General features: G+C 59.1%; 223 protein-coding genes, 2 tRNA genes, 4 rRNA genes, 1 pseudogene and 1 riboswitch (2 of these 231 only partly in view). Of the genes and pseudogenes, 160 read left to right on the top strand and 70 right to left on the bottom strand.

Features of this window, described 5'->3' with window-relative positions:
* On the bottom strand, nt 1-1,932 hold the 5' portion of the coding sequence (gene nirB / locus EDY99_RS19840; protein WP_123062009.1) for a nitrite reductase large subunit NirB. It extends 618 nt beyond the left edge of the window; only the first 1,932 of its 2,550 coding nucleotides appear in the window; it begins with the start codon at nt 1,930-1,932; its stop codon lies off the left edge, out of view.
* 290 nt (nt 1,933-2,222) lie between these two features.
* On the opposite strand from nirB, the gene EDY99_RS19835 reads away from it, so the two are divergent.
* The gene (locus tag EDY99_RS19835) at nt 2,223-3,503 is read left to right on the top strand and encodes a cytosine deaminase (protein WP_169539927.1); all 1,281 of its coding nucleotides are present in this window, start codon (nt 2,223-2,225) and stop codon (nt 3,501-3,503) included.
* 54 nt (nt 3,504-3,557) lie between these two features.
* Here the strand turns inward: EDY99_RS19835 and tsgA are convergent, their stop codons facing one another.
* The 4 genes from tsgA to EDY99_RS19815 all read right to left on the bottom strand — a co-directional run bounded on the left by tsgA (nt 3,558) and on the right by EDY99_RS19815 (nt 7,629).
* Nucleotides 3,558-4,742, bottom strand: coding sequence for an MFS transporter TsgA (tsgA, locus tag EDY99_RS19830; protein ID WP_025304528.1), 1,185 nt, complete (start codon nt 4,740-4,742; stop codon nt 3,558-3,560).
* Nucleotides 4,743-4,933: 191 nt separating this feature from the next.
* A complete protein-coding gene (locus tag EDY99_RS19825) occupies nt 4,934-5,914 on the bottom strand; it encodes a LacI family DNA-binding transcriptional regulator (protein ID WP_123062008.1) in 981 nt (326 codons plus the stop codon).
* 72 nt (nt 5,915-5,986) lie between these two features.
* A complete protein-coding gene (locus EDY99_RS19820) occupies nt 5,987-7,294 on the bottom strand; it encodes a 6-phospho-beta-glucosidase (RefSeq protein ID WP_123062007.1) in 1,308 nt (435 codons plus the stop codon).
* A complete protein-coding gene (locus EDY99_RS19815) occupies nt 7,291-7,629 on the bottom strand; it encodes a PTS lactose/cellobiose transporter subunit IIA (RefSeq protein ID WP_025304525.1) in 339 nt (112 codons plus the stop codon). Before EDY99_RS19815 ends, EDY99_RS19820 begins: the two co-directional genes overlap by 4 nt.
* 353 nt (nt 7,630-7,982) lie before the next feature.
* Here EDY99_RS19815 and ppiA point away from each other — a divergent pair, with 353 nt between their 5' ends.
* From ppiA to EDY99_RS19780, 6 genes are all read left to right on the top strand, one after another.
* Complete coding sequence (gene ppiA / locus EDY99_RS19805) at nt 7,983-8,552, top strand: peptidylprolyl isomerase A (protein WP_038878108.1); 570 nt, start codon at nt 7,983-7,985, stop codon at nt 8,550-8,552.
* Nucleotides 8,553-8,707: 155 nt separating this feature from the next.
* Nucleotides 8,708-10,393 (top strand): sensor histidine kinase, encoded by a 1,686-nt coding sequence (locus EDY99_RS19800; protein WP_044029984.1) that lies wholly within the window; start codon nt 8,708-8,710, stop codon nt 10,391-10,393.
* Complete coding sequence (gene btsR / locus EDY99_RS19795; RefSeq protein WP_123062190.1) at nt 10,393-11,118, top strand: two-component system response regulator BtsR; 726 nt, start codon at nt 10,393-10,395, stop codon at nt 11,116-11,118. The genes EDY99_RS19800 and btsR overlap by 1 nt, the downstream gene beginning before the upstream one ends.
* 151 nt (nt 11,119-11,269) lie before the next feature.
* Nucleotides 11,270-12,793: a helicase HerA-like domain-containing protein gene (locus EDY99_RS19790; protein ID WP_033645261.1), complete on the top strand. Its 1,524-nt coding sequence runs from the start codon at nt 11,270-11,272 to the stop codon at nt 12,791-12,793.
* 72 nt (nt 12,794-12,865) lie between these two features.
* On the top strand, nt 12,866-13,441 hold the full coding sequence (locus EDY99_RS19785) for an aminodeoxychorismate synthase component II (RefSeq protein WP_033645386.1): 576 nt from the start codon (nt 12,866-12,868) through the stop codon (nt 13,439-13,441).
* A gap of 131 nt (nt 13,442-13,572) precedes the next feature.
* Nucleotides 13,573-14,790: an aspartate aminotransferase family protein gene (locus EDY99_RS19780; protein ID WP_042785490.1), complete on the top strand. Its 1,218-nt coding sequence runs from the start codon at nt 13,573-13,575 to the stop codon at nt 14,788-14,790.
* A gap of 40 nt (nt 14,791-14,830) precedes the next feature.
* Here the strand turns inward: EDY99_RS19780 and EDY99_RS19775 are convergent, their stop codons facing one another.
* Both EDY99_RS19775 and crp read right to left on the bottom strand, forming a co-directional pair.
* Entirely contained in the window at nt 14,831-16,909 is a 2,079-nt protein-coding gene (locus EDY99_RS19775) for a YccS/YhfK family putative transporter (RefSeq protein WP_123062006.1), read from the bottom strand.
* A 50-nt stretch (nt 16,910-16,959) separates the two neighbouring features.
* Entirely contained in the window at nt 16,960-17,592 is a 633-nt protein-coding gene (gene crp / locus EDY99_RS19770; protein WP_004090925.1) for a cAMP-activated global transcriptional regulator CRP, read from the bottom strand.
* Between the two features lie 382 nt (nt 17,593-17,974).
* On the opposite strand from crp, the gene EDY99_RS19765 reads away from it, so the two are divergent.
* Nucleotides 17,975-18,382, top strand: coding sequence for an OsmC family protein (locus tag EDY99_RS19765; RefSeq protein WP_025304517.1), 408 nt, complete (start codon nt 17,975-17,977; stop codon nt 18,380-18,382).
* A gap of 38 nt (nt 18,383-18,420) precedes the next feature.
* On the opposite strand, the gene EDY99_RS19760 is transcribed toward EDY99_RS19765, so the two are convergent.
* The 3 genes from EDY99_RS19760 to EDY99_RS19750 all read right to left on the bottom strand — a co-directional run bounded on the left by EDY99_RS19760 (nt 18,421) and on the right by EDY99_RS19750 (nt 20,652).
* Nucleotides 18,421-19,290 (bottom strand): phosphoribulokinase, encoded by an 870-nt coding sequence (locus EDY99_RS19760; protein ID WP_042785488.1) that lies wholly within the window; start codon nt 19,288-19,290, stop codon nt 18,421-18,423.
* Nucleotides 19,291-19,441: 151 nt separating this feature from the next.
* Nucleotides 19,442-19,675: a YheU family protein gene (locus tag EDY99_RS19755; RefSeq protein ID WP_069101032.1), complete on the bottom strand. Its 234-nt coding sequence runs from the start codon at nt 19,673-19,675 to the stop codon at nt 19,442-19,444.
* On the bottom strand, nt 19,672-20,652 hold the full coding sequence (locus EDY99_RS19750; protein WP_123062005.1) for a hydrolase: 981 nt from the start codon (nt 20,650-20,652) through the stop codon (nt 19,672-19,674). The genes EDY99_RS19755 and EDY99_RS19750 overlap by 4 nt, the downstream gene beginning before the upstream one ends.
* A gap of 119 nt (nt 20,653-20,771) precedes the next feature.
* Here EDY99_RS19750 and EDY99_RS19745 point away from each other — a divergent pair, with 119 nt between their 5' ends.
* The 6 genes from EDY99_RS19745 (at nt 20,772) to tauD (ending at nt 25,733) form a co-directional block, all read left to right on the top strand.
* Nucleotides 20,772-21,374, top strand: coding sequence for a LysE family translocator (locus tag EDY99_RS19745; RefSeq protein WP_033645257.1), 603 nt, complete (start codon nt 20,772-20,774; stop codon nt 21,372-21,374).
* A gap of 11 nt (nt 21,375-21,385) precedes the next feature.
* Nucleotides 21,386-22,168, top strand: coding sequence for a PhzF family phenazine biosynthesis protein (locus EDY99_RS19740; protein WP_033645256.1), 783 nt, complete (start codon nt 21,386-21,388; stop codon nt 22,166-22,168).
* 114 nt (nt 22,169-22,282) lie between these two features.
* A complete protein-coding gene (gene tauA / locus EDY99_RS19735) occupies nt 22,283-23,278 on the top strand; it encodes a taurine ABC transporter substrate-binding protein (protein ID WP_004930383.1) in 996 nt (331 codons plus the stop codon).
* A 9-nt stretch (nt 23,279-23,287) separates the two neighbouring features.
* Nucleotides 23,288-24,055: a taurine ABC transporter ATP-binding subunit gene (tauB, locus tag EDY99_RS19730; RefSeq protein ID WP_033645255.1), complete on the top strand. Its 768-nt coding sequence runs from the start codon at nt 23,288-23,290 to the stop codon at nt 24,053-24,055.
* A complete protein-coding gene (gene tauC, locus EDY99_RS19725) occupies nt 24,052-24,888 on the top strand; it encodes a taurine ABC transporter permease TauC (protein ID WP_033645254.1) in 837 nt (278 codons plus the stop codon). The genes tauB and tauC overlap by 4 nt, the downstream gene beginning before the upstream one ends.
* Nucleotides 24,885-25,733, top strand: coding sequence for a taurine dioxygenase (tauD, locus tag EDY99_RS19720; protein ID WP_033645253.1), 849 nt, complete (start codon nt 24,885-24,887; stop codon nt 25,731-25,733). Before tauC ends, tauD begins: the two co-directional genes overlap by 4 nt.
* 6 nt (nt 25,734-25,739) lie before the next feature.
* Here the strand turns inward: tauD and EDY99_RS19715 are convergent, their stop codons facing one another.
* Entirely contained in the window at nt 25,740-27,653 is a 1,914-nt protein-coding gene (locus EDY99_RS19715) for an ABC transporter ATP-binding protein (RefSeq protein ID WP_047026483.1), read from the bottom strand.
* 129 nt (nt 27,654-27,782) lie between these two features.
* On the opposite strand from EDY99_RS19715, the gene kefG reads away from it, so the two are divergent.
* The 4 genes from kefG to slyD all read left to right on the top strand — a co-directional run bounded on the left by kefG (nt 27,783) and on the right by slyD (nt 31,063).
* Entirely contained in the window at nt 27,783-28,334 is a 552-nt protein-coding gene (gene kefG, locus EDY99_RS19710; protein WP_028127618.1) for a glutathione-regulated potassium-efflux system ancillary protein KefG, read from the top strand.
* Between the two features lie 2 nt (nt 28,335-28,336).
* On the top strand, nt 28,337-30,145 hold the full coding sequence (gene kefB / locus EDY99_RS19705; RefSeq protein ID WP_033651722.1) for a glutathione-regulated potassium-efflux system protein KefB: 1,809 nt from the start codon (nt 28,337-28,339) through the stop codon (nt 30,143-30,145).
* 14 nt (nt 30,146-30,159) lie between these two features.
* Nucleotides 30,160-30,363: a YheV family putative zinc ribbon protein gene (locus tag EDY99_RS19700; protein WP_015379274.1), complete on the top strand. Its 204-nt coding sequence runs from the start codon at nt 30,160-30,162 to the stop codon at nt 30,361-30,363.
* 112 nt (nt 30,364-30,475) lie between these two features.
* On the top strand, nt 30,476-31,063 hold the full coding sequence (gene slyD, locus EDY99_RS19695) for a peptidylprolyl isomerase (RefSeq protein WP_004930407.1): 588 nt from the start codon (nt 30,476-30,478) through the stop codon (nt 31,061-31,063).
* Nucleotides 31,064-31,126: 63 nt separating this feature from the next.
* On the opposite strand, the gene EDY99_RS19690 is transcribed toward slyD, so the two are convergent.
* Entirely contained in the window at nt 31,127-31,354 is a 228-nt protein-coding gene (locus EDY99_RS19690) for a SlyX family protein (RefSeq protein WP_033645250.1), read from the bottom strand.
* A 356-nt stretch (nt 31,355-31,710) separates the two neighbouring features.
* Here EDY99_RS19690 and fkpA point away from each other — a divergent pair, with 356 nt between their 5' ends.
* The 42 genes from fkpA (at nt 31,711) to EDY99_RS19480 (ending at nt 55,390) form a co-directional block, all read left to right on the top strand.
* Nucleotides 31,711-32,535: an FKBP-type peptidyl-prolyl cis-trans isomerase gene (fkpA, locus tag EDY99_RS19685; RefSeq protein ID WP_123062004.1), complete on the top strand. Its 825-nt coding sequence runs from the start codon at nt 31,711-31,713 to the stop codon at nt 32,533-32,535.
* Between the two features lie 372 nt (nt 32,536-32,907).
* The gene (locus tag EDY99_RS19680; RefSeq protein ID WP_004930418.1) at nt 32,908-33,630 is read left to right on the top strand and encodes a transcriptional regulator; all 723 of its coding nucleotides are present in this window, start codon (nt 32,908-32,910) and stop codon (nt 33,628-33,630) included.
* Nucleotides 33,630-34,019 (top strand): sulfurtransferase complex subunit TusD, encoded by a 390-nt coding sequence (gene tusD, locus EDY99_RS19675; RefSeq protein WP_049240533.1) that lies wholly within the window; start codon nt 33,630-33,632, stop codon nt 34,017-34,019. The genes EDY99_RS19680 and tusD overlap by 1 nt, the downstream gene beginning before the upstream one ends.
* A gap of 7 nt (nt 34,020-34,026) precedes the next feature.
* Nucleotides 34,027-34,386, top strand: a complete 360-nt coding sequence (tusC, locus tag EDY99_RS19670) for a sulfurtransferase complex subunit TusC (protein ID WP_044029960.1) — start codon at nt 34,027-34,029, stop codon at nt 34,384-34,386.
* Nucleotides 34,387-34,395: 9 nt separating this feature from the next.
* Nucleotides 34,396-34,683: a sulfurtransferase complex subunit TusB gene (gene tusB, locus EDY99_RS19665; RefSeq protein WP_004930424.1), complete on the top strand. Its 288-nt coding sequence runs from the start codon at nt 34,396-34,398 to the stop codon at nt 34,681-34,683.
* Between the two features lie 143 nt (nt 34,684-34,826).
* Nucleotides 34,827-35,201, top strand: coding sequence for a 30S ribosomal protein S12 (gene rpsL / locus EDY99_RS19660; protein WP_004930426.1), 375 nt, complete (start codon nt 34,827-34,829; stop codon nt 35,199-35,201).
* 96 nt (nt 35,202-35,297) lie between these two features.
* On the top strand, nt 35,298-35,768 hold the full coding sequence (gene rpsG, locus EDY99_RS19655) for a 30S ribosomal protein S7 (protein ID WP_004956203.1): 471 nt from the start codon (nt 35,298-35,300) through the stop codon (nt 35,766-35,768).
* 93 nt (nt 35,769-35,861) lie between these two features.
* Nucleotides 35,862-37,976, top strand: coding sequence for an elongation factor G (gene fusA, locus EDY99_RS19650; RefSeq protein ID WP_004930429.1), 2,115 nt, complete (start codon nt 35,862-35,864; stop codon nt 37,974-37,976).
* A gap of 70 nt (nt 37,977-38,046) precedes the next feature.
* Nucleotides 38,047-39,231: an elongation factor Tu gene (tuf, locus tag EDY99_RS19645; RefSeq protein ID WP_015376315.1), complete on the top strand. Its 1,185-nt coding sequence runs from the start codon at nt 38,047-38,049 to the stop codon at nt 39,229-39,231.
* Between the two features lie 131 nt (nt 39,232-39,362).
* Entirely contained in the window at nt 39,363-39,557 is a 195-nt protein-coding gene (gene bfd, locus EDY99_RS19640) for a bacterioferritin-associated ferredoxin (protein ID WP_015379266.1), read from the top strand.
* A gap of 73 nt (nt 39,558-39,630) precedes the next feature.
* Nucleotides 39,631-40,110: a bacterioferritin gene (gene bfr, locus EDY99_RS19635; protein WP_004929784.1), complete on the top strand. Its 480-nt coding sequence runs from the start codon at nt 39,631-39,633 to the stop codon at nt 40,108-40,110.
* A 378-nt stretch (nt 40,111-40,488) separates the two neighbouring features.
* Nucleotides 40,489-40,800: a 30S ribosomal protein S10 gene (rpsJ, locus tag EDY99_RS19630; RefSeq protein WP_001181005.1), complete on the top strand. Its 312-nt coding sequence runs from the start codon at nt 40,489-40,491 to the stop codon at nt 40,798-40,800.
* 32 nt (nt 40,801-40,832) lie between these two features.
* Entirely contained in the window at nt 40,833-41,462 is a 630-nt protein-coding gene (gene rplC, locus EDY99_RS19625) for a 50S ribosomal protein L3 (protein ID WP_015379265.1), read from the top strand.
* Nucleotides 41,463-41,472: 10 nt separating this feature from the next.
* Nucleotides 41,473-42,078, top strand: coding sequence for a 50S ribosomal protein L4 (gene rplD / locus EDY99_RS19620; protein WP_004929779.1), 606 nt, complete (start codon nt 41,473-41,475; stop codon nt 42,076-42,078).
* Entirely contained in the window at nt 42,075-42,377 is a 303-nt protein-coding gene (gene rplW / locus EDY99_RS19615) for a 50S ribosomal protein L23 (RefSeq protein WP_004929776.1), read from the top strand. Before rplD (EDY99_RS19620) ends, rplW (EDY99_RS19615) begins: the two co-directional genes overlap by 4 nt.
* Nucleotides 42,378-42,395: 18 nt before the next feature.
* Complete coding sequence (gene rplB, locus EDY99_RS19610) at nt 42,396-43,220, top strand: 50S ribosomal protein L2 (protein ID WP_004929775.1); 825 nt, start codon at nt 42,396-42,398, stop codon at nt 43,218-43,220.
* Between the two features lie 14 nt (nt 43,221-43,234).
* Nucleotides 43,235-43,513: a 30S ribosomal protein S19 gene (rpsS, locus tag EDY99_RS19605; protein WP_004929772.1), complete on the top strand. Its 279-nt coding sequence runs from the start codon at nt 43,235-43,237 to the stop codon at nt 43,511-43,513.
* 14 nt (nt 43,514-43,527) lie between these two features.
* Nucleotides 43,528-43,860: a 50S ribosomal protein L22 gene (rplV, locus tag EDY99_RS19600; RefSeq protein WP_002223844.1), complete on the top strand. Its 333-nt coding sequence runs from the start codon at nt 43,528-43,530 to the stop codon at nt 43,858-43,860.
* Between the two features lie 17 nt (nt 43,861-43,877).
* Nucleotides 43,878-44,576: a 30S ribosomal protein S3 gene (gene rpsC / locus EDY99_RS19595; RefSeq protein ID WP_004929766.1), complete on the top strand. Its 699-nt coding sequence runs from the start codon at nt 43,878-43,880 to the stop codon at nt 44,574-44,576.
* A 12-nt stretch (nt 44,577-44,588) separates the two neighbouring features.
* A complete protein-coding gene (gene rplP / locus EDY99_RS19590) occupies nt 44,589-44,999 on the top strand; it encodes a 50S ribosomal protein L16 (RefSeq protein WP_004929764.1) in 411 nt (136 codons plus the stop codon).
* Nucleotides 44,999-45,190 (top strand): 50S ribosomal protein L29, encoded by a 192-nt coding sequence (gene rpmC / locus EDY99_RS19585; protein WP_004929762.1) that lies wholly within the window; start codon nt 44,999-45,001, stop codon nt 45,188-45,190. The genes rplP (EDY99_RS19590) and rpmC (EDY99_RS19585) overlap by 1 nt, the downstream gene beginning before the upstream one ends.
* Nucleotides 45,191-45,445 (top strand): 30S ribosomal protein S17, encoded by a 255-nt coding sequence (gene rpsQ, locus EDY99_RS19580; protein ID WP_004929760.1) that lies wholly within the window; start codon nt 45,191-45,193, stop codon nt 45,443-45,445.
* A gap of 172 nt (nt 45,446-45,617) precedes the next feature.
* Nucleotides 45,618-45,989, top strand: coding sequence for a 50S ribosomal protein L14 (gene rplN / locus EDY99_RS19575; RefSeq protein ID WP_000613954.1), 372 nt, complete (start codon nt 45,618-45,620; stop codon nt 45,987-45,989).
* A 9-nt stretch (nt 45,990-45,998) separates the two neighbouring features.
* Nucleotides 45,999-46,313 (top strand): 50S ribosomal protein L24, encoded by a 315-nt coding sequence (gene rplX, locus EDY99_RS19570; protein WP_004929758.1) that lies wholly within the window; start codon nt 45,999-46,001, stop codon nt 46,311-46,313.
* A gap of 14 nt (nt 46,314-46,327) precedes the next feature.
* Nucleotides 46,328-46,867: a 50S ribosomal protein L5 gene (rplE, locus tag EDY99_RS19565; protein ID WP_004929756.1), complete on the top strand. Its 540-nt coding sequence runs from the start codon at nt 46,328-46,330 to the stop codon at nt 46,865-46,867.
* Nucleotides 46,868-46,880: 13 nt separating this feature from the next.
* Nucleotides 46,881-47,186, top strand: coding sequence for a 30S ribosomal protein S14 (gene rpsN, locus EDY99_RS19560; RefSeq protein ID WP_004929754.1), 306 nt, complete (start codon nt 46,881-46,883; stop codon nt 47,184-47,186).
* A gap of 30 nt (nt 47,187-47,216) precedes the next feature.
* The gene (rpsH, locus tag EDY99_RS19555) at nt 47,217-47,609 is read left to right on the top strand and encodes a 30S ribosomal protein S8 (protein ID WP_004929753.1); all 393 of its coding nucleotides are present in this window, start codon (nt 47,217-47,219) and stop codon (nt 47,607-47,609) included.
* Between the two features lie 14 nt (nt 47,610-47,623).
* The gene (gene rplF, locus EDY99_RS19550; RefSeq protein ID WP_004929751.1) at nt 47,624-48,157 is read left to right on the top strand and encodes a 50S ribosomal protein L6; all 534 of its coding nucleotides are present in this window, start codon (nt 47,624-47,626) and stop codon (nt 48,155-48,157) included.
* Between the two features lie 9 nt (nt 48,158-48,166).
* Nucleotides 48,167-48,520, top strand: coding sequence for a 50S ribosomal protein L18 (rplR, locus tag EDY99_RS19545; RefSeq protein ID WP_004929748.1), 354 nt, complete (start codon nt 48,167-48,169; stop codon nt 48,518-48,520).
* A gap of 14 nt (nt 48,521-48,534) precedes the next feature.
* Entirely contained in the window at nt 48,535-49,035 is a 501-nt protein-coding gene (gene rpsE / locus EDY99_RS19540) for a 30S ribosomal protein S5 (RefSeq protein WP_004929747.1), read from the top strand.
* A gap of 6 nt (nt 49,036-49,041) precedes the next feature.
* On the top strand, nt 49,042-49,221 hold the full coding sequence (gene rpmD / locus EDY99_RS19535; RefSeq protein WP_048232028.1) for a 50S ribosomal protein L30: 180 nt from the start codon (nt 49,042-49,044) through the stop codon (nt 49,219-49,221).
* 3 nt (nt 49,222-49,224) lie between these two features.
* Nucleotides 49,225-49,659: a 50S ribosomal protein L15 gene (gene rplO / locus EDY99_RS19530; RefSeq protein WP_004929742.1), complete on the top strand. Its 435-nt coding sequence runs from the start codon at nt 49,225-49,227 to the stop codon at nt 49,657-49,659.
* A gap of 7 nt (nt 49,660-49,666) precedes the next feature.
* Nucleotides 49,667-50,998 carry a preprotein translocase subunit SecY gene (gene secY, locus EDY99_RS19525; RefSeq protein ID WP_004929740.1) on the top strand — a complete coding sequence of 444 codons (1,332 nt, stop codon included), beginning with the start codon at nt 49,667-49,669 and terminating at the stop codon, nt 50,996-50,998.
* A gap of 33 nt (nt 50,999-51,031) precedes the next feature.
* A complete protein-coding gene (gene rpmJ / locus EDY99_RS19520) occupies nt 51,032-51,148 on the top strand; it encodes a 50S ribosomal protein L36 (protein ID WP_002227352.1) in 117 nt (38 codons plus the stop codon).
* 148 nt (nt 51,149-51,296) lie between these two features.
* Complete coding sequence (gene rpsM / locus EDY99_RS19515) at nt 51,297-51,653, top strand: 30S ribosomal protein S13 (RefSeq protein WP_004929734.1); 357 nt, start codon at nt 51,297-51,299, stop codon at nt 51,651-51,653.
* A gap of 16 nt (nt 51,654-51,669) precedes the next feature.
* Nucleotides 51,670-52,059 (top strand): 30S ribosomal protein S11, encoded by a 390-nt coding sequence (gene rpsK / locus EDY99_RS19510; RefSeq protein ID WP_004929731.1) that lies wholly within the window; start codon nt 51,670-51,672, stop codon nt 52,057-52,059.
* Nucleotides 52,060-52,089: 30 nt separating this feature from the next.
* The gene (gene rpsD, locus EDY99_RS19505; RefSeq protein ID WP_004929729.1) at nt 52,090-52,710 is read left to right on the top strand and encodes a 30S ribosomal protein S4; all 621 of its coding nucleotides are present in this window, start codon (nt 52,090-52,092) and stop codon (nt 52,708-52,710) included.
* Nucleotides 52,711-52,735: 25 nt separating this feature from the next.
* Nucleotides 52,736-53,725: a DNA-directed RNA polymerase subunit alpha gene (gene rpoA, locus EDY99_RS19500; protein ID WP_002919219.1), complete on the top strand. Its 990-nt coding sequence runs from the start codon at nt 52,736-52,738 to the stop codon at nt 53,723-53,725.
* Between the two features lie 40 nt (nt 53,726-53,765).
* On the top strand, nt 53,766-54,155 hold the full coding sequence (gene rplQ, locus EDY99_RS19495) for a 50S ribosomal protein L17 (RefSeq protein ID WP_004929726.1): 390 nt from the start codon (nt 53,766-53,768) through the stop codon (nt 54,153-54,155).
* Nucleotides 54,156-54,303: 148 nt separating this feature from the next.
* Nucleotides 54,304-54,678 carry a DUF1992 domain-containing protein gene (locus tag EDY99_RS19490; RefSeq protein WP_046687911.1) on the top strand — a complete coding sequence of 125 codons (375 nt, stop codon included), beginning with the start codon at nt 54,304-54,306 and terminating at the stop codon, nt 54,676-54,678.
* Nucleotides 54,678-55,109 carry a Zn(2+)-responsive transcriptional regulator gene (zntR, locus tag EDY99_RS19485; RefSeq protein ID WP_016930321.1) on the top strand — a complete coding sequence of 144 codons (432 nt, stop codon included), beginning with the start codon at nt 54,678-54,680 and terminating at the stop codon, nt 55,107-55,109. The genes EDY99_RS19490 and zntR (EDY99_RS19485) overlap by 1 nt, the downstream gene beginning before the upstream one ends.
* Nucleotides 55,110-55,183: 74 nt before the next feature.
* On the top strand, nt 55,184-55,390 hold the full coding sequence (locus tag EDY99_RS19480) for an alternative ribosome-rescue factor A (RefSeq protein ID WP_004929720.1): 207 nt from the start codon (nt 55,184-55,186) through the stop codon (nt 55,388-55,390).
* Nucleotides 55,391-55,448: 58 nt separating this feature from the next.
* Here the strand turns inward: EDY99_RS19480 and mscL (EDY99_RS19475) are convergent, their stop codons facing one another.
* The 5 genes from mscL (EDY99_RS19475) to def (EDY99_RS19455) all read right to left on the bottom strand — a co-directional run bounded on the left by mscL (EDY99_RS19475) (nt 55,449) and on the right by def (EDY99_RS19455) (nt 60,266).
* Nucleotides 55,449-55,865 (bottom strand): large-conductance mechanosensitive channel protein MscL, encoded by a 417-nt coding sequence (gene mscL / locus EDY99_RS19475; protein ID WP_033645241.1) that lies wholly within the window; start codon nt 55,863-55,865, stop codon nt 55,449-55,451.
* A gap of 137 nt (nt 55,866-56,002) precedes the next feature.
* Nucleotides 56,003-57,379, bottom strand: a complete 1,377-nt coding sequence (gene trkA, locus EDY99_RS19470) for a Trk system potassium transporter TrkA (RefSeq protein WP_004929716.1) — start codon at nt 57,377-57,379, stop codon at nt 56,003-56,005.
* Nucleotides 57,380-57,432: 53 nt separating this feature from the next.
* A complete protein-coding gene (gene rsmB, locus EDY99_RS19465; RefSeq protein WP_033645240.1) occupies nt 57,433-58,722 on the bottom strand; it encodes a 16S rRNA (cytosine(967)-C(5))-methyltransferase RsmB in 1,290 nt (429 codons plus the stop codon).
* A gap of 72 nt (nt 58,723-58,794) precedes the next feature.
* Nucleotides 58,795-59,739, bottom strand: a complete 945-nt coding sequence (gene fmt / locus EDY99_RS19460; protein WP_033645239.1) for a methionyl-tRNA formyltransferase — start codon at nt 59,737-59,739, stop codon at nt 58,795-58,797.
* 17 nt (nt 59,740-59,756) lie between these two features.
* Complete coding sequence (gene def / locus EDY99_RS19455; protein WP_015379260.1) at nt 59,757-60,266, bottom strand: peptide deformylase; 510 nt, start codon at nt 60,264-60,266, stop codon at nt 59,757-59,759.
* A gap of 133 nt (nt 60,267-60,399) precedes the next feature.
* On the opposite strand from def (EDY99_RS19455), the gene dprA (EDY99_RS19450) reads away from it, so the two are divergent.
* From dprA (EDY99_RS19450) to aroE (EDY99_RS19430), 5 genes are read left to right on the top strand one after another with little or no spacing between them, the layout of a single operon-like run.
* Entirely contained in the window at nt 60,400-61,521 is a 1,122-nt protein-coding gene (dprA, locus tag EDY99_RS19450) for a DNA-protecting protein DprA (RefSeq protein WP_060660184.1), read from the top strand.
* On the top strand, nt 61,493-61,966 hold the full coding sequence (gene smg / locus EDY99_RS19445; protein WP_025160381.1) for a DUF494 family protein Smg: 474 nt from the start codon (nt 61,493-61,495) through the stop codon (nt 61,964-61,966). Before dprA (EDY99_RS19450) ends, smg (EDY99_RS19445) begins: the two co-directional genes overlap by 29 nt.
* A 25-nt stretch (nt 61,967-61,991) precedes the next feature.
* Nucleotides 61,992-62,537, top strand: a complete 546-nt coding sequence (locus EDY99_RS19440; protein WP_123062003.1) for a type I DNA topoisomerase — start codon at nt 61,992-61,994, stop codon at nt 62,535-62,537.
* Nucleotides 62,538-62,544: 7 nt separating this feature from the next.
* The gene (tsaC, locus tag EDY99_RS19435) at nt 62,545-63,114 is read left to right on the top strand and encodes an L-threonylcarbamoyladenylate synthase type 1 TsaC (protein ID WP_033645237.1); all 570 of its coding nucleotides are present in this window, start codon (nt 62,545-62,547) and stop codon (nt 63,112-63,114) included.
* Nucleotides 63,115-63,125: 11 nt separating this feature from the next.
* Complete coding sequence (aroE, locus tag EDY99_RS19430; RefSeq protein ID WP_123062189.1) at nt 63,126-63,944, top strand: shikimate dehydrogenase; 819 nt, start codon at nt 63,126-63,128, stop codon at nt 63,942-63,944.
* A 42-nt stretch (nt 63,945-63,986) separates the two neighbouring features.
* On the opposite strand, the gene EDY99_RS19425 is transcribed toward aroE (EDY99_RS19430), so the two are convergent.
* The gene (locus EDY99_RS19425; RefSeq protein ID WP_033645236.1) at nt 63,987-64,529 is read right to left on the bottom strand and encodes a gamma carbonic anhydrase family protein; all 543 of its coding nucleotides are present in this window, start codon (nt 64,527-64,529) and stop codon (nt 63,987-63,989) included.
* Nucleotides 64,530-64,902: 373 nt separating this feature from the next.
* Here EDY99_RS19425 and tuf (EDY99_RS19420) point away from each other — a divergent pair.
* The 34 genes and pseudogenes from tuf (EDY99_RS19420) to EDY99_RS19255 form a co-directional block, all read left to right on the top strand.
* Nucleotides 64,903-65,028, top strand: a pseudogene (gene tuf / locus EDY99_RS19420) (elongation factor Tu); the annotation flags it as partial.
* Nucleotides 65,029-65,159: 131 nt separating this feature from the next.
* Entirely contained in the window at nt 65,160-65,354 is a 195-nt protein-coding gene (gene bfd / locus EDY99_RS19415) for a bacterioferritin-associated ferredoxin (protein WP_015379266.1), read from the top strand.
* A 73-nt stretch (nt 65,355-65,427) separates the two neighbouring features.
* The gene (bfr, locus tag EDY99_RS19410) at nt 65,428-65,907 is read left to right on the top strand and encodes a bacterioferritin (protein WP_004929784.1); all 480 of its coding nucleotides are present in this window, start codon (nt 65,428-65,430) and stop codon (nt 65,905-65,907) included.
* A gap of 378 nt (nt 65,908-66,285) precedes the next feature.
* The gene (rpsJ, locus tag EDY99_RS19405) at nt 66,286-66,597 is read left to right on the top strand and encodes a 30S ribosomal protein S10 (protein ID WP_001181005.1); all 312 of its coding nucleotides are present in this window, start codon (nt 66,286-66,288) and stop codon (nt 66,595-66,597) included.
* A 32-nt stretch (nt 66,598-66,629) separates the two neighbouring features.
* Complete coding sequence (gene rplC, locus EDY99_RS19400) at nt 66,630-67,259, top strand: 50S ribosomal protein L3 (RefSeq protein WP_015379265.1); 630 nt, start codon at nt 66,630-66,632, stop codon at nt 67,257-67,259.
* A 10-nt stretch (nt 67,260-67,269) separates the two neighbouring features.
* A complete protein-coding gene (rplD, locus tag EDY99_RS19395) occupies nt 67,270-67,875 on the top strand; it encodes a 50S ribosomal protein L4 (RefSeq protein WP_004929779.1) in 606 nt (201 codons plus the stop codon).
* Nucleotides 67,872-68,174, top strand: a complete 303-nt coding sequence (gene rplW, locus EDY99_RS19390) for a 50S ribosomal protein L23 (RefSeq protein ID WP_004929776.1) — start codon at nt 67,872-67,874, stop codon at nt 68,172-68,174. The genes rplD (EDY99_RS19395) and rplW (EDY99_RS19390) overlap by 4 nt, the downstream gene beginning before the upstream one ends.
* 18 nt (nt 68,175-68,192) lie before the next feature.
* Nucleotides 68,193-69,017 carry a 50S ribosomal protein L2 gene (rplB, locus tag EDY99_RS19385; RefSeq protein WP_004929775.1) on the top strand — a complete coding sequence of 275 codons (825 nt, stop codon included), beginning with the start codon at nt 68,193-68,195 and terminating at the stop codon, nt 69,015-69,017.
* 14 nt (nt 69,018-69,031) lie between these two features.
* Nucleotides 69,032-69,310, top strand: a complete 279-nt coding sequence (gene rpsS / locus EDY99_RS19380) for a 30S ribosomal protein S19 (protein WP_004929772.1) — start codon at nt 69,032-69,034, stop codon at nt 69,308-69,310.
* 14 nt (nt 69,311-69,324) lie between these two features.
* Entirely contained in the window at nt 69,325-69,657 is a 333-nt protein-coding gene (rplV, locus tag EDY99_RS19375; protein WP_002223844.1) for a 50S ribosomal protein L22, read from the top strand.
* A gap of 17 nt (nt 69,658-69,674) precedes the next feature.
* Nucleotides 69,675-70,373, top strand: a complete 699-nt coding sequence (rpsC, locus tag EDY99_RS19370) for a 30S ribosomal protein S3 (RefSeq protein WP_004929766.1) — start codon at nt 69,675-69,677, stop codon at nt 70,371-70,373.
* A 12-nt stretch (nt 70,374-70,385) separates the two neighbouring features.
* Nucleotides 70,386-70,796, top strand: coding sequence for a 50S ribosomal protein L16 (rplP, locus tag EDY99_RS19365; RefSeq protein WP_004929764.1), 411 nt, complete (start codon nt 70,386-70,388; stop codon nt 70,794-70,796).
* Nucleotides 70,796-70,987, top strand: coding sequence for a 50S ribosomal protein L29 (gene rpmC / locus EDY99_RS19360; protein ID WP_004929762.1), 192 nt, complete (start codon nt 70,796-70,798; stop codon nt 70,985-70,987). Before rplP (EDY99_RS19365) ends, rpmC (EDY99_RS19360) begins: the two co-directional genes overlap by 1 nt.
* Entirely contained in the window at nt 70,988-71,242 is a 255-nt protein-coding gene (gene rpsQ / locus EDY99_RS19355) for a 30S ribosomal protein S17 (RefSeq protein WP_004929760.1), read from the top strand. It abuts the gene before it with no gap.
* A gap of 172 nt (nt 71,243-71,414) precedes the next feature.
* Nucleotides 71,415-71,786 (top strand): 50S ribosomal protein L14, encoded by a 372-nt coding sequence (gene rplN / locus EDY99_RS19350; RefSeq protein WP_000613954.1) that lies wholly within the window; start codon nt 71,415-71,417, stop codon nt 71,784-71,786.
* A 9-nt stretch (nt 71,787-71,795) separates the two neighbouring features.
* A complete protein-coding gene (gene rplX / locus EDY99_RS19345) occupies nt 71,796-72,110 on the top strand; it encodes a 50S ribosomal protein L24 (RefSeq protein WP_004929758.1) in 315 nt (104 codons plus the stop codon).
* 14 nt (nt 72,111-72,124) lie between these two features.
* Nucleotides 72,125-72,664: a 50S ribosomal protein L5 gene (gene rplE, locus EDY99_RS19340; protein WP_004929756.1), complete on the top strand. Its 540-nt coding sequence runs from the start codon at nt 72,125-72,127 to the stop codon at nt 72,662-72,664.
* 13 nt (nt 72,665-72,677) lie between these two features.
* Complete coding sequence (gene rpsN / locus EDY99_RS19335; protein WP_004929754.1) at nt 72,678-72,983, top strand: 30S ribosomal protein S14; 306 nt, start codon at nt 72,678-72,680, stop codon at nt 72,981-72,983.
* 30 nt (nt 72,984-73,013) lie between these two features.
* Nucleotides 73,014-73,406 carry a 30S ribosomal protein S8 gene (gene rpsH / locus EDY99_RS19330; protein WP_004929753.1) on the top strand — a complete coding sequence of 131 codons (393 nt, stop codon included), beginning with the start codon at nt 73,014-73,016 and terminating at the stop codon, nt 73,404-73,406.
* 14 nt (nt 73,407-73,420) lie between these two features.
* Nucleotides 73,421-73,954 carry a 50S ribosomal protein L6 gene (gene rplF / locus EDY99_RS19325; RefSeq protein WP_004929751.1) on the top strand — a complete coding sequence of 178 codons (534 nt, stop codon included), beginning with the start codon at nt 73,421-73,423 and terminating at the stop codon, nt 73,952-73,954.
* A gap of 9 nt (nt 73,955-73,963) precedes the next feature.
* Complete coding sequence (gene rplR, locus EDY99_RS19320; protein WP_004929748.1) at nt 73,964-74,317, top strand: 50S ribosomal protein L18; 354 nt, start codon at nt 73,964-73,966, stop codon at nt 74,315-74,317.
* A gap of 14 nt (nt 74,318-74,331) precedes the next feature.
* Complete coding sequence (gene rpsE / locus EDY99_RS19315; protein WP_004929747.1) at nt 74,332-74,832, top strand: 30S ribosomal protein S5; 501 nt, start codon at nt 74,332-74,334, stop codon at nt 74,830-74,832.
* A gap of 6 nt (nt 74,833-74,838) precedes the next feature.
* A complete protein-coding gene (rpmD, locus tag EDY99_RS19310) occupies nt 74,839-75,018 on the top strand; it encodes a 50S ribosomal protein L30 (protein ID WP_048232028.1) in 180 nt (59 codons plus the stop codon).
* Between the two features lie 3 nt (nt 75,019-75,021).
* The gene (gene rplO, locus EDY99_RS19305) at nt 75,022-75,456 is read left to right on the top strand and encodes a 50S ribosomal protein L15 (protein ID WP_004929742.1); all 435 of its coding nucleotides are present in this window, start codon (nt 75,022-75,024) and stop codon (nt 75,454-75,456) included.
* 7 nt (nt 75,457-75,463) lie between these two features.
* Entirely contained in the window at nt 75,464-76,795 is a 1,332-nt protein-coding gene (gene secY, locus EDY99_RS19300) for a preprotein translocase subunit SecY (RefSeq protein WP_004929740.1), read from the top strand.
* A 33-nt stretch (nt 76,796-76,828) separates the two neighbouring features.
* Nucleotides 76,829-76,945 (top strand): 50S ribosomal protein L36, encoded by a 117-nt coding sequence (gene rpmJ / locus EDY99_RS19295; protein WP_002227352.1) that lies wholly within the window; start codon nt 76,829-76,831, stop codon nt 76,943-76,945.
* Between the two features lie 148 nt (nt 76,946-77,093).
* On the top strand, nt 77,094-77,450 hold the full coding sequence (gene rpsM / locus EDY99_RS19290) for a 30S ribosomal protein S13 (protein ID WP_004929734.1): 357 nt from the start codon (nt 77,094-77,096) through the stop codon (nt 77,448-77,450).
* 16 nt (nt 77,451-77,466) lie between these two features.
* Nucleotides 77,467-77,856 carry a 30S ribosomal protein S11 gene (gene rpsK, locus EDY99_RS19285; protein ID WP_004929731.1) on the top strand — a complete coding sequence of 130 codons (390 nt, stop codon included), beginning with the start codon at nt 77,467-77,469 and terminating at the stop codon, nt 77,854-77,856.
* Between the two features lie 30 nt (nt 77,857-77,886).
* Entirely contained in the window at nt 77,887-78,507 is a 621-nt protein-coding gene (rpsD, locus tag EDY99_RS19280; protein ID WP_004929729.1) for a 30S ribosomal protein S4, read from the top strand.
* 25 nt (nt 78,508-78,532) lie between these two features.
* On the top strand, nt 78,533-79,522 hold the full coding sequence (gene rpoA / locus EDY99_RS19275; protein WP_002919219.1) for a DNA-directed RNA polymerase subunit alpha: 990 nt from the start codon (nt 78,533-78,535) through the stop codon (nt 79,520-79,522).
* A gap of 40 nt (nt 79,523-79,562) precedes the next feature.
* Nucleotides 79,563-79,952: a 50S ribosomal protein L17 gene (rplQ, locus tag EDY99_RS19270; RefSeq protein ID WP_004929726.1), complete on the top strand. Its 390-nt coding sequence runs from the start codon at nt 79,563-79,565 to the stop codon at nt 79,950-79,952.
* Between the two features lie 148 nt (nt 79,953-80,100).
* Nucleotides 80,101-80,475 carry a DUF1992 domain-containing protein gene (locus EDY99_RS19265; protein WP_046687911.1) on the top strand — a complete coding sequence of 125 codons (375 nt, stop codon included), beginning with the start codon at nt 80,101-80,103 and terminating at the stop codon, nt 80,473-80,475.
* Nucleotides 80,475-80,906: a Zn(2+)-responsive transcriptional regulator gene (zntR, locus tag EDY99_RS19260; protein ID WP_016930321.1), complete on the top strand. Its 432-nt coding sequence runs from the start codon at nt 80,475-80,477 to the stop codon at nt 80,904-80,906. Before EDY99_RS19265 ends, zntR (EDY99_RS19260) begins: the two co-directional genes overlap by 1 nt.
* A 74-nt stretch (nt 80,907-80,980) precedes the next feature.
* The gene (locus EDY99_RS19255) at nt 80,981-81,187 is read left to right on the top strand and encodes an alternative ribosome-rescue factor A (protein WP_004929720.1); all 207 of its coding nucleotides are present in this window, start codon (nt 80,981-80,983) and stop codon (nt 81,185-81,187) included.
* Between the two features lie 58 nt (nt 81,188-81,245).
* On the opposite strand, the gene mscL (EDY99_RS19250) is transcribed toward EDY99_RS19255, so the two are convergent.
* The 5 genes from mscL (EDY99_RS19250) to def (EDY99_RS19230) form a co-directional block, all read right to left on the bottom strand.
* The gene (gene mscL / locus EDY99_RS19250) at nt 81,246-81,662 is read right to left on the bottom strand and encodes a large-conductance mechanosensitive channel protein MscL (protein WP_033645241.1); all 417 of its coding nucleotides are present in this window, start codon (nt 81,660-81,662) and stop codon (nt 81,246-81,248) included.
* Nucleotides 81,663-81,799: 137 nt separating this feature from the next.
* Nucleotides 81,800-83,176 (bottom strand): Trk system potassium transporter TrkA, encoded by a 1,377-nt coding sequence (trkA, locus tag EDY99_RS19245; RefSeq protein WP_004929716.1) that lies wholly within the window; start codon nt 83,174-83,176, stop codon nt 81,800-81,802.
* Nucleotides 83,177-83,229: 53 nt separating this feature from the next.
* Entirely contained in the window at nt 83,230-84,519 is a 1,290-nt protein-coding gene (rsmB, locus tag EDY99_RS19240) for a 16S rRNA (cytosine(967)-C(5))-methyltransferase RsmB (protein ID WP_033645240.1), read from the bottom strand.
* A 72-nt stretch (nt 84,520-84,591) separates the two neighbouring features.
* Nucleotides 84,592-85,536: a methionyl-tRNA formyltransferase gene (fmt, locus tag EDY99_RS19235; protein WP_033645239.1), complete on the bottom strand. Its 945-nt coding sequence runs from the start codon at nt 85,534-85,536 to the stop codon at nt 84,592-84,594.
* 17 nt (nt 85,537-85,553) lie between these two features.
* A complete protein-coding gene (gene def, locus EDY99_RS19230; protein ID WP_015379260.1) occupies nt 85,554-86,063 on the bottom strand; it encodes a peptide deformylase in 510 nt (169 codons plus the stop codon).
* A 133-nt stretch (nt 86,064-86,196) separates the two neighbouring features.
* Here def (EDY99_RS19230) and dprA (EDY99_RS19225) point away from each other — a divergent pair, with 133 nt between their 5' ends.
* The 5 genes from dprA (EDY99_RS19225) to aroE (EDY99_RS19205) are packed head-to-tail and all read left to right on the top strand — an operon-like array spanning nt 86,197 to nt 89,741.
* Nucleotides 86,197-87,318, top strand: a complete 1,122-nt coding sequence (dprA, locus tag EDY99_RS19225; protein WP_060660184.1) for a DNA-protecting protein DprA — start codon at nt 86,197-86,199, stop codon at nt 87,316-87,318.
* Nucleotides 87,290-87,763 carry a DUF494 family protein Smg gene (gene smg / locus EDY99_RS19220; RefSeq protein WP_025160381.1) on the top strand — a complete coding sequence of 158 codons (474 nt, stop codon included), beginning with the start codon at nt 87,290-87,292 and terminating at the stop codon, nt 87,761-87,763. Before dprA (EDY99_RS19225) ends, smg (EDY99_RS19220) begins: the two co-directional genes overlap by 29 nt.
* 25 nt (nt 87,764-87,788) lie before the next feature.
* Nucleotides 87,789-88,334, top strand: coding sequence for a type I DNA topoisomerase (locus EDY99_RS19215; RefSeq protein WP_123062003.1), 546 nt, complete (start codon nt 87,789-87,791; stop codon nt 88,332-88,334).
* Nucleotides 88,335-88,341: 7 nt separating this feature from the next.
* Entirely contained in the window at nt 88,342-88,911 is a 570-nt protein-coding gene (gene tsaC, locus EDY99_RS19210; RefSeq protein WP_033645237.1) for an L-threonylcarbamoyladenylate synthase type 1 TsaC, read from the top strand.
* A gap of 11 nt (nt 88,912-88,922) precedes the next feature.
* Nucleotides 88,923-89,741 carry a shikimate dehydrogenase gene (gene aroE / locus EDY99_RS19205; protein ID WP_123062189.1) on the top strand — a complete coding sequence of 273 codons (819 nt, stop codon included), beginning with the start codon at nt 88,923-88,925 and terminating at the stop codon, nt 89,739-89,741.
* A 42-nt stretch (nt 89,742-89,783) separates the two neighbouring features.
* Here aroE (EDY99_RS19205) and EDY99_RS19200 read toward each other — a convergent pair whose 3' ends face one another.
* Entirely contained in the window at nt 89,784-90,326 is a 543-nt protein-coding gene (locus EDY99_RS19200; protein WP_033645236.1) for a gamma carbonic anhydrase family protein, read from the bottom strand.
* Between the two features lie 507 nt (nt 90,327-90,833).
* Between EDY99_RS19200 and EDY99_RS19195 the strand changes: the two genes are divergently transcribed.
* The 10 genes from EDY99_RS19195 (at nt 90,834) to aceK (ending at nt 102,684) form a co-directional block, all read left to right on the top strand.
* A 16S ribosomal RNA gene (locus EDY99_RS19195) occupies nt 90,834-92,375 on the top strand.
* Between the two features lie 88 nt (nt 92,376-92,463).
* Nucleotides 92,464-92,539: transfer RNA gene (locus EDY99_RS19190), tRNA-Glu, on the top strand.
* Nucleotides 92,540-92,778: 239 nt separating this feature from the next.
* Nucleotides 92,779-95,686 (top strand): 23S ribosomal RNA (locus tag EDY99_RS19185).
* Nucleotides 95,687-95,861: 175 nt separating this feature from the next.
* Nucleotides 95,862-95,977: ribosomal RNA gene (gene rrf / locus EDY99_RS19180) — 5S ribosomal RNA — on the top strand.
* A gap of 14 nt (nt 95,978-95,991) precedes the next feature.
* Nucleotides 95,992-96,067, top strand: a tRNA-Thr gene (locus tag EDY99_RS19175).
* A gap of 45 nt (nt 96,068-96,112) precedes the next feature.
* Nucleotides 96,113-96,228 (top strand): 5S ribosomal RNA (gene rrf / locus EDY99_RS19170).
* Together the 16S, 23S and 5S rRNA genes with 2 tRNA genes alongside form the textbook arrangement of a ribosomal RNA operon.
* A gap of 381 nt (nt 96,229-96,609) precedes the next feature.
* Complete coding sequence (gene metA / locus EDY99_RS19160; protein ID WP_033644374.1) at nt 96,610-97,539, top strand: homoserine O-succinyltransferase; 930 nt, start codon at nt 96,610-96,612, stop codon at nt 97,537-97,539.
* A gap of 373 nt (nt 97,540-97,912) precedes the next feature.
* Entirely contained in the window at nt 97,913-99,511 is a 1,599-nt protein-coding gene (gene aceB / locus EDY99_RS19155; RefSeq protein WP_060660185.1) for a malate synthase A, read from the top strand.
* Between the two features lie 41 nt (nt 99,512-99,552).
* On the top strand, nt 99,553-100,860 hold the full coding sequence (aceA, locus tag EDY99_RS19150) for an isocitrate lyase (RefSeq protein ID WP_033639246.1): 1,308 nt from the start codon (nt 99,553-99,555) through the stop codon (nt 100,858-100,860).
* A 69-nt stretch (nt 100,861-100,929) separates the two neighbouring features.
* Nucleotides 100,930-102,684 carry a bifunctional isocitrate dehydrogenase kinase/phosphatase gene (gene aceK, locus EDY99_RS19145; protein WP_060660186.1) on the top strand — a complete coding sequence of 585 codons (1,755 nt, stop codon included), beginning with the start codon at nt 100,930-100,932 and terminating at the stop codon, nt 102,682-102,684.
* 1 nt (nt 102,685) lies between these two features.
* On the opposite strand, the gene EDY99_RS19140 is transcribed toward aceK, so the two are convergent.
* From EDY99_RS19140 to iclR, 5 genes are all read right to left on the bottom strand, one after another.
* The gene (locus tag EDY99_RS19140) at nt 102,686-103,327 is read right to left on the bottom strand and encodes a bifunctional 4-hydroxy-2-oxoglutarate aldolase/2-dehydro-3-deoxy-phosphogluconate aldolase (RefSeq protein WP_025304481.1); all 642 of its coding nucleotides are present in this window, start codon (nt 103,325-103,327) and stop codon (nt 102,686-102,688) included.
* Between the two features lie 54 nt (nt 103,328-103,381).
* Nucleotides 103,382-105,196 (bottom strand): phosphogluconate dehydratase, encoded by a 1,815-nt coding sequence (gene edd / locus EDY99_RS19135; protein ID WP_123062002.1) that lies wholly within the window; start codon nt 105,194-105,196, stop codon nt 103,382-103,384.
* Nucleotides 105,197-105,294: 98 nt separating this feature from the next.
* Nucleotides 105,295-106,632: a gluconate transporter gene (gene gntU / locus EDY99_RS19130; protein ID WP_060660865.1), complete on the bottom strand. Its 1,338-nt coding sequence runs from the start codon at nt 106,630-106,632 to the stop codon at nt 105,295-105,297.
* Nucleotides 106,629-107,168, bottom strand: coding sequence for a gluconokinase (gene gntK, locus EDY99_RS19125; protein WP_123062001.1), 540 nt, complete (start codon nt 107,166-107,168; stop codon nt 106,629-106,631). Before gntK ends, gntU begins: the two co-directional genes overlap by 4 nt.
* Nucleotides 107,169-107,420: 252 nt before the next feature.
* The gene (gene iclR, locus EDY99_RS19120; protein ID WP_004936648.1) at nt 107,421-108,251 is read right to left on the bottom strand and encodes a glyoxylate bypass operon transcriptional repressor IclR; all 831 of its coding nucleotides are present in this window, start codon (nt 108,249-108,251) and stop codon (nt 107,421-107,423) included.
* A gap of 196 nt (nt 108,252-108,447) precedes the next feature.
* Here iclR and metH point away from each other — a divergent pair, with 196 nt between their 5' ends.
* Nucleotides 108,448-112,143 (top strand): methionine synthase, encoded by a 3,696-nt coding sequence (gene metH, locus EDY99_RS19115; protein ID WP_123062000.1) that lies wholly within the window; start codon nt 108,448-108,450, stop codon nt 112,141-112,143.
* A gap of 39 nt (nt 112,144-112,182) precedes the next feature.
* Here the strand turns inward: metH and EDY99_RS19110 are convergent, their stop codons facing one another.
* Nucleotides 112,183-112,893, bottom strand: a complete 711-nt coding sequence (locus EDY99_RS19110; RefSeq protein ID WP_089195243.1) for a UTRA domain-containing protein — start codon at nt 112,891-112,893, stop codon at nt 112,183-112,185.
* A 193-nt stretch (nt 112,894-113,086) separates the two neighbouring features.
* Here EDY99_RS19110 and EDY99_RS19105 point away from each other — a divergent pair, with 193 nt between their 5' ends.
* The 6 genes from EDY99_RS19105 to EDY99_RS19080 all read left to right on the top strand — a co-directional run bounded on the left by EDY99_RS19105 (nt 113,087) and on the right by EDY99_RS19080 (nt 119,468).
* Nucleotides 113,087-114,148 (top strand): ABC transporter substrate-binding protein, encoded by a 1,062-nt coding sequence (locus EDY99_RS19105; protein WP_004936660.1) that lies wholly within the window; start codon nt 113,087-113,089, stop codon nt 114,146-114,148.
* An 11-nt stretch (nt 114,149-114,159) separates the two neighbouring features.
* Nucleotides 114,160-114,969: an alkaline phosphatase family protein gene (locus tag EDY99_RS19100; RefSeq protein ID WP_044030312.1), complete on the top strand. Its 810-nt coding sequence runs from the start codon at nt 114,160-114,162 to the stop codon at nt 114,967-114,969.
* Nucleotides 114,966-115,811: an ABC transporter permease subunit gene (locus EDY99_RS19095; RefSeq protein ID WP_033651199.1), complete on the top strand. Its 846-nt coding sequence runs from the start codon at nt 114,966-114,968 to the stop codon at nt 115,809-115,811. Before EDY99_RS19100 ends, EDY99_RS19095 begins: the two co-directional genes overlap by 4 nt.
* A 17-nt stretch (nt 115,812-115,828) precedes the next feature.
* Nucleotides 115,829-116,614, top strand: a complete 786-nt coding sequence (locus EDY99_RS19090; RefSeq protein ID WP_033644383.1) for an ABC transporter permease — start codon at nt 115,829-115,831, stop codon at nt 116,612-116,614.
* A 4-nt stretch (nt 116,615-116,618) separates the two neighbouring features.
* Nucleotides 116,619-117,611 carry an ABC transporter ATP-binding protein gene (locus EDY99_RS19085; protein ID WP_033644384.1) on the top strand — a complete coding sequence of 331 codons (993 nt, stop codon included), beginning with the start codon at nt 116,619-116,621 and terminating at the stop codon, nt 117,609-117,611.
* 207 nt (nt 117,612-117,818) lie between these two features.
* Entirely contained in the window at nt 117,819-119,468 is a 1,650-nt protein-coding gene (locus EDY99_RS19080) for a Na/Pi cotransporter family protein (protein WP_033644385.1), read from the top strand.
* Nucleotides 119,469-119,512: 44 nt separating this feature from the next.
* Here the strand turns inward: EDY99_RS19080 and EDY99_RS19075 are convergent, their stop codons facing one another.
* The 5 genes from EDY99_RS19075 to EDY99_RS19055 form a co-directional block, all read right to left on the bottom strand.
* On the bottom strand, nt 119,513-124,339 hold the full coding sequence (locus tag EDY99_RS19075; protein WP_123061999.1) for a hemagglutinin repeat-containing protein: 4,827 nt from the start codon (nt 124,337-124,339) through the stop codon (nt 119,513-119,515).
* 45 nt (nt 124,340-124,384) lie between these two features.
* Nucleotides 124,385-126,064, bottom strand: a complete 1,680-nt coding sequence (locus EDY99_RS19070) for a ShlB/FhaC/HecB family hemolysin secretion/activation protein (protein WP_123061998.1) — start codon at nt 126,062-126,064, stop codon at nt 124,385-124,387.
* 385 nt (nt 126,065-126,449) lie between these two features.
* A complete protein-coding gene (gene panS / locus EDY99_RS19065) occupies nt 126,450-127,367 on the bottom strand; it encodes a ketopantoate/pantoate/pantothenate transporter PanS (protein ID WP_046687901.1) in 918 nt (305 codons plus the stop codon).
* Between the two features lie 142 nt (nt 127,368-127,509).
* Nucleotides 127,510-128,877: a lysine-sensitive aspartokinase 3 gene (gene lysC, locus EDY99_RS19060; RefSeq protein ID WP_033644389.1), complete on the bottom strand. Its 1,368-nt coding sequence runs from the start codon at nt 128,875-128,877 to the stop codon at nt 127,510-127,512.
* 108 nt (nt 128,878-128,985) lie between these two features.
* Nucleotides 128,986-129,180: riboswitch (Lysine riboswitch) on the bottom strand.
* 52 nt (nt 129,181-129,232) lie between these two features.
* Complete coding sequence (locus EDY99_RS19055) at nt 129,233-131,041, bottom strand: sodium:proton antiporter (RefSeq protein WP_004936687.1); 1,809 nt, start codon at nt 131,039-131,041, stop codon at nt 129,233-129,235.
* A gap of 229 nt (nt 131,042-131,270) precedes the next feature.
* On the opposite strand from EDY99_RS19055, the gene pgi reads away from it, so the two are divergent.
* The gene (pgi, locus tag EDY99_RS19050; RefSeq protein ID WP_033644392.1) at nt 131,271-132,917 is read left to right on the top strand and encodes a glucose-6-phosphate isomerase; all 1,647 of its coding nucleotides are present in this window, start codon (nt 131,271-131,273) and stop codon (nt 132,915-132,917) included.
* A gap of 61 nt (nt 132,918-132,978) precedes the next feature.
* Here the strand turns inward: pgi and EDY99_RS19045 are convergent, their stop codons facing one another.
* The gene (locus EDY99_RS19045; RefSeq protein ID WP_089195237.1) at nt 132,979-134,412 is read right to left on the bottom strand and encodes a capsule assembly Wzi family protein; all 1,434 of its coding nucleotides are present in this window, start codon (nt 134,410-134,412) and stop codon (nt 132,979-132,981) included.
* Between the two features lie 225 nt (nt 134,413-134,637).
* Between EDY99_RS19045 and psiE the strand changes: the two genes are divergently transcribed.
* On the top strand, nt 134,638-135,045 hold the full coding sequence (gene psiE / locus EDY99_RS19040) for a phosphate-starvation-inducible protein PsiE (protein WP_015379238.1): 408 nt from the start codon (nt 134,638-134,640) through the stop codon (nt 135,043-135,045).
* An 85-nt stretch (nt 135,046-135,130) separates the two neighbouring features.
* Here psiE and malG read toward each other — a convergent pair whose 3' ends face one another.
* Genes malG through malE form a run of 3 tightly spaced genes read right to left on the bottom strand, consistent with a single transcriptional unit; the run spans nt 135,131 to nt 138,861 of the window.
* On the bottom strand, nt 135,131-136,021 hold the full coding sequence (gene malG / locus EDY99_RS19035) for a maltose ABC transporter permease MalG (protein WP_033651207.1): 891 nt from the start codon (nt 136,019-136,021) through the stop codon (nt 135,131-135,133).
* 11 nt (nt 136,022-136,032) lie between these two features.
* Nucleotides 136,033-137,610, bottom strand: a complete 1,578-nt coding sequence (malF, locus tag EDY99_RS19030; RefSeq protein WP_047573502.1) for a maltose ABC transporter permease MalF — start codon at nt 137,608-137,610, stop codon at nt 136,033-136,035.
* Between the two features lie 57 nt (nt 137,611-137,667).
* Entirely contained in the window at nt 137,668-138,861 is a 1,194-nt protein-coding gene (malE, locus tag EDY99_RS19025; RefSeq protein WP_033651209.1) for a maltose/maltodextrin ABC transporter substrate-binding protein MalE, read from the bottom strand.
* 358 nt (nt 138,862-139,219) lie between these two features.
* Between malE and EDY99_RS24965 the strand changes: the two genes are divergently transcribed.
* The 4 genes from EDY99_RS24965 to malM all read left to right on the top strand — a co-directional run bounded on the left by EDY99_RS24965 (nt 139,220) and on the right by malM (nt 143,618).
* On the top strand, nt 139,220-140,191 hold the full coding sequence (locus EDY99_RS24965) for an alpha-amylase family glycosyl hydrolase (RefSeq protein ID WP_033651344.1): 972 nt from the start codon (nt 139,220-139,222) through the stop codon (nt 140,189-140,191).
* A complete protein-coding gene (malK, locus tag EDY99_RS19015) occupies nt 140,184-141,293 on the top strand; it encodes a maltose/maltodextrin ABC transporter ATP-binding protein MalK (RefSeq protein ID WP_016930284.1) in 1,110 nt (369 codons plus the stop codon). Before EDY99_RS24965 ends, malK begins: the two co-directional genes overlap by 8 nt.
* A gap of 32 nt (nt 141,294-141,325) precedes the next feature.
* A complete protein-coding gene (locus EDY99_RS19010) occupies nt 141,326-142,615 on the top strand; it encodes a maltoporin (RefSeq protein ID WP_025304461.1) in 1,290 nt (429 codons plus the stop codon).
* 97 nt (nt 142,616-142,712) lie between these two features.
* Entirely contained in the window at nt 142,713-143,618 is a 906-nt protein-coding gene (malM, locus tag EDY99_RS19005; RefSeq protein WP_033644398.1) for a maltose operon protein MalM, read from the top strand.
* A gap of 55 nt (nt 143,619-143,673) precedes the next feature.
* On the opposite strand, the gene EDY99_RS19000 is transcribed toward malM, so the two are convergent.
* From EDY99_RS19000 to EDY99_RS18990, 3 genes are read right to left on the bottom strand one after another with little or no spacing between them, the layout of a single operon-like run.
* Entirely contained in the window at nt 143,674-144,657 is a 984-nt protein-coding gene (locus EDY99_RS19000; RefSeq protein ID WP_089195236.1) for a nucleoside hydrolase, read from the bottom strand.
* Nucleotides 144,658-144,678: 21 nt separating this feature from the next.
* Entirely contained in the window at nt 144,679-145,680 is a 1,002-nt protein-coding gene (locus tag EDY99_RS18995; RefSeq protein WP_033644401.1) for a LacI family DNA-binding transcriptional regulator, read from the bottom strand.
* A 24-nt stretch (nt 145,681-145,704) separates the two neighbouring features.
* Nucleotides 145,705-147,087: an MFS transporter gene (locus EDY99_RS18990; RefSeq protein WP_123061997.1), complete on the bottom strand. Its 1,383-nt coding sequence runs from the start codon at nt 147,085-147,087 to the stop codon at nt 145,705-145,707.
* A 392-nt stretch (nt 147,088-147,479) separates the two neighbouring features.
* Here EDY99_RS18990 and ubiC point away from each other — a divergent pair, with 392 nt between their 5' ends.
* Nucleotides 147,480-147,995, top strand: a complete 516-nt coding sequence (gene ubiC, locus EDY99_RS18985; RefSeq protein WP_033651214.1) for a chorismate lyase — start codon at nt 147,480-147,482, stop codon at nt 147,993-147,995.
* Between the two features lie 17 nt (nt 147,996-148,012).
* Nucleotides 148,013-148,885 (top strand): 4-hydroxybenzoate octaprenyltransferase, encoded by an 873-nt coding sequence (gene ubiA, locus EDY99_RS18980; RefSeq protein WP_025304455.1) that lies wholly within the window; start codon nt 148,013-148,015, stop codon nt 148,883-148,885.
* Between the two features lie 66 nt (nt 148,886-148,951).
* Here the strand turns inward: ubiA and plsB are convergent, their stop codons facing one another.
* Complete coding sequence (gene plsB / locus EDY99_RS18975) at nt 148,952-151,417, bottom strand: glycerol-3-phosphate 1-O-acyltransferase PlsB (RefSeq protein WP_033644405.1); 2,466 nt, start codon at nt 151,415-151,417, stop codon at nt 148,952-148,954.
* A 148-nt stretch (nt 151,418-151,565) separates the two neighbouring features.
* Between plsB and EDY99_RS18970 the strand changes: the two genes are divergently transcribed.
* The 4 genes from EDY99_RS18970 to EDY99_RS18955 all read left to right on the top strand — a co-directional run bounded on the left by EDY99_RS18970 (nt 151,566) and on the right by EDY99_RS18955 (nt 154,611).
* Nucleotides 151,566-151,934 carry a diacylglycerol kinase gene (locus EDY99_RS18970; RefSeq protein ID WP_015379225.1) on the top strand — a complete coding sequence of 123 codons (369 nt, stop codon included), beginning with the start codon at nt 151,566-151,568 and terminating at the stop codon, nt 151,932-151,934.
* A gap of 102 nt (nt 151,935-152,036) precedes the next feature.
* Complete coding sequence (gene lexA, locus EDY99_RS18965; RefSeq protein WP_025160136.1) at nt 152,037-152,645, top strand: transcriptional repressor LexA; 609 nt, start codon at nt 152,037-152,039, stop codon at nt 152,643-152,645.
* Between the two features lie 103 nt (nt 152,646-152,748).
* Nucleotides 152,749-154,086 (top strand): MATE family efflux transporter DinF, encoded by a 1,338-nt coding sequence (dinF, locus tag EDY99_RS18960; RefSeq protein WP_033644406.1) that lies wholly within the window; start codon nt 152,749-152,751, stop codon nt 154,084-154,086.
* Between the two features lie 315 nt (nt 154,087-154,401).
* Nucleotides 154,402-154,611 (top strand): CsbD family protein, encoded by a 210-nt coding sequence (locus EDY99_RS18955; RefSeq protein ID WP_004936743.1) that lies wholly within the window; start codon nt 154,402-154,404, stop codon nt 154,609-154,611.
* A gap of 102 nt (nt 154,612-154,713) precedes the next feature.
* On the opposite strand, the gene zur is transcribed toward EDY99_RS18955, so the two are convergent.
* The gene (gene zur, locus EDY99_RS18950) at nt 154,714-155,226 is read right to left on the bottom strand and encodes a zinc uptake transcriptional repressor Zur (RefSeq protein ID WP_015379223.1); all 513 of its coding nucleotides are present in this window, start codon (nt 155,224-155,226) and stop codon (nt 154,714-154,716) included.
* Nucleotides 155,227-155,471: 245 nt separating this feature from the next.
* Between zur and EDY99_RS18945 the strand changes: the two genes are divergently transcribed.
* Nucleotides 155,472-156,044 (top strand): sugar O-acetyltransferase, encoded by a 573-nt coding sequence (locus EDY99_RS18945; protein ID WP_042785466.1) that lies wholly within the window; start codon nt 155,472-155,474, stop codon nt 156,042-156,044.
* Between the two features lie 4 nt (nt 156,045-156,048).
* On the opposite strand, the gene EDY99_RS18940 is transcribed toward EDY99_RS18945, so the two are convergent.
* Both EDY99_RS18940 and EDY99_RS18935 read right to left on the bottom strand, forming a co-directional pair.
* Nucleotides 156,049-156,594: an RNA polymerase sigma factor gene (locus EDY99_RS18940; RefSeq protein ID WP_123061996.1), complete on the bottom strand. Its 546-nt coding sequence runs from the start codon at nt 156,592-156,594 to the stop codon at nt 156,049-156,051.
* Nucleotides 156,595-156,612: 18 nt separating this feature from the next.
* Nucleotides 156,613-157,146, bottom strand: a complete 534-nt coding sequence (locus EDY99_RS18935) for a tetratricopeptide repeat protein (RefSeq protein ID WP_123061995.1) — start codon at nt 157,144-157,146, stop codon at nt 156,613-156,615.
* A gap of 202 nt (nt 157,147-157,348) precedes the next feature.
* On the opposite strand from EDY99_RS18935, the gene dusA reads away from it, so the two are divergent.
* Together dusA and pspG are read left to right on the top strand one after the other, a co-directional pair.
* A complete protein-coding gene (gene dusA / locus EDY99_RS18930; protein WP_033644410.1) occupies nt 157,349-158,359 on the top strand; it encodes a tRNA dihydrouridine(20/20a) synthase DusA in 1,011 nt (336 codons plus the stop codon).
* A gap of 157 nt (nt 158,360-158,516) precedes the next feature.
* Entirely contained in the window at nt 158,517-158,735 is a 219-nt protein-coding gene (gene pspG, locus EDY99_RS18925; RefSeq protein WP_033644411.1) for an envelope stress response protein PspG, read from the top strand.
* 299 nt (nt 158,736-159,034) lie between these two features.
* On the opposite strand, the gene EDY99_RS18920 is transcribed toward pspG, so the two are convergent.
* Complete coding sequence (locus EDY99_RS18920; protein WP_033644412.1) at nt 159,035-160,018, bottom strand: quinone oxidoreductase; 984 nt, start codon at nt 160,016-160,018, stop codon at nt 159,035-159,037.
* Nucleotides 160,019-160,185: 167 nt separating this feature from the next.
* Between EDY99_RS18920 and dnaB the strand changes: the two genes are divergently transcribed.
* A complete protein-coding gene (gene dnaB, locus EDY99_RS18915; protein ID WP_025160134.1) occupies nt 160,186-161,610 on the top strand; it encodes a replicative DNA helicase in 1,425 nt (474 codons plus the stop codon).
* Between the two features lie 17 nt (nt 161,611-161,627).
* Nucleotides 161,628-162,707, top strand: a complete 1,080-nt coding sequence (alr, locus tag EDY99_RS18910; protein WP_123061994.1) for an alanine racemase — start codon at nt 161,628-161,630, stop codon at nt 162,705-162,707.
* 44 nt (nt 162,708-162,751) lie between these two features.
* Here alr and EDY99_RS18905 read toward each other — a convergent pair whose 3' ends face one another.
* Nucleotides 162,752-163,519, bottom strand: coding sequence for a transporter substrate-binding domain-containing protein (locus EDY99_RS18905; protein ID WP_033651220.1), 768 nt, complete (start codon nt 163,517-163,519; stop codon nt 162,752-162,754).
* Between the two features lie 215 nt (nt 163,520-163,734).
* Here EDY99_RS18905 and EDY99_RS18900 point away from each other — a divergent pair, with 215 nt between their 5' ends.
* From EDY99_RS18900 to maa, 5 genes are all read left to right on the top strand, one after another.
* Nucleotides 163,735-164,208 carry an Lrp/AsnC family transcriptional regulator gene (locus tag EDY99_RS18900; protein ID WP_025304444.1) on the top strand — a complete coding sequence of 158 codons (474 nt, stop codon included), beginning with the start codon at nt 163,735-163,737 and terminating at the stop codon, nt 164,206-164,208.
* Nucleotides 164,209-164,287: 79 nt separating this feature from the next.
* Nucleotides 164,288-165,481 carry an amino acid aminotransferase gene (locus EDY99_RS18895; RefSeq protein WP_123061993.1) on the top strand — a complete coding sequence of 398 codons (1,194 nt, stop codon included), beginning with the start codon at nt 164,288-164,290 and terminating at the stop codon, nt 165,479-165,481.
* 125 nt (nt 165,482-165,606) lie between these two features.
* Nucleotides 165,607-166,023 carry a secondary thiamine-phosphate synthase enzyme YjbQ gene (locus EDY99_RS18890; protein WP_016930264.1) on the top strand — a complete coding sequence of 139 codons (417 nt, stop codon included), beginning with the start codon at nt 165,607-165,609 and terminating at the stop codon, nt 166,021-166,023.
* Between the two features lie 4 nt (nt 166,024-166,027).
* Nucleotides 166,028-166,381 (top strand): MmcQ/YjbR family DNA-binding protein, encoded by a 354-nt coding sequence (locus tag EDY99_RS18885; protein WP_019453210.1) that lies wholly within the window; start codon nt 166,028-166,030, stop codon nt 166,379-166,381.
* A 146-nt stretch (nt 166,382-166,527) separates the two neighbouring features.
* Nucleotides 166,528-167,085, top strand: a complete 558-nt coding sequence (gene maa, locus EDY99_RS18880; RefSeq protein ID WP_103101919.1) for a maltose O-acetyltransferase — start codon at nt 166,528-166,530, stop codon at nt 167,083-167,085.
* A 13-nt stretch (nt 167,086-167,098) separates the two neighbouring features.
* Here maa and EDY99_RS18875 read toward each other — a convergent pair whose 3' ends face one another.
* The 3 genes from EDY99_RS18875 to uvrA all read right to left on the bottom strand — a co-directional run bounded on the left by EDY99_RS18875 (nt 167,099) and on the right by uvrA (nt 172,079).
* Nucleotides 167,099-167,896 (bottom strand): M48 family metallopeptidase, encoded by a 798-nt coding sequence (locus EDY99_RS18875; RefSeq protein ID WP_164489284.1) that lies wholly within the window; start codon nt 167,894-167,896, stop codon nt 167,099-167,101.
* A gap of 219 nt (nt 167,897-168,115) precedes the next feature.
* Nucleotides 168,116-168,922 (bottom strand): MipA/OmpV family protein, encoded by an 807-nt coding sequence (locus EDY99_RS18870; protein ID WP_033651345.1) that lies wholly within the window; start codon nt 168,920-168,922, stop codon nt 168,116-168,118.
* Between the two features lie 328 nt (nt 168,923-169,250).
* Complete coding sequence (gene uvrA / locus EDY99_RS18865) at nt 169,251-172,079, bottom strand: excinuclease ABC subunit UvrA (RefSeq protein ID WP_123061992.1); 2,829 nt, start codon at nt 172,077-172,079, stop codon at nt 169,251-169,253.
* A 277-nt stretch (nt 172,080-172,356) separates the two neighbouring features.
* Between uvrA and ssb1 the strand changes: the two genes are divergently transcribed.
* The gene (gene ssb1, locus EDY99_RS18855; RefSeq protein ID WP_004936793.1) at nt 172,357-172,887 is read left to right on the top strand and encodes a single-stranded DNA-binding protein SSB1; all 531 of its coding nucleotides are present in this window, start codon (nt 172,357-172,359) and stop codon (nt 172,885-172,887) included.
* A gap of 85 nt (nt 172,888-172,972) precedes the next feature.
* On the opposite strand, the gene EDY99_RS18850 is transcribed toward ssb1, so the two are convergent.
* From EDY99_RS18850 to EDY99_RS18835, 4 genes are all read right to left on the bottom strand, one after another.
* Nucleotides 172,973-174,103 carry a cyclase family protein gene (locus EDY99_RS18850; RefSeq protein WP_241157683.1) on the bottom strand — a complete coding sequence of 377 codons (1,131 nt, stop codon included), beginning with the start codon at nt 174,101-174,103 and terminating at the stop codon, nt 172,973-172,975.
* Between the two features lie 51 nt (nt 174,104-174,154).
* On the bottom strand, nt 174,155-174,367 hold the full coding sequence (locus EDY99_RS18845; RefSeq protein WP_033644427.1) for a DUF1471 domain-containing protein: 213 nt from the start codon (nt 174,365-174,367) through the stop codon (nt 174,155-174,157).
* 263 nt (nt 174,368-174,630) lie between these two features.
* Complete coding sequence (locus EDY99_RS18840) at nt 174,631-175,380, bottom strand: 3-oxoacyl-ACP reductase family protein (protein ID WP_033644429.1); 750 nt, start codon at nt 175,378-175,380, stop codon at nt 174,631-174,633.
* Nucleotides 175,381-175,530: 150 nt separating this feature from the next.
* Nucleotides 175,531-175,791: a YdgH/BhsA/McbA-like domain containing protein gene (locus tag EDY99_RS18835; RefSeq protein WP_069100422.1), complete on the bottom strand. Its 261-nt coding sequence runs from the start codon at nt 175,789-175,791 to the stop codon at nt 175,531-175,533.
* A gap of 195 nt (nt 175,792-175,986) precedes the next feature.
* Here EDY99_RS18835 and EDY99_RS18830 point away from each other — a divergent pair, with 195 nt between their 5' ends.
* The 5 genes from EDY99_RS18830 to EDY99_RS18810 all read left to right on the top strand — a co-directional run bounded on the left by EDY99_RS18830 (nt 175,987) and on the right by EDY99_RS18810 (nt 181,092).
* Nucleotides 175,987-176,430, top strand: a complete 444-nt coding sequence (locus EDY99_RS18830; protein WP_033644432.1) for a lipocalin-like domain-containing protein — start codon at nt 175,987-175,989, stop codon at nt 176,428-176,430.
* Nucleotides 176,427-177,095 (top strand): glutathione S-transferase family protein, encoded by a 669-nt coding sequence (locus EDY99_RS18825; RefSeq protein ID WP_033644433.1) that lies wholly within the window; start codon nt 176,427-176,429, stop codon nt 177,093-177,095. The genes EDY99_RS18830 and EDY99_RS18825 overlap by 4 nt, the downstream gene beginning before the upstream one ends.
* 47 nt (nt 177,096-177,142) lie before the next feature.
* Nucleotides 177,143-177,550, top strand: coding sequence for a VOC family protein (locus EDY99_RS18820; protein ID WP_015379207.1), 408 nt, complete (start codon nt 177,143-177,145; stop codon nt 177,548-177,550).
* Nucleotides 177,551-177,883: 333 nt separating this feature from the next.
* Complete coding sequence (locus EDY99_RS18815) at nt 177,884-179,245, top strand: NCS2 family permease (RefSeq protein WP_033644434.1); 1,362 nt, start codon at nt 177,884-177,886, stop codon at nt 179,243-179,245.
* A 197-nt stretch (nt 179,246-179,442) separates the two neighbouring features.
* Nucleotides 179,443-181,092 carry a Na+/H+ antiporter gene (locus EDY99_RS18810; RefSeq protein WP_004936822.1) on the top strand — a complete coding sequence of 550 codons (1,650 nt, stop codon included), beginning with the start codon at nt 179,443-179,445 and terminating at the stop codon, nt 181,090-181,092.
* Between the two features lie 76 nt (nt 181,093-181,168).
* Here the strand turns inward: EDY99_RS18810 and EDY99_RS18805 are convergent, their stop codons facing one another.
* Nucleotides 181,169-182,056 (bottom strand): LysR family transcriptional regulator, encoded by an 888-nt coding sequence (locus EDY99_RS18805; protein WP_033644435.1) that lies wholly within the window; start codon nt 182,054-182,056, stop codon nt 181,169-181,171.
* A gap of 139 nt (nt 182,057-182,195) precedes the next feature.
* Here EDY99_RS18805 and EDY99_RS18800 point away from each other — a divergent pair, with 139 nt between their 5' ends.
* The 3 genes from EDY99_RS18800 (at nt 182,196) to EDY99_RS24935 (ending at nt 201,757) form a co-directional block, all read left to right on the top strand.
* Entirely contained in the window at nt 182,196-182,618 is a 423-nt protein-coding gene (locus EDY99_RS18800; RefSeq protein ID WP_089192300.1) for a CidA/LrgA family protein, read from the top strand.
* On the top strand, nt 182,611-183,300 hold the full coding sequence (locus EDY99_RS18795) for an LrgB family protein (protein ID WP_004936833.1): 690 nt from the start codon (nt 182,611-182,613) through the stop codon (nt 183,298-183,300). The genes EDY99_RS18800 and EDY99_RS18795 overlap by 8 nt, the downstream gene beginning before the upstream one ends.
* Before the next feature lie 610 nt (nt 183,301-183,910).
* On the top strand, nt 183,911-201,757 hold the full coding sequence (locus EDY99_RS24935; RefSeq protein WP_123061991.1) for a non-ribosomal peptide synthetase: 17,847 nt from the start codon (nt 183,911-183,913) through the stop codon (nt 201,755-201,757).
* Between the two features lie 87 nt (nt 201,758-201,844).
* Here EDY99_RS24935 and EDY99_RS18785 read toward each other — a convergent pair whose 3' ends face one another.
* From EDY99_RS18785 to lpxO, 3 genes are all read right to left on the bottom strand, one after another.
* Nucleotides 201,845-202,537 carry a CTP synthase gene (locus EDY99_RS18785; protein ID WP_046688548.1) on the bottom strand — a complete coding sequence of 231 codons (693 nt, stop codon included), beginning with the start codon at nt 202,535-202,537 and terminating at the stop codon, nt 201,845-201,847.
* A 118-nt stretch (nt 202,538-202,655) separates the two neighbouring features.
* On the bottom strand, nt 202,656-203,576 hold the full coding sequence (gene lpxP, locus EDY99_RS18780) for a kdo(2)-lipid IV(A) palmitoleoyltransferase (RefSeq protein WP_033651230.1): 921 nt from the start codon (nt 203,574-203,576) through the stop codon (nt 202,656-202,658).
* A 299-nt stretch (nt 203,577-203,875) separates the two neighbouring features.
* Nucleotides 203,876-204,781 carry a lipid A hydroxylase LpxO gene (lpxO, locus tag EDY99_RS18775; protein WP_033651231.1) on the bottom strand — a complete coding sequence of 302 codons (906 nt, stop codon included), beginning with the start codon at nt 204,779-204,781 and terminating at the stop codon, nt 203,876-203,878.
* Nucleotides 204,782-205,029: 248 nt separating this feature from the next.
* Between lpxO and EDY99_RS18770 the strand changes: the two genes are divergently transcribed.
* Nucleotides 205,030-205,371 carry a hypothetical protein gene (locus EDY99_RS18770; RefSeq protein ID WP_016930249.1) on the top strand — a complete coding sequence of 114 codons (342 nt, stop codon included), beginning with the start codon at nt 205,030-205,032 and terminating at the stop codon, nt 205,369-205,371.
* Nucleotides 205,372-205,500: 129 nt separating this feature from the next.
* On the opposite strand, the gene fis is transcribed toward EDY99_RS18770, so the two are convergent.
* The 11 genes from fis to EDY99_RS18715 form a co-directional block, all read right to left on the bottom strand.
* On the bottom strand, nt 205,501-205,797 hold the full coding sequence (gene fis, locus EDY99_RS18765; protein ID WP_000462905.1) for a DNA-binding transcriptional regulator Fis: 297 nt from the start codon (nt 205,795-205,797) through the stop codon (nt 205,501-205,503).
* Nucleotides 205,779-206,783: a tRNA dihydrouridine synthase DusB gene (dusB, locus tag EDY99_RS18760; RefSeq protein WP_033644443.1), complete on the bottom strand. Its 1,005-nt coding sequence runs from the start codon at nt 206,781-206,783 to the stop codon at nt 205,779-205,781. The genes fis and dusB overlap by 19 nt, the downstream gene beginning before the upstream one ends.
* Before the next feature lie 394 nt (nt 206,784-207,177).
* Nucleotides 207,178-208,059 carry a 50S ribosomal protein L11 methyltransferase gene (prmA, locus tag EDY99_RS18755; protein WP_033644444.1) on the bottom strand — a complete coding sequence of 294 codons (882 nt, stop codon included), beginning with the start codon at nt 208,057-208,059 and terminating at the stop codon, nt 207,178-207,180.
* A gap of 11 nt (nt 208,060-208,070) precedes the next feature.
* Entirely contained in the window at nt 208,071-209,516 is a 1,446-nt protein-coding gene (panF, locus tag EDY99_RS18750; RefSeq protein WP_004936863.1) for a sodium/pantothenate symporter, read from the bottom strand.
* A complete protein-coding gene (locus EDY99_RS18745) occupies nt 209,506-209,748 on the bottom strand; it encodes a YhdT family protein (protein ID WP_033644445.1) in 243 nt (80 codons plus the stop codon). The genes panF and EDY99_RS18745 overlap by 11 nt, the downstream gene beginning before the upstream one ends.
* Nucleotides 209,749-209,899: 151 nt before the next feature.
* On the bottom strand, nt 209,900-211,249 hold the full coding sequence (gene accC / locus EDY99_RS18740) for an acetyl-CoA carboxylase biotin carboxylase subunit (protein WP_033651233.1): 1,350 nt from the start codon (nt 211,247-211,249) through the stop codon (nt 209,900-209,902).
* A gap of 12 nt (nt 211,250-211,261) precedes the next feature.
* Nucleotides 211,262-211,729, bottom strand: coding sequence for an acetyl-CoA carboxylase biotin carboxyl carrier protein (gene accB / locus EDY99_RS18735; RefSeq protein ID WP_033636178.1), 468 nt, complete (start codon nt 211,727-211,729; stop codon nt 211,262-211,264).
* 32 nt (nt 211,730-211,761) lie between these two features.
* The gene (gene aroQ, locus EDY99_RS18730) at nt 211,762-212,214 is read right to left on the bottom strand and encodes a type II 3-dehydroquinate dehydratase (RefSeq protein ID WP_004936891.1); all 453 of its coding nucleotides are present in this window, start codon (nt 212,212-212,214) and stop codon (nt 211,762-211,764) included.
* Nucleotides 212,215-212,501: 287 nt separating this feature from the next.
* The gene (gene msrQ, locus EDY99_RS18725; protein ID WP_016930241.1) at nt 212,502-213,101 is read right to left on the bottom strand and encodes a protein-methionine-sulfoxide reductase heme-binding subunit MsrQ; all 600 of its coding nucleotides are present in this window, start codon (nt 213,099-213,101) and stop codon (nt 212,502-212,504) included.
* Nucleotides 213,102-214,103, bottom strand: coding sequence for a protein-methionine-sulfoxide reductase catalytic subunit MsrP (gene msrP, locus EDY99_RS18720; RefSeq protein WP_089195228.1), 1,002 nt, complete (start codon nt 214,101-214,103; stop codon nt 213,102-213,104).
* A gap of 156 nt (nt 214,104-214,259) precedes the next feature.
* Nucleotides 214,260-215,237, bottom strand: a complete 978-nt coding sequence (locus tag EDY99_RS18715; RefSeq protein ID WP_033644448.1) for an MDR family oxidoreductase — start codon at nt 215,235-215,237, stop codon at nt 214,260-214,262.
* Between the two features lie 204 nt (nt 215,238-215,441).
* On the opposite strand from EDY99_RS18715, the gene csrD reads away from it, so the two are divergent.
* From csrD to yhdP, 7 genes are all read left to right on the top strand, one after another.
* Complete coding sequence (gene csrD, locus EDY99_RS18710) at nt 215,442-217,376, top strand: RNase E specificity factor CsrD (protein ID WP_033644450.1); 1,935 nt, start codon at nt 215,442-215,444, stop codon at nt 217,374-217,376.
* A gap of 412 nt (nt 217,377-217,788) precedes the next feature.
* Nucleotides 217,789-218,832: a rod shape-determining protein MreB gene (mreB, locus tag EDY99_RS18705; RefSeq protein WP_003855260.1), complete on the top strand. Its 1,044-nt coding sequence runs from the start codon at nt 217,789-217,791 to the stop codon at nt 218,830-218,832.
* 94 nt (nt 218,833-218,926) lie between these two features.
* The gene (gene mreC / locus EDY99_RS18700; RefSeq protein ID WP_033644451.1) at nt 218,927-219,952 is read left to right on the top strand and encodes a rod shape-determining protein MreC; all 1,026 of its coding nucleotides are present in this window, start codon (nt 218,927-218,929) and stop codon (nt 219,950-219,952) included.
* Entirely contained in the window at nt 219,949-220,437 is a 489-nt protein-coding gene (mreD, locus tag EDY99_RS18695) for a rod shape-determining protein MreD (protein WP_004936918.1), read from the top strand. Before mreC ends, mreD begins: the two co-directional genes overlap by 4 nt.
* 10 nt (nt 220,438-220,447) lie before the next feature.
* Complete coding sequence (locus EDY99_RS18690; protein WP_033644452.1) at nt 220,448-221,032, top strand: nucleoside triphosphate pyrophosphatase; 585 nt, start codon at nt 220,448-220,450, stop codon at nt 221,030-221,032.
* Nucleotides 221,033-221,070: 38 nt separating this feature from the next.
* The gene (gene rng, locus EDY99_RS18685) at nt 221,071-222,540 is read left to right on the top strand and encodes a ribonuclease G (protein WP_019453170.1); all 1,470 of its coding nucleotides are present in this window, start codon (nt 221,071-221,073) and stop codon (nt 222,538-222,540) included.
* Nucleotides 222,541-222,628: 88 nt separating this feature from the next.
* Nucleotides 222,629-225,933, top strand: the 5' portion of a protein-coding gene (yhdP, locus tag EDY99_RS18680; protein ID WP_033651235.1) for an AsmA2 domain-containing protein YhdP. It continues 499 nt past the right edge of the window; the window shows 3,305 of its 3,804 coding nt (coding positions 1-3,305); the start codon lies at nt 222,629-222,631; its stop codon lies beyond the right edge, outside the window.

Genomic DNA, 225,933 nt, shown 5'->3' with positions numbered 1-225,933 from the left:
GGTGCTGCCGACGCAGGTTTTCGCCATGCGCAGCGCCTTGGCGTATGCGTGCCCGGTTTCAAAGCCGGCGGCGAGCAGCTTGCGCCAGATGGCCGGCAGGTCGTCTTTCTGCGCGCCGAACATGCCGATGCGCTGCGAGCCGGTCATTTTGGTGTAAAGATTGTACTCCTTGGCGATCTGTCCGATGGCCAGCAGGCCGTCCGGGGTGATTTCGCCGCCGGCGGAGCGCGGTATCACCGAGTAAGTGCCGTCTTTTTGGATATTGCCGAGGAAGTTGTCGTTGGTATCCTGCAGCGGCGTGTGCTGCGGTTTGAGGATGTATTCGTTCCAGCACGAGGCCAGCAGCGAGCCGACGGTCGGTTTGCAGACTTCGCAGCCGTAGCCTTTGCCGTATTTGGCCAATAACGCCTCGAACGACTTGATGCCTTCGACGCGGATCAGGTGGAACAGCTCCTGGCGTGAATAGGCGAAGTGTTCGCACAGGTGGTGGTTGACCTCGATGCCTTGCTTGCTCAGCTCGGCGTTCAACACCTGGGTGAGCAGCGGGATGCAGCCGCCGCAGCCGGTGCCGGCCTTGGTTTCGGCTTTCAGCGCCGCCACGGTGTGACAGCCTTGGTTGACTGCCCGGATGATGTCGCCTTTGCTGACGTCGAAGCAGGAGCAAATCTGCGCGCTTTCCGGCAGCGAATCCACGCCGATGGCCGGTTTGCTGCCCGCATGGGCCGGCAGGATCAGGCCGTCCGGGTTTTCCGGCAGCGCGATGCCGTTCAGCGCCAGCTGCAGCAGGTTGCCGTAATCGCTGGTATCGCCGACCAACACTGCGCCGAGCAGGGTTTTGTTGTCGGCGCTGACCACGATGCGTTTGTAGACCTCTTTGCTCTCATCCAGATAAACGTAGCTGCGGGCGCCCTCGGTGTGGCCGTGGGCATCGCCGATGCCGCCGACGTCTACGCCCAGCAGTTTCAGTTTGGCGCTCATATCGGCACCCTGGAAGCCGTTTTCGCGGCCCAGCAGGTGATCGGCGGCCACCTGCGCCATTTTGTAACCCGGCGCCACCAGGCCGAAGGTGCGATCGCGCCAGGCGGCGCACTCACCGATGGCGTACACGTCCGGATCCGATGTCTGGCAGCAGTCGTTGATGGCGATGCCGCCGCGGTGGCCGATCTCCAGTCCGCATTGACGCGCCAGCTTGTCCTGGGCGCGGATGCCGGTGGAGAAAACGATGAAATCCACTTCCAGCAGGCTGCCGTCGGCGAAATGCAGGGTTTTGCGCGCCGTGCCGCCGCCGTTGACAATCTCCTGGGTATTTTTGCCGGTGTGTACCTTGACGCCCATGCGCTCGATCTTGCGGCGCAGCTGGTCACCGCCCATCGGGTCGAGCTGTTCGGCCATCAGCATCGGAGCGAACTCGATCACGTGCGTTTCCACCCCCAGGCTTTTCAGCGCGCCGGCGGCTTCCAGCCCCAACAGCCCGCCGCCGACCACCGCGCCGCGTTTGCTGCGGCGCGCGCAGGCTTCGATGGCGTTAAGGTCTTCGATGGTGCGGTAAACGAAGCAGTCCTGGCTATCCGAGCCTTTAATCGGCGGGATCCACGGATAGGAGCCGGTGGCCATGATCAGCTTGTCGTAATAGACGGTGCGTCCGGTATTGGAGTGGATGACTTTCTCGTCGCGATTGATGGTGATGGCGCGTTCGCCGATCAGCACCTTCACGCCGTGCTTTTCGTAAAAGCCTTCGCGCACCAGCGACAGCTCTTCGGCGGTATGGTGCGAGAAATAGGAAGAGAGATGCACGCGATCGTAAGCGATGCGCGGCTCTTCGCAAAATACGGTGATGTCGAATAGGTCTTTGTCTGCTTTATCCAACAGATCTTCGATGAACCGGTGGCCGACCATGCCATTGCCGATCACGGCAAGTTTGACTCTGCTCATTATTGCCTCAAAATTCGGGTTTCCTAGGCTTACCTTATCCCTCCCGAGGGGCAATTTATTGATGCAAATCAATCGCGCCTTTATATACCCACAACGTGGTATATGAATGATTTTCCACGTTTTTTGATAAGTTGCGGATTTTATTCACCTTTAGCTGAAGCGAGTCAGGTCGCGCACCAACTACCCCGCTGGGAGTAGACGCGCAGGCCGGCATGCAACGGCGACTTTGTCAGCGCGATCCGCTGCCAGTATGATGAAGAAAACCAGCGCAACGGCAGAGGTGAAGGGTGGTGAAACGTCCATTGAAGTTTATCGACAACCTGCGTTTAAGCGGGCATGAAGGATTGTGGCAACTGGCGATAGAACAGGGGCGCATTGCGCATCTGGTGCCGCAGCCGGAAGGGCAGGAGTGGCGCAGCGACGTGCTGGATGCGCAGGGCGGGCTGGCGCTGCCGGCATTCGTCGAACCCCATATTCATCTGGATACCACGCAAACCGCCGGCCAGCCGGCCTGGAACCAGTCCGGCACGCTGTTTGAGGGGATTGAGCGCTGGGCAGAACGCAAAGCCTTGTTGACCCATGAAGACGTCAAGCAACGCGCCTGGCAAACGCTCAAGTGGCAGATCGCCAACGGCGTGCAGTATGTGCGCACCCACGTCGACGTTTCCGATCCCACGCTGACCGCACTGCGCGCCATGCTGGAAGTTAAGCAGGAGGTGGCGCCCTGGGTAACGCTGCAGATCGTCGCCTTCCCGCAGGAGGGGATCCTTTCCTATCCCAACGGCGAAGCATTGCTGGAAGAAGCGCTGCGGCTGGGAGCCGACGTGGTGGGCGCCATTCCGCATTTCGAGTTCACCCGCGAGTACGGCGTGGAGTCGCTGCACAAGGCATTCGCGCTGGCGCAAAAATACGATCGGCTGGTGGACGTGCACTGCGATGAAATTGACGATGAGCAATCGCGTTTCGTCGAGACCGTGGCGGCGCTGGCGCTGAAGCTGGAGATGGGGGAGAAAGTCACCGCCAGCCACACCACGGCGATGCACTCTTACAACGGCGCTTACGCCTCGCGGCTGTTCCGCCTGCTGAAAATGTCCGGCATCAACTTCGTCGCCAACCCGCTGGTGAACATTCACCTGCAGGGGCGTTTCGACAGCTACCCAAAACGGCGCGGCGTGACGCGGGTGAAGGAGATGCTGGAGGCGGAGATCAACGTCTGCTTCGGCCACGACGATGTGTTCGATCCCTGGTATCCGCTCGGCACCGCCAACATGCTGCAGGTGCTGCATATGGGGCTGCACGTGTGCCAGCTGATGGGCTATGGCCAAATCGACGACGGGCTGAAGCTGATCACCAGCCACAGCGCGCGCACGCTTAACCTGAGCGACTACGGCCTGGCGGCCGGCAACAGCGCCAACCTGGTGATCCTGCCGGCGGAAAGCGGTTTCGACGCGGTGCGCCGCCAGACGCCGGTGCGTTATTCGATTCGCCAGGGCGCGGTGATCGCCGAAACGCGGCCGGCGGAAACCACGCTGCATCTGCAGCAGGATGAGACGGTGGATTTTCGGCGCTAAGGCGCAAAAAAAGGGCGCCTTGCGGGCGCCCTTGATGTATTTGATGCGAAGAAATCAGTGCGTTACGTGACCGTGGCTGCGGTGCTTGGTCACGAAGCCCAGCAGCAGACACATCACGAACACCGCCAGGTACAGGCCGTTGGCGGTGGTCAGCGCCGCGTGCGCCCCGCCTTTCGCCACGATCGGGCCGGTGACCACGAAGGTCAGCATGGTGCCGATGGTGCCGCAGGTCAGGATAAAGTTGACCAGCTTCGGCGAGGAGACCTTGGTCTGCAGCGAGCCGAGAGTGATCAGCGTGGTGTAGATGGCGCTGGAAACGAAGCCCAGGGCCATGATGTAGTAGCCCAGGTGCTCCGGATTGTCGGTGCTGACGAACAGGTACATCGCGCCGGTGGCCAGCGCGGCCAGCACGGTAACGATGCGCTGCAGATCGAAGAAGCGCAGGATGAAGCTGAACACCCACATGCCGACCATGTATGAGGTCCAGAAGTCGCTCACCAGCTTACCGGCCTGGCCGATGTCCATGTTGAACGACTTGGTGGCGTACTCAGGCACCCACTGAATGAAGCCCAGCTGGCCAAGGATGTAGCACAGCGCGGCGATCGACAGGAACAGCACGCCGATGCCCCATTTTTCTTTCTCGACCGGTTGACCGGCGTCGGCGCCTTTCTTGCCCAGCACCGGGAAGTCGGAGCACAGGGTCAGCACGAAGATCCCCACGTACAGCAGGCCGATGCAGGCATAAACCCAGTACCAGCCGATATGGCGAGCCAGCAGCATGGCGGCGACGATTGGGAAAATCATCCCGGCCATGCTGAAGAAGGAATCGGTGAACAACAGGCGTGAACCGCGCTGGCGGCCGGCATACATGTGGGTGATCAGGAAGGTGCCGATCGACATGGTGATGCCGCTAACCACGCCAAGGATAAACATGCACAGCGAGAACATGGTCAGGCTCTTGCCGAGCATCAGCCCTGCCACCGCCAGCACCATCAGGACAAAGCCGAAGATCAGCTGACGCTTCAGCGGGATGATTTCCATCAGCCAGGCATTGAGGAAGATCGAAATCAAAATGCCGGCGTTGAGGAAAGTAAAGGTGTTACTCATGCTGGAAACCGGCAGATTAAAGTACTCTGCAATGTTTCCCATCACCATCCCTGTGACGATCACTAAAGCACCGGTCAGCGCGTACGAAAAGAAGCTGATCCAGGTAAGCCGTATGCGGTTACTGTCATTCATTATATAGGCCTGAATATGTCTGTTAGAGGTTTTAAAACTGGCATAAGGCCGCTGGCTTTTCCTGGCAAACGCAGAAAAAAGTCCCGTTCAGGCCACCAGGGGGCGGATCCTAGCACAGACAACGGGATTTTTTGTGATGGCTGTCGATTTTTTGATGCAACCCATGAAGGGATGATACGCATTATTGTGATCTATTTGCGTACCGTCACAATGGAATCACGGTTGATGATCGTCGGCTCAAAACGGTGCGTCGGGGTGGCGGGATCGATCAACCTGCGCGCCGCGTATTGCGCCATCTCGCTGATGGGAAAGTGTACGCTGCTCAACGCCGGGCGGACGAAGGGCGCGCGTTCGCCGCTGTCGTAGCAGATCAAGGAGATATCCTGCGGCACCCGCAGGCGGTGCTCGTTGATCGCCAGCAGGGCGCCGATCGCCATCTCTTCGTTGCAGCAGTAGATGGCGCTGGGCGGCGCGGCCTGCCGCAACAGGCGATCGGCGCAGCGGTAACCGCTTTCCAGATCGTAAACGCCCTCCAGACAGGCCACCGGCTCGATATTCGCCGCCTGCATCGCCTCTTCAAACCCTTGCAGCCGCAGGCGGCTCGACGGCCGTTCGCGCGGCCCGCTGATGCAGGCGATGCGCCGGTGGCCGGCGTCGAGCAGTTGCTGGGTCGCCATGCGGCTGGCGAGCGGATGATCGAAGGTGACGCAGCAGTCTTCCAGCCCCGGCACCAGACGATCGAGCAACACGAAATGACGTTGCTCCGCCGCCAGCTGGCGCAGCCGATCGTCACTGAGAAAACGCACGTGCAGGATCACGCCGTCGCAGCGCAGGCTGAACAGCCGCTGCACCGCCTGCCATTCGTTTTCGGCGCTGTTGCGGCCCTGGGTCACCAGCAGCTGCTTGCCGTGGGATTCGGCCTCGGTTTGCACGAAGTCCATCAGCGCGCCGAAGAAGCCGCCGCGATACGACGTGGTGACCAACCCGAGGGTATTGCTGTGGCTGGAGGCGAGCGCGCGGGCCGCCGGGTTGGGGGTGTAACCGAGCTGGGCGACGGCGCGTTCAACCTTCTCGCGGGTCGGCGCTTTGACGTTGCTGTCGCCGTTCACTACCCGCGATACGGTGGCGCGCGATACGCCCGCCAGCGCCGCGACATCTTCCAGTGTCACCATCGTCCAACTCCTGATTACGGCTAAAAAAATGGGTTCGGCGCGCCGAACCCCTGTCATACCGCGCGCAGGCGCTTACCTGAACTGCGGTAAATACGGCGCGTTTATCGTCAACACCTCGTCCAGCAACGGCTGCGCCAGATTGGCGTTGCCCACCAGCGGGTTGGCGATCAGCGCCAGCAAGCCGCTGTGGCGATCGCCGTGCACCGCGGCCTCGATGGTCAGGCGTTCGTAGGCTTTCACCTGCTGCGTCAGCGCCTGCATCGGTTCCGACAGCGGGCCGAAGGTCAGCGGATGCGCGCCCTGAGCATCGACGATACAGCTGATTTCTATCACAGCATCGTCCGGCAGGCCATGGATTGCGCCGCGGTTTGCGGTGTTGACCACTAATTGCGTGCCGAGATTATTATGGATAGCACGGATCAGCTCCAGCGCAACTTCGGAATAGAAAGAACCGCCGCGGAAGCTGAGCTGCTCCGGCTTACTGTTCAACAGCGGATCGGCATACAGCTCGAACAGCTCTTTTTCTACCTGCATCACCTGCTCGGCGCGGGTGCCGCGCTCGCCGGCGGCGGCCATCTCTTCCGCCAGCATCTCGCGGGTCTGGTAAAAATAGCGGTGGTACGGGCAGGGGATGGCGCCGAGCGCGCGCAGGAAGTCCGGCTGCCAGGGCTCTTCCTTGATGTTGTTCATGGTCAGCGCCGCGCCGTCACACAGCATGTCGATCACGTTGCCGGTGACGTCGCGCCCCTGCTGCGTGACCTGATGCACCCAGACCATGTGGTTCAAACCGGCGAACCGCAGCTGCACGTCGGCGTAAGGCGCCTGCAGCATGTTGGCGATCATGTGATGCATGCTGATCGGTACGTTGCACAGGCCGATGATCTTCGCTTTGGTAAAGCGGGACACCGCCTCGGTGACGATGCCGGCCGGGTTGGTGAAGTTTATGATCCAGGCGTCCGGCGCCAGCTTTTCCACCCGACGGGCGATATCCAGCATTACCGGAATGGTGCGCAGCGCTTTGGCGAAGCCGCCGACGCCGGTGGTCTCCTGGCCGAGCAGCTGGTATTTGAGGCCCAGCCGTTCGTCGGCGGCGCGCGCCGGCAGTTGCCCGACGCGGAACTGGGTCAGCACGAAAGCGGCGCCGCGAATCGCTTCGTCCAGCGCGAAGTGCACGCTGACCTTCACCTGTTCCAGCCCGTGGCGCGCCAGCATGCGGCGGGTCAGGGCGGCGATGGTTTCCACTTTTTGGCGGCCTGGCTCGACGTCCACCAGCGCCAGTTCGGTGACCGGCAGCTCATCGATGCGTTGGATCAGCCCATCGACCAGTTCGGGAGTGTAGCTGCTGCCACCGCCAATCACCGCGATTTTGAGCGTGCTCATGAGCGGCCCTCCGTTTGCGACTGACGGCGATAGAGCTCGATCATGTCGTCGGCCAGATCCTGGATCACCATGGCGTTCATCAGATGATCCTGCGCATGTACCGTGATCAGGTTGATCGCCAGCTTGCCGCAGCCTTCGTCCAGGCCGATCAGCTCGGTCTGGATCAGGTGCGCCTTCTTCACCCACTCTTTGGATTCGACCATGTGTTTGGCCGCGGCGGCGAAGTCACCGGCGCGCGCTTGCCGCAACGCCATCAACGCATTACTGCGCGCGCTGCCGGAGAACACCAGCAGTTCCATGATGGTGCTTTCAAACTCGGGGCTGACTTCAGTCATCAATTCACTCACGTCATTTCTCCAGGGGTTGCGCGGCGACGCCGCCGTGGGATGCTTCAGTATCCGTTCTTTTTATAATGAGAGCGCTCTCATTTAAATAGAGTAACGACAATGCGTGTGCAAACTGGGAGGCAGATCGCAAAAACCGACCCAGGGTGGCGCGGGGCAAAAAATGCGTGATGCGGTTGGCAAAAAAGCCTTCTGCGCCCATACTTTCCGCAGCAAAATTCAGGGCCGCCTAGGATATGTCCCGTAATTGGGTAAATATAGGTAAATGGCTGGCACTTGCCGATACAGCTCTTTAGAATCAAAGCGCTTTTCCGTTGTTTGTCTCTCAGAGAAAGGACCCGTTAATGTTCAAACGTACTTTAGTGACCTTCGTCGCGCTGTGTTCCCTGACCGCAGTGGCGCCAGCCGCACTCGCCGCCGGTGAGACCCACGTCATGCTGACGACCTCGGCGGGGAATATCGAGTTGGCGCTCGACAGCCAGAAGGCACCGGTTTCCAGCCAGAACTTCGTCGACTACGTGAACAGCGGGTACTACAACAACACCATCTTCCACCGCGTGATCCCGGGCTTTATGATCCAGGGCGGCGGTTTCACCGCTGACATGCAGCAAAAATCCACCAAGGCGCCGATCAAGAACGAAGCCGACAACGGCTTGCGCAACCTGCGCGGCACCATCTCGATGGCGCGCACCGCCGACAAGGACAGCGCCACCAGCCAGTTCTTCCTGAACGTGGCGGATAACGCCTTCCTGGATCACGGCCAGCGTGACTTCGGCTACGCGGTATTCGGCAAAGTGGTGAAAGGCATGGACGTGGTGGACAAAATTGCCCAGGTGCCGACCGGCAACGTCGGCCCTTACCAGAATGTGCCGACCAAACCGGTGGTGATTCTGTCGGCCAAGGTACTGCCGTAAGTTTTTTGGCCGATCCCGCCGGGGTCGGCCGTCCTTCCTCACGAAGCCTTGCCTTCATCACTGTTTTCTCCCGCGCCCCATGCTCTAATCGGCAGACAATAACCAGACCGGAAATCCGGCGTTCGCCCTTTGTTGTCTCTGGATGAGTTGCTGCCATGTATGAATTTAACCAGGTGCTGTTGCTGTTGCAGCAGATGTGCGTCTATCTCGTCATCGCCTATCTGCTGAGCAAAACCCCGCTGTTTATCCCGCTGATGCAGGTGACTATTCGCCTGCCGCACAAGCTGCTGTGTTACGTGATTTTCTCGGTGTTCTGCATCATGGGCACCTATTTCGGGTTGCACATTCAGGATTCGATCGCCAATACCCGCGCGATAGGCGCGGTCCTGGGCGGCTTGCTGGGCGGGCCGTCGGTAGGCTTTCTGGTCGGGCTGACCGGCGGGCTGCACCGGTATACGCTCGGCGGCATGACCGACGTGGCCTGCGCGATCTCCACGGTGTCGGAAGGCCTGGTCGGCGGTATCGTACACAGCATCGCCATGCGCCGCGGGCGCATCGAGCTGCTGTTCAATCCGCTGTTCGTCGGCGGCGTGGCGCTGGTGGCGGAAGTGTTGCAGATGGCGATCATTCTGGCGGTGGCGCGTCCTTACAACGAGGCGTTGCAGCTGGTGGAACACATCGCGCTGCCGATGATGATCGCCAATACCGTCGGCGCGGCGATGTTTATGCAAATCCTGCTGGATCGGCGCGCGATGTTCGAGAAATACACCAGCGCTTTCTCTTCCAAGGCGCTGAAAATCGCCGAGCGCACCGAGGGTATCCTGCGGCAGGGCTTCGATCAGGAAAACAGCATGAAGGTCGCCCGGGTGATTTATCAGGAACTGGGTATCGGCGCGGTGGCGATCACCGATCGCGACAAGCTGTTGGCGTTTATCGGCATCGGCGACGATCACCACCTGCCGGGGACGCCGATCGCCTCGGTGCATTCGCATCGCGCCATCGACAACAACGAGGTGGTGTACGCCGACGGCAACCAGCTCTCTTACTGCTGCTCGATCAATCCGGCCTGCAAGCTGGGATCGACGCTGGTGATCCCGCTGCGCGGCGAAAACCAGCGGGTCATCGGCACCATCAAGCTGTACGAACCGAAAAGCCAGCTGTTCAGCACTATCAACCGCACGCTGGGCGAAGGCATCGCCAGCCTGCTGTCGGCGCAGATCATGGCCGGACAGTACGAGCGCCACAAGCAGCTGTTGGCGCAGTCGGAGATCAAGCTGTTGCATGCGCAGGTCAACCCGCATTTCCTCTTCAATGCGTTGAATACGCTGGTGGCGGTGATCCGCCGTGATGGCGAGCGCGCCTGCGAGTTGGTGCAATCCCTTTCGACCTTCTTTCGCAAAAACCTCAAGCGCTCGGATGATGAAGTCAGCCTGGCGGACGAGATAGAACATGTGAACGCCTACCTGCAGATCGAGAAAGCGCGTTTCGCCGATCGGCTGGAGATTGCGGTATCGCTGCCCGAGGCGCTGCTGGCGGCGCGGCTGCCGGCGTTTTCGCTGCAGCCGATCGTCGAGAACGCCATCAAGCACGGCACCTCGCATCTGTTGGGCGTGGGCCGCATCGAAATCGGCGCCTGCTGCGAAGGCGAGCATCTGCTGCTGCAGGTGACGGACAACGCCGGGCTGTTCCAGCCGAAACCGAACTGCAGCGGGCTGGGTATGAATCTGGTGGATAAACGCATTCGCGTGCGCTACGGCGAAGGCTATGGCGTGCAGGTGGATTGCCGGCCGGACGCCTATACCCGCATTACGCTCAATGTTCCCATGGAGAGGGCCGCATGATGTTAAACGCACTGATTGTTGACGATGAGCCTTCCGCGCGCGACAACCTGCGCCATCTGCTGGAGGCCGAAGCGGGGATCGCGATCATCGGCGAATGCGCCAACGCCATCGAAGCCATCAGCCAGATCCACCGGCTGCAGCCGGACGTGGTGTTTCTCGATATTCAAATGCCGCGTATCAGCGGGCTGGAAATGGTCGGCATGCTGGATCCCAATCGGATGCCGCACATCGTGTTTCTGACCGCCTACGACGAATATGCGGTGCAGGCGTTCGAGGAGCACGCCTTCGACTATCTGCTGAAGCCGGCGGAGCCGAAGCGGCTGAACAAGACGCTGCAACGCCTGCGGCAGCGCAGTGCGCCGCAGGACGTGACGGTGCTGGATGAGAGCGCCGGCTACCTGAAATACATTCCCTGCACCGGCCACAGCCGCATCTATCTGCTGCGGTTTGACGAGGTGCTGGCGATACGTTCCAAACTGAGCGGGGTATTCGTGGTGCGCAGCGACGGCATGGAGTGTTTCACCGAATTGACGCTGCGCACGCTGGAAAGCCGTACGCCGCTGGTGCGCTGCCATCGGCAGTATTTGGTCAACCTGGAGCAGGTGCGCGAGATCCGCTTCGAAGAAGGCGGCGCGGCGGAGATGATCATGTCCGCCGGCGATCCGGTGCCGGTCAGCCGGCGCTATTTGAAAGCGCTGAAGGAGCAACTGGGGCTGCGGGGGTGACGCAGGTCTTAGGGGGATTCTGAAAAGACAGGCATCATGGGCGTCCCGACGGCGCCCTTTTTGTTTGTCCTTGACGGGGTTACGCGGCGCTTATAGCTTTATTGCATCAACAGGCGCGTTTCGCGCCGCGTCAGCGTCAAAGGAACAGAAAATGAGTGAACCACGGATTATCGCCAAGGCGATGAAAGACGGAAAACCGGAACAGGATCTGGTGATTTTGCCGGCGTTGGCCAACCGCCACGGGTTGATTACCGGGGCAACCGGCACCGGCAAGACGGTGACGCTGCAAAAAATGGCCGAACAGTTCTCGCGCATCGGCGTGCCGGTGTTCCTGTCGGACGTGAAGGGCGATCTGTCCGGCATCGGCGCCGAGGGCGTGCCTTCCGAGAAGCTGCAGGCGCGCCTGGCAGCGATTGGCGTCACCGACTGGCAGCCGCAGGCCTGCACCATTATCCCGTGGGATATTTACGGCGAAAAGGGGCATCCGATCCGCGCCACGATTTCCGATCTCGGGCCGCTGCTGCTGGGGCGCCTGTTGGATCTGAACGAGGTGCAAAGCGGCGTGCTGCAGCTGGTGTTCAAAATCGCCGATGACAACGCGCTGCTGCTGTTGGACATGAAAGACCTGCGCGCCATGGTGCAGTTCGTCGGCGATAACGCCAAACAATTCCAGACTCAGTACGGCAACATCTCTGCCGCGTCGATCGGCGCCATCCAGCGCGGGTTGCTGACGCTGGAAGAGCAGGGCGCCAACCAGTTCTTCGGCGAGCCGATGCTGGACATCAACGATCTGATGAAAACCGACGCCAACGGTCATGGCGTGATCAACCTGCTGGCGGCGGACAAGCTGATCAATCAGCCGAAGCTGTATTCAGTGTTCCTGCTGTGGCTGCTGGCCGAGCTGTTTGAACATCTGCCGGAAGTGGGCGACCCTGAACAGCCGAAGCTGGTGTTCTTCTTCGATGAAGCGCACCTGCTGTTCAACGACGCGCCAGCGGCGCTGTTGACCAAGATCGAACAGGTGGTGCGCCTGATCCGCTCCAAAGGCGTCGGCATTTACTTCGTCACCCAGAACCCGCTGGATATCCCGGACAGCGTGCTGGGCCAGTTGGGCAACCGCGTACAGCATGCGCTGCGCGCCTTTACGCCGCGCGATCAGAAGGCGGTGAAAACGGCGGCGCAAACCCTGCGTGCCAATCCGGCCTTCGATGCTGAAACGGCGATCACCGAGCTGGGCGTGGGCGAAGCGCTGGTGTCATTCCTCGACGAAAAGGGCCGGCCGAACGTGGTGGAGCGGGCGATGGTCATCGCGCCGGAATCCAAGATGGGCATGCTCGGCGCGGAAGGGCTGAACAGCGCGATCAACAAGTCGCCGCTGTATGGCCGCTATGAAGACATGATTGACCGCGAGTCCGCCTACGAGAAGCTGTCGTCGGGCGGCTTCGCCACCGTCGGCACTGCGCAGCAGGGGCAGCAACCGCAGGCGCAAGCGCAGCAACAGACGGGCGGCGGCCTGATGGACGGATTGAACGAGCTGCTGTTCGGTTCCACCGGCCCGCGCGGCGGCAAACGCGACGGCATCGTCCAGACCGCTGCCAAGAGCATGGCGCGCGATCTCGGCCGGCAGATCCTGCGCGGCGTACTGGGCTCGATCACCGGCGGCCGTAAAAAGTAAGCGGAAATTATCGTCGGCAGCGGCGGGTTAAATCAGTAAACTATGGCGGCGTTTTTCTCTGCCGGACCTAACATGCTGCTGCTGATCGATAACTACGACTCCTTTACCTATAACCTTTACCAGTACTTCTGCGAGTTGGGCGCCGAGGTGGTGGTGAAGCGCAATGATGAGCTGCAGCTGGCCGATATCGAGCGGCTGGCGCCGCAGCATCTGGTGATTTCCCCCGGCCCTTGTACCCCGAACGAAGCGGGCATCTCGCTGGCCGCCATTCGTCATTTCGCCGGCAAGCTGCCGATCCTCGGCGTGTGCCTGGGGCACCAGGCGCTGGGGCAGGCGTTCGGCGCCGAGGTGGTGCGCGCCCGCGCGGTGATGCACGGCAAAACCTCGGCGATTCGCCATCTGGGCGTCGGCGTGTTTCGCGGCCTGAGCGATCCGCTGACCGTGACGCGTTACCATTCGCTGGTGCTGAAAGCCGATACGCTGCCGGATTGCTTTGAAGTGACCGCCTGGAGCGAACGCGACGGCGTGCGCGACGAGATCATGGGTATCCGCCACCGCACGCTGGCGCTGGAAGGGGTGCAGTTCCATCCGGAAAGCGTGCTCAGCGAGCAGGGTCATCAGCTGTTGGATAATTTCCTCAGGCGTTAATCCCTTCGCGTTTTTTTCGCCCGTCAGGCGTTTTGCATTTGCGCTTTAGTGTTTTTTTATGCATATTTCGTGATTATATTTTCATTATAACATCGCGATAGCGCTGAAAAACCTTCAGGGTGGAGCCGAAAATGACTGACAAATCCGCAGTGAGCCGCAGCACCTTTGACCAGGTGATCCTGCCTGTTTATGCACCCGCCCAGTTTGTGCCGGTGCGCGGCCAAGGCAGCAGGGTCTGGGATCAGCAGGGAAAAGAGTACATCGATTTTTCCGGCGGCATCGCGGTGACGGCGCTGGGGCACTGCCATCCGGCGCTGGTCGAGGCGCTCAAACGCCAGGGCGAAACCTTGTGGCATACCAGCAACGTCTTCACCAATGAGCCCGCGCTGCGCCTGGCGAGCAAACTGATCGACGCCACCTTCGCCGATCGGGTGTTCTTCGCCAACTCCGGCGCAGAGGCCAACGAGGCGGCGTTCAAATTGGCGCGCCATTACGCCATTACCCGTCACAGCCCGTACAAAACTAAAATCATCGCCTTCTATAACGCGTTTCACGGCCGCACGCTGTTCACCGTGTCGGTGGGCGGGCAGGCCAAATATTCCGACGGGTTCGGGCCGAAGCCGGCCGACATCGTGCACGTGCCGTTCAACGATCTGGCGGCGGTGAAAGCGGTGATGGACGACCACACCTGTGCGGTGGTGATGGAGCCGATTCAGGGCGAGGGCGGCATTACGCCGGTCGACGCCGACTTCCTTAAAGGCGTGCGCAAACTGTGCGACCAACACCAGGCGCTGCTGGTGTTCGATGAAGTGCAAAGCGGCATGGGGCGCAGCGGCAAGCTGTTCGCCTATATGCATTATGGCGTGACGCCGGACATTCTCACCACCGCCAAGGCGCTGGGCGGCGGTTTCCCGGTGAGCGCCATGCTGACTACCGAAGAGATTGCGTCGGTGATGCAGGTGGGCACTCACGGCACCACCTATGGCGGCAACCCGCTGGCCTGCGCGGTGGCGGAGGCGGCGCTGGATGTGATCAATACGCCGGAGGTGCTGAGCGGCATCGAGCAGCGCCATGCGCTGTATGTGCAGGCTTTGCAGAATATCGGCGATAAATACGGTATTTTCACCGCCATTCGCGGCATGGGGTTGCTGATCGGCGCCGAGCTGACGCCGCATTATCACGGCAGAGCGCGCGATTTCCTCACCGCCGCCGCCGCGCGTGGGCTGATGATCCTCAACGCCGGGCCGAACGTGATCCGCTTCGCGCCGTCGCTGGTGGTGGAGCTGCAGGACATCGAGGCCGGCATGGCGCTGTTCGAGCTGGCGGTGCAGGATGTGATCAACGCCTGAAGCACCTGCGGCGAATAACGGGGCGCGGTATGCCGCGCCCTTATTGATCGCGCAGTTTACGCTTGAGCCAGATGCCGTGGTGCGGGCGCTGGCGCCAGGCCAGCGACGAAATGGTGTGCATGACGCTCAGGTGCGACAGAATACGCCGCAAATGACGTTCCATCTCGGTGACGGGCATCTCCGGATGCAGATCCGGCGGCTGCATGATGCCGCTGTTGTCACTGCTCGGGCCGTCGTATTCCAACCGCTGCTGGCAGCTTTGCAGCGCGATTTCACAGGTTTGCAGATACGCTTCCGCCAACTTTGGCGTCAGCATGTAGTGCTCGCGCGCCAGGATGGTCATGGCGTTCAGGTGTTCGACGATGAACTGGCTGTGAGTGACCCACAGCCGCATGTCCGCCAGATAGTTCGAGGCGAACCCCGGTTCCTGCATCGCCTGATTGAGCGAAGTGAACAGCGCATTGTGCGCCTGGTTGACCTGCATGCGGGCATAGGCCAACGCGGTGGCGTCCGGCTCCGGTTGCTTCAGCATCAGCCGCAGCGCGGCTTGATCGTTTTCCAGCGCCTGATGGGCATTCTTGCGCAGCAGCCCGCTTTGCCACTGCGGCCACAGCCAAATGGTGCCGCCGAACGCCAGCACGCAGCCGATCAGCGTATCGATCAGACGCGGCACCAAAAAATGCGAGCCGTTCAGCGCCAGCAGCTGCAGGGTGTAAACCGCCGTGACCGTAAAGCCAATCACCGACAGCCCGTAGTTCTTGCGCGAAACCAGGTAGGCCAGCAGCGTGATCATCAGCATGATGCTCAGTGTTTCTGCTTCCGGTAACTGCAGCTGCAACAGCCCGGCCGCCAGCAACAGACCGGCGATCGTGCCGAGAGCACGGTGCTGAATACGCACCCGGGTGGCGTTATAGCCGTTTTGGCTCACCAGCATGATGGTGAGCAGTATCCAGTACGGCTTCGGCAGATTGAATACCGCCCCCAGGCTGCTGCCGACTGCCAGCGTCACCCCCAGCCGCGCGGCGTTGCGCAGCGCCGTGGATTTGAACGACAGGTAGCTGGCCAACGCCGGCCAAAACGGCAGGCGATGCTGGCTGGGCATCAAATCGCGGCGGTACAGCGGATGCTGGGTGCGCAGCAGGCGGGCAATGCGGCTGAAATGGTAGTAACAAAACTGGCCGACCGGGTTGTCGGGATGCTGCGCCGCCATTTTTTCCAGCGCCGCCAGTTCGTGCGTCATGGAAAAGCGCTTCGAATGTTGATGGTAGAGAATATTGTGCGCCACCACGCGCAGCCGCCCGGCGATCACCTGAGCGTTGCGGCGAATGATCGCTTCGGCCTGGCTCTGCTCCATCAGTTTTTGTACTTCCTCCGGCAAGTGCAGGCTGACGGTGATGTGCTCCTGCAGATCCATCGCCACCTGAAAGGCGCGTTGCAGACGCTTTTGATCGAGGTTGTTGGCGTGCGGCAGGAAATTAAGCTGTTGGTACAGCAGGCTGATCAGATCCATCACCTTTTGCTGGCGCACCAGCAGCGGCGGCAGCGCGGTCTGCGGATCGGTGTGCTGAGTCAGCAGCGAGTATTTGGCTTCGAAGTAGTCCGCCAGTTCCAGATAGAGCTGGCTCAGCGTCTCGCGCATCGGCTGCTCTTTCCACAGCCGGAACCAGAACCAGGTGAATAAGCCGTACCAGGCGGTGCCGATCGCGTACAGCAGCGGCGCCTGCCAGAGAGGCACTGTGCCGGCCATGCTGAGGGAGAAGATGGCGGCCACCAGCGCCGCCGGCAACAGCCGGGCGTGCAGCGGGCTGATTTCGCCGGTGACGCCGAGCAGCAGCGCCAGGCCCAGCATCAGCGCCGGCAGCGGCACGTGCCACAGCAGGGCTTGTTGCAGCAGCAGGCTGCTGAGGGCAAACAGCGCACCGCCGACGATCAGCCGTTTAAAGAAGCGCCTATGCGGCGTGTCCAGACCGGCGATATTGCAGCAGGCGGGCACCAGAGAGAACATCAGGCCGAGCTGCAGCTGGCCAATCAGCAGGCCAAACAGCACCGGCAGGCACAACACCAGCGTTTGTCGCAGTGCGTAGTTGACTTCCGGGTGGTAAATCAGGCGGCGCCACATGGCAGTGAACGGACAAAAAAACGGCGCAGATTGCGCCGTTTCTTCAGGGATTAACGGGTGCCGTAGACGACAATGGTTTTGCCGTGGGCGGAAATCAGGTTTTGGTCTTCCAGCATTTTCAGAATACGGCCAACGGTTTCACGCGAGCAGCCGACGATCTGGCCGATTTCCTGGCGGGTGATCTTGATCTGCATGCCGTCCGGGTGAGTCATGGCGTCGGGTTGCTTCGCCAGATTCAGCAGGGTTTGCGCGATGCGGCCGGTGACGTCCAGGAAGGCGAGGTTGCCCACTTTTTCGGAGGTAACCTGCAGGCGGCTCGCCATTTGGGCGGACAGACGCATCAGGATGTCCGGGTTCACCTGGATCAGCTGGCGGAATTTCTTGTAGGAAATTTCGGCCACTTCACAGGCGGTTTTGGCGCGAACCCAGGCGCTGCGCTCCTGACCTTCTTCGAACAATCCGAGCTCGCCGATGAAATCCCCCTGGTTGAGGTAGGACAGGATCATCTCTTTACCTTCTTCATCCTTGATCAGCACCGCGACGGAGCCTTTCACGATGTAGTAAAGCGTTTCGGCCTTTTCACCTTGGTGAATCAGCGTACTCTTCGATGGATATTTGTGGATATGGCAATGAGACAGGAACCATTCGAGAGTAGGGTCTGTTTGCGGTTTGCCGAGAACCATTCGCTGTTATCCTCTGTTGTTATCGCTGCCTTGTGTCACAGGGGTCAGAGTTCCCTGTAAAACCCGCCTGTAGCCGCAGTTATGAGCGAGGGCTACCGGCAAGTTTTGAGGCGTGTCATAAAAATACGCTGTCGCTCTAGCATATTAACTTGCCGTAAGCGCTGCAAGCTACATTCTGTTAACATACCGGTAAAGGAGCCTTTCTCTGGGCGTTTCCCTGAAATTCAGTGTCCCGGAAAGATTTATTGCGGCTCTGTTTGTAGCACAGAGTAAGGCGGGTGTCTCGTGTTGTCTCGCTTCAGCATGATTAGCATCAGGTTACGTTGCCTGTTTCTATGCGAAAGCGTACTCTGATTTTAAGAAATCAACCGGAGTGACCAGAATGCAGGCAAGAGTTAAGTGGGTGGAAGGGTTAACGTTTTTGGGTGAATCGGCCTCCGGCCACCAGGTGCTGATGGACGGCAACGCCGGCGATAAAGCGCCCAGCCCGATGGAGATGGTGCTGATGTCGGTGGGTGGCTGCAGCGCGATCGACGTGGTGTCCATCCTGCAAAAAGGGCGCAACGACGTGCGCGACTGCGAGGTGAAGCTGACCTCCGAGCGCCGTGCAGAAGCCCCGCGGTTGTTCACCCATATCAACCTGCACTTCATCGTCACCGGCCAGGATCTGACCGACAAAATCGTAGAGCGAGCGGTGAACCTGTCGGCGGAGAAGTACTGCTCGGTGGCGCTGATGCTCAACAAGGCCGCTACGGTGACCCACAGCTTCGAGATCCGCCAGCCGGCGTAATCGAGACGGAGCGCGGCCCGCCGCCGCGCTCAACGCGTTTATTCGATCTTCTTGCCTTCCAGCAGCCGCTGCACCAGCGGCGCCATGATCAGCTCCATCGCCAGCCCCATCTTGCCGCCCGGCACCACTAACGTATTGATGTGCGAGATAAACGAGCCCTGCAGCATCGCCAGCAAATAGGGGAAGTCAATCTGATCCAGCCCGCGGAAGTGGATCACCACGAAGCTTTCATCCAATGAGGGAATGGCTTTGGCGGCGAACGGGTTGGAAGTATCCACCGTCGGTACGCGCTGGAAGTTGATGTGGGTGCGCGAGAACTGCGGCGTGATGTAGTTGATGTAGTCTTCCATCGAACGCACCACCGAATCCATCACCGCCTCGCGGGAGTGGCCGCGTTCGCCGGTATCGCGGATCAGCTTCTGGATCCACTCCAGGTTGACGATCGGCACCACGCCGACCAGCAGATCGACGTGGTTGGCCACGTCATGGTGTTCGGTGACCACACCGCCGTGCAGCCCCTCGTAGAACAGCACGTCGGTCGGCGCCGGCAGCGGCTCCCACGGGGTGAAGGTGCCCGGCACCTGATTGTAGGGTACCGCTTCGTCGTAGGTGTGCAGGTACTTGCGCGAACGGCCGGTGCCATTTTTGCCGTACTCGATAAAGCTCTGCTGCAGCAGGCCGAAGTCGTTGGCCTCGGGGCCGAAATAGCTGATGTGTCTGCCCAGATCGCGCGCCTTGCGGATCGCCGCGTCCATTTCCGGCCGGGTGTAGCGGTGGAAGCTGTCGCCCTCCAGCTCGGCGGCGCGAATGTTGAGCTGTTGGAAGATTTTGCGGAACGCCACGCTGGTGGTGGTGGTGCCGGCGCCGCTGGAACCGGTCACCGCGATAACGGGATGTTTGGCAGACATGGTAGTTGTCACTCCGTGTTGAATGCGCCGGCGTCAGGGGATTATTGTGGCTCTTGTTGACGCTCTCTATGTCAGGAAAAAATGGCGCGCGCTGGTTTGCAATGTCCCATTGTTACCTGATTTTTTCCGTCAGTCATAGAACCGGGCGCCACTAAATTTCTTCCTGCCCGGCGCGGATCTGACCGCGCGGCATGATGTTGACGCTCTCATGCAGTTCCGACCACACCAGCACCACCTCGCCGTTTTTCAGCTGGCGGCGCACGTCCTCCACCTTCTGCTCCAGCGATCGTTCGTGCTCGCCGTAATCGGTGCCTTCACGCAGCACAAAGGATTCGATCAGGCTGTTCAGGGTGTCGGTTGCCAGTTCTTGCCAGGGAATGATCACGTCGGGATGTCCAGATAAGGGGAAAGCCAGGCCGGAATGCGATGCTCCAGCCACATGTGCGGTTTTTTCAGCGTGCCGCCGACAAAGCCGACGTGGCCGCCGAACTCGGTCAGCTGATATTCGATATTGCGCGGCAGGCCGGCGACGTCGGGGATCACCTCATGGGTCATGAAGGGATCGTCCTTCGCATGGATGATCAGCAGCGGCGTTTGGATCGCCGGCAACAGCGGCAGGGCGCTGCAGCGGCGATAATAATCGGTGGCGTCGCTGAAGCCGTGAATGCGCGAGGTGATGGCGTCGTCGAATTCGCGGATGCGCCGCAACCCGTTCAGCTGCGACAGCTTGAGCGGCAGGGTGTCCGGGTAGTGCAACAGTTTGCGGGTGGCGTTTTGTTTCAGCTGCCCCAACAGGTAGCGCTGATAGACGCGGGAGAAGCCTTGCTCCATGCGATAGGCGCAGGGCTCCAGCATCAGCGGCGCCGAGACCACCACCGCCGCCTGCAGCAGGCTGTCGGCGCCTTGCTGCGCCAGATAACAGGCCAGCATGTTGCCGCCGAGCGAAACGCCTACTGCCGCGGTTGGCACCTCGCCGTAGCTGTCGTGCAGCCAGCGCAGGAAGAAACGCGCGTCTTCGGTTTCGCCGGAGTGGTAGATGCGCTGTTTGCGGTTGGGCACGCCGCTGCAGCCGCGAAAGTGCATCACCACCCCGAGCCAGCCACGTTCGCGCCAGGCGTTGAGCAGGCCATGCGCGTAGGGGCTGTAGAAGCTGCCCTCCAGACCGTGGAACAGCACCGCGCGCGGTTTATCGCGCGCCTGCGCCGGATCCTCGCTCCAGGCGAGATCGACGAAATCGCCGTCGGGCAATTCCAGCCGTTGCCAATGCGGTTTCAATAACACGCGGCGGCGCACCAGCCGCGGCAACAGCGTTTGCAGGTGCGGGTTACTGGCCCCGGTCAGGGGGCGAAAGACGTCATGCATAGGCGGAGTAAAAATGTTGTTGGCGACTATTGTGAGATCCCAGGCGCACTGTTAGCTTCAATACCAATAACTGACAATGATACTGCAAAAAAGCGCCTTGGGTGAGGAGCACCCGTGCCATGGAACCGAGTTTATTCCTTTCGATGCTGGGCTTCCTGTGGGTCGCCGCCATCACGCCTGGCCCCAATAACCTGCTGCTGACCACCTCCGGCGCTCATTTCGGCTTTATGCGTTCGCTGTGGCTGATGATTGGCATCATGCTCGGCATGCAAAGCATTTTGCTGCTGGTGGCCTTCGGCGTCGGCAGCCTGATCCTGGTTTACCCGTCGCTGCACCTGATCCTGAAAATCCTCGGCAGTTTGTACCTGCTGTGGCTGGCGTGGAAAGTCGCCACCGCCGCCTATGAAAAGCTGGAAACCGACGTGGCGCCGCCGCAGCCGGTGCGGCTGTATCAGGGCTGGCTGTTGCAGTTCCTCAACCCGAAAGCCTGGCTGATGGCGCTGGGCGCGGTGGCGAGCTTCAGTCTGGCGGGCGATAAGTACAACGGTTCCATTGCGGCGATCGCGCTGGGCATTTTGGCGGTCAACATCGTCGCCGGCGTTATCTGGCTGGCGTTCGGCACGGTGATCGGCCGCCTGCTGCGCAGCAAAAAGGCCTGGATTATCTTCAACGTTTCCATGGGGCTGCTGACTGCAGCCTGTGTATTACTGATTTGGCATTAAGGAGCGGAACGATGGCGGAAAACTATTATCACGTGGTCGCCTTTACCGGTGAGGGGCTGCGCGGCAACCCGGCCGGGGTCTGCCTGCTGACGCAGCCACTGCCGACGGAGCGGCTGCAGGCGATCGCCAACGAGATCGGCCTGCCGGAGACCAGCTTTGTCTGGGATGACGGCGACATGACCGCCATTCGCTGGTTTACCCCGGAGCGTGAGGTCGATCTTTGCGGCCATGGCACGCTGGCGGCGGCGCATGTGATGTTCAGCGCGGTTAACCCGGCGCTGAAGGATATTCGCTTCAGATCGGCCGGCGGCGAGCTGTTCGTCAAGCGCGATGAGCGGGATGGGGAGCGGCTGGTGCTTGATTTCCCCGCCAGGCCGCCGCAGAAAGTCGCCGAACCGGCGGGCCTCGCGGCGCTGCTGGGCGTGCAGCCGCAGGAAGTGTGGCAGGCGAAAGCGCTGCTGGCGGTGGTGGAAAATGAGGCGCAGGTGCGCGCGCTGCGCCCGGACATCCCGGCGCTGATCGCATTGGCCGGCCGCGCGGTGATCGTCACCGCGCCGGGTGACACCGTGGACTTCGTTTCGCGCTATTTCACGCTCGACGGCGGCGAGGATCCGGTGACCGGTTCCGCGCATTGTACGTTGATGCCTTACTGGACGGCGCGTCTCGGCCGCCATCGGCTGCACGCCCGGCAGATTTCGGCGCGCGGCGGCGAGCTGTTCTGCGAACTGCAAGGGGACCGCACGCTGCTCGGCGGCTACGCTCACGTGTTCTTGCGCGGGACGATCGTGCTGTGATTCGCTTTAATATTACCTAAGGTAATAAAGAAGACTTTTTTATTCTTTTATCGCCCGTCATCGCTCAGATAAAACTGTCAGCAACTGAACAGATTTTTATCAACGGAGCGGAACATGGCGGGCAAACTCTTTTCTTTACGCAACGCGGCGCTGCTGGCGCTGTCGCTCAGCGCTGCCAGCGCCTATGCGGTGGACGTCACCGTGGCGTACCAGACGTCGGCGGAGCCGGCCAAGGTGGCGCAGGCGGAAAACAGCTTCGCCAAACAGTCCGGTGCGACCGTCGACTGGCGTAAGTTCGACAGCGGCTCCAGCGTGTTGCGCGCGCTGGCCTCCGGCGACGTGCAGATCGGCAATATCGGCTCCAGCCCGCTGGCGGTGGCCGCCAGCCAAAAACTCCCCATCGAAGTGTTCCTCATCGCCTCGCAGCTCGGCAGTTCCGAAGCGCTGGTGGTGAAGAATGACATCAAAAGCCCGCAGGATCTGATCGGCAAGCGCATCGCGGTGCCGTTTATCTCCACCACCCATTACAGCCTGCTGGCCTCGCTCAAACATTGGGGCATCAAGCCTGAACAGGTGAAGATCCTCAATCTGCAGCCGCCGGCCATCGCCGCCGCCTGGCAGCGCGGCGACATCGACGGCGCCTACGTCTGGGCGCCGGTGGTCAACGAACTGGCCAAACAAGGCAAGGTGTTGACCGACTCCGCGCAGGTGGGCGAATGGGGTTCGCCAACCCTGGACGTGTGGGTGGTGCGCAAAGACTTTGCCGAGAAACATCCCGACGTGGTGACCGCCTTTGCCGCCAGCGCCCTGCAGGCGCAGAAGGCCTACCTGGCGGCGCCGGAACAGTGGCTGAAAGATCCGAGCCATCTCAGCACCTTGGCGCGCTTGAGCGGCGTGCCGGAAGCGCAGGTGCCGGAGCTGGTGAAGGGGAACCGTTATCTGCCGGTGGCGGATCAGGTCGCCCAACTCGGCCAGCCGGTGGACAAGGCAATCCGCGATACCGCCGAGTTCCTCAAGCAGCAGGGCAAGATCCCGCAGGTCGACAGCGATTACAGCGCTTATGTGACCGACCGTTTTGTGAAACAGGTGCAGGCTGCGCCGCAGTCGTAAGGAAGCAGGATGCTAAACGTCAGCCATCTTTCAGCAGAATATCAGGGGCGGCCCGCGCTGCGTGACGTGTCGTTCCAGATCGCCGCCGGGCAACTGGTGGTGGTGCTCGGCCCGTCGGGCTGCGGCAAAACCACGCTGCTGAATTTAATCGCCGGGTTTATCGAGCCTTCAGCTGGCAGCATCACGCTGGATGGAACGTCCGTTCATGGCCCAAGCGCCGAACGGGGCGTGGTGTTCCAGCATGAGGGTTTACTGCCGTGGCGTAACGTGGTGGACAACGTCGAGTTCGGCCTGCAGCTGGCCGGCGTCGGCAAGGCGCAGCGCCGCCAGGTGGCGGAGCAGATGTTGCAGCGCGTCGGTCTGGCCGGTTACGAGCGGCATTTCATCTGGCAGCTTTCCGGCGGCATGCGCCAACGCGTCGGCATCGCCCGCGCCCTGGCCGCCGATCCGCGTCTGCTGTTGCTGGATGAACCGTTCGGCGCGCTGGACGCGTTCACTCGCGAGCAGATGCAAGAGCTGCTGCTGACCATCTGGCGCGATACCGGCAAGCAGGTGCTGCTGATCACTCACGATATTGAAGAGGCGGTGTTCCTCGCCAGCGAGCTGTTGCTGCTGTCGCCGGGGCCGGGGCAGGTGGTGGAGCGGCTGTCGCTGAACTTCGGCCAACGCTATGCCGACGGCGAAGCCTGCCGCTCAATTAAGTCCGATCCTGAATTTATCGCGCAGCGCGAATACGTGCTGGGCAAAGTTTTCCAACAGCGCGAGGCCTTGTTATGAGCCTGCATTCCACGTTAAAGGCCGCGGCGCAGCCGCAGGGCAAAGCGACGCGCCGTTTCAGCGTGCCGCGCAACGTTTGGCTGAGCGGCGCCACGCTGTTGACGGTGTTGATCGTCTGGTGGGGCGTGACGGCGCTGCAGCTGATCAGCCCGCTGTTCCTGCCGGCGCCGCAGCAGGTATTGCATCAGCTGATCACCATCGCCAGCCCGCAAGGCTTTATGGACGCCACGCTGTGGCAGCATCTGGCGGCCAGCCTGGGGCGCATTTTGGTGGCGCTGCTGGCGGCGGTGATCGTCGGCATTCCGGTGGGCATCGCCATGGGGCTGAACGACACGGTGCGCGGCATCCTCGATCCGCTGATTGAGATCTATCGTCCGGTGCCGCCGTTGGCGTATTTGCCGCTGATGGTGATTTGGTTCGGCATCGGCGAAACCTCGAAGATCTTGCTGATTTATCTGGCGATTTTCGCGCCGGTGACGCTGTCCGCCGTGGCGGGCGTGCGCAGCGTGGCGCAGGTACGGGTGCGCGCCGCCCGCGCGTTGGGCGCCACGCGTTGGCAGGTGCTGCGTTTCGTGGTGCTGCCGAGCGCGCTGCCGGAGATCCTGACCGGCATTCGCATCGGGCTGGGCGTCGGCTGGTCGACGCTGGTAGCCGCCGAACTGATCGCCGCCACGCGCGGCCTGGGATTTATGGTGCAATCCGCCGGTGAGTTTCTGGCGACCGACGTGGTGCTGGCCGGCATCGGCGTGATTGCGGTGATTGCATTTGGGTTGGAGCTGGGGCTGCGCGCCCTGCAGCGCCGATTGACCCCGTGGCATGGAGTACAGCAATGAACGAACGTCTGAATATCACCCCGCTGGGGCCTTACATCGGGGCGCTGGTGGAAAACGTCGAGTTGGCCCGGCCGCTGGGCGACGGCCAGTTTGAACAGCTTTATCATGCGCTGCTCAAGCATCAGGTGCTGTTCTTCCGCAATCAGCCGATCACGCCGCTGCAGCAGCGCGATCTGGCCGGCCGCTTCGGCGATCTGCACATCCATCCGGTCTATCCGCACGCCACCGACGTGGAAGAGATCATCGTGCTCGATACCCACGACGACAACCCGCCGGATAACGACAACTGGCACACCGACGTGACCTTTATCGAGAACCCGCCGCTGGGGGCGATCCTGGCGGCCAAGACGCTGCCTGCCACCGGCGGCGATACGCTGTGGGCCAGCGGCATCGCCGCCTATGAGGCGCTGTCGGCGCCGTTCAGAACGCTGCTCGCGGGGCTGCGCGCGGAACATGACTTCACCAAGTCGTTCCCGGAGCACAAGCATCGCGGCAGTGAAGAAGAGCATCAGCGCTGGCAACTGGCGGTGCAGAAAAACCCGCCGCTGTTGCATCCGGTGGTGCGTACCCATCCGGTCAGCGGCCGGCAGGCGCTGTTCGTCAATGAAGGGTTCACCACGCGGATCGTCGATCTGGCGCCGAAGGAGAGCGACGCTTTACTGAATTTCCTGTTTGCTCACATCACCAAACCGGAGTTTCAGGTGCGCTGGCGTTGGCAGGAGAATGACGTGGCGATCTGGGATAACCGCGTGACGCAGCACTACGCCAACGCGGATTATCTGCCGCAGCGGCGCATCATGCACCGCGCGACCATTCTGGGGGACAAGCCCTTTTACAAGGCGTAAAAACGGTTAGGCGTCGAACGCCTGCGTTAACTGCTCCAGCTGTTCCTGCGCATCCAGCCAGGTCATTTCCGTCTCTTCCAGCGCGGATTTGACCTGGCTCTGCTTTTGCAGGCAGTCGGTCAACTCGGCCTTGCGGCTGATGTCGTACAGTGCGGAATCCGCCAACTGCTCTTCCACCGCCGCCAGTTCGGCGCCCAGTTTTTCCATCTGCTGTTCCAGTTTGGCGATCTGCTTGCGCAGCGGTTGGGTTTGCGTACGGAACTCCGCCTCGCGGCGTTTTTGATCCTTGCGCGCCTGTGCGCTGTTGCTGCCGCTCTCTTTTTCCGGCGCGTCCTGTTGGCTTTCCTGGCGCTGCAGATCGATCAGCCACTGCTGATAATCGTCGAGATCGCCTTCGAAAGGCTCGACCTGGCCATCGTGCACCAGGTACAGATCGTCGGTGGTGGAGCGCAGCAGGTGACGGTCGTGCGAGACCACCACCAATGCGCCTTCGAAATCGATCAGCGCCTCGGTCAGCGCCTGGCGCATGTCGAGATCCAGGTGGTTGGTCGGTTCATCGAGCAGCAGCAGGTTCGGGCGCTGCCAGACGATCAGCGCCAGCACCAGCCGCGCCTTCTCGCCGCCGGAGAAGCGTTCGGTGATTTCACTGACCTTGTCGCCCTGGAAGCCGAAACCGCCCAGATAATCGCGCAGCTGTTGCTCCAGTACCCGTGGCGCGATGCGGCTCAGGTGCTGCAGCGGCGACTCGTCGGCGCGCAGGAATTCCAGCTGGTGCTGAGCGAAGTAACCCAGCTTGATGCCTTTCGCCAGGCCGATCTCGCCGCTCAGCGGCTCCAGGGTGCCGGCCAGCAGTTTGATCAACGTCGATTTACCGGCGCCGTTGCGGCCGAGCAGGCCAATGCGTGAGCCGGGCACCAGGTTCAGTTTGATGGACTTCAGGATCACCTTGTCGCCGTACCCGGCGCTGACTTTTTCCATGCGCAGCAGCGGGTTCGGCAGGCTTTCCGGCGGGCGGAAGCTGAAGGTGAACGGGTTGTCGACGTGCGCCGGGGCGATCAGCTCCATGCGTTCCAGCATCTTGATGCGGCTCTGCGCCTGCTTGGCCTTGGTCGCCTGCGCGCGGAAACGGTCGATATAGCTTTGCAGGTGCGCCACTTTTTCTTGCTGGTGCTGATACAGCGACTGCTGCTGCGCCAGTTTGGTGGCGCGTTGGCGTTCGAACGACGAGTAGTTGCCGGTGTACTCGTTCATCGTCTGCTGTTCGATATGCAGGATCTTGTCGACGATCGGATCGAGGAAGTCGCGGTCGTGCGAGATAAGCACCAGCGTGCCGGGATAGCTTTTCAGCCAGCGCTCCAGCCAGATCACCGCATCGAGATCCAGGTGGTTGGTCGGTTCGTCGAGCAGCAGCAGATCGGAACGGCACACCAACGCCTGCGCCAGGTTAAGACGCATGCGCCAGCCGCCGGAAAAGTCGCGCACCGGGCTTTGCAGTTGTTCGTTGGAGAAGCCGAGACCGTGCAGCAGGCTGGCGGCGCGGGAACGAATGGTCCAGGCGTCGATGGCGTCCAGCTTGCCGTGCAGGGTGGCGATGGCGTGGCCGTCGTTGCGGTCGTTGGCGGCCTGCAGTTCGGCTTCGAGCTGGCGAAACTCGCGGTCGCCGTCGATAACATACTCGATCGCCGGCACGTCCAGCGCCGGCGTCTCCTGGTTGACCCAGGCCAGCGCCCAGTTGCCGGGGAAGGTGAAGCTGCCGCCGTCCGCCGCGATCTCGCCCTTCAGCAGCGACAACAGCGTGGATTTGCCGCAGCCGTTTTTGCCGACCAGGCCGACCTTCTGACCTGGATTAACCGTCGCCGTGGCGTTGTCCAGCAGGACGCGGATGCCGCGTCGGATTTGTAGCGAGGAGAATACAATCATAAAGCGCCGTATGTTCAGAGTATGTTAAATTATCATTAAGGTAACAGAACGCGCACCGCGCGCTGTTTTTGTCTTTGCGATGCATGGTAACGGAAAACCGCTACCCTGACGACGCTTTGGAGGGGAATGATGTCGCAGCCGCCCAAGGTCTTGCTGCTGTATGCCCATCCGGAATCCCATGACTCGGTGGCGAACCGAGTTTTGCTTCGACCGGCGCAGCAATTGGAACATGTCACCGTGCACGATCTCTACGCGCACTACCCTGATTTTTTTATCGATATTCATCACGAACAACAGCTGCTGCGTGAGCATCAGGTCATCGTGTTTCAGCACCCGCTGTATACCTACAGCTGCCCGGCGCTGCTGAAGGAATGGCTGGATCGCGTGCTGGCGCGCGGCTTCGCCAGCGGCGTGGGCGGCAATGCGCTGGCGGGCAAATACTGGCGTTCGGTGATCACCACCGGCGAGCCGGAAGGCGCCTACCGCACCGGCGGTTATAACCATTATCCGATGGAAGATATCCTGCGGCCGTTCGAGTTGACCGCCGGGATGTGCCATATGCACTGGTTGACGCCGTTCGTGGTCTATTGGGCGCGGCGGCAAAAGCCGGAGGTGCTGCGCAGCCACGCAGACGCCTACGGGGAGTGGCTGAGCCACCCGCTGCCGCACGGGGGGCGGTGATCATGGAAGGATCGACCTTACTGACCGCCATTTTACTGTTCCTGTTTGCCGCGGTGGTGACGGTGCCGATCGCCCGTCGCCTGGGGATCGGCGCGGTGCTGGGTTATCTGATCGCCGGCATCGCCATCGGCCCGTGGGGATTGGGTTTTATTCGCGACGTTGACGAGATCCTGCACTTCTCCGAGCTGGGCGTGGTGTTCCTGATGTTCATCATCGGCCTGGAGCTGAACCCCAGCAAGCTGTGGGAGCTGCGGCGCTCGATTTTCGGCGCCGGCGCCGGCCAGGTGCTGATCACCGCGGCGGTGCTGGGCGCATTGCTGTACCTGACGCACTTCGCCTGGCAGGCGGCGGTGATCGGCGGCGTTGGCCTGGCGATGTCTTCCACCGCCATGGCGCTGCAGCTGATGCGCGAAAAGGGCATGAACCGCAACGAAGGCGGGCAGCTGGGGTTCTCGGTGCTGCTGTTCCAGGATATGGCGGTGATCCCGGCGCTGGCGTTGATCCCCATTCTGGCCGGCGCCGGCGGCACCAGCGACGACTGGGCGAAGATCGCGCTCAAGGTGGCGGCGTTCGGCGGCATGCTGATCGGCGGCCGCTTCCTGCTGCGGCCGCTGTTCCGCTATATCGCCGCTTCCGGCGTGCGCGAGATCTTTACCGCCGCGGCGCTGCTGCTGGTGCTCGGCTCGGCGCTGTTTATGGAGACGCTCGGCCTGTCGATGGCGCTCGGCACCTTCATCGCCGGCGTGCTGCTGGCGGAGAGCGAATACCGCCACGAACTGGAGATCTCCATCGAGCCGTTTAAAGGGCTGCTGCTGGGGCTGTTCTTTATCTCGGTGGGCATGGTGTTGAATATCGGCGTGCTCTACACCCATCTGGCCGAGGTGTTGATCGGCGTGTTGGCGTTGGTGGCGGTGAAATCCGGCGTGCTCTACGGCGTATCGCGCCTGTTCGGCCTGCGCAGTTCGGTACGCCTGCAGTTCGCCGGCGTGCTCAGCCAGGGCGGTGAGTTCGCCTTCGTGCTGTTTTCGGCGGCGGGCGCCCAAAAGGTGCTGCAGCCGGATCAACTCTCTTTGCTGCTGGTGGTGGTGACGCTGTCGATGATGACCACGCCGCTGTTGATGCAGGCCATCGATCGCATTTTGGCGCGCCGCTATAACGCCAAAGACGAAGACGAGGAGACGCCGTACGTGGAAGATGACGATCCGCAGGTGATCATCGTCGGCTTCGGGCGTTTTGGCCAGGTGATCGGCCGCCTGCTGATGGCCAACAAAATGCGCATTACCGTACTGGAACGCGACGTCAGCGCCGTCGGCGTGCTGCGTCGCTACGGTTACAAGGTCTATTACGGCGACGCCACCGAGCTGGAGCTGCTGCGCGCGGCAGGCGCAGAGAAGGCCAAGTCGATCGTGATCACCAGCAATGAGCCGGAAGACACCATGGCGATCGTGCGGCTGTGCCAGCAGCACTTCCCTAACCTGAGCATCCTGGCGCGCGCGCGCGGCCGCGTGGAGGCACATGAGCTGCTGCAGGCGGGCGTAAAACAGTTCAGCCGCGAGACCTTCTCCAGCGCGCTGGAACTGGGGCGCAAGGCGCTGATGGAATTGGGCATGCACCCGCATCAGGCCTTTCGCGCCCAGCAGCATTTCCGTCGTCTGGATATGCGCATGCTGCGTGAGCTGATGCCGCCGCATCAGGGCGACGTGGCGCAAATTTCTCGCGTGAAAGAGGCGCGGCGCGAGCTGGAAGAGCTCTTCCATCGCGAAATGCAAAAAGAAAGTCGCCAGTTTGACGGCTGGGATGAATACGAATAAGCGGGAGCATAACGATGTCTGCAACACGTAAGAGATTTATCGCCGGAGCGGTGTGCCCGAGCTGTAGCGCCATGGATACGCTGGCGGTATGGCGGGAGGATCAGGTGGAAGTGGTGGAGTGCGTCAAGTGCGGCCATCACCAGCGCCAGACCGAACAACAGGTGGAAAAACACGTTCGACCGCAAGAGCAGGTGATCGGCATTTTTCAGCCGAAGTAGCGTTTTTTTATCCCGGAGGGTACAGCGAGGCAGATTTCCGTTACAATCTGTCCGGAAAAGGCGCGCATCCCGATAACGGTGCGCGTCCTAGTAGCCAACGGTAGGAGATATCATGAAAGTAGCAAAAGACTTGGTGGTCAGCCTGGCTTACCAAGTACGTACAGAAGACGGTGTTTTGGTTGATGAGTCTCCGGTGAGCGCACCGCTGGACTATCTGCACGGGCATGGTTCTCTGATCGCAGGTCTGGAAAAAGCGCTCGAAGGCCACGACGTTGGCGATCGTTTTGACGTTCACGTCGGCGCGAACGACGCGTACGGCAACTACGACGAAAACCTGGTGCAGCGCGTACCGAAAGACGTCTTCATGGGCGTTGACGAACTGCAGGTCGGCATGCGTTTCCTGGCTGACACCGATCAGGGCCCGGTACCGGTTGAAATCACTGAAGTTGACGGCGACCACGTTGTGGTTGACGGCAACCACATGCTGGCCGGCCAAAACCTGAACTTCAACGTGGAAGTTGTCGCGATCCGCGAAGCGACCGCAGAAGAACTGGCGCACGGTCACGTACACGGCGAGCACGATCATCACCACGAGCACGGTGAAGGCTGCTGCGGCGGTCACGGCCACAGCCACGATCACGACCATGGTCACGACCACGGTAAAGGCGGTTGCGGCAACGGCGGTTGCGGCTGCCACTAAGCAGAACGCAATCCCGAGACGAGAGGGCAGCCATTGGCTGCCCTTTTTTATGCGCGGCGCCCCTCAATAGTGCGGCGGAGGGGTTTCTTCCGATTGCGAGGCGATCATCGAGGTTTGGGTCGAGCGCAGTTTGTCGGTCAACATGCGCAGGTGCTCGCGCATCTTCAGCATTTCCATCTGATGCTGGGTGACGGTCTGGTTGAGCTCTTCGATAGTGAGCTCTTGAAAAGCCTGACGGCTTTCCAGTTCTTCAAGCCGCTGTAGCAGGCTTTGAATGTCGGCGTTGTGCATGAGGCTACCTCTGACGCGATAAAATCCTGATTCGGCGCTATGGTAACAGCTGGCGTCGGGTTTGCCCGCGCTATTTCTTTGGGCGGCGCGCAACGTTGCGATCGGCAGTGTAAAGTGCTGAAAAGCTGCACGCCTGATTCGCCGTTTTTTGCTAACCTCGCCGAATATTCTGCAAGAAAAATCTGATTTATCATGTGAGTAGCACGCAGCGGGAAACTTCTTGGCAAAGCGGGAGTCACACTTTGACTCGATTGGTTACCTGTGCGACTGTTTTGTTTTGTTTCAGGCAGCTATAGTAGCCCGGTTATCTTACCTAATGATTGTTTGGGGCATTGCTTCAGACATTGGAGAAATGGATGAAATCTTTGTTTAAAGTCACGCTTCTGGCAACCACCATGGCTTTTGCTCTGAATGCGACCCAGGTCATGGCAGCCGATGCCGCTAAACCGGCGGCAGACGCGGCAGCAGCGCCAAGCACCGGCAAGTTCAAAAACGACGACGAGCAAGCGGCTTACGCACTGGGCGCCTCTCTTGGCCGTTACATGGACAACTCTCTGAAAGAGCAAGAGAAGCTGGGCATCAAGCTGGACAAAGATCAGCTGATCGCCGGCGTTCAGGACGCTTTCGCTAACAAGAGCAAGCTGAACGACGCCGACATCGAAAAGACCCTGCAGGGCTTTGAAGCGCGCGTGAAGGCTTCCGCACAGGCGAAGATGGAGCAGGACGCCAAGGACAACGAAACCAAAGGCGCCAAGTATCGCGACAGCTTCGCTAAAGAAAAAGGCGTGAAGAAAACCGAATCCGGCCTGCTGTATCAGGTAGAGAAACCGGGCGCGGGTGAAGCGCCGAAAGACAGCGACACCGTGGTGGTGAACTACAAAGGCACCCTGACCGACGGTACCGAGTTCGATAACTCCTACACCCGCGGTGAGCCGCTGTCATTCCGTCTGGATGGTGTGATCCCTGGCTGGACCGAAGGCCTGAAGCACATCAAGAAAGGCGGCAAAATCAAGCTGGTGATCCCACCGGCGCTGGCCTACGGTAAAACCGGCGTTCCGGGCATCCCGGCTAACTCCACGCTGGTGTTCGACGTTGAGCTGCTGGACGTGAAAGCGGCGCCGAAAGCCGACGCTAAAGCCGAAAAATCGGCTGACGCGAAAGCAGACGCCAAAGCGAAATAATCTCGTCGCTCTGTTTGCCACCGCCGCGGATGCCCTCCGCGGCGGTTTTCATTTCGACCGCCGCCGCTTCTCTCTCCATTGAACGCTTGACGCCTGCCGGGCATCGGGCTTAACGTCAATACCACGCGCAAACGCAAGGACTTTGCTCCGGTCGCTTTGCTAGACTAATAATTCTGACTTATCAGTCATGCGTCTGCCCCTTAGGGCGTGTACCTAAAATTGTTCCCGGCCGCCTCGCCCGCGGATGTCATCGTGCCGTTTATGCTGCTCTCAGCCAGCCGCGCTGCGGCGTGCCGACGACGGCAGCGATCCGGTCCGAGCGGTTTTAGCTGCGCCCCCTGGCACAGGCGATCTATGAGGGTGGTATCTTCGATGTCGAATTCGCTTTTATCCAGCGAAGCCAGCGAACTTGATTTGCTGAATGAACGTCCGTTTACTCAAACGGATCATGAAATCCTGAAATCCTATGAAGCGGTGGTCGATGGGCTGGCGATGTTGATCGGCGGCCACTGCGAGATCGTATTGCACGCGCTGGAAGACCTGAACAGCTCAGCGGTGCGCATCGCCAACGGGGAACATACCGGGCGTAAAATCGGTTCGCCGATCACTGACCTGGCGCTGCGCATGCTGCACGACATGGCCGGCGACGACAGCAGCGTGTCGAAAGCCTACTTCACCCGCGCCAAGAGCGGCGTGCTGATGAAGTCGGTGACCATCGCCATTCGCAATCGCGAACAGCGGGTAATCGGCCTGCTGTGCATCAACATGAACCTCGATGTGCCGTTCTCGCAGATCATGCAGACCTTTATGCCGCCGGCCACGCAGGACGTGCCGTCGTCGGTGAATTTCGCCTCTTCCGTCGACGATCTGGTGGCGCAGACGCTGGAGTTCACCATCGAAGAGGTGAATGCCGATCGCTCGGTATCCAATAACGCCAAGAACCGCCAGGTAGTGCTAAACCTCTATGAGAAAGGCATCTTCGACATCAAGGATGCGATCAATCAGGTGGCGGATCGCCTGAATATCTCCAAACACACCGTGTATTTGTACATCCGCCAGTTCAAGAGCGGCGATCTGTTGGGAAGCGACCGTTGATGCTCGATTATTGTCTGTTGGTCACCGGTCCGGCTTACGGCACGCAGCAGGCCAGCAGCGCCTATCAGTTCGCTCAGGCCCTGCTGGCGAAAGGACACCGGCTTTCCAGCGTCTTTTTCTACCGTGAAGGGGTATTGAACGCCAACCAGCTGACCGCGCCCGCCAGCGATGAGTTCGACCTGGTGCGCGGTTGGGCGCAGCTGGCTCAGCAACACGGCGTGGCGCTCAACGTCTGCGTGGCCGCCGCGTTGCGCCGCGGCGTCACCGATGAGCGGGAGGCGGCGCAGCAGGGGCTGGCAAGCGCCAACCTGCAGCCCGGTTTTACCCTGAGCGGGTTGGGTTCCCTGGCCGAAGCGTCGCTAAGTTGCGACCGTCTGGTGCAGTTCTGAGGATAGGATGAAACGAGTCGCTTTTGTTTTCACCCATGGGCCGCACGGCGGCGCCAGCGGCAGGGAAGGGCTGGATGCGCTGCTCGCCACGTCGGCGCTCAGTGAAGATGTGGGGGTGTTTTTTGTCGGCGATGGCGTATTGCAGCTGTTGCCGGGCCAACAGCCGGAAAAGATTTTGGCGCGCAATTACATTGCCACCTTTGGCGTGCTGCCGCTGTATGACGTGGAGCGGTGCTATCTGTGCCAGGCTTCACTGCAGGAACGCGGACTGAGCCAGGTGACCGATTGGGTGCTGGACGCCGAGGTGCTGGCGCCGGACGAGCTACGCCGCGAACTGGACGGCTACGACGCCGTGATGACGTTTTAGGATCCTCTGATGCTGTATACCCTGAGCCATTCGCCAAACCAATGTGACCTGCCTGCGCTGCTGCGCCTGACGGCGCAGGGCGACGCGCTGCTGCTGCTGCAGGACGGCGTGCTGGCAGGCCTTGCCGGCAGCGCTCATCTTGAATTGCTGCTCGCCGCCCCCATATCCCTTTATGCGCTGCAGGACGACCTGGAAGCCCGGGGATTGGTTGGTCACTTTTCGCACAAAATCACTGTCGTCGGCTATAATCACTTCGTTGAATTAACCGAACAACACCGCAGCCAAATGGCCTGGTGATAAGAGTGATGTTGTATATTTCTTGACACCCATACTGGTCAGCCCTAAAATTCTGCGTCCTCGTACTTTGCCAGTAGTGCATACGAGGGGATTTATCACATGTTTACGAAGCTAGTACGAAGCAAAAACCAGGAGCTTTTTTAATGGCAACAATTAACCAGCTGGTTCGCAAACCACGCTCTGTGAAGGCTGCTAAAAGCAACGTTCCAGCGCTGGAAGCCTGCCCGCAGAAACGTGGCGTATGCACCCGCGTATATACCACTACCCCGAAAAAACCAAACTCCGCACTGCGTAAAGTTTGCCGTGTGCGTTTGACCAACGGTTTCGAAGTGACTTCCTACATCGGTGGCGAAGGCCACAACCTGCAGGAACACTCCGTAATCCTGATCCGTGGCGGTCGTGTAAAAGACTTGCCAGGTGTGCGTTACCACACCGTCCGTGGTGCACTTGACTGCTCCGGTGTTAAAGACCGTAAGCAAGCTCGTTCCAAGTACGGCGTGAAGAAGCCAAAGGCTTAATGGTTCTCCGTTAAGTAAGGCCAAACGTTTTAACTTTAATGTCAAAATAAACTCGTAGAGTTTTGGACAATCCTGAATTAACAACGGAGTATTTCCATGCCACGTCGTCGCGTAATCGGCCAACGTAAAATCCTGCCAGATCCTAAGTTCGGATCTGAGCTGCTGGCCAAATTTGTAAATATCCTGATGGTAGACGGTAAAAAATCTACTGCAGAAGCAATCGTCTATACCGCGCTGGAGACCCTGGCTCAGCGTTCTGGTAAAGATCACCTGGAAGCTTTCGAAGTCGCTCTCGACAACGTTCGCCCGACTGTAGAAGTTAAGTCGCGTCGCGTTGGCGGTTCTACTTATCAGGTACCAGTTGAAGTCCGCCCGGTTCGTCGTAATGCTCTGGCAATGCGTTGGATCGTTGATGCTGCACGTAAACGCGGTGATAAATCCATGGCTCTGCGCCTGGCGAACGAGCTGTCTGACGCAGCAGAGAACAAAGGTTCTGCTGTTAAGAAGCGTGAAGACGTTCACCGTATGGCCGAAGCCAACAAGGCGTTCGCCCACTACCGCTGGTAATCATCCGGCTGTAGTCATGCTAACCAAGCGGGCGCGTCAAATCGGCCCGCTTGGGTTAACTGAACTTGAACGCCCTAGGAATAGAGGAATCAAATGGCTCGTACAACACCCATTGCACGCTACCGTAACATCGGTATCAGTGCTCACATCGACGCCGGTAAAACCACCACTACCGAACGTATTCTGTTCTACACCGGTGTAAACCACAAAATCGGTGAAGTTCATGACGGCGCTGCCACCATGGACTGGATGGAACAGGAGCAGGAGCGTGGTATTACCATCACTTCTGCAGCGACTACTGCCTTCTGGTCTGGTATGGCCAAGCAGTTCGAACCGCATCGCGTAAACATCATCGACACCCCAGGGCACGTTGACTTCACCATCGAAGTAGAACGTTCCATGCGTGTGCTGGATGGCGCGGTAATGGTTTACTGTGCTGTTGGTGGTGTTCAGCCACAGTCTGAAACCGTATGGCGTCAGGCTAACAAATACAAAGTGCCACGTATCGCGTTCGTTAACAAAATGGACCGTATGGGCGCTAACTTCCTGAAAGTTGTAGGCCAGATCAAAACTCGTCTGGGCGCCAACCCTGTTCCTCTGCAGCTGGCTATCGGCGCAGAAGACAAATTCACCGGCGTTATCGACCTGGTGAAGATGAAGGCGATCAACTGGAACGAAGAAGACGCAGGCGTAACCTTCGAATACGAAGACGTGCCGGCTGACATGATGGATCTGGCTGAAGAATGGCGCCAGAACCTGATCGAGTCCGCTGCGGAAGCTTCCGAAGAGCTGATGGAAAAATACCTGGGCGGCGAAGAGCTGACCGAGGAAGAAATCAAATCCGCTCTGCGTCAGCGCGTGCTGAACAACGAAATCATCCTGGTTACCTGTGGTTCTGCGTTCAAGAACAAAGGCGTACAGGCGATGCTGGATGCGGTAATCGAATACCTGCCGGCACCAACTGACGTTCCTGCGATCAACGGTATCCTGGACGATGGCAAAGACACTCCGGCTGAGCGTCACGCAAGTGATGACGAGCCGTTCTCTGCGCTGGCGTTCAAAATCGCTACCGACCCGTTCGTGGGTAACCTGACCTTCTTCCGCGTGTACTCCGGCGTTGTTAACTCCGGCGACACCGTGCTGAACTCCGTTAAGGCTGCGCGCGAGCGTTTCGGCCGTATCGTTCAGATGCACGCCAACAAGCGTGAAGAGATCAAAGAAGTTCGCGCAGGCGACATCGCCGCTGCGATCGGTCTGAAAGACGTGACCACCGGGGACACCCTGTGTGATCCAGACTCTCCAATCATCCTGGAGCGTATGGAATTCCCTGAGCCGGTAATCTCTATCGCCGTTGAACCAAAAACCAAAGCTGACCAAGAAAAAATGGGTCTGGCTCTGGGCCGTCTGGCTAAAGAAGACCCGTCATTCCGCGTATGGACTGACGAAGAGTCTAACCAGACCATCATCGCCGGTATGGGTGAACTGCACCTCGACATCATCGTTGACCGCATGAAGCGTGAATTCAACGTTGAAGCTAACGTGGGCAAACCTCAGGTAGCTTACCGCGAAGCGATTCGCGCGAAGATTACCGATGTTGAAGGTAAGCACGCCAAGCAGTCTGGTGGTCGCGGTCAGTACGGTCACGTTGTGATCGACATGTACCCACTGGAGCCGGGCTCTAACCCGAAAGGTTACGAGTTCATCAACGACATCAAAGGTGGTGTAATTCCTGGCGAATACATCCCTGCCGTTGATAAAGGCATCCAGGAGCAGCTGAAGTCTGGTCCGTTGGCTGGTTACCCGGTAGTAGACATGGGTATTCGTCTGCACTTCGGTTCTTACCACGACGTTGACTCCTCTGAACTGGCGTTTAAACTGGCCGCGTCTATCGCCTTTAAAGAAGGCTTTAAGAAAGCGAAACCAGTTCTGCTTGAGCCTATCATGAAGGTTGAAGTTGAGACTCCAGAAGAGAACACCGGTGACGTTATCGGTGACTTGAGCCGTCGTCGCGGCATGCTGCGCGGTCAGGAATCTGAAGTGACTGGCGTTAAGATCCACGCTGAAGTACCGTTGTCCGAAATGTTCGGCTACGCAACTCAGCTGCGTTCTCTGACTAAAGGTCGCGCATCATACACCATGGAATTCCTGAAGTATGATGATGCACCGAACAACGTCGCTCAGGCCGTAATCGAAGCCCGTGGCAAATAAGCCGCAGGGTTAAAACCAAAGTCCCGTGCTCTCTCCAGAAGGGGAGAGCGCTATAGTAAGGAATATAGCCGTGTCTAAAGAAAAATTTGAACGTACAAAACCGCACGTTAACGTTGGTACTATCGGCCACGTTGACCACGGTAAAACTACCCTGACTGCAGCGATCACCACCGTTCTGGCTAAAACCTACGGCGGTTCTGCACGTGCTTTCGACCAGATCGATAACGCGCCAGAAGAAAAAGCTCGTGGTATCACCATCAACACCTCCCACGTTGAGTATGACACCCCGACTCGTCACTACGCGCACGTTGACTGCCCAGGGCACGCCGACTACGTGAAAAACATGATCACCGGTGCTGCTCAGATGGACGGCGCGATCCTGGTAGTAGCTGCGACTGACGGCCCAATGCCTCAGACTCGTGAGCACATCCTGCTGGGTCGTCAGGTTGGCGTTCCTTTCATCATCGTATTCATGAACAAATGCGACATGGTTGATGATGAAGAGCTGCTGGAACTGGTAGAAATGGAAGTTCGCGAACTGCTGTCCGCTTACGACTTCCCAGGCGACGACCTGCCAGTAATCCGCGGTTCCGCGCTGAAAGCGCTGGAAGGCGAAGCTGAGTGGGAAGCGAAAATCATCGAACTGGCCGAAGCCCTGGACAGCTACATCCCAGAGCCAGAGCGTGCTATCGACAAGCCGTTCCTGCTGCCAATCGAAGACGTATTCTCCATCTCCGGTCGTGGTACCGTTGTTACCGGTCGTGTTGAGCGCGGTATCATCAAAGTTGGCGAAGAAGTTGAAATCGTTGGTATCAAAGACACCGTTAAGTCTACCTGTACTGGCGTTGAAATGTTCCGCAAACTGCTGGACGAAGGCCGTGCTGGTGAGAACGTAGGTGTTCTGCTGCGTGGTATCAAACGTGAAGAAATCGAACGTGGTCAGGTACTGGCTAAGCCAGGCTCCATCAAGCCGCACACCCAGTTCGAATCTGAAGTGTACATCCTGAGCAAAGATGAAGGTGGTCGTCACACGCCATTCTTCAAAGGCTACCGTCCACAGTTCTACTTCCGTACTACTGACGTGACCGGTACCATCGAACTGCCAGAAGGCGTAGAGATGGTAATGCCAGGCGACAACGTGAACATGGTTGTAACCCTGATTCACCCAATCGCGATGGACGACGGTCTGCGTTTCGCAATCCGTGAAGGCGGCCGTACTGTAGGCGCTGGTGTTGTTGCTAAAGTTATCGCTTAATCGCGAATAATTTTTCGACACAAAAAAGGGCACTTCGGTGCCCTTTTTTTATGCAATTCGTATAAATCTTAATTGAAATAAAAACCATTCCTATTTAGACTCAATGCATTGGTTAAGAAGTGAGTCTCTCTATGTATGTATGTCTGTGTAATGCGGTGACTGACAAAGCGATCCGTAATGCGGTGCGTCAGCACAACCCCCATACCATGAAGCAGCTGCGTGAACTTGTGCCGATTGGTACCGATTGTGGAAAGTGCATTCGTCAGGCAAGACAGATTATGGTGGAGGAACGCGGAACTATCATCCCAATGCATGAAGTTGCCTAACAAAGGGTAAGGTTATTTTTGACTCTTGGCTTACAGGTTCTACACTTTTAGAACTGGCCAGGAGGAGTTACCTATGAAAGGCGATAAAAAGATCATTGCTCACCTCAACAAGCTGCTCGGCAACGAGCTGGTTGCCATCAATCAATATTTCCTGCACGCCCGCATGTTCAAGAATTGGGGTTTAATGCGCCTCAACGATAAGGAATACCACGAGTCGATCGACGAAATGAAACATGCCGATCGCTACATTGAACGCATCCTGTTCCTGGAAGGAATACCTAATCTGCAGGACCTCGGCAAGCTGAACATCGGCGAAGACATTGAAGAGATGCTGCGTTCCGATCTGGCGCTGGAGCTGGCGGGCGCCAAGAACCTGCGCGAAGGTATCGCCTACGCCGACTCGATTCACGATTATGTCAGCCGTGATTTGATGATCGACATTCTGGCCGATGAAGAAGAGCATATCGACTGGCTGGAAACCGAGCTGGATCTGATCGCTCGCCTCGGCATTCAAAACTATGCCCAGGCCCAGATTTTAGAGCGCAAAGAGTAAGCCTGCCTTCCGTTCGTCATCGCCTCTCCTGCCGGCGACCGTTTTTACGGTGGGGCAGGGGAGCTGCCCGCTAAGCATAATTCATACCTTGATCGCCACCTTCATCCCGTGATCGTCGCTGAAGACGCAAAAATGACGATTTCCTGAGCATATTTCCAACTGCGGCTTGCTTCCTGGGCCATTTTGCGTATAATGCGCGGGCTTACCTAATCTTGGTAAGCCTGATTTTAGCGAATCAGTCGATTGGCAGGCCTTTTTTGCCTTTCGAACAATACTCCCGATATGGGGGTTATATGTTGACGATTACACTCCCCCATCAATCGAAATGGGTGTGAGGAGTAATTATTTACGTTTATAAATAATTGGAGCTCTGGTCTCATGCAGAACCAAAGAATCCGTATCCGCCTGAAAGCGTTTGATCATCGTCTGATCGATCAATCAACCGCGGAAATCGTCGAGACTGCAAAGCGCACTGGTGCGCAAGTCCGTGGTCCGATCCCGCTGCCAACTCGCAAAGAGCGCTTTACCGTTCTGATCTCTCCGCACGTCAACAAAGACGCGCGCGATCAGTACGAGATTCGCACTCACAAGCGTCTGGTTGACATCGTTGAGCCAACCGAGAAAACCGTTGATGCTCTGATGCGTCTGGATCTGGCTGCCGGTGTAGACGTGCAGATCAGCCTGGGTTAATCAGGTCATTGAGCGATTGAGAGGTTGAAACAATGATTGGTTTAGTCGGTAAAAAAGTGGGTATGACCCGTATCTTCACTGAAGATGGCGTTTCTATCCCAGTAACCGTAATTGAAATTGAAGCGAACCGCGTGACTCAGGTTAAAAGCCTGGACACCGACGGTTACCGTGCCGTTCAGGTTACCACTGGTAGCAAAAAAGCTAACCGTGTAACCAAGCCGGAAGCGGGCCATTTCGCTAAAGCTGGCGTTGAAGCTGGCCGTGGTCTGTGGGAATTCCGCCTGGAAGAAGGTCAAGAATTCGCTGCAGGTCAGGAAATTAGCGTAGAAATCTTCGCTGACGTTAAAAAAGTCGATGTTACCGGTACTTCTAAAGGTAAAGGTTTTGCTGGCACTGTTAAGCGCTGGAACTTCCGTACCCAAGACGCTACCCACGGTAACTCCTTGTCTCACCGCGTTCCGGGTTCTATCGGTCAGAACCAGACTCCGGGCAAAGTGTTCAAAGGCAAGAAAATGGCTGGCCACCTGGGTGATGAGCGCGTAACCGTTCAAAGCCTGGACGTAGTACGTGTTGACGCTGAGCGCAACCTGCTGCTGGTTAAGGGTGCTGTACCGGGCGCAACCGGTGGCAACCTGATCGTTAAACCAGCTGTGAAGGCGTAAGGGGATAGCAATGGAATTAGTATTGAAAGACGCGCAAAGCGCGCTGACTGTTTCCGAAACTACCTTCGGTCGTGATTTCAACGAAGCGCTGGTACACCAGGTTGTTGTTGCTTATGCAGCAGGTGCCCGTCAAGGTACTCGTGCTCAGAAGACCCGTGCTGAAGTAACTGGTTCCGGCAAAAAGCCATGGCGTCAGAAAGGCACCGGCCGTGCGCGTTCAGGTTCTGTAAAGAGCCCGATCTGGCGTTCAGGCGGCGTGACCTTTGCTGCTAAGCCACAGGACCACAGTCAGAAAGTAAACAAAAAGATGTACCGCGGCGCGCTGAAAAGCATCCTGTCCGAACTGGTACGTCAAGATCGTCTGATCGTTGTCGAGAAGTTCTCTGTAGAAGCGCCTAAAACTAAGCTGCTGGCACAGAAACTGAAAGATATGGCTCTGGAAGACGTGCTGATCGTGACCGGTGAACTGGATGAGAATCTGTTCCTGGCAGCTCGCAACCTGTACAAGGTTGACGTGCGCGATGTAGCAGGTATCGATCCGGTTAGCCTGATCGCCTTCGACAAAGTGGTTATGACTGCTGATGCTGTGAAGCAAGTTGAGGAGATGCTGGCATGATCCGTGAAGAACGTTTGCTGAAAGTGCTGCGTGCACCGCACGTATCTGAAAAAGCATCCGCTGCGATGGAAAAAAGCAACACCATCGTTCTCAAAGTTGCCAAAGACGCGACCAAAGCAGAAATCAAAGCTGCAGTGCAGAAACTGTTTGAAGTCGAAGTCAAAGACGTGAACACCCTGGTAGTTAAAGGGAAAGTGAAGCGTCACGGTCAGCGTGTTGGTCGTCGTAGCGACTGGAAAAAAGCTTACGTCACCCTGAAAGAAGGCCAGAATCTGGACTTCATCGGCGGCGCAGAGTAAGTCGGAGGAGTAAGAACAATGGCAATTGTTAAATGTAAACCTACATCTCCGGGTCGTCGCCACGTTGTTAAAGTGGTTAACCCTGAGCTGCACAAGGGTAAACCTTATGCCCCGCTGCTGGAAAAACTGAGCAAAAGCGGTGGTCGTAACAACAATGGCCGTATCACCACCCGTCATATCGGTGGTGGCCACAAGCAACATTATCGTCTGGTTGACTTCAAGCGCAACAAAGACGGTATCCCTGCTGTGGTTGAGCGTCTGGAGTACGATCCGAACCGTTCCGCGAACATCGCGCTGGTTCTGTACAAAGACGGCGAACGCCGTTACATCCTGGCGCCGAAAGGCCTGAAAGCTGGTGACCAGATTCAATCTGGCGTTGATGCTGCAATCAAAGCGGGTAACACCCTGCCGATGCGCAACATTCCAGTTGGTTCAACGGTTCACAACGTAGAAATGAAACCAGGTAAAGGCGGCCAGATGGCTCGCTCCGCTGGCGCCTACGTTCAGATCGTTGCTCGTGATGGTTCCTACGTAACTCTGCGTCTGCGCTCCGGCGAAATGCGTAAAGTTCCAGCTGATTGCCGCGCCACCCTGGGTGAAGTCGGTAACGCTGAACACATGCTTCGCGTTCTGGGTAAAGCAGGTGCTGCACGTTGGCGTGGTGTTCGTCCTACCGTTCGCGGTACGGCGATGAACCCGGTAGATCACCCGCACGGTGGTGGTGAAGGTCGTAACTTTGGTAAGCACCCGGTAACTCCGTGGGGCGTTCAGACCAAAGGTAAGAAGACCCGTAGCAACAAGCGTACTGATAAGTTCATCGTACGTCGCCGTAGCAAAAAATAATTAGAGGATAAGCCATGCCACGTTCTCTCAAGAAAGGTCCTTTTATTGACCTGCACTTGCTGAAGAAGGTAGAGAAAGCGGTGGAAAGCGGTGACAAGAAGCCTTTGCGCACTTGGTCCCGTCGTTCAACGATCTTTCCTAACATGATCGGTTTGACCATCGCTGTCCATAATGGTCGTCAGCACGTACCAGTGTTCGTTTCCGATGAAATGGTCGGTCACAAACTGGGTGAATTCGCGCCGACTCGTACTTATCGCGGCCATGCGGCTGATAAAAAAGCTAAAAAGCGCTAAGGTAGGAGGAAGAGATGGAAACTATCGCTAAACATCGCCACGCTCGTTCTTCTGCTCAGAAGGTTCGCCTTGTTGCTGACCTGATTCGCGGTAAGAAAGTGTCGCAAGCTCTGGAAACTCTGACCTACACCAACAAGAAAGCTGCTGGTCTGGTTAAGAAAGTGCTGGAGTCTGCCATTGCTAACGCAGAACACAACGATGGCGCTGACATCGATGATCTGAAAGTTACGAAAATCTTCGTAGACGAAGGCCCAAGCATGAAGCGCATTATGCCGCGTGCAAAAGGTCGTGCAGATCGCATCCTGAAGCGCACCAGCCACATTACTGTGGTTGTGTCCGATCGCTGAGACTCTGGAGACTAGCAATGGGTCAGAAAGTACATCCTAATGGTATTCGCCTGGGTATTGTCAAACCTTGGAACTCTACTTGGTATGCGAATACCAAAGAATTCGCTGACAACCTGGACAGCGACTTTAAAGTTCGTCAATTCCTGACTAAGGAACTGTCGAAAGCTTCCGTTTCTCGCATCGTTATCGAGCGTCCTGCGAAGAGCATCCGTGTGACCATTCACACTGCTCGCCCAGGCATCGTTATCGGCAAGAAAGGTGAAGACGTCGAAAAACTGCGCAAGGTCGTAGCGGACATCGCTGGCGTTCCTGCACAGATCAACATCGCCGAAGTCCGTAAACCGGAACTCGACGCTAAATTGGTTGCTGACAGCATCACTTCTCAGCTGGAACGTCGCGTTATGTTCCGTCGTGCTATGAAGCGTGCAGTACAGAACGCAATGCGTCTTGGCGCTAAAGGTATCAAAGTTGAAGTAAGCGGCCGTCTTGGCGGCGCCGAAATCGCACGTACCGAATGGTACCGCGAAGGTCGTGTTCCATTGCACACTCTGCGTGCGGACATCGACTACAACACATCTGAAGCGCACACCACTTATGGTGTAATCGGCGTTAAGGTATGGATCTTCAAAGGTGAGATCCTGGGTGGTATGGCTGCAGTTGAACAACCGGAACCGGCTGCTCAACCTAAAAAGCAGCAGCGTAAAGGCCGCAAGTAAGGAGAGTCGCTGATGTTACAACCAAAGCGTACAAAATTCCGTAAGGTGCACAAGGGCCGCAACCGTGGTCTGGCGCAAGGTACGGATGTTAGCTTCGGCACTTTCGGTCTGAAAGCTGTTGGCCGTGGCCGTCTGACTGCTCGTCAAATCGAAGCAGCTCGTCGTGCAATGACTCGTGCAGTTAAGCGTCAAGGCAAGATCTGGATCCGTGTATTCCCGGACAAACCGATCACCGAGAAGCCGCTGGAAGTGCGTATGGGTAAAGGTAAGGGTAACGTGGAGTATTGGGTTGCCCTGATCCAGCCTGGTAAGGTCCTGTACGAAATGGACGGCGTGCCAGAAGAGGTTGCCCGCGAGGCATTCAAACTGGCAGCAGCGAAACTGCCGATCAAAACCACCTTTGTAACTAAGACGGTGATGTAATGAAAGCACAAGAGCTGCGTGAAAAAAGCGTTGAAGAGCTGAATGCCGAGCTGCTCAACCTGCTGCGTGAGCAATTCAACTTGCGCATGCAGGCGGCCAGTGGCCAGCTGCAACAAACTCACCTGTTGAAACAAGTGCGTCGTGACGTCGCACGCGTTAAGACTTTACTGACTCAAAAGGCGGGTGTGTAAATGACTGAAGTTATCCGTACCCTGCAGGGTCGTGTTGTTAGCGATAAAATGGAGAAATCCATCGTTGTTGCTATCGAGCGTACTGTGAAGCACCCGATCTACGGGAAATTCATCAAACGTACGACCAAGCTGCATGTACATGACGAGAACAACGAATGTGGTACCGGCGACGTGGTGGAAATCCGCGAATGCCGCCCACTGTCCAAGACCAAGTCCTGGACGTTGGTTCGCGTTGTAGAGAAAGCGATTCTGTAATAGAGTAGCTGGCTCTCACTTAATAAACGGCTCAGAAAATGAGCCGTTTATTTTTTCTACCCATACCAAGTAAGCGGTGTTATAATGCTGCGCCCTCGGTTATGGGGCTTTTCAACGGCCTAATTTTTACTTGGGTCTTTAAAGTAGTAGTTGACATTAGCGGAGCACTAAAATGATCCAAGAACAGACTATGCTGAACGTCGCCGACAACTCCGGTGCACGTCGCGTAATGTGTATCAAGGTTCTAGGTGGCTCGCACCGTCGCTACGCAGGCGTCGGCGACATCATCAAAATTACCATCAAGGAAGCAATTCCTCGCGGTAAGGTGAAGAAAGGCGATGTTCTGAAGGCGGTAGTGGTGCGCACCAAGAAGGGTGTACGTCGCCCGGACGGTTCTGTCATTCGCTTCGATGGCAATGCATGCGTTATTTTGAACAATAACAGCGAGCAGCCAATCGGTACGCGTATTTTTGGGCCGGTAACTCGTGAACTGCGTAATGAGAAGTTCATGAAAATTATCTCTCTGGCACCAGAAGTACTCTAAGGAGCGAACATGGCAGCGAAGATCCGTCGTGATGACGAAGTTATCGTGATTACCGGGAAAGACAAAGGTAAGCGCGGTAAAGTAAAAAATGTCCTGTCTGCTGGCAAGGTCATTGTTGAAGGCATCAACCTGGTTAAGAAACACCAGAAGCCGGTTCCGGCTCTGAACCAACCAGGCGGCATTGTTGAGAAAGAAGCTGCAATTCAGGTTTCTAACATTGCTATCTTCAACGCGGCTACCGGCAAGGCTGACCGTGTAGGCTTTAGATTCGAAGACGGCAAAAAAGTCCGTTTCTTCAAGTCTAACAGCGAAACTATCAAGTAATTTGGAGTAATACGATGGCGAAACTGCATGATTACTACAAAGACGAGGTAGTCAAACAACTGATGTCTCAGTTTGATTACAACTCTGTCATGCAAGTCCCTCGGGTCGAGAAGATCACCCTGAACATGGGTGTTGGTGAAGCGATTGCTGACAAGAAACTGCTGGATAACGCCGCAGCGGACCTGGCAGCCATCTCCGGTCAAAAACCGTTGATCACCAAAGCCCGCAAATCTGTTGCAGGCTTCAAAATCCGTCAGGGCTATCCGATCGGCTGTAAAGTAACTCTGCGTGGCGAACGCATGTGGGAGTTCTTTGAGCGTCTGATCTCCATTGCTGTTCCACGTATCCGTGACTTCCGTGGCCTGTCCGCCAAGTCATTCGATGGCCGTGGCAACTACAGCATGGGCGTGCGTGAGCAAATCATCTTCCCAGAAATCGACTACGACAAAGTCGATCGCGTTCGTGGTTTGGATATTACCATTACCACTACTGCGAAATCTGATGATGAAGGCCGCGCGCTGCTGGCTGCTTTTAACTTCCCGTTCCGCAAGTAAGGCAGGGTTACTGATGGCTAAGCAATCAATGAAAGCACGCGAAGTCAAGCGCGTGAAATTAGCTGACAAGTTCTTTGCAAAACGCGCTGAACTGAAAGCTATTATCTCTGATGTGAACGCATCCGATGAAGATCGTTGGAATGCCGTTCTCAAGCTGCAAACTCTGCCGCGTGATTCCAGCCCGTCTCGTCAGCGTAAACGCTGCCGCCAAACTGGCCGTCCACATGGTTATGTGGGCAAATTCGGGTTGAGCCGTATTAAGCTTCGTGAAGCCGCTATGCGCGGTGAAGTACCAGGCTTGAAAAAGGCTAGCTGGTAATTACCAATTGAATCACGGGAGTAAAGACAGATGAGCATGCAAGATCCGATCGCGGATATGCTGACCCGTATCCGTAACGGTCAAGCCGCGAACAAAGTTGCGGTCACCATGCCTTCCTCCAAGCTGAAAGTGGCAATTGCCAACGTGCTGAAGGAAGAAGGTTTTATTGAAGATTTCAAAATCGAAGGCGACGCCAAGCCTGTTCTGGAACTGGTACTGAAGTACTTCCAGGGCAAAGCTGTGGTAGAAAGCATTCAACGTATCAGCCGTCCAGGTCTGCGCATCTACAAGAAAAAAGATGAGCTGCCAAAAGTTATGGCCGGTTTGGGTATCGCTGTTGTTTCTACCTCTAAAGGTGTTATGACCGATCGTGCAGCTCGCCAGGCTGGTCTGGGTGGCGAGATTATCTGCTACGTAGCTTAATTCGGGAGGAAAGAATGTCTCGTGTTGCAAAAGCACCCGTCGTCATTCCTGCCGGCGTAGAGGTAAAACTCAACGGTCAGGTTATTTCGATTAAGGGTAAAAACGGCGAGTTGACTCGTACTATCCACGACGCCGTTGAAGTGAAGCAAGAAGCTAACGCACTGACTTTCGCTCCGCGCGAAGGTTTTGCTAACGCATGGGCCCAAGCGGGTACTACGCGCGCTCTGCTGAACGCAATGGTTGTTGGTGTTACCGAAGGCTTCACCAAGAAGCTTCAACTGGTAGGTGTTGGTTATCGTGCTGCCGTTAAAGGCAACGTGGTGAATTTGGCCCTGGGCTTCTCTCACCCTATCGATCACCAGCTGCCGGCAGGTATCACTGCTGAATGCCCAAGCCAAACTGAAATCGTGCTGAAAGGCGCTGATAAGCAGGTAATTGGCCAGGTAGCAGCAGATCTGCGCGCTTACCGTCGTCCTGAGCCTTACAAAGGCAAGGGTGTTCGTTACGCCGACGAAGTCGTGCGTACCAAAGAGGCTAAGAAGAAGTAAGGTAACACTATGGATAAGAAATCTGCTCGTATCCGTCGTGCGACCCGCGCACGCCGCAAGCTCCAAGAGCTGGGTGCAACCCGCCTGGTGGTACATCGTACCCCGCGTCACATTTACGCACAGGTGATTGCTCCAAACGGTTCTGAAGTACTGGTAGCCGCTTCTACTTTAGAAAAAGCTATCGCGGAGCAACTGAAGTATTCCGGTAACAAAGACGCAGCAGCAGCCGTAGGTAAAGCTCTGGCTGAGCGCGCGTTGGAAAAAGGGATTGCGAAAGTATCCTTTGACCGTTCCGGTTTCCAATATCATGGTCGAGTCCAGGCACTGGCAGATGCTGCCCGTGAAGCTGGCCTTCAGTTCTAAGGAAGAGGTTTAAGATGGCTCACATCGAAAAACAAGCTGGCGAACTGCAGGAAAAGCTGATCGCGGTAAACCGCGTATCTAAAACCGTAAAAGGTGGCCGTATTTTCAGCTTTACCGCACTGACTGTAGTTGGTGATGGTAACGGTCGCGTTGGTTTTGGCTACGGCAAAGCACGCGAAGTTCCAGCAGCGATCCAGAAAGCGATGGAAAAAGCCCGTCGCAACATGATGAACGTCGCGCTGAACAGCGGCACCCTGCAGCACCCTGTTAAGGGCGCTCACACGGGTTCTCGCGTGTTCATGCAGCCTGCTCATGAAGGTACCGGTATCATCGCGGGCGGTGCAATGCGCGCCGTTCTCGAAGTTGCTGGGGTGCACAACGTATTGGCTAAAGCTTATGGTTCCACCAACCCGATCAACGTGGTTCGTGCAACTATCGACGCTCTGGCGAATATGAAGTCTCCTGAAATGGTCGCTGCTAAGCGTGGTAAATCCGTTGCCGACATTCTGGGGTAATTGACCATGGCTAAGACTATTAAAGTTACACAAACTCGCAGCTCAATTGGCCGTCTGCCGAAGCATAAAGCTACTCTGCTCGGTCTGGGTCTGCGTCGTATTGGTCACACCGTAGAGCGCGAGGATACTCCTGCTGTTCGCGGTATGGTCAACCTGGTTTCCTACATGGTTAAAGTTGAGGAGTAACAGATGCGTTTAAATACTCTGTCTCCGGCTGAAGGTGCCAAGCATGCGCCTAAGCGTGTAGGTCGTGGTATTGGTTCTGGCCTGGGTAAAACCGGCGGCCGTGGTCACAAAGGTCAGAAGTCTCGTTCTGGCGGTGGCGTACGTCGTGGTTTCGAAGGTGGTCAGATGCCTCTGTACCGTCGTCTGCCGAAATTCGGCTTCACTTCACGCAAAGCGATGATCACGGCAGAAGTTCGTCTGTCTGAACTGGCTCTGGTTGAAGGCGATGTTATCGACCTGAACGCGCTGAAAGCCGCTAACGTAGTTGGTGTCCAGATCGAATTCGCGAAAGTTGTACTTTCTGGCGAAGTCGCTCGTCCGGTAACCCTGCGTGGTCTGCGTGTCACCAAAGGCGCTCGTGCTGCTATCGAGGCTGCTGGCGGTAAAATTGAGGAATAAGTAGCAGATGGCTAAGCAACCAGGATTAGATTTTCAAAGTGCTAAAGGCGGGCTCGGCGAGCTGAAGCGCAGACTTTTGTTTGTCATCGGCGCGCTGATTGTCTTCCGCATCGGCTCTTTCATTCCGATTCCTGGTATCGATGCCACTGTGCTTGCCAAATTGCTTGAGCAGCAGAGAGGCACTATCATTGAAATGTTTAACATGTTCTCTGGTGGTGCCCTCAGCCGTGCTTCTATCTTTGCTCTGGGGATCATGCCGTATATCTCGGCGTCGATCATTATCCAGCTTCTGACGGTGGTTCATCCAGCGTTGGCGGAAATCAAGAAAGAAGGGGAGGCTGGCCGTCGCAAGATTAGCCAGTACACCCGCTACGGTACGCTGGTATTGGCCATATTCCAGTCGATCGGTATTGCTACCGGTCTGCCGAATATGCCTGGTATGCAGGGCCTGGTGTTAAACCCAGGCTTTGCATTCTACTTTACTGCGGTTGTGAGCCTGGTAACCGGGACAATGTTCCTGATGTGGCTGGGTGAGCAGATTACTGAGCGCGGTATCGGCAACGGTATCTCGATCATTATCTTCGCGGGTATTGTAGCGGGGCTCCCGCCGGCAGTGGCCCATACTATCGAGCAAGCGCGGCAAGGCGACCTGCACTTCCTCCTGCTGCTGTTGGTTGCAGTATTGGTGTTTGCAGTAACCTTCTTCGTTGTTTTCATCGAGCGTGGTCAACGTCGTATCGTCGTTAACTATGCGAAGCGTCAACAAGGTCGTCGTGTTTATGCAGCACAGAGTACACACTTACCGTTGAAAGTGAACATGGCGGGTGTTATCCCGGCGATTTTCGCTTCCAGCATTATTCTGTTCCCGGCCACGATTGCATCATGGTTTGGGGGCGGTACCGGTTGGAACTGGCTGACTACGATTTCGCTGTATTTGCAGCCAGGGCAACCGCTTTATGTGTTACTCTATGCGTCTGCAATCATCTTCTTCTGTTTCTTCTACACGGCGTTGGTTTTCAACCCGCGTGAGACAGCAGATAACCTGAAGAAGTCCGGTGCCTTCGTACCAGGAATTCGTCCGGGAGAGCAAACGGCGAAGTATATCGATAAAGTAATGACGCGTTTAACCCTGGTGGGCGCGATGTACATTACTTTCATCTGCCTGATCCCGGAGTTCATGCGTGATGCAATGAAAGTACCATTCTACTTTGGTGGTACCTCGCTACTGATCGTGGTTGTCGTCATCATGGACTTTATGGCTCAAGTGCAAACTCTGATGATGTCAAGTCAGTACGAGTCTGCATTGAAGAAAGCAAATCTGAAAGGCTATAACCGCTAGTCAGATTCGTTTGAGAAGTTACGGAGAGTAAAAATGAAAGTTCGTGCTTCCGTCAAGAAATTATGTCGTAACTGCAAAATCGTTAAGCGTAACGGTGTCGTTCGTGTGATTTGCAGCGCCGAGCCGAAGCATAAACAGCGTCAAGGCTGATTATCTCGCATATTTTTCTTGCAAAGTTGGGTTGAGCTGGCTAGATTAGCCAGCCAATCTTTTGTATGTCGCACTGCAACATTATTTGAGTATCCTGAAAACGGGCTTTTCAGAATGGTGTTGCTGTATAAAATAGTAGGAGTGCATAGTGGCCCGTATAGCAGGCATTAACATTCCTGATCATAAACATACCGTTATCGCCTTAACGTCGATCTTCGGTATCGGTAAAACCCGTTCACAGGCTATCTGTGCATCTACGGGTATTGCTGAAAATGTTAAGATCAGTGAGCTGTCTGAAGAGCAAATCGAAAAGCTTCGTGATGCAGTTGCCAAATACACCGTTGAGGGTGATTTGCGTCGTGAAATTACCCTGAGCATCAAGCGTCTTATGGACCTTGGTTGCTATCGTGGTTTGCGTCATCGTCGTGGTCTGCCGGTACGCGGTCAGCGCACCAAGACCAACGCTCGTACCCGTAAGGGTCCGCGCAAGCCGATCAAGAAATAATCGGGGTTATTGAATAATGGCAAAGGCACCTGTTCGTACACGTAAGCGTGTAAGAAAGCAAGTCTCTGACGGCGTGGCTCATATCCATGCTTCTTTCAACAACACCATCGTTACCATCACTGATCGTCAGGGTAATGCTTTGGGTTGGGCAACAGCCGGTGGTTCCGGTTTCCGTGGTTCTCGTAAGTCCACTCCGTTCGCAGCACAGGTTGCAGCAGAACGTTGTGCTGACGCAGTGAAAGAATACGGTATCAAGAACCTGGAAGTTATGGTTAAAGGACCTGGTCCTGGTCGTGAGTCTACTATCCGCGCTCTGAACGCGGCTGGTTTCCGCATCACTAACATTACTGATGTGACTCCGATCCCTCATAACGGTTGTCGTCCGCCGAAAAAGCGCCGCGTGTAACGCAGCTTTTAGGATTGTTGGAGAAAGAAAATGGCAAGATATTTGGGTCCTAAGCTCAAGCTGAGCCGTCGTGAGGGCACAGACCTGTTCCTTAAGTCTGGCGTTCGCGCGATCGATTCCAAGTGTAAAATTGAACAAGCACCTGGTCAGCACGGTGCGCGTAAACCGCGTCTGTCTGATTACGGTGTTCAGTTGCGTGAGAAGCAGAAAGTTCGTCGTATGTACGGCATTCTGGAGCGTCAATTCCGCAACTATTACAAAGAAGCAACCCGCCTGAAGGGCAACACCGGTGAAAACCTGTTGCAGCTGCTGGAAGGTCGTCTGGACAACGTTGTTTACCGTATGGGCTTCGGCGCTACTCGTGCAGAGTCACGTCAGCTGGTTAGCCACAAAGCAGTTATGGTAAACGGTCGCGTTGTTAACATCGCTTCTTATCAGGTATCTCCGAATGACGTAGTCAGCATCCGCGAGAAAGCTAAAAAGCAGTCTCGTGTTAAAGCTTCTCTGGAGCTGGCTGAGCAGCGTGAAAAGCCGACTTGGCTGGAAGTTGATGCTGCTAAGATGGAAGGCGTGTTCAAGCGTATGCCTGAACGTACCGATCTGTCTGCGGACATTAACGAACACCTGATCGTCGAGCTTTACTCCAAGTAAAGCTTAGTACCAAAGAGAGGACACAATGCAGGGTTCTGTGACAGAGTTTCTAAAACCGCGCCTGGTAGATATCGAGCAAGTCAGTTCGACGCACGCCAAGGTGACCCTTGAGCCTTTAGAGCGTGGCTTTGGCCATACTCTTGGCAACGCACTGCGCCGTATTCTGCTTTCATCTATGCCGGGTTGCGCGGTGACCGAGGTTGAGATTGATGGTGTACTGCATGAGTACAGCACCAAAGAAGGCGTACAGGAAGATATCCTGGAGATCCTGCTCAACCTGAAAGGGCTGGCGGTGAGAGTTCAAGGCAAAGACGAAGTTATTCTTACCCTGAATAAATCTGGCATTGGCCCTGTGACCGCTGCCGACATCACCCATGATGGTGATGTCGAAATCGTCAAGCCTCAGCACGTGATCTGCCACCTGACTGATGAGAACGCGGCTATCAGCATGCGTATCAAAGTTCAGCGCGGTCGCGGTTATGTGCCGGCTTCTGCCCGAATTCATTCGGAAGAAGATGAGCGCCCAATCGGTCGTCTGTTGGTTGACGCCTGCTACAGCCCTGTAGAGCGTATCGCCTACAATGTTGAAGCTGCGCGTGTAGAACAGCGTACTGACTTGGATAAGCTGGTCATCGAGATGGAGACCAATGGCACGATCGATCCTGAAGAGGCGATCCGCCGTGCGGCCACCATTCTGGCTGAACAACTTGAAGCTTTCGTTGACCTGCGTGATGTACGTCAGCCGGAAGTTAAAGAAGAGAAACCGGAATTCGATCCGATCTTGCTGCGCCCTGTTGACGATCTGGAATTGACTGTCCGCTCTGCTAACTGCCTCAAGGCAGAAGCTATCCACTACATCGGTGATCTGGTACAGCGTACCGAGGTTGAGTTGCTGAAAACGCCAAACCTGGGTAAAAAATCTCTTACCGAGATTAAAGACGTGCTGGCCTCACGTGGTCTGTCTCTGGGCATGCGCCTGGAAAACTGGCCGCCGGCAAGCATTGCTGACGAGTAACCGGATCACAGGTTAAGGTTTTACTGAGAAGGATAAGGTCATGCGCCATCGTAAGAGTGGTCGTCAACTGAACCGTAACAGCAGCCATCGCCAGGCTATGTTCCGTAACATGGCCGGCTCTTTGGTTCGTCATGAGATCATCAAGACGACCCTGCCAAAAGCAAAAGAGCTGCGTCGCGTTGTTGAGCCGCTGATTACTCTTGCCAAGACCGACAGCGTAGCTAATCGTCGTCTGGCATTCGCCCGTACTCGTGATAACGAGATCGTGGCAAAACTGTTTAACGAGCTGGGCCCGCGTTTCGCGAGCCGTGCCGGTGGTTACACTCGCATTCTGAAGTGTGGCTTCCGCGCAGGCGACAACGCGCCGATGGCATACATCGAGCTGGTTGATCGTGCTGAGTCTCAAGCAGAAGTAGCAACTGCAGAGTAATCTGTAGACGCGTAAAAAAACCGGGCTTGCCCGGTTTTTTTACGTCCAAATCCAGCCAAATGTGCTCAATTCCCCCGGCGAGCTTAAGATCCCCGCTCCTATCCGTTATGCTTAGACTCATTCAATAAGTTCACTGAGGCTGTCTGTTATGGGGTTGCTCGACCAATGGGCGGAACGTCATATCCTTGATGCCCAGAATAAAGGCGAGTTCGACAATCTGCCCGGCCAGGGACAACCGCTCGTGCTGGACGATGACAGCGCGGTGCCTGCTGAGCTACGCGCCGGTTACCGCCTGCTGAAAAATGCCGGATATCTGCCGCCGGCGCTGGAAGATCGCAAAGAGGCATTAACCGTTGCTCACTTACTGCAAGGGATCAACAGTGAGCATCCGGACTATGTCGATCTCAGCAAGCGCATGGCGCTGCTGGAACATCGGTTGCGTCACGCTGGAATGAGCACGGACTTCTTGCATGGCGAATATCAGCGTGCGCTGGACGGTAAACTCACCCGAGAGGAGAAGTAATGTTCAAGATAGGTCAGTTGGCCAAGCTTGCCGAAGTGACGCCGGATACCGTGCGTTACTATGAAAAGCAGGGCATGATGGATCACAATGTCCGTACTGAAGGCGGTTATCGGCTGTACACCGAGCAGGATCTGCAGCGGCTGCGTTTTATCCGCTATGCCAAGCAGTTGGGCTTTACTCTGGAAACGATCGCCGAGCTGCTGTCGATCCGGGTCGATCCGGAACATCACACCTGCCAGGAATCGAAGTCTATCGTTGATGCGCGCCTGAGCGAAGTGGAAAGCAAGTTGGCGGAGCTGACCCGGATGCGTGAATCGTTGAAACGGCTGAGCGACGCCTGCTGCGGTACCGCCCATACCAGCAACTACTGTTCGATCCTGGAAGCTTTGGAACAGGGCGCCAGCGATGACAAAGGCAAAAAAGGTTGCTGACGGCACTTTAATTTTTATATCGCCGGCAGTATTATCGCCCCGTTTTATCCCTCATATTTTACAGGAGCATTATCATGACGAAATATCGTCACACCAAAGGCCAGATTCAAGATAACGCCATTGAGGCGCTGCTGCATGACCCGCTATTCCGTCAGCGGGTAGAAAAGAATGTGAAAGGCAAAGGCAGCTATCGGCGTAAAGAAAAACACAACAAAGGCGGTAACTGGGAGGCCAGTGGCAAACTATCAAACGATAATTTACCACTGGCCTTCTGGTTTTAAGGCATTAAAAAAGCCACCTTCATCCGGTGGCTTTTTATTGGCATAACCAAACGCTGTCTTACAGTTTTGGCTGCTGTTGATGGCTCAGCAAATCACGGATTTCCGTCAGCAGTTTCTCTTCTGCAGTAGGTTCTGGCGGCGCTGCCGGAGCTTCTTCTTGTTTGCGTCGCATTTTGTTCATCAATTTAATCGCCAGGAAGATGGCGAAGGCGACAATCACGAAGTCAAATACGGTTTGGATGAATGAACCGTAGTTCATTACCACCGCCGGTACGGCGCCCTGAGCTTCACGTAATACCAGATGGAACTGTTTAAAGTCGACGCCGCCGATCAGTAAGCCCAGCGGTGGCATGATGATATCAGCCACGAAGGACGAAACGATCTTGCCGAATGCGGCACCGATAATCACACCGACGGCCAGATCGACCACGTTGCCACGCATGGCAAATTCGCGAAACTCTTTCAACATACTCATAGAACGCACCCCTTGCAGAATTAATAACTCAAGTTTAACAAAGCAATTTCCCTTTGCCACAAAAGGAGAGAAGTTTTATCTCCTCCCAAGGCAGAGAACAACCACGCGATTATAGACCATAGCCAAATAAATTCGTTCTACAAGAAGAATGGGCTCGGTTGGAACAGGCGTTCAACGTCCGGCACGAATTTCTTGTCGGTAATAAACATGATGACGTGATCGCCCTGTTCGATTTTGCTGTTGCCGTTGGCAATGATCACGTCGTCGCCACGCACGATCGCGCCGATGGTGGTACCCGGCGGCAGCTTGATGTCTTCGACGATGCGGCCGACCACTTTGGACGTGCTTTCATCCCCGTGGGCAATCGCTTCGATCGCTTCCGCCACGCCGCGGCGCAGCGACGAAACGCTGACGATATCCGCTTTGCGCACATGCCCCAACAGGGCGGAGATGGTCGCCTGTTGTGGTGAAATGGCGATATCGATCACGCTGCCCTGTACCAGATCGACATAGGCGCGGCGCTGGATCAATACCATTACCTTCTTGGCGCCCATGCGCTTAGCCAGCATGGCGGACATGATGTTGGCCTCATCGTCGTTGGTGATAGCGATGAAGACATCCACCTGCTCGACGTGCTCTTCGGCCAGCAGTTCCTGATCGGAGGCATCACCGTAGAACACGATGGTATCGTGCAGTTGCTCGGCGAGTTCGGCGGCACGTTGCTGATTCCGCTCGATCAGTTTGACGTTGTAGTCTTTTTCCAGCTTGGCGGCCAGGCCGGCGCCGACGTTGCCGCCGCCGACGATCATGATGCGCTTATAAGGTTTTTCCAGCCGTTGCAGTTCGCTCATCACCGCGCGGATGTGCTGTGAGGCGGCGACGAAGAACACTTCATCACCGGCTTCGATAATGGTCGAGCCTTGCGGCCGGATCGGCCGATCCTGGCGGAAAATAGCGGCGACGCGGGTGTCGATATGCGGCATGTGTTCGCGCATCGAAGAGAGCGCATTGCCGACCAGCGGGCCGCCGTAATAGGCTTTAACCGCGGCGATGCTGACCTTGCCTTCGGCGAAGTTGACCACCTGCAGCGCGCCGGGGTATTCAATCAGCTTGTAGATATAGTCGATGACCAGCTGCTCCGGCGAAATCAGATGGTCGATCGGCACCGCTTCAGGCAGGAACAGTTTCTCCGACTCGCGGATATATTCCGGCGCGCGGATACGGGCGATACGGTTGGGGGTATTAAACAGAGAATAGGCGATCTGGCAGGCGATCATGTTGGTTTCGTCGGAGTTGGTGACGGCGACCAGCATGTCGGCATCTTCTGCGCCAGCTTCGCGCAGCACCCGGGGGTGAGAACCATGTCCCTGAACCACTCGCAGATCGAATTTATCCTGCAGCTGACGCAACCGGCCGGAGTCGGTATCGACGACGGTGATATCGTTGTTTTCACCTACCAGGTTTTCCGCCAGCGTCCCGCCAACCTGCCCGGCACCAAGAATAATTATTTTCATCGTGTTCTCTGCTTCACACTGAAAGACTTAGGGCGCGTGGGCACCCTGAAGAATTACATTTTAATCAGCTTAGCGTAAAAGAAGCCATCGCCGTCCTCGGGATGCGGGATATTCTGCCGTCCCGGCCGCTGCGCATCGCCGGTTTCAACCAGCTTGGCATCGGCATGGCGCTGCAAGAACGCGGCGATCTGACTACTGTTTTCATCCGGCAGAATAGAGCAGGTTGCGTAAACCATCACGCCGCCTGATTTCAGATGCGGCCAGACGGCCTCCAGGATATCGGCCTGCAGGGCGGCGAGTTCGGCGATGTCGCGATCGCGGCGCAGCCATTTGATGTCGGGATGACGGCGGATCACGCCGGTGGCCGAACAAGGCGCGTCCAGCAGAATACGGTCGAACTGCTTGTCACCGCACCATTGCTGCGGTGTGCGGCCATCGCCCAGTTTAACCTCTGCGTGCAAACGCAGACGCTGCAGGTTTTCTTTCACCCGCGCCAGACGCTGTTCGTCGATATCGACGGCCATAACCTGTGCTTTCGGCGCCGCTTCCAGAATATGCGTGGTTTTGCCGCCGGGCGCGGCGCACAAATCGAGGATCTGTTCACCGTCTTGTGGATCCAACAGATCAACACAGCCTTGGGCTGAGGCATCTTGCACGGTGACCCAGCCGTCGGCGAACCCTGGCAGATCGGTCACGGCGCAAGGTGCCAGCAACCGCACGGCGTCGGCATAGTCTGCATGAGGCTCCGCGGCGATGCCGGCGTCGGTCAGCAGCTGCAGGTAAGCCTCACGGGTGTGATGCAGGCGGTTGACGCGCAGCCACATCGGCGGCTTCTGGTTATTGGCGTCGACGATCTGTTGCCAGTTGGCGGGATAAGCCTGTTGGATGCGTTTCAGCAACCAGCTCGGGTGCAGGTAGCGGCTGTCATTGTTGGCGGCGCGCTGCAGAAGTTCTTCCTGCTGGCGCTGGAATTGCCGCAAGACGCCGTTAATCAAACCTTTCAACTGTGGGCGTTTCAGCGCCACCGCACCTTCCACGGTTTCTGCGAGTACGGCGTGCGCCGGGATACGGGTATACAGCAGCTGATACAAGCCGACCATCAGCAAATAGTGAAGTGTACGTTGCTTGCCGGTCAGCGGTTTGGCCATTAATTGCTGAATGCACCATTCGAGCTGCGGCAGTACGCGTAACGTGCCGAAGCACAGTTCCTGCAGCAACCCGCGGTCTTTATCGCTGATGGAGGTTTGCAGCGCCGGCAGAACAGTACTCAGTGACTGCCCTTGATCCAGCACCTGGCCGATGGCTTTGGCAGCGATGCTGCGGAGATTGTAATTATTTTTCATAGGCTGAAGCTGATAACGATCGGCATTAAGAAAATAACGGCCCGGCGATGAACGGCCGGGCAGTGGGGTGACTTACAGCCGGTTACCCGGGGTAAACCATTCACGACGTGAATTTAACAGGTCTTGCGCCGACATCGGTTTCTTGCCGGCGGGCTGCAATTGGATCAGATTGAGGATACCGTCGGCGGTCGCCACCTGAATGCCGTGCTTGTCGGCATGGACAACGGTGCCCGGCTCCGCGTTGGCGCTTTCCGCCATTACGCTGGCCTGCCACACTTTCACCGGTTGCTCATCGATGGTGAAGTAGCTTATCGGCCAAGGGTTGAAGGCGCGGATGCAACGCTCCAGCTGTGCGGCGGACAGTGTCCAATCCAGGCGAGCTTCTTCTTTGCTCAGCTTCTCGGCGTAGGTGACCTGCGACTCGTCCTGCACTTCGCGGGTGGCGCTGCCGTCGGCCATTTGGCGCAGCGTCGTCAGCATGCCCTGCGGGCCGAGCTGCGCCAGCTTGTCGTAGAGGCTGGCGCTGGTATCGCTGCTCTCAATCGGGCAGGCGATTTTGTGCATCATGTCACCGGTATCGAGACCGACATCCATCTGCATGATGGTCACGCCGGTTTCGCTGTCACCGGCCCAGAGCGAACGCTGGATCGGCGCCGCGCCGCGCCAGCGGGGCAGCAGCGAACCATGTACGTTGATGCAGCCAAGACGCGGCATATCCAGCACCGCTTGCGGCAGAATCAACCCGTAGGCAACCACCACCATCACGTCGGCGTTGAGATCCGCCACCAGACGCTGGTTCTCTTCAGGGCGCAGCGATTTAGGCTGAAATACCGGCAATTGGTGTTGTTCGGCCAGCATTTTGACCGGGCTGGGCGTTAGCTTGTTGCCGCGGCCTGCCGGACGGTCGGGTTGAGTGAATACGCCGACAATCTGGTGCTCAGATGACAACAGCGCGTCAAGATGACGCGCTGCGAAGTCTGGTGTTCCGGCGAAAATAATCCGTAAAGAGTCAGACACGTTGATTTCCTGATCGGTTAGGCGCGGGCTTGAAGCTTGGCCATTTTTTCCAGTTTCTGACGAATGCGCTGACGCTTGAGCGGCGACAGGTAATCGACGAACAGTTTACCCATCAGGTGATCCATCTCGTGCTGGATGCAGATCGCCAGCAGATCGTCCGCTTCCAGCTCGAAAGGTTTGCCTTCGCGATCCAGCGCGCGGATCTTCACCTGCGCGGCGCGCGGCACCAGCGCACGCTGCTCGGGAATGGAAAGACAGCCTTCCTCGATGCCGGTTTCGCCGCTTTTTTCCAGCAGCTCCGGGTTGATCAGCACCAGGCGCTGATCGCGATTCTCGGAGACGTCGATCACGATAATGCGCTGATGGATATCCACCTGAGTCGCAGCCAGGCCAATGCCTTCCTCTGCGTACATGGTTTCAAACATATCATCCACGATGCGCTGGATATCTGCATTGACTTCTTTTACCGGCGCTGCGACTTTGCGCAGACGCTCGTCTGGGAAATGTAATACCTGCAAGACTGACATATATCTTTAGATCTGTATCCGAGTAATGAACGAGGTTTAACCTCTATTCTAGACATTTCCCGACCTGATTGACAGCATTGCGCACCAATTGCTCAGATTGGCAATACCACCGTTTTTGCTGAGGGAACAGACGATGCGGCCGGAAGAGATCGCTTTACGGATGCGGGGAGTCACGGGGCTACAGACCGTCGTGGCCAGTCGGCTCGTGCGACAGTTATCGCAAATGAGTGGCGAGCCTCGCCGCGTGTTGCATGAGCTGGGATTGAACGAACGGCAGCAGGCACAGTTCAACCGAGTGGATCCCGTCTATCTGGCGGCCACCCTGCGTTGGCTGGAGGAGCCGGCGCACCGTATGCTGAACTATGGGGCGCCCGGCTATCCTGAAAACCTGGCTCAGATCGACGACGCGCCGCTGTTTCTGCTGATCAAGGGCGATCCTCGGGTGCTGTTGCAACCTCAGCTCGCTATGGTCGGCAGCCGGCAGTTCAGCCATTACGGCGAGCGTTGGGCGAACCATTTCGCCGAGGAGTTGGCGCGTTGCGGTTTCACCATCACCAGTGGTTTGGCGATCGGCATCGACGGCATTTGCCATCGTGCGGCGCTGGCGGCTAATGGCTGCACGATTGCGGTGTTGGGCAGCGGGCTGGGCAATATCTATCCGCGCCGGCACCGCCGGCTCGCGGAGCAGATAGTCGAGCAGGGCGGCGCCGTGATTTCAGATCATTTAGTCACCGATTTGCCTCTGGCCGACCATTTCCCACGCCGTAACCGCATTATCAGCGGTCTCAGCCTGGGGGTTCTGGTCATAGAAGCTTCGCTGCGCAGCGGTACCCTGGTGACGGCTCGCTACGCGTTGGAGCAGGGGCGTGAGGTGTTCGCCTTGCCTGGGCCATTAGGAAACCCGATGAGTGAGGGGACGCATTGGTTAATCCAGCAGGGCGCGCATCTGGTCACCGGGCCGAAAGATATCGCCGAATTGCTGGGAAGCGGCCTTCAATGGCTGTCACTGAACGAAAATACAACTATTTGTGCGTCGCAGGCTGAAGTTGAATTGCCATTTGGCGATGTGTTGGCTAACGTAGGAGATGAGGTGACACCTGTTGACGTCGTCGCTGAACGTGCCGGCCAACCTGTGCCAGTGGTGGTAATCAAGTTACTTGAGCTGGAGTTAGCAGGGTGGATCGCAGCTGTACCCGGCGGCTATGTCCGAATAAGGAGGGCAAGCCATGTTCGACGTACTCATGTACTTGTTTGAAACTTATATCCACAATGAACCAGAGATGCGCGTCGATCAGGATCAACTGACCGATGATCTCGCTCAGGCGGGGTTTCATCGGGATGATATCTACAACGCGTTGAATTGGCTTGAGAAGTTGGCTGACCTGCAAGAGGGTCAAAATGCCCCTTACTTTATGGATGCCGATCCGCTGGCAATGCGGATCTACACCGAAGAAGAAGGTGCACGTCTGGACGCCGGCTGCCGTGGTTTTCTCCTGTTCCTGGAACAGATTCAGGTATTGAACCTCGAAACCCGTGAAATGGTTATCGACCGCGTTATGGCTTTGGATAATGCGGAATTCGATCTCGAAGATCTGAAATGGGTCGTGTTGATGGTGCTGTTTAATATCCCCGGATATGAAAGCGCCTATCAGCAAATGGAAGAACTGTTGTTTGAAGTGAACGAAGGTTATCTGCATTGAGCCGATAACGCGCATAGAAGACGTTATGACAAAAAACGCGATTTTTGCCGCCAGGCAAAATGAACCCTGTCCGGAATGCGGGGCCGAACTGGTGATCCGTAGCGGTCGCCACGGCCCCTTCCTCGGCTGTTCCCAGTACCCTGAATGCCAATATATTCGGCCGCTGAAAGCGCAGGCCGATGGACATATCGTTAAGGTCTTGGATGGGCAACAGTGCCCGAAATGTCAGGCGACGTTGGTGCTGCGCCAGGGGCGCTATGGCATGTTTATCGGCTGCAGCGATTATCCGCAGTGCGATCACACTGAAGTGATCGATAAGCCTGACGAAACCGCCATTACCTGTCCGCAGTGCGGCCAAGGCAAACTGCTGCAGCGCAAGTCGCGTTACGGCAAAGTTTTTCATTCCTGCGATCGTTACCCGGAATGCCAGTTTGCCCTCAATGTTAGACCTGTCGCCGGTGAGTGCGCCTATTGCCATTATCCGCTGCTGATGGAAAAGCGCACGGCAAAAGGCCCCGTCCTGTGCTGTGCCAGCAAGCTGTGCGGAAAACCCGTCGCGACTACAGAATAATCACATCATGAACTCAGAATTAAGCCCGAACCTTTTATCTATCATCGATGCTTTGCATCAACAGCAGGTGATTGCGTATCCCACCGAAGCCGTATTCGGCCTGGGTTGCGATCCCGACAGCGAGCAGGCGGTCAATGCATTGCTGGCGCTGAAACAGCGGCCGTGGGAAAAGGGGCTGATTTTGATCGCCGCCGACTATGCACAGCTTAAACCTTATATCGACGACAGTGCGCTCAGCGAACAGCAGCGCACGACGATGTTTGCCAGCTGGCCTGGGCCGGTAACCTGGGTTTTGCCCGCTCGGCCGGAGACGCCGCGTTTGCTGACCGGACGCTTCAGCTCGCTGGCGGTGCGCGTCAGCGATCATCCGTTGGTGCAGCAGCTGTGCCGGCAGTATGGCAAGCCGCTGGTGTCGACCAGCGCCAATCTCAGTGGGCTGGAGCCATGCCGCAGTGCGGATGAGGTTACGCGGCAGTTCGGCGAAGCTTTCCCGGTATTGCGCGGCAAGGTGGGTGGCCGTCTTAATCCTTCCGAAATCAGAGACGTTCTGACCGGCGAACAGATCCGTCAGGGCTAGAGGTAATGGGCATGGAGAAGTTTGCGGTATTTGGCAACCCTATCGGCCACAGCAAGTCGCCGCGAATTCATGCGCTGTTTGCTGCCCAGACCGGCATTGAGCATCCTTATGGGACGGTGTTGGCGCCGTTAGACGGTTTTGAAACCAGCCTGCAGGCGTTTATCCGCGCCGGAGGGCTGGGGGCGAACGTCACGGTGCCCTTCAAGGAGCGTGCTTATTCGGCCGCTTCTGAGCTGAGCGAGCGCGCAGCGATGGCCGGTGCGGTCAACACCCTGAAGGTATTGCCGAATGGCGAGCTGTTGGGGGATAACACCGACGGCATCGGGTTGCTGACCGATCTACAGCGTCAGCAATTGATCCGGCCGCAGGATCGCATCCTGCTGATGGGCGCCGGCGGCGCAGCGCGCGGCGTGATCCTGCCGCTGCTGTCTTTCGGCTGTCGGCTAACGATCACCAACCGCACCTTCAGCCGAGCCCTGGCGTTGGCAGACGCTTTTCGGCATCTGGGGGAGATCTCGGCGGCGCCGATGGATCAATTGGATCAGCAAGCGTTCGAACTGGTGATCAATGCGACGGCGTCCGGCATCAGCGGAGAGATCCCGGCGTTGCCGGCGGGCGTAGTTAATGCACACACTCGTTGCTATGACATGTTCTATCAGCAGGGCGCTACGCCATTCCTGGCCTGGGCGCAGCAGCAGGGGGCAACGGAATATGCCGATGGGCTGGGCATGCTGGTGGGGCAGGCGGCGCATGCTTTCCTGCTTTGGCATGGAGTGATGCCAGAGATTGAGCCGGTATTGCGCCAGTTGCGCAGCGAACTGGCGGCATAAATCCTGCCCCGTTCTCTTTATTTATAGAGAACGGGGTTCCCGTCAGATGTCTTCCGACAGGTACTCATCTTTCCAGCGTACATAGTTGTTCGAAGAATAAAGCAATCCTTCCAACTCGGCGGCGGTCAACGGCCTAACCTGGCGTGCCGGGCTGCCCATATAGAGATAGCCGCTGACCAGGCGTTTGCCCGGCGGCACTAAACTGCCGGCACCAATCATCACGTCGTCTTCTACTACTACACCGTCCAGCAGGATCGATCCCATACCGACCAGCACCCGGTTGCCGATGGCGCAGCCGTGCAGCATCGCTTTATGGCCTACGGTCACGTCTTCTCCAATCAACAGGGGATAACCGTCGGGGTTATGTTCGGAGCGGTGAGTCACATGCAGTACGCTGCCGTCCTGTATATTGCTGCGCGCGCCGATCTTTACCGCATTGACGTCGCCCCGAATGGCGACCAGCGGCCAGATGCTGACGTCATCCGCCAGATCGACGTCGCCGATCACCACGCTGGAAGGATCGATCAAGACGCGTTGACCGAGTTTGGGGGTGTATTGAAGATAAGAACGTACTGCATCGGACATGGTGCTTGCCTCACGTCGGGATCATATTTACCGGCAATACTAGACTCTGACGATGGAATTACAACCAATCGCAGCGCCGGATCCTGCGGAAAATGGCCCTGATCGCACAAGATCCACTCGGAAGGGCTGAAAAGTGTGCAAACAGAAAGAAAAGATCAAAAAAGGGGTTGTGCAAAAAACTCGGATCCCTATAATGCGCCTCCATCGACACGGCGCAAGTGATTCACTTCACACAGCGGCCGGGAAGAAAGAGAAAAAATCCTGAAAATTAGGGTTGACTCTGAAAGAGGAAAGCGTAATATACGCCACCTCGAGTTAGCAAGCGAAAGCGCCTAACTCACTGCTCTTTAACAATTTATCAGACAATCTGTGTGGGGACAACGTGAACATGGTTGTAACCCTGATTCACCCAATCGCGATGGACGACGGTCTGCGTTTCGCAATCCGTGAAGGCGGCCGTACTGTAGGCGCTGGTGTTGTTGCTAAAGTTATCGCTTAATCGCGAATAATTTTTCGACACAAAAAAGGGCACTTCGGTGCCCTTTTTTTATGCAATTCGTATAAATCTTAATTGAAATAAAAACCATTCCTATTTAGACTCAATGCATTGGTTAAGAAGTGAGTCTCTCTATGTATGTATGTCTGTGTAATGCGGTGACTGACAAAGCGATCCGTAATGCGGTGCGTCAGCACAACCCCCATACCATGAAGCAGCTGCGTGAACTTGTGCCGATTGGTACCGATTGTGGAAAGTGCATTCGTCAGGCAAGACAGATTATGGTGGAGGAACGCGGAACTATCATCCCAATGCATGAAGTTGCCTAACAAAGGGTAAGGTTATTTTTGACTCTTGGCTTACAGGTTCTACACTTTTAGAACTGGCCAGGAGGAGTTACCTATGAAAGGCGATAAAAAGATCATTGCTCACCTCAACAAGCTGCTCGGCAACGAGCTGGTTGCCATCAATCAATATTTCCTGCACGCCCGCATGTTCAAGAATTGGGGTTTAATGCGCCTCAACGATAAGGAATACCACGAGTCGATCGACGAAATGAAACATGCCGATCGCTACATTGAACGCATCCTGTTCCTGGAAGGAATACCTAATCTGCAGGACCTCGGCAAGCTGAACATCGGCGAAGACATTGAAGAGATGCTGCGTTCCGATCTGGCGCTGGAGCTGGCGGGCGCCAAGAACCTGCGCGAAGGTATCGCCTACGCCGACTCGATTCACGATTATGTCAGCCGTGATTTGATGATCGACATTCTGGCCGATGAAGAAGAGCATATCGACTGGCTGGAAACCGAGCTGGATCTGATCGCTCGCCTCGGCATTCAAAACTATGCCCAGGCCCAGATTTTAGAGCGCAAAGAGTAAGCCTGCCTTCCGTTCGTCATCGCCTCTCCTGCCGGCGACCGTTTTTACGGTGGGGCAGGGGAGCTGCCCGCTAAGCATAATTCATACCTTGATCGCCACCTTCATCCCGTGATCGTCGCTGAAGACGCAAAAATGACGATTTCCTGAGCATATTTCCAACTGCGGCTTGCTTCCTGGGCCATTTTGCGTATAATGCGCGGGCTTACCTAATCTTGGTAAGCCTGATTTTAGCGAATCAGTCGATTGGCAGGCCTTTTTTGCCTTTCGAACAATACTCCCGATATGGGGGTTATATGTTGACGATTACACTCCCCCATCAATCGAAATGGGTGTGAGGAGTAATTATTTACGTTTATAAATAATTGGAGCTCTGGTCTCATGCAGAACCAAAGAATCCGTATCCGCCTGAAAGCGTTTGATCATCGTCTGATCGATCAATCAACCGCGGAAATCGTCGAGACTGCAAAGCGCACTGGTGCGCAAGTCCGTGGTCCGATCCCGCTGCCAACTCGCAAAGAGCGCTTTACCGTTCTGATCTCTCCGCACGTCAACAAAGACGCGCGCGATCAGTACGAGATTCGCACTCACAAGCGTCTGGTTGACATCGTTGAGCCAACCGAGAAAACCGTTGATGCTCTGATGCGTCTGGATCTGGCTGCCGGTGTAGACGTGCAGATCAGCCTGGGTTAATCAGGTCATTGAGCGATTGAGAGGTTGAAACAATGATTGGTTTAGTCGGTAAAAAAGTGGGTATGACCCGTATCTTCACTGAAGATGGCGTTTCTATCCCAGTAACCGTAATTGAAATTGAAGCGAACCGCGTGACTCAGGTTAAAAGCCTGGACACCGACGGTTACCGTGCCGTTCAGGTTACCACTGGTAGCAAAAAAGCTAACCGTGTAACCAAGCCGGAAGCGGGCCATTTCGCTAAAGCTGGCGTTGAAGCTGGCCGTGGTCTGTGGGAATTCCGCCTGGAAGAAGGTCAAGAATTCGCTGCAGGTCAGGAAATTAGCGTAGAAATCTTCGCTGACGTTAAAAAAGTCGATGTTACCGGTACTTCTAAAGGTAAAGGTTTTGCTGGCACTGTTAAGCGCTGGAACTTCCGTACCCAAGACGCTACCCACGGTAACTCCTTGTCTCACCGCGTTCCGGGTTCTATCGGTCAGAACCAGACTCCGGGCAAAGTGTTCAAAGGCAAGAAAATGGCTGGCCACCTGGGTGATGAGCGCGTAACCGTTCAAAGCCTGGACGTAGTACGTGTTGACGCTGAGCGCAACCTGCTGCTGGTTAAGGGTGCTGTACCGGGCGCAACCGGTGGCAACCTGATCGTTAAACCAGCTGTGAAGGCGTAAGGGGATAGCAATGGAATTAGTATTGAAAGACGCGCAAAGCGCGCTGACTGTTTCCGAAACTACCTTCGGTCGTGATTTCAACGAAGCGCTGGTACACCAGGTTGTTGTTGCTTATGCAGCAGGTGCCCGTCAAGGTACTCGTGCTCAGAAGACCCGTGCTGAAGTAACTGGTTCCGGCAAAAAGCCATGGCGTCAGAAAGGCACCGGCCGTGCGCGTTCAGGTTCTGTAAAGAGCCCGATCTGGCGTTCAGGCGGCGTGACCTTTGCTGCTAAGCCACAGGACCACAGTCAGAAAGTAAACAAAAAGATGTACCGCGGCGCGCTGAAAAGCATCCTGTCCGAACTGGTACGTCAAGATCGTCTGATCGTTGTCGAGAAGTTCTCTGTAGAAGCGCCTAAAACTAAGCTGCTGGCACAGAAACTGAAAGATATGGCTCTGGAAGACGTGCTGATCGTGACCGGTGAACTGGATGAGAATCTGTTCCTGGCAGCTCGCAACCTGTACAAGGTTGACGTGCGCGATGTAGCAGGTATCGATCCGGTTAGCCTGATCGCCTTCGACAAAGTGGTTATGACTGCTGATGCTGTGAAGCAAGTTGAGGAGATGCTGGCATGATCCGTGAAGAACGTTTGCTGAAAGTGCTGCGTGCACCGCACGTATCTGAAAAAGCATCCGCTGCGATGGAAAAAAGCAACACCATCGTTCTCAAAGTTGCCAAAGACGCGACCAAAGCAGAAATCAAAGCTGCAGTGCAGAAACTGTTTGAAGTCGAAGTCAAAGACGTGAACACCCTGGTAGTTAAAGGGAAAGTGAAGCGTCACGGTCAGCGTGTTGGTCGTCGTAGCGACTGGAAAAAAGCTTACGTCACCCTGAAAGAAGGCCAGAATCTGGACTTCATCGGCGGCGCAGAGTAAGTCGGAGGAGTAAGAACAATGGCAATTGTTAAATGTAAACCTACATCTCCGGGTCGTCGCCACGTTGTTAAAGTGGTTAACCCTGAGCTGCACAAGGGTAAACCTTATGCCCCGCTGCTGGAAAAACTGAGCAAAAGCGGTGGTCGTAACAACAATGGCCGTATCACCACCCGTCATATCGGTGGTGGCCACAAGCAACATTATCGTCTGGTTGACTTCAAGCGCAACAAAGACGGTATCCCTGCTGTGGTTGAGCGTCTGGAGTACGATCCGAACCGTTCCGCGAACATCGCGCTGGTTCTGTACAAAGACGGCGAACGCCGTTACATCCTGGCGCCGAAAGGCCTGAAAGCTGGTGACCAGATTCAATCTGGCGTTGATGCTGCAATCAAAGCGGGTAACACCCTGCCGATGCGCAACATTCCAGTTGGTTCAACGGTTCACAACGTAGAAATGAAACCAGGTAAAGGCGGCCAGATGGCTCGCTCCGCTGGCGCCTACGTTCAGATCGTTGCTCGTGATGGTTCCTACGTAACTCTGCGTCTGCGCTCCGGCGAAATGCGTAAAGTTCCAGCTGATTGCCGCGCCACCCTGGGTGAAGTCGGTAACGCTGAACACATGCTTCGCGTTCTGGGTAAAGCAGGTGCTGCACGTTGGCGTGGTGTTCGTCCTACCGTTCGCGGTACGGCGATGAACCCGGTAGATCACCCGCACGGTGGTGGTGAAGGTCGTAACTTTGGTAAGCACCCGGTAACTCCGTGGGGCGTTCAGACCAAAGGTAAGAAGACCCGTAGCAACAAGCGTACTGATAAGTTCATCGTACGTCGCCGTAGCAAAAAATAATTAGAGGATAAGCCATGCCACGTTCTCTCAAGAAAGGTCCTTTTATTGACCTGCACTTGCTGAAGAAGGTAGAGAAAGCGGTGGAAAGCGGTGACAAGAAGCCTTTGCGCACTTGGTCCCGTCGTTCAACGATCTTTCCTAACATGATCGGTTTGACCATCGCTGTCCATAATGGTCGTCAGCACGTACCAGTGTTCGTTTCCGATGAAATGGTCGGTCACAAACTGGGTGAATTCGCGCCGACTCGTACTTATCGCGGCCATGCGGCTGATAAAAAAGCTAAAAAGCGCTAAGGTAGGAGGAAGAGATGGAAACTATCGCTAAACATCGCCACGCTCGTTCTTCTGCTCAGAAGGTTCGCCTTGTTGCTGACCTGATTCGCGGTAAGAAAGTGTCGCAAGCTCTGGAAACTCTGACCTACACCAACAAGAAAGCTGCTGGTCTGGTTAAGAAAGTGCTGGAGTCTGCCATTGCTAACGCAGAACACAACGATGGCGCTGACATCGATGATCTGAAAGTTACGAAAATCTTCGTAGACGAAGGCCCAAGCATGAAGCGCATTATGCCGCGTGCAAAAGGTCGTGCAGATCGCATCCTGAAGCGCACCAGCCACATTACTGTGGTTGTGTCCGATCGCTGAGACTCTGGAGACTAGCAATGGGTCAGAAAGTACATCCTAATGGTATTCGCCTGGGTATTGTCAAACCTTGGAACTCTACTTGGTATGCGAATACCAAAGAATTCGCTGACAACCTGGACAGCGACTTTAAAGTTCGTCAATTCCTGACTAAGGAACTGTCGAAAGCTTCCGTTTCTCGCATCGTTATCGAGCGTCCTGCGAAGAGCATCCGTGTGACCATTCACACTGCTCGCCCAGGCATCGTTATCGGCAAGAAAGGTGAAGACGTCGAAAAACTGCGCAAGGTCGTAGCGGACATCGCTGGCGTTCCTGCACAGATCAACATCGCCGAAGTCCGTAAACCGGAACTCGACGCTAAATTGGTTGCTGACAGCATCACTTCTCAGCTGGAACGTCGCGTTATGTTCCGTCGTGCTATGAAGCGTGCAGTACAGAACGCAATGCGTCTTGGCGCTAAAGGTATCAAAGTTGAAGTAAGCGGCCGTCTTGGCGGCGCCGAAATCGCACGTACCGAATGGTACCGCGAAGGTCGTGTTCCATTGCACACTCTGCGTGCGGACATCGACTACAACACATCTGAAGCGCACACCACTTATGGTGTAATCGGCGTTAAGGTATGGATCTTCAAAGGTGAGATCCTGGGTGGTATGGCTGCAGTTGAACAACCGGAACCGGCTGCTCAACCTAAAAAGCAGCAGCGTAAAGGCCGCAAGTAAGGAGAGTCGCTGATGTTACAACCAAAGCGTACAAAATTCCGTAAGGTGCACAAGGGCCGCAACCGTGGTCTGGCGCAAGGTACGGATGTTAGCTTCGGCACTTTCGGTCTGAAAGCTGTTGGCCGTGGCCGTCTGACTGCTCGTCAAATCGAAGCAGCTCGTCGTGCAATGACTCGTGCAGTTAAGCGTCAAGGCAAGATCTGGATCCGTGTATTCCCGGACAAACCGATCACCGAGAAGCCGCTGGAAGTGCGTATGGGTAAAGGTAAGGGTAACGTGGAGTATTGGGTTGCCCTGATCCAGCCTGGTAAGGTCCTGTACGAAATGGACGGCGTGCCAGAAGAGGTTGCCCGCGAGGCATTCAAACTGGCAGCAGCGAAACTGCCGATCAAAACCACCTTTGTAACTAAGACGGTGATGTAATGAAAGCACAAGAGCTGCGTGAAAAAAGCGTTGAAGAGCTGAATGCCGAGCTGCTCAACCTGCTGCGTGAGCAATTCAACTTGCGCATGCAGGCGGCCAGTGGCCAGCTGCAACAAACTCACCTGTTGAAACAAGTGCGTCGTGACGTCGCACGCGTTAAGACTTTACTGACTCAAAAGGCGGGTGTGTAAATGACTGAAGTTATCCGTACCCTGCAGGGTCGTGTTGTTAGCGATAAAATGGAGAAATCCATCGTTGTTGCTATCGAGCGTACTGTGAAGCACCCGATCTACGGGAAATTCATCAAACGTACGACCAAGCTGCATGTACATGACGAGAACAACGAATGTGGTACCGGCGACGTGGTGGAAATCCGCGAATGCCGCCCACTGTCCAAGACCAAGTCCTGGACGTTGGTTCGCGTTGTAGAGAAAGCGATTCTGTAATAGAGTAGCTGGCTCTCACTTAATAAACGGCTCAGAAAATGAGCCGTTTATTTTTTCTACCCATACCAAGTAAGCGGTGTTATAATGCTGCGCCCTCGGTTATGGGGCTTTTCAACGGCCTAATTTTTACTTGGGTCTTTAAAGTAGTAGTTGACATTAGCGGAGCACTAAAATGATCCAAGAACAGACTATGCTGAACGTCGCCGACAACTCCGGTGCACGTCGCGTAATGTGTATCAAGGTTCTAGGTGGCTCGCACCGTCGCTACGCAGGCGTCGGCGACATCATCAAAATTACCATCAAGGAAGCAATTCCTCGCGGTAAGGTGAAGAAAGGCGATGTTCTGAAGGCGGTAGTGGTGCGCACCAAGAAGGGTGTACGTCGCCCGGACGGTTCTGTCATTCGCTTCGATGGCAATGCATGCGTTATTTTGAACAATAACAGCGAGCAGCCAATCGGTACGCGTATTTTTGGGCCGGTAACTCGTGAACTGCGTAATGAGAAGTTCATGAAAATTATCTCTCTGGCACCAGAAGTACTCTAAGGAGCGAACATGGCAGCGAAGATCCGTCGTGATGACGAAGTTATCGTGATTACCGGGAAAGACAAAGGTAAGCGCGGTAAAGTAAAAAATGTCCTGTCTGCTGGCAAGGTCATTGTTGAAGGCATCAACCTGGTTAAGAAACACCAGAAGCCGGTTCCGGCTCTGAACCAACCAGGCGGCATTGTTGAGAAAGAAGCTGCAATTCAGGTTTCTAACATTGCTATCTTCAACGCGGCTACCGGCAAGGCTGACCGTGTAGGCTTTAGATTCGAAGACGGCAAAAAAGTCCGTTTCTTCAAGTCTAACAGCGAAACTATCAAGTAATTTGGAGTAATACGATGGCGAAACTGCATGATTACTACAAAGACGAGGTAGTCAAACAACTGATGTCTCAGTTTGATTACAACTCTGTCATGCAAGTCCCTCGGGTCGAGAAGATCACCCTGAACATGGGTGTTGGTGAAGCGATTGCTGACAAGAAACTGCTGGATAACGCCGCAGCGGACCTGGCAGCCATCTCCGGTCAAAAACCGTTGATCACCAAAGCCCGCAAATCTGTTGCAGGCTTCAAAATCCGTCAGGGCTATCCGATCGGCTGTAAAGTAACTCTGCGTGGCGAACGCATGTGGGAGTTCTTTGAGCGTCTGATCTCCATTGCTGTTCCACGTATCCGTGACTTCCGTGGCCTGTCCGCCAAGTCATTCGATGGCCGTGGCAACTACAGCATGGGCGTGCGTGAGCAAATCATCTTCCCAGAAATCGACTACGACAAAGTCGATCGCGTTCGTGGTTTGGATATTACCATTACCACTACTGCGAAATCTGATGATGAAGGCCGCGCGCTGCTGGCTGCTTTTAACTTCCCGTTCCGCAAGTAAGGCAGGGTTACTGATGGCTAAGCAATCAATGAAAGCACGCGAAGTCAAGCGCGTGAAATTAGCTGACAAGTTCTTTGCAAAACGCGCTGAACTGAAAGCTATTATCTCTGATGTGAACGCATCCGATGAAGATCGTTGGAATGCCGTTCTCAAGCTGCAAACTCTGCCGCGTGATTCCAGCCCGTCTCGTCAGCGTAAACGCTGCCGCCAAACTGGCCGTCCACATGGTTATGTGGGCAAATTCGGGTTGAGCCGTATTAAGCTTCGTGAAGCCGCTATGCGCGGTGAAGTACCAGGCTTGAAAAAGGCTAGCTGGTAATTACCAATTGAATCACGGGAGTAAAGACAGATGAGCATGCAAGATCCGATCGCGGATATGCTGACCCGTATCCGTAACGGTCAAGCCGCGAACAAAGTTGCGGTCACCATGCCTTCCTCCAAGCTGAAAGTGGCAATTGCCAACGTGCTGAAGGAAGAAGGTTTTATTGAAGATTTCAAAATCGAAGGCGACGCCAAGCCTGTTCTGGAACTGGTACTGAAGTACTTCCAGGGCAAAGCTGTGGTAGAAAGCATTCAACGTATCAGCCGTCCAGGTCTGCGCATCTACAAGAAAAAAGATGAGCTGCCAAAAGTTATGGCCGGTTTGGGTATCGCTGTTGTTTCTACCTCTAAAGGTGTTATGACCGATCGTGCAGCTCGCCAGGCTGGTCTGGGTGGCGAGATTATCTGCTACGTAGCTTAATTCGGGAGGAAAGAATGTCTCGTGTTGCAAAAGCACCCGTCGTCATTCCTGCCGGCGTAGAGGTAAAACTCAACGGTCAGGTTATTTCGATTAAGGGTAAAAACGGCGAGTTGACTCGTACTATCCACGACGCCGTTGAAGTGAAGCAAGAAGCTAACGCACTGACTTTCGCTCCGCGCGAAGGTTTTGCTAACGCATGGGCCCAAGCGGGTACTACGCGCGCTCTGCTGAACGCAATGGTTGTTGGTGTTACCGAAGGCTTCACCAAGAAGCTTCAACTGGTAGGTGTTGGTTATCGTGCTGCCGTTAAAGGCAACGTGGTGAATTTGGCCCTGGGCTTCTCTCACCCTATCGATCACCAGCTGCCGGCAGGTATCACTGCTGAATGCCCAAGCCAAACTGAAATCGTGCTGAAAGGCGCTGATAAGCAGGTAATTGGCCAGGTAGCAGCAGATCTGCGCGCTTACCGTCGTCCTGAGCCTTACAAAGGCAAGGGTGTTCGTTACGCCGACGAAGTCGTGCGTACCAAAGAGGCTAAGAAGAAGTAAGGTAACACTATGGATAAGAAATCTGCTCGTATCCGTCGTGCGACCCGCGCACGCCGCAAGCTCCAAGAGCTGGGTGCAACCCGCCTGGTGGTACATCGTACCCCGCGTCACATTTACGCACAGGTGATTGCTCCAAACGGTTCTGAAGTACTGGTAGCCGCTTCTACTTTAGAAAAAGCTATCGCGGAGCAACTGAAGTATTCCGGTAACAAAGACGCAGCAGCAGCCGTAGGTAAAGCTCTGGCTGAGCGCGCGTTGGAAAAAGGGATTGCGAAAGTATCCTTTGACCGTTCCGGTTTCCAATATCATGGTCGAGTCCAGGCACTGGCAGATGCTGCCCGTGAAGCTGGCCTTCAGTTCTAAGGAAGAGGTTTAAGATGGCTCACATCGAAAAACAAGCTGGCGAACTGCAGGAAAAGCTGATCGCGGTAAACCGCGTATCTAAAACCGTAAAAGGTGGCCGTATTTTCAGCTTTACCGCACTGACTGTAGTTGGTGATGGTAACGGTCGCGTTGGTTTTGGCTACGGCAAAGCACGCGAAGTTCCAGCAGCGATCCAGAAAGCGATGGAAAAAGCCCGTCGCAACATGATGAACGTCGCGCTGAACAGCGGCACCCTGCAGCACCCTGTTAAGGGCGCTCACACGGGTTCTCGCGTGTTCATGCAGCCTGCTCATGAAGGTACCGGTATCATCGCGGGCGGTGCAATGCGCGCCGTTCTCGAAGTTGCTGGGGTGCACAACGTATTGGCTAAAGCTTATGGTTCCACCAACCCGATCAACGTGGTTCGTGCAACTATCGACGCTCTGGCGAATATGAAGTCTCCTGAAATGGTCGCTGCTAAGCGTGGTAAATCCGTTGCCGACATTCTGGGGTAATTGACCATGGCTAAGACTATTAAAGTTACACAAACTCGCAGCTCAATTGGCCGTCTGCCGAAGCATAAAGCTACTCTGCTCGGTCTGGGTCTGCGTCGTATTGGTCACACCGTAGAGCGCGAGGATACTCCTGCTGTTCGCGGTATGGTCAACCTGGTTTCCTACATGGTTAAAGTTGAGGAGTAACAGATGCGTTTAAATACTCTGTCTCCGGCTGAAGGTGCCAAGCATGCGCCTAAGCGTGTAGGTCGTGGTATTGGTTCTGGCCTGGGTAAAACCGGCGGCCGTGGTCACAAAGGTCAGAAGTCTCGTTCTGGCGGTGGCGTACGTCGTGGTTTCGAAGGTGGTCAGATGCCTCTGTACCGTCGTCTGCCGAAATTCGGCTTCACTTCACGCAAAGCGATGATCACGGCAGAAGTTCGTCTGTCTGAACTGGCTCTGGTTGAAGGCGATGTTATCGACCTGAACGCGCTGAAAGCCGCTAACGTAGTTGGTGTCCAGATCGAATTCGCGAAAGTTGTACTTTCTGGCGAAGTCGCTCGTCCGGTAACCCTGCGTGGTCTGCGTGTCACCAAAGGCGCTCGTGCTGCTATCGAGGCTGCTGGCGGTAAAATTGAGGAATAAGTAGCAGATGGCTAAGCAACCAGGATTAGATTTTCAAAGTGCTAAAGGCGGGCTCGGCGAGCTGAAGCGCAGACTTTTGTTTGTCATCGGCGCGCTGATTGTCTTCCGCATCGGCTCTTTCATTCCGATTCCTGGTATCGATGCCACTGTGCTTGCCAAATTGCTTGAGCAGCAGAGAGGCACTATCATTGAAATGTTTAACATGTTCTCTGGTGGTGCCCTCAGCCGTGCTTCTATCTTTGCTCTGGGGATCATGCCGTATATCTCGGCGTCGATCATTATCCAGCTTCTGACGGTGGTTCATCCAGCGTTGGCGGAAATCAAGAAAGAAGGGGAGGCTGGCCGTCGCAAGATTAGCCAGTACACCCGCTACGGTACGCTGGTATTGGCCATATTCCAGTCGATCGGTATTGCTACCGGTCTGCCGAATATGCCTGGTATGCAGGGCCTGGTGTTAAACCCAGGCTTTGCATTCTACTTTACTGCGGTTGTGAGCCTGGTAACCGGGACAATGTTCCTGATGTGGCTGGGTGAGCAGATTACTGAGCGCGGTATCGGCAACGGTATCTCGATCATTATCTTCGCGGGTATTGTAGCGGGGCTCCCGCCGGCAGTGGCCCATACTATCGAGCAAGCGCGGCAAGGCGACCTGCACTTCCTCCTGCTGCTGTTGGTTGCAGTATTGGTGTTTGCAGTAACCTTCTTCGTTGTTTTCATCGAGCGTGGTCAACGTCGTATCGTCGTTAACTATGCGAAGCGTCAACAAGGTCGTCGTGTTTATGCAGCACAGAGTACACACTTACCGTTGAAAGTGAACATGGCGGGTGTTATCCCGGCGATTTTCGCTTCCAGCATTATTCTGTTCCCGGCCACGATTGCATCATGGTTTGGGGGCGGTACCGGTTGGAACTGGCTGACTACGATTTCGCTGTATTTGCAGCCAGGGCAACCGCTTTATGTGTTACTCTATGCGTCTGCAATCATCTTCTTCTGTTTCTTCTACACGGCGTTGGTTTTCAACCCGCGTGAGACAGCAGATAACCTGAAGAAGTCCGGTGCCTTCGTACCAGGAATTCGTCCGGGAGAGCAAACGGCGAAGTATATCGATAAAGTAATGACGCGTTTAACCCTGGTGGGCGCGATGTACATTACTTTCATCTGCCTGATCCCGGAGTTCATGCGTGATGCAATGAAAGTACCATTCTACTTTGGTGGTACCTCGCTACTGATCGTGGTTGTCGTCATCATGGACTTTATGGCTCAAGTGCAAACTCTGATGATGTCAAGTCAGTACGAGTCTGCATTGAAGAAAGCAAATCTGAAAGGCTATAACCGCTAGTCAGATTCGTTTGAGAAGTTACGGAGAGTAAAAATGAAAGTTCGTGCTTCCGTCAAGAAATTATGTCGTAACTGCAAAATCGTTAAGCGTAACGGTGTCGTTCGTGTGATTTGCAGCGCCGAGCCGAAGCATAAACAGCGTCAAGGCTGATTATCTCGCATATTTTTCTTGCAAAGTTGGGTTGAGCTGGCTAGATTAGCCAGCCAATCTTTTGTATGTCGCACTGCAACATTATTTGAGTATCCTGAAAACGGGCTTTTCAGAATGGTGTTGCTGTATAAAATAGTAGGAGTGCATAGTGGCCCGTATAGCAGGCATTAACATTCCTGATCATAAACATACCGTTATCGCCTTAACGTCGATCTTCGGTATCGGTAAAACCCGTTCACAGGCTATCTGTGCATCTACGGGTATTGCTGAAAATGTTAAGATCAGTGAGCTGTCTGAAGAGCAAATCGAAAAGCTTCGTGATGCAGTTGCCAAATACACCGTTGAGGGTGATTTGCGTCGTGAAATTACCCTGAGCATCAAGCGTCTTATGGACCTTGGTTGCTATCGTGGTTTGCGTCATCGTCGTGGTCTGCCGGTACGCGGTCAGCGCACCAAGACCAACGCTCGTACCCGTAAGGGTCCGCGCAAGCCGATCAAGAAATAATCGGGGTTATTGAATAATGGCAAAGGCACCTGTTCGTACACGTAAGCGTGTAAGAAAGCAAGTCTCTGACGGCGTGGCTCATATCCATGCTTCTTTCAACAACACCATCGTTACCATCACTGATCGTCAGGGTAATGCTTTGGGTTGGGCAACAGCCGGTGGTTCCGGTTTCCGTGGTTCTCGTAAGTCCACTCCGTTCGCAGCACAGGTTGCAGCAGAACGTTGTGCTGACGCAGTGAAAGAATACGGTATCAAGAACCTGGAAGTTATGGTTAAAGGACCTGGTCCTGGTCGTGAGTCTACTATCCGCGCTCTGAACGCGGCTGGTTTCCGCATCACTAACATTACTGATGTGACTCCGATCCCTCATAACGGTTGTCGTCCGCCGAAAAAGCGCCGCGTGTAACGCAGCTTTTAGGATTGTTGGAGAAAGAAAATGGCAAGATATTTGGGTCCTAAGCTCAAGCTGAGCCGTCGTGAGGGCACAGACCTGTTCCTTAAGTCTGGCGTTCGCGCGATCGATTCCAAGTGTAAAATTGAACAAGCACCTGGTCAGCACGGTGCGCGTAAACCGCGTCTGTCTGATTACGGTGTTCAGTTGCGTGAGAAGCAGAAAGTTCGTCGTATGTACGGCATTCTGGAGCGTCAATTCCGCAACTATTACAAAGAAGCAACCCGCCTGAAGGGCAACACCGGTGAAAACCTGTTGCAGCTGCTGGAAGGTCGTCTGGACAACGTTGTTTACCGTATGGGCTTCGGCGCTACTCGTGCAGAGTCACGTCAGCTGGTTAGCCACAAAGCAGTTATGGTAAACGGTCGCGTTGTTAACATCGCTTCTTATCAGGTATCTCCGAATGACGTAGTCAGCATCCGCGAGAAAGCTAAAAAGCAGTCTCGTGTTAAAGCTTCTCTGGAGCTGGCTGAGCAGCGTGAAAAGCCGACTTGGCTGGAAGTTGATGCTGCTAAGATGGAAGGCGTGTTCAAGCGTATGCCTGAACGTACCGATCTGTCTGCGGACATTAACGAACACCTGATCGTCGAGCTTTACTCCAAGTAAAGCTTAGTACCAAAGAGAGGACACAATGCAGGGTTCTGTGACAGAGTTTCTAAAACCGCGCCTGGTAGATATCGAGCAAGTCAGTTCGACGCACGCCAAGGTGACCCTTGAGCCTTTAGAGCGTGGCTTTGGCCATACTCTTGGCAACGCACTGCGCCGTATTCTGCTTTCATCTATGCCGGGTTGCGCGGTGACCGAGGTTGAGATTGATGGTGTACTGCATGAGTACAGCACCAAAGAAGGCGTACAGGAAGATATCCTGGAGATCCTGCTCAACCTGAAAGGGCTGGCGGTGAGAGTTCAAGGCAAAGACGAAGTTATTCTTACCCTGAATAAATCTGGCATTGGCCCTGTGACCGCTGCCGACATCACCCATGATGGTGATGTCGAAATCGTCAAGCCTCAGCACGTGATCTGCCACCTGACTGATGAGAACGCGGCTATCAGCATGCGTATCAAAGTTCAGCGCGGTCGCGGTTATGTGCCGGCTTCTGCCCGAATTCATTCGGAAGAAGATGAGCGCCCAATCGGTCGTCTGTTGGTTGACGCCTGCTACAGCCCTGTAGAGCGTATCGCCTACAATGTTGAAGCTGCGCGTGTAGAACAGCGTACTGACTTGGATAAGCTGGTCATCGAGATGGAGACCAATGGCACGATCGATCCTGAAGAGGCGATCCGCCGTGCGGCCACCATTCTGGCTGAACAACTTGAAGCTTTCGTTGACCTGCGTGATGTACGTCAGCCGGAAGTTAAAGAAGAGAAACCGGAATTCGATCCGATCTTGCTGCGCCCTGTTGACGATCTGGAATTGACTGTCCGCTCTGCTAACTGCCTCAAGGCAGAAGCTATCCACTACATCGGTGATCTGGTACAGCGTACCGAGGTTGAGTTGCTGAAAACGCCAAACCTGGGTAAAAAATCTCTTACCGAGATTAAAGACGTGCTGGCCTCACGTGGTCTGTCTCTGGGCATGCGCCTGGAAAACTGGCCGCCGGCAAGCATTGCTGACGAGTAACCGGATCACAGGTTAAGGTTTTACTGAGAAGGATAAGGTCATGCGCCATCGTAAGAGTGGTCGTCAACTGAACCGTAACAGCAGCCATCGCCAGGCTATGTTCCGTAACATGGCCGGCTCTTTGGTTCGTCATGAGATCATCAAGACGACCCTGCCAAAAGCAAAAGAGCTGCGTCGCGTTGTTGAGCCGCTGATTACTCTTGCCAAGACCGACAGCGTAGCTAATCGTCGTCTGGCATTCGCCCGTACTCGTGATAACGAGATCGTGGCAAAACTGTTTAACGAGCTGGGCCCGCGTTTCGCGAGCCGTGCCGGTGGTTACACTCGCATTCTGAAGTGTGGCTTCCGCGCAGGCGACAACGCGCCGATGGCATACATCGAGCTGGTTGATCGTGCTGAGTCTCAAGCAGAAGTAGCAACTGCAGAGTAATCTGTAGACGCGTAAAAAAACCGGGCTTGCCCGGTTTTTTTACGTCCAAATCCAGCCAAATGTGCTCAATTCCCCCGGCGAGCTTAAGATCCCCGCTCCTATCCGTTATGCTTAGACTCATTCAATAAGTTCACTGAGGCTGTCTGTTATGGGGTTGCTCGACCAATGGGCGGAACGTCATATCCTTGATGCCCAGAATAAAGGCGAGTTCGACAATCTGCCCGGCCAGGGACAACCGCTCGTGCTGGACGATGACAGCGCGGTGCCTGCTGAGCTACGCGCCGGTTACCGCCTGCTGAAAAATGCCGGATATCTGCCGCCGGCGCTGGAAGATCGCAAAGAGGCATTAACCGTTGCTCACTTACTGCAAGGGATCAACAGTGAGCATCCGGACTATGTCGATCTCAGCAAGCGCATGGCGCTGCTGGAACATCGGTTGCGTCACGCTGGAATGAGCACGGACTTCTTGCATGGCGAATATCAGCGTGCGCTGGACGGTAAACTCACCCGAGAGGAGAAGTAATGTTCAAGATAGGTCAGTTGGCCAAGCTTGCCGAAGTGACGCCGGATACCGTGCGTTACTATGAAAAGCAGGGCATGATGGATCACAATGTCCGTACTGAAGGCGGTTATCGGCTGTACACCGAGCAGGATCTGCAGCGGCTGCGTTTTATCCGCTATGCCAAGCAGTTGGGCTTTACTCTGGAAACGATCGCCGAGCTGCTGTCGATCCGGGTCGATCCGGAACATCACACCTGCCAGGAATCGAAGTCTATCGTTGATGCGCGCCTGAGCGAAGTGGAAAGCAAGTTGGCGGAGCTGACCCGGATGCGTGAATCGTTGAAACGGCTGAGCGACGCCTGCTGCGGTACCGCCCATACCAGCAACTACTGTTCGATCCTGGAAGCTTTGGAACAGGGCGCCAGCGATGACAAAGGCAAAAAAGGTTGCTGACGGCACTTTAATTTTTATATCGCCGGCAGTATTATCGCCCCGTTTTATCCCTCATATTTTACAGGAGCATTATCATGACGAAATATCGTCACACCAAAGGCCAGATTCAAGATAACGCCATTGAGGCGCTGCTGCATGACCCGCTATTCCGTCAGCGGGTAGAAAAGAATGTGAAAGGCAAAGGCAGCTATCGGCGTAAAGAAAAACACAACAAAGGCGGTAACTGGGAGGCCAGTGGCAAACTATCAAACGATAATTTACCACTGGCCTTCTGGTTTTAAGGCATTAAAAAAGCCACCTTCATCCGGTGGCTTTTTATTGGCATAACCAAACGCTGTCTTACAGTTTTGGCTGCTGTTGATGGCTCAGCAAATCACGGATTTCCGTCAGCAGTTTCTCTTCTGCAGTAGGTTCTGGCGGCGCTGCCGGAGCTTCTTCTTGTTTGCGTCGCATTTTGTTCATCAATTTAATCGCCAGGAAGATGGCGAAGGCGACAATCACGAAGTCAAATACGGTTTGGATGAATGAACCGTAGTTCATTACCACCGCCGGTACGGCGCCCTGAGCTTCACGTAATACCAGATGGAACTGTTTAAAGTCGACGCCGCCGATCAGTAAGCCCAGCGGTGGCATGATGATATCAGCCACGAAGGACGAAACGATCTTGCCGAATGCGGCACCGATAATCACACCGACGGCCAGATCGACCACGTTGCCACGCATGGCAAATTCGCGAAACTCTTTCAACATACTCATAGAACGCACCCCTTGCAGAATTAATAACTCAAGTTTAACAAAGCAATTTCCCTTTGCCACAAAAGGAGAGAAGTTTTATCTCCTCCCAAGGCAGAGAACAACCACGCGATTATAGACCATAGCCAAATAAATTCGTTCTACAAGAAGAATGGGCTCGGTTGGAACAGGCGTTCAACGTCCGGCACGAATTTCTTGTCGGTAATAAACATGATGACGTGATCGCCCTGTTCGATTTTGCTGTTGCCGTTGGCAATGATCACGTCGTCGCCACGCACGATCGCGCCGATGGTGGTACCCGGCGGCAGCTTGATGTCTTCGACGATGCGGCCGACCACTTTGGACGTGCTTTCATCCCCGTGGGCAATCGCTTCGATCGCTTCCGCCACGCCGCGGCGCAGCGACGAAACGCTGACGATATCCGCTTTGCGCACATGCCCCAACAGGGCGGAGATGGTCGCCTGTTGTGGTGAAATGGCGATATCGATCACGCTGCCCTGTACCAGATCGACATAGGCGCGGCGCTGGATCAATACCATTACCTTCTTGGCGCCCATGCGCTTAGCCAGCATGGCGGACATGATGTTGGCCTCATCGTCGTTGGTGATAGCGATGAAGACATCCACCTGCTCGACGTGCTCTTCGGCCAGCAGTTCCTGATCGGAGGCATCACCGTAGAACACGATGGTATCGTGCAGTTGCTCGGCGAGTTCGGCGGCACGTTGCTGATTCCGCTCGATCAGTTTGACGTTGTAGTCTTTTTCCAGCTTGGCGGCCAGGCCGGCGCCGACGTTGCCGCCGCCGACGATCATGATGCGCTTATAAGGTTTTTCCAGCCGTTGCAGTTCGCTCATCACCGCGCGGATGTGCTGTGAGGCGGCGACGAAGAACACTTCATCACCGGCTTCGATAATGGTCGAGCCTTGCGGCCGGATCGGCCGATCCTGGCGGAAAATAGCGGCGACGCGGGTGTCGATATGCGGCATGTGTTCGCGCATCGAAGAGAGCGCATTGCCGACCAGCGGGCCGCCGTAATAGGCTTTAACCGCGGCGATGCTGACCTTGCCTTCGGCGAAGTTGACCACCTGCAGCGCGCCGGGGTATTCAATCAGCTTGTAGATATAGTCGATGACCAGCTGCTCCGGCGAAATCAGATGGTCGATCGGCACCGCTTCAGGCAGGAACAGTTTCTCCGACTCGCGGATATATTCCGGCGCGCGGATACGGGCGATACGGTTGGGGGTATTAAACAGAGAATAGGCGATCTGGCAGGCGATCATGTTGGTTTCGTCGGAGTTGGTGACGGCGACCAGCATGTCGGCATCTTCTGCGCCAGCTTCGCGCAGCACCCGGGGGTGAGAACCATGTCCCTGAACCACTCGCAGATCGAATTTATCCTGCAGCTGACGCAACCGGCCGGAGTCGGTATCGACGACGGTGATATCGTTGTTTTCACCTACCAGGTTTTCCGCCAGCGTCCCGCCAACCTGCCCGGCACCAAGAATAATTATTTTCATCGTGTTCTCTGCTTCACACTGAAAGACTTAGGGCGCGTGGGCACCCTGAAGAATTACATTTTAATCAGCTTAGCGTAAAAGAAGCCATCGCCGTCCTCGGGATGCGGGATATTCTGCCGTCCCGGCCGCTGCGCATCGCCGGTTTCAACCAGCTTGGCATCGGCATGGCGCTGCAAGAACGCGGCGATCTGACTACTGTTTTCATCCGGCAGAATAGAGCAGGTTGCGTAAACCATCACGCCGCCTGATTTCAGATGCGGCCAGACGGCCTCCAGGATATCGGCCTGCAGGGCGGCGAGTTCGGCGATGTCGCGATCGCGGCGCAGCCATTTGATGTCGGGATGACGGCGGATCACGCCGGTGGCCGAACAAGGCGCGTCCAGCAGAATACGGTCGAACTGCTTGTCACCGCACCATTGCTGCGGTGTGCGGCCATCGCCCAGTTTAACCTCTGCGTGCAAACGCAGACGCTGCAGGTTTTCTTTCACCCGCGCCAGACGCTGTTCGTCGATATCGACGGCCATAACCTGTGCTTTCGGCGCCGCTTCCAGAATATGCGTGGTTTTGCCGCCGGGCGCGGCGCACAAATCGAGGATCTGTTCACCGTCTTGTGGATCCAACAGATCAACACAGCCTTGGGCTGAGGCATCTTGCACGGTGACCCAGCCGTCGGCGAACCCTGGCAGATCGGTCACGGCGCAAGGTGCCAGCAACCGCACGGCGTCGGCATAGTCTGCATGAGGCTCCGCGGCGATGCCGGCGTCGGTCAGCAGCTGCAGGTAAGCCTCACGGGTGTGATGCAGGCGGTTGACGCGCAGCCACATCGGCGGCTTCTGGTTATTGGCGTCGACGATCTGTTGCCAGTTGGCGGGATAAGCCTGTTGGATGCGTTTCAGCAACCAGCTCGGGTGCAGGTAGCGGCTGTCATTGTTGGCGGCGCGCTGCAGAAGTTCTTCCTGCTGGCGCTGGAATTGCCGCAAGACGCCGTTAATCAAACCTTTCAACTGTGGGCGTTTCAGCGCCACCGCACCTTCCACGGTTTCTGCGAGTACGGCGTGCGCCGGGATACGGGTATACAGCAGCTGATACAAGCCGACCATCAGCAAATAGTGAAGTGTACGTTGCTTGCCGGTCAGCGGTTTGGCCATTAATTGCTGAATGCACCATTCGAGCTGCGGCAGTACGCGTAACGTGCCGAAGCACAGTTCCTGCAGCAACCCGCGGTCTTTATCGCTGATGGAGGTTTGCAGCGCCGGCAGAACAGTACTCAGTGACTGCCCTTGATCCAGCACCTGGCCGATGGCTTTGGCAGCGATGCTGCGGAGATTGTAATTATTTTTCATAGGCTGAAGCTGATAACGATCGGCATTAAGAAAATAACGGCCCGGCGATGAACGGCCGGGCAGTGGGGTGACTTACAGCCGGTTACCCGGGGTAAACCATTCACGACGTGAATTTAACAGGTCTTGCGCCGACATCGGTTTCTTGCCGGCGGGCTGCAATTGGATCAGATTGAGGATACCGTCGGCGGTCGCCACCTGAATGCCGTGCTTGTCGGCATGGACAACGGTGCCCGGCTCCGCGTTGGCGCTTTCCGCCATTACGCTGGCCTGCCACACTTTCACCGGTTGCTCATCGATGGTGAAGTAGCTTATCGGCCAAGGGTTGAAGGCGCGGATGCAACGCTCCAGCTGTGCGGCGGACAGTGTCCAATCCAGGCGAGCTTCTTCTTTGCTCAGCTTCTCGGCGTAGGTGACCTGCGACTCGTCCTGCACTTCGCGGGTGGCGCTGCCGTCGGCCATTTGGCGCAGCGTCGTCAGCATGCCCTGCGGGCCGAGCTGCGCCAGCTTGTCGTAGAGGCTGGCGCTGGTATCGCTGCTCTCAATCGGGCAGGCGATTTTGTGCATCATGTCACCGGTATCGAGACCGACATCCATCTGCATGATGGTCACGCCGGTTTCGCTGTCACCGGCCCAGAGCGAACGCTGGATCGGCGCCGCGCCGCGCCAGCGGGGCAGCAGCGAACCATGTACGTTGATGCAGCCAAGACGCGGCATATCCAGCACCGCTTGCGGCAGAATCAACCCGTAGGCAACCACCACCATCACGTCGGCGTTGAGATCCGCCACCAGACGCTGGTTCTCTTCAGGGCGCAGCGATTTAGGCTGAAATACCGGCAATTGGTGTTGTTCGGCCAGCATTTTGACCGGGCTGGGCGTTAGCTTGTTGCCGCGGCCTGCCGGACGGTCGGGTTGAGTGAATACGCCGACAATCTGGTGCTCAGATGACAACAGCGCGTCAAGATGACGCGCTGCGAAGTCTGGTGTTCCGGCGAAAATAATCCGTAAAGAGTCAGACACGTTGATTTCCTGATCGGTTAGGCGCGGGCTTGAAGCTTGGCCATTTTTTCCAGTTTCTGACGAATGCGCTGACGCTTGAGCGGCGACAGGTAATCGACGAACAGTTTACCCATCAGGTGATCCATCTCGTGCTGGATGCAGATCGCCAGCAGATCGTCCGCTTCCAGCTCGAAAGGTTTGCCTTCGCGATCCAGCGCGCGGATCTTCACCTGCGCGGCGCGCGGCACCAGCGCACGCTGCTCGGGAATGGAAAGACAGCCTTCCTCGATGCCGGTTTCGCCGCTTTTTTCCAGCAGCTCCGGGTTGATCAGCACCAGGCGCTGATCGCGATTCTCGGAGACGTCGATCACGATAATGCGCTGATGGATATCCACCTGAGTCGCAGCCAGGCCAATGCCTTCCTCTGCGTACATGGTTTCAAACATATCATCCACGATGCGCTGGATATCTGCATTGACTTCTTTTACCGGCGCTGCGACTTTGCGCAGACGCTCGTCTGGGAAATGTAATACCTGCAAGACTGACATATATCTTTAGATCTGTATCCGAGTAATGAACGAGGTTTAACCTCTATTCTAGACATTTCCCGACCTGATTGACAGCATTGCGCACCAATTGCTCAGATTGGCAATACCACCGTTTTTGCTGAGGGAACAGACGATGCGGCCGGAAGAGATCGCTTTACGGATGCGGGGAGTCACGGGGCTACAGACCGTCGTGGCCAGTCGGCTCGTGCGACAGTTATCGCAAATGAGTGGCGAGCCTCGCCGCGTGTTGCATGAGCTGGGATTGAACGAACGGCAGCAGGCACAGTTCAACCGAGTGGATCCCGTCTATCTGGCGGCCACCCTGCGTTGGCTGGAGGAGCCGGCGCACCGTATGCTGAACTATGGGGCGCCCGGCTATCCTGAAAACCTGGCTCAGATCGACGACGCGCCGCTGTTTCTGCTGATCAAGGGCGATCCTCGGGTGCTGTTGCAACCTCAGCTCGCTATGGTCGGCAGCCGGCAGTTCAGCCATTACGGCGAGCGTTGGGCGAACCATTTCGCCGAGGAGTTGGCGCGTTGCGGTTTCACCATCACCAGTGGTTTGGCGATCGGCATCGACGGCATTTGCCATCGTGCGGCGCTGGCGGCTAATGGCTGCACGATTGCGGTGTTGGGCAGCGGGCTGGGCAATATCTATCCGCGCCGGCACCGCCGGCTCGCGGAGCAGATAGTCGAGCAGGGCGGCGCCGTGATTTCAGATCATTTAGTCACCGATTTGCCTCTGGCCGACCATTTCCCACGCCGTAACCGCATTATCAGCGGTCTCAGCCTGGGGGTTCTGGTCATAGAAGCTTCGCTGCGCAGCGGTACCCTGGTGACGGCTCGCTACGCGTTGGAGCAGGGGCGTGAGGTGTTCGCCTTGCCTGGGCCATTAGGAAACCCGATGAGTGAGGGGACGCATTGGTTAATCCAGCAGGGCGCGCATCTGGTCACCGGGCCGAAAGATATCGCCGAATTGCTGGGAAGCGGCCTTCAATGGCTGTCACTGAACGAAAATACAACTATTTGTGCGTCGCAGGCTGAAGTTGAATTGCCATTTGGCGATGTGTTGGCTAACGTAGGAGATGAGGTGACACCTGTTGACGTCGTCGCTGAACGTGCCGGCCAACCTGTGCCAGTGGTGGTAATCAAGTTACTTGAGCTGGAGTTAGCAGGGTGGATCGCAGCTGTACCCGGCGGCTATGTCCGAATAAGGAGGGCAAGCCATGTTCGACGTACTCATGTACTTGTTTGAAACTTATATCCACAATGAACCAGAGATGCGCGTCGATCAGGATCAACTGACCGATGATCTCGCTCAGGCGGGGTTTCATCGGGATGATATCTACAACGCGTTGAATTGGCTTGAGAAGTTGGCTGACCTGCAAGAGGGTCAAAATGCCCCTTACTTTATGGATGCCGATCCGCTGGCAATGCGGATCTACACCGAAGAAGAAGGTGCACGTCTGGACGCCGGCTGCCGTGGTTTTCTCCTGTTCCTGGAACAGATTCAGGTATTGAACCTCGAAACCCGTGAAATGGTTATCGACCGCGTTATGGCTTTGGATAATGCGGAATTCGATCTCGAAGATCTGAAATGGGTCGTGTTGATGGTGCTGTTTAATATCCCCGGATATGAAAGCGCCTATCAGCAAATGGAAGAACTGTTGTTTGAAGTGAACGAAGGTTATCTGCATTGAGCCGATAACGCGCATAGAAGACGTTATGACAAAAAACGCGATTTTTGCCGCCAGGCAAAATGAACCCTGTCCGGAATGCGGGGCCGAACTGGTGATCCGTAGCGGTCGCCACGGCCCCTTCCTCGGCTGTTCCCAGTACCCTGAATGCCAATATATTCGGCCGCTGAAAGCGCAGGCCGATGGACATATCGTTAAGGTCTTGGATGGGCAACAGTGCCCGAAATGTCAGGCGACGTTGGTGCTGCGCCAGGGGCGCTATGGCATGTTTATCGGCTGCAGCGATTATCCGCAGTGCGATCACACTGAAGTGATCGATAAGCCTGACGAAACCGCCATTACCTGTCCGCAGTGCGGCCAAGGCAAACTGCTGCAGCGCAAGTCGCGTTACGGCAAAGTTTTTCATTCCTGCGATCGTTACCCGGAATGCCAGTTTGCCCTCAATGTTAGACCTGTCGCCGGTGAGTGCGCCTATTGCCATTATCCGCTGCTGATGGAAAAGCGCACGGCAAAAGGCCCCGTCCTGTGCTGTGCCAGCAAGCTGTGCGGAAAACCCGTCGCGACTACAGAATAATCACATCATGAACTCAGAATTAAGCCCGAACCTTTTATCTATCATCGATGCTTTGCATCAACAGCAGGTGATTGCGTATCCCACCGAAGCCGTATTCGGCCTGGGTTGCGATCCCGACAGCGAGCAGGCGGTCAATGCATTGCTGGCGCTGAAACAGCGGCCGTGGGAAAAGGGGCTGATTTTGATCGCCGCCGACTATGCACAGCTTAAACCTTATATCGACGACAGTGCGCTCAGCGAACAGCAGCGCACGACGATGTTTGCCAGCTGGCCTGGGCCGGTAACCTGGGTTTTGCCCGCTCGGCCGGAGACGCCGCGTTTGCTGACCGGACGCTTCAGCTCGCTGGCGGTGCGCGTCAGCGATCATCCGTTGGTGCAGCAGCTGTGCCGGCAGTATGGCAAGCCGCTGGTGTCGACCAGCGCCAATCTCAGTGGGCTGGAGCCATGCCGCAGTGCGGATGAGGTTACGCGGCAGTTCGGCGAAGCTTTCCCGGTATTGCGCGGCAAGGTGGGTGGCCGTCTTAATCCTTCCGAAATCAGAGACGTTCTGACCGGCGAACAGATCCGTCAGGGCTAGAGGTAATGGGCATGGAGAAGTTTGCGGTATTTGGCAACCCTATCGGCCACAGCAAGTCGCCGCGAATTCATGCGCTGTTTGCTGCCCAGACCGGCATTGAGCATCCTTATGGGACGGTGTTGGCGCCGTTAGACGGTTTTGAAACCAGCCTGCAGGCGTTTATCCGCGCCGGAGGGCTGGGGGCGAACGTCACGGTGCCCTTCAAGGAGCGTGCTTATTCGGCCGCTTCTGAGCTGAGCGAGCGCGCAGCGATGGCCGGTGCGGTCAACACCCTGAAGGTATTGCCGAATGGCGAGCTGTTGGGGGATAACACCGACGGCATCGGGTTGCTGACCGATCTACAGCGTCAGCAATTGATCCGGCCGCAGGATCGCATCCTGCTGATGGGCGCCGGCGGCGCAGCGCGCGGCGTGATCCTGCCGCTGCTGTCTTTCGGCTGTCGGCTAACGATCACCAACCGCACCTTCAGCCGAGCCCTGGCGTTGGCAGACGCTTTTCGGCATCTGGGGGAGATCTCGGCGGCGCCGATGGATCAATTGGATCAGCAAGCGTTCGAACTGGTGATCAATGCGACGGCGTCCGGCATCAGCGGAGAGATCCCGGCGTTGCCGGCGGGCGTAGTTAATGCACACACTCGTTGCTATGACATGTTCTATCAGCAGGGCGCTACGCCATTCCTGGCCTGGGCGCAGCAGCAGGGGGCAACGGAATATGCCGATGGGCTGGGCATGCTGGTGGGGCAGGCGGCGCATGCTTTCCTGCTTTGGCATGGAGTGATGCCAGAGATTGAGCCGGTATTGCGCCAGTTGCGCAGCGAACTGGCGGCATAAATCCTGCCCCGTTCTCTTTATTTATAGAGAACGGGGTTCCCGTCAGATGTCTTCCGACAGGTACTCATCTTTCCAGCGTACATAGTTGTTCGAAGAATAAAGCAATCCTTCCAACTCGGCGGCGGTCAACGGCCTAACCTGGCGTGCCGGGCTGCCCATATAGAGATAGCCGCTGACCAGGCGTTTGCCCGGCGGCACTAAACTGCCGGCACCAATCATCACGTCGTCTTCTACTACTACACCGTCCAGCAGGATCGATCCCATACCGACCAGCACCCGGTTGCCGATGGCGCAGCCGTGCAGCATCGCTTTATGGCCTACGGTCACGTCTTCTCCAATCAACAGGGGATAACCGTCGGGGTTATGTTCGGAGCGGTGAGTCACATGCAGTACGCTGCCGTCCTGTATATTGCTGCGCGCGCCGATCTTTACCGCATTGACGTCGCCCCGAATGGCGACCAGCGGCCAGATGCTGACGTCATCCGCCAGATCGACGTCGCCGATCACCACGCTGGAAGGATCGATCAAGACGCGTTGACCGAGTTTGGGGGTGTATTGAAGATAAGAACGTACTGCATCGGACATGGTGCTTGCCTCACGTCGGGATCATATTTACCGGCAATACTAGACTCTGACGATGGAATTACAACCAATCGCAGCGCCGGATCCTGCGGAAAATGGCCCTGATCGCACAAGATCCACTCGGAAGGGCTGAAAAGTGTGCAAACAGAAAGAAAAGATCAAAAAAGGGGTTGTGCAAAAAACTCGGATCCCTATAATGCGCCTCCATCGACACGGCGCAAGTGATTCACTTCACACAGCGGCCGGGAAGAAAGAGAAAAAATCCTGAAAATTAGGGTTGACTCTGAAAGAGGAAAGCGTAATATACGCCACCTCGAGTTAGCAAGCGAAAGCGCCTAACTCACTGCTCTTTAACAATTTATCAGACAATCTGTGTGGGCACTCCACAAGACGATATCCAGCATCTTCGGATGCAAAAAAATATCAAGTCTTGAAGAGTGACTAACTGAAGTAAAATTCATGCAGTAAATCTTTGAGCATCGCTTCTCGAGTGGAAGCAAATCAAGCTTTTAATTGAAGAGTTTGATCATGGCTCAGATTGAACGCTGGCGGCAGGCTTAACACATGCAAGTCGAGCGGTAGCACAGGGGAGCTTGCTCCCTGGGTGACGAGCGGCGGACGGGTGAGTAATGTCTGGGAAACTGCCTGATGGAGGGGGATAACTACTGGAAACGGTAGCTAATACCGCATAACGTCGCAAGACCAAAGAGGGGGACCTTCGGGCCTCTTGCCATCAGATGTGCCCAGATGGGATTAGCTAGTAGGTGGGGTAATGGCTCACCTAGGCGACGATCCCTAGCTGGTCTGAGAGGATGACCAGCCACACTGGAACTGAGACACGGTCCAGACTCCTACGGGAGGCAGCAGTGGGGAATATTGCACAATGGGCGCAAGCCTGATGCAGCCATGCCGCGTGTGTGAAGAAGGCCTTCGGGTTGTAAAGCACTTTCAGCGAGGAGGAAGGTGGTGAGCTTAATACGCTCATCAATTGACGTTACTCGCAGAAGAAGCACCGGCTAACTCCGTGCCAGCAGCCGCGGTAATACGGAGGGTGCAAGCGTTAATCGGAATTACTGGGCGTAAAGCGCACGCAGGCGGTTTGTTAAGTCAGATGTGAAATCCCCGGGCTCAACCTGGGAACTGCATTTGAAACTGGCAAGCTAGAGTCTCGTAGAGGGGGGTAGAATTCCAGGTGTAGCGGTGAAATGCGTAGAGATCTGGAGGAATACCGGTGGCGAAGGCGGCCCCCTGGACGAAGACTGACGCTCAGGTGCGAAAGCGTGGGGAGCAAACAGGATTAGATACCCTGGTAGTCCACGCTGTAAACGATGTCGATTTGGAGGTTGTGCCCTTGAGGCGTGGCTTCCGGAGCTAACGCGTTAAATCGACCGCCTGGGGAGTACGGCCGCAAGGTTAAAACTCAAATGAATTGACGGGGGCCCGCACAAGCGGTGGAGCATGTGGTTTAATTCGATGCAACGCGAAGAACCTTACCTACTCTTGACATCCAGAGAACTTTCCAGAGATGGATTGGTGCCTTCGGGAACTCTGAGACAGGTGCTGCATGGCTGTCGTCAGCTCGTGTTGTGAAATGTTGGGTTAAGTCCCGCAACGAGCGCAACCCTTATCCTTTGTTGCCAGCGGTTCGGCCGGGAACTCAAAGGAGACTGCCAGTGATAAACTGGAGGAAGGTGGGGATGACGTCAAGTCATCATGGCCCTTACGAGTAGGGCTACACACGTGCTACAATGGCGTATACAAAGAGAAGCGACCTCGCGAGAGCAAGCGGACCTCATAAAGTACGTCGTAGTCCGGATTGGAGTCTGCAACTCGACTCCATGAAGTCGGAATCGCTAGTAATCGTAGATCAGAATGCTACGGTGAATACGTTCCCGGGCCTTGTACACACCGCCCGTCACACCATGGGAGTGGGTTGCAAAAGAAGTAGGTAGCTTAACCTTCGGGAGGGCGCTTACCACTTTGTGATTCATGACTGGGGTGAAGTCGTAACAAGGTAACCGTAGGGGAACCTGCGGTTGGATCACCTCCTTACCTAAAGATATTAGTTCGAGTGGCGTGCTCACACAGATTGTCTGATGAAAAAGTAACGAGCAAAAGCGTCATAAAAGTACGGTGTCGTGTCCCCTTCGTCTAGAGGCCTAGGACACCGCCCTTTCACGGCGGTAACAGGGGTTCGAATCCCCTAGGGGACGCCAAGCTTCCGACCCACCCGGTGAAAGCGGCGGTCTCAAGTATCTGACGATACACCATATCTTAAAGATGACTTCCGAGTCATGTTTAAGATATTGCTCTTTAACAATCTGGAACAAGCTGAAAATTGAAACATGACGGCTGAAATTTATCCCTCCGTAGATGTATTGGGATGAAGAGTAACCTGTCATAGAGTCTCTCAAATGTTTGCAGCGCGAACGATGGAAACATCTTCGGGTTGTGAGGTTAAGTGACTAAGCGTACACGGTGGATGCCTAGGCAGTCAGAGGCGATGAAGGGCGTGCTAATCTGCGAAAAGCGTCGGTAAGGTGATATGAACCGTTATAACCGGCGATACCCGAATGGGGAAACCCAGTGTGTTTCGACACACTATCATGTCATGAATACATAGTGGCATGAGGCGAACCGGGGGAACTGAAACATCTAAGTACCCCGAGGAAAAGAAATCAACCGAGATTCCCCCAGTAGCGGCGAGCGAACGGGGAGGAGCCCAGAACCTGAATCGGCTTGTGTGTTAGTGGAAGCGTCTGGAAAGTCGCGCAGCAAAGGGTGATAGCCCCGTACACTAAAATGCACAGGTCGTGAGTTCGATGAGTAGGGCGGGACACGTGACATCCTGTCTGAATATGGGGGGACCATCCTCCAAGGCTAAATACTCCTGACTGACCGATAGTGAACCAGTACCGTGAGGGAAAGGCGAAAAGAACCCCGGCGAGGGGAGTGAAATAGAACCTGAAACCGTGTACGTACAAGCAGTGGGAGCACCTTCGTGGTGTGACTGCGTACCTTTTGTATAATGGGTCAGCGACTTATATTTTGTAGCAAGGTTAACCGTATAGGGGAGCCGTAGGGAAACCGAGTCTTAACTGGGCGACTAGTTGCAAGGTATAGACCCGAAACCCGGTGATCTAGCCATGGGCAGGTTGAAGGTTGGGTAACACTAACTGGAGGACCGAACCGACTAATGTTGAAAAATTAGCGGATGACTTGTGGCTGGGGGTGAAAGGCCAATCAAACCGGGAGATAGCTGGTTCTCCCCGAAAGCTATTTAGGTAGCGCCTCGTGAACTCATCTTCGGGGGTAGAGCACTGTTTCGGCTAGGGGGCCATCCCGGCTTACCAAACCGATGCAAACTCCGAATACCGAAGAATGTTATCACGGGAGACACACGGCGGGTGCTAACGTCCGTCGTGAAGAGGGAAACAACCCAGACCGCCAGCTAAGGTCCCAAAGTCATGGTTAAGTGGGAAACGATGTGGGAAGGCATAGACAGCCAGGATGTTGGCTTAGAAGCAGCCATCATTTAAAGAAAGCGTAATAGCTCACTGGTCGAGTCGGCCTGCGCGGAAGATGTAACGGGGCTAAACCATGCACCGAAGCTGCGGCAGCGACGCTTAGGCGTTGTTGGGTAGGGGAGCGTTCTGTAAGCCGTTGAAGGTGGCCTGTGAGGGTTGCTGGAGGTATCAGAAGTGCGAATGCTGACATAAGTAACGATAAAGCGGGTGAAAAGCCCGCTCGCCGGAAGACCAAGGGTTCCTGTCCAACGTTAATCGGGGCAGGGTGAGTCGACCCCTAAGGCGAGGCTGAAAAGCGTAGTCGATGGGAAACAGGTTAATATTCCTGTACTTGGTGTTACTGCGAAGGGGGGACGGAGAAGGCTAGGCTGGCCGGGCGACGGTTGTCCCGGTTTAAGCGTGTAGGGGGTGTGACCTGGTAAATCCGGTTGCATACTAACCCTGAGGCGTGATGACGATGCACTACGGTGCAGAAGTAGTTGATGCCCTGCTTCCAGGAAAATCCTCTAAGCTCCAGGTAACATTAAATCGTACCCCAAACCGACACAGGTGGTCAGGTAGAGAATACCAAGGCGCTTGAGAGAACTCGGGTGAAGGAACTAGGCAAAATGGTGCCGTAACTTCGGGAGAAGGCACGCTGGCATGTAGGTGAAGTCCCTTGCGGATGGAGCTGAAGCCAGTCGAAGATACCAGCTGGCTGCAACTGTTTAATAAAAACACAGCACTGTGCAAACACGAAAGTGGACGTATACGGTGTGACGCCTGCCCGGTGCTGGAAGGTTAATTGATGGGGTCAGCCGCAAGGCGAAGCTCTTGATCGAAGCCCCAGTAAACGGCGGCCGTAACTATAACGGTCCTAAGGTAGCGAAATTCCTTGTCGGGTAAGTTCCGACCTGCACGAATGGCGTAATGATGGCCAGGCTGTCTCCACCCGAGACTCAGTGAAATTGAACTCGCTGTGAAGATGCAGTGTACCCGCGGCAAGACGGAAAGACCCCGTGAACCTTTACTATAGCTTGACACTGAACATTGAGCCTTGATGTGTAGGATAGGTGGGAGGCTTTGAAGCGTGGACGCCAGTCTGCGTGGAGCCATCCTTGAAATACCACCCTTTAATGTTTGATGTTCTAACTCGGCCCCATAATCTGGGGTGAGGACAGTGTCTGGTGGGTAGTTTGACTGGGGCGGTCTCCTCCCAAAGAGTAACGGAGGAGCACGAAGGTTAGCTAATCACGGTCGGACATCGTGAGGTTAGTGCAAAGGCATAAGCTAGCTTGACTGCGAGAGTGACGGCTCGAGCAGGTACGAAAGTAGGTCTTAGTGATCCGGTGGTTCTGAATGGAAGGGCCATCGCTCAACGGATAAAAGGTACTCCGGGGATAACAGGCTGATACCGCCCAAGAGTTCATATCGACGGCGGTGTTTGGCACCTCGATGTCGGCTCATCACATCCTGGGGCTGAAGTAGGTCCCAAGGGTATGGCTGTTCGCCATTTAAAGTGGTACGCGAGCTGGGTTTAGAACGTCGTGAGACAGTTCGGTCCCTATCTGCCGTGGGCGTTGGAAGATTGAGAGGGGTTGCTCCTAGTACGAGAGGACCGGAGTGAACGCACCACTGGTGTTCGGGTTGTCATGCCAATGGCATTGCCCGGTAGCTAAGTGCGGAAAAGATAAGCGCTGAAAGCATCTAAGCGCGAAACTTGCCTCAAGATGAGTCTTCCCTGGGCCTTYAAGGCCCCTGAAGGAACGTTTAAGACTAAGACGTTGATAGGCTGGGTGTGTAAGTGCAGCGATGCATTGAGCTAACCAGTACTAATGATCCGTGAGGCTTAACCTTACAACACCGAAGGTGTTTTTAGAGAGACAAAATCGTCGGGAACGATTTTGAACAACGCGGAGCGTTGGCCCCGAAGGGGTGAGTATCAGGATGATACGAATAATTTTCAGCGACGTTCCAAGATTGGTTCTGATGGCTTCACGGAAGTGAGGCGGTTGGAATGAAACAGAATTTGCCTGGCGGCAATAGCGCGGTGGTCCCACCTGACCCCATGCCGAACTCAGAAGTGAAACGCCGTAGCGCCGATGGTAGTGTGGGGTCTCCCCATGCGAGAGTAGGACACTGCCAGGCATCAAATTAAGCGTGCTGATATGGCTCAGTTGGTAGAGCGCACCCTTGGTAAGGGTGAGGTCCCCAGTTCGACTCTGGGTATCAGCACCACTTTATTTAAAGTGGGTTTAGAAGTTCGGCAGAAAAAAGAATTTGCTTGGCGGCAATAGCGCGGTGGTCCCACCTGACCCCATGCCGAACTCAGAAGTGAAACGCCGTAGCGCCGATGGTAGTGTGGGGTCTCCCCATGCGAGAGTAGGACACTGCCAAGCATCAAATAAAACAACAAGCCTCATGCGAAAGCATGGGGCTTTTTGTTTTGTCTGTTATCTGGCGTTCTGCTCGAGCATGGGCATGCGAAAGGCCCGTCGGGAACGGGCCTTAACGCCGCTTGCGGCGGCCCCGCAGGGGAGAGTCTCAGGATGAGACGAATACTGTAGGACACTGCCAAGCATCAAATAAGCCAAGAGGCCATCCGAAAGGATGGCCTTTTTGCTTTCAGTACCTCTCATCCTCCCTGCCAAGATCCTGACGCAGCTCGCGCAATGAAACATTTTCACCTTTCCGCTGAACGCTCGACATCGACGGAAAAAAACGCTATCTTCGGGCATCTAGAAGTCTAAACGTATAAATGGATGTGTGAGGGTTAAGCAATGCCGATTCGTGTTCCTGATGAGTTACCTGCGGTCAATTTCTTGCGCGGTGAGAATGTCTTCGTGATGACATCCTCGCGGGCAAAAACACAGGAAATCAGGCCGCTGAAAGTGCTGATCCTCAACCTGATGCCAAAGAAGATCGAAACGGAAAACCAGTTTTTGCGCCTGCTGTCCAACTCGCCGCTGCAGATTGATATCCAGCTGCTGCGCATCGACAGCCGCGAATCGAAGAACACGCCGGCCGAGCATCTGAACAACTTCTACTGCGACTTCGAGGATATTCAGAACGAGAACTTCGATGGCCTGATCGTCACCGGCGCGCCGCTGGGGCTGGTCGATTTCTGCGATGTTGCCTACTGGCCGCAGATCGAGCGTGTGATCGACTGGGCTAAGAACCACGTTACCTCCACGCTGTTCGTGTGCTGGGCGGTACAGGCGGCGTTGAATATTCTGTACGGCATTCCCAAGATGACGCGCGAGGTGAAACTCTCCGGGGTTTATCCGCACCAAACGCTGCAGCAGCATGCGTTGCTGACGCGCGGCTTCGACGAAAGCTTCCTGGCGCCGCATTCACGCTATGCCGATTTCCCGACCGAGGTGATTCGCCAATATACCGACCTGGACATCCTGGCCGAATCCGAGCAGGCCGGCGCCTACCTGTTCGCCAGCAGGGATAAGCGCCTGGCGTTCGTCACCGGCCATCCGGAATACGATACAATGACGCTGGCGGGAGAGTATTGTCGCGACAACGAAGCTGGCCTCGATCCTGCCGTACCGCTCAACTACTTCCCCGATGACAACCCCGCACTGACACCGAAAGCCACCTGGCGCAGCCATGGCCACCTGCTGTTTTCCAATTGGCTCAATTATTACGTCTACCAGATCACGCCTTACGATCTGCGCCATATGAATCCGACTCTCGACTGATCTTTTCTGCCTGCCGGCGGCTGAATCGAGGCCGCCGCACTGCTCATCCTCTGCACGATCCTCTTTTTACCCGTCAATTCTCCCAAAAACCATTGCCTAACAACGCGTTAGTCCGTCTTTGTAATTCTATTGGAACCGATTTCCTTACCTGTTGACCGTGTTATTTATCCTAACTAATTGATAATAAAGTGTTAATAAAATATTTAATAATAAAATGGAAATGGTTTTTGATTTTTATTTTTTGTTGGGTATTCTTAACGCTATCGGGATGAGATCTGACCAGTTTAGGATCGTTTCATCCGCCCTGATCCACAGTGATTTCTGATGAAAATGCGCCGGTCGCGCGGGCGCAACGATGGGAAGGAGCAAGGTCATGACGCAACAGATAGCAGGCACGGAATTAAGGTTTACGCAGGGTTTCGCCGCAGCGGAGCGCCAGGTGTTAACGGATGAAGCGGTTGAATTCCTGGCGGACCTGGTGGGGAAATTCACGCCGCGGCGCAACGAGCTGCTGGCGACGCGTGCCCGCTGGCAACAAAATATCGATCGCGGCGAATTGCCTGGGTTTATTTCGGAAACTACTTCCATTCGTGAAGGCAATTGGCAGATCCGCGGTATTCCGCAAGACCTGCGCGATCGCCGGGTAGAGATCACCGGGCCGGTCGAGCGCAAGATGGTGATCAATGCGTTGAACGCCAACGTAAAAGTGTTTATGGCGGACTTCGAAGACTCGCTGGCGCCAAGCTGGGACAAAGTCATCGACGGTCAAATCAACCTGCACGATGCGGTTAACGGCACCATTTCCTACACCAATGAAGCCGGCAAAATCTACCAGCTGAAACCGAACCCGGCGGTATTGATCGCTCGCGTACGCGGTCTGCATCTGCCGGAGAAGCACGTGCTGTGGCGTGATGAGGCCATTCCCGGCGGCCTGTTCGATTTCGCGCTGTACTTCTACCACAACTATCGCCAGCTGCTGGCCAAGGGCAGCGGCCCGTATTTCTACCTGCCGAAAACCCAGTCCTGGGAGGAAGCTGCCTGGTGGAGCGATGTCTTCAGCTTTACCGAGGATCGTTTCGATCTGCCGCGCGGCACCATCAAGGCGACCGTGCTGATCGAAACTCTGCCGGCGGTGTTCCAGATGGACGAGATCTTGTATCACCTGCGCGATCACATCGTCGGTCTGAACTGCGGCCGCTGGGATTACATCTTCAGCTACATCAAAACGCTGAAGAACCATGGCGATCGCGTGCTGCCGGATCGTCAGTCGGTAACCATGGAAAAACCTTTCCTCAGCGCCTATTCGCGCCTGTTGATCAAAACCTGTCATAAGCGCGGCGCGTTCGCCATGGGCGGCATGGCGGCGTTTATCCCGAGCAAAGACGCCGAGAAAAACGCCTGGGTGCTGAATAAGGTGCGGGCGGACAAAGAGCTGGAGGCCAACAATGGCCACGACGGCACCTGGGTGGCGCACCCGGGCTTGGCGGACACGGTGATGGAGGTGTTCGGCAACGCATTGGGCGATCGTCAAAACCAGCTGGACGTGCTGCGTGAGCAGGATGCGCCGATCAGCGCCGCGCAACTGCTGGAACCGTGCGACGGCGAACGCACCGAAGCGGGGATGCGCGCCAATATCCGCGTGGCGGTGCAGTACATCGAAGCCTGGATCTCCGGCAACGGCTGCGTGCCGATTTACGGTTTGATGGAAGATGCGGCGACGGCGGAGATCTCCCGTACGTCTATCTGGCAGTGGATCCACCACGAGAAGAGCCTGAACGACGGGCGCCCGGTCACCAAGGCGCTGTTCCGCCAGATGTTGCAAGAAGAGATGTTGGTGGTGCGTGAAGAAGTAGGGGAAGCGCGCTTTAACGCCGGCCGGTTCGAAGAGGCGGCGCGCCTGATGGAGCGCATCACCACGCAAGATGAATTAATCGATTTCCTGACGTTGCCCGGCTATGAGCTGCTGGCCTGAACTTTCCCAATCAACCCTACATGACTGAAAGGATAAAAATTATGTCTACCTCTCGCTCTCAACAGATCCAGCAGCTGGAACAGGAATGGAAATCGGCCCGTTGGGAAGGCATTACCCGCCCTTACAGCGCTGAAGACGTGATCAATCTGCGCGGTTCGGTCAACCCGGAATGCACCCTGGCGCAAAACGGCGCCGCCAAACTGTGGGCGTTACTGAATGGCAAGGCGCGCAAAGGCTACGTGAACTGCCTGGGCGCGCTGACCGGCGGCCAGGCGCTGCAGCAGGCCAAAGCCGGCGTCGAGGCCATCTACTTGTCCGGTTGGCAGGTGGCGGCCGACGCCAACAGCGCGGCCGCCATGTACCCTGACCAATCGCTGTATCCGGTGGACTCGGTGCCGAAGGTGGTCGAGCGCATCAACAACACCTTCCGCCGCGCCGATCAGATCCAATGGGCGAACCAGATTGAGCCGGGCAGCAAAGGGTACACCGATTATTTCCTGCCGATCGTCGCTGATGCGGAAGCCGGCTTCGGCGGCGTATTGAACGCCTTTGAGCTGATGAAAGCGATGATTACCGCCGGGGCCGCCGGGGTGCACTTCGAAGATCAGCTGGCGGCGGTGAAGAAATGCGGCCATATGGGCGGCAAAGTGCTGGTGCCGACGCAAGAAGCGATCCAGAAACTGGTCGCCGCGCGCCTGGCGGCCGACGTGCTCGGCGTGCCGACGCTGGTGATCGCCCGTACCGACGCCGATGCGGCCGACCTGCTGACCTCTGACTGCGATCCGTATGACAGCGCCTTCGTCACCGGCGAGCGTACGGCGGAAGGCTTCTTCCGTACCCATGCCGGCGTCGAGCAGGCGATCAGCCGCGGTCTGGCTTATGCCCCTTACGCCGATATGGTGTGGTGCGAAACCTCAACGCCGGATCTGGATGCCGCCCAGCGCTTCGCCGACGCCATCCACGCCAAATACCCAGGCAAGCTGCTGGCCTACAACTGCTCGCCGTCGTTCAACTGGAAGAAGAACCTCGACGACCAGACCATCGCCCGCTTCCAGCAGGCGCTGTCGGACATGGGCTACAAGTATCAGTTCATCACGCTGGCGGGCATCCACAGCATGTGGTTCAACATGTTCGACCTGGCGCACGCCTATGCGCAGGGCGAAGGGATGAAACACTACGTCGAGAAGGTGCAGCAGGCGGAGTTCGCCGCGGTGGAGCGCGGTTACACCTTCGCGTCGCACCAGCAAGAGGTGGGCACCGGTTACTTCGACAAGGTCACCACCATCATTCAGGGCGGCGCCTCTTCGGTCACCGCGCTGACCGGTTCGACGGAAGAACAGCAGTTCTGATGCGGCAAGCTTGAAGACGTTTCACCCGGAGCCTGCATGCGCAGGCTTCTTTTTCTGGCGGGGGTAAGGATGGCGGCAAAACTGGAGTTGTTGATCGCACAGACGATCCTGCAGGGCTTCGATGCGCAGTACGGCCGCTTTCTGGAAGTGACCGCCGGCGCGCAGCAGCGCTTTGAGCAGGCGGACTGGCCGGCGGTGCAGCAGGCGATGAAAAAGCGCATCCATCTGTACGACCATCACGTCGGTCTGGTGGTGGAGCAGCTTAAATGCATCACCGGGCAGAAATATTTCGACGCCGACTTCCCCAGCCGGGTCAAAGCGGTCTATATCGACCTGCTGCCGGACTACCCGCGTTTTGAGATCGCCGAAAGCTTCTTCAACTCGGTCTATTGCCGGTTGTTCAAGCATCGCGATCTGACGCCGGACAAGCTGTTCGTCTTCAGTTCGCAGCCGGAACGGCGTTTTCGCGACATTCCGCGTCCGCTGGCGCGCGATTTTACCCCCAATGGCGATCTGCCGGCGATGCTGCGCAGCATCTTGAGCGATCTGCCGCTGCGGTTGCCGTGGGAGGATCTGACACGCGACATTCGCTACATCATTCAGGCGCTGCAACGCGCCTTCAGCCCACAGCAACTGACGGGGGCGACCTTCCAGATCGCCAACGAGCTGTTCTATCGCAACAAGGCCGCCTGGCTGGTCGGCAAGTTGCGCCTGGCCGACGGCGTTTACCCGTTCCTGTTGCCGATTCACCACAGCGAATCGGGCGCGCTGTTTATCGACGCCTGCCTGACCGGCAAGGCCGAGGCCAGCATCGTCTTCGGTTTCGCCCGCTCTTATTTCATGGTCTACGCACCGCTGCCGGCGGCGATGGTGGAGTGGCTGCGCGAGATCCTGCCGGGCAAGACCACCGCCGAGCTGTACATGGCGATCGGCTGCCAAAAACACGGCAAAACCGAATGCTATCGCGAATACCTGACCTTTATGGCGCACTCACAGGAACAGTTCATCATCGCGCCGGGCGTGAAAGGCATGGTGATGCTGGTGTTCACCCTGCCGTCCTTCGATCGGGTGTTTAAAGTGATCAAGGATGAGTTCGCCCCGCAGAAAGAGGTGACGCAGGCGCAGGTGATGGCTTGCTATCAGCTGGTGAAAGAGCACGATCGCGTCGGGCGCATGGCGGATACTCAGGAGTACGAAAATTTCGTCGTCGACAAGGCGCGTCTCAGCCCTGAGCTATTGGCGGAGCTGCGGCGTGAAGTGCCGGGCAAGCTGGAAGATCTCGGCGATCGCATCGTGATCAAACATCTGTATATGGAACGGCGCATGACGCCGCTGAACCTGTATCTGGAGCAGGCCAACGACCAGCAAATGCGCGATGCGATTGAAGAGTACGGCAATGCGATCAAGCAGTTGGCCGCCGCCAATATTTTCCCCGGCGATATGCTGTTCAAGAACTTCGGCGTGACGCGCCACGGGCGTGTGGTGTTCTACGACTACGACGAGATTTGCTACATGACCGAGGTCAACTTCCGCGACATTCCACCGCCGCGTTATCCGGAGGACGAGCTGGCCAGCGAGCCGTGGTACAGCATCGCGCCCAACGATGTGTTCCCGGAAGAGTTCCGCCACTTCCTGTGCGGCGATCGGCGCATTCGGCAGGTGTTTGAAGAGTTGCACAGCGATCTGTTTACCGCGGAGTATTGGCGCGGGTTGCAGCAGCGCATCCGCGAGGGGCATGTGGAAGACGTGTTCGCTTATCGCAAGAAGCAGCGGTTCAGCCAGCGCAGCGGGGCGGCGCTGCCGGCCGCCACCGCTGCGATGTAAATCAGGCCTGGGCGCCCGCGACGGCGGCGCGCGCCAGTTCGGTAATGCGCGCGTAGTCGCCGCTTTCGAGCGCGTCCGCCGGCACCAGCCAGGAGCCGCCGATGCACAGCACGCTTTTCAGCGCCAGATAGCTGCGGTAATTGTCCGGCGAGATGCCGCCGGTCGGGCAGAAACGCACCTGCGGGAATGGGCCGCCGATCGCCTGCAGCGCTTTTACGCCGCCGTTGGCTTCCGCCGGGAAGAATTTAAATTCGCGCAGGCCGTAATCCATGCCCTGCATCAGCTCGGAAACGGTGCTGATGCCCGGTATAAGGGGAATGGAACCGGCGGTGGCGGCTTTGAGCAGCTCGTCGGTCAGCCCCGGGCTGATGGCGAACTGCGCGCCGGCCTCGGTCACTTCCCGCAGCTGCTGCGGATTGATCACCGTACCGGCGCCGATGATCGCTTCCGGCACCTCTTGGGCGATGGCGCGAATGGCGTCCATGGCGCAGGCGGTGCGCAGCGTCACCTCCAGCACCCGCACGCCGCCGGCGACCAGCGCTTTCGCCAGCGGCACCGCATGTTCCAGCTTGTTGATCACGATGACCGGCACCACCGGCCCCGCCGTCAGGATCTGCTCGGCGCTTGTTGTCCACTTGTTCATGCTGACGTTCTCCTCTGTGGCCGCCGCCAGGCGGCGATGCGGCCAGGCTATCGATTAAAATTTGATGCAGCAGGCGCCCTGCTCGGCGCCTGACAGCTGGCTGCGCAGCGCGCCGAACAGCTCGCGGCCGCAGCCGATGTGTTCGGCGCTCAGATCGGGTTGGCGAGGCGTGCGCCGCGCCAACTCGTCAGCGTCGACCAGCACCTGCAGCTCGCCGCTGCGGCCGTTGACGCGGATCGGATCGCCGTCGCGCACTTTCGCCAGCAGGCCGTCGGTATAGGCTTCCGGGGTGACGTGAATGGCGGAAGGCACCTTGCCGGAGGCGCCGGACAGGCGGCCGTCGGTCACCAGCGCCACTTTGAAGCCGCGATCCATCAACACGCCCAGCGGCGGCATCAGCTTGTGCAGCTCCGGCATGCCGTTGGCCTGCGGCCCCTGGAAGCGCACCACCACCACGCAATCGCGATCCAGCTTGCCGGCTTCGAACGCCGGCACAATATCGTGCTGGCTGTCGAACACCACCGCCGGCGCTTCGATGATCTGGTTATCGGCGGGCACCGCCGAGGTTTTCATCACCGCGCGGCCCAGATTGCCGGCCATCACTTTGGTGCCGCCGTGATGTTCGAACGGCTGGGCCACGCTGGCGATCACGCTGGCGTCGAGCGAGCCGGCCACGCCTTCGCGCCATACCAATTGGCCGTTGTCCAGCCACGGTTCCTGGGTGTAGCGGCGCAGGCCGAAACCGGCCACGGTGTGTACGTCTTCGTGCAGCAGGCCGTGTTGCAGCAGCTCGCGCACCACCAGCGGCACGCCGCCGGCGGCCTGGAATTGGTTGATGTCGGCCGGGCCGTTCGGGTAGATGCGGCACAGCAGCGGCACCGCCTCCGACAGCTCCGAGAAATCGTCCCAGGTGATGATGATGCCCGCCGCCCGCGCCATCGCCACCAGATGCATGGTCAGGTTGGTGGAGCCGCCGGTGGCCAGCAGCGAGACGATGCCGTTCACCACCACTTTCTCGTCCACCAGGCGGCCGATCGGCAGGTAGTTGCCGGCGGTATCGGTCAGTCGGGTCACCTGGCGCGCGGCGGCGTCGTTCAGCGCGTCGCGCAGCGGCGTGTCCGGATGGACGAAGGAGGCGCCCGGCAGATGCAGACCCATCACTTCCATCACCATCTGGTTGGTGTTGGCGGTGCCGTAGAAGGTGCAGGTGCCGATGCCGTGATAAGAGGCCGCCTCGGCCTCCAGCAGCGCCAAACGGTCGGCCTTGCCCTCGGCGTACAGCTGGCGCACGCGCACTTTTTCCTTGTTCGGCAGGCCGCTGCTCATCGGGCCGGCCGGCACGAACAGCGCGGGCAGGTGGCCGAAGGAGAGGGCGGCCATCACCAGCCCCGGCACGATCTTGTCGCAGATGCCGAGGAACAGCGCGCCGTCGAACATATTGTGCGACAGGCCAACGGCGGCCGACATGGCGATCACGTCGCGGCTCATCAGCGACAGCTCCATGCCGTCCTGCCCCTGCGTCACCCCGTCGCACATCGCCGGCACGCCGCCGGCCACCTGGCCCACGGCGCCGACCGCCTTCAGCGCCTGCTTCAGCCGCTGCGGGTAGTGTTCGTACGGCTGGTGGGCCGACAGCATGTCATTGTAAGCGGTGATGATGGCGATATCGCTGCGCACCATGTTTTTCAGCGACGCCTTGTCATCGGGCTGACAGGCGGCGAAGCCGTGGGCCAGGTTGCCGCAGGCGAGCTGCGCGCGGTGGACGGTTTGGGAGCGGGCCGCCTCGATACGCGCCAGATAGGCGGCGCGGCTGGCCTGGGAACGGTCGATGATGCGCTGTGTGACACGGGACAAGGTTGGATTAATCATGCCTTCCTCACATTGCTGTTGTTATAGTCGCCGCCTGTGGCGGTGCCCCCGGGGGTGATTTGCAGCCCTGGTGTGCAAGGCCGGGGGCGATTTAGGATTTAAAACATCGTGAATGCAATCATGCCGATGGCGCCGCCGACGCTGCCCAGAATGGTTTCCATCACCGTCCAGGTTTTCAGCGTTTGCAGTTCGTTGGCGCCGGTGAATTTGCCGAACAGCCAGAAGCCGGCGTCGTTGACGTGGCTCAGCACGATGGAGCCGCCGGCGATGCAGATGGCCAGCGCGGCCAGTTGCCCGCCGTTCAGACCGAGCTGACTGGTGACCGGCAGCACCAGACCGACGGTGGTCAGGCAGGCGACGGTGGCCGAGCCCTGAATCACCCGCACCATGGCGGACAGCGCGAAGGCGGCCACGGCGATCGGCAGGCCGGCGCCGATCATGGCGTCACCCAACGCCGGCCCTACGCCGGAATCCACCAGGATCTGCTTGAACACCCCGCCGGCGCCGGTCATCAGCAGGATGATCCCGGCCGGCTGCACCGCAGCGGAACAGATGGCCAGGGTCTGTTCGTTGCTCATGCCGCGCGGCTTCGCCAGACCGTAAATCACGATCAGGCAGGCCAGCAGGATGGCGGTGAACGGGTGGCCGATAAACTCCAGCCACTGCTGCAGCTGCGAGCCGGGGGTGACCAGCCGCGCGCCGATGGTTTTCATGCCGACCAGCACCAGCGGGCACAGCACCAGCGCCAGGCTGAAGCCGAACGACGGCAGATTGCCCTTGGCCAGCGTCGGCTCATTCTCTTCCGGCGGCATCGGCCAGTTGACGAAACGGCTGATAAAGCTGCCGTACAGCGGGCCGGCGATCAGCATGCCGATCACCGCCGCCACCAGGCCGATGGCGATCATCCAGCCGAAATCGGCCTTCATCTGCGACGCCAGCAGCATCGGCACCGGCCCCGGCAGCAGGAAGGAGGCGGCGGCGGCCACGCCGGCGAACAGCGGGATCGCCAGCTTGACGATATTGCCGTCGGTGCGGCGCGCCACGGCGAACACGATGCCGATCAGCAGCACCACCGCCACGTCGAAGAACAGCGGCAGTGCGCAGATCAGCCCGGCGATGCCGAGCGCGTAGTGCGCCTTGCTTTGTCCGAATCGTTTCAGCAATTGCGCCGCAATTTGGTCGAGCGCGCCGACCTCATGCAGGATCTTGCCGAACATCGCCCCGAGCGCCACCACGATCGCCAGGAAGCCCAGCGTGTCGCCCATGCCTTTCTGCATGGTGTCGGCGATGTGTTCCAGCGGCATGCCGGAGAAAATGCCGGCGGCGATGGACACCAGCATCAGCGCGACGAAGGCGTGCATGCGCGCCTTCATCACCAGGAATAACAGCAGTAAAACCGAGCCGACTGCGGTACCGACCAGCGTTACGGTACTCACGCGCACACGTCCTGCGGCAGGAAGCTATGGATATGGCGCACGGTATCGGCGATCACCGCGTCCAGCGGCTGATTGATGTCGATCGCCATCACGTCGTTCTCGTCGGCGCCCGGTTGCTCCAGCGCGGCGAACTGGGTGACCAGCATCTGCGGCTTGAAGAAGTGGCCGTTGCGCGCCGCCAGGCGGGATTCGATCACCGGGAACTCGCCGTGCAGATAGATGAATGACAGGTTGCCGTTGCCGGCGCGCAGGCGGTCGCGATACTGCTTTTTCAACGCCGAACAGACGATGATCGACACGTTGTTGGTGCGCTGCATGGCGAAGGCGGCGTCGTTGAGCGCGGCCAGCCACGGCGCGCGATCGTCGTCGTTCAACGCTTCGCCGGCGGCCATCTTCAGGATGTTGCTGCGCGGGTGCAGGAAGTCGCCGTCGAGGAAGCCGGCGGAGAGTTGGCGGGCCGCGGCGGCGGCGACGGCGGACTTGCCGCTGCCGGAAACGCCCATAACGACGTAAATGCGATTTTGATTGTTGGTCATGGCTTGGCTCCAAAACACCGGGTGACGTTACCTTCATTCAGCTTGATTGTTACCGGTAACATGTTATCGGTAACATTGTCGAAGGAAGTTTGAGCGGTTGCAATGGGCTTTCGCCGTGAGGATCGTTAACTGTGATCGGCTTCAAGCTTTTTTCCTGTGCGCTAAACAGGATGCCGACAGCCTGTTACATGCTGACAACAGAGCGTGGCAGGGGAGCAGGGGCGCACTGGGGCGCCCCTCGGATGAGCAGGATTAGCGCACGCCGCCGTAGGCCAGGCTGATCTCTTTCGCCGCGTGGATCACCAGCGCGCCCAGCTCGATCACACGATCGTCGGTGATGCGCGACACCGGGCCGGAGATGGAAATGGCGGCGAAGGCTTCGCGGTGCTCGTCGAAGATGCAGGCCGCCACGCAGCGCAGGCCGAGCGCGTGCTCTTCGTCGTCAAAGGAGAAGCCCTGTTTGCGGATCTGCGCCAGCCCCTCTTTCAAGTTGTGCGGCGTCAGGGTATGCGGCGTGTAGGTGTGCATGCCTTTCTTGTGCAGCAGTTTGGTCACCTGATCGTCCGGCAGGGTGGCGAGGAACGCTTTGCCGGCACCGGAGGCGTGCATCGGCAGTTTGCCGCCGATCGGCGCCGACATGCGCATCAGCGCCGTGCACTGCACCTGATCGATGATGATCGCCTGGTACTCGCTGGTATCCAGCACCGCCAGGTTGACGGTTTCGCCGGATTCCTCCATCAGGCGGCGCAGCGTCGGATGCACCATCGCCAGCAGGTTGCGGCTTTGCAGGAAGCTGCTGCCGACCACAAAGGCGTGCGAGCCGATGGTCCACAGGCCGAGATCGCCGACCTGGCGCACGAATCCCTGCTGCTGCATGGTGGTGAGCAGGCGGTGAGTGGTGGAGTTCGGCAGGCCGGCCTGCTGGGCCAGATCGGTCAGCGCCACGTTGCCCTGGGCTTCCGAAATGTATTCCAACAGTTTCAGGCCACGGGTCAACGATTGTACCTGACCGGTCGCCGCACTGGCGGCGGGGGCTGCTGCGCGGGGCTTCTTGCCGCGCTTGGCGGGAGCAGGGGTGGCCATGGGTGAGATTCCTTTTTCCGTATGATGGAATTCATTTTCGTTTTTTGTCGATGAATTGCAAGCCGCCGTCAGCTCATCGGAGGTGTTGGCGCACAACCTGAAAAACTCTCAATTGTCGCCTGGCCCTTTGTCCTTACAAGCTGTGCTAGGATGACTCGTTGGTTTTTGCGGCAGTTGAGCAATGGGCTGGATGGCAATGGAAGGGGTTACAGTGACGAATCGAGTAGAACAACTGCGCCGCCAGTTAGCGCAGCGCATTTTGGTGTTGGACGGCGGCATGGGCACCATGATCCAGAGCTATCGCCTGGACGAGCGCGATTTCCGCGGTGAGCGTTTCGCCGATTGGCGCAGCGATCTGAAAGGCAATAACGATCTGCTGGTGCTGACCAAGCCGGAAGTGATTACCGCCATTCATTACGCCTATCTCGAGGCGGGCGCCGATATCCTTGAGACCAATACCTTCAACTCCACCTCCATCGCCATGGCCGACTACCACATGGAGTCGCTGTCGGCCGAGATTAACTATCAGGCCGCCTGCCTGGCGCGCGCCTGCGCCGACGAATGGACGGCGCGCACGCCGGAAAAACCGCGCTACGTCGCCGGGGTGTTGGGGCCGACCAACCGCACCGCGTCCATCTCGCCGAACGTCAACGATCCGGCGTTCCGCAACATCTCGTTCGATGAACTGGTGGCGGCTTACCGCGAATCGACCCGCGCGCTGGTGGAAGGCGGCGTCGATCTGATCATGATCGAAACCATCTTCGACACCCTCAACGCCAAGGCCGCCGCTTTTGCGGTGGAAACCGAATTCGAAGCGCTGGGGGTGGAACTGCCGATCATGATTTCCGGCACCATCACCGACGCCTCCGGCCGCACCCTGTCCGGCCAGACCACCGAAGCGTTTTACAATTCGCTGCGCCACGTCAAGCCGCTGACCTTCGGCCTGAACTGCGCCCTGGGGCCGGATGAGCTGCGTCAGTACGTCGCGGAGCTGGCGCGCATCTCGGAGACCTACGTCACCGCACACCCGAACGCCGGTTTGCCGAACGCCTTCGGCGAGTACGATCTGGATGCGGCCGAGATGGCGCGCCAGGTCGGGGAGTGGGCGCAGGCCGGCTTCCTCAATATTATCGGCGGCTGCTGCGGCACCACGCCGGAACATATCGCCGCGATGGCCAAGGCGGTCGAGGGCGTGCCGCCGCGCCGGCTGCCGGATATCCCGGTCGCCTGCCGCCTGGCCGGTCTGGAACCGTTGACCATCGACGGCAACACCCTGTTCGTCAACGTCGGCGAGCGCACCAACGTCACCGGCTCGGCGCGTTTCAAACGATTGATCAAAGAAGAGAAATACAATGAGGCGCTCGACGTGGCGCGTCAGCAGGTCGAGAGCGGCGCGCAGATCATCGACATCAACATGGACGAGGGGATGCTCGACGCCGAAGCGGCGATGGTGCGCTTCCTCAACCTGATCGCCGGCGAGCCGGATATCGCCCGGGTGCCGATCATGATCGACTCCTCCAAGTGGTCCGTTATCGAGAAAGGCCTGAAATGCATTCAGGGCAAGGGCATCGTCAACTCGATCTCAATGAAGGAGGGCGAAGAGGCCTTTATCCACCACGCCAGGCTGGTGCGCCGCTATGGCGCCGCGGTGGTGGTGATGGCGTTCGACGAAGTGGGCCAGGCGGACACCCGCGAGCGCAAGTTCGAGATCTGTCGCCGCGCCTATAAAATTCTGACCGAACGCGTCGGTTTCCCGCCGGAAGACATCATTTTCGATCCGAATATCTTCGCCGTCGCCACCGGCATCGACGAGCACAACAACTACGCCGTCGACTTTATCGAAGCCTGCGCCGACATCAAAACCCACCTGCCGCACGCGATGATCTCCGGCGGGGTGTCCAACGTGTCGTTCTCGTTCCGCGGCAACGATCCGGTGCGTGAAGCGATCCACGCGGTATTCCTGTATCACGCCATTCGCAACGGCATGGACATGGGCATCGTCAACGCCGGGCAGCTGGCGATTTACGACGATCTGCCTGGCGAGCTGCGCGAGGCAGTAGAAGACGTGATCCTCAACCGTCGCGAGGACGGCACCGAACGCCTGCTGGAACTGGCGGAAAAGTACCGCGGCAGCAAAGACGGCGAAGCGGCGGTGCAGCAGGCGGAATGGCGCGGCTGGCCGGTGGAGAAGCGGCTGGAATACTCGCTGGTGAAGGGCATCACCGAGTTTATCGAACTGGACACCGAAGAAGCGCGGCAGCAGGCCGAACGCCCGATCGAAGTGATCGAAGGGCCGCTGATGGCCGGGATGAACGTGGTCGGCGATCTGTTCGGCGAGGGCAAGATGTTCCTGCCGCAGGTGGTGAAATCCGCCCGCGTGATGAAGCAGGCGGTGGCCTACCTGGAACCGTACATCGAGGCCAGCAAGCAGCAGGGCACCTCCGCGGGCAAAATCCTGTTGGCGACGGTGAAAGGCGACGTGCACGACATCGGCAAGAACATCGTCGGCGTGGTGCTGCAGTGCAACAACTATGAAATCGTCGATCTTGGCGTGATGGTGCCGACGGAGAAAATCCTGCGCACCGCGCGCGAGGAGAACGTCGACATCATCGGCCTGTCGGGGCTGATCACGCCGTCGCTGGACGAGATGGTCAACGTGGCCAAAGAGATGGAGCGCCAGGGCTTTACGCTGCCGCTGCTGATCGGCGGCGCCACCACCTCCAAGGCGCACACCGCGGTGAAAATCGAGCAGAACTACAGCGGCCCGACCACCTACGTGCAAAACGCCTCGCGCACCGTGGGCGTGGTGTCGGCGCTGCTGTCCGCCACCCAGCGCGACGAGTTTGTGGCGCGCACCCGCAAAGAGTATGAAACGGTGCGTATTCAACACGCGCGCAAAAAGCCGCGCACGCCGCCGGTCGATTTGCACAAGGCGCGCGCCAACGCCATGGCGCTGAACTGGGCCGACTATCAGCCGCCGGCGCCGCGGCAGCTTGGCGTGTTTCCGGTGTCGGCCGGCATCGAGACGCTGCGCCACTATATCGACTGGACGCCGTTCTTCATGACCTGGTCGCTGGCGGGCAAATACCCACGCATCCTCGAGGATGAGGTGGTGGGGGAAGAGGCCAAGCGCCTGTTCCATGACGCCAATCAGATGCTGGATCGGTTGGCCGCCGAGCGTAGCCTCAACCCACGCGGCGTTTACGGCCTGTTCCCGGCCAACCGCGTCGGCGATGACGTGGAGGTATACCGCGACGAACGGCGTGACGAGGTGCTGGCGGTGAGCCGCCACCTGCGGCAACAGACGGAAAAAACCGACTTCCCGAACTACTGCCTGGCGGACTTTGTGGCGCCGAAAAGCAGCGGCAAAGCCGACTACTTCGGCGCCTTCGCGGTGACCGGCGGGCTGGAGGAAGACGCGCTGGCGGCGGCGTACGACGCGCAGCACGACGATTACAACAAAATCATGGTCAAGGCGCTGGCGGATCGTTTGGCGGAGGCCTTCGCCGAATACCTGCACGAACAGGTGCGCAAGCTGCACTGGGGCTATGCCGCCGACGAGAGCCTGAGCAACGAGGAGCTGATCCGGGAAAACTATCAGGGCATCCGGCCGGCGCCGGGCTACCCGGCCTGCCCGGAGCACACCGAAAAAGCGACCATCTGGCAGCTGTTGGACGTCAACCGCCACACCGGTATGGAACTGACGGAGTCCTTCGCCATGTGGCCGGGGGCGGCGGTATCCGGCTGGTACTTCAGTCACCCCGAGAGCAAGTACTTCGCGGTGGCGCAGATCCAGCGCGATCAGGTGGAAGACTACGCGGCGCGTAAAGGGATGAGCGTGAGCGAGGTCGAGCGCTGGCTGGCGCCAAATCTCGGCTACGACGCCGACTGACTTTCCTCTTTAAGGGCGCAGCGATGCGCCCTTGTCCATTTACAGCGCTTCCACATCGATGTGCAGCGCGTCGTACCGCCAATACTCCAGGTCGCAATCGATCACCCTGTCGTGCTGATCGCGATTCACCCGCGTAATGAACAGCGCCGGGCTGCCGTAGGTCACCTTCAGCATGACGGCGGCCTGCTGCGGCAGCAGGGTGGGCAGCATGTCGAAACGCACCCGGCCGTAGTGAATGCCGTAGCGCGCGGCGTACAGCGCGGTCAGCGACTGGGTGAGATCTTCGTCCAGAATGCCGGGGAAATAGGCCGGATTGAGGTAGTGCTCGCAGTACAGCACCGCGCGTCCGTCGATGTAGCGCAGCCGGCGAATGCGATAGGCCTCGGCGCCGGGGAGCAGCGCCAGGCGGCCGGCCAGCGGCGCGTCAAGCGTGACGACCGCGCTGTCGATCGCTTCGGTATGGGCGGCGCGTCCCTGTTGCTGCGCCATGGCGTGAAAATGGCTGCGCTGCAGCGGGTTGTAGATAAGACGTGGAGGCGAGATGAACCAGCCGCGCCGCACCTGACGGTAGATGACGCCCTGCGCCTCCAGCTGGCCTAGCGCCTCCTGCAAGGTAATGCGGGTGGTGGCGAACTGTTCGCTCAGGGCGCGTTCGGAGGGCAGCTTGCCGCCTACGGCAAACTCGCCCGCGGTGATGCGGGCGTTCAGCGTTTGGCAGATGGTGGCGACGGTCGTCGGTACTTCACTCATACAGCGGGTGTCCCGTTTCAGTGCGTTTGGCCTTCCTTAAGGTAGACCAGCGTCGCGTTTTCGCCGTTGCAATGGGTGATAAAACTGTCGCTTTTTTAAGCTGACATATAATTATCACATTCGTCCGTTAGATTGGTTTGGTCCTTGCTGGACTAGTCCAGCCATCCCCACACTACCACCTGGAGCATCAGTTATGAAACGTTTGTGCGCTTCTGTGTTAACCAGTGCCATCGTGTTATCCAGCCAGATGAGCTGGGCCGCAGATACCGATCTGGCGGCGCTGGAGCAGGCCGCTAAAAAAGAAGGCGAAGTCAACAGCGTCGGCATGCCGGACAGCTGGGCCAACTGGAAAGGCACCTGGCAAGATCTGTTGAGCAAATACGGCCTGAAGCATGTCGATACCGACATGAGCTCCGCACAGGAGATCGCCAAATTCGATGCGGAAAAGAACAACGCTACGGCGGACATCGGTGACGTCGGCGCGGCCTTCGGCCCGGTGGCGGTGCAGAAGGGCGTAACGCAGCCCTACAAACCCTCTACCTGGGATCAGGTGCCGGACTGGGCGAAAGACAAAGACGGCCACTGGGCGCTGGCTTACACCGGCACCATCGCCTTCATCATCAACAAGCAGCAGGTGAAAGACATCCCGCACAGCTGGGCCGATCTGCTCAAGGGCAGCTATCAGGTCACCATCGGCGACGTCGGCACCGCGTCGCAGGCGGCCAGCGGCGTGCTGGCGGCCACCTACGCCATGGGCGGCAACGAGAAAAACCTCAAGCCGGGCTTGGAATTCTTCGGCAAGCTGGCCAAGGCCGGCCGCCTGAGCCTGAGTAACCCGGTGATCGCATCACTGGAGAAAGGGGAAGTGCAGGTTGGCGTGGTGTGGGACTTCAACGGCCTGAACTACCGCGATCAGATCGACAAAACCCGTTTTGAAGTGCTGATCCCGTCGGACGGCTCGATCACCTCCGGCTACACCACCATCATCAATAAATACGCCAAGCACCCGAACGCCGCCAAGCTGGCGCGCGAATACATCTTCTCCGACGCCGGCCAGATCAACCTGGCGCGCGGCTATGCCCGCCCGATCCGCGCCGAACATCTGACGCTGCCGGACGACGTCAAGGCCAAGCTGCTGCCGGCCGAGCAGTACAAGAATGCGCACCCGATCGCCGATCCGGCGGCCTGGGAACAGAGCGCCAAAGCGCTGCCGCGCCTGTGGCAGGAAAACGTCATTATGTTTATGCAGCAGTGAGTTAACGCACCATGAAAACGATCCTCGTGCTGCTGGACGGCCTCAACTACCGGGTGGCGCACGACGCCATGGGGTATCTGCAGGCCGAATGTGCGGCGGGACGCGGGCGGTTGTACCTGCTGGAGAGCGAGTTGCCCTCGCTCTCCCGGCCGCTGTATGAATGCATCCTCACCGGCGTCACGCCGGTGGAGAGCGGCGTGGTGCACAACCACGTCTCGCGCCTTTCTCATCAACAAAGCGTGTTTCATTACGCGCGCGCCGCCGGGCTGAGCACCGCCGCCGCCGCGTACCATTGGTTCAGCGAATTGTATAACCGCACGCCGTTCGATGCCGCGCGCGACCGCCATACCGACGCCCCCGAGCTGCCGATCCAGCACGGGCATTTTTATTACGACGACGGCTATCCCGACAGCCATCTGTTCGACGACGCCGAAAGTCTGCGCCAGCGTCATCAGCCGGATTTTCTGCTGATCCACCCGATGAACATCGACGACGCCGGGCACCGCTTCGGCCTCTCTTCGCCGCAGTACCGCAACGCGGCGCGCCGCGCCGACGGCTCGCTGTCGCGCTACCTGCCCGAGTGGCTGGCGGCCGGTTATCAGGTGCTGGTTACCGCCGACCACGGCATGAACGACGATCGCAGCCACGGCGGGGTGTTGCCGGAAGAGCGCCAGGTGCCGCTGTTCGTGTTCGGCGCGGGCTTCAGCCTGGACGACGCCGATCCGCAGCAAACCGAGCTGTGCGGCACGATCTGCGATCTGTTGCAGGCGCCGCACGACAAGCCGCGCTGCCGGGCGCTGCTGGCGCAGGATGCGCGATGAACAGCAAAACCAAATGGATCGCCGCGCTGTGCCTGCTGCCGTTTATCGTGCTGTTCGGCGCGTTTCAGATCGCCCCGCTGGTGTGGATCGCGGTTCACAGCTTTTTCAGCGAGAGCAGCGGCTGGGGATGGGGCAACTATGTCGATATCCTCACGTCGCCGTTCTACCTGCAGGCCTTTCAGTTCTCGCTGGAGATCTCGCTGTGGTCGAGCGTCTACGGCTTGCTGATTGCATTAGTGGGCAGTTACTCACTTCGCCAGCTCGGCCAGACCCGCTTTCATGACTTCGTGATGTCGTTCACCAACATGACCAGCAACTTCGCCGGGGTGCCGCTGGCGTTCGCCTTCGTCATTCTGTTGGGGTTGAACGGCTGCCTGACGCTGCTGCTGCGCAAATACGGTTTGATGGAGAGCTTCAACCTCTATTCCAAGAGCGGCCTGATCGTGCTGTATACCTACTTCCAGATCCCGTTGGGCGTGCTGTTGCTGTATCCGGCGTTCGATGCGCTGCGCGCCGATTGGCGCGAGTCGGCGGCGCTGCTCGGCGCCGGCCCCTGGCGCTACTGGCGGCATATCGGCCTGCCGGTGTTGGCGCCGGCGCTGATGGGCACCTTCGTCATCCTGCTGGCCAACGCGCTGGGCGCCTACGCCACGGTGTACGCGCTGACCACCGGCAACTTCAACGTGATCCCGATCCGCATCTCAGCGCTGGTGGCGGGGGACATCTCCCTCGATCCGAACCTGGCCAGCGCGCTGGCGATGCTGCTGGTGGCGATGATGGCGTTTATCACGGTGATCCACCAATGGATGCTGCGCAGGAGTTACCTCAATGCGCGCTCATAATCGGATGGAGAATGCTCATGTCGCGTGTTGAACGCCTGTACCACCGCACGGTGACCGGCCTGCTGCTGTTGATTCTGCTGCTGCCGCTGGCGGCGACGCTGGTTTACGCGCTGGCTACCCAGTGGGGCGCCACCATTTTGCCGGACGGTTTTACCCTGAAGTGGCTGACGGCGCTGTGGAGCGATTCGCGCTTTTTGCTGGCGCTGTGGCACTCGCTGCTGATCTGCTTTGGCACGTTGCTGCTGTCGGTGGTGGTGATCCTGCCGGCGATGTTTGTGATCGCTTACTACTTCCCCAAGCTGGACGCGGTGATGAACGTGCTGATCCTGCTGCCGTTCGCCGTGCCGCCGGTGGTGTCGGCGGTGGGGCTGATGCAGCTGTTCGCCGCCGATCCGCTGCCGCTGCTCGGCACCCCCTGGATTTTGGTGGGCTGCTATTTCACCATCGCGCTGCCGTTTATCTACCGCGCCATCAGCAACAACATGCAGGCGATTAACCTGCGCGATCTGATGGACGCCGCGCACCTGCTCGGCGCCAGCACCTGGCAGGCGGCGCTGTGGGTGGTGCTGCCGAACCTGCGCAAGGGCGGAACGATCGCCGTGCTGCTGTCGTTTTCGTTCCTGATCGGCGAGTTCGTGTTCGCCAACCTGCTGGTGGGCAGCCAGTATGAAACGCTGCAGGTCTATCTGTTCAATATGCGCAACGGTAGCGGGCACTTTACCAGCGCGCTGGTCATCTCCTATTTCGCCGTGGTGCTGCTCGTCACCTGGCTGGCGAACCTGCTGAATAAAAACAAGGGCTAACCCGATGGCTTATCTCAACGTCACCCGCCTGAACAAACACTATGGCCAGACCCAGGTGTTTCAGGATATCGATTTCACCGCCGAAGAGGGGGAGTTCGTCACCCTGCTGGGGCCTAGCGGCTGCGGCAAATCGACGCTGCTGCGCTGTCTGGCCGGCCTGACCCCGGTCGACAGCGGGCAAATTTTGCTGCAGGGCCAGGATCTGGTGCCGCTGGCGCCGCAAAAGCGCGGCATCGGCATGGTGTTTCAAAGTTATGCGCTGTTTCCCAATATGACGGTGGAAGGCAACGTGGCCTTCGGCCTGAAAATGCAGAAGCTGGCGGCCGGACAGATCGGCCAGCGGGTGCAGGAGGCGCTGGCGCTGGTGGAGCTGACCGATCTGGCGAAGCGCTATCCGCATCAGCTGTCGGGCGGCCAGTGTCAGCGCGTAGCGTTGGCGCGATCGCTGGTCACTCGCCCGCGTCTGCTGCTGCTCGACGAACCGCTGTCGGCGCTGGATGCGCGTATTCGCAAACACCTGCGCGAGCAGATCCGGCGCATTCAGCGCGAGCTGAACCTGACGGCGATCTTCGTCACCCACGATCAGGAAGAGGCGCTGACCCTGTCGGATCGCATCGTGCTGATGAACAAGGGGCAGATCGTGCAGAGCGGCGATGCGGAAACCCTGTATACCCAGCCGGCGGATGCCTTCGCCGCCGGGTTTATCGGCAACTACAACCTGCTGAGCGCCGAACAGGCCGGCCGCTTGACCGGGCGCAGCTATGTCGGCAAGGTGGCGATCCGCCCCGAATCGATCGGCCTGTTGCCGGCCGGACAGGGGATCGGCGGGGTGATCCTGGGTCACAGTTTGCTCGGGAATGTGGTACGGTATCGGATTCAGGTTTGCGAGGTAGAATTGCTGGTTGACGTGCTCAACCGTTCGGTGGCCGACCTGCGGCCCGACGGCGCGGAAATTGGGCTACACTTGGAACCTGTTGTATTGCGGGAAGTTGCATGACTTCGCAGCGCGGCGCCGGGGCCTTCCCGCCGCCGCATTAACCCTTCTCTTCTGCGGTCTGCCGCCCGCCCGCTGTCCTGCCAGACCCACGCCCGGCAGGCGGGACCGCGCGCTGTATCCGTCATCCTTTGGCTCGCCTCTCTGCGTCGCGTGACAAGCATCGGGTATCAGCCTCCTTTGGCCGGGCGTTAATGGAGCGTATCTTCCGTGCTGACCCTTCTTCACCTGCTTTCGTCCGTGGCGCTGTTGGTGTGGGGCACCCACATCGTGCGCACCGGGATCATGCGGGTTTACGGCGCCAATCTGCGGCGCGTGTTGAGCGACAGCGTTGAGAAAAAACCGCTGGCGTTCGTTTCCGGCATCGGCGTGACCGCGCTGGTGCAAAGCAGCAACGCCACCGCGCTGCTGGTGACCTCTTTCGTCGCGCAGGGGCTGGTGGGGCTGGCGCCTGCGCTGGTGATCATGCTGGGCGCCGACGTCGGCACCGCGCTGATGGCGCGCGTGCTGACCTTCGATCTTTCCTGGCTGTCGCCGCTGCTGATCCTGGTCGGCGTCTTCCTGTTCCTCAGCCGCAAGCAAATGCGGATCGGCCAGATCGGACGCGTCCTGATCGGCCTTGGGCTGATCGTGCTGGCGCTGGAGCTGATCGTCGCCGCCGCCACGCCGATCACCCAGGCGGCCGGGGTGAAAGTGCTGTTCTCGTCGCTGACCGGCGACGTGATGCTGGATGCCCTGACCGGCGCGCTGTTCGCTATCGTCAGCTATTCCAGCCTGGCGGCGGTACTGCTGACCGCCACTCTGACCGCATCCGGCGTGATTTCGCTGAAGGTGGCGCTCTGTCTGGTGATCGGCGCCAACCTCGGCAGCGGCCTGCTGGCGATGATCAACGCCAGCGGCCAGAACGCCGCGGGGCGGCGCGTGGCGCTCGGCAGCCTGCTGTTCAAGCTGGTGGGCTGCATACTGGTGCTGCCGTTCGTCTCCTATCTGGCGGATTTGATGGCTCAACTGCCGGGCGGCAGCGAAGAGCTGGTGATCTATTTCCACGTGTTCTACAACCTGATCCGCTGCCTGGTGATGATCCCGCTGGCCGGGCCGATGGCGACGCTGTGCGAACGGCTGATCGTCGACGAAGCGGCCGACGATCCGCGCATGCGGCCGCGCCATCTGGACGCCAGCGCGCTGGACACGCCGACGCTGGCGTTGGCCAACGCGGCGCGCGAAACGCTGCGCATGGGCGACGTGGTGGAACACATGATGATCCTGCAACGTGAGGTGCTGCACGGTAAGCAGGGGGTCGATAAAGAGGTGCGGCGCCTCGACGATGACGTCGACGTGCTGTACACCGCCATCAAGCTGTATCTGGCGCAGATCCAGAAGGAAGATCTGGGCGAGGAAGACTCGCGCCGCTGGGCGGAGATCATCGAAATGGCGCTCAACCTGGAACAGGCGGGCGACATCATCGAGCGCATGGCCGGCGATGTGGGCGCCAAGTCGCACGCCGCGCGCCGCGCTTTCTCGGCGGAAGGGTTGGCGGAGCTGGACGGACTGCACGAACGGCTGATCGGCAATCTGCGCCTGGGGCTGTCGGTGTTCCTGTCCGGCGACGTCACCAGCGCCAAGCGCCTGCGCCGTTCCAAGCACCGTTTCCGCATTCTGGATCGCCGCTACGCGCACGCGCACGTCGATCGTTTGCACCAGCAAAACGTGCAGAGCATCGAGACCAGTTCGTTGCATTTGGGATTGTTGGGGGACATGAAGCGCCTGAACTCGCTGTTCTGCGCCGTGGCTTACAACGTGTTGGATCAGGATGCCAAGGACGACGATCGCGACTGGGAAGACACCCCGAGCACGCTGTAAAAAAACGCCCCCGGTTTTAACCGGGGGCGTTGCGTTGGGGCACGTTATTTGCCGCTGAACACCCCGGCTTTGGCGTCCGCTTGCTGAGTTGAAGCATGGCCGCTGGCGAACGGCACGTTGCCGTCGACGCTTTGCTTCGCCGCGCCGCCTAGCAGCCCGCCGATCGTGGCGGCCGCATCGACGCGGCCGCCGCCCTGATAGCGCTGGCCGCTGACGTCCTGCTGGCTGACCTTGCCGCCGCCCAGTTCCACCTTGCCCTGCTGGCTGCGGATCTCGCCGCCGGTCAGTTGGGTTTGGCCGCCGACCTGCAGCGCCACGCCGTTCTTGCCGGTAATCGCCGACTGCTCGCCAACCGCGTTGTTGTTCACCACGTCGGCATTGACCTTGAGGTGCCCCTGGCGACCGGCCGGACCGGTGATGCTGTCTTTCACCGCGCCGCCGACGGTGCGTGCGCCGCGATCCCACAGCGGGCCTTGCGGTTTTTCACCGGCCGGCGTTGCCGGCAGCGTGACTTTGCCGTCGGCCTTGCTGAAGCTGACCGTGCCGGTGGTGTCCTGCTGCGGATCGAGGCGACGCGCCACGCTGTTGTACTTGTCGGTGGTGGCGTCGGCCACTTTGTTTACCCCGGCCTCCAGTTTCTCTTTCACCTTACCGGCGTAGCGCGGCGTGCCCACCTTCGACAGCTTGGAGGTGACGCTGCTGCCCGGATCGTTGCTGTGGCTCAGGCCGGCATCCACATCCACCTTCACGCCTTTCTCAACGTCTTTGCGGCTTTCAATGCGCAGATCGCCGCCCACCTTGCCCTGGACGCTGTCGGCATCGACGCGCGCCCCGGCGAGACGGGTGTCTTTGCCGCTGTTGATCGCCACGTCGCCCGCGGTGATGCCGGCGTTGGCGTGGGTGGTTTTATCCTGCTGTTCCACGCCGACCTTCAGACCGGCCCCCAGCGTATGGGTGTCTTTGCCGGTGTTCGGATCGATCTTGCCGCCGGCGTCCTTGTTGAACGTTTGGCCGCCTCTGGCGTTGGCTTTGATGCCCAGACTCCAGTTGTCTTTATGCTGCTCGTTTTTGGCGGACTCCAGCAGGATGCCGCCGTTTTTCGCCTCGAGCGCGGCGCTGCCGCCGCTGACTTTGGCGCCCTGCAGATGCAGCGCGTCATCGCCTTTGCCGTTGGCGGACAGGGTGACCTTGCCGTCTGAGGCGATAGTGGCGCCCTGGCGTTCTATCGCGGACTCATTCACCTTGGCGATGTCGAATGCGCCGCCGACGGAGAGGCTGCCGCCGGTTTTTTCCTTGCTGTCGCTGCTGCCGGCGCCCAGATCGATATTGCCGGACAGCTTGCTCTCCTTACGCGCTTGGGTCGATTCCGCCGCCCGCAGCGCGACCTGGTTGCCCGCGCTCAGAGTGACGTCGCCCCGGCTCTTGACGTCGGTGCCCTGCAGCGTCAGATCGCGGCCCGCCTTCAGCTCCACACCCTGTTGGCCGCTGACGTTGCCGACCTGCGCGGTGCTGCTGCTGCTTTCGCTGTTGTGGGTGCCGCCGCCGAACCCGGCGCCGAAGTTTTTACTGTCGGCGGTGAAACCGCCCTTGGCGGAGGCTTTGACGTTAAAGCCGCTGTGGCTTTCGCTCTGTTTGTCGCTGGCCTGATCAAGACGGATATCGCCGCCGGCGTCGACGGTGGTTTTACCGCTGCCGCCGTTTAGCGCGGTACCCTGATAGACCGCGTCTTTTTTCACGTTGACGTTGATGCCGTTGGCCGCGTCGATCGAGCCGGTCACCGCCTGGCTGGCGCTGCTGTTGCTGCGCTGGGTGCCGCCTTCGCCCTTGGCGTCCACGGTAAGATCGCTGCCGGTGGAGGTGTAGACGCGTACGCCGGCGCTGCCGCGGGTATCGCGGTTCTGCTCTTCCTGTCGGTTTGTCGCAGCTTCGCTGCGGTGGCTGTCCGCCGTCAGCGTGACCGCGCCTTTGCTCGCCTGATATTGCGTGCCCTGATCGCGCACTTCGCTTTTGGCGTTGATGTCGATGCTGCCGGCTTTCACCGAGCTGACGACCGCCTGCGAGCTGCTGCTGCGTTTTTCGCTGCTGCCGCCCTGTGCGCCGATATCCAGGCCGACGTTAGGCGCGCCGATGCTGCCGATGTCGTTGATGACGCCGGTGGCGTCCAGCTTGGCCGCCTTACCGACCGCGCGCTCGACCGGACGAGTGACGGCGCTATAATCGACGTTGGCGCCGATGTTCACGCCGACGTCGGTTTTGGTGGTGGTGGTGCTGGCGGTGTCGGCAGCGGCCAAATGATCGACGCCGGCGGCGTTCTCTTGGTAGGCGCCGCCGACGCTGTGCTGCGCGCCTTGCTGGGTCAGCTTGTCACGGGCGTTGACAGTCAGGTTGCCTTTGACGTCGCTGCCGGAGGTGACGGCCTTGCTGCTCTGCGCCTGCGTTTTGCTGTTCTCGTAGCCGGCTTCCACGCCGCTGCCGAGCTTGTCGATGCCGCCGGTATAGTAGAAACCGCCGCCGATCTTGGTCTGCTCGGTGTTCGAGGTGGTTTTGTCGTCGGCCGCCAGGAACGAAACCTTATTGCCGCTGACGCTGGCGTCGCCTTTGTCGGCGACCAATTTGGAGCCGCTGAAGGTCACGTCCTTATCCGCTTCGAGCTTCACGCTGCCGCCGCTGAGGGTGGCGCCACGGTTCTCGGTGCGGGTAGTTTTCTCGCTGTCGCGGGTGTGTTCGATGCGTACACCGGCGCGGTATTGCTTGTCGCCGGCTTCTTTGGCGTAGCCGTTGACGGTAAGCGCGGTCTTCTGCTCGTCGATGTTCTGCTGCTGCTCGGCGGCCTTGACGTTGATGTTGCCGGTCTGTGAGGTGACGTTCAGTTCGCCGCCGCTGGCGACCTGGCTGCCGATCACGTCGGTATCCTTACGGCTGACCAGCTTCAGGTTGGTGTCGGACTTCAGTTCGCTGGCGGTACTGCTCTGGTAGCTGTTGTCGGCCTTGTGCGAGCTGCTGGTGATGTTGAACACGGTGCCGGTGCGCGCGTCGATTTTGTCCACGGTGGTGCTCAGCGCGTTGTCGATGCGCAGGCCGCCGTGGGTGGCGGTGACTTCGCCACCTTTCTGGCCGCGCGCCTTGCTGCCGGTGATGGTGACGCCCTGCTGGCCGTTCAGGCGCAGGGTGCCGCCGCTGGTCAGTTCGGAAGCGTGGCTGACTTCGCGGCGGTTGCTGTTGTTCTTGTTGTCGCCGCCGCCGATGCCGCCCCAGGAGGTTTTGTCATCGCGCACCGCTTTGGCGTTGGCGGTTTTCTGCACCCCGATCTGGATTTGGTTATCTGCGTCGATCGTCAGATCGCGCTGGGCGTGGACCTTGGCGCCCTGGGTAGAGACATTGCGGCCGGCTTTCAACGTCAGTTCGCCCTGGCTACGCAGTTCGCTGGCCTTCAGGCTTTCGCTTTCGTCGCTGCTGCTCCAGCTACCGGTGCGCAGGCTGGAAGTGTGATTGCGCTGGAAGCCGCGTTCGGTGGACTTATCCTTCTCCACCAGCCCGGCGAGGTGCACGTCGCGTGCCGCTTTGATGCTCAACGCCCGGTCGGCGCTGACGTTGGCGCCCAACAGTTTCACATCTTCCTGGGTGCTGATGAGTTTGGCGTTGCCGCTGGCGGCGACGGTGCTGCCCGCCTGTTGTTGTTGCTCATGCTCGCGGGTGACGTCGTATTGCCAGGAATAGAACCAGCGGTCGTCGGTGTGACCCTGAGTCTGCTTCAACTGCTGACCGTCGAGCGTCAGCTTGCCGCCCTGGAGGGTGATGTCTTCGCCGCGAATATCGGTGGCGGTAAGGTGTGCGTGGTTATCCGCCACCAGACTGATGTTTTTGCCTTTCAGCTCGGTGCGGGTCAGCTTCTGGCTGCTGCTGCGATCGTTGACATAGATGCCGCCTCGGTAGTTCTGGTAGTTGTCGCCGCCGTTGCGGTTGCTGCTGGCATCCTCAACGCGGCTTTCGCTGCGAATATCGTAGGCCTTCACCTTGAGCTCGTCGCCGGCGGCCAGCGTGCCGGCCAGCTTCACGCCGCTGCCCTGCGCGGTGTTGATGATGTTGATGCGCCCGGCCTGCATGCTGCCGAGGTAGTAGCTGTCCAGCGCGGTCGTCGGTTGTTCGCTGGCCAGCACCTTGCCGTCGCGCGCCACGCGGTTAAGGCCGCTGATGGCGTTGATCGCCGCCGGCGTCACGCTGCCGTTGCGGTGGGTGAAGTCTTGTACGATGACGTCGCCGCGGCTGTCTATCTTCGGTGCGATCAGATCCAGCACGCCGCTGGCGTTCAGTGTGCCGCTGAGGCTCAGGGTATTGCGGTTGCCCAGGGTGCTGTAGCCCTGCAGCAGGCCGTTCTCCACCAGCGGGTTGCCGACCACCAGCGAGGAGCGGCTGGTGTTGATGAACCCGCAGCCCTGGCAGCTGATGCCGTTCGGGTTGGCGAGCACGTAGTCGGCCGCCATGCCGAAGACCTCTTGCTGGCCGTGCAGCAGAGAAGGGTTACGGCCGATCACTTCGTTGAGGATCACGTTGGCTTCACGTCCGCCCAGATTGGGGTTGGCGCCCAGCTGGCCCGCCAGCTGCGACAGTCCCGCCTCGCGGGAGTTGTTCAGCACCGCGCCGGGCTGGTTGACGTTGAAGTCCTGATATTGGTTGTGCGACAGCCCGTTACCGTTCGGCGCGACGATGTCGACCACCTGGGCACCGGTCGCGGCGGTGGAAACGCCGGGGCCGTTGGCGCCGTTGGCCGCGACGATCTCACCGGCGTAGGCGCCGGCGGAAGCGGCGAGAATTATCGCCAGCGCGGCGGCCAGTTTGCCTGCCGCCGAAAGTCTGAAGTTATTATTTTTCATCCATGTATCTCCGTATATTGCCGTGGGGTCCTGCAAAACTGCTGATTAAAAGGTGTAAGAAAAGCGCGCCAGCACCTGAACGGGATCTTCAGGCGTGGCGTGGTTCGACAAAATCCAGCCGCGGCTGACCTCCAGATCGACCAGCGCCTGTCGGTAGCGTAACGTGGCGCCGCTGCTCACCCCGGCGCTGCTGCGCCAGCCCGAGTTGTCCTGACGCGGCAGAATGCGGCCGACGTCGGCGCCAAGGCGCGGCGTCAGCGTGGCGGCACCTAAATTGAAGCTGCGCGACAGCGTGTTCTGCAGATACCAGCCGTTGTCGCCGGACTGGGTGCTGCGGCTGAAGCCGCGCACGGCGCTGCGATCGGTAAGGCTAAGCCACTCCACGCCGGGCAGTGGGTCGCGGCTGTATTGGCCGTAGAACAGGTTGTTGAGCTGATAGGTGGCGTCACCCAGCTTGAGGCGCTGGCTCAGGTTGGCGAACAGCTTGCCCTTGGTGAATTGACTGTCGAGGTGCACCGAACTCGGGTGGCGATCGGCGCCCAGCCAGGGCAGGCCCTGCTCGACGCTGAGGTTGGCGCTGAATACCCCATGGGGCAGAATTTGCAGGTGGCTGGCGCTCAGCTCGGCCAGGGTCAGCGTTGGGCTGCTGACCTCAAGACGCACGCTTTCGAAGTAGTTGTCGATGCGCTTGTAGGTCAACTGGCCGCTCAGGCTGTCTATCTGATCGTGGTCGCGATAAAACACGTAGTCGCTGCGCAGCCCGTACTGTTGAGTCTGACCGTGCAGTTTGACCACGTTGTGCGGCAGCTGCTGGTGGTTCTCATAGGACGAGAAGCTGGCGAACCCGCTGAAGGTGAACGCGCCGTACGGCAGCGAATAGAGCAGGGTGTAGGCGCGATTGTAGCGGTGAGCCGGGTTTTCCAACGTGCTGTTGGCGTTCAGGCTGACGAAGTCCGACAGGCCGAACGGGCTGTCCAGCGTGGCGGTGGCGCGTGCCAGCCACTGGCCGGTGCTTTTCTGGCCGTAATTATCCGTGCCGGCGGTAATCAGCCAGGGCTTGGCGTGCTGATTGCGCAAACGAATGACCGAGCCGCCAACCTGGCGGCCGGGTAATATATCCAGCTTGGTGGTATTCGATTGCAAACGGTTGGCCTGATCCAATCCCTGGTCGAGCTCGGTTAATTTCAACGGCTTGCCTTCCAGCCCCGGAAATAATAAACGGCTGTTGACCCAGCGATCGCCGCCTTCTATTTTCTCGATAAATCCTTCGGTGACGCTTAACCCCAATTCTCCCTGTGAATTAGGGCGAACAATTTGCACGCGCGCGGTGATATAGCCTTTTTGCACATAAAGGCGCGTTAATTCGCGGGTCAGGCGATTGATATCATTGCTGCTGATGCAGTTTTCCGGCAGCGCGCTCAGGGCGGATAAATCGGTCGGCGAGAGCAGGGTAATGCCTTGCAGGTAAACGCCGGCGATCGGCAGGCACTGCGCGGATTGCGGCAGGGCGGGCGCGGCCGGTTCCGGTTCCGCCAGCAAGCGTTGCTGCTTCAGCTGCTGGTAGCGGCGTTGCTCAATCAACTGGTTGACTTCACGCGTGCTGTCTTGCAACGCACGGCGCGACTCCCCCATCGACATATCCCGCATCATGTGGGCATCCGGCAGGGTTTCAGCGGAAAGGGCCGTGCTGACCAGCAGCATCAAGGCGGTGATTTTTTTTATCATTGTAATCCATTATGAGAGGCTGCCGGGGCAGCCAGCCCAATCCATGAGGTTAACCACGGGCGACCGACGGCCGGCCCGAAATAATGAGCGACATGCACATTGCGAGATATCTTGATTTGCCGCAGCAAATAAGACGGTGGGTATAGATCTAAATAATAATTAGGCTGCTTCTTTTATGGCGGGCAACCCTGGTGACTTAATTAATTAAAAAAAGTGGAGCATCTCTTCCTCTTGCCAACATTATCGGCACGGATAGGAAGAATCTGAATTTTTATTTTTCACGGATGATAGAGGATGGGGGGAATTATGACAATCCGACCAGTGGGAAATACGAAATTTCGCAGAGAAGAACGGGGACGCAATTGTTTGCGTCCCCGCAGGCGGTTTATTTTTTCTTGATGGGGCGTCCAGACCAATAACCCGCCAGCAGCGAGCCGGAGAGATTGTGCCAAACCGAGAACAGCGCGCCCGGCAGCGCGGCCAGCGGCGAGAAGTAGATTTTGCCCAGCGTGGCCGCCAGCCCGGAGTTCTGCATGCCGACTTCAATCGCCAGCGTGCGGCAGGTGGATTCGTCGAAGCCGAACAGCTTGCCGCCCCAGTAGCCGCTCAACAGACCGATGCCGTTGTGCAGGATCACCGCGACGATCACCACCAGGCCGACCGAGGCGATGTGGCTTTGGCTGCCCGCCACCACCGCGCTGATGATCGCCAGGATGCACACCATCGACAGCGCCGGCAGCAGCGGCTCAATGCGCTTCACCGCTTTGGTCAGGGTATGGTGGACGATCAGGCCCAGGCCGATCGGGATCACCACGATCTGCAGGATGCTGAGCAGCATGCCCATGATATCGACGCTGATTTCGGCATCGACGTACAGGCGGGTCAACAGCGGCGTGGCGAACACCCCCACCAGCGTCGAAACTGCCGAGATGGTCACCGACAGCGCCACGTCTCCCTTGGCCAGGTAGATCATCACGTTGGACGCGGTGCCGCTGGCCACGCTGCCCACCAGCACCATGCCGGCGGACAGATCCGGCGGCATGCGGAACAGCATCGCCAGGATCCAGGCCGCCAGCGGCATGATCAGATAATGCAGGAAGATGCCTGCCGCCACCGGGCCGGGGCGCGCCAGCACGCGTTTGAAGTCGTCGAGCCGCAGCGTAACGCCCATGGCGAACATGATCAGCATCAGCAGCGGGCTGACGTAGGGGCCGATGCCGGTAAAGGTGCTCGGCGTGTAATAGGCGGCGACGGACAGCAGTATCGCCCAGAGGGGGAATAAGCGCGTGAGTATTGCCAGCATGCAGGTTTTCCTTAGCCAGATTGAGAACGGTGGGGATGGTTGTGTTTTTTGCGGGTTCAACAAGCTGAACCCCTGCCGGTTTTGAACGGATTTTTTAGACGCAGGGGCGCAGCATGCTGCGCCCGCAATCAGGGATAATGACTTATTCGAACAGGTTGTGGTGCAGGGTGCGCACCACCTGCTCGGCTTCTTCGCCCGGCACCAGGAAGCACAGGTTATAGCTGCTGGCGCCGTAGCAGATCAGGCGGATGTTGAACGGATCGAGCACGCCGAACACCTCTTTGCCCACGCCGCAGGCCCGCGACAGCTGGTTGCCGATGATCGCCACCAGCGCCAGGTTTTCTTCCACTTCCACCCGGCACAGCGACGACAGCTCGGTCAACAGCGAGGTGGTCAGCAGGCTGCCGCCGACGGAGGTGGCGCCGGTGGTGTCCATGGTCAGCGCGATGCTGACTTCCGAGGTGGTGATCAGATCGACGGAGATATTGTGGCGCGCCAGAATGTTGAACACCTCGGCCAGGAAGCCGCGCGCGTGCAGCATGTTCAGGCTGTGCAGCGTCAGCAGCGTTTGCTTGCGGCGCAGCGCCAGCGCGCGGAACAGCGGCGGGTTTTCGGTGGTGTTGCACACCAGCGTGCCGCCGGCCGCCGGATCCTTGCTGGAGCCGACGAACACCGGAATATCGCTGCGCACTGCCGGCAGCAGGGTGGCCGGATGCAGCACTTTGGCGCCGAAGGTGGCCATTTCCGCCGCCTCTTCGAAACCGATTTTATCGATGCGCTTGGCTGCCGGCACCACGCGCGGATCGGTGGTGTAGATGCCCGGCACGTCGGTCCAGATATCCACCCGGCCGACGCCGAGCGCCTCGCCGAGCAGCGCGGCGGTATAGTCGCTGCCGCCGCGGCCGAGCGTGGTGGTGCGGCCTTTCGGTTCGCTGCCGATAAAGCCCTGGGTGACCACCAGCGCCTCTTGCAGACGCGGCTGCAGCTGCGCCTGCGCCAGTTCGCTGAGCGCGGCGCTGTCCGGCACGGCGCGGCCGAAGTGATCGTCGGTGCGCATCACTTTACGCACGTCGAACCATTCGGCCTGCACGTTGCGGGCGCGCAGGATTTCAACGAACAGCAGGGTGGACATCAGCTCCCCATGGCTGACCAGCTCGTCGGTCAACGCCGTCGAGGTGGCCAGCGACGCGGCCTCCGACAGCATGGCGATGTTTTCCAGCAGGCGGTCTATCTCGTCGCGGATCACCGCAGGTGCCGCGAGGCGATCGAGGATGGCGTACTGGATGCGACGAATTTCATCAAGCTGGTAGTTGCGCTTCTCGGCCTCGCAACCTTCGGCCAGGGCGACCAGCAGGTTGGTGACGCCCGCCGAGGCGGACAACACCACCAGGCGGACCTGCGGGTTGGCCAGCACGACGTCGGCGCTGCGGTTCATGGCTTCAAAGTCGGCGACGCTGGTGCCGCCGAACTTGGCTACCACGGTGGAATTCTGGGGTACTGCTTGGTTCATGTAGAAACCTCGTGTCAGGGATGCCCGTTTGGGGGCACTGTAATTCCATAGCCTTGGCACAAGGGGAGAGCGGTAAACAGGGGGCAGGCGTAGAGGTCAGGCTACGATACACCCAGAAGCGCCCCACCTTGTCGATCGCCCTGCGGGCGATCCCCTGGTGACAACCCAGGGGATTCAGCCCCTGTAGTCGATACGATAATGGCCGGCCATTACCCTACCTCGGCGTCGCTCCCCCTCGGGTGCCGTCAACGGAGAAACGGCTCCTCTGACACTCTACCTGGGCGACGCGCCTCTTCTGGCTTGCGCACCGGGTGCGCAAGTAGGCTGTTAGGAATAGCCGGTTATCGTCATTCTGTCAACGTACAGACGGTGAGGGATTTTCATCTTGCACCAGCGCGATAAGCGTACAGGGCATCGCAGGCGTGGAACCGGCGCCAATCGGTTGCAGAGAACCGTCTTCCTTTTGGCTGAATAACGGGATAACGCCCTGATGTTTTTCCAAATACTCCAACCAACCGAAATTTTCGTTCAATTTGGTCGCTTTGATGGTGGCCCCCCTGGCGAGCAGGCTGCTCAGACGGCCGTAGGTGGCTTCCTGATTAAATAAAATTTCGTGCCGGCGGAAACGCGAACTTTCCGCGCTGGCGCCGCGCCCTTTCAACGGCGCCCCCGAACGAATGGCGAACACGTGATCCTCGCCGAAGAGGTGGCCGAAGTGATAGACGGCCAGCGCGTTTTGGTGACGATTGGGCGACAGCGCCAGCACCTGGGCGATATTGCTCAGATCGAGATAGTTCTCGGCGTGTTCGGAGTAGGCGTGGCCATAGTAGGCCGGAATGCCGTCCATGCGCGCCTGACGGTAGTATTCCCAGCTGCTGTCGGTGACGATCACCGGCACGTTCAGCTTGATCAGCGCCTGCGCCAGCATGCGCGCCACGCTGTTGGCGCCGACGATCAGCACGCCGCGCGGTTTCTGCTGCTGCACCCGCAGCCAGCGCGCCATCATGCCGCTGGTCAGGCTTTGCAACACCACGGTGCCGATGATGATGGCGAACACCACGGTCACCAGCCGGTCGGCGCCCTGATAGCCGCTGCGCTGCAGCGTCAGCGCGAACAGCGAGCTGACCGCCGCGGCGACGATGCCGCGCGGGGCGATCCAGCACAGCAGCAGCCGATCGCGCCAGTGCAGGGAAGAGCGCCAGGTCGACACCGCGATGCACAGCGGCCGGGCGATGAACTGCACCGCCAGCAGCAGCAGCAGCAGCGGCCAGCCCATGTTCCACAGCGCCTGGATGTCGAGCCGCGCCGCCAGAATGATGAACAGCGCCGAGATCAGGATCGCCGACAGCTCCTCTTTGAACGCCAGAATATCGCTGGTATCCACGTCGCGCATGTTGGCCAGCCAGATGCCCATGACCGTGACGGTCAGCAAACCGGATTCGTCGGCGATGGCGTTGGAAACGCCGAAGGCGGTCAGCATGATCGCCAGCACCGCCAGGTTCTGCAGGTAGCGCGGCAGCCAGACGCGGCGCAGCGCCAGGCCGAGCAGGTAGCCGAACAGCGCGCCGGCGATCAGGCCGACGGCGGCAGTCACGCCCAGCGTCCAAAACAGGTGGGTATAGGATTCCGCATTCTGCTTCAGCACGATGAACTCGAACACCAGCAGGGTGAAGATGGCGCCGACCGGATCGATGACGATCCCTTCCCAGCGCAGCACCTGGTTGATATTGGCGTTCGGCCGCACGACGCGCATCAGCGGGGCGATCACCGTCGGCCCGGTCACCACCGTCACCGCGCCGATCAACGCCGCCAGCTCCGGCGGGAAATCCAGCAGCCACCAGCTGGCGAGGCTGATGACCAGAAAGGTGACCAGCATGCCGACGGTGACCAGATTGCGCACCACGCCGCCAAGGCCGCGAATTTCCTCGAAACGCAGCGTCAGCGCCCCTTCGAACAGGATGATCGCCACCGACAGCGACACCAGCGGAAACAGCAGATCGCCAAACAGCAGATCCGGCTGCACCAGATGCACCGTCGGGCCGAGCACGATGCCGAACAGCAGCAGCGGCAAGATGGCCGGCAGGCGCAGCAGCCAGGCCAGCCACTGCGCCAGCAGCGACGCCAGGCCGATAAGCACCAACATGAGTGGGGCGGATAATTCCATAAGCGAGATCCCTTTCAAATGACGAAATAAGCGACGATGACACAGCCTGATGACAATTCGGCAACCCCGATAACAGGCCGTTAGCCAAAAGTATAGAGTGAAAGCTGAAACGAGGCGGCAATGCGTTGACAGTTAGCGCCTATCGCAAGAAAAGCGATCATAATCACAGTCGAACAGGCTACAATCGGACAAACGCGTCATTTTTATTCTCAAGCCTAAGAGTGTTGCTATGAAAAATATCAATCCTAGTCAAACCGCTGCTTGGCAAGCCCTGCAGCAACATTATGCACAGATGAAAGACGTACGGATCGCCGACCTGTTCGCCGAGGACAGCGATCGTTTCTCCAGGTTCTCCGCGACCTTCAACGATCAAATGTTGGTGGACTATTCCAAGAACCGCATCACGCAGGAAACCCTGGAGAAGCTGCAGGCGTTGGCGAAAGAAACCGATCTGCAAGGCGCCATCAAATCGATGTTCGCCGGTGAGAAGATCAACCGCACCGAAGATCGCGCGGTGCTGCACATTGCCCTGCGCAACCGCAGCAACAGCCCGATCCTGGTCGACGGCAAAGACGTTATGCCGGAAGTGAACGCGGTGCTGGCCAAGATCAAACAGTTCTGCGCGCGCGTCATCGGCGGCGAGTGGAAAGGTTACACCGGCAAGCCGATCACCGACGTGGTGAACATCGGCATCGGCGGTTCGGATCTCGGCCCTTACATGGTGACCGAAGCGCTGCGCCCTTATAAAAACCACCTGAACATGCACTTCGTCTCCAACGTTGACGGCACCCACATCGCCGAAACGCTGCAGCCGCTGAACCCGGAAACCACGCTGTTCCTGGTGGCGTCCAAAACCTTCACCACTCAGGAAACCATGACCAACGCCCACAGCGCGCGCGACTGGTTCCTGAGCAGCGCCGTCGATCAACAACACGTGGCCAAGCACTTCGCTGCGTTGTCCACCAACGGCAAAGCGGTGGCCGAGTTCGGCATCGATACCGACAACATGTTCGAATTCTGGGACTGGGTCGGCGGCCGTTACTCGCTGTGGTCGGCGATCGGTCTGTCGATCGCGTTGTCCATCGGTTACGACAACTTCGAGCAGCTGCTGAGCGGCGCGCACGCCATGGATAAGCACTTCGCCGAAACGCCGGCGGAGAAAAACCTGCCGGTGCTGCTGGCGCTGATCGGTATTTGGTACAACAACTTCTTCGGCGCCGAAACCGAAGCCATTCTGCCGTACGATCAGTACATGCACCGTTTTGCCGCTTACTTCCAGCAGGGCAACATGGAATCCAACGGCAAGTATGTCGATCGCAACGGCAATCCGGTGGATTACCAGACCGGCCCGATCATCTGGGGCGAGCCGGGCACCAACGGCCAGCATGCGTTCTACCAGCTGATCCACCAGGGCACCAAGCTGGTGCCGTGCGATTTCATCGCGCCGGCCATCAGCCATAACCCACTGGGCGATCACCACGCCAAACTGCTGTCCAACTTTTTCGCCCAGACCGAAGCGCTGGCGTTCGGCAAGTCGCTGGAGACGGTGGAAGCCGAGTTCGCGGCGCAGGGTAAAACCCCTGAGCAGGTCAAACACGTGGCGCCGTTCAAAGTGTTTGAAGGCAACCGTCCGACCAACTCGATCCTGCTGCGTGAAATCACCCCGTTCAGCCTGGGCAGCCTGATTGCGTTGTACGAGCACAAGATTTTCACCCAGGGCGCAATCCTGAACATCTTCACCTTCGATCAGTGGGGCGTGGAGTTGGGCAAACAGCTGGCCAACCGCATCCTGCCGGAACTGGCGGGCAGCGAGAAAATCAGCAGCCACGACAGCTCGACCAATGCGCTGATCAACCGCTTCAAGGAATGGCGCTAATCGCCTGATCTGAGCCAATAAAAAAACCCGCCGCGGCGGGTTTTTTTACGTCTGCGAAAAGTTACAGGTTGATCGGCACTTCGAAGCTGACGCCCGCGCCCACGTCATCGGCGGTGCTGTGATCGCTGTCGGTGTACCACAGGCTGGTATCGAACTTAACCTGTGACGGGAAGGTGTAACCCCAGCCGAGCTGAATGCCTTTCAGCGTATCGGATTTCGGGAATGCCTTATTATAATTCTGATTGCTTGGGTTCACCTTGGCGTACACCAGTCGGGTGCTCCAGCGTTGGCTATCGTCCAGTACCAGCTCGACGCGGCCGGACAGCATCTGTCCGTCGCCGCCCATGGCGTGGCCCAGCGGGTAGCCTTGCTGATAGTAACCGCCGCGATAAACATAGTGTTGATAGATCACATTCTTGGTGCTGAATTCAGAACGTGTATCCGCCCCTTCAATATACCAGTTGATGGTGGTCGGGCCCCATTCCGGATGGCCTTCCAGCCCCAGTAAGTAGGCATTATGCGACGGCAGCATACCGGCTTCATCTTCACCGATGGCTTGACCGTATAAGCTGACCGGTATGCCGAGTAGCGGCTGCAGCTTGAGTTTGAAATCAAAGCCGCCCAACTGGTTGCCCGGATCGTTTTTCGGATCGCCGGTATTGTCGTTGCCAGTTACGCCATCCCAGAAGGAACGCCACGACTGCGGACGGCCTTCACCACCCCACATCATGATGCGCGATGCCCCTAATTCCAGGAAGTCAGTCGGCATCATGGTGAAACGGCCGCCGATCAGTTTGGTGTGCGGTACAGAACTGTACTGCGACAGCTGGCCGGCGGACAACTGGTATTGCCAGCGGCCGATCCACGACAGCCACGGGGTTTCAAACGGCGATTGGTCGGCGCGCTGCAGCATAAAGCCGGCGACCGGGCGCGCGGCGTCGGAGCGGATCAGGCTGCCGTCGTAACCCGGGCCCCACCACTGGGAGACCTCGCCGAAGGAGAGCCATTGGTTCCAGATTTTCACCGCGCCGTAGGAGCCGTTCATATTGAATTTGGAGCCGTCGCTGACGCGCTGGTCGCCTTCCACCGAGCCCTGCAGACGCACGTCCCAGAACTCGCCGTTGGCGCCGGCGCCGATGGTCAGGCGATCGTCGGCGTACTCGTTTTGGCCGAAGCCCTGCGGGGTACCGGGTTTATCGGTCGAGGCGTAACCGCTGACGCGGATGTTGGCTTTCAGGGCGTCAACGCGGCGTTGCACGCGGTCGATGACGTTTTTCTCGGTATTGGTGACCGGTTTGGCCTGCGCGATAACGGAACTGATCTCTTCCTGACTCAGCGGCCAGGTGGACAGGCTGACGTTGATGACGCCGCGGTCAGACAACCAGGCGAGATCGTTACGCAGATCGTTGTCAGGGGCTACCAGGCCGGCGGCGTGGCCGGACAATGCACAGGTAAACAGGCCCGCAGCGACCAGTCCGTTAAGTTTAGCGCGCATAAAGAATTCCCTTGTTAATTCGAGGTTATTGGTTTTATGTAAAGATCTCTGTGACCCATGATAGTTGACATTTCGATTTGCTACAAATCTATAAGCCAGAAACATCTTATTATAACTTTATGAATTAAATGGGGTTTAAAGTGCTTTCGCGAAGGGCGTAATTTTTAGGACAATGCCTATATTGGCAAGCTTGAATCATATAAGCGGTATTCAGAGAGAGGTTTTATGGCAAAAACGTCGCGTTCGATAATGATAGCGAAAGGGCTGCAGCGAGTGCTGAACGTGGGCCTGTTGCTGCTGGCGGCAATTCTGGTAGTGTTTCTGGTCAAGGAAACCATCCATCTGGCGAAGGTGTTATTTATCAACAGCGAAGAGTCGTCCTCTTACCTGTTGATTGAAGGCATCGTGATTTATTTTCTGTACTTTGAATTTATCGCCTTGATCGTCAAGTATTTTGAGTCGGGTTATCATTTCCCGCTGCGCTATTTTATTTATATCGGCATTACCGCGATTATTCGTTTGATTATCGTGGATCACAAAAATCCCATCGACACGCTGATCTATGCGGCGGCGATATTGGTGCTGGTGGTGACGCTCTATCTGGCCAACACCGATCGGCTGAAACGGGAGTAGCGATAAAAATGGCGGCCAAAGGCCGCCAAAGACACAGGATTGCCGCTATCGCGGAAAAACATCAAACGCACTGCAGTGGCACAAATTACCCCTTCACGCCGCCGGCCGTCAGGCCGCCCACCAACCAGCGCTGCGCCAGCAGGAACACGGCGGTAATCGGTATCGCCGACAGCACCGCGGCGGCGGCGAAATCGCCCCACAGGTAGTTCTGCGGGTTGAGATATTGCTGCATGCCCACCGCCAGCGTGTAGCTGTTTACATCGCGCAGCAGCAGCGACGCCACCGGCACCTCGGTGATGGCGGCGATAAACGACAGAATGAACACCACCGCCAGAATCGGTACCGACAGCGGCAGGAGCACCAGCCGGAACGCCTGCCACGGCGTGGCGCCGTCCAGCGCCGCCGCCTCTTCCAGCGAATTGTCGATGGTTTCGAAATAGCCCTTGATGGTCCAGACATGCAGCGCGATGCCGCCCATATAGGCGAAGATCACGCCGCCGTGGGTGTTGAGGCCGATAAACGGAATGTACTGGCCCAGGCGATCGAACAAGGCGTACAGCGCCACCAGCGACAGCACCGCTGGAAACATCTGGAAGATCAGCATGCTTTTCAGCAGCGTGCTCTTGCCGCGAAAACGCATGCGGGCGAAGGCGTAGGCGCAGGTGGTGGACAGCGTCACGATGCCGATGGCGGTGATCGCCGCGATCTTGACTGAGTTCCACAGCCACAGCAGCACCGGGAACGGCGGCGGCGTCACGCTGCCGTCGGCGTGGGTGACGCTGAAGCCGAGCGCCAGCCGCCAGTGATCCCAGGAGAGGGTTTCCGGTATCAGGCTGCCGGTGGCGAAGTTGCCGGCGCGCAGCGAGATGGCCACCACCATCAGCAGCGGGAACATGATCAGGGCGATAAAGCACAGCATCAAAATGTGGGTCATCCACAGGCGCAGGCGCTGGGATTTGGGTTGAACCATGGCCATCGTTATTCTCCCTAATCGAAGTTCATCTTGCTGGCTTTCAAATTCAGGATCGCCAGCGCGCCCACCAACAGGAAGATCAGCGTGGCGATGGCGGCCGCCAGCCCGAAGTCTTGCCCGCCGCCGCCTTCGAAGGCGATGCGGTAGGTGTAGCTGACCAGCAGATCGGTATAGCCGGCCGGCGTGGTGGTGCCGATCATGTCCGGGCCGCCGTTGGTCAGCAGCTGGATCAGCACGAAGTTGTTAAAGTTGAAGGCGAAGCTGGCGATCATCAGCGGCGTCAGCGGCTTGATCAGCAGCGGGAAGGTGATGCGGAAGAAGTTTTGCCACGGGTTGGCGCCGTCCATCGCCGAGGCCTCGTACAGATCGTCCGGGATGGCCTTCAGCAGCCCCATGCACAGGATCATCATGTACGGGTAGCCGAGCCAGGTGTTGACGATCAGGATCATGCTCTTGGCGGTGAGCGGATCGCTGAACCAGGCCGGTTTGATGCCGAACAGGTGGCTGAGCATCATGTTGATCTCGCCGAAGCTCTGGTTGAACAAGCCTTTGAAGATCAGGATCGAGATGAACGACGGTACCGCATAGGGCAGGATCAGCAGCACGCGGTAGATAGCCTTGCCTTTCAGCGCTTCCCACTGCACCACGCAGGCCAGCACCATGCCGACCGCCACGGTGAGGATCACCGTCATCACCGAGAACACGAGGGTCCAGATGAAGATCGACACGAACGGTTTTTTGATGCCCTCGTCCTGCAGCACCCGCAGGAAGTTTTTCCAGCCGGTGGTGACGGTATAGCCTGGGCTCAGGGTTTCCTGCGCCCAGCCGCCGTCGGCGTTGATCGCCTGATAGAAGCCGATGTCGCCGTTCGGCCGGTAGCGCACCTGAGTCTGGTTATTGGTCAGCGTGCTGCCGTCTTTGTCCAGCGCATACAGCGGACGGGTGCCGGAGAACTGGCGCAGGGAGCTCATGCGCAATTCATCGCCGTCCGGCAGCTGCGCCACCAGTTGGCTCAGCGCCTGCCGGTTCTGGGTGATCACCCGCAGCGTGGCGGGTTCGCCCTGCGGCGCGGCGCTCTGGGCCGTCAATTTCAGGGGGAGCGGCGGCGTCGCGTCGAGGCGGAAAGGCTCGGAAATCAGCGGCTGTTCACTGTCCGGCGAGGTCAGCTGCAGGCGCCACTGCTGGTTTTCCGCCGGGTAGAGGCCGAAGGTGAACGTTTTGCCGCTTTGGAACTGACGCTGCATCAATACCGATTGCGCGCGCTCAAACGTCAGCTGGTTGGTGCTGCTGTAGTTGGTAAAGGCGATGGCGATGGTGCAGATCAGCGGGAACAGGACGAACAATCCCATGCCAGCGACGCCGGGATACACATAGCGCCAGGCGTAGGCGCGGCGGTTGGCGAAGACGTAAAGCCCGGCGCTGACCAGGATCAGCGTCAGGATGGCGAACAGGTATTCACCCTGTGCATACATCAACACAATCAGGTAGCAGGTCACCAGGCTGAACAGGCCGACCACCAGCCATTTCAGCGCGTCGCTTTGCCACCACTTCGATTTTTTACGCGCGGGCGTCCCGGCGTGAGCGAATTGCATAGGGCGTTCCTTTCTGTGAAGCAACGGCGGGGCGCCACGGCGCCCCGCACGACGACATTACTTGGTGATACGGGTCTGCACATCGTCCAACGCGGCTTTCACCGTTTGGCGGCCGCTGACGGCGTTGAGCACCGCGCTGCGTTCGGCGTACCAGAAAGCGCTCATCTGCGGAATGTTCGGCATGATCTCCCCGTTTTGCGAGTTCTGCATGGTGGCGGCGATCTTCGGATCTTTGGCCAGCGTTTCCTGGTAGGACTTCAGCGCCACCGCGCCCAGCGGTTTGTCTTTGTTGACGTCCGCCAGCCCTTCGTTGGTCAGCAGATAGTTCTCGAGGAACTCGGTCGCCAGTTCTTTATTCGGGCTGGCGGCGTTGATACCGGCGGTCAGCACGCCGACGAACGGTTTGGACGGTTTGCCTTTGAAGGTCGGCAGCAGCGTCACGCCGTAGTTGATTTTGCTCTGCTCGATGTTGTTCCAGGCCCACGGGCCGTTGATGGTCATCGCGGTCTGGCCTTTGTTGAACGCGGCTTCGGCGATCGAGTAATCGGTATCGGCGTTGATGTGTTTGTTTTTCACCAGATCGACGATGAACTGCAGGCCGGCCTGCGAACCGGCGTTGGCGACGCCGACATCCTTGATGTTGTATTTGCCGTTCTCATACTTGAAGGCATAACCGCCGTCGGCGGCGATGATAGGCCAGGTGAAGTAGGGTTCCTGCAGGTTCCACATGATGGCGCTTTTGCCGCTGGCGCGCAGCTGTTTGTCCAGCGCCGGGATCTCTTCCCAGGTCTTCGGCGGCTGTTTGACCAGGTCTTTATTGTAAATCAGCGACAGCGCTTCGACGGCGATCGGGTAGCCGATCAGCTTGCCGTCATAGCGCACGGCGTCCCAGGTGAACGGGAACAGCTTGTCCTGGAAGGCTTTGGACGGGTGGACTTCGGCCAGCAGGCCGGACTGCGCATAGCCGCCGAAGCGATCGTGGGCCCAGAGGATGATGTCCGGGCCGTCGCCGGTGGCGGCCACCTGCGGATATTTCTCTTCCAGCTTGTCGGGATGCTCGACGGTGACTTTGATGCCGGTGTCTTTTTCGAATTTCTTGCCGACTTCGGCCAGGCCGTTATAGCCTTTGTCACCGTTGATCCAGATAACCAGTTTGCCTTCCTCTATCTTGGCGAAGGCGGAAGAAGAGAGCACCAGAGTAGCCAGTGCCGAGAGCGCCAGCGTACGGGCGAGGGTAATGCTGCGAGTCATAATCCAGTCCTTCTTTTTGTGGGCACATAAATCAAGGAGAGACGTTTCGCGATCATAGTGGGTCACAACGCGACATATTCTCATCCTCCCCCCCTCTACGCCCCAGAGATGAGGAGTGTGATCCAGTTAACGTTGCGCTCTATTCTGTGGCGTCAGGCACAAAATAGGGGGGCGATTTTTGCCGGTTTGATCACAGATTTGCCTTAAGCGCGGAACTTCTCATCGCCGCGGTCGTTCTCTCATCCTCCCGTCTCCTCCCCCATGAAAAATCCTGTTACGGATGATTACCCTTTCCGGCGACTCCCGCACTATCGGCCCATTGATTTTTAACGCCACGCGCAGCAGGGATACCGGATTTATGTCGTCAATGCCTATCGCCACTCAGCCCACCCTGTACCGGATCCATCCGGCCAGTTTCCGTGACGGAAACGGGGACGGCGTGGGCGACGCGCACGGCATGCTGGCGGCGCTGCCGTACCTGAAAGCGCTGTCGATCGACGGTCTGTTGCTGCCGCAGACGCTGGCGCCGGAGGCCGAAACGGCGGTGACGGGCGAAGGGCTGACGCTGTGGTACGCCGACGAAGCCCATCGCGTTCGTCATGCCGCCGACGTGCAGCGGTTCGCCCACGGCGCGCTGGCGCTCGACGTGATGCCGTTCAGCGCGGAAAAGCTGGTGGCGGTGCTGCATGCCCGCCGCGCCACGTTGGCGGACAGCCTGTGGAGCACCGGCGACGCCGATCAGCCTCGGGTGGTCAGCCGCTGGGGGCAGGGCGACCTGCGTTCCGCCGCCGCCTTTTTGACGCTGCTGGCGATGTTGCCGGCGCCGATCTGCCTGTACCAGGGCGAGGAGCTGGGGCTGCCGCACGCCGCCGGCCTGCAGGATCCGCGCGGCGCGCAAACGCCGATGCCGTGGCATGAAGCCCCCGAACAGGTCACCGCCGGGGAGATCAGCTGGTATCAGCAGGTGGCGATCGAACACCGCGCGTTGGCCATCAGTCGCCAACAGCACGACAGCCACTCCACCTTGCGTTACTGCCAGACGCTGCTGGCCCTGCGCCGTTCGCCGCTTTTCCAGCGCGGCGAGCTGAGCGCGGTCAGCCAGCGCGATGGCGTGGTGCGCTTACTTATTACCCATCAGGATCAATGCCTTGAAGCGCTGATAAACCTGCAGCCTTATACTCAGGCGGCCGCGCCGTCTGAGGCGACCTTGCCGTTGGCATGGCAGCACGGCGCGCAGCAAGAGGGTCATCAATGGGTTTTGGCGGGCTTTGCCTCCGCCATTTTCACACGACATGTTAACTGCGAAAGCAGGGGAGTAACGCATGGCTAGCGTGACACTGCGCAGCGTTTATAAGGCCTTCGGTGAGGCCGTGATTTCCAAAGACGTCAATCTGACCATCGAAGACGGCGAGTTTGTGGTGTTTGTCGGGCCGTCGGGCTGCGGCAAATCGACGCTGCTGCGCATGATCGCCGGGCTGGAGGACATCACCTCCGGCGACCTGCTGATCGGCGAGAAACGCATGAATGAAGTGCCGCCTTCCGAGCGCGGCATCGGCATGGTGTTCCAGTCTTACGCGCTGTATCCGCACCTGTCGGTGGCGGACAACATGTCTTTCGGCCTGAAGCTGGCCGGCGCCAAGAAAGCGGAAATCAATCAACGGGTGAACCAGGTTTCCGAGGTGCTGCAGTTGGCGCACCTGCTCGATCGGCGGCCGAAGGCGCTGTCCGGCGGGCAGCGTCAGCGCGTGGCGATCGGCCGCACGCTGGTGGCCGAGCCGGACGTGTTCCTGCTCGACGAGCCGCTGTCCAACCTCGACGCCGCGCTGCGGGTGCAGATGCGCATTGAGATCTCCCGTCTGCACAAGCGCCTGCAGCGCACCATGATTTACGTCACCCATGATCAGGTCGAAGCGATGACGCTGGCCGACAAGATCGTGGTGCTCGACGCCGGTCGCGTGGCGCAGGTCGGCAAGCCGCTGGAGCTGTATCACTACCCGGCCAACCGCTTCGTCGCCGGGTTTATCGGCTCACCGAAGATGAACTTCCTGCCGGTCAAGGTCACCGCGGCGGAGCCGCGACAGGTGCAGGTCGAACTGCCCAACCGCCAGCTGGTCTGGCTGCCGGTGGAAGGCGCGGGCGTCCAACCCGGCGCCAACCTGTCATTGGGCATTCGCCCTGAACATCTGCTGCCCGGCGAAGCCTCTGAAGTGCGGCTTACCGGCGACGTGCAGGTGGTGGAGCAGCTCGGCAACGAGACGCAAATCCATATCCAAATCCCGGCCATCCGTCAAAACCTGGTGTACCGCCAGAATGACGTGGTGCTGGTAGAAGAAGGTGCCACATTCGCCATCGGCCTGCCGCCTCACCGCTGCCACCTGTTCCGTGAAGACGGTACGGCATGTAAACGGCTGCACCAGGAGCCGGGCGTTTAAAGCATCAAAGTCGGTATAACAGGAGAATAATGATGACTACTCTGCGCAAACTTCCTCTGGCACTGGCTGTCGCCGCCGGTGTTCTCTCTACTCAGGCGCTGGCCGTGGATTTCCACGGTTACGCCCGTTCCGGCATCGGTTGGACCGGCAGCGGCGGTGAGCAACAGTGCTTCAAGGCCACCGGCGCCGCGAGCAAATACCGTCTCGGCAACGAGTGCGAAACCTACGCCGAACTGAAACTGGGGCAGGAAGTGTGGAAAGAGGGCGACAAGAGCTTCTATTTCGACACCAACCTGGCCTACTCGGTCTCGCAGCGTTCTGACTGGGAAGACGTGACCCCGGGCTTTCGCGAAGTGAACGTGCAGGGTAAAAACCTGATCGAGTGGCTGCCGGGCTCCACGCTGTGGGCCGGTAAGCGTTTCTATCAGCGTCATGACGTTCACATGATCGACTTCTACTACTGGGATATCTCCGGCCCGGGCGCCGGTCTGGAAAACATCGATCTGGGCTTCGGCAAGCTGTCCGCCGCCGTGACCCGCAACTCGGAATCCGGCGGCTCTTACGGCTACCTGGATAACGAATGGAAACAGCGTCCGACCGTCAACGATACCTTCGACGTGCGCTTGGCCGGGCTGGAGCTGAACCCGGGCGGCACCCTGGAGCTGGGCGTGGACTACGGCCGAGCCAATGCGCAGGATAACTACCGCCTGGCCGACGGCGCCAGCAAAGACGGCTGGATGTTCACCGCCGAACACACGCAAAGCATCCTGAACGGTTACAACAAATTCGTGCTGCAGTACGCCACCGACTCGATGACCTCGCAGAACAACGGCCGCAACGAAGGCGCCACCATCGATAACAACGGCAAGATGATCCGCGTGCTGGATCACGGCGCCATCGACTTCAACGATCAGTGGGCGCTGATGTACGTCGCCATGTTCCAGGATATCGACCGCGACAACAACAACGGCACCACCTGGTACACCGTGGGCGTGCGCCCGATGTACAAATGGACGCCGATCATGAGCACCCTGCTGGAAGCCGGCTACGACAACGTCAAATCTCAGCGCACCGGCGATCGCAACGGCCAGTATAAAGTGACCCTGGCGCAGCAATGGCAGGCGGGCAACAGCATTTGGTCGCGTCCGGCCATCCGCCTGTTCGCCACCTACGCCAAGTGGGACGAGAAGTGGGGCTACGCCACCGGCGATGACACCGGGTATAACGCCGGCACCGCTTACAACGACACCAGCATGCATACCTTCAGCCGCGGCAAGGATGACGAAGTCACCTTCGGCGCCCAGATGGAAATTTGGTGGTAACGACAGGACGGGGAGGGCCGCCGGCTCTCCCCCAACCGCATTCGCCGCGGCCCGATCTCTTGCCTGATCCGCCGCGGTGCTGAAAGAGGATATAACGATGAAAAAGAATCTGCTGTCACTCTGCCTGTCGCTGGCGCTGACCGTCGGCGCGCCTTTGGCGGCCAACGCCGATACGCCGGCCAACGTTTCCGTCGCCCCGGCCATCAGCGCCGCCACGCTGCAAAGCCTGCCGTGGCAGCCGCTGCAACCGCCGGTGTCGCAAGAAGTGAAGCTCGACGCCGTTAGCCCGCAGCTCAATCAGGGCGACATTCAGGGGGCGATCGCCGCCTATACGCTGCCGGCCGATCGCGGTTCGCTGGAAGTGACGCTGAGCAGCCTCGCCAAGAACAATTCGCTGTACGCGCCGAGCGTGCTGGTGCTGGACGAGCATCTACGCCCGGCGGCGTATTACCCGAGCAGCTATTTCCCTTACCAGCCGCCGGGGGCGATGTCCTCCGATCGCCTCGAAGGCACGTTGAAACTGACGCCGGCGCTCGGTCAAAAACAGATTTACCTGCTGGTGTACACCACCCGTCAGGATTTGGCGAAAACCACGCAGCTGACTAACCCGGCCAAGGCCTACGCACAGGGCGTGGGCAACGCAGTGCCGGATATCCCGGATCCGATCGCCGGCCACGCGACGACCGGCACGCTGAAGCTCAAGGTGACCGCGGAACAGGGCACCGGCAACGTGATGATCGGCATGCTGCAGCCTGCGCCGACCGTGGCGCCGGTGGTGGTGGGATCAACCGCACCGGCCACCGTGGCGGCGCCTGCACCGACGCCGGAGAAACCGGCGGAGCCGATGCTCAACGATACCGAAAGTTACTTCAATAACGGCATCAAGCAGGCGGTGAAGGCGGGCGATATCGACAAGGCGCTGAAACTGATGAATGAGGCCGAGAAACTGGGCTCGACCACTGCGCGTAAAACGTTTATCAGCAGCGTAAAAGGCAAGGGGTAACACCCGACGCTGCCGATGCTGGCTCGATGATTGGTGCGCTTTGGCGCACCTTTTTTCATCCGCGGGCCAGCGTTGCGCCGATCAACGCCAGCAGACGGGCGTTATCGACCTGCTGCATGATGCGCACCGGCTTGCCCTGCGGCGGCGGCATGCCGACCGTCAGGCGCAGGCTGTCCGGCCGCCAACGGCGTGAGCTGCCGCGCGTCAGCGCCCCTTCCAGCGCCACATCCACATGGAACATCTCGGTCGTGACCAGCTGCGGTGCCAGCAGCCAGGCGATCACCAGCGCATCATGGATCCAGCAGCCCGGCAGGCGCCGCGTATGGCGCGAATAGTCGATCCACGGCTGCGTGGTGGCGCGCAAATAGCGGCACAGCGGCGTATCCGGCTGCGTCAGTGCGGCCAGATCCGCCTGGGTCAGCATGGTCTGGGTGGTGACGTCCAGCGGCGCCAGCGTGATAGCGGCGCCGCTGTTCAGCACCAGCCGCGCGGCTTCCGGATCCAGGCCGAAATTGGTGTCCTTGATGTATCCCTCGACGTTGAACACGCCGCCCATGATCACGATCTCTTTCACCGCCTGCGCCATCTGCGGGTACAGCTGCATGGCGTGCGCAACGTTGGTCAGCGGGCCGATCGCCGCCAGCGTTATCTCGCCGGGATGGCGGCAGATCAGCTCGCCGATGGCGATGGCGGCGTCCGGTGCGGGCGCGTTGGCGAGTGAGGGCGCGGGCAAGTCGCGCCACAGCGCCGCCAGCTTGGGATCGGCGATCGGCCTGTCCAGATGCGCGCGCCATGGCTCCGGCGGCTCGCTCAGTGCGCGCGCCGCGCCGAGGGCGACCGGCACCTGGTAGCCGCTTTGCGCCAGCAGCTCGCTGGCGACGGCGAAGCCCACTTCGCGCGGGGTGTTGCCGGCCACGATGCTGATCAGTTCCAGCTGCAGTTGCGGTTTGGCCGCCAGCGCCAGGGCCAGCGCCAGGCCGTCGTCGACGTTGGCACCGGGAACGCCGTTGCCGGGATCGCAATCAATGATCAAACGCATAGAAGGTGTCCTGAAAAACCGCTAACAGCCGCACGAGCGGCGGATGCGCAGTTGAAAAGCGAATTCATGCAGCTCGGCGGGCGCGGCACCGGCGGCCAGCATGGCGATGGCCCGCTTGGCCATGGCGTCGATAGGCTGCTCGACCGCGCTGAGCGGCGGCACGCTGAATTCGGATTGCTGCGTGCCGTTAAAACAGATCAGCGCCAGATCGTCCGGCGCGCGCAACCCATGCTCCGCCAGCGCCGACAGGCAGCCGAGCGCCTGCTGCTCGTTGGAGGTGAAAACGGCGCGCGGGCGCGGGCCTTGCACCATGCGCTGGGTGGCCTGGTAGCCGCCCTGGCGGGTGTAAGGCGCCTCGAAAATCCACTCGTCGCGCGGCGCAATGCCCGCCTCCAGCAGCGCATCGCGCCAACCGTTCAGGCGATCCTGCGCGTTGAGCATGGTTAGCGGACCGATAAAAATGCCGATGTCGCGATAGCCGTGCTGCAGCAGATGGCGGGTCGCCTGGCAGGCGGCGTCGCGCTCGTCGACGCGGATGGCGCAGACGCCGGCCTGGCTGTCGATAGTGTCTATCATCACGCAGGGCGTGCCGGAGGCGCGGATCAGCTCGAACCACGGATGGCGATCGACGCTGGTGTACAGCAGGCCGTCGACCTGGCGACGCAGCAGGTTATTGATCAGCTCATACTCGCGCTGCCGGTCATCGCCGGCGTCGCCCAGCAGCAGCACGCGGCCGCGGCTGAAGGCCTCCTGCTGTAGCGCCCGCGCCAGCGTGGCGAAGAACGGGTTGGAAATATCCGGCACCACCAGCCCGTAGGTTTGCGTGCTGCCGGAGGCCAATGCCCGCGCGATGTCGTTCGGCCGGTAGCCGGTCTGCTCGATCGCCGCCAGCACGCGCAGCCGGGTGGCTTCCGCCACCGGGCGCGGGCCGTTGTTGATCACATAGCTGACCACGGCGACGGAGGTGCCCGCTACGCGGGCCACGTCGGCGCGGGTAACGCGTCGCGCGGAGTGATTATCCAAATTGAGGTCCTGTTCGCCTTCTCGCTACGCGGCATCCTGCGGCAGGTTGAGATCGCGGCCGCGGGTTTCGGGAGCAAAGAAGGTGGTGATTAAGCCGATGGCCGCCATTACAACAAAATAGCAGGCGACAGGCCACCAGTGACCGAAACCGGACAGCAGCGCGGTGGCGATCAGCGGCGCGGTGCCGCCCGAGAGGATCGAACCGAGCTCTTTGGCGAACGCCATCTTGGAGTAGCGATTCTTCACGCCGAACAGTTCGACGCCGTAGGCCGCCTGAACGCCGAAGATCCCCAGCGACGCGATGCACATGCCGACCACGATCACCGAGATGACGATAGCCGGTTCACGGCTGTCGAGCAGCCAGAACGCCGGGAAGGCGTACAGCACCAGCAGCAGGCAGAACCAGCGGTAGGTGATGCGGCGGCCGAAGCGATCGGACAGCCAGCCGGCCAGCGGGATCACCAGAAAACCGCACAGCGAGGCGATCAACACCGCCAGCGCCGGCACCGATTTATCGACCATCAGCACCTTGGCGACGTAGCCGACGATAAAGCCCTGGCTCAGGTAGGAAGGGCCGTTTTCGCCGATGCGCAGGCCGAGCATCACCCAGAACGCTTTGGTACGTTGCAGGTAGCTGCGCGTATCCGGCGCGGCCTGGGCGGCGTCCAGCATGCGCTGGTGGTTTTGCTGCAGCTCGCGTTCGAACACCGGCGTTTCCCGCACGTGGCGGCGCAGGTACAGCGCCACCCCGGCGATCAGAATGCTGGCGAGGAACGGAATGCGCCAGCCCCAGCTCATCAGGTCTTCCTTGTCCAGCTGCAGCACCAGCAGCCATACCAGCGACGCCAGCAGGGTGCCGCTGTTGGAGCCGATGGCGATGATCGACGCCACCAGCCCGCGCCGCTTGGCCGGCGCGTATTCCGCCAGCATCACCGCGCCGCCGGACAGCTCCGCACCGGCGCCGAACCCCTGCGCGAAGCGCAGGATCACCAGGCAGGCGGGCGCCCAGACGCCGATTTGCGCATAGGACGGGATCAGGCCGATCAGCGTGGTGGAGAGGCCCATCAGCGCCACGGTGGTGATCAGCACCACGCGGCGGCCTTTGCGGTCGCCGATCCAGCCGAACACCAGCGCGCCGATCGGCCGCGCGACGAAGCCGACGGAGTAGGTGGCGAAACTGGCCAGCAGCGCCACCAGCGGCGTGGCTTCCGGGAAGAACACGTCGCCGAACACCATGCCGGCCGCCAGGCCGTACAGCGCGAAGTCGACGTATTCCATGGCGGTGCCGAGCCAGCAGGAGAAGGTGGCGCGCCAAAATTGGCTGCGCCCCTCTTTGGTCGCCAGGCGTTCATCGGCCACCAGCGCGGCGTCGGCGGTCTGTGAAGGGGCAAGCGTTGTTTCGCTCATGGCAGTGCTATCCTCTTTTGTTCTGCGCCTGGAGGGGCGCGGTTAAAGATGGTTTCCCTGGTGCCGGCAACAAAGGTGTGCCGACAAATCATGTCGGACGCATGGCGATTCAACGCTGCTGTATCAGGGTATCTACGCGCGTAGATAACACAACGCGAGGAAGCTGAAACTTTGCGGGCGATCACAGAATCGTCAGCGCGCCGGGAAATGAAGATAGAGAATGCGGATGGCAAAAAGATGACAGAACCCCGGTTTTTCCGGCCGATAGGCCTGCCGTTTTCGCCACGAATCAGCCTGCCGCTTTCGCATTTCTGCGCTACAATGGGGGCCTGTTAACAGTTTGTATCGTCTGGCGCGCCGTACCGGCTGCGGTTCAGGCGAGGAGTAAAGCAATGTCTGGCATCAGGGATTCCATCCTGCCGCCGCTGGAGTGGTTATCCGAACAGGATCCTCCGGCGCCCGCCGCCGTCAGCGACTGGCTGATGGAGTTAGGCTCCATGACCCGCCGATTTGAACGCCATTGCGCCCAGGTGCGCGTTGAACCGCAGCGCGAATGCTTCGTCACGCGCGAGGCGCTGGGCGACGAGGCGAACCACCTGCCCGACAGCCCGCGCTACTGGCTGCGCGAAGTGGTGCTGCTGGGCGACGACCAGCCCTGGCTGCTGGGGCGCACGGTGATCCCGGAACATACGCTGACCGGCCCCGATCAGGCGTTGGTGGATCTGGGGACGCTGCCGCTCGGGCGCTATCTGTTCAGCAGCGGCGATCTGACCCGCGACTATATCCATATCGGCCGGCAGGACGCGCTGTGGGCGCGTCGTTCACGGCTGCGGCTGGCGGGCAAGCCGCTGCTGCTGACCGAACTGTTTTTACCGGCTTCGCCGCTGTATTCAGCGGTTCCCGCATAAGAGAGGAGAGCAAGACGTTGGAGGGAAGCGTGACTCAAAGTAAATGGCGGGCTTACAGCCATTTGATGCGCATTGATAAACCGATCGGCACGCTGTTGCTGCTATGGCCGACGCTGTGGGCGCTGTGGCTGGCCGGGAAAGGCGTGCCGCCGCTGTCGATTCTGGTGGTGTTCGTGCTCGGCGTGTTCCTGATGCGCGCCGCCGGCTGCGTGGTGAATGATTACGCCGATCGCGCGGTGGACGGCTACGTAAAGCGCACCGCCGGGCGGCCGATGCCGAGCGGCCGGGTGAGCGCGAAAGAGGCCAAGGTGCTGTTCGTGGTGCTGGTGCTGATCTCGTTCTGCCTGGTGTTGACGCTGAATGCGATGACCATCTGGCTGTCGCTGGCGGCGCTGGCGCTGGCCTGGGTGTATCCTTTTATGAAGCGGGTGACCAACCTGCCGCAGTTCGTGCTGGGCGCCGCGTTCGGCTGGGGCATTCCGATGGGCTATGCGGCGGTCAGCGAATCGCTGCCGCTCAGCTGCTGGCTGCTGCTGCTGGCGAACATCTGCTGGACGGTGGCCTACGACACGCTGTATGCGATGGTCGATCGCGACGATGATCTGAAAATAGGCATCAAGTCCACCGCTATCCTGTTCGGGCGTTATGACAAGCTGATCGTCGGGCTGTTGCAGTTCGCAACGCTGCTGCTGCTGGTGTGGGTCGGTTATCTGGCGCAGCTCGGCGGCGCGTTTTACTGGTCGCTGTTGCTGGCGGGCGCGCTGTTCATTCACCAGCAGAAGCAGATTGCCGGGCGCGAGCGCGAGGCCTGTTTCAAGGCCTTCCTGCAGAACAATTATGTCGGGCTGGTGGTGTTTATCGGCATCGCGCTCAGCTATCTGCCGGCGTAGCGGTTTCCTGCAGCAAGAAAAAAGGCACCCCTCGGGGTGCCTTTTTTGTTTTCGCGCCGGGCGAAATCACTCGTCTTTCTCTTCTTGCGCATCGGTTTGCGGCAGAGCGTTGGTCTCTTCCGGCATGTTGACGCTTTCGATAGTCAGCTTGATTTCCGGCGTGATCAGATCGCTCAGCATGTTGTACACCTCGAGGGTGTGCTCGCGGATCGCATCGCCGCTGTCGTTGATGTAGCCTTCTTCGCGCAGCGTCGCCACCAGGGTGGAGAACACCGCCTTGTCGAAGAATTCCGGCGCGTTGATGCCGTGCAGCACCGACAGACGCTGCGCCATGATGCGGCTCTCTTTCTCCAGCGCGCCGCGGTTGATGCTCGGGTTGGCGCTGAGGATCGACATAGTGATGGCGTAGCGTTGCAGGGTTTCGCGCACCCCGGCGGCCAGCAGCTGCAGCGGGCGAATGCGCGCCGGGTTCAGCACCAGCTCGTCGCCTTTGTCGCAGATCAGCTGTTGGCGGATCAGCTCGTCGATCATCGGCCGCAGCACGTCCGGCAGCTGCTCCTTGTCGTTATGCAGGAACAGCTCGGCTTTCAGCATCGGGTAAATCATGCCAATCTGGCGCAGCAGTTCGGCGCGCGATACCCGGCGATGATGCATGACGATGCTGGCGATCAGCGACGGCAACACCAGCAGGTGGTGGATGTTGTTGCGGTAATAGGTCATCAGCACCGCCTGCTCGCGCGGCAGAATGATGATGTCGCCGATGTTGTCCTTTTCCACCTCGAACTTGTTCATGTTCAGCGCGTGATCCAGCAGCTCGTCCGGCGTCTGCGTCGGTACGGTGACGTCATGCGCGTAAGGCGCGTTGCGCATCAGCTGCAGGTAGCACTCGAGCTGCTCGAGCAATTGTTCGCGGGTCAGCGAACGCTGGCGCGAGGCTAGCAGCGCGGTGGAACACAGGTTCATGGCGTTGGCCGCGGCGGCATTGTTAATGCGCACCATGATCTGGCCGGCGAGATCGTTGACCGTCGGCGTCAACCAGCTTGGGCGCTGAGCTTCGATCGGATCGATCGACTCGCGCCACTGCGGCACGTGCTGGTTGAGGTAAGCGGTCAACGGCAGCGGTTCGCCGAAGTTGACGTAACCCTGGCCCAGATTGCGCAGTTTGCGCAGGCCGCGCAGCATCTGCAACAGGCTCTCTTTTTCCTTGGTGGCGCCGCGCAGCTCTTTGGCGTAGGTGCCCACTTCCATCACATGCTCGTAGCCGATGTAGATCGGCACCAGCGTGATCGGACGGGCGCCGCCGCGCAGCATCGCCTGGATGGTCATCGACAGGGTGCCGGTTTTCGGTTCCAGCAGACGCCCGGTGCGGGAGCGGCCGCCTTCCACGAAGTATTCCACCGAGTAACCGCGGGTGAACAGCTCGCCGAGGTATTCGCGGAACACCGTCGAGTAAAGCTTGTTGCCCTTGAAGGTGCGGCGGATGAAGAACGCGCCCAGGCGACGGAAGATCGGGCCGGCCGGCCAGAAGTTGAGGTTGATGCCCGCGGCGATGTGCGGCGGCACCAGGCCCTGGTGATACAGCACGTAGGACAGCAGCAGATAGTCCATGTGGCTGCGGTGGCAGGGCACGTAGACGATCTCGTGGCCGTCCTGCGCCAGCTGGCGCACGCGCTCGGCGTTGGTGACGTTGATGCCCTGATACAGCCGGTTCCAGGTCCAGCTCAGCACGCGATCGGACAGACGCACGGTTTCGTAGGAGAAGTCGGCGGCGATCTCTTCCATCAACGCGATGGCGTTCTGCTGGGCCTTCTCGTGAGAGATCTTTTTGCTGCGCGCTTCGTCCTCGACCGCTTTTTCGATCGCTTTGGACGCCAACAGCTTGTTGAACAGATCCTGACGGGCCGGCAGGCTTGGGCCTACAGCGGCCAGGCGCTGACGCGAGAAGTGCATGCGCGCCACGCGCGCCAGTTTCTGCGCGATGGTTTTATCCGTGCCGTGTTCGGTGGCCATGCGGCGCAGCGAAACGGTGTTGGAGAAGCGCACGAAGCTGTCGCGGCCGAGCCACAGCACGGCGAAGAATTTTTGCACGCCGTTCAACAGACGCAGGTGCGGCGTGCCGTGGCCTTCGCGGCCCGGCGAGCGGCCGAACATGACCGAAACCGGCAGCATTTGAATGTCGAGATCCGGATTGCTGCGATGCAGATCCAGGTAGTCGTGGAACAGCTTTACCGACTCTTCTTTCGGGGTGTAGTAGCGGAACACGCGCGGGCCGTCGTGAATGAACACGTAGCTCGGCAGCACGGTGCCGTCGATCTCCAGCGCGTTGAGCGGATCGGGCAGATCCTGCGCCAGGCACTGGGTGCGCAGCGTCAGCAAATCCGCCTTGGAATTGTAAGGTAAAACATACAAAATCGGCCGTGAGGGATCCAACCCTAGCTCGGTAACCGGATCTGAAGGGATGACCTTACTTCTTACCAACAATTTAAGTGGTAAATTCAATATTTTATAATAAATTTTACGCCAACCTGACATAACAACGTGAAGCCTCTTGTTAGCAATGCGCCGCAAGCATACCAGAAACCGGGTAGCAGATCTGTGGTGTTCGAAAACCGAGAGCCGTCAGCGCGGACTGTTCTAGACTCTTTTTATTATGACCGACCTCTGAGAAAGGCACGAAAACATGGCAAACCAAGCAACCGGATTGACCCGCATCATCAAGGCCGCCGGCTATTCTTATAAAGGGCTTTCCGCCGCCTGGCAACACGAGGCGGCGTTCCGCCAGGAACTGGTGGTGACCCTCCTGGCTATCATACTGGCTGTCTGGCTGGACGTGGGTGCGATAGCGCGCATTTTATTGATCGGATCGGTGGCGCTGGTGATGATCGTCGAGATCCTGAACAGCGCGATCGAAGCGGTGGTGGATCGCATCGGCAGCGAACACCATGAGCTGTCCGGGCGGGCCAAGGACATGGGATCGGCGGCGGTGTCGCTGGCGATCGTACTCGCGCTGTTCGTTTGGGGCACGGTCTTGTGGCAGCATTTTGGCTGACGCAAAGCGCCTACTGACTGATTTTTATTTATTCTTCGGTTCCCAATCCGCGCTTACCTGTATATACTCACAGCAAGACTGTATAAACAAACAGGGGGCGGAATGAAAGCACTAACTACCAGACAGCAAGAGGTCTACGATCTGATTCGCGATCATATTTCGCAAACGGGCATGCCGCCGACGCGTGCCGAGATCGCGATGCGTCTGGGGTTCCGTTCGCCTAACGCCGCCGAAGAGCACCTGAAGGCGCTGGCACGCAAAGGCGTGATCGAAATCGTCTCCGGCGCGTCGCGCGGTATCCGCCTGCTGATGGAAGAAGAAGAAGGGCTGCCGCTGATCGGCCGCGTCGCCGCCGGCGAGCCGCTGCTGGCGCAGCAGCACATCGAAGGGCACTACCAGGTGGATCCATCCCTGTTCAAACCGAGCGCCGATTTCCTGTTGCGGGTGAACGGCATGTCGATGCGCGACATCGGCATTCTGGACGGCGATCTGCTGGCGGTGCACAAAACGCAAGACGTGCGCAACGGCCAGGTCGTGGTCGCGCGCATCGAAGACGAAGTGACGGTCAAACGCTTGAAAAAGCACGGCAACGTGGTTGAACTGCTGCCGGAGAACAACGAATTCCAACCGATCGTGGTCGATCTGCGCCAGCAGAATTTCACGATCGAAGGGCTGGCGGTCGGCGTGATCCGCAACGGCGACTGGATTTAATCGCCGCGCCATCACCGCCGCTCCCTGTATCAATCGCCCCTGTTTTGGGGCGTTTTTGTTTCTGACTTCGCCCTTCGTCACTCTGTCACAGGAACATCCCATCATGCGCCTGATTTCCGCCTTCACCAGCGACACCGATAAAGCCCTGTGGCGCCTCGCCCTGCCGATGATTTTCTCCAATATCACCGTGCCGCTGCTCGGGCTGGTGGACACCGCGGTGATCGGCCACCTCGACAGCCCGATCTATTTGGGAGGCGTGGCGATCGGCGCGGTGGCGACCAGCTTCCTGTTCATGCTGCTGCTGTTCCTGCGCATGAGCACCACCGGCCTCGCGGCGCAGGCGCTGGGAGCGAAGAACCCGCAGGCGCTGGCGCGCGCCTTTATGCAACCGCTGCTGCTGGCGCTGTTGGCCGGGGGGGCGATCGTCCTGTTGCGCTACCCGCTGATCGAACTGGCGCTGCGGATCGTCGGCGGCGATGGCGAGGTGCTGGAGCAGGCGCGGCGTTTTCTTGAGATCCGCTGGTTGAGCGCGCCGGCGGCGCTGGCCAACCTGGTGCTGCTGGGCTGGCTGCTCGGCGTGCAGTACGTGCGTGCGCCGGTGATCCTGCTGATCGTCGGCAACCTGCTGAACATCGTGCTGGATATTTGGCTGGTGATGGGCCTGGGTTGGAACGTGCGAGGGGCGGCGGCGGCCACCGCCATCGCCGAATATGCCACGCTATTGCTCGGCCTGTGGCTGGCGTGGCGGGTGATGCGTCTGCGCGGTATTACCCTGGCGATGTTGCGTCAGGCCTGGCGTGGCGATCTGCGTCGCCTGCTGGCGCTCAATCGCGACATCATGCTGCGTTCATTGTTGCTGCAGCTGTGCTTTGCGTCGCTGACCATTTTCGGCGCTCGCCTGGGGAGCGATGTGGTGGCGGTTAACGCGGTGTTGATGAACCTGCTGACGTTTACCGCCTATGCGCTCGACGGCTTCGCTTATGCGGTGGAGGCCCATTCCGGCCACGCCTACGGCGCTCGGGACGGCAGCCAACTGCGTAAGGTGTGGCACGCGGCCTGCAGGCAGGCGGGGCTGGTCGCGTTGGCCTTCGGCCTGGCGTATGCCGTTACCGGCCAGCAGATCGTGGCGGCGTTGACCTCTCTACCGGAGCTGCGCGCGTTGGCCGCCCACTATTTACCGTGGCAGGTCATTTTGCCGCTGGTCGGGGTGTGGTGCTATTTGCTGGATGGCATGTTTATCGGCGCCACGCGCGGCGCTGAGATGCGTAACAGCATGGCGGTGGCCGCGGCAGGGTACGGTCTGACGCTGTTCAGCGTGCCGTTGCTTGGCAACCACGGGCTTTGGCTGGCGCTGGCGGTGTTTCTGACGTTGCGTGGCGTGGCATTGGGCTGGATTTGGCACCGTCACCAGGTGCGCGGCAGCTGGTTTACTGCACATTAAACCGGACGTTTTGTTGGGTTAATGGTTAGTTTTTCTTATGATTTTGGTCATGTTTGCTTACATGTTTTCAGCCTTGGTTTGTTCGCGTTAGTTTGTTGTTTGTTAGCGTTTTTTGTTTTTATTTTGTTTGTTAATGGTTTTTTATTCTGTGTTTTGGCTTTTTTATTTCCATGTTTAACTAGAATGAATCATGTGGCTGGTAAATGAAGGGGAGCGGTGCTTCTTAAGGTGAAGGAAGCATCGGCCAGAAAAATTTCTGGTTAACCCCGACCGGCAACAGGGATCACTGATTCACCACAGGTTAACGGAGAGACTATGAATAAAGATCAAGCCGACGGTAACTGGAAGCAGCTGAAAGGCAAAGTGAAAGAGAAATGGGGCAAGCTGACCGATGACGATCTGACGGTCATCGAAGGGAAACGCGAACAGCTGGTCGGCAAAATTCAGGAGCGCTACGGTTACCAGAAAGAGGCGGCCGAAAAAGAGGTGAAGGCCTGGGAAGATCACACCAAACACCGCTGGTAACACGCAGGGCCGCCACTGACGGCGGCCGGCAACAGCGCAGGCCGGCGTCGCTCCATCCTCTGGCGCCCCGGCCGCAGGTACAGGGAAGTACCTGACTTCGTCTTACTTCTTCTTGATGGCGATGCTGTGATCGTGTTCGGCGCAGTCATGCTTGCTGTCACAAGCTTCAACTTCAACGCAACCGGCGCACAGACCGTGCGCTTCCACCACGCTGTGCCGCAGTGCAAATCCGGCTTCCTGTGCCAGCTTCTGCAGCGTTTCCTCCACGCCTTCGGTGGTGCGTTCGGTCACCTGGCCGCAGCGGTCGCAGATAAACAGCGCGGACGTATGCATCGGCTGTTCGAAATGGTGGCACAGCACGTAGCTGTTGGCCGATTCCACTCTATGGATAAACCCTTGCTCCAGCAGAAAATCCAGCGCGCGGTATACCGTCGGCGGCTTGGCCTGCGGTTCGGCGACGCGCAGCAGATCGAGCAGGTCATATGCGCTGATTGCACCGGGTTGCTGAGTCATCAGACGCAGCACTTCCAGCCGTTGCGGCGTCAATCGCACATTGCGTTGCTGGCAGAGGCGTTCAGCCTGCGCCAGCAGCTTTTCCTGGGTGGTTGAGTTCATCGCAAATATCCCGGTACGTAAAAAAGCCGATTTTACCATGATTACGGCGAATCGCCGAGAGTTGCCCCCTTTTCCCCTGATGATAGCGCAGGGAAAGTCGCGCCGATCGCGCTAAAAGAGAGATGCGTCACAACTTTTCCCCGCCGTCGGGCGGCAAATCAACGTTGCCGGTTTTAGCGCTGGAGAGCGGGGGGCGAGCGCGGTATAACGCCTTTTACCCGCGTGATGAGCAGGAGCCCTGTGTGATGACGGAAAGAGAGAAGCTGTTAAGCGGCCTGGAGTACAACAGCCGCGATGAAGAACTGATCGGGATGTACCATCGGGCGAGGGCGTTGATCAAAAGCTTGGGGGCGCTGGACTCGCATCAGGCGGACGAGAAAAACCGCCTGCTCGGCGAGCTGTTCGGCGCCTGGGGGGAAGCGAGCTGGATTGAAACGCCATTCTGGTGTGACTACGGGCAGCATGTCCGCATCGGTAAAAACTGCTTTATCAACGTCAACGCGGTGTTCCTCGACTGCAATACCATCACCATCGGCGACAACACGCTGATCGGCCCCAACGTGCAAATCTATACGCCGAGCCACCCGCTGAAGGCCGCAGAGCGCTTCACCGGCGATCCGGATTTCCCTTTCCGCACCTCGGCGCAGCCGGTGTCCATCGGCAACAACGTCTGGATCGGCGGCAACGTAGTGATCCTGCCGGGAGTGACTATCGGCGACGGCACCACCATCGGCGCGGGCAGCATCGTCACCGGCGACATCCCGGCCAACGTGCTGGCGCTGGGGCAGCCATGCCGGGTTATCCGCTCGTTGGAATAGGGCGTTATCGACGATCAGGAGGCAAGGGGGCGGGATGGCGCTCTTTGCGGTGCGGGCCGGCGTTTGCCAACGGGCGGTCATCGGCCAATGCCAGACGTGCGGTCGCCAAACGGCTCATGACGGTGCCGATCGGCACCGCCAGCACTTTTGCGGCCTCCCGGTAAGACAGCCCTTCGACATACACCTGAAACAGCGCGTTGCGCTGGGCCGTCGGCAGCCGGCTGACGCGCCGCATCACTTCATGGAGCCAGACCGGCTGTTCGCCGTTGTCCGCATCGCCCAGCTCTTCCGCCACCATGCAGCCTTGCCCCTGGCGAAGGTGTTGGGCGCGAACTTCATTGAGCCAAATGGAGTGCAAGATGGAAAACAGCCAGCGATCCAGGTGTGAACCGGGGGTGAATTGCGCGGCGCGCTCCAGCGCACGCAGGCAGGTGGCCTGCACCAGATCGTCGGCGACATCCCGCCGGTGCGAGAGCACCAGCGCATAGCGCCACAGGCGGGAGAGATAGTGGCCGAGTTCATCGCGTATCGCATCGCCGCTGATAGTCACCTCCGCAGGCGCGTCGGATCACGATTCCGGGTGGCGGTCGATGGCCGCCGCCAAATCGCGGTACTCCTCGCACCCGGTGCCGCACAGCGACTGGATCACCTGCAGCTGTTGGCGAGCCAGATCGGGTCGGCCTTTCAGCATATAGGCTTCCCCCAGGTACTCGCGCACTTTGGGGTATTTCGGATCGAGGGCTACTGATTTTAAATAATAGCCGATCCCTTCATCGGTGCGGCCAAGTTTGCGCGTGGCGTAGCCACGATAGTTCAGCGCAACGGCGGTGTTGGGATTTTTCAACGTATTGAGCATATCGAGCGCTTCCTGATAACGGCCGCTTTTCGCCAGTGCATAGGCGTAGTTAGTGCGGTCGGCGTCGTCGACCTTGCCGCTTTTATCTACCATGCAAGTCTGAGTTTTGCTGTCGTAGACCTGGCCTTTCGGACAGGTTGGCGGGGTTTGGCCGCTGCCATCGCCGCCCATCGCCAGCGCCGCGCCGGACAACAGCAGGCAGCCGGCAATGGCCGATGCCAGCAGGCATTTAATGAAGCTGTTCATGGTTATGTCCTCAAGGCAGAGGCGCCGTGCGCGCCCGTAATGAGATAACACCTGAACGAGCGGGTTTATTCGCCTTGTCTCCGCTTATTTTTGCCGGCGGCAAGCGGGTTTTCCCAACGGCGCCGATTGTCGTTATAATAGCCGTTTGCGGCCGCGCGCCGTTCGTTGAACCCAGACAGACTCAGGTAGCCAGTAACTCAGCATGACGAAAGACAACCACGCCCCAACCTACGCCGCCAATCGTTTCTCCATCGCGCCGATGCTCGACTGGACCGATCGTCATTGCCGTTACTTCCACCGCCTGCTGACCAAGGAAACGCTGCTGTACACCGAGATGGTGACCACCGGCGCGATCATCCACGGCAAGGGCGACTATCTGGCCTACAGCGAAGAAGAGCATCCGGTGGCGCTGCAGCTGGGCGGTAGCGATCCGGCCGCGCTGGCGCATTGCGCCAAGCTGGCGGAGCAGCGCGGTTACGATGAGATTAACCTCAACGTCGGCTGCCCGTCCGATCGGGTGCAAAACGGCATGTTCGGCGCCTGTCTGATGGGCCAGGCGGCGCTGGTCGCCGATTGCATCAAGGCGATGCGCGACGTGGTGTCGATCCCGGTGACGGTGAAGACCCGCATCGGCATCGACGATCAGGACAGCTACGCCTTCCTGTGTGACTTTATCGAGACCGTCGCCGGGCGCGGCGAGTGCGACATGTTCACCATCCACGCGCGCAAGGCCTGGCTCTCCGGCCTCAGCCCGAAAGAAAACCGCGAAGTGCCGCCGCTGGACTATCCGCGCGTCTATCAGTTGAAGCGGGATTTCCCGGCGTTGACCATCGCCATTAACGGCGGGGTGAAAACGCTGGAAGAGGCGCGGCAGCACCTGCAGCACTTGGACGGCGTGATGATGGGGCGCGAGGCGTATCAGAATCCGGGTATCCTGGCGCGGGTCGACAGCGAACTGTTCGGCGCGCAGACTGCGGTGCCGGACAGCGTGGCGATCGTCGAAGCGCTGTATCCGTATATCGAGCGCGAGCTGTCTAACGGCACCTATCTTGGCCACATTACTCGCCATATTCTCGGTCTGTTCCAGGGCGTGCCGGGCGCGCGCCAGTGGCGTCGCCATCTGAGCGAGAACGCCCACAAGCCGGGCGCCGATGCGCGGGTGGTGGAGCAGGCGCTGGCGCTGGTGCGTCAGCCGCGCGTCGAAATGGCGTAATCCACAAAAAATTTGACCAACAGTTAGTGTTTTTCGCCAGGCGTTCGGTGCGTTACCGGATGCCTGTCCTCTATTTTCAATGGGTTAGCCCATCCGCCGTTCTGGCACGCTTCTTGTAATCCACTCTGCAGATACGTTGTATTGCAAAGGAGCAATCATGTTGGAAATCTTCTTTCTCATTGGTTTTGTGGTGATGCTGATGGTGACCGGCATCTCGCTGCTGGGGATTTTCGCTGCGCTGTTGGTGGCGGCGGCATTCATGCTGTTGGGCGGGCTGTTCGCAGTGGTCATTAAGCTGCTGCCGTGGCTGATTTTGGCGGTGGTTGGGGTATGGATTTACCGTTCAATGCAGAAACCCCAGATCCGGCGTTACTGATTTTTTGCTGAATAATCAGACAGTCACACTGAAACTTGCACAATTTCCCGCACCGCGAATGCGGCAGCGATCACAGCTTGGCAGTTTTCCCCGGCGATGTGGCACATAAAGCGTGTTTTTTGCCGGACGGGGCTGTTAGGATGTGGGTCGATGCAGTGATGCGACCGATTTCATCACCGTGAGAGACACCTAAAATTCGTGTTGCTAAAGCAACCCCTGTCTCTGGCGGACTCTGCTCTACCCCTACAAAACGCAGTAACAGAAAGGGCTCCGCAAGGAGCCCTTTTCTTTGGCCGCGATCAGGGGATCAGCAGGCTGGAACCGCTGGTGCTGCGGCTTTCCAGCACCTGGTGCGCACGCTGGGCGTCGGCCAGCGCGAATTTCTGCTCGTCTCTCACCTCCACCCGAATGGCGCCGCTGCCGATCAGCGAGAACAGCTCGTTGCTGGCGTACTGCAGCTCGGCGCGGTTGGTGATGTAGCCGTTGAGGGAAGGGCGGGTGACGTACAGCGAGCCCTTCTGATTCAGCAGCGCCAGATCGACGCCGGTCACCGGGCCGGACGCGTTGCCGAAGCTGACCATCAGGCCGCGCCGCTTCAGGCTGTTGAGCGAGGCCTGCCAGGTGCTTTGCCCCACCGAATCGTATACCACGCCGACCTTCTCGCCGTGCGTCAGCTCGGCCACCCGCTGGGCGATATCCTCTTTATGGTAGTTGATGGTGGCCCAGGCGCCGGCCTGCTTCGCCAGCGCCGCCTTCTCGTCGGAGCCGACGCTGCCGATCAGGCGCGCGCCCAGCGCTTTGGCCCACTGACAGGCGATCAGCCCGACGCCGCCGGCGGCGGCATGGAACAAAAATACTTCACCCGGCTGCACTTCGTGGGTTTGGCGCAGCAGATAGTGCACCGTCAGCCCTTTCAAGAAAGAAGCGGCGCCTTGCTCAAAGCTCAGGTTGTGCGGCAGCAGCGCCACTTTCTCTTCCGGCACGTTGTGGATCTCGCTGTAGGCGCCGAGCGACGACTGCGCATACACCACCCGGTCGCCTGGTTTGATCGCGCTGACCCCGGCGCCGACCTTGACCACCACGCCGGCCGCTTCGGTGCCGAGGCCGCTCGGCAGGCTGGCCGGCGCGTACAGCCCGCTGCGCACATAGGTGTCGATGTAGTTGATGCCGATCGCCTTGTTCTCGATCTGCACTTCACCGGCAGCCGGATCGAGCGGTGTAAAATCAACGTATTGCAAGACTTCCGGTCCGCCGACGGCGGAGAATTGAATGCGCTTGGCCATAGGGTTACCTCGTTGGAGTGTCTGATTTCACCCTATTCTTTTTATTATCGGAGATCCAGTTCGCCCGTGCGGGGTTCAATACCTTTTTTGCATCGGTTATGACGCAAAAATCACGTATACTCTCGCGTCAGGATCCTTCATTCGCAACCGGATAAAGACTACGTTTCATGGCAGGAAAAAAACCAACCAACAAAACAAACGCGGACGAAACCAGAGAGCGTTCCAGAGATCGTCAGATGGAAGGGCTGAAGATGCCGCCGCACTCGCTGGAGGCCGAACAGTCGGTGTTGGGCGGTTTGATGCTGGATAACGAGCGTTGGGACAACGTGGCGGAACGCGTGGTCGCCAACGACTTCTTCAGCCGCCCGCATCGCCTGATCTTTACCGAGATGCAGCGTCTGCTGGAGATGAGCAAGCCTATCGACCTCATCACCCTGTCCGAATCGCTCGAACAGAAGGGCGAACTGGACTCGGTGGGGGGCTTCGCCTACCTGGCCGAGCTGTCGAAAAACACCCCGAGCGCCGCCAACATCGGCGCCTACGCCGACATCGTGCGCGAGCGCGCGGTGGTGCGCGAAATGATCTCGGTGGCTAACGAAATCGCCGACGCCGGCTACGATCCGCAGGGGCGTAGCAGCGAAGACCTGCTCGATCTGGCGGAATCCCGCGTATTCCAAATCGCCGAGAACCGCGCCAGCAAAGACGAGGGCCCGAAGGGCATCGAACGCATCCTGGAAGACACCGTCTCGCGCATCGAACAGCTGTATCAGCAGCCGCATGACGGCGTGACCGGGGTCGATACCGGCTATCAGGACCTCAACAAGAAAACCGCGGGCATGCAAAAGTCCGATCTGATCATCGTCGCCGCCCGTCCATCGATGGGGAAAACCACCTTCGCCATGAACCTGTGCGAAAACGCCGCGATGACCCAGGAGAAACCGGTGCTGATCTTCAGCCTGGAGATGCCCGGCGAGCAGATCATGATGCGTATGCTGGCGTCACTGTCGCGCGTGGATCAGACGCGCATCCGTACCGGCCAGCTCGACGACGAGGACTGGGCGCGCATTTCCAGCACCATGGGCATCCTGCTGGAGAAGCGCAACATGTACATCGACGACTCCTCCGGCCTGACGCCGACCGAGGTGCGCTCGCGCGCGCGGCGCATTTTCCGTGAGCACGACGGGCTTAGCCTGATCATGATCGACTACCTGCAGCTGATGCGCGTGCCGGCCTTGTCCGACAACCGTACGCTGGAGATCGCCGAGATTTCGCGCTCGCTGAAGGCGCTGGCGAAAGAGTTGCAGGTGCCGGTGGTGGCGCTGTCGCAGCTGAACCGAAGCCTGGAGCAGCGCGCCGACAAACGCCCGGTCAACTCCGACCTGCGTGAATCCGGCTCCATCGAGCAGGACGCCGACCTGATTATGTTCATCTATCGTGATGAGGTGTATCACGAGAACAGCGATCTGAAAGGGATCGCGGAAATTATTATCGGTAAGCAGCGTAACGGCCCAATCGGCACCGTGCGCCTTACCTTTAACGGCCAGTGGTCGCGTTTCGATAACTACGCGGGGCCACAATACGATGACGAATAATCAGCTAAGGAACTGAAATGAAAGCGGCAACCGCTGTAATCGACCGCCGCGCTCTGCGACATAATCTGCAACAGGTGCGCCGCCAGGCGCCGCAAAGCCGCCTGATTGCCGTTGTGAAAGCAAACGCTTATGGACATGGCCTGCTGGAAACAGCACACACCCTGCAAGACGCCGACTGCTACGGCGTGGCGCGCATCGGCGAGGCGCTGATGCTGCGCTCCGGCGGCATCGTCAAACCGATCCTGCTGCTGGAAGGCTTCTTCTGTGCCGAAGACCTGCCGGTGCTGGTGGCGAACAACATCGAAACCGCGGTGCACTGCATCGAACAGCTCGAAGCGCTGGAGCAGGCCGAGCTGGCGCGCCCGGTGCCGGTGTGGATGAAGCTCGATACCGGCATGCATCGGCTGGGGGTGCGTCCCGAACAGGCGGAAGCGTTTTATCAGCGCCTGTGCGCCTGCCGCAACGTGGCGCAGCCGGTCAATATCATGAGCCACTTCAGCCGCGCCGACGAGCCGGAGTCCGACGCCACCCTGAAACAGATCGCCTGCTTTGAGCAGTTCGCGCGCGGCAAACCGGGCCAGCGCTCGGTCGCCGCTTCCGGCGGCACGCTGCTGTGGCCGGACGCCCACAACGAGTGGGTGCGTCCCGGCATCATTCTGTACGGCGTGTCGCCGCTGGATAACGGCAGCGGCGCCGAGCATGGTCTGCAGCCGGCGATGACGCTGAAATCCAGCCTGATCGCGGTGCGCGAGCACAAGGCTGGTGAAGCGGTGGGCTATGGCGGCACCTGGATCAGCCCGCGCGATACTCGCCTTGGCGTGGTGGCGATGGGGTACGGCGACGGCTACCCGCGCAGCGCGCCGACCGGCACGCCGATCCTGATCAACGGCCGCGAAGTGCCGATCGTCGGCCGGGTGTCGATGGACATGATTTCGGTCGATCTCGGGCCGGACGCCGCCGATAAGGTGGGGGATGAAGCGGTGCTGTGGGGGCCGGCGTTGCCGGTCGAGCGCATCGCCGCCTGTACCGGCATCAGCGCTTATGAACTGATCACCAAGCTCACGCAGCGCGTGGCGATGGAATACATTGGCGACTGATACGCCGCAGGGGCCGACGCGCGTCGGCCCCGTTTCTCAGCGGGTTACTTCTTTACCGCCAACCACTTGTCGATAACCTTCTGATACTCGCCGGTCGCCTTGGCCAGGTGCAGCCACTGATCCACATACAGTTTCCAGCTCAGATCGTCGCGCGGCAGCATGTAGGCCTTTTCGCCGTACTGCATCGGTTTGGTCGGATTCACCGCGCACAGCTTCGGATAGCGCTTCTGCTGGTACAGCGCCTCGGAGGCGTCGGTGATCATCACGTCCGCCTTGCGATCCACCAGCTGCTGGAAAATGCTCATGTTGTCGTGCGTCAGCGTCAGCTTGGCTTTTGGCAGATAGGCGTGTACGAAGGCTTCGTTGGTGCCGCCCGCCGGTTCCAGCAGACGCACCGACGGTTTGTTGATCTGTTCTATCGTGCGGTATTTCTTCACGTCGGTGCAGCGCACCAGCGGAATTTTGCCGTCGGTATCCAGCTTGTCGGCGAAGAACACCTGTTTTTGTCGCTCCAGCGTGACGGAGATGCCGCCCATGGCGATGTCGCACTTGCCGGAGGCGAAGTCCGGCGTCAGGGTTTTCCAGCTGGTTTTCACCCACTTCACCTTGGCACCGAGGCTCTTCGCCAGCGATTCCGCCATGTCGATATCGATGCCTTCATAGCTGCCATCTTCCTTGAGGAAGGTGTAGGGCTTGTAGTCGCCGGTGGTGCAGACCTCCAGGGTCTTTTGCTGCAGCACTTTGTCCAGGTGGGATTGCGCGCCGGCGCTGCCGGCGGCGAGCAGCAGCGCGAGAGGGAGTAACTTTTTCATCTGGCGTCCTTTTTATACATTCGTGGTTTTATGCGTTACTTCGCCGTTAATTGTCGTTTGCCTGCATGAGTTAGCCGTTTTTTATGCCGCTTACCGGCGAAAACGCCGGGCGTTGCTGCTGTACGCGATTTAAGCGCCAGGGTGTGACGTCGGCAACGGTAAAAAAACTGGTAGGCTGTAACGTCAACATTTATTAACACAGTTTACAGGTGGCTATGTACAACATTGACGATTTTGATATGAAAATCCTGACGCTGTTACAGGCCAACGGCCGTTTGACCAATCAGGAGCTGAGCGAACTGGTGGGGCTTTCCGCTTCCCAGTGTTCACGGCGGCGCATCAGCCTGGAGCAGGCGCAGCTGATCCGCGGCTACCACGCGCGGCTGGCGCCGGAGGCGGTCGGCCTGGGGCTGGTGGGGCTGATTGAAGTCAGCCTGATCACGCACGCTCAGGAGCAGATCGACAGCTTTCATCAGATGTTGGAGGACGTGGACGCGATCCTGGACGCTTACAAGACCACCGGCGACGCCGATTACCTGCTGAAAGTGGCGGTGGCGGACCTGCCGGCGCTGAGCGAGTTCATCAGCCAGACGCTGTCGCCGCACAAAAGCGTGGCGCATATCAAAACGGCGGTGGTGCTCAATCGCATCAAGGAAAACGGTTTGTTGCCGGTGACGCGAGAAAGCTGAAACCGAATGCGCTTTTCCGTCTATATTAGGAACGTAACGCTGTGCCCAAACCACAATAAATAAACCAGGAGAAAAAAACGTGTTCCAGAACGTTGACGCCTATGCCGGCGATCCCATTCTGTCGCTGATGGAAAAATTCAAACAAGACCCGCGCGCGCACAAGGTGAACCTGAGCATTGGCCTGTACTACGATGCGCAGGGCGTTATTCCGCAGATGCGCGCGGTCGCCGCGGCGCAAGCGCAGTTGAACAGCGTCGAGCACGGCGCCTCGGTATATCTGCCGATGGAAGGGCTGCAATCCTACCGCACCGCCATCCAGCATTTGCTGTTCGGCGAGCAGCACCCGATGCTGCAGCAGGGGTGCATCGCCACCATTCAGACCGTCGGCGGTTCCGGCGCGCTGAAAGTGGGCGCGGACTTCCTGAAAAGCTACTTCCCGAATTCGCAGGTGTGGGTCAGCGATCCCACCTGGGAAAACCACGTCGCCATCTTCAGCGGCGCCGGTTTCAAGGTGAATACCTATCCGTATTTTGACGGCGAAAGCCTGGGCGTGAAGTTCGACGCCATGCTGGCTGCGCTGAAACAGCTGCCGAAGCACAGCATCGCGCTGCTGCATCCGTGCTGTCACAACCCGACCGGCTCAGACCTGACCCCCGCCCAGTGGGACGAAGTGATCAAGGTGATCGCCGATCGTGAGATCATTCCGTTCCTCGACATCGCCTATCAGGGCTTCGGCGGCGGTATGGAGCAGGACGTCTACGCCATTCGCGCCATTGCGGCGGCCGGCTTGCCGTGCCTGGTGAGCAACTCGTTCTCGAAGATCTTCTCGCTGTACGGCGAGCGCGTCGGCGGCCTGTCGGTGGTGTGTGAAAGCGAAGAAGCGGCCGGGCGCGTGCTGGGCCAGCTGAAGGCGACCGTGCGCCGCAACTACTCGAGCCCGCCGAACTTCGGCGCGCAGCTGGTGGCTAAAGTGCTGAACGACGCTGAGCTGAAAACCCAGTGGCTCAATGAAGTGGAAAGCATGCGCACCCGCATTCTCGAAATGCGCCACGCGTTGGTGGACACCCTGAAGAGCGCGCTGCCGCAGCGCAACTTCGATTACCTGCTGGCGCAGCGCGGCATGTTCAGCTACACCGGCTTCAGCGCGGCGCAGGTCGATCGCCTGCGCGAAGAGTTCGGCGTCTACCTGATCCACAGCGGCCGCATGTGCGTGGCCGGCCTGAACCACGACAACGTGCGTCAGGTAGCCGAGGCGTTTGCTGCGGTGCAGTAACGCCTGTTAGTCTGAACGGACGTTCATCGGGAGCGATAGCGATATCGCTCCTTTTTTATTGCCGGCGCGCCGCCGAAGTTGCCGCAAACCGGAGAGAGAATATACTGATTGAGGGGCGCTCACTCATGTGGCATCAGCAAACGCTAATCCTCAGCGCAAAAGCGCGTGGCTTTCATCTGGTTACCGACGAGATCACCAACCAGTTAACCCACTTACACCGCCTGCAAACCGGCCTGCTGCATCTGTTGCTGCAGCATACCTCGGCCTCGCTGACGCTCAACGAGAACTGCGATCCCACGGTGCGAGCCGATATGGAGCAGCATTTTCTGCGTCAGGTGCCGGAAAACGCCCCCTATCAACATGACTACGAAGGGCCGGACGACATGCCGGCGCACATCAAATCCTCGTTGCTGGGCGCTTCCTTGACGCTGCCCGTCAGGCACGGGCGGCTGATGTTGGGCACATGGCAGGGCATCTGGCTGGGGGAGCACCGCATCCACGGCGGAGCACGCCGTATTGTGGCCACATTACAGGGGGAATAACCCAATGAATAACAGCGCATTGCTGGAGTACTGCATGGCGAAGCCGGGCGCGGAGCAAAGCGACCAGAACCAGTGGCAGGCCAGCCAGATCAAGGTGGGCGACGTGATGTTCGCCATGGTGTGCGAAGTGGAAGGGCGGCCGGCGCTGGCGGTCAAGTCCAGCCCGGAGCTGGCGGAAAGCCTGCGCGAACACCACCCTGAGATCGTCGCCTGCGACGGCCTGAACAAGGCGCACTGGAATACGGTATTTCTCGACGGCAACCTGCCGAACTCGCAGTTTTATACGTTGATCGACAGCTCCTATCAGCTGGTGGTGGAAGGCCTGCCCGAACACGTGCGCCAGGAACTGCGCGCCTGATTGCCGGGCGGCGGCGCCGCCCGTTTTCTCCTGCTTTCTCGCGTTAAACCGTGATCGCGGTTTTAAATTGGGAACGTTCCCTTTTTATTGCCGGGCTAAAGCGGCTACGCTTGGGCATTCAAGAAACGCGGATGAAGGAGGCCGACATGGCCATGAGCGAAGAAAAGCGCAAGATGATCGCCGGGGAACTGTACGACGCCGGCGATGAACTGCTGCGCAGCGAGCGTCGGCGCGCGCGCCAGATAACGCATCGCTACAACCACTCATCGCCGGAAGAGGGCGAGCTGCGCAAACAGTGGCTGGGCGAGCTGCTGGGCGGCTATCAAGGCGGCGCCATCGAGCCGACGTTCCGCTGCGACTACGGCTATAACATCTATCTCGGCAAGAACTTCTACGCTAATTTCGACTGCGTGATCCTCGACGTGTGCGAGGTGCACATCGGCGACAACTGCCTGCTGGCGCCGGGCGTGCATATCTACACCGCCACTCATCCGCTGGACGCCGAGACCCGCGTCGGCGGCGCGGAGTTCGGCAAGCCGGTCAAGATTGGCAACAACGTGTGGATCGGCGGGCGCGCGGTGATCAATCCGGGCGTGACCATCGGCGATAATGCGGTCGTGGCCTCCGGCGCGGTGGTGACCAAAGACGTGCCGGCCAACTGCGTGGTGGGCGGCAACCCGGCGCGCGTGCTGAAAACGCTGTAAGCCCTCGGGCGGATTAAAACATGCTGCCATGGCGCTCGAAGCCGTGCATCTCGATGTCTTTGAGCGCCTTGAAGCGTTTGACCATCACCGCATGGTCTGACAGCAGATTGCTGATGCGAACAAACAGCTCCTTGTTCTCTTCTTCGCACTGCTCCAGCCAGGCCTGCGGATTCACGCCGTGCTGCATCCAGGGGCCGACGGCCAGCAGCCGCACCGTGTTGGCGTAGCTCGGGCACACCGCGAGCGCCACGCGATCGGCGGAATACTCCTGCGCGCGAGTGGTCGCCAGGCCGGGCAGCACCAGCGACTGCGGCACAACGCCGATCGCCAGACGCCACAGCGACACGTGCCGCAGCTTGTGATGGGCCAATTCATGGGCCAGCACGAACTCCACGATCTCCGGCGCGGTGGGCATCAGCATGGCGATTTCAGCATGGATCACCACGTAGCGCTGGCGGCGGTTGCATTCCAGCGCGAAGGCGTTGACCACGCCGTTGCCGTTGGTCAGATAAAGCTTGGGCAGCGTCTTGAGTTCCAGCCGACGGCCGATATCCTGATACAGCGCGAACAGTTCCGGAAATTGCGCCGGCCCGATGCGCAAGGCGTTGGATTTCGCCTGTGCGGCGAGATAGAAACGGTAAATATAGAAAGCGATCGGGATCAGCGGTAATAACGCGAGCAGGCTGAGGGTATCCAATGTTTCCTTGGCGTCGTCTCCCAACCCAAGTGCAGTTCCATCCGTATTTACCACGACGGCGGCGATGCCAAATAAAAAACCGAACAAGGTAATTATCGCCGATAGCCAGATCATGGGCATTTCCCAGCGGTGGCGAAATGCGGTGAAATTACGACATTCCGTCGCATGATGTTGACACATAAAATATCCTTAATAAGGGAAAGCCACGCCTGACATTGTCAGGTAAATAATGAATGTTTAATTATCCATCCGTTTACCTAACACTCAGCTAAACTGTAGTTCGTTTTTTAATCATGGCGTTTATCCCTTCCTGCACAGACTTAGGCAAAAACGTCAAAAACTGTAGCTGGCGCTGGTGAAGGCCATGCCCGAGGTGGTTTTCTCAACGATGGGGCTGTCGGCCGCGTCGCCCAGCAGGCGCGTTACGCCGACGCCGGCCTGGAAGGCCACGTTCGGTCGCCATTGGTAGTTGAGTGCGGCGGTGAGCGTCGCGTCCTTGAAGCCGCTGCCCGGCCGATATGCGCTGAAGGCGCTGTGCTGCGCCTGCTGCGACGTCACGCCGAAATAGCCGCGCTGATAGCCGCTGTTGGCCCAGGTGGTGGAGAGATTGCCGATAAGCGTCAGCTGTTCGCTGAGCGGATATTGCCCGGTCAGTCCGCTTTCCACATAGGCGGTGTGGCCCAGTTCTTCCCCGCCGTAGCTGCGTTTGCGCGTCGCCTGCATCCCTTTGACATAGGCGCGGAAGGGGTCGAGTTGGTAGCTCAGCTCAGCGCCGGCTTCCAGCGCGCCGCCCAGTTTGCCCATGCCTTTGAGCCGGGTGTTGCGCCCGCGCAAGGTTTTGATTTCCTCGTCACGGCCGGCGTCATAGTTGAGCAATAACGCGATGCCGACGGGCCCGGCGATGGGGAATTGCCAGCGCGCCCCTTCGCTGCCCGCGCTGAATTCTCCCCAGCTGGCGTTTTGATAGCCGGCATTCACCTGATACAGCGGTTCAATGCTGTAAAAAGACGAGCCTTCATAGGCGGGAGCGACGGCGAGGCCGCCGGCGAGCGTTAAAGACGCTTCGCCGTCCTGCGCCTGACCGGCGAGGGGAAAAAGAAAGAGCAGGGCGGCGGCAGAGGTACCCAGTTTATTATCCACGTTAAACACCTTTATATCATCCCATTGAATAAACGGCCCGCAGGCCCGCGTTTAAATGACGGCTTATTGATAAACGCCATGTTTATATTGATTAATCGACAGACGACGGCGCGCCATTGGCGTTATTTCACCGCAATAGTGAAACGCATGGGGAATAAACAAAAGCCAAACAAATGGCATGATGGGGCGAGTTTATTATTGGCTGGGTTCAAAGCGCCTGTTTTTAAAGGAATGATGCAGAGAAGCGTATTTAATGTTTCTCGCAGAGGGATAGGTTGATTGCTCAACGAGGCGGAATAGGGCGCCTCGTTGAGCGTATCATCCGCCGTTATTTTTCCAACAGCGGTTTCAGGAAGCGCGCGGTGTGCGATTTTTCACACTCGGCGACCGTTTCCGGCGTGCCGGCGACCAGGATCTCGCCGCCGCCGCTGCCGCCTTCCGGCCCCAGATCGACGATCCAGTCGGCGGTTTTGATCACGTCCAGGTTATGCTCGATGACCACGATGGTATTGCCCTGATCGCGCAGCTGATGCAGCACCGCCAACAGCTGTTGGATATCGGCGAAGTGCAGACCGGTGGTCGGCTCGTCGAGAATATACAGCGTCTGGCCGGTGCCGCGTTTCGACAGCTCGCGCGCCAGCTTGACGCGCTGCGCCTCACCGCCGGAGAGCGTGGTAGCCGACTGGCCGAGGCGGATGTAGGACAGGCCGACATCCATCAGGGTTTGCAGCTTGCGCGCCAGCGCCGGCACCGCGTCGAAGAAATCGCGCGCTTCTTCGATGGTCATCTCCAGCACTTCGTGGATGCTCTTGCCTTTGTACTTCACTTCCAGCGTTTCGCGGTTATAGCGTTTGCCTTTGCACTGGTCGCACGGGACGTAGATGTCCGGCAGGAAGTGCATCTCGACCTTGATCACCCCGTCGCCCTGGCAGGCTTCACAGCGCCCGCCCTTGACGTTGAAGCTGAAGCGGCCCGGCGTATAGCCGCGGCTGCGCGACTCCGGCACGCCCGCGAACAGCTCGCGCACCGGGGTGAAGATGCCGGTGTAAGTGGCCGGGTTGGAGCGCGGCGTGCGGCCGATCGGGCTCTGATCGATATCGATCACCTTGTCGAAATGTTCCAGGCCGGTCACTTCGCGGAACGGCGCAGGCTCGGCGATGGTAGCGCCGTTAAGCTGGCGCTGGGCGATCGGGAACAGCGTATCGTTGATCAGCGTCGACTTGCCGGAGCCGGACACGCCGGTGATGCAGGTAAACAGACCGACCGGCAGCGTTAGCGTCACGTCCTTCAGGTTGTTGCCGCGCGCACCGCTCAGCTTCAGCACCTTGGTCGGATCGGCCTGCACGCGCTGCGCCGGGATGGCGATCTCGCGTTTGCCGCTGAGGAACTGGCCGGTCAGCGATTCCGGCTGCGCCATGATGTCATCGACGGTGCCTTCCGCCACCACCTGGCCGCCGTGCACGCCGGCGCCGGGGCCGATGTCGATCACGTGGTCGGCGGCGCGGATGGCGTCTTCGTCATGCTCCACCACGATCACCGTGTTGCCGAGGTTGCGCAGGTGGGTCAGCGTTTCCAGCAGGCGCTCGTTGTCGCGCTGGTGCAGGCCGATCGACGGCTCATCCAGCACGTACATCACGCCCACCAAACCGGCGCCGATCTGGCTGGCCAAGCGGATACGCTGCGCTTCGCCGCCGGAGAGCGTTTCCGCCGACCGGGACAGCGACAGATAGTTCAGGCCGACGTTCACCAGGAACTTCAGGCGATCGCCGATCTCTTTCAGCACTTTCTCGGCGATCTTGGCGCGCTGGCCGCTGAGCTTCATGTTCTGGAAGAACGTCATCGCATGGCCGATGCTCAGATCGGAGATCTCCGGCAGCGTGGTGTCTTCGACGAACACGTTGCGCGCCTCTTCACGCAGGCGGGTGCCGTGGCACGAGGCGCAAGGGCGGTTGCTGATGAACTTCGCCAGCTCTTCGCGCACCGCGCTGGATTCGGTCTCTTTATAGCGGCGCTCCATGTTGTGCAGCACGCCTTCGAACGGGTGGCGGCGCACGGTGGTGTCACCGCGATCGTTGATGTATTTGAATTCGATCGACTCTTTGCCGGAGCCGCTCAGCACCGCCTTCTGCACGTTGGCGCTCAGGGTGTTGAACGGGGCTTCGACGTCGAACTCATAGTGCTCCGCCAGCGAGCGCAGCATCTGGAAGTAATAGAAGTTGCGGCGATCCCAGCCGCGGATTGCGCCGCCGGCCAGCGACAGCTCGGGGTTTTGCACCACGCGATCCGGATCGAAGAACTGTTGCACGCCCAGGCCGTCGCAGGTCGGGCAGGCGCCGGCCGGGTTGTTGAAGGAAAACAGGCGCGGTTCCAGTTCGCGCATGCTGTAGCCGCAGATCGGGCAGGCGAAGTTGGCGGAGAACAGCAGCTCGTCCGCTTTTTCGTCGTCCATGTCCGCCACCACCGCGGTGCCGCCCGAGAGCTCCAGCGCGGTTTCGAACGATTCGGCCAGGCGCTGCGCCATGTCGTCGCGCACCTTGAAACGGTCGACCACCACTTCGATGGTGTGTTTTTTCTGCAGCTCCAGCTTCGGCGGATCGGACAGATCGCACACTTCACCGTCGATGCGCGCGCGGATATAGCCTTGGGCGGCCAGGTTTTCCAGCGTTTTGGTGTGTTCGCCCTTGCGATCTTTCACCACCGGCGCCAGCAGCATCAGGCGCTTGCCTTCCGGCTGGCTCAGCACGTTGTCCACCATCTGGCTGACGGTTTGCGCCGCCAGCGGCACATGGTGATCCGGGCAGCGCGGCTCGCCGACGCGGGCGAACAGCAGGCGCAGGTAGTCGTGGATCTCGGTGATGGTGCCGACCGTGGATCGCGGGTTGTGCGAGGTGGATTTTTGCTCGATGGAGATCGCCGGCGACAGACCTTCAATATGGTCGACGTCCGGTTTTTCCATCAGCGACAGGAACTGGCGCGCATAGGCGGAGAGTGATTCGACATAGCGCCGCTGCCCTTCGGCATACAGCGTATCGAAAGCCAGCGAAGACTTGCCGGAACCGGACAGGCCGGTGACGACGATCAGTTTGTCACGCGGGATGATCAGGTTGATGTTTTTCAGATTATGGGTTCGAGCACCACGAACTTCGATATTGTCCATTTACACTTCCCGTCTTGATGATACACCGCGCCTGTCGCGATTTTTGCGGGGGATTTTGTGATGGATCTCGCAAAAAACCGGCACAGCCAGGTCGAAACGCATAATTATGACACAAAAAAACCTGAATGGATATCCAGTATGCGAATGCAATAAGGTCGATTGGAAAGACAATTCTGGAATGCAATTCGCACTTATCAACACGGGTGTGGTTTCGTACTCAGCGTGGTAAACTGACGCGTTTATACTGTGTAGAAATCAATCATCGGGAGAAGTGCTCATGGCCAGCAGAGGCGTAAACAAAGTAATTCTGGTCGGGAATCTGGGTCAGGATCCAGAAGTCCGTTACATGCCGAACGGCGGCGCAGTGGCCAACATTACCCTGGCGACCTCCGAAAGCTGGCGTGACAAAGCGACCGGCGAACAGAAAGAGAAGACCGAGTGGCACCGCGTCGTGCTGTTCGGCAAACTGGCTGAAGTGGCGGGCGAATACCTGCGCAAAGGCTCTCAGGTCTATATCGAAGGCTCCCTGCAGACCCGTAAATGGCAGGATCAGAGCGGCCAGGATCGCTACACCACCGAGATCGTGGTTAACGTCGGCGGCACCATGCAGATGCTGGGCGGCCGTCAGGGCGGCGGCGCACCGGCCGGTCAATCTGCCGGCGGCCAGGGCGGTTGGGGCCAGCCTCAACAGCCACAGGGCGGCAACCAGTTCAGCGGCGGCCAGCAGCAGTCTCGTCCGGCGCAGAACAGCGCTCCGGCGACCAGCAACGAACCGCCAATGGATTTCGACGACGATATTCCGTTCTAAGCCTGGCGACAGCGCTAAAAAAACCCCGCTCAGGCGGGGTTTTTTGTGGGCGCTCACTGCCGATTTTCTGCGGCGGTGTCGCCAATCAGTAAATTGCTACCGGGTTGATGTTAACCTGGGTTGAACCGACATACAGCGGTTGCCCCAGCACGAACAGGAATTCCCAGGTTTTCGTGCGCACCAGTGGGCGGCTGTCGATCAGTTCCAGGTTATAGACGCCGCGTTTGGCCAGCAGGTATTGGTTGACCGGGAACTCTTCGTCATTTTTCGGGTTAGGGTATACTTCGGAAGCCCAGGTATCACCGCCGAAGGCCACGATGCCTTGGTCAGCCAACCATTTCGCCGCTTCCATGCCGATACCCGGTTCAACTTCCAGGAACTTTTTATTGTCTTTGCCAATCAGCTCCAGCCAGCCGGTGTTGAACAAGACAACGTCGCCTTTGCGTAAACTGATGCCCTGCTTTTTAAGCACCGCTTGAATATCCGCAACGGAAAATTCGGTGCCGCCCGGAACGATGTCTTTATGATAATAAGCCGTCATATCGAGTACGACGCCGCGTGTGACCATGGGCGGCACTTTTTCCACGCCCAATTTTTTCACGCCATCTACGGTGACGAAATCCGCCGCCTTATTGCCGTTATAATAAACATTGTCGATGCCGATATGGCCAATGCCATTCAACTGAGTGCCGACGCCGGTCCAGGCATTCACCAATTCATCATTAAAGGTGAATTTATTTGGGCCAAGCGTTTTACCGTCCTGCTGACCAGGCTGAATATTATATAAGCGGAAGCTGCGGTGGCGGAACGCCGGGAAATCTTTATCGACGGGCACCGCCAATGACAATGTTTTGCCTTGTTTTACCAACTGCACGGACTGTAATACCCCTTCTGGCGTGAGCAGGTTGGCCGCGCCGATTTCGTCTTTTGCACCGTAAACGGAAGGATACCAGTCTGACGGCTGAGCGGCGGACTCTGCGGCGTGTGCAGGCACTGTGGCAAGCAAAGGCAGCAAGAGGGAGAGGCGATACAATGATTTCATCAGTGACTCATCCTTATAACAACGTATTGCAGGGTGAATGAAAATGAGCCGTCCGGACATGGCGACATCAGGCCGCCGAATAATAACCGGTAGAGAAAGAAGCTCATTTTTGGGTGCGCGGGGTGTATTAGCGTAATGCCTTATAACAAGGCGTGGTGAATAACCACCCGACAATGACTTCCTTATGCGGAAATAAATAACGCCGGGCGAGCGGCGTCATTGATATTATTTTTTCAGCTCAGCACTCATGGTGACGAAATTACCCATATAGGCGCTGGTGATTTTGTAGCCGCTTGCGCCGGCCTCTTGCGCTTTTTTAGCGATGAGGGCTTCGGTGGAATCCAGCGTGCTGCCGGTTGCGGTAACGCTCTCTGCTGCAGCGTTAAACGACAGCGTGGAAAACAGAGCGAGTGAAATAACGGTGGTCATGGTTTTCATATCTTTATCCTGTGTTCGATGATTCGAAAAATAAGGGTGTCCGGTACGACACGATGGAGCGAAGGATAAAGGGGGCAGTGAGGTGAATAAATAACAGAATCGTCAATAAACTATTCCGTTTTTGTACATAAACTGATTCGATTGTTGTATTTCACGCGGGATTGGCGGCGTAAAGCGTGGGCAGGGGAAACAAGCGTGCATCGACGTCGTCAGGCTTGCATACTGCGGCAAGCCAATAAAAAGCCCCTCGCGGGGCTTGGATGTTACGCCGAGAAGCCGCCGTCGATGCTCAGGCTGGCGCCGGTGATATAACCCGCCTGCGGGCCCGCCAGGTAGGCGACAAAACCGGCGATCTCTTCATCTTTGCCGTAGCGGCCGATCGCCATCAGCTGCTTGAGCTGATCGGCGAACTCGCCGGCGTCCGGGTTCATTTCGGTGTCCACCGGGCCGGGCTGCACGTTATTGACGGTGATGCCGCGCGGGCCGAGATCGCGCGCCATGCCTTTGGTCAGGCCGACCAGCGCCGATTTGCTCATCGCATACACCGCCGCGCCGCCGAACGGCACGCGTTCGGCGTTGGTGCTGCCGATGTGGATGATACGGCCGCCGTCATTCATGTGGCGCGCCGCCTCTTGGCTGGCGACGAATACGCTGCGCACGTTGACCGCCAGCATGCGATCCAGATCGTCCAGCGCCAGCGCTTCGGTGCTGCCCAATGTAAACACCCCGGCGTTGTTCACCAGAATATCCAGGTTGCCGAAGTGGCTCACCGCCTGGCGAACCGCCTGCTGCAGCGCCGCTGCATCGGCGCTGTCGGCCTTGATGGCGAGGGCTTTGCCGCCGGCGGCGGTCACGGCGCTCGCCACCGCTTCGGCGCGATCGGCCGAGGCGGCGTAGGTAAAGGCGACGGCGGCGCCTTCGTTCGCCAACCGTTTCACGATGGCGGCGCCGATGCCGCGGGAGCCGCCCTGAACGAATGCGACTTTGCCTTGCAGAGGTTGTGCTGTCGTCATGCTATTTCTCCAAAGTGGGTGAGGGGATTGCGCTGTCATTCAGTATGGGTGAAATGAATGGCGATCACTGTCCACAAAGAGCTCTGGCCGCCTGAAACGAGAAAAGCCCCTTGCGGGGCTTCTTTCTTCCGTCGATTGGCTGTCCGACGATCAGTTGAAGATTTCTGCGGTGCCGTACAGTTTGTTTTGGCCGCCGGCGGCGACGATGCGGTAGGAACTGGCGCCCGACGCGGCGGCTTTGCTGGCCAGTTCGCTTTCCAGCGCGCTCAGGTTGGCGGCGCCGCTCACGGTGACTACGCCGATTTTCTGCGCGTCTGCGGCTGGCTGGCTGGTTGGCAGGTCAGCGGCGAAGGTAGAGAAAGAAGCGGTAGCCAGCAGTGCAGCGGTAGCAAAAATTTTGACGTTTTTCATGATGTGTTCCTCAGAGTATTTATTAGGTGAGAGCGCGTTGTCTCTCGATGTGTTAAATACTAGTGCACCGGGTGTGAATAAAAAATCGGAGAGTTTTGAGTATCTCTGTCAAATAAATTGACGGTTTTTCAGCCGTTGGCGTGCGGCAAAAATTGCCACTACCCTTTACAGACGATCCTTAACCGGAGAAGCGTCATGACGGTAAACGCGTTTATCGGCAGCTGGGCGTTGGTGTCGTCGGCGTTCAAAAACCAGAACGGCGAGCTGAATTACCCGCTGGGCGAGCAGGTGTTGGGGCGCATCCACTATGAGGCCAACGGCACAATGGCGGCGCAGCTATACAGCGCCGTGCGGCCGCGTTTCGTCGCCGACGATTTGGCGCAGGGATCCGAGCGGGAGATCCATGCCGCCTTCATCAATATGATTTGCTATTTCGGCCGTTATCAGGTGGAAGAAAGCGAGCAACGGGTGGTGCATCAGGTTGAAGGCTGCTCGTTCCCCAATTGGATAGGCAGCCGTCAGGTGCGCTTTTACGCCTTTAACGCCGATCGGCTGACGTTGCGCACGGTGCCGCTGCAGCTCGGCAACGGCGTGCAGATCGGCGAACTGGTGTGGCAGCGGACGGGAGCGTCATCATGATCATTGTTCATCATCTCAATCACTCGCGGTCGCAGCGCATTCTGTGGTTTTTGGAAGAGCTGGGCGTGCCCTATCAGGTGCAACGCTACGAGCGCGATCCGCACACTCTGCTGGCGCCGCCGGCGCTGAAAAAGATCCACCCGCTGGGCAAATCGCCGGTGATCGTCGATGGCGATCTGACGCTGGCGGAATCCGGCGCCATTATCGAATACTTGCAGGAGGCCTACGACGCACAGGGCATGTTTATGCCGACGGACTTCCACGCGCGCCAGCAATACCGCTACTGGTTGCACTACGCAGAGGGATCGCTGATGCCGCTGTTGGTGATGAAGCTGGTGTTCAGCCGTCTCGGCCAGCCGCCGATCCCCTGGCTGCTGCGGCCGGTGGCGGGCGCGATCGGCAAGGGCGTACAGCGCGAATACCTCGACAAACAGATCGCGCCGCACTGCGAGTATCTCGAACAGCACCTGAACAAGGGCAGCTGGTTCGTCGGCAACGATTTCAGCGCGGCGGACATACAGATGAGCTTCCCGCTCGAGGCGATGGCGGCGCGCGGCGCGTTGGACAATTGCCCGAAACTGCGCGGCTTCCTGCAGCGCATCCACGCCCGGCCCGCTTACCAGCGGGCGCTGGAACAGGGCGGCCCTTACGACCTGCTGAGTTAAGCGGATGGGCTATACTCGATGGGGTCATTCTTCATCGGAGGTAGCCCATGGCTACGCAAATCTTCGTAAATCTGCCCGTACGCGATCTGCCCGCCTCTATGGCGTTTTTCACCCAGCTCGGCTTCAGTTTCAACCCGCAATTTACCGACGATACCGCCGCCTGCATGGTGGTCAGCGACACGATTTACGTGATGCTGCTGACCCACGACAAATTCAGGATGTTTACCCCGAACCCGATCGGCGACGCCAAACAGGCCACCGAAGTGTTGGTGTGCCTGTCGCAACCCAGCCGGGCGGCGGTGGACGAACTGGTGCGCAAGGCGATCGCCGGCGGCGGCAATACCTATCATCCGCCGCGGGACTATGGCGTGATGTACGGTCACGGATTTCAGGACCTGGACGGCCATATCTGGGAATTGATGTATATGGATCCCGCAGCGGTGCAGGCGCAATAAGATCGCCGTGAAACAGGCTGGCAGGGGCGCCGGATCGCCCCGTCTTTTCGCGCAGAAGCCCTTCCCGCCGCTTTCTGCATAAATTGCCGCGATCTTTAGTTGATTAGACGCTAGGGAAGGCAGGATAATCGTTTGCCTTGAATAAACCACCATAAATCACCCGTACCGCGCGCTGCGAGTTAAACGTTTGCCTTGGTGCGCATCGCCGTTGGCGGTGCGACGGAAGGGCAAGGAAGCGGAACGTGACGTAAACGATTACGTGGCGATCAGGCGCGGGCGAGATTACAGGCCTGCTGCGACGGGCCGATTCATGAAACACAGGGGAAGTAACCTATGTCGAACTCTCAAGCGAACCACGCCGCAAAACCAACCGGCGGGCTTGATGGCTATTTTAAAATTTCCGCGCGCGGCAGCAGCGTGCGTCAGGAGGTGGTGGCGGGGCTGACCACCTTCCTGGCGATGGTGTACTCGGTGATCGTGGTGCCGAGCATGCTGGGCAAAGCGGGCTTCCCGCCGGCGGCGGTGTTCGTTTCCACCTGTCTGGTGGCCGGTCTGGGCTCGCTGCTGATGGGGCTGTGGGCTAACCTGCCGATGGCCATCGGCTGTGCGATCTCGTTGACCGCCTTTACCGCTTTCAGCCTGGTGCTCGGCCAACATATCAGCATTCCGGTGGCGCTGGGCGCGGTGTTCCTGATGGGCGTGCTGTTCACCGTCATCTCGGTCACCGGCATCCGCGCCTGGATCCTGCGCAACCTGCCGATGGGCGTGGCGCACGGCACCGGCATCGGCATCGGGCTGTTCCTGCTGCTGATCGCCGCCAACGGCGTCGGCCTGGTGGTGAAGAACCCGCTGGATGGCTTGCCGGTGGCGCTCGGCGCGTTCACCTCTTTCCCGGTCGTCATGACGCTGGTCGGCCTGGCGGTGATCTTCGGCCTGGAGAAACTGCGCGTGCCCGGCGGCATTCTGCTGGTGATCATCGCCATTTCCATCATCGGCCTGATCTTCGACCCGGCAGTGAAATATCAGGGGCTGTTCGCCATGCCGAGCCTGGCGGACGCTGACGGTAAATCGTTGATCTTCAGCCTGGATATCATGGGCGCATTGCAGCCGGTGGTGTTGCCGAGCGTGCTGGCGCTGGTGATGACCGCGGTGTTCGACGCCACCGGCACCATCCGCGCGGTAGCCGGGCAGGCCAACCTGCTGGACAAAGACGGCCAGATCATCAACGGCGGCAAGGCGCTGACCTCGGATTCCCTGAGCAGCATCTTCTCCGGGCTGGTGGGCGCCGCGCCCGCCGCAGTCTACATCGAGTCCGCCGCCGGCACCGCCGCGGGCGGCAAGACCGGCCTGACCGCCACCGTGGTCGGCGTTCTGTTCCTGCTGATCCTGTTCCTGTCGCCGCTGGCCTATCTGGTGCCGGTCTACGCCACCGCGCCGGCGCTGATGTACGTCGGCCTGTTGATGCTGAGCAACGTCACCAAGCTGGACTTCAACGACTTCGTCGACGCGATGGCCGGCCTGCTGTGCGCCGTGTTCATCGTGCTGACCTGCAACATCGTCACCGGCATCATGCTGGGTTTCAGCTCGCTGGTCATCGGCCGCATCTTCTCCGGCGAATGGCGCAAGCTGAACATCGGCACCGTGCTGATCGCCGTGGCGCTGGTGGCGTTCTACGCCGGCGGCTGGGCGATTTAAGCCTCTTGGGTTTCCCTCGCCCATCGGGCGGGGGAGCCTGTGACGGCAATTCCCTTCTTAAGATAAGTCTTCTTCTGCTCTGCACCGCGTTTTGAAAGGCACAACAAGCTTTAACGGCTGTAAAAAAAGTGATCTACTATCGGGACCAACGCAGGCCCTGAGCCGATGTCGTCTGAATCGTAGAGTCTAAGGAAAGCATGGAAATCTTTTTTACAATCCTCATTTTGATCCTGGTGGTCTCCCTGTCCGGGGTGGTGACGCGCATGTTGCCGTTCCAGGTGCCGCTGCCGCTGATGCAAATCGCCATCGGGGCCCTGTTGGCCTGGCCGCATTTCGGGCTGCACGTCGATTTTGATCCCGAACTGTTCCTGGTGCTGTTCATCCCGCCGTTGCTGTTCGCCGACGGCTGGAAAACGCCGACGCGCGAGTTCCTGCATCACGGGCGTGAAATTCTCGGCCTGGCGCTGGTGCTGGTGCTGATCACCGTGGTCGGCGTCGGTTATCTGATCTACGCCATGGTGCCGGGCATTCCGCTGGTGGCGGCCTTCGCGCTGGCGGCGGTGCTGTCGCCGACCGATGCCGTGGCGCTGTCCGGCATCGTCGGCAAAGGGCGGATTCCCAAGCCGATCATGGGCGTGCTCGAGGGCGAGGCGCTGATGAATGACGCGTCTGGCCTGGTGTCGCTCAAGTTCGCCATCGCGGTGGCGATGGGCACGATGGTGTTCACCGTGGGCGGCGCGACCCTTGAATTCCTCAAAGTGGCGATCGGCGGCCTGTTGGCCGGCGTGGCGGTCACCTGGACTTACAGTAAATCGCTGCGGGTGATGAGCCGCTGGAGCGGCGACGATCCGGCGACCCAGATCGTGTTCCTGCTGCTGCTGCCGTTCGCGTCCTACCTGATCGCCGAACATATCGGCGTTTCCGGCATCCTGGCGGCGGTGGCGGCGGGGATGACCATCAGCCAATCCGGCGTGATCCGCAACGCGCCGCTGGCGATGCGCCTGCGCGCCAACAGCGTGTGGGCGATGCTGGAATTCGTGTTCAACGGCATGGTGTTCATCATGCTGGGCCTGCAGCTGCCGGGCATTCTTGAAACCTCCATCCTGCAGGCGGAGCTGGATCCGACCATCCAGACCTGGTATCTGTTCGCCGACGTGGCCACCATCTACGCCGCGCTGCTGGTGCTGCGTTTCACCTGGCTGTGGGTGATGAAGAAGGCCAGCAACCGCTTTATGAAAAAGCGTCCGCTGCAGTTCGGCGATTACAGCACACGTGAGCTGTGGGTGGCGTCGTTCGCCGGGGTGCGCGGGGCGATTACCCTGGCCGGCGTGCTGTCGATACCGCTGTTGTTGAGCGACGGCACCGCCTTCCCGGCGCGCTATCAGCTGGTGTTTATCGCCGCCGGGGTGATCCTGCTGTCGTTGATTGTCGGCGTGCTGGCGTTACCGCTGCTGTTGCGCGGCGTGCAGGTGACCGACAAGAGCGCCAGCAAGCAGGAAGAGCGCATGGCGATCGCCATGGCGGCCGAGGTGGCGATCGAGAGCGTGAATAAAATGGAAGAGCGCCTGGTCGCCGATACCGAAGAGAATCTCGATCCGCAGGTGTTGAAAGAGGTCAGCTCGCGGGTGACGGGCATGCTGCGGCGGCGTATCGCGTCGAAAGACGATATCGAGAATGCGCTGGCGATGGAAAACCTCGAGCGGCGTTTCCGCCTGACGGCGCTGCGCGCCGAGCGCGGCGAGCTGTACCACCTGCGCGCCACGCAGAAAATCAGCAACGAGACGCTGCAAAAACTGCTGCACGATCTCGATTTGCTCGAAGCGCTGTTGATCGAGCGCGAGGGGTAAACGCAGAGGGAGGAATAAACGTTTTTCCTCGTTATCCCCATCCTGAAGGGCCGCCTGTGCGGCCCTTGTTTTTTGGCTACTTGAGCGGCGGCCAGTAGTCGCGGCAGCAGGCGATCCAGGCCTGTGCGCTGTGCGACAAATAGCTGCCCTGGCGCCAGATCAGGCCGATTTTCCATTCCATGCGCGGTTCCAGCGGCAGCCAGACCAGGTTTTCCTTATCCAGCCAGCGGCAAACCGGCTCCGGCAGCATGGCGATGCCCACGCCGGCCTGCACCATCGAGGCGAGGAAGTCCCATTGGCCGCTGCGCACCGCGATTTGCGGTTCAAAACCGGCCAGGCGAAACGCCTTCATCAGCATCTTGTACAGCGCAAAGTCTTCGTTATAAATCAGGATCGGGCTGTCGGCCAATTCGGCGATATTGATGCTGGTGCGGTTGAGCCACTGCGGCGTGCGCGGCGCCACCACGCACATCGGGTGGCCCAGCAGCGGCAGAAAGGTCAGCGGCTGCTCCGAGTCGAAGGGCAACACCGTCATCGCCAGATCCAGTTCGCCGGACATCACCGCCTGTTCGACCGACAGCCCGCCCAGCTCGGAAATCTTCAATTCGATGCCGGGGTAGGTCTGACGAAAGCGGCGGATCAGATCGGCGATCTGCCTGCCGACCATCGGCGGAATGCCCAGCCGCAACACGCCCTTTTTCACCGAGCTGATGTCTTCCAGCTCCGCCTCCAACTGGCGGAATTCGTCGAGGATCGTCAGGCCGCGCTGATACACCGCCTGGCCGCTGTCGGTCAGGCGCAGCTTGCGGCCTTCGCGGATCAGCAGCGTGCATTCCAGCTCCTCCTCCAGATGCCGCAGCATTTTGCTGATGGTGGGCTGGGTGACGAACAGTTTTTCCGCCGCGCGGGTGAAGCTTTGCTGGCGCACTACTTCAACGAAGTAGCGCAGGGTGCGGACATCCACGTTAGGGTTCTCCTTGGGGACGCTACCGGCGGGAAACTATTCCCGGACGGCATGATGTCGATAATTTTAATTCATTTCAGGCGTGGTTTCCCGGCTGCGTATACTGTAGGCCGTCAATTATTGTTTGAGGTCATCTTTCATGTCTCTGGCGTTACGCCGCGTTGCCCCCTCCCTGCTGACCCGTTTGCAGGTGCCGATTCAGGTGGCGTTGTATGCGGCGCTGTTCCTGATCGCCGATCGCCTGGTGCAACAATTCCACCTGCCGCTCCCCGCCAATATCGTCGGCATGCTGATGCTGCTGGCGCTGATCCTGCTGCGCATTCTGCCGCTCAGCTGGGTCAAGGCCGGCTCCCGCTGGCTGCTGGCGGAAATGCTGCTGTTTTTCGTGCCGGCGGTGGTGGCGGTGGTCAACTATGCCCAGCTGCTGATGGTCGAGGGCTGGAAGATCTTTCTGGTGATCGCAGTCAGCACCGTGCTGACGCTGGGCGCCACCGGGCTGGTGGTGGACAGGGTGTATCGGCTGGAGATTTGGCTGCAGCGGCGGAAGCAGCGCCATGAATGATTTTATCCTTAGCCTGGCCTGTTTTCTGGCGACGCTGGCGCTGTATTTCGCCAACAAGAAACTCTATCGCCGCCGCCGCACGTTGCTGCTGATGCCGCTGGTGCTGACGCCGATGATTCTGGTGCTGCTGCTGGTGGTCACCCATATCTCCTATCAGGACTACATCGGTGAAACCCACTGGCTGCTGTGGCTGCTGGGGCCGGCGACCATCGCCTTCGCGGTGCCGGTGTACGAGAATCTGCATATCATCCGTCGCCACTGGCTGTCGCTGACCGCCGGGGTAACGACCGCGGTGCTGGTGGCGGTGTACAGCTCGGTGTGGCTGGCGCGCCTGTTGACGCTGCCGGAAGAGGTGCAGCGCAGCCTGGCGGTGCGGTCGATCACCACGCCGTTCGCGCTGGAGGCCGCCAAACAGATGGGCGGGCAGCCGGATCTGGTGGCGCTGTTCGTGGTGATCACCGGGGTGTTCGGCATGGCGGTGGGGGATATTTTGTTTTTGCGGCTGGCGGTGCGCAGCCGTCTGGCGAAGGGCGCCGGATTTGGCGCCTCGTCGCACGGCGCCGGCACTGCCCGCGCCTATGAGCTGGGGCCGCAGGAGGGCGTGGTGTCGAGTTTGGTGATGATGCTGGCCGGCATCATCACGGTCGTGGCCGCGCCATTGATCGGCCGGCTGATGTGGTAAGACCTCTTGGGGCGGGCTCTGCCGCCCCATTGACATTGTCTGCGGTTGGGAACGGTGCCGTTGATTTGCGCACGAAAAAACGCAAAATTTTTTCAGCATAATTTTTCCCATTGTTATAACAAAAAGCGATAGAGCCGCTGCCGATAAAACCGGGCATAAATTTCGATGACAATGAATTAATTAAATTATTAATTATTGTTTTTCAAACAATAAAGTATAACTTATTGATATGGAGAGGCTCTTATCGTAAGAATTGCTGCATATTAACCTCGATGAATAATACAAAAAAATATTAATTATTCTCTAATCATCTCAGGTTAATACAAGTTCAATACCCTCGTCATCCCTGAGTAATATCGGGGAAATAAAATGGTCATTTATTCCCTTTCGCACGTTTCGCCAAAAAAAATATCCTCTCCTATACTTCACAGCTCAGCAAATTGAGGCGCAGGGGGGACCTCTGGATTAGCCATTCTATCCTTTCTTAGTTGGGGGAGACCCAGCTTTTCTACGGTTTTTTTATTCTGACTTGAACTGTCGGGCGGCCAGTCTTTGCCTAAATCCTGACGGTCTATTTCATTAACGTAATGAAAACGTGCTAGAGAATATTATGAACAAACAAACTGATGTGAAGAGTGGGGAATTCCGTGCAGGGTCTCAGGCCGCAACGGAGAAAGTTGAGCTGCATGAAATAACAACCGCCCAGCGTGAACTCTGGCTGGGGGAAAACATCTCCAAAGATTTGTCGTTCAATATCTGGGGCTACGGACAGGTCGACGGGCCGCTCAACGTTAAACTGCTGCGGCAAGCCATCGACGCCATCGTCGAAGAAACGCCGGCTCTGCAAGCGCATTTTGTGGAAAAAGACGGTGAGCTTTATCAATACCGCGCGCCACGTACACATGAGCCGCTGTTCACGCTCGATCTCAGCAAGGAGCCCGATCCTCTGCAGGCGGCCAGACGTTGGATGGTGGCGGATTCGGCGCTGCCGCGCCGCGCTACGGGAGAAGAACCTTTTAGTTTTTATGTCATTACGCTCGCACCGCAGCGCTACATCCTCTATCGCCGTTTCCACCATATGATCACCGACGGCCGCAGCGCTGAGGAAGTGATGCGGCGCATCGCGGCTTACTATAACGCGCTGGCGTCCGGCGGCGTCATCCCTGAATTCGCCAACTGCAATTTCTCTCTGCTGTATGAAAACGACATCAAGTACCGCGACTCTTCGCGCTTTTCTTCCGATCAGGCGTTTTGGCGGGAATACACCGCCGCCGCGCCGCAGAGCTTGTCACGCAGGGCCGTATTGACGCCGGACGCTGCGATGCACCACAACACGCAGCTGCTGGAAAAAGACGCCCTGGATCGGCTGCAGCGGCAGGCCGACAATATCGGCGTACACCGTGCGCATATATTGGCCGCCGCCGTAGCATTATGTTTCTACAGCTTAACCGGCAGCGAATATCTTAATTTCAGCATGCCGGTGACCGGGACAAGGGAACGAAACAGTATTGGTATGACCTCTAACGTTGTCCCTTTGATTATTAAGGTTGAACCTCAACTAAGTCTGGCTGAATTTATCCAGAAAGTGGCGGCTGAAATAGCGAAAGTGGTTCGCCATCAATTATATCGCGGGGAGGATATTCGGCGTGATAATGGCGCGACGGATTCCGCCTGGTTTGGCCCTTCAATTAACATCGTTTCTTTCGACCACGGCGATCCTTTCTGGGGATGCCGCACCCGTTGGTATTACGGTGGCAATATTCCGTCCGGCGATCTACAGATTATGCTGTATGAAGACCAGCAGGCGAATGAACTGGACGTCACTTTTTCTGACGCCGCCTATGCAAATTCATTAGACGATCTGGATGTTTTGCAGCGTCGTTTCCAGTTCATTTTACGCGCGCTGAACGCTTCAACGACGGGAACGATCGAAGCGTTGGATCGGCAAGTGGCGACGTTGGCTGATGCCGGGGCCGGCGGCAGCTTTTACGCCAACCGGCGGCAACCGCCTGCCGGCGGCATCATCCGTTGGGATCGCCCGGCTCAGGCGCTGCAGCGCCTGGTGAGCTCGCTGAGCCATGGCGCGGGATGCGCGGCGAAGATACTGTTGGCGGAGCGCGTGCTGGGCGTGACGACGCTGCTGGCGGTGAGCGATGAACGCCAGGCCGAACCCGGCACCCTGCTGCGCATCGAGACCGACGGCTGGGAGATCGCCGCGCATCCCGGTGTGGTGCGCGTCGGGCCGTTCTTGCGCGCCGACGGCTCGATTCAGCCGGGTGATGCGCTGGCGCAGGCCTGCGGCCTGTCTGTCGGCTCGGTCTTGCCGACGCTTAGCGATGCCGAAGCTTCGCTGTTAGGCGCGGCGTATGGCGCCAGCGCCGACAGCGCCGCTTTCTTGCAACCGCGTCTGACACGCTTTTATCCGGCGCCGTTCCCGCCAGGGCCTGACCGCCGGGCGGCCCTTCCCGCACGCTGGCAGGCCACGGCCTGGCAGCGCCTGGAAAAGATTGCTGGCGAGCAGGTGCTGGCGGCAGCAACCCTCTATCTGGCGCGCATGTGTAATGAAACCGATTTTCAGCTGGGTTGGATTACGTCGAACGATCGGGATTGGGGACGTTGGGCTCACCTGAGCGCGCGCGTGCTGCCGCTGCAGGTCTCAGTTGATCACTCCTACAATTTCCAGCAGGCATTGGCCGCGCTGGAACAAGAATACGGCCGGTTGCGCGCTCATGCTGATTATCATCCCGCGTTGCTGACGGGCGATGCGGATCTGCGGGCGCCCCAAGCTTGGCCGACGGCGGTATCGATCGTCAGCCGGCGTTCAGAGACAGGGTTGCAGCCTGAAGACGAGGGCTTGGCTGCCATCATGGCTTCCGGCTCGCGCGCGGTATTGCAAATCTGCAAGGCTGACGGCGCCTTCCGTTGGGTATACGACGCCGCCTCAGTGGCTGACGAACAGATGTTGCGTGCGACGCAACATCTGCTGATGCTGCTCAACGACGCGGTGAGAGCGGGCTCTCATCGTCGCACCATCGGCGAACTCAATCTGGTTTCCGAGGAAGAACGCACGCAGTTGCTGCAGAGCCTCAATCACACCGTTGCTTCGCACTCGCCGGCGGCGTGTCTGCATCGGCTGTTCGAAGCGCAGGTCAAACGCACGCCAGATGCGACGGCGATGACATACGGCGACGACAGCCTGACTTACGCTGAATTGAATACCTGGGCGAACCGATGGGCCCATCGGCTGGTAGAGCTTGGCGTACAACCGGACAGTCTGGTGGCGCTGTGCGCCGGACGCGGTCTGCCGATGCTGGCCGGGTTGCTGGGGATCCTCAAAGCCGGCGGCGCCTATGTGCCGTTGGATCCCGCCTATAGCGGAGAGCGGCTACAGTACATCCTGGCGGACTCCGCGCCGGTGCTGCTGTTGGCGGATGAACTTGGCAGGCAAGCGCTGGGCGGCTGCGAGGTGCCGGTATTGGCGCTGGAACAGCCGTTGACGGGGAACAGCGACGATCTGCAGGACGTCGAGGTGCGGCCATCACACCTGGCGTATGTGATTTACACCTCCGGTTCGACCGGCAAACCGAAAGGGGTCATGGTGGAGCATCGCCAGGTCGCGCGCTTGTTCAGCGCCACCAACGCCTGGTTTAACTTCAGCGCCGCCGACAAGTGGTGCCTGTTCCACTCATTCGCCTTCGACTTTTCGGTTTGGGAGATCTGGGGCGCCTGGTTGTATGGCGGCCAGCTGTTCATCGTACCGCAGGAGATCGCCCGTTCGGCGCCGGACTTTTATCATTTCGTCTGCCGCAGCGGCATCACGGTACTGAATCAGACGCCGAGCGCCTTCAAAGCCTTTATCCAGGCTCAGGCACACAGCGAAGCGCGCCATCAGCTGCGCGAGATCGTGTTCGGTGGTGAAATGCTGAAGCCTTCCGATCTCGCGCCGTGGTTTGCTCGTCCAGAGAACCGGCAGACGCGATTGGTCAACATGTACGGCATCACCGAAACCACGGTGCACGTGACGTACCGGCCGCTGTCGGCACAGGATACGGCGATCGTCGCCAGCCCGATCGGCTGCCGTATTCCGGATTTGCGGCTGTATCTGCTGGGCGGCGATGGCGAACCGGTGCCGATGGGGGCGATCGGCGAACTGTACGTCGGCGGTGAAGGGGTGGCGCGAGGGTACCTGAACCGGCCCGAATTGACGGCGGAACGTTTTCTCGAAGACCCTTTCAACCGGGCGCCGGGTGCGCGCATGTATCGCACCGGCGATCTGGCGCGCTATCTGCCGGGGGGGGATATCGAATACCTGGGGCGCAACGACCAGCAGGTGAAAATCCGCGGCTTCCGCATCGAGTGCGGTGAGGTGGAAGCGCAGCTGAGCGCCGATCCGCGCGTGCGCAGCGTAGCCGTGGACGCTATCGACGATGGCGACGGGAATAAGCGACTGGTGGCATGGGTGGTTCCGGCGCCGGAGACGGAACGCGCTACGCTGGCGACCGAATTGCGCCGGCATCTGCAGGCGCGGTTGCCGGACTATATGGTGCCGGCGGCTTACGTTTGGCTGGAGGCGTTGCCGCTGACCGGCAACGGCAAATTGGACAAGCGCGCCCTGCCGGTGCCGCAGGTCGACGCCTGTGCGCGCGAGGCCTATGCGCCGCCGCAGGGCGAGGCAGAAAATCTGTTGGCGGCTATCTGGCATGAGCTGTTGGGCGTAGAACGGATTGGCCGTTACGACCACTTCTTCGAACTGGGCGGGCATTCGCTGATGGCGGTGCGCCTGGCGAACCGCGTGCAACAGGCCGGATGGCAGCTGCCGTTGCAGGCGCTGTTCGCCAGTCCGGTGTTGCACGTGTTGGCCCAGGCGCTGCAGGTTGCGCCGACGCAGGAATCGATCCCGATGCTGCCGGTGGCGCGCGATGGGGAATTGCCGCTGTCGTTTGCTCAGCAGCGTCTGTGGTTCCTGACCCAGTTGGAGGGGATGAGCGAAACCTACCATATCCCGCTGGCGTTGCGGCTGCGCGGTCGGTTGGACCGGCAGGCGTTGCAACAGGGGCTGGACGCGCTCTATGCGCGCCACGAATCGCTGCGCAGCCGGTTCATCACCCGGGAAGATCGGCCACAGGTACAGATTTTGCCGGCAAACGGGTTACCGCTTGCGTTCCACGATCTGCGACGTCACCCCGCGCAGGCTGAAACGCTGTGTCGTCAGGCGGCCACTCAATCGTTCGATTTGACGCAGGGGCCGCTGGTGCGCGCCGCGCTGCTCCGCCTGGCGGATGAGGAGCATCTGTTCCTGCTCACCTGCCATCACATCGTCTCCGACGGCTGGTCTACCGGCATACTGCTGCGCGAATTGGGCGCGCTGTACGGCGCTTTCCGTCGCGGCGAGGCCGATCCGCTGCCGCCGCCGACCTTGCAATACCCGGATTACGCAGCCTGGCAGCGTCGCTACCTGACGCCGGAACGGCTGGCGGCGCAGGCGCAATACTGGCGTGAAACGCTGAGCGATGCGCCGGCGCTGCTGACGTTGCCGACCGACCGGCCGCGTCCGACGGTACAGTCTTTCAGCGGCGCAGAAGTGCCGATCGCGATCGACGCCGAGTTGACGCAGGCGCTGCGTCAATTCAGCCGACAGCATGGCGGCACGCTGTTTATGACGGTGCTGGCGGCCTGGAGCCTGGTGCTGGCGCGCATGGCCGGACAGCAGGAGCTGGTGATCGGCACGCCGGAGGCCAACCGCGGCCGGCTGGAAACCGAATCGCTGGTCGGTTTCTTCGTCAGCACGCTGGCGCTGCGCATCGATCTTCGCGACGATCCGGATCTGCCGACGCTGCTCGAACGGGTCCGCCACACGGTGCTGGCGGCGCAGGAAAACCGCGATCTGCCGTTCGAGCAGGTGGTGGAGCTGGTCAACCCGCCGCGCCATCTGGGCTATACCCCGCTGTTCCAGGTGATGCTGGCCTGGCAGGACGGCTCGGTGCGCGATATTCCGCTGCCTGGGCTGCAGGCCGAATTGGCCGGGCTGGAATACAGCGCGGCGAAGTTCGATCTGACGCTCGATCTGGCCGATACCGGCGAAGGCATCAGCGGCACGCTGAATTTCGCCACGGCGTTGTTCGATCGCGCCACCGCCGAGCGTTACGGCGTTTACCTGGTACAGGCGCTGCGGGCGATGACGCTGAATAACCCGCGATCGGTATCCCATATCGATTTGCTGCCGCTCGCCGAACGGGAGCATCTGCTGCATGGCTGGAACCGCACCGAGCGTGATTACCCGCTGGATCAGACGCTGGCGGCGCTGTTCGAGCGGCAGGTGCGCCGCACGCCGGATGCCATCGCGCTGGTGAGCGGCGCGGAAAGCCTGAGCTACGCCCGGTTGAACGCCCGCGCCAACCGGCTGGCGCACGCGCTGATTGCGCGCGGCGTCGGCCCGGACAGCCGGGTGGCGGTGTGCGCCGAACGCGGCCTGAACATGGTGACGGCGCTGTTCGGCATCCTCAAGGCCGGCGGCGCCTATGTGCCGTTGGATCCGGCCTATCCGGGCGAGCGCCTGCAGTACATCCTGCAGGATGCCGACCCGGTGCTGCTGCTGGCGGACGCCGCCGGCCGGGCGGCGCTGGGCGAACCCGCGACGCCGCAGCTGGCGCTGGAGGCCGCGTTGCCGGAGACGCTGAGTGCCGAGAACCCGGCGCCGCGCGCGCAGGCGTCGCACCTGGCGTACGTGATTTACACCTCGGGTTCGACCGGTAAACCGAAGGGCGCGATGAACGAACACCGCGGGGTGGTCAACCGGCTGGTGTGGATGCAGGAGGCCTACGGCCTGACGGCGGCGGACACGGTGCTGCAAAAAACGCCGTTCGGCTTCGACGTCTCGGTGTGGGAGTTCTTCTGGCCGCTGATGGTCGGCGCGCGCCTGGTGATGGCGAAGCCGGAAGGGCACAAGGATCCGGACTACCTGAGCCGCGCTATCGAAGAGTACGGCGTCACCACGCTGCACTTCGTGCCGTCGATGCTGCAAAGCTTCCTGGCAGATGAGCAGGCGGCGACGCGCTGCGGCAACGTGGTGCGGGTGATGTGCAGCGGGGAAGCGCTGCCGGCGGCGCTGGTGGCGGAGTTTTACCGCCGGCTGCCGCAGGCGGAGTTGTATAACCTGTATGGGCCGACGGAGGCGGCGGTGGACGTCACCGCCTGGCACTGTTCGCGGGAGGCGGACCGGGTGTCGGTGCCGATCGGTCGGCCGATCGCCAACACGCGCATCTATCTGCTGGACGAGCACGGGCAGCCGGTGCCGCTCGGGGCGGTGGGCGAGCTGTATATCGGCGGGGTGCAGGTGGCGCGGGGCTACCTGAATCGGCCCGACTTGACGGCGGAGCGTTTCCTGAGCGATCCGTTCGCGCCGGGCGGGCGCATGTACCGCACCGGCGACGTAGCGCGCTATCTGGCGAACGGCGACATCGAGTACCTGGGGCGCAATGACCAGCAGGTGAAAATCCGCGGCTTCCGCATCGAATGCGGCGAGATAGAAGCGACGCTGGCGACGCACCCGGCGGTGCGGGAAGCGGTGGTGGATGCGCGCGCGGTGGGCGACGACAAACGGCTGGTGGCGTGGGTGGTGCCGGCGGCGGACGTGGCGGAAGAGACGCTGGCGGGCGCGCTGCGGCAGCATGTGAGCGCGGCGCTGCCGGACTACATGGTGCCGTCGGCCTGGGTGGTGGTGGCGGCGTTGCCGCTGTCGCCGAACGGCAAGTTGGACCGGCGGGCGCTGCCGGAGCCGCAGGGGATGCAGAGCCAGGCGGCGTACGAAGCGCCGCAGGGTGAGCGCGAAACGCTGCTGGCGGAGATCTGGCGCGAGTTGCTGAACGTGGAGCGGGTTGGCCGCCACGATAACTTCTTCGAACTGGGCGGCCACTCGCTGCTGGCGGTGAAGTTGATGGCTCAACTGCGGCGTGCCGGTTTGGCGGCGAACGTGCAGACGCTGTTCTCAACGCCGACGCTGGCGGCGCTGGCGCAGGCGGTGAGCGCGCAAGGGGAAATCGACATACCGGAAAACCGCATCTTGCCGGGTTGCGCCGCCATTACGCCGGAGATGTTGCCGCTGGCGACGCTGAGCCAGCCGGAGATCGACGCGGTGGTGGCGCAGGTGCCGGGCGGCGTGGCTAACGTACAGGACATCTACGCTTTGTCGCCGCTGCAGGAGGGGATTTTGTTCCACCATCTGCTGGCGGAGCAGGGCGATCCGTACCAGCTGTCCGCGGTGTTGCGTTTCGACAGCCGCGCGCGCCTGGATGCCTGGCTGGCGGCGATGCAGCAGGTGATCGATCGCCATGACATTCTGCGCACCGCGTTCATCACGCAGGGCGTGTCTTCGCCGGTGCAGGTGGTGTGGCGCAAGGCCGAACTGGCACTGAGCGAGCGGCGTTTCGATCTGGCCGACGGCCCGGTTTGGCAACAGTTGGCGGCCGGTTTTGATCCGCTGCATCAGCGACAGGATCTGACCCGTGCGCCGCTGCTCAACTTTACCGTCGCGCAAGAGGAGGATGGCCGGTGGTGCGCCTTGCAGCAGTGGCATCATCTGATTGGCGATCACTCCACGCTGGCCTTTATGGAGCAAGAGGTCAGCGAAATCCTCGCCGGTCGCGGCGCACGGCTTGGCGCCGCCCAGCCGTTCCGCAATGCGGTGGCGCAGGCGCGCCTGACGCTCAGCGAAGCAGAGCATGAACGTTTCTTCCGCGACATGTTGGCGGATATCAGCGAGCCGGTCCTGCCGTTCGGCTTGAGTGATGTGCATGGCGAGGGACGGCAGATCGTCAGCCGCTACCAGGCGCTTTCTTCGGCCTTGAACCTGCGGCTGCGGCGGCAGGCGCGGCGGTTGGGCGTCAGCCTGGCCAGTTTGTGCCATCTGGCCTGGGCGCAGGTGCTGGCGCGCGTCAGCGGGCGAGACGCGGTCGTGTTCGGCACCGTATTGCTGGGTCGCCTGCAGGGCGGCGAAGGCGCGGAACGGGCATTGGGGTTGTTTATCAACACATTGCCACTGCGCCTGGACATCGATCGGCGAGGCGCGGAGGCGGCGGCAAGAGAGGCACACGTGCGGCTGAGCGGGCTGCTGGCGCATGAACATGCGCCGCTGGCATTGGCGCAGCGCTGCAGCGGCGTCAGCCCTGGGGCGCCGCTGTTCAGTGCCTTGCTCAACTATCGCCATAACAACGGCGAGGCAGTGTCGCTGCCCGAAGGCGTCAGCCTGTTGAGCGCCGAAGAGCGCACCAACTATCCGTTCGTGTTGTCGGTGGAGGACGGCGGCGATTCGCTCGGCATTACGGCGCAGGTGACAGAGACGGTCGATGCCCAGCGGGTGTGCGACTATATGGCGCAGGCGCTGGGCTCGCTGGCGCAAGCGCTGGAGCAGGCACCGGAAACGCCGGTATGTTCACTGGCGGTGGTGCCTGAGGCGGAACGCGAACTGCTGCTGCATGGCTGGAACCGCACCGAGCGTGACTACCCGCTGGATCAGACCCTGGCGGCGCTGTTCGAGCAGCAGGTGCGCCGCACACCGGACGCCATCGCGCTGGTGAGTGGAACAGAAAGCCTGAGCTACGCCCAGCTGAACGCCCGCGCCAACCGGCTGGCGCACGCGCTGATAGCGCGCGGCGTCGGCCCGGACAGCCGGGTGGCGGTGTGCGCCGAACGCGGCCTGAACATGGTGACGGCGCTGTTCGGTATCCTCAAGGCCGGCGGCGCCTATGTGCCGCTCGATCCGGCCTATCCGGGCGAGCGCCTGCAGTACATCCTGCAGGATGCCGACCCGGTGCTGCTGCTGGCGGACGCCGCCGGCCGGGCGGCGCTGGGCGAGCCTGCGACGCCGCAGCTGGCGCTGGAGGCGGCGTTGCCGGAGACGCTGAGCGCCGAGAACCCGGAACGGCGCGCGCAGGCGTCGCACCTGGCGTACGTGATTTACACCTCGGGTTCGACGGGTAAACCGAAGGGCGCGATGAACGAACACTGCGGGGTGGTCAACCGGCTGGTGTGGATGCAGGAGGCCTACGGCCTGACGGCGGCGGACACGGTGCTGCAAAAAACGCCGTTCGGCTTCGACGTCTCGGTGTGGGAGTTCTTCTGGCCGCTGATGGTCGGCGCGCGCCTGGTGATGGCGAAGCCGGAAGGGCACAAGGATCCGGACTACCTGAGCCGCGCTATCGAAGAGTACGGCGTCACCACGCTGCACTTCGTGCCGTCGATGCTGCAAAGCTTCCTGGCAGATGAGCAGGCGGCGACGCGCTGCGGCAACGTGGTGCGGGTGATGTGCAGCGGGGAAGCGCTGCCGGCGGCGCTGGTGGCGGAGTTTTACCGCCGGCTGCCGCAGGCGGAGTTGTATAACCTGTATGGGCCGACGGAGGCGGCGGTGGACGTCACCGCCTGGCACTGTTCGCGGGAGGCGGACCGGGTGTCGGTGCCGATCGGTCGGCCGATCGCCAACACGCGCATCTATCTGCTGGACGAGCACGGGCAGCCGGTGCCGCTCGGGGCGGTGGGCGAGCTGTATATCGGCGGGGTGCAGGTGGCGCGGGGCTACCTGAATCGGCCCGACTTGACGGCGGAGCGTTTCCTGAGCGATCCGTTCGCGCCGGGCGGGCGCATGTACCGCACCGGCGACGTAGCGCGCTATCTGGCGAACGGCGACATCGAGTACCTGGGGCGCAATGACCAGCAGGTGAAAATCCGCGGCTTCCGCATCGAATGCGGCGAGATAGAAGCGACGCTGGCGACGCACCCGGCGGTGCGGGAAGCGGTGGTGGATGCGCGCGCGGTGGGCGACGACAAACGGCTGGTGGCGTGGGTGGTGCCGGCGGCGGACGTGGCGGAAGAGACGCTGGCGGGCGCGCTGCGGCAGCATGTGAGCGCGGTGCTGCCGGACTACATGGTGCCGTCGGCCTGGGTGGTGGTGGCGGCGTTGCCGCTGTCGCCGAACGGCAAGTTGGACCGGCGGGCGCTGCCGGAGCCGCAGGGGATACAGAGCCAGGCGGCGTACGAAGCGCCGCAGGGTGAGCGCGAAACGCTGCTGGCGGAGATCTGGCGCGAGTTGCTGAACGTGGAGCAGGTTGGCCGCCACGACAACTTCTTCGAACTGGGCGGCCACTCGCTGATGGCGGTACGTCTGACCAACCGTCTGCAACAGATGGAATGGCAGCTGCCGTTGCAGACCCTGTTCGCCAATCCGACGCTGCACGTAGTGGCGCAGCAACTGCAAAGGACGAGTGAAGCGCTGCCGCCGATCGAAGCTCTGCCGCGCGACGCCGCATTGCCGCTGTCGTTTGCTCAGCAGCGCTTGTGGTTCCTGACCCAGTTGGAGGGAATGAGTGAAACTTACCATATCCCGCTGGCGCTGAGCCTGCGCGGCGAGCTGGATCTGCCTGCCTGGCGGCAGAGTCTGGATGCGCTCTATGCCCGTCACGAAGCGTTGCGCAGCCGGTTTATCACCGTCGAGGGGCAGCCGCAGACGCACATTCTGCCGGCAGACGCGCTGCCGTTGACGGTTCACGATCTGCGTGGGCAGCAGGATACCCAAAGCCGAGCGCGGCAACTGGCGCAGCACCTGGCGGAGGCGCCTTTCGAGCTGAGTTCCGGTCCGCTGGTGCGCGCCGCGCTGCTCCGCCTGGCGGATGAGGAGCATCTGTTCCTGCTCACCTGCCATCACATCGTCTCCGACGGCTGGTCGACCGGCATACTGCTGCGCGAATTGGGCGTGCTGTACGGCGCTTTCCGTCGCGGCGAGGCCGATCCGCTGCCGCCGCCGACCTTGCAATACCCGGATTACGCCGCCTGGCAGCGTCGCTACCTGACGCCGGAACGGCTGGCGGCGCAGGCGCAATACTGGCGTGAAACGCTGAGCGATGCGCCGGCGCTGCTGACGTTGCCGACCGACCGGCCGCGCCCGACGGTGCAGTCTTTCAGCGGCGCAGAAGTGCCGATCGCGATCGACGCCGAGTTGACGCAGGCGCTGCGTCAATTCAGCCGACAGCATGGCGGCACGCTGTTTATGACGGTGCTGGCGGCCTGGAGTCTGGTGCTGGCGCGCATGGCCGGACAGCAGGAGCTGGTGATCGGCACGCCGGAGGCCAACCGCAGCCGGCTGGAAACCGAATCGCTGGTCGGTTTCTTCGTCAGCACGCTGGCGCTGCGCATCGATCTTCGCGACGATCCGGATCTGCCGACGCTGCTCGAACGGATCCGCCACACAGTGCTGGCGGCGCAGGAAAACCGCGATCTGCCGTTCGAGCAGGTGGTGGAGCTGGTCAACCCGCCGCGCCATCTGGGCTATACCCCACTGTTCCAGGTGATGCTGGCCTGGCAGGACGGCTCGGTGCGCAATATTCCGCTGCCTGGACTGCAGGCCGAGAGCGCCGAGTTGGGCTATCGGATCGCCAAGTATGATTTGACGCTCGATCTGGCCGATAACGGCGAAGGCATCAGCGGCACGCTGAACTTCGCCACGGCGTTGTTCGATCGCGCCACCGCCGAGCGTTACGGCGCCTATCTGGTGCAGGTGCTGCGGGCGATGGCGACAAACGCTTCGCAGTCTGCTTCGCATATCGACCTGCTGCCGGCCGCTGAGCGCGAACTGCTGTTGTATGGCTGGAACCGAACCGCGGAAGCTTATCCGGCGCAGAACCCTGTTCACGTCCAGTTTGAACAGTGGGCGCGGCGCACGCCGGATGCCATCGCGTTGGTAAACGAGGCGGATAGCCTTAGCTACGCGCAATTGAACGCCCGCGCTAACCAACTGGCGCACCAACTTATCGGACAGGGCGTACGCCCCGGCGACCGCGTGGCCACGTCGCTCGAACGCAGTTTCTCTCTGGTCATTGCCCAGTTGGCGATCCTCAAGGCGGGCGCCGCTTATGTGCCGCTCGATCCGCACCTGCCTGTTGCGCGGCAGGCGTGGATCATCGGCGACAGCGGAACGACGTTGATCCTGTGCGATCGCGATCTCGATCGCGAGATAGCCGGCGAGATCGAATGCCTGCGTATCGATCGTTTGCGGCAGGATCCGACCCACGATCCGGCGGTGGCTCGCGCCGGCGACGCACCGGCTTACATCATGTATACCTCGGGCTCGACCGGCACGCCTAAAGGCGTGATGGTGACGCATCAAGGCATCCTCCGGCTGGCGATTAACAATCGGTTTGCGGCGTTCGAACGCGGCGATCGCTTTGCTTTCGCCGCTAACCCGGCATTCGACGCCAGCACGTTGGAAATGTGGGGCGCGTTGCTCAATGGCGCCAGTCTGGCGATCATTGCGCCGGAGGTATTGACGGATGCCGATGCGTTGGCGGCAGCGCTGGTGCGGCAAGAGATTAACGTCTTGTTCCTGACCACGTCGTTGTTTAACCAATATGTCCATAGCATCGCCGCGACGTTGGCGCAGTTGAAATATCTGATCAGCGGCGGTGAAGCTGCGGATCCGCACGCCTTTGCTCGTATGCTGAAAGAGGCGGGGCCGGTGCGTCTGGTCAATGCCTATGGGCCAACGGAAGGCACCGTTATCGCCACTGCGGCGATAGTTGAACAAGTGGGGCCATGGCAACGCCTGCCGATCGGCCGGCCGATCGGCAATACGCACATCTATCTGCTGGATGAGCATTTGCAGCCGGTGCCGCTCGGGGCCACCGGTGAGCTCTATATCGGCGGTGCCGGCGTGGCATTGGGTTATCTCAATCGCGCCGAACTGACGGCAGAACGGTTCCTGGCGGATCCCTTCAATCCCGGAGACCGGATCTATCGTACCGGCGACCTGGCGCGCTACCTGCCGGACGGCAATATCGACTACCAAGGCCGTAACGATCGGCAGGTGAAAATTCGCGGCTTCCGCATCGAATGCGGTGAAATCGAGGCGCGAGTGGCTGGTCATCCGGCGGTGCGCGAAGCGGTGGTGGATGTCCTCGGCGAAGCGAACAATAAACGGCTGGTGGCGTGGGTGGTGCCGGAGGCTGAAGCGGACCGCCAGACGTTGGCGGTGACGCTGCGGCAGTATCTGGCGGGCATGTTGCCGGAGTTTATGCTGCCGACGGCCTGGGTTGCGCTGGATACGCTACCGCTGACGCCGAACGGCAAGTTGGATCGGCGCGCGCTGCCTGAGCCGCAAGAGGACGCCTACGTGCGTGAGGTTTACGCCGAACCGGAAGGCGAGCTGGAAACGCTGCTGGCGGGGATCTGGCGCGAGTTGCTGGGCATTGAGCGTGTAGGACGTCACGATAACTTCTTCGAACTGGGTGGCCATTCGTTGCTGGCGGTCAAACTGATGGCGCAGCTGCGCCGTGTGGGGTTGAGCGCCGGGGTACAAACGCTGTTCACCGCGCCGACGCTGTCGACGTTGGCGCAGACATTGGTCACGCAGCAAGAGGTGAGCGTGCCGGCCAACGGTATCCAACCGGGTTGCGCTTCCATTACGCCGGAGATGTTGCCGCTGGCGGCGCTGAGCCAGCCGGAGATCGACGCGGTGGTGGCGCAGGTGCCGGGCGGTGTGGCCAACGTACAGGACATCTACGCTTTGTCGCCGCTGCAGGAGGGGATTTTGTTCCACCATCTGCTGGCGGAGCAGGGCGATCCGTACCAGCTGTCCGCGGTGCTGCGTTTCGACAGCCGTGCGCGTCTGGATGCCTGGCTGGCGGCGATGCAGCAGGTGATCGACCGCCATGACATTCTGCGCACCGCGTTCATCACCCAGGGCGTGTCTTCGCCGGTGCAGGTGGTGTGGCGCAAGGCCGAGTTGTCGCTGCAAGAACTGCGGCTCGATCCGGCGCAGGGCGATATCGGTTCGCGGCTGACGGCGTTGTTTGATCCGCGCCGCGTACGGCCAGACCTGACGCGCGCGCCGTTACTGAGCTTTGTCGCTGCACGGGAAGAGGAGGGCAGTTGGTGTGTGCTCCAGCAGTGGCATCACCTGATCGGCGACCACTCGACCCTGGCGGTGATGCAGGAGGAAATCAATCTGATCCTGGCCGGACGCGGAGACGAATTGGCCAAGGCGCCGCCGTTCCGCAACGCGGTGGCGCAGGCGCGGCTCGGCGTCAGCAACGCTGAACACGAGCAGTTCTTCCGCACTCTGCTGGCGGATATCGATGAACCGTCGCTGCCGTTCGGCCTGAGCGATGTGCATGGCGAAGGGCGAGATATCTCGACGGCGCACCTGGCATTGCCGCATGCGCTCAATCAGCAGCTGCGGCGGCAGGCGCGACGGATGGGCGTCAGCCTGGCCAGTCTGTGCCATCTGGCCTGGGCGCAGGTGCTGGCGCGCGCCACCGGCCGCGATGAGGTGGTGTTCGGCACCGTGTTGCTGGGCCGCATGCAGGCCGGAGACGGGGCGGAACGGGCGCTCGGACTGTTTATCAACACCTTGCCGCTGCGGCTGGATGTCAATGAGGTTGGCGCAGAATCGGCGGCGTTGCAGGCGCATATCCGGCTGAGCGGACTGCTGGCCCATGAGCATGCGCCGCTGGCCTTGGCGCAGCGCTGCAGCGGCGTCGCCGCGGGCACGCCGCTGTTCAGCGCCCTGCTGAACTATCGGCATAACAGCGGCGAGGAGACTGCCTTGCCGGCCGGCGTGACGCTGTTGGATAGCCAGGAACGCACCAACTATCCGTTCGTGTTGTCGGTCGAGGACGGCGGCGATTCGTTGGGCCTGACGGCGCAGGTCAGACAGCCGATTGAAGCGCAGCGCGTGTGCGGTTACATGGCGCAGGCGTTGAGCGCCTTGGCGCAGGCGCTGGAAGAGGCGCCGCAGACACCGATCTGCGAACTGGACGTGATGCCGGATGAGGAGTATGCGCTGCAGCTGTGCAGCTGGAATCATACGACGGAACCTTACCCGGCGGATACCTGCGTGCACGAACTGTTTGAACAACAGGCGCAGTTGACGCCACAGGCCGTCGCCGTGATCCAGGGGGCGCGGCAGCTCAGTTACGCGCAGTTGAATGCGCGCGCTAACCGGTTGGCGCACCGGCTGATTGAGCGCGGCGTACAACCGGGCGATCGGGTCGCGGTGCGGCTGACGCGCAGCATCGAACTGGTTTGCGCCCAACTGGCGATCGTCAAGGCCGGTGCGGCGTATGTGCCCCTCGATCCGCAACTGCCGACCGCGCGTCAGGCGTGGATCGTCAATGACAGCGGCGCGTGTCTGATGCTGGCAGAGACCGCCGGCAATGAGGGCATTCCGCAGCTGCCGGTCGAGGATTGCGAAGGCAATGACGGTAATCCGGCGTTGCGATTGTCGAGCGGCACGACGGCCTACATCATGTATACCTCCGGTTCGACCGGTACGCCGAAAGGGGTCATGACGCCGCACCAGGGCATTACTCGTTTGGTGCGCAACAATCGCTACGCCGCCTTTGACGCTGAAGACCGCGTTGCCTTTGCCGCCAACCCGGCGTTTGACGCTAGCACGATGGAGGTGTGGGCGGCCCTGCTGAACGGCGGTGCGCTGGTGGTGATAGCGCCGGAGGTCATGATGGAAGCCGAACGTCTGGCGGCCGAACTGCAGCGTCATCGCATCACCACGCTGTTCTTGACCACCGCGTTGTTCAATCAGTATGTGCACAGCATCAGCGGCGCGCTGGCGCAGCTGAAATATCTGATCAGCGGGGGGGAGAAAGAGGATCCGGGCGCTTATGCGCGGTTGCTGCAAGAACAAGGGCCGGTGCAACTGATCCATGCCTATGGGCCGACGGAAACCACGACCTTTGCGACCACGGCGCGTATCGAGCGGGCCGAAGGGGAGGCGCGTTTGCCGATTGGTAAACCGATCGGCAATACCCGCACGTACTTGTTGGACGCCCGTGGGCGCCCGGTGCCGATGGGGGCGATAGGAGAACTGCACATCGGCGGCGTGGGGGTGGCGTTGGGATACCTGAACCGGCCGGAACTGACGGCGCAGCGTTTCCTGAGCGATCCGTTCAACCCGGTCGGCGGCGGCCGCATGTATCGTACCGGCGATCTGGCGCGTTATCTGCCGGACGGCTGTCTTGAATACCAAGGGCGGTGCGACCAGCAGGTCAAGTTGCGCGGGTTCCGCATCGAACCGGGCGAGATCGAGGTGCAGCTGGCAGCGAGCCCGTGGGTGCGGGAAGCGGTGGTGCAGGTTTGTTCGACGGAGCACCACACGCGTCTGGTCGCCTGGATCGTACCGGCGGCCGAGGGGGAACGCAGCGCGCTGCAAGGGCAGTTGCGGGCCTATTTGAGCGAACGGTTGCCGGAGTACATGGTGCCGTCGGCTTATGTCTGGCTGGATGCGCTGCCGTTGACCGCCAACGGTAAGTTGGATCGGCGCGCCTTGCCGGAGCCGGAGTGTGCGGCAGTCGGCGCTCGGGAGTATGCGGCGCCTCAGGGTGAGACCGAAACGACGCTGGCGCGGGCATGGTGCGAGCTGCTCGAGATTGGCCAGATAGGACGCCACGACAATTTCTTCGAGCTCGGCGGCCATTCACTGCTGGCGGTGCGTCTCTCCAGCCAACTGCGTCAGCAAGGCATCACCTTGCCGGTACAGGCGATCTTCAACCATCCGATCTTGGCCGAATTGGCCGAACGGATCGATCGTCGCACCGCCGAGGCTCCGCTGTGCAAAGCGGTGCCGGCTCGCAGCAGCGGCAGCCGACCGCCGCTGTTCTTCGTCCCGACCGGCTTTGGCGATCACTCTTATGTATTTGAATTGGCCAAGGAGATCGATGAAAGCTTCCCGGTCTACGCTGTGCCGTGGCCGGCGGTGGAGGAGAAGCCGGCGACCATGAGCGACATGGCCGCCAGCGCCGTGGCGTTGATTCGCGAAGTGCAGCCGCAGGGGCCCTACCATCTGGCGGGGTACTCTTCCGGCGGGGTGTTGGCCTATGCCATCGCCGAGCAACTGCAATCGAGCGGGGAAGCGGTCGCTTTCCTGGGGCTGATTGACACGTTGCGGCCGGTGGAGGCGATGCACAGCCCGGTCCAGCTGTTGCTGAACTGGGTGGAATCCACGCAGGAGAGGCCGGATCCGCAGTTCTGTCAGCAGTTGGCCGAGCTGCCGTTACCGGAGGCGATAGCGGCCGTGCAACGCGCTGGGATCAAGACTCAGCGTGCGGAAGTGGCCGACGAGGCGGCTCTCTGGCAACAGCGACACCATTACGCCAAGCTGGTGGAAGCGACTCAGGTGCAGCCTGCATCGCTCAAGATCCATCTTTTCAAGGCGAAGCAGGAGCAGGTTTCCGCCAATTCGCAGAACGAGCAGTTCCAGGCGTACTGGCAGAAGATCAAGCAGGCGGGATATTGCCGCGAAGACGCTTCCGCGCTGGGATGGGATAGGCTGTTGCCGCCGGCGACCGTCCGCGTCAGTCAGGTCAACGGCGACCATGTGTCGATGATGGAGCATCCGGTTCACCGGCGTGAGCTGGGCCAGCACTTCAATCTGGCGTTGCGCGATCTCGGACAGGCGTAAGTCGGCGGGATAGACGATCAGAAAGCCCTCGCAAGAGGGCTTTTTTTATCCGGTGACAACGCCCCGATGGCGCCGATGAACCTTTGTTTACCCGTTGGCGGCTTTGACGAGTTCCACCACCAACGGTGAAAGCTCGCCGCGCAGCGCGGCGCGTTCCGACTGGAACAGCGTGGCGGCGTAAAAACGCCGGCCCGGCAGTTCGATGGCGCGTACGTCGCCTTCGGTGTCGTGGCCGCTGATGATCAGCGGGAAACGCTGCAGATCGGCGACGAAGTCCGGATTCACGCCGAAGTTGCAGTGGTAGCCTTCATGGGCGTTCAGGCTGCCGTAGGCCTGCGCGACGCGGGTGTCAGGCTGAAAAACGATGTCGCCGGTTTTTTCCACCAGCGAACAGCTCAATGGGGCGATCACCAGCCGGCCACCGCTGTCGGTTTCCGCATGACCAGCGTCGTGCCAGCCCATCACATTACGGGCGTATTCGACGATGGCGTATTGAAAACCGCCGCAGGAGCCGAGGAACGGCACGTCGTTTTCCCGCGCATGACGGATCGCCATAAAGGCGCCGTCGTCGTGACGATACGGGCTGCCCGGCACCACCCAGATGGCGTCGAAATCTTGCAGCGCGTCGGGGGAGGTCAGGGTTTCGGTCGGGAGCCACTGGGGCTGAACGTCGATGTCGAGGTGGGCGGTGGTGAGCTGGAGCGCCACGGGGATGGCCTGGTGGGCCACGGCTTGCGGGTTGTAATCACCGACCAGAGCAATGCGGACTTGAGCTTTCATCATTTCCTTTCCTGTGCGGGTAAAAAAGGAGATTACAGGAAAGCGGGATCCCGAGCCGCAGATTTTTTAAACGCGGCGCACAAAAAAGCCCGGCGTTGGCCGGGCTGAAAAAAGAGGGTCAGTACAGCGAGGGCGCGCCAGCCGGTCGGGTTTTGAAACGGCGGTGCAGCCACATGTATTGCTCCGGCGCCCGCATGATCTCTTTCTCGATCACTTTGTTCATGTAAGCCGCGGCCGCCTGTTCGTCGCTCAGCGGATAGTCTTCCAGAGCCGGTTGGATCAGCAGGTCATAGCCGCGGCCGCCTTCGCGGCGGATCAGCACCACCGGCACCAGCGCCGGGTTGGCCATGCGCGCCAGCATGAAGGTGCCGCTGGTGGTGGCGGCCTTATCGACGGCGAACAGCGGCGCGAATACGCTGCCGCGCGGGCCATAGTCCTGATCCGGCGCGAACCACACCGCCTCGCCGCGCTTGAGCGCATGCACCATGCCGCGCAAATCCTTGCGATCGATCATCGCCTTGTTGGAACGCATGCGGCCTTTGGTCTGCGCCCATTCCATCGCCTTGTTGTTATGCGGACGGTACATCGCCATCATCGGCTGACACAGGCCCATCGCCCGGCCGCCCAGCTCCAGCGACATAAAATGCACGCCGATCACCAGCACGCCGCGATCGTCGCGCTGCGCCATTTTGAGGTGGTTGATGCCGGAGACGTTGAACCAGCGCTTGACGCGTTTATCTGACCAGAACCATGCCATGCCGGTTTCCAGCAGGCCCATGCCGAGGGATTCGAAATTGCCCACCACTTTGCGCTCGCGCTGCGCTTCGTCCATCTCGGGGAAGCACAGCTCGAGGTTGCGACGGGTGATGGTGACGCGGCGCTTGAGAAAACGCATCGAGGTGCGTCCCATCCACACCCCCAGACGGTAGAGCAGCGGATAGGGGAGCTGTACCAGCAGGAACAGCAGAGCGAGGCCGAACCAGGTTAGCCAGTAGCGCGGGTGCAGCAAGGCCAGTTGAAATGCTTTGGCTGATTTCATAGAAACTCGTTTTATACGTTAAAAGGGGCAGCAAGCTGTAACGCATAAAGGTTCCACTCGATAGCGATACGACTACTCAGACACCCGGGTACGGCCAGGGTTTAGTCGGAATTCCATAATTGACTAAACATTTACATTCGAAGGGCGGTTTGCGCTGCTATCAGGCTTCGGAGGGATAGCTGTTGGCCAGCGGAGGCGGCTCTAGGAATGCTTATGCTACACAGGGTACGGGGTGTGGCGGAAGAGGGGCATGCGAATATTCTCATTCACGTTGCCCCTGAGTTGAGGATTGGCGAGTTTTACAGGCTGGGAATGATAATCGCGGCGAAGATCGCGGCGATCACCAGCCATTTCAGCAGGTAGTAACCGCGGCGGTTGCGCGCTTTCAGGCGTTGGCCGGCATCGCGCACCGCGTTGACGTATTTGAAGATGCGGTTGATGCCGCCGGTGCGGTCCTGATCGTCGTTCGGCGAACTGGCCGCCGACATCAACGTAGCGCCGACCCAGTGGTTGACCGCCTGTGCCCAGCGCCATTTCATCGGCCGCTCGACGTCGCAAAACAGAATGATGCGCGTCTGATCGGTGGCGTTCTGCGCCCAGTGCACGTAGGTCTCGTCGAAGATCACCGCCTCGCCGTCGCGCCAGCTGTGCTGCTCGCCGTCTACTTCGATGAAGCAGCGATCGTCGTTGGGCGTCATCAGCCCCAGGTGATAGCGCACCGAGCCGGCGTAAGGATCGCGGTGTTTACCCAGGTGGCTGCCGGGCGGCAGCTCGGCGAACATCGCCGCCTTGACCGACGGGATGCGGTTGAGCAGCTCGACGGTTTTTGGACACAGCGTCTGCGCTGAAGGGTGACTGTCGCTATACCATTTCAGATAGAAACGTTTCCAGCCGCGTTTGAAGAAGGTGTTGAAGCCGGCATCGTTATGCGACTGCGCCTTTTTGATGTGATCCTGCAGGCGCACCGCTTCTTCGCGGATCGTCTGCCAGTTGTCGGTCAGCGTCTGCAGCTCCGGGAAGCCTTTTTCGTCGAAATAGGGCTGTTTGGCGGGCAAACGGGAGAAACCGGTCATAAACATGTTGATCGGCCCCATAAACGTGGAGTGATCGAACAGCTGACGGGTAAGCTTTTGTTTCTCTTTGCCGCGGGAGTGTGCGTAGAGGAAGCTGATGATAAAAATGCCGATAATGATTGCGGCAACCATAGAATCCATCCCTGTTAGTGCTTGTTAAAAATTCGTACAAATTATAGTTTTGTGACAGGAAAAATTTAACTTTTTCGTGCGCTTTCCCCGCTCATGCTGCTTAGTGGCATAAAAAATCAATAAAACTGTTTGTAATAAAATTTTATATCGATTTTTTTGGTTTTAGTCCTATTCTTAAATCGCTCAAGGGGCGTTTCATGCCATCTTGTTTCATGACGAATGGCACGTATCTGAGAAAAGAGGGACTTATGAAGAAATCAATCATTGCCTTGTCTGCACTGCTGCTCGCTTCCCCGGTTTTCGCTGCTGAAACTGCGACCGACACCGCCGCTCACGCCAGCAACGAGGTCGTCGCTGAGGCGCATAAAGGGGCGGATACCGCCAAAGAAAAGCTGCACCAGTCTCAGGACAAGGGTGAAGAGCTGAAGCTGAAAGCCAAGCACGCCGCCGAAGGCAAGAGCGATAGCGTCGGCAGTAAAGTGAGCGAAGGCTCGCAAAAAGCCTGGCACTCCACCAAACAGGGTACGGAGAAGGCTTGGGACAAGACCAAGCAAGGGGCGGAAAGCCTCAAAAACAAAGCGACCGAGTAAGGTCTCCGCTTTTTACCCCAAGGGCCGCGTTGCGGCCTTTTTTATTGCCTGCAAACCGGGCGTGCCCCAAAGAAAAAGGCGCTTATCAAATGAGATAAAGCGCCTTTTCAACACGTTAACTGACTAGTATCAGTTCATGCCGTATTTTTTCAGCTTCTTACGCAGCGTGCCGCGGTTGATGCCCATCATCAGGGCTGCGCGGGTTTGGTTGCCACGGGTGTATTGCATCACCATGTCCAACAGTGGCTGTTCAACTTCAGCCAGTACCAGCTCATACAGGTCATTTACGTCTTGACCGTTCAGTTGAGCAAAATAGTTCTTCAGTGCTTGTTTAACCGAGTCACGCAGAGGCTTTTGAGTCACCTGATCTTGTGAGTTAACGGTAGAAACGGTCAGTACGTCAGAATTTACGCGTTGTTCGAACATAGTTCTGTCAGCTCTTTTTTTACGCTAAGATTTTCGAAATATGCCTCCAACGCCTCCAGCTGTTCGCTGGCATCCTCTATGGCGTTGAATGTGCGCCGAAACTGGTCATTCGGAGCGTGTTCCTGGAGATACCAGGACACGTGCTTACGAGCAATCCGGAATCCCTTGCCTTGGCCATAGAAGCCGTGCAATTCCCGAATGTGCCCAATCAACAAGCGCTTCACCTCGCCAAGCGGCATCGGCGGCAGCAACTCCCCAGTGTCCAGATAATGCTGGATTTCCCGGAAGATCCAGGGTCTCCCCTGAGCAGCGCGGCCTATCATCAGGGCATCGGCCCCGGTGTAGTCGAGCACTGCTCTGGCTTTATGCGGGTCAGTAATATCCCCATTCGCGATAATCGGAATGGAAACACTCTGCTTAACTGCCCGAATGCTGTCGTATTCCGCGTTGCCGTTAAACAGACAGGCGCGGGTTCGGCCGTGAATCGTCAGGGCCTGAATACCACAGTCTTCGGCCAGTTGGGCAATCTCTACACAGTTACGGTGCTCTGGCGCCCAGCCGGTGCGAATCTTCAGCGTTACCGGCACATCCACCGCGTCGACCACCGCGTGGAGGATCCGTTTAACCAGATCCGGGTACTGCAACAAAGCGGACCCGGCAAGCTTCCGGTTCACTTTTTTGGCCGGGCATCCCATGTTGATGTCGATGATCTGCGCGCCGCTGGCCACGTTGATACGCGCGGCGGCGGCCATATCATCAGGATCGCATCCGGCAATTTGCACGGAGCGGATCCCAGGTTCATCGCTATGCACCATACGCAGACGCGACTTATCCGTCCGCCACACCTCCGGGTTGGAGGAGAGCATTTCGGATACAGCCATCCCAGCACCCATTGCATGACAGAGGGTTCTGAACGGGCGATCTGTAATACCGGCCATCGGGGCCGCAATCAGGCAATTAGTAAGCTGGTGGTGTCCAATGCGCATAGACAAAGAGTGACCATACTGTGTCCGCAAGGGCGCGTATATTACGCATTTTTGCGTCGAGATGAAAGGCCAAACTTTAACCAATTGGCCCGATATTAGGACGAAAAATACGCTACGCGGCGATTCATAAAAATATTATATATATTTTACAATAAGTTGACGAAAAGTGCTTATTTTGTGTGCGGCAAAATATTCGCCTTTGCGCAGGATATTATCTGCATTCGCCCGCTATTTTTGCCGGGATAGCCTGCCTGGAAGGCGCATTCTCAGGGCGATCCGTCGTTGAGCGGCGAAAAATTGCATAAAATTTTGTGCCGCCCGAGGGCCGATCGCCGGACAAAAAAAATCCACCGGCGCAGGGCCGGTGGACGAGAGGGGCACTATACCGTGACGCTTACTTGCGGCGACCGGTAATGCGGCACCACTCTTCGCGCTCGGCGACCGGGTCGAGCGTGAACTTCTCTGCGTAGGCTTCCGCTACGCTGCTCGCCTGGCTGGCCAGCACGCCGGACAGCCCCAGATGGCCACCGGCCTTCGGCAGACAGCCGATCAGCGGCGCCAGCTCGCGCAGCGGGCCGGCGAGGATGTTGGCGACCACCACGTCCGCCAGCAGGTCGGCAGGCTGGTCTTTCGGCAGATACAGCTCCAGACGCTCTGAAACGCCGTTACGCTGCGCGTTGTCGCGGCTGGCCTGAATGGCCTGGGGATCGATGTCGATGCCGATAGCGCGCGCCGCACCCAGCTTCAGCGCGGCGATCGCCAGGATGCCGGAGCCGCAACCGAAGTCGATAACGGTTTTGCCGGCCAGATCGAGGCCGTCCAGCCACTGCAGGCACAGCGCGGTGGTCGGGTGGGTGCCGGTGCCAAACGCCAGGCCCGGATCGAGCATCACGTTGACCGCGTCGGGATCGGGCACGTCACGCCAGCTCGGGCAGATCCACAAGCGCTCGCCGAAGCGCATCGGATGGAAGTTGTCCATCCACTCGCGCTCCCAGTCCTTGTCTTCCAGCTGTTCTATCTTGTGGCGGAAACCGGCGCCCAGCAGCGGGTGCTGTTCCAGCATCGCCACCACCTCGGCCATATCGGTTTCGGCGTCGTACAGGCCGATCACATCGGTATCGCCCCACAGCAGGGTTTCACCCGGCAAGGGTTCGAACACCGGATTGTCGTGGGTGTCCTGGAAGGTCACCGACACGGCGCCGCTTTCCACCAGCGCGTCGCTCAGGTCTTCCGCCTGGCTGCCGGTGGTGTTCAGTTTGAGTTGGATCCAAGGCATAGCAATTCTCTTCAAGAGGGTAATGATGACGCCGCCCGGCGCTTTTCGCCGACGACGTTACCGAGATAAAACGCCAACAGGCTGAGCAACAGCGAAGGCACGATAGGGTGCAGCCCCGCCGGTTGCAGGTTGAAGCTGGCCAATAGCGTATAGCATACCGCACCCGACACCATTGAGCTAAGCGCTCCCTGTGCATTGGCGCGTTCCCAATACAGGCCCAGCACCAGCGGCCACAGGAAGACCGCCTCCAGCCCGCCGAAAGCCAGCAGGTTGAGCCAGATGATCATCTCAGGCGGCCGCCAGGCCGCCAGCAGCACCAGCAGACCGAGGATCAGCGTGGTCAGGCTGGAGAAGCGCTTGATCAATCGCTCGTTGTGGATCTGCTGCGGCCGCACGCCCAGGTAGAGATCCTTGATGATGGTGGCGGAGGATTGCAGCAGTTGGGCGTTGATGGTCGACATGATCGCCGCCATCGGCGCCGCCAAAAAGATCCCGGCGGCGTACGGCGGCAGCACGGTGATCATCAGCGTTGGGATCACCTGATCGGGAATCTTGAGATCGGGCAATACCGCGCGGCCGAGCGCGCCGGCCAGGTGCATGCCGAACATCAGCACCGCCACCACTACGGTGCCGAGCAGAATGCCGCGATGCACCGCCTTGCTGTCCTTGTAGGAGATGCAGCGCACGGCGGTGTGGGGCAGGCCGATCACCCCAAAGCACACCAGGATCCAGAATGACGCCATAAACGGCAGGCTGAGGATCTGATCGCCGCCCTGCGGCGACACCAGCGCCGGATCGATCTGCTGCAGTTTGCTTACTGCGCTGTCCAGTCCGCCGGCGGCATGGATCACCGCCACCAGCAGCAGCACGGTGCCAAGCAGCATCACCAGCCCTTGCATGGCGTCGTTCAGCACGCTGGCGCGGAAGCCGCCGAAGGCGGTGTACAGCGCGATGCTGATGCCGAAGATCAGCAGGCCGGTGTCATAAGGAATGCCGGCGGCGGTCTCCAACAGGCGGGCGCCGCCGATGAACTGCACCGTCATGGCGCCGAGGAACGCCACCAGCAGGCTGAGGCTGGCCAGCCACACCAACAGGCGGCTTTGGTAGCGGCCATACAGCATGTCATTGAGGGTAATGGCGTTGTAGCGCCGCGCCAGGATGGCGAATTTCTTGCCCAGCACGCCGAGCGACAGCCACACCGCCGGCAGTTGGATCATCGCCAGCAGTACCCAGCCCAGGCCGTATTTGTAGGCGGCGCCGGGCCCGCCGATAAACGAGCTGGCGCTGATGTAGGTGGCGGTCAGGGTCATCGCCAGCACAAAGCCGCCCATCGAGCGGTTGCCGAGGAAGTATTCGCTGAGGAAATTTCCGTTCTGACGGCGGCGATAGGCATACACCGACAGGCCGAACACCAGCAACAGGTAGGCGACCAGCGGCAGGATCACTTCAGTTTGCATCGCTGTCCTCCAGCGAAATGTCGCGGAACACCGTGCGCACCATCAGCCAGCACAGGCCGATGAACAGCAGCGGCACCAGCAGGCAGGCCATTTCGAACCAGTGCGGCAGGCCGGTGACGCCGATGGCGCTGTCCGGCAGGTAGGCCGCCAGCCCCCAGGCCAGCAGGTAGAGCAGCGTCAGCCCCAGCGCCCAGCGCGCTTCGCGGTGCGCCTGAATAAAGCGTTTGTCCATCCGTGTCTCCCATAGGTTTACGGTGATGGATTCATCAAAGGTAGGGAATTTTACGGCATGACGGCGTTTTGCCAAGCCGTTACTGGCGTCAGCGCCAAAGAAAAAGGCCGGTGATTAACCGGCCTTTCGTCAGACGATGCTGCGTGCCTGCTTAGGTTTCCTGCAGACCCAGCTTCTTCTCCAGATAGTGGATGTTGGTGCCACCGTGCTGGAAGTTTTCGTCGTTCATGATCTTCTGCTGCAGCTCAACGTTGGTTTTGATGCCGTCGATGATCAGTTCAGCCAGGGCGTTTTTCATGCGGGCAATCGCCACGTCACGGTTTTCGCCGTAGGTGATCAGTTTGCCGATCATGGAGTCATAGTACGGCGGTACGGTATAACCGGCGTAGATATGAGATTCCCAACGCACGCCGAAACCGCCTGGCGCGTGGAAGCGGGTGATCTTGCCCGGGCTCGGCAGGAAGGTGTTCGGATCTTCGGCGTTGATACGGCATTCTACCGCATGGCCGTGGATCTTCACTTCTTCCTGTTTGATCGACAGCGGCTGACCGGCAGCGATGCGCAGCTGCTCTTTGATCAGATCCACGCCGGTGATCATTTCGGTAACCGGGTGCTCTACCTGAATACGGGTGTTCATTTCGATGAAATAGAACTCGCCGTTTTCATACAGGAACTCGAAGGTGCCCGCACCGCGATAGCCGATTTCCACACAGGCTTTCGAGCAGCGCTCGCCGATATAGCGGCGCATTTCGCTGGTGATGCCGGGCGCCGGCGCTTCTTCGACCACTTTCTGGTGGCGACGCTGCATGGAGCAGTCGCGCTCGGCCAGATAGATGGCGTTGCCCTGGCCGTCGGCCAATACCTGAATCTCGATGTGACGCGGATTCTCCAGGTATTTTTCCATGTACACCATGTCGTTGTTGAAAGCCGCTTTGGCTTCCGCTTTCGTCATGTTGATGGACTGCTCCAGGTCTTTGTCGCTGCGCACGACGCGCATGCCGCGGCCGCCGCCGCCGCCGGAGGCCTTGATGATCACCGGATAACCGATGCGCTTGGCGAAGGCACGGTTTTTATCCATGTCATCGGTCAGCGGGCCGTCGGAGCCCGGTACGCAGGGCACGCCGGCTTTTTTCATGGCGTTGATCGCGGAAACCTTGTCGCCCATCAGGCGGATGGTTTCGGCTTTCGGGCCGATAAAGATGAAACCGGAGCGTTCAACCTGCTCGGCGAAGTCGGCGTTCTCGGACAGGAAGCCGTAGCCCGGGTGGATCGCCACTGCGCCGGTGATTTCCGCCGCCGAGATGATGGCCGGGATGTTCAGATAGCTTTTTACCGATGGCGCAGGACCGATGCAGACGGTCTCGTCGGCCAGCAGAACGTGTTTCAGATCGCGGTCGGCCGCGGAGTGAACCGCAACGGTCTTGATGCCCAGTTCTTTACAGGCACGCAGGATGCGAAGCGCGATCTCGCCGCGGTTGGCGATAACAATTTTATCAAGCATGGGGGCGCCTCGTTATTCGATGACGACCAGCGGCTCGTCATATTCGACCGGCTGGCCGTTTTCCACCAGGATGGCTTTCACGACGCCGGACTTGTCCGCTTCGATCTGGTTCATCATTTTCATGGCTTCAACGATGCACAGGGTATCGCCGGCGTTCACTTTCTGGCCCACTTCCACGAAGGCTTTCGCGTCCGGGCTTGGGGTGCGGTAGAAGGTGCCTACCATTGGGGAACGAACGACGTGGCCACTCACGGCCGCCGGTGCTGCAGGGGTTTCTGCCGCAGGCGCGGTGGCAACGGCGTTAGCCAGGGCTGGCTGCTGCTGTGCCGGCATCGCGTAGGCCTGCTGCATGACGGGATAAGCCTGCGCCGGTGCGGCACGGCTGATGCGAACCGATTCTTCGCCTTCAGAGATTTCCAGTTCAGAAATGCCTGATTCTTCAACCAGTTCGATCAGTTTCTTGATTTTACGAATATCCATGAGTGTGATTCCGTACTCTTTTTGTGGAGCAATTAGTGGGTTTTCGACAGACGGTTAACCGCTGCCTGTAAAGCGAAAGCGTAGCCATCCGCGCCGAGGCCGCAAATCACGCCTACCGCTACGTCTGAGAGATAAGAGTGATGGCGGAAAGGTTCGCGGGCGTGCACGTTGGACAGGTGGATCTCGATGAACGGGATCTGCACCGCCAGCAACGCATCGCGCAGCGCCACGCTGGTATGCGTGAACGCCGCCGGATTTATCAGAATGAAATCGGTATTGCCGCGCGCCTGATGGATGCGATCGATCAGCTGATGCTCGGCGTTGGACTGCAGATGGCTCAGGGTAATATCCAATGCGGATGCCTGGTTTTCCAATCCGTTAACAATCTCTGTCAGCGTCGTGCTGCCGTACTTCTCCGGCTCACGCGTCCCCAGCAGATTGAGATTGGGGCCGTTCAGAAGCAAAATGTGAAACTTATCCGCCATTGTGCTGGTATCTCCGGCAATAAAACCATCATCGTAGAAAATAACCCGATGTTACCGATTTGTCACCTGTTAAGGGGCAAATTCACCCTGAGAACAGAAACAAGGTCGGGCATTATAACGATATCGTAGCAATTCGCAGCTAAATACTGGTCTTATCAGCGAAGATATTCAACCCCAAATCGACGAACTCGGGGAGCCGTGACAGGAATATGAGCGCTGGAACACAAAAAAAGTTCCCGCCGGCGGCGCGCGTTTTTCAGCGGCAATCCCACGCGCCGCCGCGCGATTCAGCGCCACCAGGCGCGGAATTTCTTGTAACGCAGGCCCAACAGCGCCACCGCCAACAGCGCGTAAATGAACGGCTGGGGTGAAAACGTTTTGACCGACCACAGATAGTGGATGGGCGCGAGGATCGCCGCCAGATAGACGAAGTTGTGCAACGTTTGCCATTTGGCGCCCAGTTTGCGCATCGCCCACAGCGTCGAGGTGGCCGCCAGCGCCAGCAGGATCAGCCAGGTGAGGATGCCGAGCGTCAGATACGGGCGGTTCACCAGCTCGCTGCCCAGCAGGCCGAGATTGCTCAGCCCCAGTTCCAGCGTGGAGTAGCTTATCAGGTGCAACGTGCCCCAGGCAAAGCACCACAGCCCGACCAGGCGGCGGCAGCGGATCAGCAGCGGTTGCCGGGCGTAGCGCGCCAGCGGGGCGATAGCCAGCGTGGCCAGCAGCAGTTTCAGCGTCATCCTGCCGGTAAAATGCTGAATGTCCTTGGACGGATCGGCGCTGAACCAGCCCTGATCCACCGCCAACACCAGCCAGAGAAAGGGCAAAAACGCCGCCAGATGCAGGGCGGCTTTCAGCCATTTGATATGAACAGGCGTCAGGCGCACTTAGAAATTCTCCCGCAGGTCCATGCCGTGATACAGCGACGCCACCTGATCGGCATAGCCGTTAAACAGCAGGGTCGGTTGGCGTTTGACGTCGAGTATGCCGCCGGCGCCGATGAAACGCTCGGTGGCCTGCGACCAGCGCGGATGATCGACGTGCGGATTCACGTTGGCGTAAAAACCGTACTCGTTCGGCGCAGATTGGTTCCAGGTGGTCGGCGGCTGATCGCGTACCAAACGGATATGCACGATCGACTTGATGCCTTTGAAGCCGTATTTCCACGGCGTAATCAACCGCAGCGGCGCGCCGTTTTGCGGCGGCAGGGTTTTGCCGTACACGCCGACGGTCAGCAGCGTCAGCGGATGCATCGCCTCGTCCAGCCGCAGCCCTTCGACGTAGGGATATTTCAGGCCGCCGCCGATAAAGCGATCTTTCTGGCCGGGCATCTGTTCCGGATCGTACAGCGTCTGGAAGGCCACGTAGCGCGCGTTGCCGTTCGGCTCGGCCAGCTTGAGAAGCTTGCCCAGCTCGAAACCGATCCATGGCACCACCATCGACCAGGCCTCGACGCAGCGCATGCGATAAATGCGCTGCTCCAGCGGGAAACGCTTCATCAGATCGTCGATATCCAGCGTTATCGGCTTCGCCACTTCGCCGTCGATGCGCACTTTCCAGCCTTCGGTCTTCAGCCCGCCGGCGTTGGCGGCCGGATCGGCCTTGTCGAGGCCGAACTCATAGAAGTTGTTGTAGCCGGTGACCTTGTCTTCCGGCGTCATCGCCAGCTGCGCCTGCCAGGCGGCCGGTTTGCTGAATTCCAGCGCTTTGCCCGGCGGCGCCTTGGGACGATCGTTGCCTTTGAACCACGACAGCAGGTCCGCCTGTGCGCCGGTAGGCAGCGCCAGCGTGGCGGCGGTGATGCCGAGCGCCTGCAGCACTTTGCGCCGCTGGTGGAATACGCTCTCCGGCGTGACGTCGGCCTCGGTCAATTTGGGGTGTTTGTTCATGCTTATGTTCTCCGCGACTGATGCCCGCCACCCGCGAGCGGTTAACGGGGCTCCATGAAATAAGCATGGCGCTAAAGCCGGCCGGAAGCGAGGGGACGCGGGAAAATATGAAATTTCGCAGACGCCGGTGAGCCCCCCGTCGCCGGGGGGAGTCCGTCAGCGGATTTTCACCAGAGTGCGGCCGGTGATTTGGTTGTTCAGCAGCGCGGCGGCGGTGGCCGGCGCCTGTTCGAGGGTGATTTCGTGCGTGGCCTGCTGATAGAAACTGTCCGGCAGAATGCCGGCCAGCCGTTCCCAGGCGGTTTGGCGGCGATGCAGCGGCGTATGCACCGAGTCCACCCCTTGCAGGCGCACATTGCGCAGAATGAACGGCATCACGGTGGTCGGCAACTGATAGCCGCCGGCCAGGCCGCAGGCGGCGACGGTGCCGTTATAGTTCATCTGCGCCAGCACCCGGGCCAGCAGTTTGTCGCCGACGGTGTCCACCGCGCCGGCCCACAGCTGTTTCTCCAGCGGACGCGGCGTGTCGATATAGCCATCGCGCGACATCACCTCTTTGGCGCCGAGCGCTTTCAGGTAGTCGGTATTGCTGTCGCGGCCGCTGATGGCGGTCACCCGGTACCCCAGCGCCGCCAGCAGGGCGATGGCGGTGCTGCCCACGCCGCCGCTGGCGCCGGTAACCAGGATATCGCCGTCGTCCGGGTGTACCCCGCCTTCCTCCAGCGCCATCACGCACAGCATGGCGGTAAAGCCGGCGGTGCCGATGATCATCGCCTTGCGCTCATCCAGGCCGTTCGGCAGCGGCACCAGCCACTCGCCGGAGACGCGAGCCTGCTCGGCCAGGCCGCCCCAGTGGTGTTCACCCACGCCCCAGCCGGTGAGCACCACGCTTTGCCCCTCTTTAAAGCGAGCGTCACCGCTGTGGCGCACGGTGCCGGCGAAGTCGATGCCCGGCACCATCGGGAAATGACGCACGATCTTGCCTTTCCCGGTGATCGCCAGCGCATCCTTGTAGTTCAGGCTGGACCAGTTGATGTCGACGGTAACATCGCCTTCCGGCAACCGATCGCTGCCGATATCTTTGATATGAGCCAGAGTTTGGTCGTCTTGTTGTTCCAATAACAGTGCACGCATGTCACTCTTCCTCTCGTTTACACTTTTCTATCAATGGCTGAATCACATTTATTTGACTATATGCATAATAAGCGGCCCAAGTCCTGATAAAGGACAAAAACGGCGCTTGCAGGTTTAATTCCTCAGCAAGGCTTGTTAGGGTTGGACGGCCCCTTTTAGCTAAAGGGTGAACACTCACTTAACCATAGCGGACAAGGCACAGGGATGCGATTTACCACCAAACTCTCTGCATTGATCACTCTGTTGGTCGCGCTGGCGATGTTTTTGATGCTGATGGGATGCTCATACAGCTTCTTTTACGTTACCCAGGATCGCCAGGAGCGTCGCTTTGATTCGCTGGTCACGTCTCTCGATCAAGCCATGTTGCGCGAGTCGCCGCGCGATCAGGAGAAATGGTTGCCGATTGTCATGCGCCCGCTCGGCATTGTGTCGATCCGCGTAGAGGCCGGCGCCAGCAAGCTCCTCGACTATAAATTGCCGACGGCGAAAAAAGAGCCCTGGGATGCGCTGAACGGCTATCGTCAGGTCTCGCGCCCGCTGTTGCAGCACCCGGGCAGTACGCTGCAAATCACCTACCTCGATCCCTTCGCCAGCGATGTGCGCACGTTGCAATCCACGGCCGCCGTCACGCTGTCGATCGTCGTTATGGTGGTGATTTTGCTGTTCAGCCTGCGCTGGCTGCGTGAACAGGCCGACGGCGAGGATCGTCTGGAGCGCCGCGCGCGGCGCATTCTGAACGGCGAGCGCGAAAACGTCATGCAGGGCGACGTGCGCGAATGGCCGGCCAACGTCAGCGGGGCGCTCGACCGCCTGCTGGCCGATCTGGCGGAAGCCCGGGAGGAGCGCAGCCGGGTCGATACGCTGATCCGCGCCTTCGCCGCGCAGGACGCCAAAACCGGGCTGAACAATCGCCTGTTCTTCGATAACCAATTGACCACTCAGCTGGAAGAGGAAGGCTCGCACGGCATCGTGATGATGGTGCGGCTGCCCGATTTCGAGACCCTGCGCGACACGCACGGCAGCGTAGCGGTGCAGGAGCTGATGTATTCGCTGGTCAATCTGCTGTCTACCTTCGTGATGCGCTATCCGTCGGCGCTGCTGGCGCGCTATTTTCACAGCGATTTTACCGTCTTGCTGCCGCATCGCACGCTGAAGGAGGCCGACGGCATCGCCTCACAGCTGGTCAACGCCATCGATGCCTTGCCTTCCACGGCGATGATCGACCGTGAGGCCTTCCTGCACATCGGCATCGTGGCGTACCGCAGCGGCCAGACCACGGAGCAGGTGATCGATTACGCGGAGCAGGCGACGCGGCACGCCACGCTGCAGGGCGAAAACGGTTGGTACGTGTACGACAGCCAGGTGCCGGAAAAGGGGCGCGGCAGCGTCAAGTGGCGCACGCTGCTGGAACAGGTGCTGGCGCGCGGCGGCCCGCGGCTGTATCAGAAACCGGCGGTGACCGTGGAAGGCGAGGTGCACCACCGTGAGATCATGAGCCGAATTTATGACGGCGCCCAGGAATTGCTGCCGGCGGAATATATGCCGCTGGTGGAGCAATTGGGGTTGGCGGAGAGTTACGATCGCCAACAGGTGAGCCGCATCATCCCGTTGCTGGCGCAGTGGCCTGAAGAAACGCTGGCGTTCCCGCTGTGCGTGGACTCGATTTTGCAGCGCTCTTTCCAACGCTGGCTGCGCGATACGCTGTTGCAGTGCGAAAAAAGTCAGCGTCGACGAATTCTGATTGAACTTGCGGAGGCAGATGTGTGTCAACATATCGACCGTTTGCGTCCGGTGCTGAGGTTGCTGTCAGGGCTGGGTTGCCGCCTGGCGGTGTCCAAAGCGGGGTTAACCGTGGTCAGTACGTCCTATATCAAGTCGTTGCAGGTGGAGATCGTCAAGCTCCACCCGGGGTTGGTGCGGAGTATCGATAAGCGGGACGAAAATCAGCTGTTCGTGCAGAGCCTGACCGGCGCCTGCGCGGGCACGCGCGCTCAGGTGTTCGCTGCCAGCGTACGTACGCGCAACGAATGGCAGACGCTGAAAGAGCGTGGGATCCATGGCGGGCAGGGCGACTTTTTCGCGTCGCCGGAACCGATCGACGTGGGGCGTAAAAAATATTCACGTCGTTATCGTGTTTAAGCTGATTGACGGACAAAAATTGACGTAGAATGAGGACCGGATCCATCTGGGCCTCGTTACCGTCTTTTTGGAGTTTTTTCCAAACTGCCTGCGACAACAACGCCTATTTGAGATAGGCTCTTGTCTGCCTTTATCTGGTTGACGTTGGTAGGTGCTTACCACCGGCGGCAATCAGGGAATATGTTAGATTTTATGAGCTGTGTTACGCCGTTTCGTGCGTTGACAGGGTGGTAAACTGAGCCTTTGTTCAGGGAATTCAGGCCTCATCCAATTTCCGTGCATTCGAGCAGAAACAATACAGACTATTTTTCACCGAAGTAGAACGTTTTTGCGCCTTGTCGCTGCTTCGTGTGGTTGGTAAAGTAGGCGGATTTTATTTTCCGCCCCCAGCTTGCAGGATTATCCTTTCGTTATGTTTAAGAAATTTCGTGGCATGTTTTCCAACGACTTGTCCATCGACTTGGGTACCGCCAATACCCTGATTTATGTTAAAGGGCAAGGCATCGTACTGAATGAACCTTCGGTGGTTGCCATTCGCCAGGATCGTGCCGGCTCCCCAAAGAGCGTAGCGGCCGTCGGTCATGACGCCAAACAGATGCTGGGCCGCACCCCCGGCAATATCGCGGCTATTCGCCCGATGAAAGACGGCGTGATCGCCGACTTCTTCGTGACCGAAAAAATGCTGCAGCACTTTATCAAACAGGTTCACAGCAACAGCTTTATGCGCCCAAGCCCGCGCGTGCTGGTCTGTGTGCCGGTCGGCGCAACCCAGGTTGAACGCCGCGCTATCCGCGAGTCCGCCCAAGGGGCCGGCGCGCGTGAAGTGTTCCTGATTGAAGAGCCGATGGCGGCGGCGATCGGTGCAGGCTTGCCGGTTTCCGAAGCGACCGGCTCCATGGTGGTGGATATCGGTGGCGGTACCACTGAAGTGGCGGTGATCTCGCTGAACGGCGTGGTGTACTCCTCTTCCGTGCGCATCGGCGGTGACCGTTTCGATGAAGCCATCATCAATTATGTGCGCCGCAACTATGGCTCGCTGATCGGCGAAGCCACCGCAGAGCGCATCAAGCACGAAATCGGTTCTGCCTATCCGGGCGACGAAGTGCGCGAAATCGAAGTGCGCGGCCGTAACCTGGCTGAAGGCGTACCGCGCGGCTTTACCCTGAACTCCAATGAAATCCTCGAAGCCCTGCAAGAGCCGCTGACCGGCATCGTCAGCGCGGTGATGGTTGCGCTGGAGCAGTGCCCGCCAGAATTGGCCTCCGACATTTCCGAACGCGGCATGGTCTTGACCGGCGGCGGCGCGTTGCTGCGCAACCTCGATCGCCTGCTGATGGAAGAAACCGGCATCCCGGTCGTGGTGGCGGAAGATCCGCTGACCTGCGTGGCGCGCGGCGGCGGCAAGGCGTTGGAAATGATCGACATGCACGGCGGCGATTTGTTCAGCGAAGAATAGTCAGCCCCTGGAAGGAGGAATCGTATCGGATGAATGCGCACAGCGAAAATCGGGTACGGTTCCTCTTTCTGTTGTCGAGGAACTCGCATAATTTATGAAGCCGATTTTTAGCAGGGGGCCTTCCCTGCAACTGCGACTTTTTTTGGCGGTGATCGCGGCCATTGGCCTGATCGTTGCCGACAGCCGGCTCGGCACGTTCGTGAAGATACGTAACTACATGGACACCGCAGTCAGCCCTTTCTATTTTCTGGCCAACGGGCCGCGTAAAGTTTTGGACAGCGTGTCGGAAACGCTGGCCACCCGCCAACAGCTGGAGCTGGAAAACCGAGCTCTGCGGCAGGAACTGCTGCTGAAAAACAGCGATATTCTTCTTCTTGGCCAATTCAAGCAGGAAAACGCCCGCTTGCGCGAGCTGCTGGGTTCCCCGCTGCGCCAGGACGAACACAAGATGGTCACCCAGGTGATCTCCACCGGTTCCGATCCGTACAGCGACCAGGTCGTTATCGACAAAGGGTCGGATAACGGCGTCTATGAAGGCCAGCCGGTGATCAGTGACAAGGGCGTAGTTGGCCAGGTCGTGGCGGTGGCGAAGGTGACCAGCCGCGTGCTGCTGATCTGCGATGCCTCGCACGCGTTGCCGATTCAGGTGCTGCGCAACGATATTCGGGTGATCGCCGCAGGCAGCGGCTGCGCCGACGATCTGCAGCTGGAACACCTGCCGAACAATACCGATATCCGCGTTGGCGACGTGCTGGTGACCTCCGGCCTCGGCGGCCGTTTCCCGGAAGGGTATCCGGTGGCGGTAGTCTCTTCGGTCAAGGTCGACAATCAACGCGCTTACACTGTGATTCAGGCACGGCCGACCGCCGGTCTGCAGCGCTTGCGCTACCTGCTGCTGCTGTGGGGCGCCGATCGCAACGGCGACATGCCGTTGCCGCCGGACGAAGTTCACCGCGTGGCCAATGAGCGCCTGATGCAGATGATGCCGCAGGTGTTGCCGCCTGCCGGTTCGGTCGGGCCGCAGCTGCCGGCGCCGGCCACCGGCGTGGCGCCGCAAACCGTCGCTCCGGCGTCTGCCCAGCCTCCAGCCCAGCCTGCCGCGGCGGGAGTGGTGCAATGAACAGTTACCGCAGCCACGGGCGCTGGATCATCTGGCTGTCGTTCCTGGTGGCGTTGGTGCTGCAAATCATGCCGTGGCCGGAACAGATCTACATGTTCCGGCCTTCGTGGCTGGTGCTGATCCTCATTTACTGGGTGATGGCCTTGCCGCACCGCGTCAACGTCGGCACCGGTTTCGTGCTGGGGTTGATCATGGATCTGATCCTCGGCTCCACGCTGGGCGTGCGCGCGCTGGCGCTGGGCATCATCGCCTACCTGGTGGCGTTCAAATTCCAACTGTTCCGCAATATGGCGCTGTGGCAACAGGCGCTGATCGTCGTGCTGCTGTCGCTGTCGATGGACGTGGTGGTGTTCTGGGCTGAGTTTTTAGTGATCAACGTCTCTTTCCGCCCAGAGGTGTTCTGGAGTAGTGTGGTAAACGGCATTTTGTGGCCGTGGTTATTCCTGTTGATGCGCAAAATCCGCCGTCAGTTCGCCGTACAGTAAGGGTATCTCAATGACTTCGCTTTATCTGGCCTCCGGCTCCCCACGTCGACGTGAACTGCTGACCCTGCTGGGCGTATCGTTCGACATCCTGTTGACGCATACCGAAGAGCAGCGCCGGGAAGGCGAAGCCGCAGAAGCCTATGTGCGCCGCCTGGCGCAGGACAAGGCCAAAGCGGGCGTGGCGCTGGCGCAGGAAGATCGGCCGGTGCTGGGCGCCGACACCATCGTGGTGCTCAACGGCCGGGTGCTGGAGAAGCCGCGCGACGAAGCCCATGCGGCACAGATGCTGGCGGCCCTGTCGGGCAAACAGCATCAGGTGATGACGGCGGTGGCGATCGCCGATCGCCAAGACGTGCGTTGCCAGCTGGTGGTGACCGACGTGACGTTCCGCAGCCTGTCGCAACAGGATATCCGCGACTATATTGCTACGGGCGAACCGATGGATAAAGCGGGCGCCTACGGCATTCAAGGAAAGGGTGGTTGTTTCGTCAGAACGATAACCGGGAGTTATCACGCGGTGGTCGGTCTGCCACTGGTCGAAACACATGAGCTGCTCAGTAATTTTGTCGCATTACGTGATGTAAGAACCGGTTGATGGGCGCTGCCATTATCGACCGGCTCTGAGGAGAAGGCATGACAGCTGAGCTACTGGTTAATATCACACCGTCTGAAACGCGGGTCGCCTATATCGATGGCGGCATTCTGCAAGAGATTCATATCGAACGCGAATCCAAACGCGGCATCGTCGGCAATATCTATAAAGGGCGCGTCAGCCGCGTCCTGCCGGGGATGCAGGCGGCGTTCGTCGACATCGGCCTGGACAAGGCCGCCTTCCTGCACGCCTCCGACATCATGCCGCATACCGAATGCGTCGCCGGCGACGAGCGGAAAAACTTCCACGTGCGCGACATCGCCGAGCTGGTGCGCCAGGGGCAAGACCTGATGGTGCAGGTGGTGAAAGATCCGCTCGGCACCAAGGGCGCGCGTCTGACTACCGACATTACGCTGCCTTCGCGCTATCTGGTCTTCATGCCGGGCGCGGCGCACGTCGGCGTGTCGCAGCGCATTGAAAGCGAAGCCGAGCGCGAACGCCTGAAGTCCATCGTTGCGCCGCACTGCGACGAGCTGGGCGGTTTTATCATCCGCACCGCGGCGGAGGGCATCGGCGAGGAGGAGCTGGCGCAGGACGCTGCGTTCCTCAAACGCCTGTGGACCAAGGTGATGGAGCGCAAGAAGCGCAACCAGACCAAATACAAGCTGTACGGCGAGCTGGCGCTGGCGCAGCGCATCCTGCGCGACTTCGCCGGCGCGGCGCTGGATCGCATTCGCGTCGATTCGCGGTTGACGCACGATCTGCTGGTGGAGTTTACCGGCGAGTATATCCCGGACATCACCCGCAAGCTGGAGCTGTATACCGGCAGCCAACCGATTTTCGATCTGTACGATGTGGAAAACGAGATCCAGCGCGCGCTGGAGCGCAAGGTGGAGCTGAAGTCCGGCGGTTATCTGATCATCGATCAGACCGAGGCGATGACCACCGTCGACATCAACACCGGCGCCTTCGTCGGCCACCGCAACCTCGATGAAACCATCTTCAATACCAACATCGAGGCGACGCAGGCCATTGCCCGCCAGCTGCGGCTGCGCAACCTGGGCGGCATCATCATTATCGACTTCATCGATATGAACAACGAAGAGCATCGCCGCCGGGTGCTGCACTCGCTGGAGCAGGCGTTGAGTAAAGATCGGGTAAAAACCACGATCAACGGCTTCTCTCAGCTAGGCTTAGTTGAAATGACGCGTAAACGAACGCGTGAAAGCATTGAACATGTGCTCTGTCACGATTGTCCTACTTGCAATGGGCGCGGCACCGTGAAAACGGTGGAAACCGTGTGCTACGAGATCCTGCGCGAAATTGTGCGCGTGCATCACGCCTACGATTCCGATCGCTTCCTGGTGTACGCCTCCGCGGCGGTCGGCGAAGCGCTGAAGAGCGAAGAGTCGCACGCGCTGGCCGAAGTGGAGATCTTCGTCGGCAAACAGGTGAAGGTGCAGATCGAACCGTTGTACAGCCAGGAGCAGTTCGACGTCGTCATGATGTAGCCCGCCCGACATCGGTAGGGGCCCGGCACGCCGGGCCCGTCAGTGCATAGATATTCCCGTTGCCAGGCAGCGGAGCAAGGAGAACTGCGTGAGGCGACTGCCTGGGATTCTGTTAGCAACAGGCGCCACCCTAATTGTGATTGTGGCGCTGCTGATCAGCGGGCTGCGCCTGATGCTGCCGAAGCTGAACGACTACCGCCCCCAACTGCTGGCGCAGGTGGAGAAGCTGTCCGGCGTGCCCGTGCGGATGGATTTCGTGCAGGGCAGCTGGGAAACGTTCGGCCCGCAGCTTGAAATGCGCAACCTGAGCGCTACGCTGCCCAAAAGCGATGTGCATATCGAGCGCGTGACGCTGGCGTTGGACGTGTGGCAGTCGCTGCTGCACTGGCGCTGGCAGTTCCGCGATCTGACCTTCTACCAATTCCGCCTCGACTTGAACGCCACGCTGGGCGGCGACCAGCAGGGCGAAGGCCTTGAGCCGGGCAAAATCAGCGATCTGATGCTGCGCCAGCTCGATCATTTCGATCTGCGCGACAGCCGTATCTCGTTCCTGACGCCCGCCGGCGCGCGCGCCGAATTTGACATTCCTCAGCTGACCTGGCTCAACGGCCGCGATCGCCACCGCGCCGAGGGGCAGATCAGCCTGTCGACGCTGAACGGCCAACACGGCGTGGTGCAGCTGCGCATGGACCTGCGCGATAATCAGGGCCTGCTGGATACCGGCACGGTCTACCTGCAGGCCGATAACATCGATATGAAACCCTGGTTTACCCGCTGGCTGCGCGCCAACACCGGGCTGGAAAGCGCCGACTTCAGCCTGGCGGCCTGGCTGCAGGTGCAGAACGGCCAGATCGCCGGCGGCAATGCGTTGCTCAAGCAGGGGGCGGCGAACTGGGACACCGGCGCCGCGCAGCACCGGCTGGACGTGGATAATCTGGCGCTGTCGCTGCGCCGCCAGGGCACCGGTTGGCAGCTCGACGTGCCGCAACTGCGGTTGAGCACCGACGGCCAGGCCTGGCCGCAGGGGGGGCTTTCCGCGCTGTGGCTGCCGGAAAACACCGAATTCATGGGGCCGGCGCAGAATGAAGAACTGCGTGTGCGCGCGACTGATATTCAGCTGGAGCGTCTGTCGGCGCTGCTGCCGACCTTCTCGTTCCTCAGCCCGGACGTGCTCGACCGCTGGAACGATCTGCAGCCGCAGGGGCAATTGGAAGCGCTGGCGCTGGACATCCCGCTCAAGCAGCCGGAAAAGAGCCGTTTCCAGGCGCTGTGGCGCGATGTCAGCTGGCAGCGTTGGGAACTGCTGCCGGGCGTTAACCACTTCTCCGGGGCGTTGAGCGGCGGGGTGGAGAACGGCCGCCTGACGCTGGGGCTCACCGACAGCACCCTGCCTTACGGCGACATGTTCCGCGCCCCGCTTGAAATCAGCAGCGCGCGTGGCGCGCTGACCTGGCGCTATAACGATCAGGGCTGGGAACTGGCGAGCCAGGGGCTGGACGTCAAGGCGAAGTCGCTGTGGGTCAACGGCGATTTCCGTTATCAGCAGCCGGCCAAGGGCGATCCGTGGCTGAACATCCTGGCGGGCATCCGCCTGTATGACGGCGCCGACGCCTGGCGCTATTTCCCGGAACCGTTGATGGGCAAGCATTTGGTGGACTACCTGAGCGGCGCCATTCAGGGCGGCCAGGTGGATAACGCCACGCTGATTTATTCCGGCGATCCGCAGCACTTCCCGTATCGCAAAAACGAAGGACAGTTCGAAGTCTTCGTACCGCTGCGCCATGCCACCTTCCAGTTCCAACCGGGCTGGCCGGCGCTGACCGATTTGGCGATCGATCTCGATTTCGCCAACGAGGGGCTGTGGATGCATGCGCCGCAAACCCGGTTGGGCAAGGTGGCGGGTAAAAATATCAGCGCGGTGATCCCGGATTACCTGAAAGAGCGATTGCTGATCGACGCCGAAGTCGCAGGTGCGGGCAGCGATGTGCATGACTACTTTATGCAGACGCCGTTGCACGATTCGCTGGGGGCGGCGCTGGAGCAGCTGCAGATCGGCGGCGATGTCAGTGGGCGCTTACATCTAGATATCCCGCTGGACGGCGAGCAGGTCAAAGCCACCGGTGAAGTGGCGCTGAACAATAATTCGTTGCTGATAAAACCGCTGGAAAGCGAGCTGCAGAAGCTCAGCGGCAAATTCCGTTTCAACAACGGCAATCTGGAGAGCGACACCCTGTCGGCCAACTGGTTTGGGCAACCGGTGGCGGTCAACTTCACTACGCAGGAAGGCGAGCGTGACTACAAGGTCAACGTTGGTCTGAAAGGAGACTGGCAGCCGGGCAAGTTCCCCGGCCTGCCGAAAGAGGCCGCCGATGCGCTCAGCGGCAGCGCGCCCTGGCAGAGCCAGGTGGCCATCACGCTGCCGCACCAAGGTTCGGCCAGCTACGATATCGGTCTCGACGCGGATTTGAAGAAAGTGAGCAGTCACTTACCTTCGCCGCTGGACAAGGCGCCAGGAGAGGCGCTGCCGGTGAACGTCAAGGTCAAAGGCGGTTTGAACGGCTTCATGTTGACCGGTAGCGCGGGCAAACAGAACCGTTTCAACAGTGAATGGAACTTCGATAAAAAACAGGTGAATCTGGCGCGCGCCGCCTGGCAAACCAACGGGGGCGGCACGCCGCCGCTGCCGGCCGGCAAGTCGATGACGCTGAATCTGCCGGCGTTGGACGGTGAGCAGTGGCTGGCGCTGCTCGCGCCGGCGCTGAAACAGGGCGGCGGCAGCGGCCAGGTGGGCGGTTTCAGCTTCCCCACCACCGTGGCGCTGACCACGCCGCAGTTGCTGTTGGGCGGCCAGGCCTGGCATAAGCTGACGCTGTCGGCCGAGAAACAGCTTGGCGCTACCCTCGTGAGCGCCAAGAGCGACGAAGTGGACGGCAGCCTGCGGGTGGCCGATCGCGGGCCGTGGCGCGCCGATATCAATTATCTGTATTACAACCCGCAGTTCGCAGAGACGAAAAGCGCGGCGGGCACGCCGCCGCCGTCGACCGAAAAAGTTTCCTTCCGCGACTGGCCTTCGCTGATGTTGCGCTGCAAGTCGTGCTGGGTACTGGGGCAGAACCTCGGCAAGGTCGAGGCGGATCTGACTAATCGGGGCGATACTCTGACGCTGGATCACGGCCTGGTCGATACCGGCCAAGGGCGCATGACCGCCACCGGCCTGTGGAAACAAAACGCGCAAGAAGAGCGCAGCTCGCTGAAAGGCAAGCTGCTCGGCGGCAAGATTGATGAAACCGCCGCCTTCTTTGGCATCACCATTCCGCTCAAGGGAGCGCCTTACGACGTGGATTTCGATCTGTACTGGCATGGCACGCCGTGGCAGCCGCGGGTCGATACGCT

It is taken from the genome of Serratia sp. LS-1 (assembly GCF_003719595.1).
Lineage (GTDB): Bacteria > Pseudomonadota > Gammaproteobacteria > Enterobacterales > Enterobacteriaceae > Serratia > Serratia ureilytica.
The sequence above is the reverse complement of the archived record's forward strand: the minus strand, read 5'-3'. Positions and strand labels throughout refer to the sequence as shown.

Bases quoted from the DNA above. Each gene is read 5' to 3' on its own strand.
- tsgA (WP_025304528.1), bottom strand. From the start codon at position 4,742: ATGAATGACAGTAACCGCATACGGCTTACCTGGATCAGCTTCTTTTCG.
- EDY99_RS19825 (WP_123062008.1), bottom strand. From the start codon at position 5,914: ATGGTGACACTGGAAGATGTCGCGGCGCTGGCGGGCGTATCGCGCGCC.
- EDY99_RS19820 (WP_123062007.1), bottom strand. From the start codon at position 7,294: ATGAGCACGCTCAAAATCGCGGTGATTGGCGGTGGCAGCAGCTACACT.
- EDY99_RS19815 (WP_025304525.1), bottom strand. From the start codon at position 7,629: ATGACTGAAGTCAGCCCCGAGTTTGAAAGCACCATCATGGAACTGCTG.
- ppiA (WP_038878108.1), top strand. From the start codon at position 7,983: ATGTTCAAACGTACTTTAGTGACCTTCGTCGCGCTGTGTTCCCTGACC.
- EDY99_RS19800 (WP_044029984.1), top strand. From the start codon at position 8,708: ATGTATGAATTTAACCAGGTGCTGTTGCTGTTGCAGCAGATGTGCGTC.
- btsR (WP_123062190.1), top strand. From the start codon at position 10,393: ATGTTAAACGCACTGATTGTTGACGATGAGCCTTCCGCGCGCGACAAC.
- EDY99_RS19790 (WP_033645261.1), top strand. From the start codon at position 11,270: ATGAGTGAACCACGGATTATCGCCAAGGCGATGAAAGACGGAAAACCG.
- EDY99_RS19785 (WP_033645386.1), top strand. From the start codon at position 12,866: ATGCTGCTGCTGATCGATAACTACGACTCCTTTACCTATAACCTTTAC.
- EDY99_RS19780 (WP_042785490.1), top strand. From the start codon at position 13,573: ATGACTGACAAATCCGCAGTGAGCCGCAGCACCTTTGACCAGGTGATC.
- EDY99_RS19775 (WP_123062006.1), bottom strand. From the start codon at position 16,909: ATGTGGCGCCGCCTGATTTACCACCCGGAAGTCAACTACGCACTGCGA.
- crp (WP_004090925.1), bottom strand. From the start codon at position 17,592: ATGGTTCTCGGCAAACCGCAAACAGACCCTACTCTCGAATGGTTCCTG.
- EDY99_RS19765 (WP_025304517.1), top strand. From the start codon at position 17,975: ATGCAGGCAAGAGTTAAGTGGGTGGAAGGGTTAACGTTTTTGGGTGAA.
- EDY99_RS19760 (WP_042785488.1), bottom strand. From the start codon at position 19,290: ATGTCTGCCAAACATCCCGTTATCGCGGTGACCGGTTCCAGCGGCGCC.
- EDY99_RS19750 (WP_123062005.1), bottom strand. From the start codon at position 20,652: ATGCATGACGTCTTTCGCCCCCTGACCGGGGCCAGTAACCCGCACCTG.
- EDY99_RS19745 (WP_033645257.1), top strand. From the start codon at position 20,772: ATGGAACCGAGTTTATTCCTTTCGATGCTGGGCTTCCTGTGGGTCGCC.
- EDY99_RS19740 (WP_033645256.1), top strand. From the start codon at position 21,386: ATGGCGGAAAACTATTATCACGTGGTCGCCTTTACCGGTGAGGGGCTG.
- tauA (WP_004930383.1), top strand. From the start codon at position 22,283: ATGGCGGGCAAACTCTTTTCTTTACGCAACGCGGCGCTGCTGGCGCTG.
- tauB (WP_033645255.1), top strand. From the start codon at position 23,288: ATGCTAAACGTCAGCCATCTTTCAGCAGAATATCAGGGGCGGCCCGCG.
- tauC (WP_033645254.1), top strand. From the start codon at position 24,052: ATGAGCCTGCATTCCACGTTAAAGGCCGCGGCGCAGCCGCAGGGCAAA.
- tauD (WP_033645253.1), top strand. From the start codon at position 24,885: ATGAACGAACGTCTGAATATCACCCCGCTGGGGCCTTACATCGGGGCG.
- EDY99_RS19715 (WP_047026483.1), bottom strand. From the start codon at position 27,653: ATGATTGTATTCTCCTCGCTACAAATCCGACGCGGCATCCGCGTCCTG.
- kefG (WP_028127618.1), top strand. From the start codon at position 27,783: ATGTCGCAGCCGCCCAAGGTCTTGCTGCTGTATGCCCATCCGGAATCC.
- kefB (WP_033651722.1), top strand. From the start codon at position 28,337: ATGGAAGGATCGACCTTACTGACCGCCATTTTACTGTTCCTGTTTGCC.
- EDY99_RS19700 (WP_015379274.1), top strand. From the start codon at position 30,160: ATGTCTGCAACACGTAAGAGATTTATCGCCGGAGCGGTGTGCCCGAGC.
- slyD (WP_004930407.1), top strand. From the start codon at position 30,476: ATGAAAGTAGCAAAAGACTTGGTGGTCAGCCTGGCTTACCAAGTACGT.
- EDY99_RS19690 (WP_033645250.1), bottom strand. From the start codon at position 31,354: ATGCACAACGCCGACATTCAAAGCCTGCTACAGCGGCTTGAAGAACTG.
- fkpA (WP_123062004.1), top strand. From the start codon at position 31,711: ATGAAATCTTTGTTTAAAGTCACGCTTCTGGCAACCACCATGGCTTTT.
- EDY99_RS19680 (WP_004930418.1), top strand. From the start codon at position 32,908: ATGTCGAATTCGCTTTTATCCAGCGAAGCCAGCGAACTTGATTTGCTG.
- tusD (WP_049240533.1), top strand. From the start codon at position 33,630: ATGCTCGATTATTGTCTGTTGGTCACCGGTCCGGCTTACGGCACGCAG.
- tusC (WP_044029960.1), top strand. From the start codon at position 34,027: ATGAAACGAGTCGCTTTTGTTTTCACCCATGGGCCGCACGGCGGCGCC.
- tusB (WP_004930424.1), top strand. From the start codon at position 34,396: ATGCTGTATACCCTGAGCCATTCGCCAAACCAATGTGACCTGCCTGCG.
- rpsL (WP_004930426.1), top strand. From the start codon at position 34,827: ATGGCAACAATTAACCAGCTGGTTCGCAAACCACGCTCTGTGAAGGCT.
- rpsG (WP_004956203.1), top strand. From the start codon at position 35,298: ATGCCACGTCGTCGCGTAATCGGCCAACGTAAAATCCTGCCAGATCCT.
- fusA (WP_004930429.1), top strand. From the start codon at position 35,862: ATGGCTCGTACAACACCCATTGCACGCTACCGTAACATCGGTATCAGT.
- bfd (WP_015379266.1), top strand. From the start codon at position 39,363: ATGTATGTATGTCTGTGTAATGCGGTGACTGACAAAGCGATCCGTAAT.
- bfr (WP_004929784.1), top strand. From the start codon at position 39,631: ATGAAAGGCGATAAAAAGATCATTGCTCACCTCAACAAGCTGCTCGGC.
- rpsJ (WP_001181005.1), top strand. From the start codon at position 40,489: ATGCAGAACCAAAGAATCCGTATCCGCCTGAAAGCGTTTGATCATCGT.
- rplC (WP_015379265.1), top strand. From the start codon at position 40,833: ATGATTGGTTTAGTCGGTAAAAAAGTGGGTATGACCCGTATCTTCACT.
- rplD (WP_004929779.1), top strand. From the start codon at position 41,473: ATGGAATTAGTATTGAAAGACGCGCAAAGCGCGCTGACTGTTTCCGAA.
- rplW (WP_004929776.1), top strand. From the start codon at position 42,075: ATGATCCGTGAAGAACGTTTGCTGAAAGTGCTGCGTGCACCGCACGTA.
- rplB (WP_004929775.1), top strand. From the start codon at position 42,396: ATGGCAATTGTTAAATGTAAACCTACATCTCCGGGTCGTCGCCACGTT.
- rpsS (WP_004929772.1), top strand. From the start codon at position 43,235: ATGCCACGTTCTCTCAAGAAAGGTCCTTTTATTGACCTGCACTTGCTG.
- rplV (WP_002223844.1), top strand. From the start codon at position 43,528: ATGGAAACTATCGCTAAACATCGCCACGCTCGTTCTTCTGCTCAGAAG.
- rpsC (WP_004929766.1), top strand. From the start codon at position 43,878: ATGGGTCAGAAAGTACATCCTAATGGTATTCGCCTGGGTATTGTCAAA.
- rplP (WP_004929764.1), top strand. From the start codon at position 44,589: ATGTTACAACCAAAGCGTACAAAATTCCGTAAGGTGCACAAGGGCCGC.
- rpmC (WP_004929762.1), top strand. From the start codon at position 44,999: ATGAAAGCACAAGAGCTGCGTGAAAAAAGCGTTGAAGAGCTGAATGCC.
- rpsQ (WP_004929760.1), top strand. From the start codon at position 45,191: ATGACTGAAGTTATCCGTACCCTGCAGGGTCGTGTTGTTAGCGATAAA.
- rplN (WP_000613954.1), top strand. From the start codon at position 45,618: ATGATCCAAGAACAGACTATGCTGAACGTCGCCGACAACTCCGGTGCA.
- rplX (WP_004929758.1), top strand. From the start codon at position 45,999: ATGGCAGCGAAGATCCGTCGTGATGACGAAGTTATCGTGATTACCGGG.
- rplE (WP_004929756.1), top strand. From the start codon at position 46,328: ATGGCGAAACTGCATGATTACTACAAAGACGAGGTAGTCAAACAACTG.
- rpsN (WP_004929754.1), top strand. From the start codon at position 46,881: ATGGCTAAGCAATCAATGAAAGCACGCGAAGTCAAGCGCGTGAAATTA.
- rpsH (WP_004929753.1), top strand. From the start codon at position 47,217: ATGAGCATGCAAGATCCGATCGCGGATATGCTGACCCGTATCCGTAAC.
- rplF (WP_004929751.1), top strand. From the start codon at position 47,624: ATGTCTCGTGTTGCAAAAGCACCCGTCGTCATTCCTGCCGGCGTAGAG.
- rplR (WP_004929748.1), top strand. From the start codon at position 48,167: ATGGATAAGAAATCTGCTCGTATCCGTCGTGCGACCCGCGCACGCCGC.
- rpsE (WP_004929747.1), top strand. From the start codon at position 48,535: ATGGCTCACATCGAAAAACAAGCTGGCGAACTGCAGGAAAAGCTGATC.
- rpmD (WP_048232028.1), top strand. From the start codon at position 49,042: ATGGCTAAGACTATTAAAGTTACACAAACTCGCAGCTCAATTGGCCGT.
- rplO (WP_004929742.1), top strand. From the start codon at position 49,225: ATGCGTTTAAATACTCTGTCTCCGGCTGAAGGTGCCAAGCATGCGCCT.
- secY (WP_004929740.1), top strand. From the start codon at position 49,667: ATGGCTAAGCAACCAGGATTAGATTTTCAAAGTGCTAAAGGCGGGCTC.
- rpmJ (WP_002227352.1), top strand. From the start codon at position 51,032: ATGAAAGTTCGTGCTTCCGTCAAGAAATTATGTCGTAACTGCAAAATC.
- rpsK (WP_004929731.1), top strand. From the start codon at position 51,670: ATGGCAAAGGCACCTGTTCGTACACGTAAGCGTGTAAGAAAGCAAGTC.
- rpsD (WP_004929729.1), top strand. From the start codon at position 52,090: ATGGCAAGATATTTGGGTCCTAAGCTCAAGCTGAGCCGTCGTGAGGGC.
- rpoA (WP_002919219.1), top strand. From the start codon at position 52,736: ATGCAGGGTTCTGTGACAGAGTTTCTAAAACCGCGCCTGGTAGATATC.
- rplQ (WP_004929726.1), top strand. From the start codon at position 53,766: ATGCGCCATCGTAAGAGTGGTCGTCAACTGAACCGTAACAGCAGCCAT.
- EDY99_RS19490 (WP_046687911.1), top strand. From the start codon at position 54,304: ATGGGGTTGCTCGACCAATGGGCGGAACGTCATATCCTTGATGCCCAG.
- zntR (WP_016930321.1), top strand. From the start codon at position 54,678: ATGTTCAAGATAGGTCAGTTGGCCAAGCTTGCCGAAGTGACGCCGGAT.
- EDY99_RS19480 (WP_004929720.1), top strand. From the start codon at position 55,184: ATGACGAAATATCGTCACACCAAAGGCCAGATTCAAGATAACGCCATT.
- mscL (WP_033645241.1), bottom strand. From the start codon at position 55,865: ATGAGTATGTTGAAAGAGTTTCGCGAATTTGCCATGCGTGGCAACGTG.
- trkA (WP_004929716.1), bottom strand. From the start codon at position 57,379: ATGAAAATAATTATTCTTGGTGCCGGGCAGGTTGGCGGGACGCTGGCG.
- rsmB (WP_033645240.1), bottom strand. From the start codon at position 58,722: ATGAAAAATAATTACAATCTCCGCAGCATCGCTGCCAAAGCCATCGGC.
- def (WP_015379260.1), bottom strand. From the start codon at position 60,266: ATGTCAGTCTTGCAGGTATTACATTTCCCAGACGAGCGTCTGCGCAAA.
- dprA (WP_060660184.1), top strand. From the start codon at position 60,400: ATGCGGCCGGAAGAGATCGCTTTACGGATGCGGGGAGTCACGGGGCTA.
- smg (WP_025160381.1), top strand. From the start codon at position 61,493: ATGTTCGACGTACTCATGTACTTGTTTGAAACTTATATCCACAATGAA.
- EDY99_RS19440 (WP_123062003.1), top strand. From the start codon at position 61,992: ATGACAAAAAACGCGATTTTTGCCGCCAGGCAAAATGAACCCTGTCCG.
- tsaC (WP_033645237.1), top strand. From the start codon at position 62,545: ATGAACTCAGAATTAAGCCCGAACCTTTTATCTATCATCGATGCTTTG.
- aroE (WP_123062189.1), top strand. From the start codon at position 63,126: ATGGAGAAGTTTGCGGTATTTGGCAACCCTATCGGCCACAGCAAGTCG.
- EDY99_RS19425 (WP_033645236.1), bottom strand. From the start codon at position 64,529: ATGTCCGATGCAGTACGTTCTTATCTTCAATACACCCCCAAACTCGGT.
- bfd (WP_015379266.1), top strand. From the start codon at position 65,160: ATGTATGTATGTCTGTGTAATGCGGTGACTGACAAAGCGATCCGTAAT.
- bfr (WP_004929784.1), top strand. From the start codon at position 65,428: ATGAAAGGCGATAAAAAGATCATTGCTCACCTCAACAAGCTGCTCGGC.
- rpsJ (WP_001181005.1), top strand. From the start codon at position 66,286: ATGCAGAACCAAAGAATCCGTATCCGCCTGAAAGCGTTTGATCATCGT.
- rplC (WP_015379265.1), top strand. From the start codon at position 66,630: ATGATTGGTTTAGTCGGTAAAAAAGTGGGTATGACCCGTATCTTCACT.
- rplD (WP_004929779.1), top strand. From the start codon at position 67,270: ATGGAATTAGTATTGAAAGACGCGCAAAGCGCGCTGACTGTTTCCGAA.
- rplW (WP_004929776.1), top strand. From the start codon at position 67,872: ATGATCCGTGAAGAACGTTTGCTGAAAGTGCTGCGTGCACCGCACGTA.
- rplB (WP_004929775.1), top strand. From the start codon at position 68,193: ATGGCAATTGTTAAATGTAAACCTACATCTCCGGGTCGTCGCCACGTT.
- rpsS (WP_004929772.1), top strand. From the start codon at position 69,032: ATGCCACGTTCTCTCAAGAAAGGTCCTTTTATTGACCTGCACTTGCTG.
- rplV (WP_002223844.1), top strand. From the start codon at position 69,325: ATGGAAACTATCGCTAAACATCGCCACGCTCGTTCTTCTGCTCAGAAG.
- rpsC (WP_004929766.1), top strand. From the start codon at position 69,675: ATGGGTCAGAAAGTACATCCTAATGGTATTCGCCTGGGTATTGTCAAA.
- rplP (WP_004929764.1), top strand. From the start codon at position 70,386: ATGTTACAACCAAAGCGTACAAAATTCCGTAAGGTGCACAAGGGCCGC.
- rpmC (WP_004929762.1), top strand. From the start codon at position 70,796: ATGAAAGCACAAGAGCTGCGTGAAAAAAGCGTTGAAGAGCTGAATGCC.
- rpsQ (WP_004929760.1), top strand. From the start codon at position 70,988: ATGACTGAAGTTATCCGTACCCTGCAGGGTCGTGTTGTTAGCGATAAA.
- rplN (WP_000613954.1), top strand. From the start codon at position 71,415: ATGATCCAAGAACAGACTATGCTGAACGTCGCCGACAACTCCGGTGCA.
- rplX (WP_004929758.1), top strand. From the start codon at position 71,796: ATGGCAGCGAAGATCCGTCGTGATGACGAAGTTATCGTGATTACCGGG.
- rplE (WP_004929756.1), top strand. From the start codon at position 72,125: ATGGCGAAACTGCATGATTACTACAAAGACGAGGTAGTCAAACAACTG.
- rpsN (WP_004929754.1), top strand. From the start codon at position 72,678: ATGGCTAAGCAATCAATGAAAGCACGCGAAGTCAAGCGCGTGAAATTA.
- rpsH (WP_004929753.1), top strand. From the start codon at position 73,014: ATGAGCATGCAAGATCCGATCGCGGATATGCTGACCCGTATCCGTAAC.
- rplF (WP_004929751.1), top strand. From the start codon at position 73,421: ATGTCTCGTGTTGCAAAAGCACCCGTCGTCATTCCTGCCGGCGTAGAG.
- rplR (WP_004929748.1), top strand. From the start codon at position 73,964: ATGGATAAGAAATCTGCTCGTATCCGTCGTGCGACCCGCGCACGCCGC.
- rpsE (WP_004929747.1), top strand. From the start codon at position 74,332: ATGGCTCACATCGAAAAACAAGCTGGCGAACTGCAGGAAAAGCTGATC.
- rpmD (WP_048232028.1), top strand. From the start codon at position 74,839: ATGGCTAAGACTATTAAAGTTACACAAACTCGCAGCTCAATTGGCCGT.
- rplO (WP_004929742.1), top strand. From the start codon at position 75,022: ATGCGTTTAAATACTCTGTCTCCGGCTGAAGGTGCCAAGCATGCGCCT.
- secY (WP_004929740.1), top strand. From the start codon at position 75,464: ATGGCTAAGCAACCAGGATTAGATTTTCAAAGTGCTAAAGGCGGGCTC.
- rpmJ (WP_002227352.1), top strand. From the start codon at position 76,829: ATGAAAGTTCGTGCTTCCGTCAAGAAATTATGTCGTAACTGCAAAATC.
- rpsK (WP_004929731.1), top strand. From the start codon at position 77,467: ATGGCAAAGGCACCTGTTCGTACACGTAAGCGTGTAAGAAAGCAAGTC.
- rpsD (WP_004929729.1), top strand. From the start codon at position 77,887: ATGGCAAGATATTTGGGTCCTAAGCTCAAGCTGAGCCGTCGTGAGGGC.
- rpoA (WP_002919219.1), top strand. From the start codon at position 78,533: ATGCAGGGTTCTGTGACAGAGTTTCTAAAACCGCGCCTGGTAGATATC.
- rplQ (WP_004929726.1), top strand. From the start codon at position 79,563: ATGCGCCATCGTAAGAGTGGTCGTCAACTGAACCGTAACAGCAGCCAT.
- EDY99_RS19265 (WP_046687911.1), top strand. From the start codon at position 80,101: ATGGGGTTGCTCGACCAATGGGCGGAACGTCATATCCTTGATGCCCAG.
- zntR (WP_016930321.1), top strand. From the start codon at position 80,475: ATGTTCAAGATAGGTCAGTTGGCCAAGCTTGCCGAAGTGACGCCGGAT.
- EDY99_RS19255 (WP_004929720.1), top strand. From the start codon at position 80,981: ATGACGAAATATCGTCACACCAAAGGCCAGATTCAAGATAACGCCATT.
- mscL (WP_033645241.1), bottom strand. From the start codon at position 81,662: ATGAGTATGTTGAAAGAGTTTCGCGAATTTGCCATGCGTGGCAACGTG.
- trkA (WP_004929716.1), bottom strand. From the start codon at position 83,176: ATGAAAATAATTATTCTTGGTGCCGGGCAGGTTGGCGGGACGCTGGCG.
- rsmB (WP_033645240.1), bottom strand. From the start codon at position 84,519: ATGAAAAATAATTACAATCTCCGCAGCATCGCTGCCAAAGCCATCGGC.
- def (WP_015379260.1), bottom strand. From the start codon at position 86,063: ATGTCAGTCTTGCAGGTATTACATTTCCCAGACGAGCGTCTGCGCAAA.
- dprA (WP_060660184.1), top strand. From the start codon at position 86,197: ATGCGGCCGGAAGAGATCGCTTTACGGATGCGGGGAGTCACGGGGCTA.
- smg (WP_025160381.1), top strand. From the start codon at position 87,290: ATGTTCGACGTACTCATGTACTTGTTTGAAACTTATATCCACAATGAA.
- EDY99_RS19215 (WP_123062003.1), top strand. From the start codon at position 87,789: ATGACAAAAAACGCGATTTTTGCCGCCAGGCAAAATGAACCCTGTCCG.
- tsaC (WP_033645237.1), top strand. From the start codon at position 88,342: ATGAACTCAGAATTAAGCCCGAACCTTTTATCTATCATCGATGCTTTG.
- aroE (WP_123062189.1), top strand. From the start codon at position 88,923: ATGGAGAAGTTTGCGGTATTTGGCAACCCTATCGGCCACAGCAAGTCG.
- EDY99_RS19200 (WP_033645236.1), bottom strand. From the start codon at position 90,326: ATGTCCGATGCAGTACGTTCTTATCTTCAATACACCCCCAAACTCGGT.
- metA (WP_033644374.1), top strand. From the start codon at position 96,610: ATGCCGATTCGTGTTCCTGATGAGTTACCTGCGGTCAATTTCTTGCGC.
- aceB (WP_060660185.1), top strand. From the start codon at position 97,913: ATGACGCAACAGATAGCAGGCACGGAATTAAGGTTTACGCAGGGTTTC.
- aceA (WP_033639246.1), top strand. From the start codon at position 99,553: ATGTCTACCTCTCGCTCTCAACAGATCCAGCAGCTGGAACAGGAATGG.
- aceK (WP_060660186.1), top strand. From the start codon at position 100,930: ATGGCGGCAAAACTGGAGTTGTTGATCGCACAGACGATCCTGCAGGGC.
- EDY99_RS19140 (WP_025304481.1), bottom strand. From the start codon at position 103,327: ATGAACAAGTGGACAACAAGCGCCGAGCAGATCCTGACGGCGGGGCCG.
- edd (WP_123062002.1), bottom strand. From the start codon at position 105,196: ATGATTAATCCAACCTTGTCCCGTGTCACACAGCGCATCATCGACCGT.
- gntK (WP_123062001.1), bottom strand. From the start codon at position 107,168: ATGACCAACAATCAAAATCGCATTTACGTCGTTATGGGCGTTTCCGGC.
- iclR (WP_004936648.1), bottom strand. From the start codon at position 108,251: ATGGCCACCCCTGCTCCCGCCAAGCGCGGCAAGAAGCCCCGCGCAGCA.
- metH (WP_123062000.1), top strand. From the start codon at position 108,448: ATGGAAGGGGTTACAGTGACGAATCGAGTAGAACAACTGCGCCGCCAG.
- EDY99_RS19110 (WP_089195243.1), bottom strand. From the start codon at position 112,893: ATGAGTGAAGTACCGACGACCGTCGCCACCATCTGCCAAACGCTGAAC.
- EDY99_RS19105 (WP_004936660.1), top strand. From the start codon at position 113,087: ATGAAACGTTTGTGCGCTTCTGTGTTAACCAGTGCCATCGTGTTATCC.
- EDY99_RS19100 (WP_044030312.1), top strand. From the start codon at position 114,160: ATGAAAACGATCCTCGTGCTGCTGGACGGCCTCAACTACCGGGTGGCG.
- EDY99_RS19095 (WP_033651199.1), top strand. From the start codon at position 114,966: ATGAACAGCAAAACCAAATGGATCGCCGCGCTGTGCCTGCTGCCGTTT.
- EDY99_RS19090 (WP_033644383.1), top strand. From the start codon at position 115,829: ATGTCGCGTGTTGAACGCCTGTACCACCGCACGGTGACCGGCCTGCTG.
- EDY99_RS19085 (WP_033644384.1), top strand. From the start codon at position 116,619: ATGGCTTATCTCAACGTCACCCGCCTGAACAAACACTATGGCCAGACC.
- EDY99_RS19075 (WP_123061999.1), bottom strand. From the start codon at position 124,339: ATGAAAAATAATAACTTCAGACTTTCGGCGGCAGGCAAACTGGCCGCC.
- EDY99_RS19070 (WP_123061998.1), bottom strand. From the start codon at position 126,064: ATGATAAAAAAAATCACCGCCTTGATGCTGCTGGTCAGCACGGCCCTT.
- panS (WP_046687901.1), bottom strand. From the start codon at position 127,367: ATGCTGGCAATACTCACGCGCTTATTCCCCCTCTGGGCGATACTGCTG.
- lysC (WP_033644389.1), bottom strand. From the start codon at position 128,877: ATGAACCAAGCAGTACCCCAGAATTCCACCGTGGTAGCCAAGTTCGGC.
- EDY99_RS19055 (WP_004936687.1), bottom strand. From the start codon at position 131,041: ATGGAATTATCCGCCCCACTCATGTTGGTGCTTATCGGCCTGGCGTCG.
- pgi (WP_033644392.1), top strand. From the start codon at position 131,271: ATGAAAAATATCAATCCTAGTCAAACCGCTGCTTGGCAAGCCCTGCAG.
- EDY99_RS19045 (WP_089195237.1), bottom strand. From the start codon at position 134,412: ATGCGCGCTAAACTTAACGGACTGGTCGCTGCGGGCCTGTTTACCTGT.
- psiE (WP_015379238.1), top strand. From the start codon at position 134,638: ATGGCAAAAACGTCGCGTTCGATAATGATAGCGAAAGGGCTGCAGCGA.
- malG (WP_033651207.1), bottom strand. From the start codon at position 136,021: ATGGCCATGGTTCAACCCAAATCCCAGCGCCTGCGCCTGTGGATGACC.
- malF (WP_047573502.1), bottom strand. From the start codon at position 137,610: ATGCAATTCGCTCACGCCGGGACGCCCGCGCGTAAAAAATCGAAGTGG.
- malE (WP_033651209.1), bottom strand. From the start codon at position 138,861: ATGACTCGCAGCATTACCCTCGCCCGTACGCTGGCGCTCTCGGCACTG.
- EDY99_RS24965 (WP_033651344.1), top strand. From the start codon at position 139,220: ATGTCGTCAATGCCTATCGCCACTCAGCCCACCCTGTACCGGATCCAT.
- malK (WP_016930284.1), top strand. From the start codon at position 140,184: ATGGCTAGCGTGACACTGCGCAGCGTTTATAAGGCCTTCGGTGAGGCC.
- EDY99_RS19010 (WP_025304461.1), top strand. From the start codon at position 141,326: ATGACTACTCTGCGCAAACTTCCTCTGGCACTGGCTGTCGCCGCCGGT.
- malM (WP_033644398.1), top strand. From the start codon at position 142,713: ATGAAAAAGAATCTGCTGTCACTCTGCCTGTCGCTGGCGCTGACCGTC.
- EDY99_RS19000 (WP_089195236.1), bottom strand. From the start codon at position 144,657: ATGCGTTTGATCATTGATTGCGATCCCGGCAACGGCGTTCCCGGTGCC.
- EDY99_RS18990 (WP_123061997.1), bottom strand. From the start codon at position 147,087: ATGAGCGAAACAACGCTTGCCCCTTCACAGACCGCCGACGCCGCGCTG.
- ubiC (WP_033651214.1), top strand. From the start codon at position 147,480: ATGTCTGGCATCAGGGATTCCATCCTGCCGCCGCTGGAGTGGTTATCC.
- plsB (WP_033644405.1), bottom strand. From the start codon at position 151,417: ATGTCAGGTTGGCGTAAAATTTATTATAAAATATTGAATTTACCACTT.
- EDY99_RS18970 (WP_015379225.1), top strand. From the start codon at position 151,566: ATGGCAAACCAAGCAACCGGATTGACCCGCATCATCAAGGCCGCCGGC.
- lexA (WP_025160136.1), top strand. From the start codon at position 152,037: ATGAAAGCACTAACTACCAGACAGCAAGAGGTCTACGATCTGATTCGC.
- dinF (WP_033644406.1), top strand. From the start codon at position 152,749: ATGCGCCTGATTTCCGCCTTCACCAGCGACACCGATAAAGCCCTGTGG.
- EDY99_RS18955 (WP_004936743.1), top strand. From the start codon at position 154,402: ATGAATAAAGATCAAGCCGACGGTAACTGGAAGCAGCTGAAAGGCAAA.
- zur (WP_015379223.1), bottom strand. From the start codon at position 155,226: ATGAACTCAACCACCCAGGAAAAGCTGCTGGCGCAGGCTGAACGCCTC.
- EDY99_RS18945 (WP_042785466.1), top strand. From the start codon at position 155,472: ATGACGGAAAGAGAGAAGCTGTTAAGCGGCCTGGAGTACAACAGCCGC.
- EDY99_RS18935 (WP_123061995.1), bottom strand. From the start codon at position 157,146: ATGAACAGCTTCATTAAATGCCTGCTGGCATCGGCCATTGCCGGCTGC.
- dusA (WP_033644410.1), top strand. From the start codon at position 157,349: ATGACGAAAGACAACCACGCCCCAACCTACGCCGCCAATCGTTTCTCC.
- pspG (WP_033644411.1), top strand. From the start codon at position 158,517: ATGTTGGAAATCTTCTTTCTCATTGGTTTTGTGGTGATGCTGATGGTG.
- EDY99_RS18920 (WP_033644412.1), bottom strand. From the start codon at position 160,018: ATGGCCAAGCGCATTCAATTCTCCGCCGTCGGCGGACCGGAAGTCTTG.
- dnaB (WP_025160134.1), top strand. From the start codon at position 160,186: ATGGCAGGAAAAAAACCAACCAACAAAACAAACGCGGACGAAACCAGA.
- alr (WP_123061994.1), top strand. From the start codon at position 161,628: ATGAAAGCGGCAACCGCTGTAATCGACCGCCGCGCTCTGCGACATAAT.
- EDY99_RS18905 (WP_033651220.1), bottom strand. From the start codon at position 163,519: ATGAAAAAGTTACTCCCTCTCGCGCTGCTGCTCGCCGCCGGCAGCGCC.
- EDY99_RS18900 (WP_025304444.1), top strand. From the start codon at position 163,735: ATGTACAACATTGACGATTTTGATATGAAAATCCTGACGCTGTTACAG.
- EDY99_RS18890 (WP_016930264.1), top strand. From the start codon at position 165,607: ATGTGGCATCAGCAAACGCTAATCCTCAGCGCAAAAGCGCGTGGCTTT.
- EDY99_RS18885 (WP_019453210.1), top strand. From the start codon at position 166,028: ATGAATAACAGCGCATTGCTGGAGTACTGCATGGCGAAGCCGGGCGCG.
- maa (WP_103101919.1), top strand. From the start codon at position 166,528: ATGGCCATGAGCGAAGAAAAGCGCAAGATGATCGCCGGGGAACTGTAC.
- EDY99_RS18875 (WP_164489284.1), bottom strand. From the start codon at position 167,896: ATGATCTGGCTATCGGCGATAATTACCTTGTTCGGTTTTTTATTTGGC.
- uvrA (WP_123061992.1), bottom strand. From the start codon at position 172,079: ATGGACAATATCGAAGTTCGTGGTGCTCGAACCCATAATCTGAAAAAC.
- ssb1 (WP_004936793.1), top strand. From the start codon at position 172,357: ATGGCCAGCAGAGGCGTAAACAAAGTAATTCTGGTCGGGAATCTGGGT.
- EDY99_RS18845 (WP_033644427.1), bottom strand. From the start codon at position 174,367: ATGAAAACCATGACCACCGTTATTTCACTCGCTCTGTTTTCCACGCTG.
- EDY99_RS18840 (WP_033644429.1), bottom strand. From the start codon at position 175,380: ATGACGACAGCACAACCTCTGCAAGGCAAAGTCGCATTCGTTCAGGGC.
- EDY99_RS18835 (WP_069100422.1), bottom strand. From the start codon at position 175,791: ATGAAAAACGTCAAAATTTTTGCTACCGCTGCACTGCTGGCTACCGCT.
- EDY99_RS18830 (WP_033644432.1), top strand. From the start codon at position 175,987: ATGACGGTAAACGCGTTTATCGGCAGCTGGGCGTTGGTGTCGTCGGCG.
- EDY99_RS18825 (WP_033644433.1), top strand. From the start codon at position 176,427: ATGATCATTGTTCATCATCTCAATCACTCGCGGTCGCAGCGCATTCTG.
- EDY99_RS18820 (WP_015379207.1), top strand. From the start codon at position 177,143: ATGGCTACGCAAATCTTCGTAAATCTGCCCGTACGCGATCTGCCCGCC.
- EDY99_RS18815 (WP_033644434.1), top strand. From the start codon at position 177,884: ATGTCGAACTCTCAAGCGAACCACGCCGCAAAACCAACCGGCGGGCTT.
- EDY99_RS18810 (WP_004936822.1), top strand. From the start codon at position 179,443: ATGGAAATCTTTTTTACAATCCTCATTTTGATCCTGGTGGTCTCCCTG.
- EDY99_RS18800 (WP_089192300.1), top strand. From the start codon at position 182,196: ATGTCTCTGGCGTTACGCCGCGTTGCCCCCTCCCTGCTGACCCGTTTG.
- EDY99_RS18795 (WP_004936833.1), top strand. From the start codon at position 182,611: ATGAATGATTTTATCCTTAGCCTGGCCTGTTTTCTGGCGACGCTGGCG.
- EDY99_RS24935 (WP_123061991.1), top strand. From the start codon at position 183,911: ATGAACAAACAAACTGATGTGAAGAGTGGGGAATTCCGTGCAGGGTCT.
- EDY99_RS18785 (WP_046688548.1), bottom strand. From the start codon at position 202,537: ATGAAAGCTCAAGTCCGCATTGCTCTGGTCGGTGATTACAACCCGCAA.
- lpxP (WP_033651230.1), bottom strand. From the start codon at position 203,576: ATGAAATCAGCCAAAGCATTTCAACTGGCCTTGCTGCACCCGCGCTAC.
- lpxO (WP_033651231.1), bottom strand. From the start codon at position 204,781: ATGGTTGCCGCAATCATTATCGGCATTTTTATCATCAGCTTCCTCTAC.
- EDY99_RS18770 (WP_016930249.1), top strand. From the start codon at position 205,030: ATGAAGAAATCAATCATTGCCTTGTCTGCACTGCTGCTCGCTTCCCCG.
- fis (WP_000462905.1), bottom strand. From the start codon at position 205,797: ATGTTCGAACAACGCGTAAATTCTGACGTACTGACCGTTTCTACCGTT.
- dusB (WP_033644443.1), bottom strand. From the start codon at position 206,783: ATGCGCATTGGACACCACCAGCTTACTAATTGCCTGATTGCGGCCCCG.
- prmA (WP_033644444.1), bottom strand. From the start codon at position 208,059: ATGCCTTGGATCCAACTCAAACTGAACACCACCGGCAGCCAGGCGGAA.
- panF (WP_004936863.1), bottom strand. From the start codon at position 209,516: ATGCAAACTGAAGTGATCCTGCCGCTGGTCGCCTACCTGTTGCTGGTG.
- EDY99_RS18745 (WP_033644445.1), bottom strand. From the start codon at position 209,748: ATGGACAAACGCTTTATTCAGGCGCACCGCGAAGCGCGCTGGGCGCTG.
- accC (WP_033651233.1), bottom strand. From the start codon at position 211,249: ATGCTTGATAAAATTGTTATCGCCAACCGCGGCGAGATCGCGCTTCGC.
- accB (WP_033636178.1), bottom strand. From the start codon at position 211,729: ATGGATATTCGTAAAATCAAGAAACTGATCGAACTGGTTGAAGAATCA.
- aroQ (WP_004936891.1), bottom strand. From the start codon at position 212,214: ATGGCGGATAAGTTTCACATTTTGCTTCTGAACGGCCCCAATCTCAAT.
- msrP (WP_089195228.1), bottom strand. From the start codon at position 214,103: ATGAACAAACACCCCAAATTGACCGAGGCCGACGTCACGCCGGAGAGC.
- EDY99_RS18715 (WP_033644448.1), bottom strand. From the start codon at position 215,237: ATGCGTGCACTGTTATTGGAACAACAAGACGACCAAACTCTGGCTCAT.
- csrD (WP_033644450.1), top strand. From the start codon at position 215,442: ATGCGATTTACCACCAAACTCTCTGCATTGATCACTCTGTTGGTCGCG.
- mreB (WP_003855260.1), top strand. From the start codon at position 217,789: ATGTTTAAGAAATTTCGTGGCATGTTTTCCAACGACTTGTCCATCGAC.
- mreC (WP_033644451.1), top strand. From the start codon at position 218,927: ATGAAGCCGATTTTTAGCAGGGGGCCTTCCCTGCAACTGCGACTTTTT.
- mreD (WP_004936918.1), top strand. From the start codon at position 219,949: ATGAACAGTTACCGCAGCCACGGGCGCTGGATCATCTGGCTGTCGTTC.
- EDY99_RS18690 (WP_033644452.1), top strand. From the start codon at position 220,448: ATGACTTCGCTTTATCTGGCCTCCGGCTCCCCACGTCGACGTGAACTG.
- rng (WP_019453170.1), top strand. From the start codon at position 221,071: ATGACAGCTGAGCTACTGGTTAATATCACACCGTCTGAAACGCGGGTC.